Raw genomic sequence first — 230,686 nt, forward strand, 5'->3', positions numbered from 1 at the left:
TAAAGAACTGATTGGTTTACATTTGGTTACACTATTAATCTATCTATCATGAAAAAAACTATCTTATTCTTTGTAATCCTGTTAGGATTTATTGCCGCCAGCACAACTGTTAGTGCCCAATGTGCAAATGCCAGAGTGCATAATCGTACCGCATACGATATGTATGTAACTATCTACGACCAGTGCGGTCAAAATACAGGTGCAGTTCTTGTGCCCGCAAACACACCGGTTGTTATCCCTATGCCGAGTGCCACTTGTGCAATGCTGTCAGGAAACATTTTTTATCCTACAATACCTTTTCCAGGCAACCCATGTTCAGGGAATCACCCGATATGCCCGCCATCAAGTAGTCCCTGTACCATTTGTAGTGGTTTTAGCCCTAAAACAGTCACAACAACTGTAACACCTCTTCTTCCTTCGGGCTGTGAATATGATATAGATATTATCTAAATCAGTTTAGAAACATATTAAAATGCCTAAGGGCAGAGACCGACTTAATGGTCTCTGCCCTTTTTCATTATAAAACATCAAAAAAATCCCCATCGTCCCGCCTTGCTCAATATCTTTGCAGCAGCCATGAGTATTGAGCACGTATTACAGCAAAACATTTCAAAAGCCATTGAAGCCCTTTACGGCGCAGCCGTTGAAGTGGCAAGTATAAAGTTGGAAACCACCAACGCCGATTTTGAGGGCGATTACACCTTTGTGGTGTTTCCTTACTTGCGAACCAGCAAAAAGAATCCTGAACAAACCGCTACTGATATTGGTGGTTTTTTGAAGGGAAATTGTGCTGAAGTGGGTGACTTTAACGTAGTAAAAGGCTTTTTGAACCTTGTAATCAGTCAAAGCTACTGGTTAAACACATTTTACAGCACGGTGGTTCCCAATGCTGATTTTGGTCGCACCACTGCGGGCAAAGGTCATAAGGTGATGGTTGAGTATTCATCGCCCAATACCAACAAACCCCTGCATTTAGGCCACATACGTAATAACCTGTTGGGTTATAGCGTGAGCCAGATATTAGAATTTAACGGCTACGAGGTGGTGAAAGCCAACCTGATAAACGACCGTGGCATACACATTTGCAAAAGTATGCTGGCATGGCAAAAGTTTGGCAACGGCGAAACCCCACAAAGCAGCGGCCTGAAAGGTGACCATTTGGTGGGCAAGTATTATGTGGAGTTTGATAAGCACTACAAGGCTGAAATAAACGAATTAAGAGCTTCGGGCAAGAAGGAAGAAGAGGCTGAAAAAACAGCACCTTTGATTTTAGAAGCCCAAGAAATGCTGCGCAAGTGGGAGGCAGGGGATGAGGAGGTGATGAACCTTTGGAAAACCATGAATGGTTGGGTGTATGAAGGGTTTGATGCCACCTACAAGCGGTTGGGAGTTAGCTTTAATAAGTTTTATTACGAAAGCCAAACCTATTTGCTGGGCAAAGAAATAGTACAGGAAGGTTTAGACAAAGGCGTGTTTTACCGCCAAGAAGATAGCAGTGTGTGGATTGACCTTACCGCCGAGAATTTGGATAAAAAGCTACTGTTGCGTAGGGACGGTACTTCGGTGTACATGACACAAGATTTGGGTACTGCCGATAAAAAGTACGAAGAATACGGCTGCGATAAATCAGTATATGTGGTGGGCAATGAGCAGGATTACCATTTTAAGGTGTTGTTCTCTATCCTTAAAAAGATGGGTAAAAGCTATGCCGACGGCTTGTTTCATTTGAGTTACGGGATGGTGGATTTGCCCAGCGGTAAAATGAAATCGCGCGAGGGTACGGTAGTAGATGCTGACGATTTGATGGACGAAATGCACAGCACCGCCCGCGAGCTTACGATGGAGTTGGGCAAGATAGAAGGCTTTAATGCAGAGGAACAAACTGAGTTGTTTGAAACTTTGGGATTAGGAGCGCTGAAATATTTCTTATTGCGTGTTGACCCTGTGAAACGCTTACTTTTCGACCCTAAAGAAAGTATTGATTTTGCAGGAAATACAGGGCCTTTTATACAATACACCCATGCCCGTATTTGCTCGTTGTTAAAGAATATCGAGGAGAGCGGATTCAAAACGGGTACTGATATGCCCGCTACTATATTGCCCCACGAGCGGGATATGATTGTGTGGTTGGCTCAATTCCCCAAAGCGGTGGAAGATGCAGGCCGCGATTATAACCCAGCCCTAATTGCTTCTTATACCTACGAGTTAGCAAAATTATATAACCGTTTCTACCACGATTCACCCGTGAACAAAGAACCTGATGCAGTGCTTAAATCGTTCCGTGTGTTGCTTACCCAAGCCACCGGCCGTGTGTTAAAACAGGGCTTGCGCTTGCTGGGTATCAAAGCCCCCGAAAGGATGTAGGCAGCGTATAGTTGCTGCTACTGCGTTACTGTTTCTGTGTTATTTTCGTTTGGCTTCCTTGTAAATCGCTACCTTTATAGGGTATTAATTTAATCGTTATGCCAACTACTCAACATGGCACCTGTGTTGTTTGCAAAAAGCAATACCCTGTATCACAGTTACACCCTTATTTTTTAGTCAGAAATAACTTAACAAACCTTATCTGTGCTGATTTTCCCAGCTTTGGTCAAGGTGATTTTATTTGTGCGGATGACTTAAACGCCTACCGTTCTAAATACATTGCCCAATTGTTGAAGGGCGAGGGGGAATCATTAAACCAGTTTGAAGAGGAGATACTGGACAATCTTAAAAAGGAAGAGTTGTATGTGCAGAAGCTATACGATGAGTACGACCGACAACTAACCTATTGGGATAAACTAGCCGATAGAATTGCCAGCTTTGGCGGTAGTTGGAAGTTTATCAGCATTTTTGGCGGCTTTATATTGCTGTGGATAGCTATTAATATTTTTTTGCTCACACAAGATGCCTTCGATCCTTATCCGTTTATATTGTTAAACCTTATTTTGTCTTGTTTGGCAGCCATACAAGCTCCGGTGATAATGATGAGCCAAAACCGTATGGAGGAGCGCGACCGTATGCGTGCCGAAAACGATTTTAAAATAAACATGAAGGCCGAGATTGAGATAAAGATATTGCACGAAAAGATGGACCACTTGATTACAAATCAATGGCAAAAGCTGTTGGAGATACAGCAAATACAAATTGAATTGATGGAAGAAATGCGTAAAAAGCAGAAATGAAAAAGAAACTGGTAGTGCTTACCGGCGCGGGTATGAGTGCCGAAAGCGGAATAAAAACATTTAGAGACAGCGACGGTTTGTGGGAAAACCACGATGTGATGGAAGTAGCAAGTATTGACGGTTGGCGTAAGAACCCGCAACTGGTGATGGAGTTTTATAACCAACGCCGCAAACAGTTGTTTGAGGTAGTACCCAATGCAGGGCATATAGGGCTTGCTGAACTGGAGCAGGATTTTGATGTACATATAATCACACAAAATGTAGATGACTTGCACGAACGTGCAGGCTCAACCAATATTATCCATTTGCACGGTGAATTAAAGAAAGTGCGCAGCATTATGGACGAGGAGTTGGTGTACACCCTTGACGGTTGGGAACTTAAAATGGGCGATACTGCCGAGGACGGTGCGCAACTTCGTCCGCACATTGTGTGGTTTGGCGAAGAAGTACCTATGATGGAGAATGCGGCAGTGATAACCTATGGCGCCGATATATTGGTGGTAATCGGTACATCGTTGCAGGTGTATCCTGCGGCGGGCTTGATGCATTATGCACCGGCTCATATTCCTAAATTTTTGATTGACCCTAAAGGTGAACCCGTAAACGGGGTTAAAAACCTAACCGTACTAAACAAAACAGCCACCGAAGGGGTGGCTGAATTGAAAATATTGTTGTCGGAACTGTAAATTATTGTTTAAACGGGTCAGCAAATTTGGGGTCTTTTACCATACTCTCGTCTGACATTGCCTTTAAGAAAGCAATCAAGTCTTTTTTATCATCTTCGGTAAGTTCCAAGGTTGGCATTCCGTGTTTGTTGCGCACTACTTGGCCGCCGTTGTTGTTGCCCCAGCCTCCAAATGGTTTTACTTCGCTTAATTGGCGCGAAACATTGGGGTGGTTCACCACTTCAGAGTTGTAGTGTTCAACTACTTCTTCAAGGGTGGCAAAACGTCCGTCGTGCATATAAGGAGCAGTAAAGGCAAGGTTACGAAGTTGTGGGGCTTTAAAGAAACCCTCGTCTTGCGAAGAGTTGGTAATACCCTTACGACCTTCGTCTTTATACTTGCTTTCAAGGCCGATGTTAAACACTTCAGGCATATACGAAAACGTATTATTAGCGTCTTTGTGGCATTCTTGGCAATGCAACTTGGTAAAGTACAAAGTACTACCTCGTTGTTGCTCAGGATTCAACGTGTGTGTACCCCTCATTGCCTTGTCATAAGGCGAGTTATTGGCGCGTATTGATATCAGGAAGCTGGCCAGTGCTTCGCTTATTTTGTTAACAGTAATCTTTTTACTGCCAAAAGCACTCTTAAACAATTCAGGGTAATAAGGTATTTCGGCAAGTTTGTTTTCAAGCACTTTAATATCCTCTAACCCCATTTCCTCGCGGTGTTTGATAGGCATCAACACCATGTCGGATAAGTTGTTGGCACGGGCATCCCAAAATAAATTGGCACCTGAAGTAAGGTTAAAAATAGGAGGGGTGTTTCGGGCACCAATTTCACCAATAAAACCTTCGCTAAAGCGTTTGTCGTCGGCAAAAGCTTTTTCTTGTTTGTGACAGCTGCCGCAGGATACCGCATTGTTAAACGATAAGTGCTTATCATAAAACAATACCCTACCCAAAGTAGCCTTATCATTAGTAACTTCAATACCTGTAAAAATCCCCGACAAGTTGCTGGTGTAATCAAATGAAGTAGCCGGAAGTTCAGGTTTTTCGTAAGGTAATTCAGTACGCTGTGTGTCGCGTTTACAGGCCGCTACCAAAAGCATCACCGATGCGGCCATTGCAGATAATTTTACGGTTACGTTTTTCATAATTTGGTTTTCAATATCGAATATACAATTAAAATACCTCTTACCCCCAATCAATAATTAAATGGGTCTGAATATTTTGAGTCGGTAAGCAGTTTGTTGTCCTTAAGTGCTTTTAAGAAAGCCACAAGGTCGGCCTTTTCATCGGGTGTAAGTTCAAGAGTTGGCATGCCAAATTGATTAAGCTTAGGCGATGAGGTGTTGTTATTGCCCCAGCCTCCGCTATTAGGGTCAACGATTCTTAGCTGAGGCGACACATTAGCATGGTCTACTACGCCTGAATTATAATGATCAACCACTTCTTCAAGCGTTGCAAAACGTCCGTCGTGCATATAAGGAGCTGTTACGGCAAGGTTGCGTAAAGGGGGGGCTTTAAAAAGACCTTCAGCTTCAGGAAAACTTACACGTTCGCCCATTCCCTTATCTGTGTAATTTTTTTCAAGTCCTATGTTAAACGAGGCGCTGTTGTAATAGGGCGCAGTAGCGGGACCATGGCAGGTTTGGCAATGTAGGCCGCTAAAAACTTCAAAGCCCTGTTTTTCTTGTGCATTTAGTGCATCAATGCCAATCTTTTCAAACAATGTGTTTTCAGAACGAATTGAAAGAATAAACTGCGTTAACGCTTCGCTAATACCTTTTGTGGTTACTTGCGATGAACCGAAAGCTTTGTTAAACAATTCGGCATAGTAAGGCACTTTGTTTAGCTTTGTCTCAAGCATTTCTATTTTTTCCATGCCCATTTCCACATTGTGGCGTATTGGCATCAGCACCATTTCACGCAAATCGTTGGCTCGGCTGTCCCAAAAAAAGTTACCACTTCCGGCAAGGTTAAATATTGGCGGTGCATTTCTTGTTCCTAATCCGGCTGCAAAGCCCGCGCTAAAACGGTTAGGGTCGGCAAAGGCGTTTTCTTGTTTATGGCAACTGCCGCATGATACCGCATTGTTTACCGACATGAACTTCTCATAGAACAATACCCTTCCCAGTGCAGCTACGTCGTTATTAATTGTTATTCTATTTCCTTGTCTGTCAAAGAAAAATACATGAGTAGTCCCTGATTCGTAATCAAAGGCAGATTGAGCTAGCAAAGGCGCTTTAAAACTTTCTTCATTTTTTGGAGCTTCCCGTTTACATGCAACGGCCAATAGCAAAGCCGATGCAAATAATGATGCCCATTTGATAGTGTTAGTTTTCATATCTTTATTATAAAATATACAGTTGTGGGAAATGAAAATGCAACGTCATTTTTTGCTGTGAAATCTGATGTGGTTAGCGAAGGATAGCGGCTGTCTTCGGCTGTTGTTTTTTCTTCGCTGTAAAAGTATAACAATGCCCCTTCAGCACTTAAGCTAAGCCTGCGGGTCATTATAAACTCTACTCCAAGCACAGGGCCTCCGCCAAATGCGATGTTTCTTGTAGTTATAGAGGATACTTGGTTAGGCGGTACAGGAGTAACAGTGGTTTTTGAAACTGATTTTTCGTACTGCCAGCGTATATCACCTCCTGCATAACCTATTAAACGTTTTGCCAAGGTAAATTGCCTTTCGTAACCTATGCGCAAGTAATAATTAAGCAAACTCGAATCCGGTAGGTTTGCGCTTGTTGTTGATGATTGTTTTTGTGAAAGAAATTTGATACCCAAACCGGCGCGCAATACATTGCTGCCACCCATTATATATTTATAGGTGAGCAGATAGGGATTATCTGCGGCAGTGGTAATAGTATTGAACGACAAAAATTCTTTCACAAAAGCAGTTGAGTTAATTCCTATTTGATGTTTTAGCTGTTGTTTAGCGGTGTCCTGCGCTGTAGTGCTTACAATTGCTGCAAAAACAATCAGTACCGCAATACATCCCCTTACTTGCAGCATTGCAAGTATAAAATTACTCGATTTTTTATGTAAGGCAATGTTTTTCAATGTATTTCGTCGAAAATATTGTACTAAATGTTAATGATAAAAAATATGGACGTGGGCACTGTAACAAGCACCCTTGAGAGGGCACTGTATTCGTTCCGCTCAAACCCTATAAACTGTGTGTTTATTTCACGCCTGCGGTTCTCTCCATAAGTTACATAAGCTGTAGTTTCAGCGTTCAGGCTTATTCGCTTGTTTATTTTAAACTCAATCCCTAAAATAGGTCCGCCGCCGGCAGAAAAGCCTTCAATGCTTGAAATCATTTCTTCTTGCTTTTGAGGGAAGCCTCCTCCAAGTACGGAGCTTGTAAAACGCGATTTTGAGTATGAATACACCGCATCAACACCGAAGTATAGCAGCCAATGTTTATCAAGGCCCTTTTGCCATTCGTATCCCAAGCGGGTATCGATAGTCATGTTTGAGTTGGAGCTTAAACCCGTAGGGCTGTTTGTGTTGTTTTTTGTTTTTGTATTACTACCGCCTAAGCCTATACGCCAGCCTTGATTGTCATCGATGTATTTATAGGTTACTAAATAAGGGCTGATTCCTGCTATTGTGTTGTTAAACGATAAGAATTGTTTGATAAAAAGTGAAGCATTTACACCTATTTGGTGTGTAGGCTTCTGCTCTTCATCAGTTTGGGCAATCGCCTGTGCTGAGATTATAAGGAATGCAATAAGTGCTAGTTTAACTCTCATATTTACTATTGACGTATTAATTAGGTTTGAGGTTGGATGCGTTTATAATAGTTGTATGATGCAATATTCTTTACTAAGAGACTGTTACAAGCACATAAACGCTGCTTTATTGTGTAAACGTATTTCGTTCGTCGAAAACTTAACTTAAAGTGTACATCTCCTAGCAACTGAGAGTTTGTAAAATTAACTGCTTGTTTATTAGAGCAAAAGAATATTTTGCGTGATTTTAACGCAAAAATCTTAGCCAAAGCATTGCGGCTGATAGTAGGTGTTGTATATTTGCGTAATAATTACATAAATATTGTTCTTGTATGAAAACAATAAACGTTTTAAAAGAATTACACGAGGCAAATCATTGGGCAAATGGATTATTGCTGGAGACAATACCCGAAGATTTATTTGCAGCCGAAGCAAAAGGAAGTTATAACAGCATAAAAGCAATATATACGCATATATGGGATGCGCAAACGGTATGGTACAACCGCCTTACGGGCAATGCAAATGCTCCTATGCCCTCAAAAAGTTTTGAAGGGGATTACGATGTGTTGCGCAAGGCAATTTTAGTGAGCAGCGAAAACTACACTCGGCTGTTGGATGATAAGACCGACGCTTATTTAGAAGAAATATTGTCGTACACCAACTTGCAGGGCAAACCCTTTGAACAGCCTATTTATGAGATTTTGTTGCATATAACTAACCACAGCGGCTACCACAGAGGGCAGGTGGTTGATAGGCTGCGTGCATTAGGTTTTGAAGGTAAAATACCACAAACTGATGTGATTGCTTGGTACAGACTTAAGCGATAAAGTAGCACGGGGTTATTTTGGTGCACAAACAGTTAGCTTTTTGGGCAGTTTGGTATATATTTACAAAACCAATTACCCACAAAGCTGATGAAGTTTATTGCTACCGTAATAACCCTTTTTTGTATTTCTGTTTCACTAAAAGCCCAAACGCTTATTAAGGGCAAAGTGAAAGATGCCGAGACTAATGAAGATTTGATAGGGGCATCTATTATACTTAAAGTGGCAAAAACCGGTGTTGTTTCTGACCTTGACGGTAACTTTACTTTAGAGGTAAAACAGCCGTTGCCCGTTGTTATAGTGGTGAGCTTTATGGGCTATTTATCTCAAGAAATTGAGGTTAAAAATAACAAGCCACTAACCATACGACTGGAGCCTGTTGTGCAAACAATAGGGGAGGTAGAAATAACCGACATGCGGATTACCGAAAAGCAAAAGCAAGCCCCGCTAACGGTTGAAACCCTCGATCAGTTATCCATTAAAGAAACTCCCGCTGCTAATTTTTACGAAGGACTTTCGCACTTAAAAGGGGTTGATTTAACCTCGGCCAGTATCGGGTTCAAAATTATTAACACACGCGGGTTCAACAGCACTTCGCCTGTACGTTCGCTGCAATTGATAGACGGTAGCGATAACCAAGCACCCGGTCTCAATTTTTCATTAGGTAATTTTTTGGGAGCCAGTGAGTTGGATATACAAAAGGTGGATTTGATAGTAGGCGCCAGCGGTGCATACTATGGTCCTAATGCTTTTAACGGGGTAATAAACATGACCACTAAAAGCCCCTTTCAGCACCCCGGTTTTATGGCACAGGTGAAGGTGGGAGAGCGCAGTTTGCATGAAACCGCAGTGCGCTTTGCTCAAGTATTTAAAAACAAAAAGGGCGAAGAGAAATTTGCCTATAAGTTTAACTTTTTCTACATGGGAGCCCGCGATTGGGAAGCCGAGAACTACGAGGCTACCCCTCAATCCCGCTCAAAAACAGGGAATCCCGGCGGATGGGATGCTGTAAATATTTACGGTGATGAATCATACGGAACAGGACAAGTGTCTTCGCCCGGTTTGGGTACCTACCATCGTACCGGTTACAAAGAAACTGACTTGGTAGATTACAACACCAAAAACGCTAAGTTGGGTGTGGCAGCGCACTATAAGCTCAAAAAAGATATTGAAACTATTTATACGTTTAACTTTGGTACAGGTACTACTGTGTATCAAGGGGATAACCGTTTTAGTTTGCGTGATATTTTGTTTTTTCAGAACAAGGTAGAGATACGCAAAGAGAACAAGTTCTTCTTTAGGATATATGCCACCCACGAAAATGCAGGTAATTCTTTCGATGCTTTCCGCACAGCACTTATCATGCAAAACAACTCAAAAGAAGACGCCAAGTGGGGGATTGATTATGCTAACTATTGGAACCAAAACATTGACAAACGGGTGAGGGCATTGCCCGGATTTCCGCCTTTCCAGTCAGGTGATACAACGTTGCAGCAGCGAAGGCAGGATTTTGTGCAAAACAACTACCGCGATTCGTTTGTGAAATGGCACAACGAAACCAGCGATTTTGCCGATTCTAAAAACTTCTTTAATACTCCCCGCTACGAGCCGGGTACACCCCAGTACGACTCAGCTTTGCGTGCCACCATCAGCCGTAAAATTACCGAAGGCGGGTCGTTGTTTTTTGATAAATCGGCTTTGTACCACACACAAGGTGAGTATAAATTTACCCCAAAGTTTGCTGAAATAACGGTAGGGGCCAGCGCACGGTTATACCGGCCATATTCTGAAGGAACCATATTTTCTGATACCAACGGCAAGCGTATCAGCAATTTTGAATACGGTATTTATGCCGGTGCTGAAAAGAAACTGGCCAAAGAAAAGCTAAAGATAAATGCCACGGTTAGGGTAGATAAAAATCAAAACTTTAAACACTTGGTTTCTCCTGCTGTTTCATTTGTTTATACTGAAAAGCAGCACGTTTTTCGTGTTTCATTTGCATCAGCTATTCGTAATCCAACGCTTACCGACCAGTATTTCTTCTTAAACGTAGGGCGTGCAACGTTGGTGGGCAACCTTGAAGGCTATAAAAACCTTGTTACAACTGATTCTTACATCACCTATCTGAATACTTTAAATCGCAATAACCTGCAATATTTTGATGTAGACCCTGTGAAACCTGAACGGGTTAAGTCGGCTGAGGTAGGTTACAGAACCACTATCAATAAAAACATCTTTATTGATGCCAGTTATTATTACAGCATTTACAACGACTTTTTGGGATATAAAATTGGGGTTGACTTAGAGATTGATACCAATACAAACTTCCCTACCCGTACTGATATTTACCGTGTAACTACCAACTCAAAGGATGCAGTTACAACAACAGGTTTCTCAGCGGGTATCAATTACTTTTATAAAAGCTACCTGAATTTTGTAGGGAACTATAGCTGGAATATACTTGATCGCCGAGGCAGCACCGACCCTATTATTCCTGCATTTAACACTCCAGCCCATAAGTTTAACATTGGTGTTAACGGGCGCGAGATAAGCAGCAAAATAGGCAGTTTGCGTATCCGAAACTGGGGCTACGGTATTAACTACCGTTGGGTGCAAGGCTTTAGGTTTGAAGGCTCGCCGCAGTTTACAGGCGATGTGCCTACGTATGATATGGTGGATGTGCAGGCCAACTACGTAGTATCAAGAATTTATACCACCTTTAAATTGGGAGCAAACAACGTACTTAATAACAAAGTGATACAAGTGTATGGCGGTCCTAAAATTGGCAGGCTGATATACTTTAGTGCCACCGTTGATTTGCAGCACTGGAAATAAGCTTTTGGCAGGTATAAGGTAAAAATTAAGGCACGGTGAAAGTGATTTTCAATTAGTAAATGGCTAATTACTTTTGGGTTATTGTCCCAAACTGTCCCAGCAAAAAATCATAAAGTAAAACCATGCGACATCCTTTGTTTTAGTGCGTTTGAGAAAACTGTCCCGCTGTCCCGTGCGTCCCACTAAAAATATCAATACCTTTGCAATGGCAGAAAGGTTCATCGCCTCGAGTAATCGGGGAGGAAAGTCCGGGCAACACAGGGTACCATGCTTGCTAACGGCAAGGTGCGGCAACGTACAGACAGTGCCACAGAAAATAACCACCTCGCCCTGACGTGTCGGGATGGGGAAAGGGTGAAAACGCAGGGTAAGAGCCTACGAGCCCCGTGGCGACACTGGGGCGGGGTAAACCTCATGGGTTGTAAGACCAAATAAACCCCGGCGTCCTGATGTATCAGGACAAAGCGCGGCCCGCGCCATAACTTGCCGCAAGGCGGGTTGTCGGGAAGGGTAGGTTGCACGAGCAGGTCGGCAACGGCTTGCCTAGATAAATGATGAGCAGTCTCGAAATATCGGGATGAACAAAACCCGGCTTACTCTTCTGCCATTTTTTTACTATCAAAATCGATGGAAATCCCCATGTAAGCTACTCGTTATCCACATTTGGTAATTGTGTATTGACTTTTTCAAAATTTTACCCAAAGTTTGATACCTTTGTTTAATAAATTATACACTTAGGCAGTTTAATATGGCAAACATCCTGATTATTGACGACGAGAAGAGCATACGGAATACCCTGAAAGAAATTCTTGAGTACGAAGGGTATAAAGTTGATGAAGCCGCCGACGGACAGGCGGGGCTTGAAAAATTAGAGAATCAGGATTTTGACGTAGTGCTGTGCGATATTAAAATGCCCAAAATGGACGGTATGGAAGTTTTGAGCAAAGCAGCAGAACTTGCCCCCGATGTTCCTTTTATAATGATAAGCGGCCACGGCACTATTGAAACTGCCGTAGAAGCTACCAAAAAAGGTGCATACGATTTTTTACAAAAACCACCCGATTTGAACCGTTTGTTAATTACCATCCGCAACGCGGCTGATAAAAACAAATTGGTGGTTGAAACCAAAATACTAAAACGCAGGGTAACCAAAACCCGCGAGATAATAGGCGAATCGCCCGCCATTAAATCAATTCTTGAAACAATAGAAAAAGTTGCTCCTACCGAAGCCCGTGTACTGATTACAGGAGAAAACGGAACGGGTAAAGAATTGGTGGCCCGCTGGATACACGAAAAAAGTAACCGTGCCGGTGCCCCATTGGTAGAGGTGAACTGTGCTGCCATTCCTTCAGAGTTGATAGAAAGCGAATTATTCGGGCACGAAAAAGGCTCGTTTACATCGGCTGTAAAACAGCGCATCGGTAAGTTTGAACAAGCCAACGGCGGCACATTATTCTTGGATGAAATAGGTGATATGAGTCTATCAGCCCAAGCAAAAGTGTTGCGTGCCTTGCAAGAAGGTAAAATAGCCCGTGTAGGCGGTGATAAAGAAATAGATGTAAATGTGCGCGTAATTGCGGCAACCAATAAGGATTTACTAAAAGAAATAGACTTTGGTAATTTCCGTTTGGATTTATATCACCGTTTGAGCGTAATATTAATACACGTTCCCACGCTAAATGAGCGTTTGGACGATATTCCGTTGATTGCCGAGAAGTTTTTGAAAGAAATTTGTGAAGACAGCGGTTTATCGCGCAAAACATTTACCCCGCAAGGGCTTGAAGCATTGAAGGCTATCGAGTGGACGGGTAACATCCGCGAATTGCGCAACGTGGTAGAGCGTTTGGTGATTTTGAGCGATACAAAAATTACCGACCAGGACGTGGTGAACTATGCTAATCCCGGCAGGGCCGGTAGCGGCAAATCGATGTACGAGAAGTTCGATCGTTTTCAGGATTTTAAAGATTATGCAGAAAAATGCTTTATCGAAGAAAAACTGAAAAAGAACAACTGGAACATTGCCAAAACCGCCAGCGAAATAGATATACAACGCAGCCACTTGTACAACAAGATTGAGAAGTTTGGCTTGAAGCGTGAAGGAATGGAATAATTCGGTTTAGCCAACGGCTAAAGGCAAATAGCCAAAAGCAAATGATGATAGGGACGGATATAGATAAAGCGGTAGAATATTTAAAAAACGGTGAGTTGGTGGCAATACCCACCGAAACAGTGTATGGCCTTGCTGCCAATGCGTTTGATACACACGCCGTAACCAAGATATTTAAAGCAAAAAACCGCCCTTTTTTCGACCCTCTGATTGTTCATACCCATAGCATTGATGCGGTACACCAGTGGGTTGAAAATATTCCCCCACAGGCGGTTGAGTTGGCTAATATTTTTTGGCCCGGCCCGCTAACGCTGGTATTACGTAAAAAAGACATCGTACCTGATTTGGTAACCGCAGGCAACCCAACTGTGGCCGTACGAGTGCCCAATCATCCTCTCACACTGCAATTATTATCACAATTAGATTTTCCGTTGGCTGCACCAAGTGCCAACCCGTTTGGGTACGTAAGCCCTACTACGGCGCAACATGTAAGCGACCAATTAGGTGATAAAATACCTTATATTTTAGAAGGCGGCCCCAGTAAGGTGGGAATTGAATCTACAATTATATCTTTTGCCGGACCTGTGCCCGAAATACTGCGTTTAGGCGGTACATCTATCGAAAAAATAAAACAAGTAATAGGGGATATGGAGGTGAATATCAACCAACACTCTAACCCCCAAGCCCCCGGTCAAACCGATAGTCATTATGCCCCCCATGCACGTTTTGTGTTGGGTAGGGTAGAGGACGCTAACGTGCCTGTGGATAATTTAGTATATACCGGAGCAATTACTTTTTCGCGTCATATTCAGCTACTTAGAGAAGAGAATCAGGTTTGTTTATCGAAAAATGAGGATTTAGATGAAGCAGCGAGCAACATTTTTGCTGCCATGCGGCTCTTGGATAAAAAGGGGATGAAAGTAATTTATGCTGAGTTGTTGCCCGATACAGGCTTAGGACGAGCAATAAACGACCGCTTGCGAAGAGCTGCTCACGTTAAATAATCACTTTTGGCACACTTTTTTCAATAACGGGGATAACTCGATTATTTGTTTTTAAAAAAAATATTTTAATATTGTAGCATTGAATGAATAGAATTTTACTTACAATACTTTCAGTTATTATGTTTGGTACAGCGGCAATAGCAGGCAACGCACCTGCAGGCCCCGGTGATAAAAACCCTGTTATCAAATCATATCCAAATCCGGTTTCATCTGAACTTACAGTTGAAGTTCAATTGGTGGCTAATAACTTTTCAAAAGTAGAAGTGAAAATCGTTAACCTTCTTGGTCAAGATATTGTACCTGCTGTTAAAGCAGATTTGGAAGGTCTTAACAATACATTTAAAGTAGATGTGCGCGAAGTTCCCGCAGGTATCTATTTTATGGAGGTAACTACCACCGCAACCGATGGTTCATCCTTCACTCACACCAAAAAAATCACCAAACACTAATTTCTTATTCCTTTTTACTGCTCAATAGGATGAACTTACGTCCTTAAAAGCTATTTTTGCACCTTCATGGAGCATATTCGCAATTTTTGTATCATCGCACACATCGACCACGGCAAAAGTACTCTTGCCGACAGGTTACTTGAATATACACAAACCGTTAGCAGTCGCCAGATGCAAGCACAAGTGCTTGACGATATGGACTTGGAGCGCGAGCGCGGTATCACTATTAAAAGCCACGCCATACAAATGGATTACCAATTGGATGGCAAGAAATATACCCTAAACCTTATTGATACTCCCGGACACGTTGACTTTTCGTATGAAGTTTCGCGTTCTATTGCAGCCTGCGAAGGTGCGTTGCTGATTGTGGATGCATCACAAGGTATTCAGGCGCAAACAATTTCAAACCTTTACTTGGCACTTGACCAAGGGCTTGAAATCATACCCATTCTTAATAAAATGGACCTTCCCGGTGCAATGCCCGAGGAAGTAACCGACCAAATAGTTGATCTTATCGGCTGCAAGCCCGAAGATATTATCCCTGCCAGCGGTAAAACCGGTATGGGGGTATTGGATATTTTGCGTGCCATTGTTGAACGTGTACCTGCCCCTAAAGGAACTCCCGATGCTCCGTTGAAAGCGCTTGTTTTTGATTCGGTGTTCAACTCTTTCAGGGGGATTATCGGTTACTTTAAAGTAGTTGACGGTGAAATGCGCAAGGGCAGCCGAGTAAAGTTTATGGCAACCGGAAAAGAATATTTTGCGGAAGAAATAGGCGTGCTACGTTTGGATAAAGAACCCCGTGATGTTATTAAAACGGGTGATGTGGGGTACATTATCTCAGGGATTAAAGAAGCCCGCGAGGTAAAAGTGGGTGATACGATTACCTTATCAGAAAGACCTTGCGAAGAAGCAATTAAAGGGTTTGAAGATGTGAAGCCGATGGTATTTGCAGGAATTTACCCCGTGGATACCGACGATTTTGAAGAGCTGCGCGAAAGCATGTACAAGCTGCAACTAAACGATGCTTCATTAGTTTTTGAACCTGAATCATCAGCAGCGTTGGGCTTTGGTTTCCGTTGCGGTTTCTTAGGAATGCTGCACATGGAGATTATACAGGAGCGTTTGGAGCGTGAGTTTAACATGACGGTAATCACTACTGTCCCCAACGTGTCGTACCACGCATACACCACCAAAGAAGAAATGGTGATTGTGAACAATCCCAGCGATTTGCCCGACCCTTCAAAAATTGATAAGGTTGAAGAGCCTTACGTACATATACAAATTATTACCAGTAGCGATTTTGTGGGTGCCATCATGTCGCTATGCCTAACCCGCAGGGGATTGCTTAAAAATCAGATTTATCTTACTACAACCCGCGTTGAATTGAACTTTGAAATTCCGTTGGCAGAGGTAGTATTTGATTTTTATGATAAGCTGAAAACCATTTCTAAAGGCTACGCCTCATTAGATTATCATCCGGTTGGGTATAAAGAGTCTAATTTGGTGAAATTGGATATTTTCTTGAACAAAGAGCCTGTGGATGCACTTTCGGCGATTATTCACCGCGACCGTGCTTACGATTGGGGCAAGAAAATTTGCGAGAAACTGAAAGAGCTTATCCCGAAACAACAGTTTGAAATTGCGATACAAGCGGGTGTAGGGCAAAAAATCATCGCCCGTGAAACCATATCGGCTTTGCGTAAAGACGTAACTGCCAAGTGTTATGGTGGTGATATAAGCCGTAAACGTAAACTGCTTGAAAAACAGAAAAAAGGTAAAAAACGTATGCGTCAAGTAGGTACGGTTGAAGTACCCCAAGAGGCGTTTATGGCCGTATTGAAGATTGATTAACGTTTTAAACTAACGTATAAACTAATGGGTGGGGATTTTCTTCACCCATTTTTTATTTTCGGGGATGTATTGGTAGTAGAAATCAGGCAATAGTGTTTTTCTTTCAGCTAAAGCAGCAGAATGGGCTTCTGGAATTTCCCTGTCTTCAACGTTTATGTTAAGTTTATAAAACTCTATTTTATCATCATTAAAATTATAATCATACACTAAAGACCATGATGTGTCTCTATAATCAAGCTTGCTAATAGTGTCAAGGGTTCTGGTATCAATAAAATAAAGGTCTTGCGATATGTTAAAAGAGTAAATACTATCGTACTCTTCCTCTGTTAGGGTTTTTCCATCACCAGTAGATCCGTCATACATTTCCAAATCCCATTGATAGAAAAAATTATTTTCCTCTGCTACCTTGTACGAAAAAAGCACCTCATTATTTTCAATATCAATAATATTTAAACTCTCGGCCCAGTAGTCGCCGTAGGTCATAACCACAGAATAACCGTGGTGTATATTATTTAGCTGGGTGGTTAAAACTATACACTTATGATTATTAATTGTGGTATCCCAATACGAAATTGTGGTGAAAACCGGGATGGGTTCAGGCAAATACCAAACACGGTAACGTTTCCCGTCTTTTATCGCTATATGTACATCTGACCAATTATAACCGCCTCCCATAAACCCGCTAAACCATTGACCAATGAAGTAATAATCCTCGCCTTCAATAAAATCAGCGCCGCTATCATTTATAAACATGAAATTATTCTTGTCTGCAAACTTTTCCAAATCATCCACCCAAAAAATACTATCCGGGGTTGCTATATTAATAATACTGTCTGTGGTTTGTGTTTGGCAAATAGCAGGGTAGCAGCACAAAGCTAGTAAGGCAACAATAAGGTTTTTTATCATTGAGGGTTTTAATTAAAGGGGAAATTATATTAATGTTTAAGATGTTTTACCCATTTTTTTTCGTTGGGGTAGTATTGGTAGTAGAAATCGGGGCGCTTTTGCGCTGTTACAAAGGCTTCTTTTTCTTGACTACATTCTTTACTCGCGCTTGATAGTTTGTAAAACTCAATACCCTTTGGAGTAAAAGAGTAATTATAGTTATACCATTGTGATTCGTATTCGGGGTTTTCGTCCGTTTCAAGTGTTTTTATATCCTTTATGCGCTCTGCATACCAACTGAATGTTTTGTGAAAAACAACCGTGTTTTCTGTTAGGTTGATAAGCAGAAGTGTTTTGTGGTATTCATTAAATGACCCCGGATTAAGACTTGCCATCGACCAACGAGTTTCATAACAACCCTCTAAGTGTAGCAGTTTTTTACCATTAATCTCAACAAAACCTCTGTTAAACACATACGAAAACTCGGGAAGTGTTGCAGGTAGTTTCCATACTCTGTAGCTACTATTATCTTTTATCCCTACAACAGGGTTGGTGTAAGCTATTGCATAGTAGTAACGGTTGAATTCGCCTAGGATATAAAAATCTTCTCCAACAAATAAATTATCATTTTCATCTAATTGTTCGGTAAGAGGTCTAAGCCTTGATTCGTAAACAAATTTTTCGAGGTTTTCTATAAATTCAATGTTATCAGCTTTTTTCTCTGTAATAATGGAATCATTTATTGGTTTCAAAAAATAATCCTCTTCTTCAGTTTTTGAAATCTCTTCACTGTTTACATTATTAACCTTAGATTCAGGTTGTTTGCTAGTGCTTTCTGTTGTGGGTGCTTTACAGGCAAAAACAAAAAGCAGGGCAATAAAGCATAAACCATTTTTCATGCCCTAAAATAAATAAAAAAGGGGCATAAAGCCCCTTTTTAGTACGGTCATCCTAGTAATTGAGTTTATTTAACCACAAGGTTAAGGGTTTGTGTACCCTCAATGGTTTTAACAGTTACACTGTATATGCCTTGAGCCATGTTGGTTTTTGATATTTCAATGGGCAGTTGGTTAATGCCTTTGCTCACATTGAATTTACCCGTAAAATGTTGTTTACCCAACATATCATAAACGGTAACCTCAGCTTCACCGCTTACTTCGGTAGATATGCTAAGCGTTACGTCTTTAGCCGTACCGTTAGCAGGGTTAGGAATTAGCACCGCGGTTTGTTCAAAACCTTGTTTGCCGCCTTCTTGGTCACCGTTGTTAGGGTTAGCCACTTTATTGTTGTTTCCTCCAAAAATTACAGGTGCAAAACACAGGGTCAAATCTTGCACAGGTAGTTCAAGAGTTGTTAGGTTACCTGTTACAAAGTTATTAACCGAGAAGAAGGGGCTGTGAGGCATGGTTGGATTTGCGGGTAATTGAAATGGATTGCTGAAAAACTCATTACATCCGGAAACACCATTGTAGTAAGCTTTTATTAAATACATATCAGGCAAGTTACCAACTACCGGAGGACCACCCCAAGTACCAAAAATGCTTAAACCGGCCGGAGCAGGCATTGGAGGAGGGGCACAAGGAGGTCCCATGTTTAATATTTCTATCGAGCGGCCCATATCATTACCGGGACTACCGTATAAAAACTCACCGCCGGCAACACCGTTACCAAATTGGTCAAATTTCACCACCATCACGTCAAAAGCTCCCATAGGGCCATTATCAGTGTGTCCTACTGCGTAGTATTCATACTGGCAGGCAGTATTTAAACGTTCAACCACCTCATAGCACTCGTTAAATGAGCCGGGAGCAAGGCTAAAATCAAAGCTGTTTACATACATGGTTGCCACAACAGGGTCCATGCGTAAAATGTAAAAGTCCATACTACCGTTTACCATAGTTCCGCCACCTAAGATGAAGCCCGGAGGGAAAGGACCGCCTATTGCTGCATTGATACTGCTAAAATGGTCGTGAGTGTTAGGTGTGCCGCTTAGGATTACAGGATGTGGTGCGGGGAGACCTGTACCGGCATCGATGTGTAAAATAAGACCGTCGTCTTGCCAAATACCGCTCCATGCTGAGTTAACCATACCGGCAACCGCAATGCTAGGAGGGCCAAATGGTGAGGCAGGGTTTTCAGCCACATCTTTACCCCAAGCGTTTCCGTTGGCCGGAGGCAAAATATTGTAGATGTGAGACCATACTAAGCCACCGCCAACTTCATTTATACGCATTGCAAACACACTAAACAGACCAGTGTTATCAACTACTGTACCTGTAACAAACACATCACCAAAGCCTGAAATAACTGAACGTTCAACACCGCCCACTTCAATCACACTGTACATTGTTGCTACAGCAGGAGGGTAATCATAAACGGCAATAGGTACACCAAATGGATCGAGGTGAATGTAGAACACACCTGAGATACCTGTGTTGCAGGGGTCGTGGTACATTCCTATTACACCAAATCCCCCACCTGTTGCAAGCTCAAATACTTGTGGGCCGCGAACGTGCAGTGGGTTGCCGTTATTGTCAAGCAGCATCAAGTCTTTCTCAAAAAAGGGAGCACCGGGTATGTTTCCGGCCATATCCGTATAGGCTACGGGAATGGTAGATAGGCCGCCGCATGTTTTTGCAAACGACGCCATGAAATGTCCGGCGGGCTGAATGTTAATGTTAACACCCGATGAAAGATTATCTACATCAGAAGTGCCATAGATGTGTTGAAAATACTGGGCTTTTGATACAAAAGCTACCAGCATAAACGCAAGCAAATAAATCGTTTTTTTCATGATAGGTTTTAATTGGTTTGATTGATAGAATAGTATTGTTTTTGGGAGACCGTTTTTCCTTTTTTTTAATAGTAGTCGTGCATAGCATTTTTAGGTAATGCATTCATAGGCAGTGCTTTTGTAATGATAGATTATACAAAGTTTAGACTATTTTTTTAGAAAATGCAATAAATAATATCAGAATAAAACAAAAATCCCCGTTGACACAGTCAACGGGGATAGAAAAACAAATAACGGTTGATATACCGGTTATTAGGCTTATTGTTTAGCCTCTATCATTAGTTTTTGCTTAAATGCAGAATTATCGCCGTGAATTATTTCAATAAAATAAACACCTTCGGGTAAATCAGGCAATCTTAGCTGCATTTTCTTATGAGCGTTACCGCTATACAGTTTTGCCACTTCTTGCCCAAGCAAGTTGTGCAGACGTACATCTATGTATGTACCGCTTGGTATTTCCCTGTCAAGCTCCAATACTACAGCATCGGTAGCAGGGTTGGGATATACCCTTGTACCCTCAAACATATTACCCGATTGGTTGGGGTTAGCTTGGCTATACGAAGGGTTACCGGCCATATCATGGCAAGTAGGCGGGTTGTTGATGGTGAATGGGGTTTCAAGATTAATAGTTGTGCCAGCAAGCATCTGAATATCAGATGGGTTAGGTGAAACCGGTGCGGTGTTGGTAATAGGTACATGGATAAACGTAGTTGCGCACGAGAACTCACCACATTGTACACCTAAACCTGCACTAGGTGTAAGCACCTTCATGTTAAGTTGCCCGTTGATAAACTTAGGAGCACTGATGGCATAGAAGTTTTTACCCAAGGCGGCAAATTTTGGCGGATAATCAATCAACGATTGAGGTCCACCCAAATCATGGTACGAATTAACAGAAGGTACTGCTCCGGTTCCGGTACTGGTCATATAGATTTTGCTGGTACCTGTTGTGGGTGGGTTTGAGCTAAGGTCAACCATTACCATGTTCACTTGTATGTTGTTAGGTGCAGGTGTGTGTGGCAATGGTATACAGGTTGAATATTGGCCTTGTATTAAAGTGCCCACGGTAATGCTGTTGCCACCTGTTACAATGGCCTGTGATGCCCAATGCTCCATGTTGTTCCAATATAATGAGCGGCTTCCTATTGGGTTAAAATTATCATCAACAGGTTGTATCCACCACAATTTAAACTCTCTGGGTATCATTTGATGCCAAGTGGGCATAGCGGCAGGGTTTAAATCAACCTTAGCAGAGTTACCCAAAATGTAGTTTCCGTTATCTACCTGTATCAAATCAACCCCATAATCAGATGGGCCATCATAGTTATCACTGCTGTTGTTCTCAATAAAGCTGTTATCTGCAAGTACAGCACCTGTGTACGGGTCAACAACAAGGTTCATGGCTGCGCTTCTGGGAGGAGGTAATACCGGACCACCTGCAGCTATAGGGGCAATACCGTTGGTACTGCCTGTAATCCAAAGGGTATTACTGCTTTTTACAACAGCCATGCGGGTAGCCATGTCATAATCATAGCCAAGGGGTGAACCCGGCCCAGACCATCCCCAGTTGTAGCCGTATGAGTTTAGACGCACCATGTGGTTGGGTCTGTTGATGTCGATATCCATTAAGAAGGCTTGTTTAGGAGTGGTGTAATCAAGGGTAGCTCCCCATGTTTGATAACCGCAAATAAACAAACGACGGTCATTGCCTCCATCAGTCCAAACTGTAGCATTCATTGGGTAGGTGGTTAACCCGGCCATGTCTCTGTACTCGCGTTGGTCTAACAGGTTACCTACGTTGTTCACACAAAGTATTTTAATACCTCCGTTGGCTTGGCATACAATGTACCAGCGGGTTACTTTAAAATTATCGGTAAATCCTTGTATATCCACCACCCGCTCATCGGTGCTGGTTGATGGGTATTCTTTTGATATGATTACATCGCCGTTGTTGTTTAACAGCAAGAAGTGGATAGTATTGGCACCGCCTCCCGTACTTCGGAAAATGGTACCCGCCATTACGCTATAGTTATTGGTGCCGGGAACAATTTTGGTAGTGTAGTGCTTAACATCCTCAATCATTTCAAAAGTTCTAACACCACCACCACCACCACCGGGGCAAGGTTCCACGGGAATAAATATCCCTGTAGTGTCGCTGCAACCGTTTGAGTCAATACCGATAACGTGGTATTTATAGCCAATTCCGGGAGGGGTAACAAACACTGAGTCGCAAGGACCACTACAAGGTATAATTGCTCCTATTGAATCTCTGTGAACGGTGTCAGTTGAATCCGGAACACTATACCAAGCGTATGTTTGAGCTCCTTCGCATTTTAGAGAAAACTCTGTACCAGTGCAATATATGGGAGGTGCTGAAGGTGAAAAGCTAAGCGTTAGTGTTGGTTGTGGAGAAGGTGAAACTTTTATTTGGCTGTATAGTTTCACTTTGCAGCCGTTTATACCCGTAAACTCATATTCAATAATGTATATGCCGTTTGATGGGGCAGTAAATGAATACACACCGCCACTGTATGAAACCCCTGTTCCGGTAAATGTACCAATGGCGTGGTTAGCGGGGAAGACATATTTAGACAAATCGGGGATGGTAGTAGCACCACCGCATAAACCTTGTGGAGCTTTAAAAACAGCTGTGTTGTTGGTAGGCAATAGTGTTAAATCGTCGATAAACACATACGAGTCACCGGTAGCACCGTCTTGTCCCATATTACCCACCATAAAGTTTTCAAGCATAAAAGGTACATCGGTGTATGAGAAATCAAGTGTGTAATAGTGCCATTCACCATCATCAGGAACAGTAACTTCTGTTAAATAATAACCTGTTGACATATAGGAGCCTGAAGGTAAAGGTGCTAATAATCCTGTTTCCCCTCTGAAAACCACTGTGTTTTTGCCCGATAATGCACCACCCGAACCTGTTGAATTGGCTGATTTAGCCCAGAAGGTAACGGTATAATTTACATCAGGCATCAATGGTGTGGCAAGTTTAGTTTGTTCTACTTCTTCAACTCCGCCACTATAATGACCTAACCCCAAAAAGGCATCGTTTGTAAACCAACTGCTGTTCCAAGTATCGGTTGCAGGGGTACTCATTGCTATACCTGTGGGTACAGTAACATCTATGTTAATAGAAGGTGTGCAACCGCGTACAAAGTAATCGGGACTTTCAATCAGCGGTTCCCAGCAATCAATCACGGCATTATCGGGTGAATTGACTTCACCACAGTTAGTTCCGCTTTCAAATCCGCTGTTCATCAACATATCACAAGTGTTTGCCAAGCAACTGCCATTGTATATGTACATATGCAAGTAAGTAATATCGCCCCTGTTTCCTGTGCTTGAGTTGTAGGGTATATAACGCAATAAAACGGCACCAGTGCTGGTACCTGCAGTAAATGCTATTGAGGTAGAGGCGTTACCGCTGGTTCCTGTTACACTACCCATACCATTAATTACTTCAAGACATTCGTAGGAGTCTGCGTTATAGTCGTTGTTAAGCAAGTCACTACCGTTAATGTTTATAACATTGGTAGGGGTTGTAGTCCACGCATATATGCCAATTCCGGTAAGTCCATCGTTAACACCTGCCACGTCAAGGCCGGCGCAAGCACTGCCCCCGTAGTTGTAGTTGTTGTTAACGTTAAGCATATTTCCGTATGTGGTATTCACTTTATAACCTATGTCGCACATTACACTGCGCTCTTCGGGTTTCAAATACCGCTTCATATACAATGAACCTGTACCCTGCGCATTCGACATGTTGTAATACTCATTATTACCGTAGGGTATGGGGTTATAGCATTCGTCTTCAAAGTGACACAAGCTCGACCCCGGTTCATAATGGTTGGGTGTGTATACAATTTGGTTTACCGAACCGCCATAAATATTGGCCAACAAACAATCGGTATAATCCGATACATGGGGATTACCCAAAGGATTGGGTGCAACAGTTTGCGAGGGGTCCCAAATTGAGGGGTTGAACTGGTGCTCATATAAGCTGCATGGCGAAAGAGTTACAATAAGCGGGGCACTGCTAAAATCCATCAAGTTAAGGTCGTACCTTGTGTAATAAGGGAAGTTTGAGCCCAGCACCGAACCACCATTAGGTCCAATCATTGATGTGAAGCCTAACGCGTGGGTAGCTTCGTGCAACGCCACGCTATACAAATCGAATTTACCTGATGCAGTAGTGGTGGCTAAATCTGTATGCCATATTACAGTGGGTGAATCAACAAAGTTAAAGCCCATCATAGCGTGGTAAAAATTACCTGCACCGGGCATAGCACCCGCAGTAACTAATGGTGACGCCACGTTGGTATACGCATCAACACCTGAGTTGATGGTTTTCCATACTTGTCCGTCGATAATACCGCCCACGTTGGGGGTAACGGTTGGTACTACGTAAAACGATGTGGCTCCGCCCAATACACCTGAGTTTATGGGATAGGTAACAATGTTGCCAATGTTGCGTATCCATATATTTACTTTTACCGATGGATTTGCAGGAGTAATAAATGCAGATATATCGGTAAATACTTGGCACAATACATTGCGCCTTGCCACATGTGCCGGCATATTGGTTTCACAGCCGCTGCCTTCTTCAAAATACAGGTCGAAGTAACCTGCACTGCAAAGCAAGTATGACGGAATAACCAAATTTTCGGCAATAGAGTTACCGTTGCCCTTTTTGGGTTGCGGTTTTTTAATCATCAAATCTTCCAACTTGTGTTGTTTGCCAAAACGGTCAAACACAAGATCGAATTCTCCGTTGGGTGTTATTTTACCCGGCGGACTTTTTTGCGCCATGAGCAGGGAGCCCATAGTCATTAGAAGTAAAAATAGTGATAGGATTTTTTTCATATGTTGTGATAGATTAAGGTTAAGTGCAAATGAGTTTGGTTGTAATAACCGCAAGGAGCTGATAGGCTCCCTGCGGTACTTGTGCAGCCTTCGATTATTTTACTACCAGTAAAATATTTTGGTTGATGGTGGTACCCGTAATTTTTACAGTGTACATACCCGCACTCATATTAGCAGTGCTTAAGTCAACAGGAAGATGGTTTTTGCCTTTAGTAAGGGTATAGTTACCGACAGCGTATTGTTTGCCCAGCATATCAAATACCTCTACTTGAACTGTAGCAGGGCCGTTGCTTTCTACCTCAACAAGGGCCAATTGGCTGCCTTGTGCCATTGGGTTGGGGCTAACTACAGCCTCTTTATCTCCTTTGGGTGCAACAGGGGCTACGCGTGCATTAGAGCCGTCGGCATTTTGTGTGGTATAGCAAATTTGATTGTCTTGCAGGTTTTGATAATAATCAACCAAAAATGGAAAATCATAGAATGAGTTGGGCCAATACTCGCCTGTCCAAGCAGTGGTGCGTGTAGCTGAACCGGAGATTTGTACAGCATCCCTCATGTCGTATTGGCAAGCACTAACACCGTTAAAGTAGGCCTTTACAAGCATGTGGTCAAATCCACCCAAAGAGTATGGTGAAATGTATGAGGTGTATCCGTAAATAGCTATTCCATCATTATCAGTACCGTAGCCATTTAGTTGGTCAATGCGCATTGCTCTGTCTAAATCAACTTCGCCGTATGTAAACTGGCCGCCTGTCACTGCATTTCCGTTATCGTCGGTTTTTATCACCAGCATATCATCAAACCCAAAAAAGCCTTGGTCGGTATAACCTGCTAAATAGTATTCATAATTGCTGCTGCTGTTCATTCGCTCAATAAGGTCCATCGCGTAATCGTTGCCAACATTACCAGCGGGGTGGTTATAATCGTATAGCTCGTCCCAAACAATAGCTCCACTGTAATCAAGCGCCATAAACCAAGCATCAATACCACTACCGTTTATATCGCTGAAACCCGCAATGGCAAAGCCGTTACCGTTTGCGTCAATGTTTGTGTTGTCGGCCTGAATGATAGATGTAAAAACATCCCTTGAGCCGGCTGTGCCGTAAAAATCAACTTGTTGTGTGGGTACACCCGTATTACTGTTTAGACGCAAGAAAAAGGCATCGGGTAGAGAAGCGGCAGTAGTTTTATCAATGTGTTCACCAACTACCATTACCTCATGACAGCTACATGTTGAGTTGTAGTTTGAGCTTTCAACAATGTCGTGCGACATATCAGAATCGGTGTTGTAGTTGTTTGTCATGTCATAGGTTGCGCCCCAAAGCAATGTTCCGTTTTGGTCGATTTTAATAACAAAAACACGATTGTTTCCGGTTCCTGCTACGGTTAGATAACCTGTTATGTACAAGTCGCCGGGATTTGATACCGATTCCACAATCTCTTGAACACTAACATTGGTGTGAGTAACACCCCAAAGGTTTTGAAAATATCCGGCTGAGGTAACAACGTTTCCCGTTGGGTTAATGTGTGTGTAAAAAATCCCCATTGTTGTAGCCCCGCCGCTTAGGTATGAGCCAGCGACTGCATAACCGTTTCCATTGCTAAATTCAACCGTTCTTATGTGGTCGGCACTAAAGAATGCAGGCATTGCAGGCGGATTAGTGATGTCAGTTAGGTAATACTGATAGTTAAAAGTTTGAGGATTACTAAACAAACCATCCATATCGGTTCGCTGGACATTGATTGTAAAGTCGCCGGGGAAACTTGAACCACCCGGGCCGATTAGAAAATGGCCTGCATTACCACCTGAATATGCGTTGTTACCGTCGGTAAGCATTTCCCAAGTGTTGCCACTGCCATAAAGGTGTTGAAAGTACTGTGCTTTTGCATTAAAGCCAATAAGTACTAGTGCTAATAGATAGATTTTTTTCATGATAGTAATAGTTTAATGCATTGATTAATAAGTAGGATAAGCAAACAAGTTACGATTGCATGCAGCCACTGCGCAATAACTAATGAGTAAGTGCTAAAGTATGGATGGTAAGTGTGCTTTTTGACTAAGTAACTGCAAAAAAGAGCCCCGCAAGAACGCGTTCTTGCGGGGCATAAAAGTGTGATTACATTGGTTATTTTACCATTAGTAAAATGTTTTGGTTAATAGCAGTGCCGCTGATTTTTACGGTGTACATGCCTGCTGCCATGTTGGCTGTGCTTAGGTCAACAGGCAATTGGTTTTTACCTTTAGTAAGGGTATAGTTACCGGCAGCGTATTGTTTGCCAAGCATATCATACACGGCAATTTGTACAGTTGTTGGTTCGTTGCTTTCTACCTCAACCATTGCAACTGAACTACCTTGTTGCATAGGGTTGGGAGATACAATTGCTTCTTTATCACCTTTAGGTTCTACAGGAGCCATGCGGGCATTTGATGCGCCCGGGATTGATGAAGTATTGCAAAGTTGAGCATCGCTGGCTGATGATGAGAAAGCCAAAAGCATTGCTGAGTTAAATGTAGATAAGGTGCTGAATTGAGATTCGCTAAACATACCGGGGCCTGTTTGTGCTATTGGTGTGGCAAACGATTCATTACAGCCTGAGTTACCATCAAAGTAAGATTTCACTACATACGCATCAGTGCCACCTACTCCTGTTGCAAAAGTACCCAACCCGTAAGTGCTTAAGCCGTCAACAGAAGTGCCGTTGTATTGGTCAAGTTGTGCAGCCATATCATAAGCTGAACCACCATAGGTAAACTCACCATTGGCAACTGCAACACCAAAATCATTGGTTTTTAATACAACTGCATCCGAGCTGCCAAAAACGCCGTTGTCGGTTTCTCCGGCCAAGTAATACTCATAATTACTTGATGTATTTAGCCTTTCCATTACATCATAGCTAAGGCCGTTTGCTCCGGGGTTTGCGGCATAGTCGTGCAGAGTCGACCAATAAGTAGTACCACAGTTTTGATCGGTTTTCACCATCCAAAAATCCCAGTCGGCACCGCCGTTAAAATAGTTGCTATGGCCACCCAAAACAAAGCCTGTACCACCACCGGCAACACTATTTGATACTGTAATTGAGGTTAAGTACTCTTCAGAATTGTTTGTGCCAAAAAACACAGCCCAAGGGAAAGTAATGTTACCGAATATGGCATCAAAATGTACCAAGTAACCATCGGCAGTGCGGGTTCCGCTATTGTCATAAGTAGTACCTACTACAATCACTTCAGGTCCCCATGTTCCTATGTAAGGGCTTTCTATTACATCGTATCCCCAGTCTCTTGAAATTGCAGGTGAGACTGTGTTTGAAACTGAGAATATTTGCGACCAGAATATTGCGCCGGTCATGATGTCGATTTTGATAACAAAACTGTGTATATCAAAGGTGGTAGAGGTTTCTTGCAGCGAACCTACTATGTACAATTCATTGCCTGAGGCTGATTTAGAAATGTTACCTACAGCAATGGCATTCCACATGTAACCCGGTACGGGCATCGGTGTATAATCAAAAGTACCGCCGGGTATTATGTTGCCGTTGGGGTCTAATTGCATATAGTACACGCCGCTACCTGCGGGACTTTGATATAAACCCACAACACCAAAACCTGCGCCACTGTTCATTTCAAATACCTTGGTGTGGCTAAGGTTGTGAGTAGAGCCTACTGCCGTTCCGATTGTGTAGAAATTATTGAAGTTTGGTGCACCTAAAATGTTGCCGGTATTGTCGGCATAAGCTGCTAAAACCCCAGCAACGCCAGCAGAATTTGAACCGTTGGCACCAATAAAATGTCCTTGGGGTTGCACAAATGTGTTTACGCCTGATGGCCAGTTTTCGTTGCTAGTTGCTCCGTAAACGTGTTGAAAATACTGAGCTTGGCATAAGTATGCCATTAATGAAAGTGTTAAGGTAAAAAAGGTTTTTTTCATAAAATGATAGCTTTTATTTAGTGATAGTGGTTGATAGTAACCCCCGCAAGCACTGCTTGCAGGGGTATATATTGAGTTGGAGTTTTGGGCTTATTTAACCATTAACAAAATGTTTTTGCTGATAGTGGTTCCGCTGATTTTTACGGTGTACATACCGGCAGCCATGTTGGTATTGCTTAGCGTTAGCGGTAATTGATTTTTACCTTTTACAAGCTCGTGTTCGGCATTGTAGTATTGTTTGCCAAGCACATCGTAAATTGTGATTTGAACTACAGCAGGGGCTTCAGTTTCTAGCTCAACAACAGCTACAGAGCTGCCTTGTTGCATTGGGTTGGGAGATACCACAGCTTCTTTATCACCTTTAGGTTCAGCAGGAGCCATGCGTGAGTTATCACCGCCAGTAATTGATGTGTTGTAGCACAAAGTAACATCACTAAGTGTGGTTGATGAAACCGATAAATTGTTTAAAACAAAGAAGTCAAAATCGTTCAAACGGGTTTCACTATATAAACCGGGACCCGGTTGCGGGCTGGGAGTGCTAAAGGTTTCGTTACAGCCAGATAGCCCGTTGAAGTATGATTTTATTAAGTACTCATCGCCTAAGCCAATACCGCCGTTATACGATATTCCAAATATGCTAAGCCCGTCAGCAGGGGTGCCGTTGTATTGGTCAAGGTTATAACCAATATCGTCATTTCCCGTATTGTAGGCAAATTCACCATTGGGCACACCGTTACCCAAATCGTCAGTTTTTATTACTAATACATCTGCGCCTCCCATAGTTCCATTGGATGTTGTACCGCAAGCATAGTACTCGTATTGGGCAAATGTGTTTAAACGTTCTTTTACGTCGTTGCAAAAGTTGTTATTCCCCGGATTTCCGGTGTAATCATACGTTGAAGACCAAACCGTGCCTCCGGTTGGGTCACTTTTCATTAACCAAAAATCAGAACTCCCCGAGCCCATATTAGCAACACCGCCAATAATAAACCCATTAGTGCCACCGGCAGGGCTGTTGGCAATGTCTATGGATGTAAACTGCTCGTTGGTGGCGGCAGTACCGTAGAAAAGTGCCCAAGGGAAAGTAGGGGCACCCGTATTTGCATTTAGCCTGAAAAATATACCATCGGTGCTGGTAGAATTGTAATCATACCCGCCGCCAACAATCACTACTTCTGGTTGGCCTAATGGCATGTAAGGGCTTTCAATAATATCGTTTGAAAATTCTTTTTGTGGGAAGCCGACTTGTATTACATCATAAAAACTTGACCATAGGATGTTTCCGCCCACAGTGTTGATTTTTAAGGCGTAAATAAAGTTTTGGCTCAAGCTGGTTTCGGTAGAACCTGTGATATATAAATCATCAGTGCCGGGTGATTTAGCTACAGCTGATACACTGATAAGATTGTACCACGCCACCGTTAATGGCACAGGGGTGTAGCTGAAAATATTGGTCGGGTTTCCTGTAGGGTCTAACTGCAAGTAGAATATTCCTTGAACAGCACCTGTGCCGTTGTTAAACAGGCCTACAGCACCAAAACCACTGCCGTTTTCAAGCTCAAATACATTTACAGAAGTAATGTGAAGAACAGTACCACTTAAATCGCTTATTGTGTACTCATTATTAAAGTTCGGAGCACTTAAAATGTCGCCGTTCACATCCGTGTAGGTTACAATTAAATTTGATGCAGAGCTAAAGTTTATGTTGTTTTCAGAGGCCATTAAATGTCCCTGAGGTTGGATGAATGTGTTTACCCCCGAAATGGTTTGTTGTAAATCGGGTGAGCCGTAAAGGTGTTGAAAGTACTGGGCCTTAGCACATATTCCTGCAACGGCCAACGAAAATAGTAAAACGTATTTTTTCATTATGTGATAGAGTTTAGGTTTTCTTAGGAATGATAGTGGTTTGATAGAAAAATGCCCCAAACAATTGCTTGGGGCATTCGGTAGGTTTATTTAACAATTAACAGTATGTTTTGTGCAATTGAAGCGCCTGTTACTTTTACGGTGTACATACCGGCTGCCATATTAGCATTGCTAATATCTAGCGGTAATTGGTTGTTACCTTTCACCAGTGTATGTGAACCGTTGTAATACTGTTTGCCAAGCATATCATAAATGGCTACTTCTACAGTGGCAGGCATATCAGTTTCCAATTCAACAAATGCAACGGGGCTGCCTGGTGCCATTGGGTTTGGCAATATCACCGCTTCTTTATCACCTTTGGGTTCAGCCGGCGCCATACGGGCGTTGCTGGCACCGGGTATAGTGTTGTTGAAGCACAAATTCATATCACTTACAGTGCTTGAAGAGGCCATTAACGAACCAAAAGAGAATCCGTTAAAATCAGTTATGTAATACTCATAGTATAATCCGGGACCTGTTGTAACGTTTGGTATTGATAAGTATTCATTACATCCTGAGTTTCCGTCGTAGTATGATTTGATTAGGTAAAAGTCGGTTGAGCCAAGTGCAGCTAAATCGCCGGTAGCAAATGTGCTAAGACCGTCGGCAGCAGTATTATCGTATTGGTCAAGTGATGCACCTCTGTCGCCATTTGCGCCTCCGTAGGTGTACTCGCCAAGGCCATTACCCATATCGTCGGTTTTAATTACCAAAACATCTTCACCACCAAAGAAACCATTGTTGGTAGAGCCTGTCATAAAATATTGGTATTGGCCTAGCATTGGGCTAAAGCGTTCAATAACGTCTCTGCAATTGTCGTCAGAACCGGGATTAAAGCTATAGTCATACAAGTTAGACCAAATAGTGCCCCAACCGGTAGGGTCAACTTTTATCAACCATGCATCGTTACTGCCGTTTACATTGCTATGTCCGCCAATAACAAAACCTTGGTTACCACCTGCTCCGCTATTTGCTACAGTAATACTGTAAAAAGCATCGTTGCTGCTGGCAGTACCGTACATTATAGCCCAAGGCAGGTTTAGTACCCCTGTATTTGCATCTACACGGATTACAAAACCATCGTTGGTAACACCTATGCCGTGTGCATAGCCAACAATCATGGCTTCAGGTTGGCCAAGAGGGTTGTATGGATTTTCGATAATGTCCATTCCCACTTCACGTGATATAGGTGAGCCGTGTGGAATATCGTAAATGTTAGACCAAATGATTGCACCGGACATAACGTCTAGTTTCATCGCAAAAACATGTACCAAGGGAGCGTTGGCTTGTAGAGCCCCTGTAATATAAATTTCATTACCGGTAGCACTTTCAGTAACGTTACCTACAATGTTCACATCCCATGTGTATGTGCCTGGTATTGGAGCATAGTCAAAAACATTCATCACATTACCGTTGGGGTCTAATTGCATGTAAAACAATTTAGACGGGCTTGCAGTACCCGCAACAGGGTCGCGGTGCACACCTACCACACCAAAACCGGCTCCGTTGTTCATTTCAAAAACCCTAGTCCAGTGTACAGTATTAACTGTACCTGTAATTGGGTCAGTGATTTGGTATTCGTTGTTAAAGTTTGGAGCACCATTTACATCGGTATAGGTGGCAATAAGAGAGGATTGGAATGTAACAGGGTCTTGAGTCACCCCAGCCATAAAATGGCCTTGGGGTTGTGCAAAAGTATTTACCCCTGAGCGGAGTTCTTCAGGGTCGGCAGTTCCGTAAACATGTTGAAAATACTGTGCCTTGGCTGATACGCCAAGTAACACCAGTGCAGTTAATAGTAGATTTTTCATGATATTTTTTCGTTTGGTTTTAGAAGAATAGTTACAAGTTATTTCATTGAGTGAGGAGCATCAAGCACCAATGAGTAAGTGCAGTGTTTGGGTGGGTAACTGCAAAAAAAAGCGGGGCCGTTGTGGCACCCGCTTTTTATTATGAGCAAAATGATATGATGGTTACTTGATTATTAATAGTATGTTTTTGCTGATATTTATTCCAGTAATTTTCACAGTATACATACCGGCAGCCATGTTAGCTGTGCTTAGGTCGACAGGTAGTTGGTTGATACCCTTTACAAGGGTATGCGAACCGCTTACGTATTGTTTGCCAAGCATATCATATACAGCAATTTCTACTGTTGCAGGAGTTTCTGCTTCCAACTCTACCATAGCAACCGGGCTGCCTTGGTTCATTGGGTTGGGTGATACAATTGCTTCTTTATCTCCTTTAGGTTCAGCAGGAGCTAAGCGGGCGTTGCTACCACCTGCTATGCTGGTTGCGAAACACAAGTTACCATCGTTGGCAGTTGAGTTTGTTGCAAACATTCCAACATTTGTAAGAGAAATTCTTGGCCTGATGTTGTATTTGGTGATGATACCGGGGGCACTCACAGCGGATGAGGTGCTAAAGCTTTCATTACAGCCTGATAGACCGTTGAAGTAAGCTTGTACTTGGTAGGCGTCAGTTGAGCCTACAGCGCCACCGTTAAATGTTCCAAATACACTTAAACCGTCGTTTCCGGTGCCGTCAAAATAGTCAAGTGATGTACCTATATCGTCAGCACCACTACCGTAAGTAAACTCAGCAACTGAGTTACCAACGTCATCTATTTTTTGAACCACCAAGTCAGTTCCTCCCAAATTACCTGAACCGGTTAAACCGCCAAGGTAGTATTCGTAAAAACCTGATTGATTTAAGCGTTCAATAACATCGGTAGAGTTGTCCCAGTTACCTGAACCGCCATTGTAATCATAAGTATAGCTCCAATAAGGATTTCCTTGGTCATCGGTTTGCATCAACCAAAAATCGCGGTTAGAGCTGCTTCCGTTAGCATCAGTAGTTCCGCCGATAATAAAGCCGGGACCGCCCGATGCTGCATTGTTTGATATTTTTATACAATCAAACACCTCAAAAGTACTGGTAGTACCATAAATAAGAGGGCTTGCTAATGCAGCACCTGAGGTTGCGTCTAACCTTAAGAAGAATGCATCTGAAGAGCCTCCGTTGGCATACGTTTGACCAACCACAACTACTTCTTGGTTACCGGTTGGCATATAAGGGCTTTCTACAATCCCTTTTGCCCAGTCGCGTGATGATGTAGTGCTAGGGTTAATAATATCAGGAATAGTCGACCATATTATATTTCCGGCTTGGTCTATTTTTAATACAAATATCCAAAAGCTGCCACCTGTTACTACAGGGTCTATTGTTCCGGTAATGTAAAAATCGCCGCCACCTAATGATTCTGTTACGTCAGCAACTTCAACCACGTACCTTCCTGTTCCGGCAGGGTTATATTCTGTGGTGTTCACAACGTTTCCGGCGGCGTCAATTTCAAGGTAATAAATACCGGGAAGTGCTGTACCGCTGGGGTCGTAGAACAAGCCAAAAATACCGTAGCCTGAACCATTGCTAAACTCAATAGGAATAGTGTTTTGAGCAGTTAAGGTTACGCCCGATGAGTGGATGAGCGAATAAGTATTGTTAAACGCATTAACGTTACCATTCACATCGGTGTTCACAACAAGAATATCCTGTGTGGTGGTTGATGTGTTCCATGTTGGAGCGGCGACAATGTGCCCTTGTCCTGTAGCAAAGGTGTTTACACCTTGGCCACGGCCTTCACCATTAGTGGTTCCGTAAGTGTGTTGGTAGAACTGTGCATTTGCGCACATGCCTGCAAATAGTAATGCTGTTAGTAGATAGATTTTTTTCATAAAAATTGGTATTTGTTAATTAAGGTTTGAAAAATGCTTTAATTGATAGGACTGCAATGCTTAAACGGTCACCTTATTACTAAGTATGCCGAATTGTTTTTTCTTTTGATAGGGTTTAATTTTTGGTTGATGTTTGATAAGTGGGTAGGAAAGTGTTGGGCAACAAATTGCCCGAAAGGATAAAATTCGTTAGGGAACTGAAAAACGACTGCTTAGGTTAGTAGATGTACTTCTCATAAGCCAAATAAAAATTGATAATTATGTTACAAAGATTTAAAAAAAAATTCAAAAACAACAAAGAAATTTTTTATATTGTATAAAAAGTTTTATCAATTGTGCAGTATGCCTTTGTTTTTTAATAATATAGCAATACAATTACGTGTATTTTACATGGGCTAAATCTTTAATTCTTTAGCAGGGTCCCAAAATTTTTGTTCAAAGTCTACCACCTGATGGTTATCAATTACAATACCCTCGGCTTCAAGCAACTCTTGCATTTTTTCGGGGGGAGAAAAGTGGAGCCTGCCGCTTAAAAGTCCGGCACTATTAACTACACGGTGTGCGGGCACAGGGGTAGGAGATGTAAACGAAGCATTCATTGCCCAACCCACCATTCGTGCTGATTGACCTGAACCCAAATAGCGTGCAATGGCACCGTAACTGGTTACCCGCCCTTCGGGAATAAGTTTTACTACTTCATATACCATTTCAAAAAAACTCAACTCTTTGTTTTGCATTACCTTTGCGCCATTAGCGTATTAAATAGATTAATGAATACTAGTTGCAAGATAAAACTTGGTAGTGTAAATAACCTTACCGACGCCCGTTTTGGGGCTGCAATGGGGGTTGAGTGGGTAGGCTTTTGCTTTGATAATCAAAACCCGTTATATGTATCGCCCGTGCAGGCACAGGCAATTATTGGCTGGCTATCAGGGCCTGCAGCGGTTGCTGAGTTTGCTCCTACACAAGGTTTGAATGAGATTGAAGATATAGTGCGTTTGCTGGGTTTTGAGTGGATACAAATTGCTGAACCGGCTATGCTGCATTACTTTGAAGCCAGTGATATCAATATTATTTTGGAGCTGGATGCAAACGCAGGCGATTTTGAGGCGGTGCTAAACAGTTTGCCTGCTGAAGTAAAGGCAATATTGGTGAAAAAGGTTACGCCCGAACACGCAGCTAAATTAACAGCTTTGCAGGTGCCTGTGCTGTTTGATGTGGAAGGGTTGAGCACTGAACAGCAAAACGAGTTAAAGGCATTAAATCCATACGGAATAAACATTAGCGGTGGATTTGAAACAGCACCGGGCATTCGTGATTTTGACGAAATGAATGCCGTATTTGAGGTGTTTGGAGAATAATCGCTATAGCGTTTTTATAAAACCACAAAGGCACAAAGTATTATACTTTGTGCCTTTGTGGTTTTATACTTAATTGAGTTGGCGGTGCTTAAAACTCTTCTTCAACATTGCCGCAGTGCAGCATTTTGTTTCCAAAGTAAGGGTTCATTACCTCCTCATTGTCTGATAGCCAATAAGCTCCTTGGCCTTTAAATGCCATAGGGCAGTATTGGCGGTAAACAGTTTGAGCATTAGCCTTAAACGATTTAATCAACGCATACATACTTAACGAAACCTGCTCAAACGCCTTGCGCTGTACTTCCACATCACTGCTGCCTGCAATTAATTGCAGTTGGGTAGTAAGATGGCTGTAGTGGCCTGTATAGTAGGTTTTTTGTTCGTCGGTAAGTTTATCTGTTTTTGCCTTTTCAAGCGTATTAGCTAAATCGGTAGCCGCTGTTGCCGCAGTTGTTGCCGAGGTTTTAACCAAAGCGTCTTTAAGCGGATAATAGCTTTCTAAAACGGTGTTTAGTTGCTTAATAAAAGTTTTGTCAGCCTTTGCAAAGTTTTTAATGGCTGAATCTTGGGCTTGTATGGTTGCTGTTGCCGTAAAAAAAGCAACAAGTAGAATTACTATTTTCTTCATGTTAGTGTATATTATTTTTTAATCCTGAAACGTGCACCTGCATAGAACATACGACCCTGTACAGGTCCCCAAACCATGCTTGCATCAAAATAATTGCCATTTGGGTTGGCGGGGTCAACAATTAAGCGGTCTTGCCTGAAATCAAGCAGGTTTTCACCACCAACGTACACATCCCAGCGTTTGCCAATGGTTTTGGTAATTTGTGCATGGACGTATACATACGAGGGCGAATACTCTGGCATGCGTAAGCTTTCGGGGTTGGCTTGTGTATTGGGCAAACGTTTTGGTCCAAACCAAGATACTGTAACATCAAACACCCATTTACCGCGAGGTTTGTAGGCTACGTTTATAAACGCCCTGTGGGGGCTTTGCAAGTACCGTTGTAACAACCCGCTTTGGTATTGTGTTCTTACATCGTAGTAACGGTATGCGATACGGGTTTCTATTCGGCGTACGGGTTCATAGGTTAACTGTACTTGGGCACTGTTGGCAAACGATTTACCGTTTAGGTTATAAAACGATACCTCTCTTGCAGTATTATCCAAGTCTATAACCACTTGGTTTTCAAACTGTGTACGGAATATATCAGCCTCAAGGGTAGCACTTCTTTTGCCTATTTTTATTTCGCTGGTAAGACTAATCCCCATGTTCCAAGCTACTTCAGGACGTAGGTTATAGGCTGTAGCAGTTTGCCAGTTGGCAGGTAACACAAAATTACGTCCTGTGGCAAATATCTGTAAGTTATCAGCAAACACATTAGCTGTACGTTGTCCGCGTCCGGCAGTAATATGTACTACAGTACCGTTGCCTCTGTCGTAGCGGGCGTGCAAACGTGGTGTTGCAAAAAAGCCGAACAGGTTGTGGTAATCACCACGCAAACCACCTATCAGCATCCATCGTGCTGTAGCTTCCCAAGTGTATTCAACAAACGCACCGGGCACATTCTCAACACGGCTTGGGGTAGCAGGTGATTGGTTTTTTACTACAATCTCTTCGTGGTATATATCGTGCAAAAAGCTAATACCAGCGCGGTATTTGTGGTTGGTATTGCCAATAATAGATTGGAATAAGAAGTTGGCATACACGCTTTGTTGGCGGGCATTGTAACTATTGTTTCCAAAAAAGGTTTGTTGGTTGTGGGTAAGAGCACTCCACATCAACCCAAAGCTTTGGTATTTTTTGGTAGGGAATACATAGCCCGTTTTGCCAAACACCTCAAAGCGTTCGGTTTTAATCCTTGCTTCGTATACACCTGCTGATGGGTTACGGTTCACGCCGTCGTAGCGGGTGTCGCCACCAATACGGTCTTCAATTAACGCTTTTACACCAAATTGTCCCTCAAGTGTTTTGTGGTTGCTGAAATGCCAGCGTTGGGCACCGTTTAACTGATAGCCTGTAGGCATATCACGATAACCGTCGTTGTTCATGTCCACATTTTGGGTAAGTATGCTTCCGTGCAGTAACAAACCTGCGCTCACTTTAGAGTTTAAATCATGGCCAAGCACAAGGTTACCTTCATACCTGCCCTGATTGCTTACATAAGCATTGGCAAACACCTTGTCTTTGCCTTGGGGTTTGCGCAGCTCTGTATTTATTTGTCCGGTAATACTTTCGTAGCCGTTGGCAACACTACCTATCCCTTTGGTTACTTGTATGCTTTCAATCCAAGTACCGGGTAAATATCCCAAACCATAAGGTGCAGCAAGGCCACGCACACCGGGCAGGTTTTCAGAGGTTATTTGGGTGTACGCACCCGCCAGTCCCAACATTTGTATTTGTTTAGCTCCTGTAATGGCATCACTGTAGTTAACATCTACTGAAGGGTTGGTTTCAAAACTCTCTGATAAGTTACAGCAAGCGGCTTTAAACAACTCCTTTTCGGTCATTATGGTGGCCTTAATCGGGTTTAGGCGGTCAAGCACCAAACCACGGGTTTCGCCGGTTACTTCTACTTCTTCTACCTCAAGTACATTTTTAAGCACAATTTTTAGAGGTAATACTGTTTGCGGAGTTATTTCGATTGTATCAGCCATAAAGCCAACATAGCTTATTACCAAAAGGTTGCTTCCTTCAGGTTGTGTTATGGCAAAAACACCATTGGTGTCAGTGGTGGTACTTTTTGTTGTATTAGCCCAGTAAACATTTACAAAGGCAAGGGGTGCGTGGCTTTTGCCAGCTTCCTCGAGCACCGTGCCCCGCACGATGTTTTGTGCTGTTAATGGTGTAGAGGCCAAAAACAGTACTATTATATATATGTATGATTTTATTTTTTTCGGATTCATTGTTTTAAACTTTTGATAAATGAAAAAGCAGTGCTAAGCCTGATAGTAGTGGCAGCACTATGAAAAGTTTAAAATGTATTAAATCCTGAAATTGCCCAGTTTCACATAAATGTCGACCGGAGGAGGGTGGGGGGGAGTTGTAATAATGCTGGCAGTTGGTGCAGCGATAGGTAATACCTGCAATACTCCAAACTCAATTGCGGGCAACCAAAACCAATGTAATGTTGGTGGTTGCAGTTGCGATGCCAGCGGATGCTTTTCGTCAGATTTAAGGTAGGCATGTTCGTCGCGACAGCAGTCGTCCGGAATTTCGCTACCACAGCAACTCTCGGTTTCTACTACTTCAACACCCACCAAGGTGCCTTCGCAATAGTGCACAGTAAGCGGTAAGCCCACTGCCGAAAGGGCAGTGTACAAAAACAGCCATACTATAATTAAACCGCGTTTCATTATACTTAGTACGAATTTACAAAATTCGTTCCTATTTTGTTTAAACAGATAAAAAAAATGAAAGTTAAGGGCAGTTAATGGTTTATTAATATGCTGCAACGCCACATGGTATTTGTTAAGTAAAGACTTATGGGTGCTTGATTTATTGATAATACGACTAGTGTATATTATTAGTTGGTAATGTTTTGGTAAAGGTATTTTAACTCTTTGTTGCCTTTTTAGTAAAGCAGTAGTGACAATTTCTTTACAGTGCAGGGTCAATTTTGCACCCAAACTCATACTTAACAATGAAAAAACTGTACGTATTGGCCGCCTTTGTTGCTGGCGGTTTCGCTACTGCAAACGCCCAATTCAAATTCCCGATTGAGGCAACTGCAAACTACAACGCAACAACAGTGGTATTGCCACAATCTCCTCTTAAATCACAAGTTCTTTTTGTAGGTGGTATCGACTCGGTTCAAACCGTAGGTAACAACGGTCAACCCAATGGCTTTGCCCTTGCAAAAGAATGGCACGATTTCATCGGATTTACTCCTGATACTGCTACCGGTACCCAAGATTTGGGTTGGTTGTCAGTGAACCACGAGATGATTTGGAACGATGACAAAATTGGTGACGGTGGTGGTATGACGGCTTTCAAAGTTCGTCGTAATTCTAATGGTTCTATCAGCATCGTTAACCAAACTCTTCCTGATGGCCGTGCCGGTAAATTCTTTAACGTAGATTTTAAAAACACCGTAGGTGAAACAGGTATGAACTGTGCAGGTATTTCTGCCCCTAACGGTCGTATCTGGACAGCTGAAGAGTGGTTCCGTACCAACAATGCTTCTATTTCTGCTGGTTCTGCAAGCCCGATGGGTGGTAGCGGTGCCGGTGTACGCGATACAGCTGATTGGGTAATCAGCACTACTATTCCCGGTGATTTCAATGGCAAAACCATTAAGAAATTCCAAAACTTTAACTACATGGTTGAGATTGACCCACGTACTGCTAAAGCTATCCGCAAGCAATACAACTGGGGCCGTGCCGGTTGGGAAGGTGGCGCGATGATGCCTGACCATAAAACCATTTATTTGGGTATTGACGAGTCTCCAGGTCCTTGGATTAAATTCGTAGCTGACCAAGCTGATGATTTTACAAAAGGTAAACTATATGCTTGGAAAGCTGACGGTTCATGGGTTGAGCTTGTAAACGATAAATTTGACTCAGTAGCTAACCTGTCAACTAATGCATTTGCTAAAGGTGCTGCTATCTTTAACCGTAACGAGTGGGTAGCATACAGTCCGCTTGATGGCAAAATCTACTGGACTGAAACTGGTCGTGACGGTTTTAACTTCACTGCAAACGTAGCAGGTGGCGCAACTATGAGTCCACATTGGGCTAGGGCTTACAAAACCCGTAACCCTTCATTTACCGGAACCGACCAAGCTGCTATAGATTCAGTAATGGCAGGTAAATTTATTGACTACTACGGTCGTGTATTGGTGTATGACCCTGCTACCAGCAAAGTTGATATATATCTTGAGGGAGGTCCTTATACTCCTACTTCATTGCCTGTAAACGGCGGTTATCCTGCAAAACACCTTTCAAACCCTGATGGTTTGGGTGTTATGACTATCAACGGTCGTCAATTCATGTTAATTCTTGAAGATTTGAACGGTCGTAGCTTTGGTCGTACTCCTGCTGAAAACCAATCGTCAGGTACTGAAATTTGCGAAATGTGGATGTTGGACATGACTATCAAAAACCCAACTATCAACGACTTAGTACGTGTTGCTGCTACTCCTAAAGGTGCTGAAATCACAGGTGTGATTGCTTCTGCCGATGGTAAAACTTTGTTCTTTAACTCACAACACCCTGCTCCTGCAAATGCGTTCCCATACAACCACTCATTAACAATGGCAATTACCGGATGGGAAAACATTGTAAATACTTGGGTAGGCGTTGAAGAAATCAAAAGCAGCGACGTGTTTACTATCTATCCAAACCCTGTATCACGTGAGTTGCACCTGAACAAAGCTTGCGATATCGCTATCTATGAAATGAGCGGCAAGCGTGTGAAAGTGTTGCGTAATGTTGAGATTGTTGACGTTACCGACCTAGCTGCCGGAACCTATATCGTAATGAACGATAAAGGCGAAACTCAAAAACTAATTGTAGAATAATTTTTCTAAGTATCAATAGCAGAAGGAATACGGAAACTCCGTATTCCTTCTTTTTCATTAACACCCCTTGTTTCCGATTATAATGATGGCAAAAGAGATTTTAAGTTCACGCAAAACCACTGTAATCTTCATTATCAGTGTACTGGTTTTCATCCTATCTGCATTTAGTTACAGCAACAGTACCAATGCCCTTGAGCAACTTACGGGTGAATACCGTAACGGACTGCAAAATGTTGAAACCGCACTTTTTGAGCTTAAGAATACAGCAGAAGCACCCACGTTTGACTTGGTGAAAACCCGTCAAGCTTTTTTGAATGTGCGCGGAAAGTACAAGCAAATAGAGTTTATACTGGAGTATTTTGACAATACTGCCGTGAAGGATTACGTGAACGGTGCCCCGTTGCCAAAAATCGAGCGGAACAGCGGTGAAATGAATGTATTGCAACCACACGGTTTGCAGGTGATAGATGAAATGCTTTTTGAGGAGCAGCCTGATACTGAAGGCTTGAAAAATGAAATAGCCTTGCTTTGTAAAAACTTTACCGAACTAAAGTTATTTCAGCAGAAACAATATATGTCAGAGCGCAACTTGTTTGAGGCTGCACGCTTGCAATTAGTGCGTGTTGCATCAATGGGTATTACCGGGTTTGATACACCGGGTAGCGGCAACTCGTTGGCAGATTGCCAAAATGCCTTGCAACCGTTGTTATACATGGCTAAGGTTTATACACCCCAATTAAAGGGTGAATTAGGTCAACAGCTTGAAACTAAGCTATCGGCAGCTATACAATATCTTAGCGTAAATGCTGATTTTGATGCCTTTAACCGCTTAGAATTCATAAGAGAATATTTAAATCCGGCTTTCAAATTGTTTAAAGATGCCCAATTGCAGTTGGGTATTGAAACTGTGTACGATACTCCCGCGGGTATCAATCAACCCTATAACTATTTAGCCGATAACTTTTTCGGCAATGATTTTCTTAATCCCGACTATTATTCGATGGTGAAAAAAGGGATTACCCAACCCCAAATGGAGAAATTGGGTAAATACTTGTTTTTCGACCCTGTATTATCCTCTAACAACAAAAGGGCTTGTGCATCGTGCCACAACCCGCAAAAAGCCTTTACCGACGGTGAGCAACGCAGCCTTGCCTTGGATTTTAAAGGAACGGTTTCTCGCAATTCGCCAACGCTTATCAACAGCGTGTTTGCCGAACGTTACTTTTACGATTTACGCACTGAAAAAATCGAAAACCAGTTTGAGCACGTGATTACCTCTCCGCATGAGTTTAACACCTCGTACCCTGAGATTTCAGCCAAATTGAACCAAAGCGAAGAATACAAACAACTGTTTAGGGAGGCATTCCCTAATTATAATGGAGAAATTTCAAAACACACCATATCAGAAGCTATTGGTGCGTATTTAAAAACACTCACCTCGTTTAACTCTGATTTTGACAAGCACTTGCGCGGTGAGGCCAACATCCTTAGCCCGCAAGCCATTAACGGGTTTAACTTATTTATGGGCAAAGCGGCTTGTGCTACCTGCCACTTTGCGCCCACCTTTAGCGGTTTAGTCCCTCCCAATTTTGCCGAAAACGAATCAGAGGTATTGGGTGTACCTGCTACTAATGATACAATTAATCCTGTACTGGATGGCGATATCGGTCGCTTTGGCGGCCGTATGAAAGAAAAGGTTGATTTCAACCGTCATGCGTTTAAAACCGTAACAGTTCGCAATGCGGCACTCACTGCCCCTTATATGCACAACGGCGTTTATAAAACACTTGAAGATGTGTTAGATTTTTATAACCGTGGCGGGGGTGCAGGTTTAGGCTTTGAACTCGATAACCAAACCTTAGCACCCGATGCGCTTAATCTTACTCCAAGCGAAACGAAGGATATAATTGCGTTTATGCAATCGCTAACGGATACCACAGGGTTAACCCAAGTGCCTGTATCTTTGCCCAAATTCCCTTCGGCAGATTTGAACAAAAGAAAAATAGGAGGGGAGTATTAGGCGCTTAACATTTGTCATTAAACACACATTTGTTAAATGGTTGATGATAGATTTTGTGTGATGAAACTAGTTTTAACAGTCATTGTTTTTTTGTGCAGCATAAGCGTTGGGTTGGCGCAAGCGCCTACTTATACCCAAGATATTGCACCTGTCATGTATAAAAACTGCTTGCCCTGTCATCGTACGGGCGGCACAGCACCTTTTCCGTTAGAAACCTTTAAGCAGGTGAAGCAAAAGGGCAATTTCATTAAGTACGTTACTGAAATTGACTATATGCCGCCGTGGAAGGCGAATCCTCATTACAGAAGCTTTGCTAACGAAAAATACCTGACTGCCGAGGAAAAAGAAAAGATAAAAAAATGGGTAGAGGGCGGCACTCCCGAAGGGCCTAAAGACAAACTACCCTCTATGCCTCAATTTCCGGATGGGTCTCAGTTATTGGGCAAGCCTGATATGGTGCTGCAAATGAAAAAGCCGTACGTGGTACAAGGTAACAACCAAGAGCAATACATCTGTTATAAAATCCCCTACGAATTGCCCAACGATACCTTTGCCTGCGGTATTGAATTTATAGCGGGTAACCGTAAACTGGTGCACCATGCCAGCTATCAGGTATTAGCTGTGCCCGATGATGTAGATATTTTCAGCGGTCCAGATTATTTTGTTTACGGCGACAGTAGTTTTGTTGACGATGCCCACGATTACGGCTATTTTAATCTGATAAACCAATACGGCGAAGGCCCTGTAGAAGTGTTTCACAGCGGGTACTTGCCCGGCACATCACCGCAGGTATTTAATGACGGAATAGGGTTTCGTTTGCCTAAGCGGGGTATTTTAATGATACGAAATTTACATTATGCCCCCAGTCCTGTGGAGCAAACCGACCAATCGAAAATCCACATATATTTTTCAAAAAAACCGGTTGACCGAGCCATCGGTTTTGCGGCTTTCAAACCTACAAACCCAAATCCCGGCGCTGATTGGGTAATACCTGCCGACAGCATAAAACAATTTTATATCAATGTGAAGCTGCACGATGATATATCATTGTTGGCTATCAACCCTCACATGCACAAGTTGGGCAAGTATTTTAAGGTGTATTGTGTAACCCCCGCAGGCGATACCATTAAACTGGTAGAGATACCCGATTGGGATTTTAACTGGCAAGAATTTTACCGATTTAAAAACATTGTAAAATTGCCCAAAGGTAGCGTTTTACGTGCCGAGGCCTTGTTTGATAATACGGCTGCCAACGACCAAAATCCGTACAGTCCGCCGCGCGATGTGTTTTTTGAACGGGGAATGGATGATAAGGATGAAATGATGCGTTTGGTAATGTTGTATTTGCCCTACAAAGAGGGGGATGAAGCCATCGTTTTAGAGAAGCAATTATCAGAACGTTAGCCGGTTGTTGGTTTGGCAGGGCATTTGTTTTATTTTCGCATAAATAAGCCCCGCGTATGAAAAAGTTATTTGTTTTAGGCTTCGCTGCGTTTTCTTTAGTGTTTTTGGCCAATTGCAGCAAAAACCCCGATGATAACAGCATCAATATTTTCTCTATTGATGATGATATTAAACTGGGACAACAAGTAAAGGCAGAAATTGCCTCTAATCCCGCCGAATATCCCATTCTTGACGAGAATACCCACCAAGCAGCATATACCTACCTTAGAAATATTGTAACCAAGTTGAAAAACGGCGGTAAAGTATTTTACAAAGACAAGTTTGCGTGGGAAGTATTCATTATTCAGGATGATTCGGTATTAAACGCATTTTGTGTGCCCGGTGGTTATATGTATGTGTACACAGGGTTGATTAAATACATGAACAGCGAGGATGAACTGGCAGGGGTAATGGGGCATGAAATGGCGCATGCTGACCGCCGCCATACCACTGACCAAATGACCAAGCAATACGGTATTGAGATGATGCTGAGTATTGCGTTAGGCGGAAACAAAGGAACGCTAACCACCATCGCTGAAAACCTGCTTTTATTGAAATACGGACGCGATGCCGAGCGTGAAGCCGATAAATATGCAGTAACTTACTTGTGTCCTACAGATTACAAGGCCGATGGTTTTTCTAACTTTTTTAGCAAGCTGGCTGCCGATGGTCAAAACTCAAACAAGATAGATGCGTTTTTCAGCACCCATCCCAGTCCTGATGAAAGGGTGAAAAATATCACTGATGAGAAAGCTGCCCAAAGCTGTAGCGGAACCGCCACCTTTGATAGCGAGTATGCCAACTTCAAAAACAATTTGATTCCTTAATTTAACGAAGGTTATATTAAAAGGGAGTTGTCTCATAAGAGGTAACTCCCTTTTTGGTTAAGAATAGTACAAAAAGCCTGCTTTTTGATGCGTTTGAACTTATAACGTTTGGAAATACAAATGGTATAAGTTTTCGCCATACAACATAGCAATTTGAGCCAAATCACTATTTGCAGGGGTACCAACAATGTTTAGCACAGGAATTGAGTTGAAGTTATACTCATATGCATTGTCGGCACTATTGTAAGATCCTTGGTACAGTGTTGTGTTGCTGCCCAACTGCATACTGTAAATGCGGTAGGCGGCACCATCGTACAACATGCTCCACCTCGACCAGTCTGCGTCACTTGGGAATCCGGTTACGGGTATTTGAGGTATTGAGTTGTAACCAAACTGATACTCTGTAGAGTTTGGTATGTAGGCAGCTTGATAAAGTAGTTCAGCGTTGCCCAGTTGCTTAACATACAAGCGGTATGAAGCACCGTCGTACAGCATGGCGAAGCTAGACATGTCTGCATCCGAAGGGATGTTTGTTAGAGTTAATTCAGGTATTGAATTGTACCCGAAATCATACGATGAACCGTTGAAACCAAATTGGTACAAGGTGTTGTTAGTACTTCCTTTAAAAAAGTACATTCGGTAGGTCGCGCCGTCATTTAGCATTGCAAAGCGGCTAAAGTTGGTGTCGGCGGGTGCGCCTGTAATAGGAATGTTTGGAATTGTGTTTTCAGCTCCCCAAACGTAGTTGTTAGTGCCCGGAACATAGGCAAATTGATTAACAGAAGACATGATTGATAGTTATTTGTTTTTTTGCCTACTCGTTTGCTTTTCGGCTTTCGCACCCATTTATAACTGTTGGGGCAGTTTTGTTCAGTATGGAGATATTATACCATAAAGACAATACAAAAGTCTTCTGTTTTCTAATAAGTAAAAATGGTAGTAATAATTGAATTGTAAATCAGTTAAAAGTATCTGGATTAAGAAGTTAAGCCTTTTTTTATAAGGCTTTTAGTATGCATATAATCATGCGTTTGTTATTGCAGGCAGATTAATCTTTATTTGAATATAACCGAACCATCAGGTTTATTTCTAAACCGCGTTCCCACACTTTTTTGTCTTTATCCGTATTGCGATGCAGGTTGGTTAACCCAATGTTATACCGCACATTCCCTAAAATCCTGCCGTTACCAAATCCAATCCCCAGTAATAAATCATAACTGGTAGGCACAAGAAAGGGCGGTATCGGGGTAATTATCCAGCCCAAATCGTTCAGCTTTTCATCAAACTTATTCGCGTCGATATAATCCTTAGTAGGGTCTGCAGCGTTTTGGGTTAAGTATATCGGTCGTTTTTCCTCGTTTTTTTTGCCCGAAATGGTAATACTGCCTAACTTTAATGCTGCTTGAAATGATAATATACCCGGAACTATGTATGCGTCAAAACCCAATGCTAATTGCATTTTGTGATAGGTGTAGTTGTATGTATAGGGGGAGAACGAGATACTGTCTTTCCTTACAAAGCCTTTGGCGTCTGATTCCCGTTTAGAATAATCCCACTCAAGAAAGAATGTTGAGGTTGCTCTGTCATCATCATTAAATGAAATAAAGTTACCCATAAAACCAAACGTACTGCCACCCGAAGATTCAACATCAAAATATTTTGATTTCATTTTAATGTTGTTCCAGCCTGCTTTGGCATATAATCCGCTAATAGAGCTTTGCGCGCTTACAATAAACGGTACCGAGGCAAAAACGAAGAGTAGGGCAGATTTCTTCATAGCATAAAATATATAGTAATATATACTTTTATGCTCGTAAAAGGTAAACCTGCAATATTAAATTGAGTAGTTTTTAAAAGCTTATAGGCTGATATAAAGCATTTTCAATGAAGAAAAGGTGCTGAATCAACGGTTATTAAAACCCTCTCAGTTTCTCTAAAGCTGCGGCCAAACGTTTTTTAGCCAAAAAGTGTTCTTCAAGGTCTTTAGCTAGGGGCACGGCTGTATCTAAGCTGCCCACACGCATTACGGGGGCATCAAGGTACTGGAAGCAGTTTTCCGCAATCCAAGCCGCTATTTCGCCGCCAATACCACCTGTAAGGGTGTCTTCGTGCAATAGCAGTACACGGCCAGTTTTCTTTACCGTAGCTTCTACTGCATCTTTGTCCCAAGGCAATAGCGTACGTAAATCAACTATATCGGCATCAATGCCTTGTTTTTCACATTCTTCAACAGCCCAGTGTACAGCCGCACCGTAGGTGATAATAGAAAGCTCTTCACCTGCAGTTACAGTGCGGGCTTTACCAATTTCAATGGTATAATAATCATCGTACACAGGCTCTTCAATGCTGCGGTACAATGCTTTGTGTTCAAAGAAAATAACAGGGTTCGGGTCGTTAAATGCAGCACACAACAAACCTTTGGCATCTGCCGGAGTGCTTGGGTACACTACTTTAAGTCCGGGAGTATGGAAAAACCATGCCTCGTTGCTTTGGCTGTGGAAGGGGCCTGCGCCGGTGCTGGCACCTGTTGGCATACGCACAACCACATCAGCGTTTTGTGCCCAACGGTAGTGGCTTTTGGCAAGGTTGTTAATTATTTGGTTGAAACCGCAGGTTACAAAATCTGCAAACTGCATTTCCATCATAGCTTTGTGGCCTTTGATACTAAGACCGTATGCAGCTCCCACAATCGCTGATTCGCACAAAGGGGTATTGCGTACACGGGCTTTGCCAAATTTTTCTACAAAGCCTTGGGTAATTTTAAACGCTCCGCCGTATTCAGCAATGTCTTGTCCCATTAACACCAAGTTAGGGTGACGTTCCATGCTTTGCGACATCGCCTCGCTAAGCGCATCAATAAATCTTTTCTCGGTGATTTTATCCGTAGCAGGTTTTTCTACCACGTTTTTAAGTGTACCGTAATCACCCGATGAAACAACTTCAACAGGTTGGTACATATCTGCCAGTTCTTCTTCTTCGTTACAAACTACTTCGGGTAGGGCAAAAACTTCTTCAAGTCCGGCCTCCATCATTTGCTTAAACTCCGCTCTTATCGCGGCAATTTTAGCATCGTCCAACAACCCTATTTCTTTCAGGTAGTTTTCATAATTCATCACAGGGTCTTTTTTACCCCATTCATCAAACAACTCCTGCGGAACGTATTTGGTGCCCGAAGCCTCTTCGTGGCCGCGCATCCTAAACGTCATTGCCTCAAATAAAATAGGGCGGGGGTTGTTGCGTATTTTTTCAGCCCAAGTAACAAGGGTGTCGTACACCTCCAAAATATTGTTGCCGTCAACTTGCACGGCTTCAATGCCGTAGCCTATTCCTTTATCAATAAATTGCTTTTGGCGGAATTGCTCATTGCTGGGGGTTGATAACCCGTAGCCGTTGTTTTCAACCACAAAAATTACAGGCAAATCCCATACGGCAGCCACGTTAATGGCCTCGTGAAAATCGCCTTCGCTGGCGCCGCCGTCGCCGCTAAATACCACGGCAAGTTTCTTTTCGCCTTTTAGTTTGTGCGCCAATGCAATACCATCGGCTACACCCAGCATTGCACCTAAATGCGAAATCATTCCTACAATATGATACTCATTGGTACCAAAGTGGAATGAACGGTCGCGGCCTTTGGTAAACCCTTCTTTTTTTCCCTGCCATTGAGCAAATAGTTTGCTAAAGGGGATGTTACGACCTGTAAAAACACCTAAGTTACGGTGCAGGGGCAGTATGTATTCGTCGGGGTGTAAGGCAGCAGCCACACCACAGGCAATGGCTTCTTGCCCGATTCCGCTGAACCATTTACCTACCTTGCCCTGACGCAGCAAAATGAGCATTTTTTCCTCGATCATGCGAGGGTATAAGATGGATTTATAAAGACCTAATAGGGTCTCGTCTGAATAGTGCTTACGGTTGAAATGCATAAAACTGCCGCAAAAGTAAGAGTAAATTGGTAAAGCGTTTTGGTTTGTTGGCTAAAAAAAATGGTACATAAAACTTCCAACCGTTTTGATTTTGTGCAGGCTAAAATAAAAAAGAGAGCACTAGCAAGATGGAGGTTTGATAGAAACGAGAAATTAATAACTTTGACCTAAGTTGGTTTTTGAAATTTTAAGTAAGGGGCTGCACGGAACAAAAAGCGACTTTTTTGTTCTATTGGCTCTGCTATGCCCGTTACTCACGCTCTCACAAAACACATCCAACAAGGGCACAGATTTTTGGATTGGCTACATGGGCCACATTGACGGCACAGGGTCTGCCATGAAATTATACATCACTTCTGATGTTACTACAACGGGCACCGTCAGTATTCCGGGTCAATCATGGTCTCAGGGGTTTTCAGTAACTGCCAATGCAGTTACGGTATTAAGTATTCCGCCCGCCACAGCGTATGTGGGTTGCAGCGATTGCAAACAGGCAAGAGCTATTCGTTTGGTTTCGGCAGCACCAGTCGTGGTGTATTCGCATATTCACGCCAATGCGCGTTCTGATGCTACCTTAGTGTTGCCCACGGCAACCTTGGGTCGTGAGTATTACGCTATGAGTTTTACGCAATTATCATCGGGTACCAACCGTTACAATCAGTTTATGGTAGTTGGGGTTGAAGATAGCACCAATGTGCAAATAACTCCTATCGCCAACTCGTTGAGCAATACTAAAATAGCCGGACAAAGTTTTACCGTTACCCTTAATCAGGGTGAGGTATATCAATACCAATCCACTTCAGATATTTCAGGCAGCCATATACAATCAGTGGCAGGTAGCAGCGGCGGGTGTAAACGTATCGCAGTGTTTTCGGGCAGTTCGTTTACAGCTTTGGGTTGTACGAGTGCCAGCAGCGGAGATAATTTATATCAACAATTATATCCTGCCAGTACATGGGGAAAGGAGTTTATTACCGTGCCGATGAAAACCCGCACGGGGGGTGATTATTTCAGGGTATTGGCGGGCACTGATAATACACAGGTGTTTGTAAACAACGCATACGTTACCACCCTAAACAAAGGTAATTTTCATGAGTTTTTGAGCAGCACGGCAAACTATGTGAAGGCCACACAACCCGTACAAATGGCGCAGTACCAACGTACCCAAAACTGTGATAACGTTACCGGCGACCCATCAATGACAATACTTAGCCCCGTAGAACAACGGCTAAATGATATTACGCTTTACTCTTCTCCGTATCAAAATATTACCAATCATCATATAAATATTGTAATACAGGCTAAGGACACAGGTAGTTTCAGACTGGATGGAAATCGCGTGTCGTGGAGTTTTGTATCATCAAAACCAACGTATATGTATTCGCAAACTACGGTATCGGCAGGCAATCATACTCTTAATGCTGATAGTGGTTTTAATGCTGTGGCTTATGGCTTCGGTAACGTTGAGTCGTACGGTTATGCCGCAGGGGCGAGTATTAAAAACCTCACACACTTTATTTCAACTGCACAAGGTGCAGTTTGCTTGGGCGAAGCCACTAAGTTTATCGCCAATACTACTTATACGCCTTCAAAATATAAATGGTATTTGCAGGATACACTTTATTCTGACAGTGCAAGCCCGGTGATAACCTTTGATTCGTTGGGAACTTACAAAATGGCACTGGTAACCATAAAGTCCAACCAAAACGATTGTGAGTCGCAGGATTCAAGCACACTTACCATTTCGGTATACAATCAGCCCATCGCAAAGTTCAGCATACCCAAAGTTTGCCTTAGTGATACTGTTAAATTGAGGGATAGCAGTACCATTGCTTCGGGACCCTCATACATCAACAAATGGAAATGGGAGTATGGCGACGGAACGGTAAGCACTTTACAAAACGTAAATAAAAGGTACGATTCAGCATATAATTTTAAAGTAAAACTAATTGTAGGTACTAATCATGGTTGCTTTGATACACTGGTGAAACAATTACCTGTTTACCCAATGCCCAAACCAAATTTTGGGTTTGCGAACGTTTGTTACCAAGATACGGCACGGTTTTCAGATTCAACCACTATTGACAGTTCTGTTGTTACGGATTATTTGTGGAGTTTCGGCGACGGAGCAACATCAAGCCTGCAACATCCCGTGCATTATTACCCGTTTGCTGATACTTTTACTGTGAAATTAAAGGCTGTAACTGAATACGGTTGTTCAGACTCAGCCTACGACAGTATTGTAATCTTTCCCCGACCTATTGCACAAATTGCAACCGCAAGTGTGTGCCACAAGGACACAATAGGGTTGAACGATGTTACGCTAACCACCACTGACTATATTACCCAACGGCAATGGTGGACGGGGCCTTATTACATTGATACAGCCGCACAACTTAAGTATCCTGCTTCTGATACAGGATTGCATGGTTTTTATCTCTGGGTAGACAATAACTTTGGGTGCACGGATACTGCCACTACCGTAGTAGATGTATTTTCCGTTCCGCGTGCAGCATTTACTGTGGTTGATATTTGCTATACCGATTCAGCGAGGTTTATCAATCAATCGGTGATTGACGAAGGTACTCTTACCTATCGCTGGGAGTTTGGCGATGGTAATCAATCCATACAACAACAGCCTAAGCATAAGTATGCAATAGCAGGTGGTTATAATCCTTTGGTAATTGTAACCTCTGAAAAGGGGTGTGCTGATACTGCCACAAAAACGGTGAATGCGTTTGATATGCCCAATGTTGATTTTGGATTAAAAGACGTTTGTGTGTACGATTCGGCAGTGTTATTAAACAAAACAACGTACAGTTACGGATATACCAGTGCACGGTTATGGCGTTTGGGAGACGGAGCTGTTGATACTTCAGCAAAACCTGTTCATAAATACGCATCCTATGGCAGTTATACGCTTAGTTTAAAGGAAACCGTTGCAGGGGTGTGTACCGATAGTGTGCAAAAGACACTCACTATTTATCCCAAACCTCAAACAGACTTTGCGTTTAATGATGAGTGTGTGCGAGTAGCCGTAAACTTTACAGATAACAGTATCATCAATATTGGTAAAATTGTACGTTACACATGGGATATTGATGGAAAACCCGATACGGGAAAAGTGGTTACGCAAACATGGTTTTTTGAAGGAACGAAGAACGTGCAGCTGGTTACTGAGTCGGATTTTGGGTGTAGGGATACGCTTGTAAAAACAATAACCATTCATCCTGCGGCGGTTGTCAAATTCACTGCAAGTGAAAACTGCTTGCGAGATACAACAAGGTTTACCAACACAAGTACCCTCACTAAGGGAAATATTAATACGCTGGTGTGGGACTTTAATGACGGTATGGGGGCTATGGGAACCCAAACCAGCCATGTATATAGTAACTGGGGTAATTACAACGTAGGATTAGTAGCCACGTCTGATAAAGGCTGCATCGATTCAGTGCGACAAAGTGTACGGGTGAATCCATTACCTGTTGCTAAAATGCTGGCCGTTGATACGGCTGGTTGCCAGCCTTTGGATGTAAACTTTTACGATAGCTCGCAAATAGCCGAGGGTAGTATTGTAAAGTGGCTATGGCAATTGGACGGGAAGCGAAGGGATACACTTAAGAATACTTTGTTTACATACAATCAATACGGCAGTTATGCGCCCACCCTTAAAGTAACCACTGATAAAGGATGCACGCACGATACAGTGTACACCAACTATATTACCGTCTATCAATTACCGGTGGCTGGTTTTGTACCCACTCCTGATTCGGTATCGTTTTTTACTCCGTCCATTACTTACAACAACCAATCTACTGCGGATGTGGTGTTTTGGGATTGGGATTTGGGCGATGGTTCAATATCCAACGATGAAAGTCCGGTACATGAGTATGCGGATACCGGTCGTTTTTTTATCAGGCAGATTGTTACCAATCAAAACGGGTGCTTAGATACTGCTTACGGGCGGATATTTATTTCACCCGATTATACCTTTTATATTCCAACTGCATTTACACCCGACGAAGGCGGTTTAAATCCCGTTTTTGGACCTGAGGGGATATTTAAAGGCATTATAGCTTACGAAATGCGGATTTTTAACCGTTGGGGTGAGAAGGTATTTGAAACCGATACTTTACTAAAACCTTGGGACGGTACTTACCGCGATAAATTAGCTACTGAGGATGTTTATGTGTATGAAATAACAATTATGGATTACTTCAAAACTAAAAAACATTACAGGGGTACGGTACTCTTAATCCGTTAACAATCAGGTTCGCAAAGGGGATTTGTATAATTGTTTATTGAGCCTTGGGTTAAAATTGAACCGCAGGCTTATGCCCACATTATCTGTAAGAAAACTTCGGTTAATAACGCCCACAGTGTAGTTCACATAAATATCTAAAAAATAGGCGAGTGATACACCCAGCGAGGGGCGAATTTGGGTGCTGTGTCGGCTTTCTTCAATGGTGTTAACAATGTCCATCCGCACACCAGCAACGCCCAGCATTTCCATTTGACCGTATATCCTGAATGCAAACGAAGGGTTAATACTGTTGGTGATATAATCGATACCAATGCCCCTGTGTACAAAGGGAGGCATACTGAAAGCGCATCCTTTCATGCCGCCGGTACGTTTGTAGGTTTTGTATCGGCCAATATCTACCGAAAAGCTGTTGTTTTTTGCAACCGTGTAACCCGTCCCTATGTGCCAGCCTGTTATTTTTTCCCAACGTTGTTCGCTCAAACGTTCTATTGTTTGGGCATTTGTTGCTAATGAGAAGGCAGCAGCAATCATGCAAAGCAAGTAAAGGTTAGGTTTCATTAATTAATAACGACTTGTATCAGTGGTTATTATTTGCAGGTTGTGTATTTTCTACCAAGCGGAAAAAATAGAAAATACAGCATACCGCTCCAATGGCTGATAAAAGAATTGCGGCGTTTGGGTTAATGGTATCCCACAAGAAACCTATCAGTGTATTGGCAATAACCAGGGCAATACTAATACTGCTGCCCAAAAAGCCGTAAGCGGTAGCTTTTTCGTGCGGTTGGCAAAGGTGGCTCATCCATGCTTTGCTAATACCGTCTGTTAATGCTGAAAATGCTCCGTAAATTAAAAACAGAACAATTATATGCCAGTAATTTGCAGCAAAAGGTAATAGGGCATAGGTGATGGCAAAACAAGCCAAGCCTGCGATGTACACTTTTTTAAAACCTATTTTATCTGATAAATGCCCGAAGGGGTAGGAGAGTAGGGCATAAAAAGCATTGTATAAAATATAACTGCCGATAATAAAGGTTTCGCTAAATCCTTTGTGTTTTAAAAATAGCAGTAAAAACACATCGGAAGTATTGAATAAATAAAACAGGATAATTCCTGCGGTAAGTTTTCGGTATTGTGGGGTAGCGGTTTTCCAGTATTTAAAATAGCTGAAAAACCCTGTTTTGGGTTTGTTTTCGGTATTTAATGGTGTTTTTTTCGACTCAGTGAGAAGAAAACACATGAAAATGGCTGCAATACCCGGCAGTATTGCCCACAAAAACACATTCTTAAAATTAGAAGGCTCTACGCTTAACAAAATAAATGCGGATAAAGCTCCCAAAGTAGCACCCAAGGTATCCATACTGCGATGCAGGCCGAATACACGCCCTCTGTTTTGCGGAGTGCATTCATCGGCCAATAAAGCATCGCGGGCACCTGTGCGAAGCCCTTTGCCAAATCGGTCGGTAGTACGGGTAAATAATACCCAAATAGGGTGTGCAAACAATACCGTTAGTGGTTTTGCGGCAGCACTTAGCGCATAGCCCCAACGGATAAACGGCACCCGTTTTTGTAAATTGTCAGACAGTTGGCCGAAATACCCTTTGCTTATTCCTGCCGTTAGTTCCGCAGCACCCTCTAAAAAACCGATAAATGCCATGGTGAAACCAATGTGTTTGAGGTATAACGGCATTACAGGGTATAACATTTCGCTGGCCATATCAGTAAACAAACTGATGAGCGAAAGTATCCAAACACGGCGGGTTACAGTGGAGGCCAAGAGAGTGTTGTTTACACAAACTTAGCGATATACTTTTCTTTTCTCAAGGTTCGTTTCTAGGGTATGAAAAAGTGTATGTATGTCCTTATCGCTATCCTGTTAACTGCTAAAGTGTATGCACAATCGGATACAGTAGCTAATGATAGCGTGAAGATAAAAGTCCACTTTTTGTACGGTTCAAAGCCTAAGAAAAAACATAAAGAGACAGAGAAACCGTGGTTTGGTGGTATACACGGCGGCCATGTGAGTATTGAGGCCGGAGGTAATGTGGTGGGGTTTGAGCCTTTTGGCAGCTTACACATCGTATCAAAAAGTAAGCTGCATTCAGAATTTGTAAGTGAGCCGCTGCAAGAATGGGTGCAAGATACCGCGACTCTTAAATACACTACCATTGTGATACCGATAAGCAAGACTCAATACGACTCGTTACTTAAAATACACGCTGCATACACTACAAGTCCGCCGTATGATTATGCTTTCTTGGGGATGCGATGTGCATCAGCCACCTATGAAATTTTGGGGAGAATAGGGGTGGTTGACTACAAGCCCAATACAAAGAACGTAGCTGTCAATTTTTACCCAAAAAAATTACGGCAAAAACTATTGAAACTGGCTGAACACAAAGGGTATGAGGTAATACGGCAGGAGGGAAGGACTACCCGTATTTGGGAAGAGGACTAAGTGTGCACTAAGATGCTTCCTTCGTTAGCATTGCAGGTTTTGTATGCACTTCTTGCACCCCGTCATGTTGAACTTGTTTCAACATCGTGGTGCCAATTTTCGTTAAATACCAATTGAGATCCCGAACCAAGTTCGGGAGGACTGCCACCACACCCTTCGGCAGGCTCAGGAAATCCGTCGGGTAGCCGCTACTGTCAAATTGAGCGCAGCGAAATTCCTTATCCCAACTATGTCAACTCGAGGTGAAACACATTTGTAATAAGTTGCTTCCTTCGTCAGCAGGACAGTTTGATAACGGGCAGCGCGCGCTGCTTCCCTCCTACAAAGGAGTAACTGAGGGAGGAGTCTATGCCCGCCAAAACAAAAATCCCGGCCTTTTGAGCCGGGATTTTTAAATTATAACTCTGTTAAAGTTGTTTATGCTGTTGCTTGTGCTTTAGGAGCTGCTGAAAGAATTTCGGCAGTTACACCATCTGCATACTGTGTAAAGTTTTTCACAAACAACTCGGCCAAATGGTTGGCTTTGTTATCGTAAGCAGCTTTATCAGCCCAAGTATTGCGTGGGTTCAATATTTCAGCAGGTACGTTAGGGCAAGTAGCTGGCATTGAAAGACCAAACACAGGATGGTTTTCAAACGATACATTTGCCAATTCGCCGTTAAGAGCAGCAGTAATCATAGCACGGGTGTATGACAATTTCATACGTGAACCTGTACCGTAAGCACCGCCTGTCCAGCCGGTATTTACCAACCAAACGTTTGCTCCGCTTTCTTTCAATTTTTCACCCAACAACACCGCGTATTTACCGGGGTGCAAAGGCAAAAATGCTTTACCAAAGCAAGCTGAGAAAGTAGCTTGAGGCTCAGTAACACCGGCTTCAGTACCTGCAACTTTTGCAGTGTAACCTGAAATAAAGTGATACATGGCTTGCTCAGGGGAAAGTTTTGAAATTGGAGGCAATACCCCGAATGCATCGGCGGTTAAGAAGAATATGTTTTTAGGCGTAGTACCGATTGAAGGCACTGCAATATTATCTACTGAATAGATAGGGTATGCAGCGCGGGTGTTTTCGGTAACGCTGGTATTAGTGTAATCAGGAGTGCGGGTACCCTCGATAAAACGAATGTTTTCAAGCAAGGTACCAAACTTAATAGCATCAAAAATTTGAGGCTCTTTTTCTTGGGTCAAATCCACACACTTAGCGTAGCAACCGCCTTCAAAGTTAAATACGGTGTTACCGCTCCAGCCGTGCTCATCATCACCAATCAGCTTACGGTTAGGATCGGCGCTAAGGGTAGTTTTACCCGTACCGCTCAAACCGAAGAAGATAGCTGTATCGCCTGCTTCGCCAATGTTTGCCGAGCAGTGCATAGAAAGTACGTTTTTCTCTTGAGGAAGAATGTAGTTAAGAACGGTAAAGATACCTTTCTTCATTTCACCTGTATAACCGCTGCCACCAATCAAAATAACCTTACGGCTAAAATCAATCATGGTAAAGTTGTGTTGGCGGGTACCATCCACAGCTGGGTCAGCATGAAAACTAGGTGCATTAATAATTACCCACTCATTGTCAAAGTTTTTCAACTCTTCAGCTGTTGGGCGCAAAAACAAGTTGTGGCAAAACAGGTTGTTGTATGCTTTTTCAGTAAATACTTTAATGGTAAGGCGGTAGTTAGGATCGGCGCAGGCAATCGCATCACGCATAAATACCTCTTTACCTGTCCAATGGTTTATCACCTTGTTCAATAAAGTATCAAACTTATCACTGTCAAAAGGTTGGTTTACATCACCCCACCATACAGTGTTTTCGGTTTTTGCATCTTTCACGCAAAATTTGTCCTTGGGCGACCTTCCGGTAAACTCTCCAGTATCAGCAGCCAGTGCGCCGCTATCGGCAAGTTGTCCTTCGCCTCTTTGCAAGGCAGCCTCTACAAGTTCAGCAGGTGTAAGGTTGCTGTGCGCTTTGCTTACTTTGCTAAGTACTTTCTCAATTACTTGATTCATTGGTTATTGTTGTTGAAAGAGTGTTTAAGTAATAAACTGCAAAGGTACTAAATATTCTCTTTATTCATAAGCACCTTCACTGCTTCTTTTAGTAATTTGATTTTTAAATCGTTGCACAACTTAAGCCTTGCTATCAGCCAGTCTGTCTGAAATGCAATTTTATACACCTGTACATTAAATTATCATGATGTAAATCATGTATCAGGGTGAGAATGTTCATTCCTATTAACAAGTGTTAGTTTCAATTTTGTCCTGCAAATCAAACAGCTATGCCATATTATATGCAAATGGGAAAAGTGCCTTCAAAACGGCACGTGGTTTTCCGCAATAAAAAGAACAATGAGTTGTATGCCGAAGAATTGTTTGGCACTCAAGGCTTTTCAGGAGTTTCGTCGCTAGTGTATCACACCCACCCGCCTACAATGGTAAAAGAAGTGGGCACCCCATACAGCGTAGCCCCCGAAATAGCCATTGAGGATAATATGCAAGCTCTTAGTTTTAAAGGATTTGATGTGGGCGGTGAAAATGATTACCTGCAAAGCCGCAAAACCCTGTTTGTAAACAACGATTTAAGCATTGGTATTGCTGCACCGCGATATAGTATGGATGAATACTATTTTAAAAACGCCGATGCCGATGAAATGCTGTTTGTGCACAAAGGCAGCGGCACACTGCATACCATGTACGGTAGGATACCGTTTGAATACGGTGATTATATAATTATTCCCCGCGGTACGGTGTATAAATTAGAATTGGATGATACCGACAACCGCTTATTATTCATAGAATCGCGTTCGCCTATTCAAACTCCTGAGCGGTATAGCAATCGTTTTGGGCAATATTTAGAACATTCGCCTTTTTGCGAGCGTGATTTTAAAGTGCCTTCGCATTTGGAAACTTATGACCAAAAGGGAGATTTTCTAATCAACATTAAAAAGAACAACATCATATACCCGTATGTGTACGAAACCCACCCGTTTGATGTGGTTGGTTGGGACGGTTATAACTATCCCTACGCATTCTCAATTTTTAATTTTGAACCGCTAACAGGTCGCATACATATGCCACCTCCTATTCACCAAACGTTTGAGGGACACAATTTTGTGGTGTGCTCGTTTGTTCCCCGTTTATACGATTATCATCCGCAGGCAATACCTGCCCCCTACCACCACAGCAATATAGACAGCGACGAAATACTCTACTACGTTGATGGAGATTTTATGAGCCGCAACAACATACAAAAAGGACAATTTACGCTGCACCCCGGCGGTATACCTCACGGGCCTCACCCCGGTGCAATAGAGCGAAGCATAGGCCAGAAAGAAACCCAAGAATTGGCCGTGATGATTGACCCCTTTAACCCCGTAAAAATAACCCGCACCGCCCTTGAATTAGAAGTGGACGGCTATTACAAGTCATGGTTATTCAATAACCCCAAAAAAGAAATTTTAGAAACCGTATAAAGAACTTTTGACTTACCCAGACTTTTAAGAGGGCTGACAGTGGCAATAAGTGCCGCTCTCTAATTGCAATTAGAGAGGGAAGTTTTAAGAACTGAACCACTTATAAATGTTTTGGGTGAGTTAAAAACAAAAAATAAAACCCGTATGAGCACACCCGTATTGACCGACGTTGAAAATTACAGCTATTCGCTGGAGAAAATTTTCCCCGATGCCGAAGACTTTTTGCCCATTAACGGCACCGACTATGTAGAACTGTATGTGGGTAATGCCAAACAGGCAGCCCATTATTATAAAACCGCGTTTGGCTTTCAAAGTCTTGCTTATGCCGGACTTGAAACCGGATTGCGCGACCGTACCTCGTATGTACTAGTACAGGATAAGATACGTTTGGTACTAACCTGTCCTATGAAGGATGATGGTGTAATAAGCCAACACTTAGCCAAGCACGGTGATGGAGTGAAAATAATCGCCCTTTGGGTGGACGATGCCCGCAAAGCCTTTGAAGAAACCACTAAAAGAGGTGCTGAGGTGTATATGGAGCCTATTGTGGTAAAAGACGATGATGGAGAGATTGTGAAAGCAGGCATACATACCTACGGCGATACTATCCACATGTTTATTGAACGCAAAAACTATAAGGGTGCTTTTATGCCCGGCTTTGTGAAGTGGGAAAGCGAGTACAATCCCATACCTACGGGCTTGCGCTACATAGATCACATGGTGGGTAATGTAGCGTTGGGAGAAATGAACAAATGGAGTGCCTTTTACCGCGATGTAATGGGCTTTGCTAACCTTATCAGTTTTGATGATAAAGACATTTCTACCCAATATACTGCGTTGATGAGCAAGGTGATGACCAACGGCAACGGTCGCATAAAATTTCCGATTAACGAACCGGCAGTGGGGCTAAAAAAATCTCAAGTAGAAGAATACCTTGATTTTTATGGCGGTCCCGGTTGCCAGCACATAGCAGTGGCCACCAATGATATTGTGTTTACCATCAGCGAGATGCGCAAGCGTGGAGTAGAGTTTCTTCACGTGCCCGGTGAGTATTACGATACAGTGCCCCAACGGGTGGGTATTATTGAAGAAGACCTTGCCACCCTTAAAAAACTGGGAATAATGGTGGATAGAGACGAGGAAGGATACCTGCTTCAAATATTTACCAAGCCTGTTGAAGACCGCCCAACCCTGTTTTTTGAAATTATCCAACGTAAAGGAGCCAAATCGTTTGGCAAAGGAAACTTCCAAGCCTTGTTTGAAAGCATTGAAGCCGAACAAGAGCGGAGGGGGACTCTTTAATTTAAGAATTATTGATTTGTTGATTTGAAGATTCAACCCAAGCGTCCTTGCGAGGAGTGCGATAGCACGACGAAGCAATCCGTCTGATACCAATCGTAAAGAATTGCTTCGTCCCGAATACACTCGGGACCCCAATGACGAATAACTTAATAACTGATAACTAACTCGCCATGATAAATTTTGAGTACATAGAAGCCAACAAGCAACTGTTCCGCACACAGTTTTTAAATGCACAACCGTTTCCGCACATTGGGATTGATGGTATTTGTGATGAGGCCAAACTGACAGAATTGTATAACAACATTCCTGAAATTGAAACCAAAAGTGCTGATTATGTTTTTGCGGGTGAGAAGTACGAAAAATCAAAATTTAAACAACTGGGCGGTGTGTTTGAGGAATTGCACAACGACCTTACCAGCGAACGGTTTAACAGTTGGTTGTGCTATGTAACGGGTGAAGATGTTTTTATTGACCCGCAGTTTTACGGCGGCGGAATACACCAAGGCCGTAAGGGTAGTTTTTTAGATATGCACGCCGATTTTAACTACCACCCGCTGCACGAAAAATGGTTTCGCAACCTTAACCTGCTGTTATACATTAACAAAGACTGGAAACCTGAATATGGCGGACAACTGAGGTTGGAAGACAGCCGCACAGGTGAAAAAACAGAAGTAGCAGTACCTTTTAACCGCTTGGCAATTATGCACTGCCGGGGCTATACGCTACACGGTTACGACCCGATTAGCTTTCCTGAAGGCACGTACCGCACCTCTATTGCGGCGTATGCCTATACCCTGCACGAGCACGCGTTAGAAGCTCCCCGCACAACGGTATGGCACGTGAAACCCGAAAAAAGTTTTGGCAAGTACCTCATCAGCAAAATTTGGGTACCCGCTGTAAAGCTGAAAAGCTTTTTTACTAAAAGCGAAACGGCGAAGCATTAATTAACTGACAGCATATAAAATGCTGCCCTTTTAAATGTATTTACCCTCCAATGGTTTTAAACCATCTGAGGTTACATTCTTTAATAGCGAAGGGTTTAATGCCCGTCGCAAACAACAAAGGCCACCCCAATGGTGGCCTTTGTTTTATATTTCAATATTAAAAAATTACTCAACCAGCAGTTTTGCAGTAGCTATACCTTTTGCACCGCGTACCTGCACTAAATACATTCCCTTCGCTAAACCATCCAAATTAATAACGGTTGATTGCAAACTCGATGAAGTCAACAACTTTTCAGTACGTTGTACTTTTCCGGTCATATCGCTAACAGTGCATTCCAACGCATCCGCATCATTCACCCAAACAGTTACTTCGCTGCGCGCAGGGTTGGGATATACATTCACGCCATAGGCATTATTAGGCACAATAACACCGGTAGTACCGCCGTTTCCGCCTGCGGTGTCAACAATCAGAGTAAACCTACGGATAGTATCCGGTTGTTGAATAGGAATAAATCCGATTTTAGCATATGCAACCACAGCCATTTCAACAGGATAAACACCTTTTTGTTGTGCAGTAGGATTGCCGGATACCTTAGCACAAAATGTTTGCTGGGGCACGAAATTACAGTTGGCCACATTACATTGGTAAGTGAAACCCGAAGGCAAGCCTAAAACTGATACCAAGCGTATCGAGTCAAACGTTGCGGTTACAGGAAAGCCGTTATAAGTAATGTTTGTATCGTTAGGTATTCTGAAATGTAACACCATGTTATACGATTGGCCTACAACAGCAGTATCCAAATCTTCGGGATAGTAGCCGGGTTGGGTAATTGTATTATCAGGGGTACATTGTGCTGATGCAGATAGCGCCGCAAATAGTATCACGGCAAGCAGGTAAATCTTTTTCATAATTTTAAAGTGCAGTATGATTAAACTTGTATAAATCCTGTGCAAATTAGTATGAAGCCATGTCATAAGCAATTTTGTTTACTCTTAACTTTCATCATTGTTGCTATCAGCGCAAACAGCCAAACCACTTTTGCACTCAAAGGCAGTATTAAAGATGCGCAAACAGGTGAAGCACTGTATGGCGTCGCGGTTTTTACCAGCGGAGTATCAAAAGGAGTTACCACCAACGAAAACGGCGAGTACCAACTTTCACTGCTGTTAACAGAGCCCAAAACAATAGTTTTTAGCTACATCGGGTATAAAAAAGACACTTTTGAGTACAGCCCGATAGCCCATGCAGCATTGATTAAAGACGGGGTTTTGCTAAAAGATATTTTGCTGGAAGAAGAGACTCACATTTTTGACCAAGTGGTTGTAACCGCCGGCCGTAGCGAGCAAAGCCTGAAAACGGTAACAGTGAGCATGGAGATGCTGAAACACTATGTATTAGAAAACCGAAATAACGTAACTCTTGACGATGCCATTGACCAAATACCCAGTGTGAGTTTTGTTGACGGGCAAGCAAATATACGCGGCGGTAGCGGCTGGAGCTACGGGGCAGGCTCGCGAGTGCTGGTAATGCTTGACGAAATGCCGATGGTATCAGGCGATGCAGGGCAGGCACAATGGGGCTTTATACCTGTTGAAAGTATTGAGCAGGTAGAGGTGATAAAAGGAGCTTCATCAGTGCTTTATGGCTCATCGGCGTTAAACGGAGTGATAAACATACGTACCCTTCGCCCCAAAGAAAAACCTTACACCAACGCGGTAATCTACAGCGGAGTTTATACCCCGCACGATGGCAAAGAAGGATTGCGCTGGCAGGGCGACCGTATTTTGCAACGTAGTGGTGCCAATGTGGTGCACGCCCAACGTTGGGGCAGGTTTGATGCTACATTGGGCATAAATTATTTAAACGACGATGGCTACCGCATGGCCGACCATGAAAAGCGCGGTCGCTTTACGTTCAATACCCGCTACACGCCTAAGAAGATTAAAAACTTTTACTACGGACTGAACGGTAATTTTCAGTTAGGTACTGTGGGTACATTTTTATTGTGGGAGAGTTTTGACAAAGGCTACACCCAATTAGATTCAGGCTACAGCAATACCAATGGAACACGACTGAATTTAGACCCGTATGCCGTACTTTATACCGGAGAAACGCGTCACAGCATCCGCGGGCGGTATTTTTACTTAGATAATCGCGTGGATAACGGCGACCCGAAAAACGACCAATCCAACAATTCGGATTATTACTATACTGAATATCAAGCCCAACACACCTTTAAGTCTGTTGAACTTAGCGTGGTAGGTGGGGCAGTTTTCAATTACACGGTTACCCAATCGCCCGTTTTTCAGGGGTTTCACTATGTAACCAACTATGCCCCCTTTGTACAGGTAGAGAAAAAATGGAAACGTATTACGGCCAATGCGGGTGCCCGCTACGAAAGTTTCAGGCTGGATAATTATACCGAAGCCAAACCTGTGTACCGTGCGGGTATCAACGTTGAGGCTACCAAAGCTACGTTCTTGCGCGCTTCCTACGGTCAAGGCTACCGCTTTCCCAGCATTGTTGAGAGTTATGTAAAAACTTCGGCAGGGCCGCTGCAAATTTACCCCAATCCACAGCTAAAGTCGGAAACAGGGTGGAACGCCGAAATAGCCGTCAAACAGGGCTTTAAAATAGGCAAGTTTACAGGGTTTGTAGATGTAGCCGGCTATTGGATGGAGTACGACAATATGATGGAGTTTACGTTTGCCACTTGGGGCAGCCCCTTTACTTCTCCGTTTTTTGGTTTGGGCTTTAAATCGGTGAATATTGGTAAAACCCGAGTAAACGGTGCCGATGTCAGTTTTGGTGGCGAAGGCAAGGTGGGCAACAGCAAGCTTACTTTGTTTGGTGGCTACACGTACGTGAACCCCACTAACCTGAGCCCCGCTGCCATTTATGCTACTGATTTTAACGGTGCACCGCTTAAATACGACTCTACCAGCAGCGATGTAACGGGCAAAACGCTAAAATACCGTTTTCGCCACCTTGCCAAACTGGATGCCCAACTGGAGTGGAAACGCTTTATGTGGGGTGCCAGCGTTCGCTACAACAGCTACATGGAAAACGTTGACCGCATTTTTACCGAACCGTTTTTTGCCATTTTTGTCCCAGGTATTAACGATGGGCGCAAGTTGGGTGAAAAGGGAGATTACATTATTGATGTGCGTACCGCCTACTCTATCACCTCGGCGTTAAAAGCCAGCATAATTGTAAATAATTTGCTGAACAGGGTGTACATGACCCGCCCCGCCGACCTTCGCCCACCGCGATTAGTGGTGTTGCAGTTTAATTACAAAATCGGTGGGTAATCCTGAGCTTGCCGAAGGGTGCGGAGGTTGTCATCCCGAACTTGGTTCGGGATCTCAATCTGTATTCATCGTGAATTGGCACTACGATGTTGAAACAAGTTCTACATGACGGACTCACTCTAAATAGCGACAGGTTTTATACCTGTCGAGACCTGATAGAAAAAATCATTTCAAATTATCGGGCAGTTGGTAGCCTGCCATCCAGCGCACGGTGCGGTCGCGTTTGCGTTGCAGTTTGGGTTTCAGCACGGCAGGGTTGCGTTCGCGCGGGTTGGGAAAACATACCACAATAGCCGCAGCTTCCTTCGCCGATAGTGTTGCTGCACTTTTGCGGAAATAATAATTTCCTGCCGCCTCAATGCCGTATACCCCCGTACCCATTTCAATACTGTTCAGATAAATTTCCATAATGCGGCGTTTCGTCCACATTGCCTCAATCAAAAACGTAAAAGGTATTTCAAGCCCCTTGCGCACATAGCGGGTAATGCCCTTACCGGGGAAAAGAAATACGTTTTTTGCCGTTTGCTGGCTAATGGTGCTGCCGCCGCGCATGGGCTTGCCGTCGTCGTCAGTGTTGTTTTCGTAGGCGTCTTTAATCGCTTTCAGTTCAAACCCCCAGTGGGTATTAAAATTAGGGTCTTCGGCAGTCATGGCAGCCACCACAACGTTTTTATTTATTTTTTCGTAAGGCACCCATTGGTGTTTAATGCCTTCAAACCTAATCACCATCAGCGGGGTTAGTGGCACGGGCACAACGCGGTACAGCGTGGCTGAAAGTAATGCTATTTGAAAAAGCAGGATGGTAATGTTTTTTGTCCACCAAAAGGTTTTGCGTAGTACCTGCTTTGCGTTGATGCTGTTGCCCATGCTGCAAAAATAAAACTTATCAGCGAGTTGAGTTTATATGCACTAATGATATTTATGCGTTTACCAAATACTATCTTTGGGTATTAATCATTATGAAAAAGCTTATAATACTTTTGGCAATGTTGCCTGCCGTGTTGTTGTTTTACGGTTGCCCTATCGGTTTAGACCACTCTGCGGGAACTCCCGGTACTGAGAAAATAGATAAGGCACTTATCGGAACTTGGGTAACGGATAAAGCCGAGCATGAATTTAAAAAGGTAACCATTACCAAAATTGATGATTTCAGCTATAAACTGGTGGTAGAAGAAAAGGGCGAAATGTATGCCGTTGAAGGGGATGAGTTTACTGGATGGATAACTACCATAAAAGGGCAAAAGTTTTTATATGCCAAGCCCACCGCAGAGGATAAATACTATTTGTACCACTATGAGGTTGACGGAAAAAAACTGGTTACCCACGACGTAAGTTTGTTGGATGGCGGGGTAGATGCCGTTAAATCAACAGAAACCCTCCGTAAACAAATTGAAACCTCATTGGGCATGGATGACTGCCTTAGCGAGGAAACCACTTTTACGAAGCAATAACCGACTTAACCTAATACTAACAAAAGCAGCCCGCAAAGGTTGCTTTTTGTTTTACATAGAAATGCTAACTTGCAGGAAAAGGCATTAATCGATTGAAATAACTATGAAATACAGGCAGCTGGGCAATACAGGCATTTATATCTCTGAAATAGGCATGGGAATGTGGCTTAACTTTAAAGTGGGCGGCGATAAAGACACCATGTACGGCATACTGAACCGCGCGTTGGACAACGGTATCAACTTTTTTGATACGGCCGATATGTACTACAAAGGCGAGAGCGAAAAGGTGCTGGGCGATTGGATGGCGGGCAAAAACCGTCAGGAAATTGTGGTAGCTACCAAAGTGTTCGGGCCGATGAGCAATCATTGGATGGCTCAGGGACTTTCGATGCGGCACATTCGCAATGCTTGCGAAGACAGCCTGCAACGCCTGCGTACCGATTATATCGACTTGTACCAATGCCACCGATACGATATTGATACTCCGCTGGAGGAAACCTGCTATGTCATGCACAACCTTGTGGAGCGCGGGTATATTTTGCATTGGGGGGTAAGCCAGTGGACGGCAGTGCAAATTCTTAATGCGCTTAGAATATGCGAACGCAACGGTTGGCGCAAGCCCATCAGTAACCAACCTATTTACAATATGCTGAACCGTAGTCTTGAAGTAGATGTGATGGATGTTTGCCACAAAGAAGGCTTGGGTTTGGTATGTTACTCACCGTTGGCACAAGGCTTATTGACGGGTAAATACACTCCTGATACCGTGCCCGATGATTCACGGATGGCAGACGAGAATATCGGAGCGTTTTTCCCCCGCAAACGCATGACGGATGAGTTTTTTGATATGCAAGAGCAGCTTAAAAAAGTAGCGCAAAGCCTTGATTGCACCATGCCTGCATTGGCCTTGGCGTGGGCGCTCAGCAAAAAGCCTGTTACTTCGCTTATTATAGGTGCATCGCGCCCTGAACAAGTGGATGATAACTGCGCTGCCATAGAAGTTGAAATTTCGGCGGAAACGGATGCCCAAATTGAAGAAATATTGCAAAACGCTCCGGTAGACCAATACAGCGGTGTCCGCGTAGGTTGGGGTATTGTTAAAAGAGGGTATTAATATTTACCATGAGTTACAGGGAAATTACACCGATACCTGCTTTGCAACCGTTTATAAAGTTTTTTTGGACGCTTGAAATTGGTACGGGAGAGCTTGGGGTAGAGCGTGTTTTTCCTGATGGCTGTATTGAGTTGATTTTTCACCTTAAAACCCCGTTTTCAAAAGTTACCGAAGAGGGCATTTTTACCCAGTCGAAGGCATTTATTGTAGGTCAAATTACCAAAGCCTTGTATTTTTTGCCTTCACCGCAATCGCAAATTCTGGCATTACGGTTCACCCCGTTTGGATTAGCAGCTTTTACCAATATACCTATCGACTTGTTTAGCGGCACTGAGGTTGCTGTGGATGATATTTGGGGCGAAGATGCCCGCATAATTACCGAACGGATAAGCACCCTTACGGTGGATGCCGCTGTTGAGGTATTACAGCAATTTTTACTGAGCAAGTACCGCCACAAGCACATCAATACACAAATAGGTAAAATTGCAGGAAATATACTGACAAGTGCGAGTGAAAAATCGGTGCAATATTGGGCCGATAATGCAAACCTGAGTGAGCGACAGTTTAACCGAAATTTTAAGGCCAACGTGGGTGTTTCACCCAAAGAGTTTATAAAGATTGCACGGTTTAATAAAGTATTGGGGATACTTGGCAATGAAATCCCTGCAAACTTGGGGGCTTTTGCCCAGCAGTGCGGTTATTACGACCAAGCGCATTTTATTAAAGATTTCAGAGAATATACAGGAACTACTCCGGGCAGCTTTGCGCAAGACAATAAAACATTTATACCCTTTTAAGAACGTCCGATTTTTACAATACGGCAGTTATCAGGCGTACTAATTTCGCATCACTATAAACATCAAAACAACTATGGAAAATTTTGTAAACTGGTTCGAAATTCCTGCGCTAGATTTTGACAGGGCCGTTAAATTTTATTCAACTGTATTGGGAGTTAACATTACTGCTAACGAATTTATGGGCGCACAAATGGGCTTTTTCCCGTCTGATGGTACCAATGTATCGGGTGCTATTATCACCGGATCAAACTATTCACCTGCAAACGGCGGGGTATTACTTTATCTTAACGGTGGTGCTAACTTGAGCGTTCCATTGGGTAAGGTAGAAGCTGCGGGTGGTAAAATTATTGTGCCCAAAACTCAAATATCCGACGATATGGGATACTTTGCCATTTTTAATGACACTGAAGGCAATACGATGGCCTTTCACTCAATGAGTTAAGTATGAAAACTGTTTTAACAATATTGGCTGGTTTTTTTGTAGCGATTTCAATCAACGCCCAAACCAACTTGAACGTAAGTGACTTAAACTGGTTGGAGGGAAATTGGCAAATTGATATTAGCGAAGCTAACATTAAAGTGTTTGAAACCTGGAAGCGCGGCGAGGGTAATAGCTATCTCGGTGAAGGGTATGTGCTGAAGGGCAAGGACACCATTGTGCGGGAGGTGATAAAGATTGAAAAAATCGGCCCGCATTGGGTGTACATTGCTCAAATAAACGACAATGCCCCCGTGTTGTTTACACTAAAAACAGAATCAACCGCCAAACAACTGGTGTTTGAAAACCTTGAACACGATAATCCCCAACGCGTCCGCTATACATTTATCAGTAAAGGCGAAATGATGGCCCGCACCGAAGCTGTTGTAGAGGGCAAAGAAGTGGGTGAAGATTATCCTTTTGTACGCCGTTAGTGCTTAAAGGTAATTGTATGATTTACGGTGGTACTGCCTTGCAAATCAGTAAAAGTAAGTACCATTTCAGTTGAAGTAAGGGTGGTGATGTTATATGCAAAGCCACCCATATTTAATTTCCCTTCGTTATTACTAAACGACCAAACGCTAATTTGTTCCTGAGGGTCGTTTGCGTCACATTTTGATGGTCCTTCGTCAATGGTAACACTGCCTGTTGTTGCAAACGATATAATATCGTCTTTCTCGCATTGGGGTAAATAGGCGTAATAATCGGTAAAAGTATTTCCCAAGCTGTCTTTTAGTCCGGGAGCTACCGTCCAACTTTTATATTTCCAAGGCTTTGCAGTTAGCAACTCTTTTTTCGAAGCCTGAGGTGTATTAGAAGTTGCAGATGAATCATCCTCTTTACTGCAAGCGCTTAGTAACAACAATACAAAAGCGAGTAAGGGTAAATATATTTTCATACGGTTAACTATCGTGTTTAAAAGAGTATCAACAGCGGTTAAATTGTTGCTTGCCAATCTCAAATATACCCAATACCGCAAAAAAAACTTTATTTGCGGACGTAATGTCGCCACAATTTCAAAAAATAGCTAAGCTATATCTGTTGCCGGTACTGCTGGCAGTTTTGGTGTACTTCCCGTTGTTTTACAATCTCGATCGTCTGCCGCTGATGCAATTTGATGAGGCAAGAGTAGCGATGAGTTCTTACGAAATGAGTGAAAACCACAACCCCTTAGTGGTTCATTATGGCGGTGCGCCTGATATGTGGAGTACGAAGCCTCCGCTGACTAATTGGGCTCAGGTTTTCTTTATTAAAACATTGGGGCTAAACGTACTTTCAGTGCGGCTGCCTTCAGCATTGGCAGGGTTATTTACTTGTATTTTATTGTGGTTGTTTTGCGTGCGGCACCTCAAAAATTATTGGATGGGGTTTGTATCCGTGTTGGTGTTGGTTACCTCACGGGGATTTATTAATAACCACGTTACCCGTACCGCTGATTATGATGCCATGCTGGTATTATTTACTACAGCCTCCTCCATCGCATATTATTTCTTTATCAATACCCAAAACTACAAGTACCTGCGGTGGTTTTTTATTATACTGGCGTTGGGGGTGATTACCAAATCAGTAGCAGGGCTGTTTATGTTACCCGGTTTATTAGTGTTTACATTATTCAGGTATAAATCATTGGTGTTTTTCAAAAACAAAAAAACATACCTGTATGCACTTTATTTTATTATCCCTGTTGTAATTATTTATTTGGGGCGAGAATTATTAAACCCCGGCTACCTGAAAGCTTCATGGCATTGGGATATTGCAGGCCGTTTCAACGAACAGCTAACGGGCGACAAACCTTATTTTGGGTATTACCTGCATTTAATGAAAACCGAACATTATCTCCATTGGTTTTGGATAAGTGCAGCCGGGATTATTTTGGGTTTGCTCAGTAAAAACAATCAGATTAAAAATGTAACCCTTTTTATTACCTGCACCGCATTAGGCTTTTTGGCGGTTGTGTCATCGGCCAATACGCAAATGCTGTGGTACAATGCCCCTGTATATCCTTTTGCGGCACTACTCGCAGCCATCGCCATTTATTGGCTGGTAGAGGTACTACAAAACGTAGTGCAAAATCTGTCGTTTAATGTTGTTCCGTATATATTGGTAATAGGGTTGATGATTACCCCGTATAAAACGATCTTCAACCATGTTAGTCCGCCAAAATTTCAGTATGACTGGGAGTATGAAGCACAAGCCCTTAATTTTTATTTAATTGATGCCTATAAAGCCGATAAAAACCTTAATGGATATTTTTGGGTAGATAATGACGATTATAACCCCTATATTGATTTTTATATCCGGATGTTTGAGAAAAATAAAGGTCAAATCATAGCACCTAAAAAGCTGAAAGACTTGAAAACAGGGGATACTGTAATTGGCTTTTTAAACGATATAAAACCAAAAATTGAGGCTGCTTACACTTATACCCTGCTTGAGGAGAAAGAGTTTGTTAAAGTGTATAAAATAACGGGGAAAACACTCCAATAAGTTAGGATTTGCTCTTTACGCTTTTGGGGGCAAAGAAATAAATCCATAATATTCTCGAAAACTTAAAATTAAAAGTTGACAGCAGGATAATGACTGCTACAGTAGGCCAAATCACACGGGTATCTAAACTGCCTTCAACCAGCAAACTCCATGTAACGATGGTGGCAATAATTTCAGCTACGGTAAAGGCATAGCTCACAAACATTGCACCCCAAAAGAACCCCGATTCTTTCTCAAACACATAGCCGCAATGGGTACAACTTTCATTCATCGCCGGCGGTTTAATGCTGAAAAAGCTTGACGATTGAAAAATATGTCCTTGTCCGCATACAGGGCATACGCCCTTGGCTATCTGTTGTACCGCATTCATAACGTTGTAAATTAGTGATACAAAGGTAGTGTGAAGTTGAGTCGTAGCTGTTGAACGACTTACTCATATAATAGGATTATACAGACATTTTGGTATTTTTGGAGTTGTAAATGCAAACACTGCCCGTTTATAAAATTGAGAACTTTGAGTTTTACCATTCGTCGTTCTATGCGCGACGGTTAAAAGACCATATAGAAAAGCACGGGTTTATTCAGCATCCTCATAAGCACGATTTTTATCTTGCTGTACTATTTACGCAGGGTACAGGTACACATGAAATTGACTTCACTAGTTATCCCGTTGCAAAAGGGGCAGTTTTTTTAATGAATCCGGGGCAAGTCCATCGATGGACATTGACTGATGATACTGAGGGGTATATTTTCTTTCATACTAAAGAGTTTTATGATATTACCTGTGCAAACAAACGCATTAACGATTTTACCTTTTTCTCATCGGCAGGGGTAAGTCCATTTGTGCTGTTGAATGATGAGCAGTTAGTACAAGCAGAGGCTTTGTTTAAACGGATTTTTAATCAAAATCAAGCTACTGATTCAATCCATAAATTTGAAACACTGGGGGCATTGTGCAATTTGCTGTATCTTGATATTGAAGGTGTGTATAGTCGCAAAGAAACGGTGAGTAAGCAATCAACGCTTTATTTGCATAAGCTAAATACTTTGCGGCAGTTAATAGATCTTAATTATACTCTATTAAAATACCCAAAAGACTATGCTGCGTTGATGAGCATCAGTGCAAAACACCTGAACCGCATTTGCATAGAAACGGTTGGCAAAACCACCGGAGATTTAATTTCCGAACGTTTGGTGCTTGAAGCTAAGCGGGTATTGGCCTATTCTGATAAACCCATAAAACAAATTGCCGAACAATTAGGCTTTGACGACTCTGCCTATTTTATCCGTTTCTTTAAGAAACATACTGCACAAACGCCTGCTAAATTTCAGAGTGGGTTTTGACCCGCGAGCATTATTTATCGCAAAAAAATAAATTTATCTACCATAATACTCAAACCTCGCCTATCGGTGAAGGGTTCTAACAAAAGCCCTTTAAAATTAAAAGTGCCTTTAAATCTTGCAGCATCAATACTTTCAATATAGCAATGGCCTTCATCGGCATTAATAGTTTGGTGGGTACTGTCGTATTCAAGAATTGGAGAAATAATAAAAATATTGTCTGAATCGCCCCTATTTACAATCACTTCAGCATTAATAAGAAAGTATTTGCCATCCGCTGTAGAGTCCCTGTCGTAACGCAGAATTTTTGACCAACCGTTTGGAAAATCAAAAAAACCGGCCCTTCGACTACCTCCAACGGTGTTTTTAAACGGAGCAAATAAATTAATAGTATAAGTTATCAGGCTTGTATCACCATGTTTGCCGTGGCCGGGCACTACTGTTTTTGCGTTTGGATAGGCTGCTTTCACTTTTTCCATTGTGCTGCTCCATTCCAGCAAATGAGCATCGCCAAGATTACCGGGTGTTGCACCTAAACATTTCATGGCGCAGCCGCCAAACAAAATTTCTTCATAAGGTAGCCATATCATTATACCGTCGGCAGTGTGGGCAGGGCCAAAGTATTTTGCAATAATAGTTTTGCGCCCTATTGAAATACTTATTTCTTCATCAAAACCCACATCCGGAACAGGCAATTGTTTTTGTGCGGCCGTTAATTGAGTTTTTTTACATGCGTATGCTTTTATACCTTTTGCTTGCAAAACATCAATTCCTGCCATCCCATCAGCGTGCCAATGGTCAACAAAGCAAGCCACAACATTAGCCTTTAGTTCTTTTTCAATCCACAATACAAGCTCTTTAGTTGCTGTATCAGTAGGCGGTGTAGAAATTATGGCCGCCTCTTTTCCGTCAACATACACCAAACTGTTGCAATACCCATGACCTTCAATAAGGTAGGTGCGTTTGTTTAATTTGGTGTACGTTAGATGGTCTGAAATTTTTTTTGGTTTCTTTTGGCTGAAACTAACCAATGAACACACACAAAAAATAATAAGTAAGACCGTTTTTCTCATTAGCACAAAGGTACTTTGTATAAACACAGTTTGGTTATTTATTGTGATGGATTGAAATCCATCTTTGGTGCGATTACCTGAAGCGAGCGGACTTAAGTCCGCTCGCTTCAGGTAATCGCAAAAGCAACGGGTTTTAACCCGTTGCCACACGGTGAGGTTTTAGCATGTTGAAACAATTGTTTTCCATTTACCTTTCAAAATCTTGTAGAATGAAACTCCGATGAGAAACAAACTTTCTATTTGGGTGCATTTGGTGTGGGGCACAAAGAAACGGGAGCCTCTTGTTTGCGAAGAATTGAGGCCGTTGTTGCTTCATAAAGTTGAAGAGGTTGCTGAATTAAAGGGGTACGATGTTATTGAAGCGAATACAATGCCCGACCATGTTCACATTCTATTAAGGCTTCATCCATCACAAAATATTAGTGATGTTGTAAAACATATTAAAGGAATTACAGCTCATTGGATAAATCAACAACAGCTAACTCCAACCAATTTTGAGTGGCAAGAAGGTTACGGAGCTTTTTCGGTTAGTTCTTTTATGGTTCGAAAAGTTGTAGCCTACATTCAAAACCAGCAGAAGCACCATACCGAAAGGGATTTTGAAAACGAAATGATGTATTTAGATATTTTTGGGAAGGATATTTAAGCGGGATTGAAATCCCGCCCTGTAAAAATTACCCGAAGCGTTTGGACTTAAGTCCAAACGCTTCGGGTAATCGCAAAAGCAACGGGTTTTAACCCGTTGGTATAATGTGAGGTTTTACTCCGTTGCTATTTCATTCAACAATAACCCTGCAATAATTTCAGTTTAAAGTTTTTTAAATCAACTGATTAAAGTCATTTTGTCTTAATAAGATAAAGTTGAATTTTGAAAGTAAGTCAAAAAGTCAGTTTAACAGCGTGGTAAACCTTTTGTAGAGTATCCGAGTAATTATGAACTTAAACAATTTCACAATAAAATCGCAAGAAGCCATACAAATGGCGCAGCAACTGGCTGTTGAAAAACAGCATCAGGGGATTGATACTGCCCACGTGCTGAAAGGATTGCTGATGACGGATGAAAGCGTTTTCGACTATCTTTTCAAGAAACTCAATGTAAATAAAAACCGCATTTCAGAAGTAATAGATGCCTCACTAAACGGTATGCCCAAAGTGAGCGGGGCAGGCAACCAGTTTTTAACCGGCGATGCCAATACTACATTGGTAAAAGCCCAAACCATTGCCCGCGACGGTGGCGATGAGTTTGTATCGGTAGAGCATATTTTGCAAGCGCTGTTGGCAGGCAGAGACAAAACCGCTCAGATACTGAAAGATGCCGGGGTGAATGAAAAGGAGCTGAAAAAAGCCATCGCCGAATTACGCGGAGGTCAGAAAGTAACCAGTCAAAGTGCTGAGGAGCAATACAACTCTTTAAACAAGTACGCCAAAAACCTGAATGAGTTAGCCCAAAAAGGCAAGCTCGACCCTGTAATTGGCCGTGATGAAGAAATACGCCGTGTATTGCAAATCCTTTCGCGACGAACCAAAAACAACCCCGTGTTGATTGGTGAACCCGGTGTGGGTAAAACTGCCATAGCCGAAGGGTTAGCGCACCGTATCATCAATGGTGATGTGCCCGAAAACCTAAAGAGCAAAAAAATATACTCGCTGGATATGGGCTCGCTGATCGCAGGTGCAAAATACAAAGGCGAGTTTGAAGAACGCCTTAAATCGGTGGTAAAAGAAGTAATAAACAGCGACGGTCAAATAGTGTTGTTTATTGACGAAATACACACCCTTGTAGGTGCCGGCGGAGGGGGAGAAGGTGCTATGGATGCCGCAAACATTCTTAAACCTGCCCTTGCCCGTGGTGAACTAAGAGCCATTGGTGCTACCACGCTGAACGAGTACCAAAAGTACATCGAGAAAGACAAAGCCTTGGAGCGTCGTTTCCAAAAAGTGGTGGTGGATGAACCCGATACACAAGACGCTATTTCTATCCTTCGAGGATTGAAAGAACGCTATGAGGTGCATCACAAAGTGCGCATAAAAGACGAGGCCATTATAGCCGCCGTAGAAATGTCGCAACGCTACATAGCCGACCGCTTTTTGCCCGATAAAGCCATCGACTTAGTGGACGAAGCCGCTGCAAAACTTCGTATGGAGATAGACAGCGTGCCCGAAGAGCTGGATAAAATTGAACGCGAGATAATGAGCCTTGAGATTGAACGCGAGGCGTTGAAACGCGAGAACGACGAAGCCCGACTAAAAGGGTTGAGTGAAGAAATTGCCAACCTTACCGACCAACGCAACCAGTTGCGTGCCCGTTGGCAAGCCGAAAAAGAAGTGGTAGAAGGCATACAACAAAAGAAACAGGAAATTGAAAACCTGAAACAGGAGGCCGACCAAGCCGAACGTGCCGGCGACTACGGATTAGTGGCAGAAATACGCTACGGACGCATAAAAGAAGCCGAAACCAAATTGGCCGAGCTTAATACCAAACTGCACGAAACCCAAGAGGGTAGCCGTTTGGTGAAAGAGGAGGTAGATGCCGAGGACATCGCCTCGGTGGTGAGCCGCTGGACGGGCATACCCGTAACCCGTATGTTGCAAAGCGAACGCGAAAAACTGCTGCACCTTGAAGACGAACTGCACAAACGTGTGGTAGGACAGGAGGAAGCCATTGCCGCTATTGCCGATGCGGTGCGCCGCAGTCGTGCCGGGTTGCAAGACCCCAAACGACCCATTGGTTCGTTTATCTTTTTGGGCACAACAGGCGTGGGTAAAACCGAGCTGGCAAGGGCATTGGCTGAGTTTCTGTTCAATCAGGACAATGCAATGGTGCGTATAGATATGAGCGAGTACCAAGAGAAACACACCGTTTCGCGCTTAATTGGCGCCCCTCCGGGATATGTGGGGTATGATGAAGGCGGACAATTAACCGAAGCCGTTCGTCGCCGCCCTTATAGTGTGGTGTTGTTGGATGAAATTGAAAAAGCCCACCCCGACGTGTTTAACATCCTGTTACAGGTGTTGGACGAAGGTCGCTTAACTGACAATAAAGGCCGAACGGCCAACTTTAAAAACACCATTGTGATAATGACCAGCAACATAGGCTCGCACATTATCCAAGAGAATTTTGAAGAACTGGACGAGTTTAACAAAGAGGAAATACTGGCAAAAACCAAAAACCAAGTGTACGATGTACTTAAAAAATCGATACGCCCCGAGTTTTTGAACCGTATCGACGAAACCATCATGTTTGCACCGCTTACCCGTGAAGACATACGCGGTATTGTCGACCTGCAATTCAGCCACCTGCAAAATATGCTGGCCGAACAGGACATACAAATCACAGCAACGGACGAAGCCCTCGATTGGCTGGCACAGTTGGGCTACGACCCGCAATTTGGAGCGCGTCCGCTAAAACGGGTAATGCAGAAAAAAGTGCTGAACGAACTTTCGAAACAAATACTGGCCGGTACCGTAACCAAAGACAGCCACATAGTGCTGGATATGTTTGATAACCAGTTTGTATTTAGAAATGACGTGGTAGAAGTGGAATAAAGTGGTTAGGGATTGGTTGATTTGATGTTTGATTTCAGCATCCCCTCATCCCGAACTTGATTCGGAATCTCTTTAAACTAAAAATTATATTCCCCGTTTTGTAGCAATACAAAGCAGGGAATTTTTATATAAGAACGAAGTTGTGTAAGTCGAATGATTTGTTGGTAATACAGTAATTTGTAAATTTGGAAACCTTTCTACAAACAGGGTATTTAATAGTGAGAAGAATTAAATATTACTTTTTATCGGTTGTTTTATTTCTCATTTCTTTTATTGGCTTTTATGGGTTGAAGTTGATTATTGTTCTGCTCATATTGGGAATAGCTACTTTGGCAGGGATTTATGTTGATGACTTTGGAATTTTCATTGGTTTGGTAATTGGATTATTAGCAGGTGTATTATTATTTAAGGGATTTGAGCATTTGTACCCCTATTTTGAGCGTCTTGATAATTATTCTAAAAAATTTAAGGAATATACTTATACTGAATTGTACGGGAAAGATTATCCCCAGCCTAAACCTGAGGACTATGGAATATCACTAGAAGAATTTAAAAGTTATAATAATAGATTCCAATTTGAGTACATCAAACTTCTTTTTACCTATGGTACGTGGATAGTTTCATCTATTTATGTAATTCGAGAAAATACAGAGAGAACTAATGGATTTCTTATCGTAGGAGGTTCGGTTTTAGTCTCAATCTTTTTCAATTATATTTTTAAGTATATGAATAAAAGAATATCCCAAAAGCATCCCTACTATGATAAGATCCATGATTATCAAAAAGCATGTGATGTTTATCGTAAAATAAAAGATGAAAATTATAAAATATAACTCATGTGTTCTCCTTTCCTGCCTGAAACCCCACACTGTCAAATTGAGCGCAGCGAAATTCCTTATCCCAAATCTGTTAACTCAAAGCTAAAACACATTTGCAATAAGATGCTTCCTTCATCAGCAGGACAGGTTTCTGGTGTGCTGTTTGCACCCCGTCATGTTGAACTTGTTTCAACAACGTAGTGCAAATTCACGATGAATTCCAATGAGATCCCGAACCAAGTTCGGGATGACTGGCACACCGTTCAACGGCCTTGTGCGTTGCTCCCCTCCTTGTTGGGGTTGAGCAAATGCAAAGGAGGGGTCGGGGGTGGTCAACCAAAGCTAAAACACATTTGTAATAAGATGCTTCCTTCGTCAGCAGGACAGTTTTATGGGTGTACTGCTTGCACCCCGTCATGTTGAACTTGTCTCAACATCGTAGTACTAATTCACGATGAATACCGATTGATATCCCTAACTAAGTTCGGGATGACTGCCAGCAGCACATCCTTCAGCAAGCTCAGGAAATCCGTCGCACCGCCCCAATGTCAAATTGAGCGCAGCGAAATTCCTTATCCCAAATGTGTCAACACGAAGCTAAATCACATTTGCAATAAGTAACTTCCTTCGTCAGTAAGACAGGTTTATGGGTGTGCTGGTTGCACCCAGTCATGTTGAACTTTTTTCAACATCACATTATCAATTCACGATAAATACAGATTGAGATCCCGAATCAAGTTCGGGATGACAGGACAAACATTCCTAATAATGTTCAACCCTCATTTGTTTTCACATCCAAAAACTGTATTTTACAGCAACCAAAAAGCTACCCCTATGCAACTGATTAACGACCACATTGTAATAAGCGATAACGGTATCGAGTACCTCGCCAATTTTGTTAACTCGCGCGATTTTGAAGGCATATTTGTGCTGGCCGATGAAAATACGGTGCAACACTGTGTGCCGTTATTGCAAGGGTTTGATTTTGAAACCATCGTTATCCCCGCAGGTGAGCAGCATAAAACCCTTACCACTTGCGAGCTGATTTTTGATGCCCTGATAGCCAAACACGCCAACCGTAAAAGTTTGCTGATAAACGTTAGCGGCGGGGTAGGGGGCGATATGGGCGGTTTGTGTGCATCGTTGTTTCAGCGCGGCATTTATTTCATCAACGTACCCACCACATTACTTGCCATGGTGGATGCCAGCGTGGGAGGCAAGTTGGGGGTAGATTACAAAGGACTAAAAAACTACATCGGGGTGTTTAAAGAGCCGTTGGGGGTGTTTATCCACCCGCCGTTTTTGCAAACACTGCCAGAACGTGAACTAAAAGCGGGTTTTGCCGAAATGCTGAAACACGCTCTGATTGCTGATGCCATCCACTGGGGAGAGTTGCAGGAGTTTAATCCCCGCAGGTTTAAAACATGGATAACCGCCAGCGTTGAAATTAAAGACCATATTGTAGAGGAGGATATGCACGAAAACGGCAACCGTAAATTGCTCAATTTCGGCCACACCATCGGCCACGCTGTTGAATCGTGGTTTTTAAAACACAACAAAGACTTACTACATGGCGAAGCAGTGGCATTGGGGATGCTGTGCGAAGCCTATCTTTCACAAAAAATAGGATTATTGGCCGAAGAACTGCAAAGCGTTGTAGCGGGAATTAAAAAGCATTACACCTTACCCAGAATTGAAGAAAGCAGCTTTGACGAACTGTTGCAACTAATGGGCGCAGACAAAAAGAATACCCAAGCGGGCATTAATTTCACCCTGCTGCGTACCATAGGCATGGGGTCGATAGATAACTACTGCACCCCCGACGAAATAAAACAGGCATTGCAGTGGTATAACAGCCTTTAATCATCACCAATTAACAGCAAACTCATTATAATTGCACTATGAAAGGTATAATACTTGCCGGAGGGTCGGGCACAAGGCTGCACCCGCTTACCATAGCCATCAGTAAACAATTGATGCCCGTGTATGATAAACCCATGATTTACTACCCGTTAACAACCCTAATGTTGTCGGGTATTCGTGAAATACTTATCATCTCTACCCCGCATGATTTGCCGTTGTTTAAAAAACTATTGGGCGACGGCAGTCAATTCGGTTGCGAATTTCAATACGCCGAACAACCCGAACCCAAAGGACTTGCACAAGCATTTACCATTGGAGCCGATTTTATTGGTAAAGACAAAGTAGCCCTTATTTTGGGTGATAATATATTTTACGGTTCAGGTTTCTCAAAAACCTTGCAAGCCTGCAACAACCCCGACGGCGGTATTGTGTTTGCTTACCACGTGAGCGACCCTGAACGCTACGGCGTAGTTGAGTTTGACGAGGATATGAACGCCATCAGTATTGAGGAAAAACCTGCACATCCAAAATCAAACTATGCAGTTCCGGGCTTGTACTATTACGATAACCACGTAGTAGATGTAGCCAGGCATTTAAAGCCTTCATCGCGCGGCGAGTTGGAAATTACTGACATTAACCGTGTGTACCTTGAACGCGGCAAACTTAGTGTAGCCGTTATGAACAGGGGAACGGCATGGTTGGATACCGGAACCATTGACTCTCTAATGCAGGCAGGTACTTTTGTGCAGGTGATTGAAGAAAGGCAAGGCCTTAAAATAGGTTGCCCCGAAGAGATTGCCTACCGTATGGGTTTTATAGACCGTGCCCAAATGCAAAAACTTGCCGACCCTTTGATGAAAAGCGGTTACGGGCAGTATTTGATGAAAATACTGGATATTAAGTTTTAACGAATTACTGGTACACCCTTTTCGGGAGTTCTCTCTCACAACTGCGGGGGAGCAGGAGAGGGTGTAGTATCTAACAAACAATTCTTTTAATGGAACAAATAACCCTTGCAATCAACAACGATGAAGTAAGGGGAGTTGTAAACTTGCCGGCTTCAAAAAGCATAGCCAACCGTTTATTGGTGATGAATGCATTGGCCGCAAATGTCATTACCATTAATAATCTTTCACAGGCCAATGATACCCGTTTGTTGCACAGTATTTTGGGTGAATTATCCTTTAATACTACTCCCACAGTAGAAATTGACTGCCGCGATGCAGGTACCGTAATGCGTTTTTTAACTGCTTTTTTTGCTATTACCGAAGGAAAATGGATGCTAAAAGGCACGGAAAGGATGCACCAACGTCCCATTGGTATTTTGGTTGAAAAACTAAAAGAATTAGGGGCTGATATTGAATATTTACATAACGAGGGATATCCGCCTTTGCTGATTAGCGGCACACAACTAAAAGGCGGTGAGATACGCATAGATGCCGGTATCAGCAGTCAATACATCTCGGCATTGATGATGATTGCCCCTTACCTAAAAAACGGGCTTACCCTGAAATTGGAGGGTAAAATAACATCAAAACCTTATATATCGCTTACCGCAGGGCTGATGCAGCAATGCGGTGTACGGGCAGTTTTCATGGGGAATGTGGTAACAATCCCCGAAGGGAAATACACGTCTACTAAAATTACCGTTGAAAGCGATTGGTCGGCGGCATCTTACTGGTATGCAGTGGCAGCCGTTGCGAACCGTGCAGAAATTAAACTAAACGGATTATTGCCCGATAGTTTGCAAGGGGATAGTGTGGTAGCCCGTTTAATGGAAGAGTTTGGGGTAACTACAGCGTTTACAAATAATGGAGTACTGATTAAAAACGTTGGAGCTGTAACTAATCATTTTGAGTACGATTTTACCGATTGCCCCGATTTAGGCCCTACTTTCATAGCGCTGTGCGGTGCAATGGGAATACCGGCTCGTTTTTACGGGCTTGAAAGCCTTGCTATAAAAGAGAGCGACCGTACCGCTGCTCTTGCCACTGAACTGAAAAAGGTTGGGGTGGTGTTTGAGCAAAACGGCGAGTATTGGCAGTTAATCCCTGATAAAGAAGCGTTAAACAGCAGTAAAACGATTGAGTTTGATACGTACAACGACCACAGGCTTGCAATGGCATTGTCGGTTTTTTCAATAGTTTTATCCGAAATAAAAATCAATAATCCCCAAGTAATAATAAAATCGTACCCAACGTTTTGGGATGATTTTATGCAGATTATGAGGTAGATAGAGTCTCGTTTACAAACTGCTTCTCTTAAACGGATTTAATTTAGCAACGAATAGTAAAACTATGATTACCATGAATAAATGGATATGGATGAACTTTGCAGGCTGGGTTTTGGGCATTGTTCTGGTGTTAACCCTATCGGTATTGTTTGATTCTTTACATATTGAAGGTTGGCAATTTATAGTAGGCTTAGGTATGGGGCTTGGAGTGGGATTAGCGCAATGGCTGGCCTTGAGAAAGCAAATTCCCGTTAGATTTAATTGGATTTGGGTTACCACTTTGGGTTTAGTAAGCCCGTTTTTAATTTTTGATTTTATAACGCATTTCGGTAGCCAATCAATAGGAGATTATTATATATTAATTAGTGTAGCACTTGGCGGTATTTCCGTTGGTCTATTGCAGCGAAATCTGCTAAAAACGCATATTGCTAACACCCAAAACTGGGTGATAACAAATATTATTGGATGGTTATTAGCTGTGCTGACATTTTCAGCGATTAATTACACTATGAAATTATCAATAAGTAATTTAAGTCAGTTCTTTCTTAACTTAGTCTTGATGCTGGCCGGCGGCCCTATTTTGGGGCAAGCAACCGGTATCGCTTTAAAGAAAACAACAATTATTAAAAATTAAGGGCGGTATTTACTGCCTTTCAATATTTTATCGCTGTCGGTTTCGCGCATTAATTCGGCAAGGGTAATTTTAGGGTTATTATCCATGTAGCGGCGCACAATTTCCCTTCCCACCCACACGGCAAAACGCGGCGATGAACGGGTTTCATCGTTGGGTACTCCGTCGGCATTGGTAAAAGGCCCTTCCTCAAAATAACGGATAATTACTTCGGGGTTGTTGTTGTACAATACATTCAGTTTAGGGTCAACAAAGTGTGCCCAAATTTGCCATTCGTTATCCTTGCACCATTTCAGATTTTCGCCGCTTAGTGCCAGTTTAATGCTGTCAGGTGTTTCGGGCATCATGGCATCAATATAATAGGCTAACTTACCCTCGTGTATCATTTGGTCGATAAAACGTTTGCCTTTTAAAAAGCGTTCGTATCGGTAATAGCCCAACGCATTTATTACATTTCGGGTCAGGTATTCGGGGCGCATTTTCACCATTAAATAATTGGTAAGGTGGGGCATTTTTTCGTAGGGGTAATCCTTACCCAAATACATATCCAAGCCTACGGCAATTTGTTTTCCGTAATAAATGCAGCCGTTGTTTAATCTCCCCGGGAAATAAATAATTTCAGGCAAAGTATCATCCGGAAAATAATGCTTTACGTGCTTAAATGCTTCGGTTATTTGGGTATTGTATTCATCTACCGAAACAAATTTCTTTTCAATTACTGAAAATAATTGCTGTGTAGGTTGATAGTTGATGAACTGCTTTAGTTTATCGGGGGCAGTGCTGTCGTCAAAATTTCCTAATGAAATAATCTCGGAATAATAAGACGGGAAAAAATCAGGGTATTTTTTGCTGAGGTTGGCAAAAGCTGCTTGCATGGCATTGGTATCAATGTCAAACAAGTCCTTATCAAATCGTTTAAAAGTTACTTCGGCTTTTACTTCAGAAACATCAATTTTTAAACGATTTTCTTTACAGCCCGTTGCCCCGAACAATAATATAATGACCGATGTTATAGAAAATAGTCGTTTTTTACAGAAATTTGTAATCATACGTTTCAAAGAACGCCAAAAATATGAAAAAACTTGTCTTGCTTACCCTATTCGCTATTACAATTTTGCATTCTCGTGCCCAAGATAGCAGCACACGTATTACTCCCATCAAGTCAAACGACTTTAGTATGTTCAATCATAAGGAGTACCGTTTTTCAATATCGGTGATGCCTTTGATTAGCTGGATGAGCCCTGACAGTCGAAATATTACGTCAGAGGGTTCCCGCGTGGGGTTCAGTGGTGGTCTTACCGTTGAGAAAAATCTTAGCGAAAACGTTGCCCTTTGTGGCGGTTTGCACCTTACTCAAATGGGCGGTAAAATCGGGTACGATTCGTTAAGGGTAAAAGGTGGTATAACTACGTTCAACGATATAGAGTACACCTACAAAACCCGTTATATTGATATTCCTCTAACGATAAAACTTCGTACTGACGAATTTGGCTATAGCCGTGTGTATTTTGATGCGGGGTTTGCGCTTAATATTTTGTGGAGAGGCAGGGCGGATCTTAACAAAGACATTTTTACCAATGCTCAAGGCGGTAGTGAAGACCGTGATGTAAACGACAAAGACGGTGATTTTGATATTAACAACAGCGTTGTTGAAGACGACGATATAAGTTTTTTAAGGGTTCCGTTCTTGGTGGGTGCAGGATATGAGTATGCACTATCAAAAAACACGGTAGTATTTGGCGGTTTGCGCTACAGTGCAGGGTTGTTTAATGTGATGTCGGCTCCCAACACAAAGGCTTACAACAACTATTTTGGTATAAACGTGGGCTTGTTGTTCTAAGCCCCGTTAATATGCTTATTTTTGAAATCCCATTGGCGTTGCCGGTGGGATTTTATATTTAGCGAGAATATAGATGAAGATAGCGCTGGCACAGCTAAACTACCACGTAGGCAATTTTGATAACAACGCCCGCAAAATTATAGATACCATACAGCAAGCAAAAGCACAAGGTGTTGCGTTGGTGGTGTTTTCTGAATTATGCCTTACAGGGTACCCTCCGAAAGATTTTTTAGAGTTTAATGACTTTATACGCTTAAGCGAAGAACACATTGATTTGATAGCGGCTGAGTGCAAAGGGATTGCTGCCATTGTAGGAGCCCCTTCGCGAAACACCGCTGCAGGCAAACCCTTGCGCAACAGTGCATACGTATTGGAAGGCGGGGAAGTGAAAACCATTGTACATAAAACCCTGCTGCCCACTTACGATGTGTTTGACGAATACCGCTATTTTGAGCCGAATACCTTTTTTCAAACCGTACAGGTGGCAGGCTTAAATATCGCTCTTACGGTGTGCGAGGATTTGTGGAACATTGGCAACGAAAGATTGTACCCTCAATCGCCGATGGACCAATTGTATAAACAACAGCCCCGTTTGATGGTAAACATTGCCGCGTCTCCGTTCGGGCAGTTTCATATCGAAACCCGCAAGAACATTTTGTTGGAGAACGTGCAGAAATACAAACTGCCGTTGCTGTATGTGAACCATGTGGGCGCACAAACCGAGCTGGTATTTGACGGCGGCAGCATGGCCATTAACCCCAACGGAACGGTGGTGGATGAATTGGCTTATTTTGATGAAGAGTTTAAGCTGTATGATTTTGAAAACGGACAGCTAACCCAAATTGGCGACGACCATAGCTTTTTACCTACCGAACGTATAGAGCTGGTGCACGATGCACTGGTTACAGGCATACGGGATTATTTTAGAAAATCAGGGTTTACAAAAGCAATACTGGGCAGCAGCGGCGGGATTGACTCGGCTGTGGTACAGGCACTTGCTGTAAGGGCGTTGGGTGCTGAGAATGTGCGGGCAGTTTTGATGCCCTCGCCGTTCAGCAGTCAAGGCAGTGTGGATGATGCTGTGGAGTTGTGCAAAAACTTAGGTAACCCGTACGATATTATCCCGATTAATAAACCCTATGATGCCTTTAACGATACGTTGAAGGATATTTTTGCAGGCCAGCCGTTCAATATTACCGAAGAGAATATACAGAGCCGTAGCCGTGGCATATTGCTAATGGCAATAAGCAACAAATACGGTTATATACTGCTGAATACCAGTAATAAAAGCGAGTTGGCAGTGGGGTATGGTACTTTGTACGGCGATATGTGCGGCGGACTTAGTGTGATAGGAGATGTGTACAAAACACAGATGTACGATTTGGCAAGGTTTATCAATAAAAACGGGGAGGTGATACCCGATAATATTTTGACCAAAGCCCCCAGCGCAGAGCTACGCCCCGACCAAAAAGACACTGACAGCTTACCTGAATACGATTTGTTGGATACTATACTCTCGTTGTATATAGAAGACCGTTTAGGGCCTGCTGAAATAATAGCGCAAGGCTACGACGAAGCACTGGTACTAAGGGTATTGAAAATGGTAAACACCAACGAGTATAAACGCTACCAAACTCCTCCTATTTTGCGGGTAACCAACAAAGCCTTTGGCAGTGGCCGCAGGATGCCTATTGTTGGTAAGTATTTAAGTTAATCCCTTGTCTTTCTGACGAAGTCAGTCATCCCGAACTCGATTCGGGATCTCACTGGAATTCATCTTGAAACGGTAATGCGATGTTGAAACAAGTTCAACATGACGGGATGCAAGCAGTACATCCAAAAACCTGTCCTGCTGACGAAGGAAGTATCTTATTACAAATGTGTTTTAGCTTTGTTGACACAGTTGGGATAAGAAATTTCGCTGAGCTCAATTTGACAGTAGCGGCTACGCGACGGATTTCCTGAGCTTGTCGAAGGGTGCGGCTGGCAGTCATCCCGAACTCGATTCAGGATCTCACTGGAATTTATCTTGAAACGGTAATGCGTTGTTGAAACAAGTTCAACATGACGGGGTGCAAGCATTGCTCACAAAAACCTGTCCTGCTGACGAAGGAAGTATCTTATTACAAATGTGTTTTAGCTTTGTTGACACAGTTGGGATAAGAAATTTCGCTGAGCTCAATTTGACAGTAAATCGATTATACTAGATTTCCTTTGCTTTATAAAGAATAGGTATATAAGCCAATAGCTAAAAGCCAACAACCAAAGAAGTTTTACTTACTCCTCATCACCCAAATCTGATGGGTTTTCAGGGGCATCCAGGTCGATTTTTCCGCCGAGGGTTTCCATTATTTGGGCAAGTTGCTCCACCTTGTCGCGTTGGTTGGTTTGCGTGTAGGCAGTTACAAGGTTGCGTACCACACGTTTAATAATCTCAATGTTTGAGCAGGGCAAGAAATAGCTGTCCAACGGCTCTAAACGCAGTTGACGCAAAAACTCATCCACGTTGTATTTGCTAAACACCAACCCTTTATTAAACGGGTTAATGTAAAACATCACATCGCTAAACAGTTCAGGCGAGAGGCGGGGAGGCTCTTCGTGATATTCCAACGGTTGGTCGGGATAATTATCCATGTAAGCCAATATGAAGTGCTGCGGTAAATTGACCCCGAAAATCGGGATATTAAGCCGCTGTGCGATGATAGAATAGATGATGGCTAATGATATAGGGTTGCCTTTGCGACGTTCGAGCACGGTGTTTATAAACGAGTTCTGCGGCGAATGGTAAGTGGCTGTGTCACCTTTAAATACGTTCACGTCGTAAAAAATATGATTAAGAATCCGCACTTTTTCCAGCGCGGTTAAGTCATATTTCAACTCCAGCCAGGCATCCAGCTTTATTTTATTGAGCTTATTGTCCAGCTCTTGCTTGTTAAGATTAGGGTATTGGTAGCGGGTAATCAGGTAAAAACCTTCAAAAAGATCTTTGTCGGGTGTGTTTTTCCAAGCTATCAGTTCGTTTTTGAGCGCATCAAACTGGATGATGTTTACCAATCGCTCTACCTTTTCCTGCACCCGCGGGTCAGCATCAGAATCCCAATACTTCTCCAGCAGGGTTACCGCATCGGTTCCCAGCGACAATAAATGCCCCTCTACAGACTTCACTACTTCCTCGTCGGTGTCGTCCAATAAAGATAGCATTGCCGCAAGTTCACGTTCCGTAATCATCACGGCACAAATAAAAACCTATTTCGATTTTTTCTTAGCAGTTGAGCCGGCTTTTTTTCCACCACTTTTGGGTGCGGCAGGCTTAGCAGTGGCCTTTTTATTAGCCGCAGCTCTTTTGGCAGGTGCCGCAGGAGTTTTAGCTATAATATCCAGACATTGCTCCAGGGTTATGCTTTTAGGGTCTTTTTGCAGTTCTTTTGGCAATTTGTAATTGTCTTTGCCTTTTGCAAAATAGGGACCCCAACGTCCGTTTAGAATTTGAATTTCATGCGATGGAAACTCTTTTATCAGTTTCTCAGCATCAGCTTTGCGCTTAGCCAGCATAATTTCTACAGCACGGTCGGCATCAATCGTGTAAGGGTCATCGCCTTTGGGTATGCTGTAAAACTTGCTGTTGTGTGATATATATGGGCCAAACCTGCCTATGCTCACCTTCATCTCCTTGTCTTCAAACACGCCCACGGTGCGGGGTAGTTTAAACAGTTCAAGGGCATCATCAAGGGTAATGGTTTCAAGCATTTGCCCCTTGCGTAGGTTGGCATATTGTGGTTTTTCCTCGTCAGTTCCTTCACCAATTTGTGCCACTGGACCAAAACGGCTCATGCGCACTATAATAGGTTTCCCGCTTTCAGGGTGTATGCCCAAATGGCGTTCTCCGGTTACTTTGCCGCTTTCAGTGGTAGTTTGCTCCACGGTTTTGTGGAACGGTGTATAAAACGAGCCCAACATCTTGGTCCACTCGTTCATTCCGCGTGCAATCTCGTCAAACTGCTCTTCTACCTGTGCAGTAAAGTGGTAGTCCATTATCCCGTCAAAATGCTTAAGCAAAAAGTCGGTAACCAACATACCTATGTCCGTTGGGAATAATTTACCCTTTTCGGCCCCTGTTATTTCTGTAAGGGTTTTGTGGGTAATATTGTTATTGGCCAGCGTAATTACATCGTAATGACGTTCTTTTCCTTCGCGCTCTTCTTTCACTACATACTCACGTTTTTGTATGGTTGAGATAGTAGGAGCGTAGGTAGAAGGACGGCCGATGCCCAACTCTTCCAGTTTTTTTACCAAACTGGCTTCCGTATATCGGGGGGCTGGTCGGCTGAATTTTTGGGTAGCGGTAAGTGCATTTAAACCCAATACGTCCCCGTTTTTCAAAGGTGGCAACATGGCATTGCCTTCGTCTTCGTGCTCATCGTCAGTACCTTCAAGGTACACTTTCAAAAAGCCCTCAAACTTCAATACTTCACCCTGAGCCACTAATGTCTCAGAAGTGGTAGATATACCAATGGTAACGGTGGTTCTTTCAAACAGGGCATCGCTCATTTGTGAGGCAATGGCTCGTTTCCAAATCAATTCGTATAAGCGACGGTCGGCACTTTCACCATCAATGGTATGACGGTTGAAATAAGTAGGACGTATCGCTTCGTGCGCTTCTTGTGCGCCGCTGGTTTTAGTTTGGTATTTGCGTGTGTGTACAAAGTTATCGCCGTAGGCACTTTGTATCTCTTGCTTGGCGGTGTTTAACGCCAAATCAGAAAGGTTTACCGAGTCGGTACGCATATAGGTAATCAATCCACTTTCGTATAGCTTTTGTGCTACACGCATGGTTTGTGCTACGCTAAAGCCCAGCTTACGGCTGGCCTCCTGTTGTAGGGTACTGGTGGTAAAAGGAGCTGCCGGAGTACGCTTAGAAGGTTTAGTTTCTATGTTCTTAACCTCAAACGTGGCATTTTTACAACGCTCAAGAAACTTTTCAGCTTCTTGTTTTGTATTGAAACGTTGGGGCAGCTCGGCTTTAAAAACTTTTTTGGTATTGCGGTCGGTAAATTCTGCTACTACGCGGTAGGCAAACGTAGAGTTGAACTCCATTATTTCGCGCTCACGTTCTACTATCAAGCGTACAGCAACCGATTGCACACGTCCCGCCGATAACGACGGACGTACTTTTTTCCAAAGGATGGGTGATATTTCAAAACCCACAATACGGTCAAGCACACGGCGGGCTTGCTGTGCATCAACAAGGTGTTTATTGATGTTGCGGGGTTTTTCTATGGCATTAAGGATGGCGGTTTTGGTAATCTCGTGAAAAACAATGCGGCGGGTGCGTTTCTCTTCCAGCTTCAATACTTCGGCCAAGTGCCAAGAGATAGCTTCCCCCTCGCGGTCCTCATCGGATGCTAACCATACCGTTTCGGCTTCCTTCGCAAGTTTCTTCAGTTCTGCAACTACCTGCTTCTTCTCATCAGGCACTTCATAAATAGGCTCAAAATTTTTCTCAATCAAAACACCGTTATGGTCTTTTGCTAAATCACGAATATGCCCGAAGCACGACTTTACAGTAAAGTCTTTTCCTAAAAAGCCCTCAATGGTTTTTGCCTTTGCGGGAGACTCTACAATTACTAAATTTTTCACCATACCTTATAAAACAACTTTGGCGGCTGTTTGGTTACCAGCCGCCAAAGAAAAGACTTATAATTGAAATTACAACTTTGTGTGGTGCAATATTATTGCACAAACACAAGTTTTTCTGTATAAAGAGTATTGTTTACCAGCAGTTTCACAAAGTAAATCCCGTTGGTTAAATTATTGTCAAGTTTGTTTATTTGGTAATGTTGGAAGCCGGCTTCAAGCTCTGATGAACCAAAATCATATACCAGTTTGCCTGTTATATCATACACTTTCATATCCACTGTTGATGGATTGGGAAGAGTGAATGATAATGTGCTGGTTTGAGTAGACGGGTTAGGTTGAACGCTCATACCCAACTCTTCTTTGGTGAAGGTTTCTACTGAAGTTACAGCACCACCTATATTAATATCATCCAAATAAATATTGTTACCACCGTTGCTGTATGCTTCAAAACTGAAGATTACATTCTTACGCATACCTGCGCTGATGCTGCTTAGTGGTAGCGAAATCAACCTCCATTCAGCCGCACTTGCCGGTACGTATGAAGTGCCATTGTAATTGGTTGAGGTTGAGGCTAGCGTGCTGCCTGTGCGCTGTGAAAGGAATGACCAGGTATTACCGCAATCAGTTGAATATAGTATGCGCAAACGATCGCTGGTTACACCGGTACGTTGAGCGTAAGCTACTTTAAAATCAAGGGTAGTAGTGGTAGATGTATTTAAATCAACGGCGGGTAATGTAAGCGTGTAAACATTATCAGTAGCGGTGGCAGAGTTGATAAGAACCCTTGTGCTGGCACTACCTGTTGCGCTACCTACCGCAGTACGTTCCCATTTGGCTGTTACGTTGCTGCTGTTTGTCCAACCTGTAGGTGGGAAAGTTGCTGCTTCAAAACCTTCAATTGTTGGGGCTTTAGTAGTAGCAGTAGCAGGCATCACCACAACTATATTTTGGCGGGTTATTGATGATTGTCCGGTAGCGTTAGTTACTTGCAGGGTAACATTGTATGAACCAGCTGCATTGTAAGTAACGGTTACGGCTGAATCTGTGGCACTTGACGGGGTACCGCCGGTTATAGTCCAAACACGGCTGGCAGCTTTACCGCCCCAAGAAACATCATTAAGTATTATTGAGTTACCGGCGCATACCACACGGGCTACTGAGTTAAAATCAGCAACAGGCTTGCACAATGGAGCTTTAATTACATCTGTACCTGTAGCAATAAGGTTTGAGGCAGAAACCAAGGTTTGGCGGTACGAAGCATTGCTTAATACCAAATCCATAATGGTTTTTTGTCCCCAGGTAAACATGTTTTGGCAGTTACCATCGGCATAGTCCATAAAGTTTTCAACTTGGTCAACTTCGTTTGGGCTATCGTTGCTGCAAGTATTGGCTGATTTGTTACAACCAAAAGAAGGAGAAGCTACCGGAGGGGTATCACATACCCTGTCGCCTGAACTGTTGCAGTTAGCACCGCAACCGTTTTCAAACGGGTGTAATAAACCCAGGTAGTGGCCTACCTCGTGGGTAAGTGTGCGGCCTGCTTTAGCGGCGCTACTAGTACCTATGGTTCCAACATAATCAGCACGTATTACTACGCCGTCAACATTGTTGGTGTTTGGCAAGCTCCAAGGCAGGTAGGCAAAACCCAAGGTAGTTCCTTGGTCGCCGTTTTGTGAACGGATTGATTTTACCACCCATATATTAAGGTATTTTCTGTTGTCCCAACGGATAAGGCTTTTTATCTCATCGCGGGTTTCAACTGTTAAAGTCGAATAGGTACGGGTAATACCATCGGTACAATTCCCGTTAGGGTCGATGGTTGCCAAACGGAATTCAATTTGTGCATCGGCAGCATCGTCTAAAAACTGAGAACGGATGTTCGACCTGTCAGCATTCATATAGTTGAAGTCTTCGTTCAAAATCCTTATCTGGTCTTCAATTTGGGCTTTAGAGATGTTTTCATCACCATACATATGTATTACGTGAAAAACAACGGGGATAATACGTTTAGCACCGCTTTTGCGTGAGGTATTAACAGGATTTTGCAAATACTGCTCGTATTGGGTGTAAAACTGGTCTTTTAGCTGTTGTGCAGCGGGATTATTTTTAAGATAATCAGTGGTGATGTGGTCTGTAATGCAGGGCTCTTGTTGGTGTTGTGCAAATGCTGCACCAAAGGCGAACAAGGTTGCAAATACTACTAAATAACGTTTCATTTCTCTTGTGTTGCTCAAATTATGAAGGAACTAGGGTATTACCGAAATCTGCCAAAGGTAATTTTTTACCGATAAATGACAAATGTAAAGACTGTGTGTTTTTTCTAAATGTTGATACGTCAAGCAAAAATTTATTCGACGGGAACTATTTTACCTTCGTTACGGGCTATTACTGTGGCTACAGTGGTATCTCCGGTTACATTTACTACCGTACGGCACATGTCCAAAATACGGTCAGGCCCCATAATCAAGGCAATACCTTCTACAGGAATACCTACTGAGTTAAGTACAATGGCCAACATTACCATACCTGCACCGGGCACACCTGCCGAGCCTACTGAGGCTAAAGTTGCAGTAACTATAATAAGTAATTGGTCGGTAAACGATAAATCGATATTAAACACTTGTGCAATAAAGATGGCCGCTACCGATTGGTAAAGGCTGGTACCGTCCATGTTAACAGTAGCTCCCAAAGGCAGTACAAAACTGGTTATTTCCTCGTGTACCCCCATGTTTTTTTCGGTGTTTTCCATGTTCAGGGGCAGGGTTGCGTTGCTGCTGCTGGTACTAAATGCCAGCAAATGCACAGGGCGCATCTTTTTAAGGAACCAAATGGGGTTGAGTTTAGCTATAAACTTAACCATTGACATATACACTAAGGCGGCGTGTAACAATAAGCCAAGTAATACCACCCCGCAATATTGTGCGAGAGCCAATAAAAGGTTTACGGCTTCGGCAGGGTTGCTGCCTGCCAAATCGGTAATAACGGATGATATAAGCGCAAAAACGCCGATGGGTGCTAACAGCATTATAATATCAACCACTTTCAGGGTTACCTCGTTGGCACTGTTCATTAAGGTAATCAAGGGTTGAGATTTCTCGGCAGGTACTAAAATGGTGGCAATTCCAAATAGGATGGCTATTACTACCATTGAAAGCATCATTTGGTTGTTTGAAGCTGCTGAAATGAGGTTTTCAGGAAAAATATCAACCAACGGTTGCAAAGGCGATTGCTGTGTAAGGGTTTGGGCAGCTTCGGTTTTTTTAGCTGCTGAACTTTGATAAGAATTTATCAGGTTGTTTTTTGTTTCTTCTGACAAAGCGTCGCCCGGACGGATAATAGAAGCGAGTACTAAACCTATTGTAACCGCAAAAACGGTGGTGATGATAAATATACCCAAGGTACGGCCACCTATACGTCCCAGTTTGTTAATATCGTTAAGACTGGCAACTCCCACTACCAGCGAGGTGATAATCATAGGAATGGCTATCAGCTTTAGCAGGTTTACAAATATTTTACCCAACGGAGCTACGTACCAGCTATTGGCTTGCGCCCAGCCTAAGTTGGCGGCTATAACGCCCCAAACAATACCCAATACCAACCCTATAAGGATTTTTGTGTGCAAGGGAAGTTTTTTAAACATGGATGTATAGGTTTAGTAAACGGCCAAAAATAGGCCTTTTTAGATAATAATCTAATTTGAAGGAATTACTATAGTTATTTGATTCTCAACCAATGGTCGGCCAATACAAGGGCAGCCATTGCTTCTACAATGGGTACGGCGCGGGGTAATACACAAGGGTCGTGGCGACCTTTAGCAGCTAAGTCTACTTCTTGGCCTGCATTGTCTACCGTTTTTTGATTTTTAGCAATAGTGGCAGTGGGTTTAAAAGCCACTTTGCAATAAATATCCATACCGTTGCTTATGCCGCCTTGTATGCCTCCGCTGTGGTTGGTAGTGGTAGCCACTTTGCCGTTATCGGTAATAAAACTGTCGTTGTGTTCACTGCCTTTTAGTTTAGTGCCATCAAAGCCGCTGCCGTATTCAAATCCCTTAGTAGCATTTATAGTGAGCATGGCTTTGGCAAGGTCGGCTTGCAGTTTATCAAAAACAGGTTCGCCCAATCCTGCGGGTACGCCTTTCACCACACAAGTAATGCAACCGCCCAAACTATCACCCTCTGCTTTTGCCTCCTCAATCAGTGCAATCATTTTAGCGGCTGTTTCAGGGTGCGGGCATCGTACAGGATTAGTTTCAGTAAGTGATAAATCCAGTTCAGTATAGGCAAGTGGAGTTTCAACCGTGCCCACTTGGTTCACAAACGCCTGTATGGCTATGTTGTGTTGTTTTAGCAACAGCTTTGCAAAAGCACCGGCGGACACAACCGCAGCCGTTGCCCTTGCAGATGAACGCCCGCCGCCACGGTAATCACGGATGCCGTATTTTGCTTCGTAGGTATAATCGGCGTGAGAAGGGCGGAAAACATCCTTCATGGCTTCGTAATCGCCGCTGCGTTGGTCTTTATTAGGGATAACAATGGCAATGGGTGCGCCGGTGGTTTTACCGTTAAAGACTCCGCTTAGAATTTGCACTTCATCGCTTTCGTTCCTTTGGGTAGTAAGGGCTGATTGCCCCGGACGACGGCGTGCCATTTCCGCGTTAATAAAATCAATATCCACCTCAAGTTGGGGTGGGCAACCGTCAATAACAGCGCCCACCGCTTCGCCGTGCGACTCGCCAAAGGTGGTAATACGGAATAATACGCCTAATGAATTTCCTGCCATGAGGTTAGTTATTTCACAACAAAAATAATGTCCGCTAGGGCAGAAAAGGTTTGAGATTTACCTGAATAGGTAAATGAAACTCTCAAATCGTTGATGTTTTTATTACAAAAATCGTCTAAGTATTTGTTAATGGAGGGGGTAAGAACGTCTAAATTTCTCTTTAATTTCCAAGAGCTATTAAAATCGTTCGAGTCAACTAAAACAAGAAACAACCTGTTCTCTGAACCAAATCGCATTTCCCCTTGATTTTCATAAAACCACTTTGTTAGGTGGGCAGGGTTTATTTTTGCTTCTTCAAGAATTTGAAGCCTCTCTTGTTTCAAATTTTCGAGTACAGAAAGTGAAAAAGTGTCACTTCTATCTTTCATCTTTTCTGTTATCTCATAATAAATATCAGATGGTGTTGAGCTAACATTGAACGGGATGTTAGCTTCTCTAGCTTTTCGTTTTAGAAAAGTTAGTTCAACAGGTAAACCTTTTTTTGCGCGTTGTGTTCTTATAAATTCCGATGGTAAGTACGTTACTTTTAAATCAAATGGTATATCGTTTATAAAAAAATCAACTCCTTTTATTTGCCCAACGGTTGGCAATACTGAATTATGAGATTTAAATATATGTTCTATCAATATGCTAGACCAATGATTAAACCAGCTATTTAAAACATAGCCATTTACTATAGAGGGTATTTCGGTTTCTAGTTTTGAAATAAGTGTATCGTATGAGGTATAAATCTTTACATATTTACTTACTAAGTATTTGTCTAAGGAGTTTTTGTAATCGCCTCCCCAATCAAAAGTCTTTAATTTATACAGTTCAGAAACTAGCTGCTCAGTGTTAATAAGTTGTAGTTGTTTAGCGTTTAACTCAACGATGAAATCATTCAATAGTCTATGAGATGAAGCATAATCTTGAATAAGAATACCAAACAATTCTCGAAACTGATTTGCTAAAGATCTTTCTGAAAGTTGAATTTTATTTTTTTCAATAAAATGGACAATAATCTCTTTTCGCAATATCGATTTGAGCTTAAGCCATAAAAGACCAATATTATCAGTGCTAAACTCCTCTAAGTTATCACTATCATGTTTCGTTTTCCAATAATCAAAATTTTTCATCAAAAGCAAATTCCTTTTTAATTGAAGTTACCAAATGTTTTGTTTTAGGCTTACATACAAATAGAACCTCTTTACTACCTGCTACACTCCCTTTACCTCCTCGACCATTAACATATATTTTTTCCTCAATTTGTACGTTTTTATATTTTGAAATTATTTTTTCTAACTCATCGATACTAGGGTAGCTTCTATTATTATAGCTAATTAACCAGTATGGTATATCTTTTGAAAAATTAAATAGTTGCTCAAATGACTTTATAACATCTCGTTTTTTATCAAATCCACTATGTCGTTGAGGATCATATCGTTTGATTGTATTAATAAACTCTTTATCACTCCAATACTCAGTATATGTTTCTAATAAATGATAAAAGCTCTGATAATCGGCATGGCTATTGCAGTAAGGGGGGTCAAAATAAACCAGGTCGATATTATTAAGATGCGGTAATAAGTCTATTATATTTTTGTTGTAACTGGTATTATCCTTTCCATTATCAAAAACAGCACTATTATATTTAACTGTGAGTTCAACAAAAATATCTTTTAGTGGTCTAACAAGACTCCTGTTTCGTTTAATCCTTTCAGGGTTACTAGCATATTTTAGTGCCTGAGTATGGCCAAAATGTCCCATTGTAACTTTTCGTGTCATACTTCTGTTAACTATTGCATAAGAAAGAGATTGCTTATACTTAGAGTCAAGTAAGGGGATATTAGCTCGTAGATTGTCTAGGAAGATTGCTTCTTGTTGTTCAAAAAATACACCAGTGTATATATTTTCAATTAATTTAAAATCATCTTTATTCTTGGCTGGTTTAAATAATAAATCCAAATCATTAGAATCAAGAACTTCAGATTTGTTCTCAATAAGACTTAGGCCTATTTGATGATTGAAGTTTAGGAAATCATTCGTTATTGTTTTTAATCCCATTTGCTTAAATAGGTAAGCTACTGACTGTGATCCCGAAAAGGCGTCAAGCACTGTTTCAATATCCTCAGGGATAAACTTTTTTATCCAACCTAAATGAGTTGTTTTAGCCCCTAGATATTGGGGCTCCGGAAATTGGTGATTAAAATATGTATACTCTTTGAATAACATTGTTAACAAGAAGTGTCTTTAGTTGTGAGTTGTGTCAAAACCCACAGTACAAATTTATTTAAATGGCATACTACTTTATCCACACCTTAATCTCCCTGCAAAATTGTGCAATGGGAAATCCAACCACATTATTATAGCAGCCGTTTATTTTTTGTACGAAGCGGTAGCCAATCCATTCTTGTATGCCGTATGCCCCTGCTTTGTCGTAAGGTTTATACGTGTTAATGTAGTAAGCAATGTCCTCATCAGGTATAGGGGCAAAATACACCTCGGTATCACTAAAAAAAGTATGCTGTCTCTCTGCGGTACTTAGGCATACCCCAGTATATACGTGGTGTGCCTTGCCCGAAAGTGATTTAATCATTGCAAACGCCTCGTCAAAGTCAGAGGGCTTGTTTAGTACTTTATCATCCACCCATACCGTGGTATCGGCGGTAATTACAATAGAATTAGCCAAATCTCCGGTGTAGCCGTTGGCTTTCTTTTCTGCCAAAAACATCGGTATTTCTTCCGCCTTCAAGTGGCTAGGAAAATCCTCTTCTACATCAATCTTTACCACCTCAAAATCAAAACCTGCATCGTGAAGCAATTGCTGCCTGCGGGGTGATTGTGAGGCTAATAACAGTTTTTTCATTCCTTACCTGTTTACTTTTAACAACAAGATTAAAATCTTGTTCTCTTAAAATTACATCACGAAGCGGGTATATTTTATAATAACTAATTAACTAAATACATCGAGGCTATGCCCGTAATCATTATCAATTTGCACAGCAAACTTGCTTGTGAGTAATGGTCTTTTTCTTTTGCCCAAAAAATTAATAAACCCAACCCTACCGATGGTATAGCTACTAAGGCAACTAAGTAATAAAATGCCCATAAACGCAGCGATACCAAACACCAGATGGCAAACACCAGCAACAGCAGTATTTGTGCCGCGGCCATAATGGAGGTTACTTTTTTTGCAATGGCTTCACCATATACTACAGGCAGGGTAGTATAACCCGCAGTGCGGTCGCCTTCTTCATCTTCAATATCTTTCACAGCTTCGCGCACTAATGTGGTGATAAACGCAAAGCCTGCATACAGCACAATAAACGACCTGCTGGGATTGGGTAGCACATATATAAGTATACCCGGAGTAACGGCACTCATAAATGCCACGGCAATATTGCCCAATAGCACCGTTTTTTTCAGTTTGTAACTGTATAAGTATAACAGCACTGCCATTGCTGCACAAATAACCCCTACAAATACATTGGCCGCTAGGCCAAGTAAAATGCCCACAACGCTTAGTCCGTAATAAACCTGGGCGTAGAAATTACGGTTAGCAGGGGTAATAAAAGTTTTATCAGGTTTGTTTACACTATCGGCGGCAGCGTCAAAAATATCGTTGATAATATATCCGCCTGCGGCAATAAGAAGGGTAGCAAGCAGTGTTAAAATAAATCCGGCATGCGTAAACGGCGAAAATGGCTCAATGGATAAACAAAAGGCTGCAAATACCTGTGTGACAGCCATAATAAGCAGGTTGGGGTAACGCACCAGCTTAAAAAATAGCATTATAGTTGAAGGCTTTTCATCCATTTGATTAACAAAAGTCGAATAAAAGGCTGACTTTATCCATGTGTTTTCTGTTTGTAACAAAAACATGCCTTTATTCGTATAAGCATACGATGAAAAAACTACTACTTCTACTTTTTGTAGCAATTACCTACTACTCAGCCGTTGGGCAAAATATTACGGTTGAAGGTGCAGTTACTGACGCATCAGACAAAAGCCAGTTAGCCTACGTAAATATTTATCAAAAAGGGACTACCCACGGTACTTACAGTGACTTGAAAGGTAACTTTACTATCGACCTTCCTAGTGCAGGCGGAATACTTGTGTTTAGCTACATGGGCTATGAAAAGTACGAGGTGAAAATAACCAAATCAACCCGATTGGAGGTGAAGATGAAGCCTCTGGCAATGTCTTTAGAAGAAACTGTGGTGTTGCCGGGCGAAAATCCTGCGGACGTTATTATGCGTAAGGTAAATGATAACCGCAAAAAACACGATCCTGAAAATCTGGAAACGTTTAGCTACAAAAGCTATAACAAGTTTGTGGTAAACATTAACCGTGATATTGACAGTGCATTTTTTAACGAAAACGATACCCTTGAGAGTTTTGAGGATACGCTGGTGAATAAGATGAACCTGTTTTTGATGGAGAGCATTACCGAAAAGCTGTATAAGAAACCCGGAAAATATAAGGAAACAGTAGAGGCAAGCAGGATATCGGGCTTGCAAAACGGTCAATATGCTTTATTGGCTACCGAAATACAGTCGTTCTCGTTTTATAAAAACTATGTGAAAATATTGGGTAAAGAATACCTGAGTCCGATAGCTGAGGGTAATACCCGTAAGTATCTGTTTATTTTACAAGATACAGTAGAAGAGGCCGGCGAAACTGCTTACGTGATTTATTACCAGCCACGTAAGAACAAGAATTTTGACGGACTAAGCGGGTTACTTTACATACATACCCAAAATTTTGCTGTATTGAAAGCTACTGCCAAAATGGAAGAAAGCGGAGGGTTTTCTACCCAAGTAGTGCAGAATTATAAAAAAATGGGTGAGGATGTGTATTTCCCGTCACTGTTTACTTCTGAGTTTATTTTTGCAGGAGTTTCGATAGGGCTTGAAGATACCACTAAGAAGAAAAGCTATAAGCTAACTCCTTTGGGCAAAGCTAAAACTACATTGTATGCCATAAACTTAGCACCAACACTTAAAAACAGCCAGTTTGATAATGTTGAACTTGATTTTGCACCTGACGCACTAAATAAAGATGCTGAGTTTTGGGATAAAAACAGGCAGGAAAAACTGGATGCTAAAGATTCTTTAACCTATGTGATTGTTGATAGCGTTGGTAAGGAACTGAACCTTGACCGCAGGCTTGAGTTTTTAAGGATTGCACAAACGGGTAAACTGCCTCTTGGTTTTGTAAACGTGCATCTGGCCGATATTATAACTTTTAACAACTTTGAAGGCGTACGTTTGGGTGCTCGTGTATCTACCAACGACAGGCTTAGCCGCAGATTTAGCGTGGGTGGTTTTTATGCTTATGGTTTCAAAGACGTTCACAGCAAGTTTGGAGGTAATGGTACGCTGTACTTCAACAAAACCAAATCGTCATACTTTGATGTATTGTATAGCAACGATGTAATGGAAACCGGTATGCAGCCCGTGGGGCAATACAACGTTCCCAAATTTGAGTCGATGCGCTATTTGTACATATCTGTAATGGATAGGGTAGAGCGCAGCAAGGCAACCTTTGGCACACGATTACTTAGGTACATAACTGCCGAGGTGGGAGTAGAGCGTGTAAACAAACTGGCTACTTCAACCTACCGCTATGGTGATGGTTTGCAGCAATATTACCGTTTTTCAAATGCCGTGGTATCATTGCGTTGGGCACCGGGCGAAAAACTGGTACGCTCTTTTGGTGAGTTAAGAGCTAGGGATACCAAATGGCCGGTTGTGTATGCAACTTTTACCAAAGGCTTTAATAATGTAATGGATGGGCAGTTTGATTTTTTCCGTACTGATTTGATTGCTGAATATGATTTTAGGGTGCGCCATGCAGGGCATAGCTATATGCGTTTGATGGCAGGTAATACCGAAGGCAATGTACCCTATACCGAGTTGCACTTTGGTAAATCAGGCTTTAATAACAAAAACCTTAGTATAGTTACCTCGTGGGCGTTTGAAACCATGCGTTTTAATGAGTTTTTTGGCGATAGGTATGCGGCATTGTTTTTCCGTCACAACTTTGGCAGCCTGTTATTCAAAACCAAAAAATTCAGCCCCGATGTGATTTTTGTTACCAATATGTACATCAGCGGGTTTGATAACAACGGGGCACACAAAAACTTCGGTCTTAAACCTGCGGATAAAGGCTTTTTTGAAAGCGGTATTCAAATCGATAATATTTTACGGATAAAATTTACCGGCTACGGAGTAGGAGCATTTTACCGTTACGGTCCGTATAGCTTTGATAAGCCCGCTAAAAACTTAGCCATTAAACTAAGTGTATCAACCCCGTTGAATTTTTAATAGGGAGGTATAACCTGCAAAGGCACCACAATACAAATCCCCGTTGTTTGTATTGTGGTGCTTTTGTGTTTTAAAAGGCGTTGGCTTGAGGGGTAGGGCCTTATTAATTGTATATAAGTTGTAGCAGTAATGTTTCTTTTAAATCATTGAAAAACAGTGTTTTGAATTTTTTTTAAAAATTAGTGTAACTTTCCGTAACCCTTCTACGTATAACGAGAGAACAATGACAGAACAGCAGTATAACCAAAGCGTGGATATGTATGCTGACGGCCTTTACAGGTTTATCCTTAAAAACATTAGGGATGAGTTTGAGGCCGACAACATTGTTCAGAATACGTTTGAAAAACTGTGGGTGCGCCGCAGTGAGGTGTTGTTTGAAAAAGTGAAGCCCTACTTGTTTAAGATAGCCTATAACAACATGATTGATGTGATAAGGCAAAACAAGCGGTGGACACAAATTGAGGAAGGGGTACACGATAGTGAACTGCCTGCCAACGAATACAGCGGATTGCGTGAAGCCCTTAATAAAGGCTTGGAACGATTGCCCGAAAAACAACGCACAGTGGTGTTGCTTCGCGATTATGAGGGGTATAGTTATGAAGAGATTTGCGAAATAGCGGGGCTAACCATAGAGCAAGTGAAGGTATACATATACCGCGCACGCATGGCATTAAAAGAATTTATAGGAAAACCTGAAGTGCTGATATGAAAGAAGAACTGAACGAAAGAGAGTTGCTGCTATTGGCTTACCTTGAGGGAGACCTTACAGGAGCAGAGAAGGCTAGGGCAGAGGCGTTGTTGGCCGAGGATGCTGCAATGATGGGTGAGTACAGGCAGTTAAGAAACACTGTGTTGGTGCCTGAAACTGCTACAGTATATAAAAATAAGGCAGCACTAAAGAAACCGGTGCCTGCCGCCAAAAAAGTAACCTTGCGTTATGTGCTATGGCCCGCAGCTGTGGCAGCAAGCATAGTATTGGCAGTATTGTTTTATGCGCCTCAGAATACAGTTACAGAAGGCGGTGTAGCTGCTACTGATAATGCAACAACTGCAAATGCCCCTGTAATAAGCGGCACAGAGGATAAGACAAGTATTGTAAACGAAAAAATACACAGCGAAAAGAAAGTGTATGTTGCTATACCCCAACCCAAAGACAATGGCGTAAAAGTGGATAAAGGTATAACCCCAGTTGAAGAAGTTGAGGTAGAAACACAAGAGGTTACCAAGGAGTTGATAGCCGCAACAACACTGCAAAGCAAAGGAAGTAATACACCCGGGATATTCACCCCAAAACAAGGTGAAATCAAAGAGTTGCAAATACCCTTGTCGGATATGGCTTTCATTGCTCCCGACCCAACAGAAAAAAGGGGCTTGTTTGCCAGAGTGGGAGATAAGATTGGCAACTTGGTAGATTATTTACAAAAACCACGCGTAAACATCGAAAAACAAGAAGACAATAAAGGTAAAGATTACTGGGCCATCACCCTTGAGACTGAGAAATACGAATGGGAGGGCCGTTTATTTACCAGCAGGTAAATACCAAAAATTAACACCAAATATCAAAACTATGTATAGAAAATTCTTACTGCCAATGATGTTATCATTGGTGAGCTTGGCAGCTTTTGCCCAAAAAACAACAATAACTAAGGCCGACAGTAATAAGTTGGTAATTGAAACAGCCGAAGGTAAAACTACCATTGATATGGCCGGATTATCGGAAATGTTCAAGAATATGGGAGCGATGGAGTTTAAGGACTGGGATTTTGACGATATGGATATGTGCACGGATACTCCGCCCACAGGGGATAGCAGCTCATTGCAAGAGATTGTGGTGGTAACTACAATTAAAAGCGACTCGGGTGATTATGTTGAAGTAATTACAAAAAACACCAAAGGCGAAGTTAAAAAGGTAATCCGTGTTCCTTTAGACCTGGTAGAGGATATGGGTTTTGACTTTGAGAACGGCGATTTTGTGAACAAAGGCAAAGAGCCCAAACCTGCAAAACGCCTGAAAAACTTTGAAAGCGATTGGTTTGCGTTTGATATAGGCTTCAACGGATTGTTGCACAAGGGCAGCCCGTCTATGCCTACTTCGCTAGGCAACCTTGAACTTGACCCTTGGCGCTCAGTACACGTAAACGTAGGTATCTACCAACAAAAAATAAATCTGTACAGGCACTATGTGAACTTTGTGTACGGGATAAACTATGATAACAATGATTATCGTTTTAGCAACGATATCGACTTTAGGGTAGATTCGTTAGGAACCGGTATACAATACGCCAGCCGTAATACCGAAGGGTTTAAACGCAATAAGCTTACCACTAGGTTTTTAACCATTCCGCTGGCTTTGCGTTTCAACTTTAAACCCGGCAGCACCCGTGGAGGACACATTACCGTTGGTGCGCACGCAGGGTACAGGCTTACCAGCTTTTTCAAAACCGTACGTGAGGATGATGGCAAACGCAAAAACAAACTGTACGACGATTTCTTGCTGAACAACTTCCGCTACGGTGCGTTTGTTAAGGTAGGCTACGGAAACGTCACCTTGTTTGGTAACTACGTTTTCACCCCACTGTTCAGAGAAGGAGCAGGACCTGAGCTTACTCCCTTCTCATTCGGGTTATCGTTCGGCGGATTTTAAGAAATTTGATTCACGCTTAGTTTGGTGCGGGGCCTGCCGGGATGGTAGGCCCGCGCTTTTTATATCCCGTAGGTAAATCCTACCTTTGCAGCGGATGAAGTACACTATTTTTCACACACAACCCCACCAACGCTATATTACCATTGAAGCCACGCTTGAAAATGTTGAGCAAGACATTTTAGAAATTCAACTGCCTTCGTGGAGGCCCGGTAGATATGAATTGGGCAATTTTGCCAAAAACGTACGCAAGTTTACCGTGCTTGACAGTAATGGAAACGAACTTCCGTTTTTTAAAGTAACCAAAGATTTATGGCAGGTTCAAACACTTGGAAACCGTGCTATAACCATCAGCTACCAATATTTTGCAGCCGTATTGGATGCAGGCTCAACATACACCGATGAGAGTATGTTATACGTGAATCCCGTTAACTGTTTGGTGTATGAAACTACCAGTATGGATGAGCCCTGCGAGTTAAAGTTGGATATTCCTGATAATTTCATTATTGCCTGTGCCTTGCCTTCGGAGGGAAAAACCCTGAAGGCACAAAACTTTGATGAGTTAGCCGATTCGCCACTCATGGCATCTCCAACATTAGAGCATTACACTACTGATGTTGAAGGTGTCACCCAACACGTTTGGATTAGCGGTAAACACACGTTGGATGCACATCGTTTTGTGGAAGAAGTGGCCGCCTACACCCGTGAACAGGTTGCTGTGTTTAATCATTTCCCCTCAAACGGATACCATTACTTAATTCACTTGATGCCCAACAGCTTTAGGCATGGGGTGGAGCATTGCCACAGTACGGTAATAGCAATGGGACCGGGCACAGAGTTTCATACGCCCGAAAAACACAGAGATTTGTTGGCAATATGCTCACACGAGTTGTTCCATTTCTGGAATATCAAACGTTTGAGGCCGGCAGTAATGCTACCTTATGACTATACCAAAGAAAACTACAGTACGCTGGGTTATGTGTACGAAGGTATCACCACTTATTACGGTGATTATATGTTGTTGCGCTCAGGCGTAAACAATTTTGAAGCGTACTCAGGCGAGTTTTCAAAAGACTTGCAACGTCATTTTGACAACACAGGCCGCTATAATTATTCAGTAGCCGATTCATCGTTTGATACATGGCTGGATGGATATGTACCCGGCACACCCGGACGTAAAGTCTCTATTTATGTAGAAGGTATGTTGGCCGCGCTGATTGCTGATGTAGCAATTAGGGAAGCAACGAACAACAACGCCAACATGGATACTGTACTTAAATTGATGTATGACCGTTGTTTTATGAACGGTGCAGGATATACTGAAGAAGATTACAGGGCCGCTATTGAAGAAGTGAGCGGCTTAGACATGGAGGCTTATTTTAGGGATATTATTTGGGGTAAAGGGAATATTGAAAAACTGTTGCCGCAAACCCTTGATAAATTAGGGTTAGAATTAGTGGTTAGCCCAATTGCTGATGAGCTTGAACGCTTATACGGTATAAAAGCGGTTCGTTCAAACGGACACTTAACTGTAGTGGCTGTTGCTGAAGCTAGTCCTGCTGACGAAGCAGGGGTGGCATTGGGTGCTTTTATTACCTCTATCAATGGGGTTGAGTACACTGCCGATATTCATTTCGACGAAGTATTTGCACTAAATACCGCCGGCATCACTGTAGGGCTGCATACTATTTACGCTGATAAAACCATACAGCTTAATGCAGGAGCTACTACCTATTTTGATGAATACCATTTGGTGAAACAAGCCAACGCTTCACAAGCACAAAAAGATTTCTTTAAAGCATGGAGTAAACAAGAGTTTTAACCATTGCGAATTGTTATAAAAAAAGAAAGGCTGCCCTTGGGCAGCCTTTCTTTTTTATGCATTTGGTTGATGATTACTCAACCATTAATTTTTTAGTGAATACGTTACCGTTTACATTTAGTTGTACAAAATACAAACCGGGAGTGGCGTTGTATTGTGCAGCGTCAAACGCAAACTCTTGAGCACCTTGGGCAAATTTACCGTTTGCTATTACAGCAACCTCACGGCCCAAAATGTCGGTTACGCTTACTTTAACTTCGCTATCACGCATCAAAGTAACACCTACGTTAGTTTTGTTAGCAGTAGGGTTAGGATATACGTTAAAGTTTTCTTCTGAAGTATAAAACTCATCTTCAACTGATGAAGGGAAACCGAAGTTAATTGCATCAATGTAGAAGTTGTTACCGCCGTTGCTTACAAATTGGAAGCGGAAGCGGATGTTTTGACGTTGAGCAGCAGTAATAGTACCGGGAAGTGCTATTACAACTTGACGCCATTTTGAACGGTCGGCAGGTACAAATGAAGTGTTACCGGGAGTACCTGAACCTACAGTACCTAATTGAGCACCTGAACGAGCCCATAGTTGCAACCAGCTTTGTCCGCAGTCGGCTGAGTAATAAACCCTCAACGCATCAGCAGTTAAACCGTTACCGGCTGAATTTAACCTTTGTGCAAATGCATAGTGGAATGATACTACAGGGCTTGACATTACTGCCAAGTTTAGTGAAGGTGAATACAAATCAAACCTTGAACCTGAAATACCGTTTCCGTTAGGAGCCATCAATGTACGTGAGTTGTTTTCAAACACGGTACCTTGACCAACATCAACAATACGGTAATCAGTGAAAGTGGTGCTGTTAGTAAACCAACCATCAGTTGGGAATACAGGGAATTCAAAATCTTGAGTGTAAGGACCGGTTTGTGGAGCAGAGGTTGGGATTACTTCAATGTAGTCTTCCATTACCATTGTATCAGTACCGTTTACATTGCTTACAATCAAAGTAACATCAAATTTACCGGCCTGAGCGTAAGATACGGTTGGGTTGGTAGCTGATGAAGTTGCTGGTGTACCGCCTTCAAAAATCCATTGACGGGTAATTGTACCTGCGTAGTTGTATGAGTTATCTCTAAAATCAATTGCCGCACCGCCTGCGCAAGCAAATTGGCTGCGTGAACGTTGGTTGTCGATTGAGTAAAAATCAGCGATAGGTGCACAAGCAGCAGGAGCGTTAGGAACATCAGTACCTGTAGCTATCATGTTTTGTACTGACCATAGGTAAGGCCTCCAGTTTTCCATCGTTGCATCTACACGAGCTTTTTGGCCGATGGTAAACATGTTTTGGCAAGTACCAATGGTATAATCCATAAAGTTTTCGATTTGGTCTGGCAAATCTGGGTTATCGGTACCACAAGTATTCCTGTTGTAATCACAGCTAAGAATTGTAGACCTGTTATCAGCGCATGGAGGGGTATCGTCAACTTTATCACCACCTAAGCAGCTGTCTTGGAAAGTATGAAGCAAACCTAACCAGTGACCAATTTCGTGAGTAACTGTAGTAGCGTTACCGGGGTTACTGGTACCCATATCACTAATTTGGTCTGAGCGGATAATAACACCATCAGTATTGTAGCTACCCGACCAAGGGAATTGAGCATAACCGGCAATACCTGGAAGGTTTGTGTTGTTCACAATCTCCTCGGTAATCCATACGTTCAAGTAGCGGTCAGTAGGCCATACACTTTTAAGTTTTATGTTGTTGGTACCGTTTTCGGTCTCTTCTTCATAAATCCTCACAATACCGTTGGTACAGTTACCTTTAGGGTCTTTACGAGCCAAACGCAACTCAATTTCCATATCGCAAGCCACACCTTTAAATACATCACGTGTTTGTGATGATTTAGGGCTGGTACGACGGAAACTTTCGTTCAAAATATCCAACTCGCGTTGTATTTGAGCGTCAGAAATGTTTTCGTTACCTGCTTTGTGGAAAATGTGAAATACTACGGGAATGATACGTACTTGCCCTGTTTTCTTCACCAACTCTTTACTTTTTTCAAGCGCTTGTTGGTCAAATAGTTCTTTGCGCTGCAAAATAGTAGGGTCTTGCTCTACCATTTGCTTGTAAACATCATCAGTTGCGCATTGGTGCACCTGAGCAAAGCCTGCATAGCTTGCCGCAGTTGCCAGTAAAACTGTTAATAGAAGTTTTTTCATATTCACTTATTCGTTCAGTTTGGTATTATTAGGGCGTATTCAAACTTCAATAATAGAAGTTTTTTGCCAATCAAAAAAAACTTAGCCTGCAAATATATGGCATTGGTTTATATATAGTCGGCGCAATTTGCCCTTGCGTTATATCTAACGATAATTTTTTATCAGAGGTTGTAATGCTCAATATACTTTTTTCAGTTTTTCAGTAATAGCAAGCACAGCGGGACAAATTAAAGTGTTTTGGAAAGTAATATCCATAATTTGCACCATGCGTTTGCGGTTGGTATGGGGGTATTCGCGGCAAGCTGTCGGGCGGTCTTTATATACCACACAATAATTATCACTATCTAAAAACGGACAGGGAGAAGACAACAAAACATAATCACCATCTTCATCTATCTTCAAATATTCAGCAATAAAATCGGCGGGTTTCATACGCAACGCTTTAGCAACACGTTCAATGTCCCTATCGGTAAACATGGGGCTGGTTGTTTTGCAACAGTTGGCGCACTCCAAACAGTCGGTTTCAGCAAACACTTCCTCGTGCAGTTCGTGGAAACTATCATCAAGGTTTTTTGGCTTGCGGCGTTTCAGCTGGGCATAAAATGCCTTGTTTTCTTCTTTTTGTCGCTGACTGTTACGTTTAAAATCTTCGAGAGTGATTTGCATATTACAGGTAGCCGAAGGCGAATCCGTTTTTTAAATACAGGCCGTATACCTGCTGGCTCACTGCCATAGCAGCTATATAAAGTATAAATAATGAATGAACTGCAATTTGCGGATATTGTTTACCTGCAAAGGCTTTTTTCACTTCGCTATAATATATAGGTAAGGTATAAGCGCAAATCAAACCAATCCAAATACCCCATTGCCGGCTGGTAAACATGTGCACGTATGCGTGGTGCGACATGGCAAAACTCCACGAAAGCGATGCCAGCAATAAAATAAGGGCTATAAAAAATAATTGGCGTTGGTGTTTATACATGTGCCACATTCCCCATGCTGCCAATAGTAAAATTGCCCAGCCGGGTACAAGGTAAAAACGCTCCATACGGTTAAACCACTCAAAGGCAATATCAAAGATGCTAAAGTCTTTATTGCCAATTTCGCTCACCGTAAACCCTGCGGTTTCTTCACCCGTAGTGCGGAGTTTAAAGGCAGCCATCATATCCTCGTAGGCTACTGCCCAACTGCCCCAGTATGCGGCATTTTGCCACATGTGCAGCATAAAACCCGTAACTGCAGCAATACCGGGTAATACGGTAACTTTTGTAAATAACTTGCGTGAGTATAACAAGCTGAAACCGATACTAACAACGGCCAAATAAGTAGGCGGCTCAAACGACACATTAATAGCCAGTAGGAATATAATGCACATCCAAGCTATCCATTTGTTTTCGCGTTCGTCGTTGTTAAAGTATTTATAGATGCAATACACATACAGCCATTTCAACAACTCTTCCAGCGTATGTTTATGCAGGTTATCGGCCCATGTGATAAAATAATTGGATAGGACCAATATACTGCCGCCTATAAAGGCCTGCGTTTTATCTTTTAAAATAACCTCAAGCACCCGATAGATAACAAAAAAGAACACCATTGCCCAAAGTATGGGAAATATACGCAATACAGGTTCAGAGGTGGTGTTTAAAACCTTGCCGTAAATGCCAGCAAGTATATCGGGTAGGGGAGGATAGTGCGTGTACACATTGAAACTGGTATCACCTTTCCCCTCGTATTGTTGGGTGGGTAGCCAGTAGGTGCCGTTAAATCCGTAGTCGTAGTAATAACGGGCAGCCGAGAGCACGTTTTTATCGCTGTAAGAATCGCCGAAAACATTGTCGCGGCCATTGCCGTTAGCGGTGGTAACTGTAAAAGCCCGCCACATAATCAGGGCAAAACAAAAGGCAAAAATGAACCAACGATATTTGGTAATGGAAGATTCCTGCATATTAAAGTGCCGAAATTACACTTTGTATTTGAGTATGTATATCGGCGGCTTGCATATTTTTCATGCAAAAGTTGTTGCCGCCACAAGGCAATACTTTGGTATGGTGCAGGCAGGGTGAGCACTCTACAGCAAGATAATGTACTTTATGACGGGCACTATTAATAGTATCAGCCGACAAGCGGTGGGTAGGATTGGTAGGCCCCCAAACCGATACCGTTGGTAAGCCTGTTTTTAATGCTATAAATAATGGTGCTGAATCAATGGTGAGCATCAACACACACTCTTCGTGCAAAAAGCGGTAGTACTCAGCAAACCCATACTTGCCTGCAATATTTTCTACTCGTTCACCTGCATTGCTTAAATATTGGCTGATAAACGCTTCGTTATCTTTAAAATCAGAGGGAGCACCTGTGAAAGCTATATTATATGGAGTGGTTTGCAGTATATGTGTGCAAATGGCCTGTAGTGTTTGCGCAGGGATTTTTCGTAAATAACCGCCCAACTCGCTGCAAGTATTGTTAATGGCAATGTACTTTTTGCCTGCTTCGTTAGTGCGGCCTGCACTGTCTTTTATAGGGATTGTAAACTCGGTAAACTCTTCAACACCCATCATGCGCACAAGGCTGCGGTAATTGTCTTGCACATTGCAAAACTGATTGAAATAGCAGTTGTGGGTATTTAGGAAATTACGGAAGTGTACTTTATTTAACTGAAACCCGAAGCGGTTAAGCGACATGGTCCACAACGAAAAGATAGTGGTTAGTTTTGAATATACTTCTAAATCAACCAGCCAACGGTTTTTTAAACCCCAGCTTTTGGTAAGTATTGCAACCGATGAACGCAATAGATTAGGAAGACTGCTATCGTCCATCACCCAAACGTGGTGAAAAAGACCTGTTGGCACTATGCCAGGTACTACTCCCTTGCCGCTAATCAGTATCAGTTTGGCATTTGGGTAGCGTTTTTTCAGTGAAACTAATGCATCACTGGCCAGCAACAAACTGCCCAGCCCCAGCATTTTTATTACAATAATGTATTCAGGATCTTTACGTAAAGTATGGTCGCGACGCAATAACAAACCAAGCGGGCGGGCTACCATCAGGTTAAAAATAACCAGCAGGCCGCCTAATACCCCATCGATAAATTGCTTGGCGCGTAGTTTCATTAATTCACAATGCGGCCAATAATGCTGGTGGTTGTGCTGCGTTCAATCAACACATTCACATAATCGCCGGGTTTTGCATTTTCTTTAGGGAAAATAACGGTAACGTTTTGGTCATTGCGGCCTTTGTACTCATCGGCTGATTTTTTTGAATTACCTTCAATCAGCACCTTACAAACTTTACCTATGTACTCAGCGTTTTTACGCTTCGACATATTATTTTGAAGTGCGATAATTTCTTGCAAACGACGTCTTTTAACCTCGGCAGGAATATCATCGGGATATTTACGGGCAGCCAACGTACCGGGACGCTCGCTATATTCATACATATAAGCAAAATCAAATTTAGCCCACTCAATAATACTCAACGTATCTTGGTGTTCCTCTTCTGTTTCACTGCAAAAGCCTGCAATAATATCGGTACTAATGCCGCAATCGGGAATAATCTCACGTATTTTGGTAACACGCTCCATATACCATTCACGGTCGTATGTGCGGTTCATCAAGTCTAATACACGGCTATTACCGCTTTGTATAGGCAGATGTATGTAGTTGCAAATGTTTTCGTATTTCACCATTGTGTACAATACCTCGTCGGTAATGTCTTTTGGGTGAGAGGTAGAAAAACGGACACGCAAATCAGGGTTTACCAATGCCACCTTTTCAAGCAATTGGGCAAAGTTTACCGTCTCAGTTTCGTTTTCAGGATTTGCCCATTTATACGAGTCAACGTTTTGACCAAGCAAGGTTACTTCTTTGTATCCAAGCTTTGCCATTTCGGCAGCTTCGGCCACAATAGAGTGTGCATCCCGGCTGCGCTCACGTCCGCGTGTAAAGGGCACTACGCAAAAGCTGCACATGTTATCACAGCCACGCATAATAGATATAAAGGCATTGATACCGTTGGTATTTAGCCTCACAGGGGTAATCTCCGCATAGGTCTCCTCGCGAGAAAGCAATACATTTACAGCTTTTTGGCCATCCTCAACCTTAGCAAGCAGGCTAGGTAAATCACGGTAAGCATCAGGGCCCACAACAATATCCACCATCTTTTCCTGCTCAAGCAATTTAGCTTTTAAGCGTTCGGCCATGCATCCCAACACACCCACCACAAGGTCGGGGTTGGTTTTTTTCATGCTTTTTAACTCTGCAAGTCTATTCCAAACCCTGCTTTCAGCATTTTCACGTATAGCACAAGTGTTCAAAAAAATCACATCGGCACCTTCGTCGTTGTTAATTGTTTTGTAGCCTTCTTTTGAAAGTATAGAGGCTATAATCTCGCTATCGCTAAAATTCATGGCACACCCGTAACTTTCAATATACAGGTTGCGTTGCTGCACATTTGCCGCAACAGGATGCGTTGCAATGGTTTCCTCGGTTGTTGTTACCATAAAGAATTTGCAAAGATAAAATTTAAAGCGTTAAAATTTTTTAAGAATATCAGGCTTGTTGGTAATAAAAAAGGGCAGGCATGATGCAATAGATAGGGATGCATTTGTTTTTACACACAAAAAATTTTAAAAAACTCCGGCTGCCCGCCCTTTAGCTTTTCTATAAACAATGCAATTATTGATAGAGGTATACTATTAAAAATACCTTTTCAAACTTATCCCAACGGTTTTGCATAAAACAGGGTGAAATAACCCTTTTTTGGGTAGACAGGTATTTTGTCGAAATATCTTTACGTAATTAATTACTAAAATTACCTTTGAAAATGCTTTGCAAAAGAGTTTTGGTACTTAAAAAACTGTACTGATAAAAAACCAAAACAGTTAGCATTTTATAAACTATTATTGTAATCTGCTAATTTTAGGCAGGGGACGGACAGGAGGGTCCGTGTACGAACAATTTGTATGCGTAGAGTTTTAATTACAGGAAGCAATGGGTTGTTGGGGCAGAAGTTACTTGATTTATATCTGGGGAAAAGGGATGCGCAACTTATAGCGACTTCTCGAGGGGCTAACCGCTACAATGCGTTTGAGGGATATGGGTATACATATCAGGAGATGGATGTAACCAATAAGGACGAGGTGATGCTGAATATCATACGGTATTGCCCCACGGCAGTTATTAATACTGCCGCTATGACCAACGTGGATACTTGCGAGAGTGAGAAAGAGGCTTGCGATAAGCTGAATATCGACTCTGTGAAATATTTAGTGGAGGCGTGCAATCAATTTGATGTGCACCTTGTACACTTATCTACCGATTTTATTTTTGATGGTGAAAAAGGCCCTTATACTGAGGAGGCCGCACCTAATCCGTTGAGCTATTACGGCGAGAGCAAGCTAAAAGCTGAGCAGTATATTATAGAAAATTGTAAGAACTGGGCTATACTTCGCACCGTATTGGTATACGGTGTGGCTAATGATATGAGCCGCAGCAATATTGTATTGTGGGCTAAAGGTTCATTAGAACAGGGTAAGCAAATTAATGTTGTTGACGACCAATACCGCACCCCAACACTTGCAGAAGATTTGGCAATGGGATGTTACCTGGCTGAAATGAAACAGGCGCAGGGTATATATAACATAAGCGGTAAGGATTTTATGAATGTGTACGAGTTGGCACAACGTGTGGCCGATTTTTGGAAGCTTGATAAAAACCTGATTGGCAGAGCTGACAGCAGCACGTTTACACAGCCCGCAAAACGTCCGCCACGTACCGGTTTTGATATTACAAAATCGCGCGAGAAACTAGGGTACGACCCTCATAGTTTTGAAGAAGGGCTTGCCGTTGTTGAAGAACAACTGAACAAAACAGCCAATGTGTTTTAAGATAAACGCATTGGCATTCCCAATAAACTTCTGATTATTCAATAACGGCTGATAATCCCCTATCCGTTAGGGCTGTGCACATGGGCGCCAGTTTTTCGGCTTCGCCTTCTTTTACAATGGCTTTACCTTTATAGTGCACCAATACGGCAAGTTGTTCTGCCTGCAACTCATCGTGTTTGCATACCTCTATCAGGCAGTCAATCACAAAGTCAAAAGTATTAACGTCGTCGTTATACAAAACCAGCTTGCGTGTTTCGGTAAGTAACTCAAGCAGGTCAACCTCTTCAAAAGTTTCTATTGAAGTTCCGCTCATGTTCATAAAACTACTCTCCTATATATTTATGGATTTTGCCTGTGTTTTCTAAAAATCTTGGCTTTGTTTTCGGTACCGTTCACCAGTTTACGAATGTTTTTCTGGTGGGTTAAGATTACCAAAAACGCGGCTGTAATTCCAAAGGCGATAAACAAGGGTACCTTTTCGTGGAATACATATACTATCATAAACGGAAATGATACCGCCGCTAGTATAGACCCTAATGATACGTACCGTGTTGTAAAGAGTATGAACAAAAATATAGCCAAACAAAGCAAAGCCGGTTGGTAATCAATGCATACAATCATTCCAAACAGTGTAGCAATACCTTTACCACCTTTAAACTGTGCAAAAATGGGAAACAAGTGCCCCATAACTGCTAATAAACCGTATAGCAGTTGCAGGTTCACATATTTAAAGGGATTATCCTTAGGCACTACGCCTGTTAAATTCACTAAATAAGCTGCAAAAAAGCCTTTCAGCATATCCATCAGCAGCACAATGCTGCCTGCTTTTTTGCCCAACACCCTAAAAGTGTTGGTGGCACCGGCATTACCGCTGCCATAGTCGCGCACATCAATACCGTACATTGCCTTGCCTATCCAAACCGCGCTGGGAATAGATCCCAACAGGTAGGCCACAGGGCTCAATAAGGTGATTAAAAGCAATTCGTTCATGGTGTATTATTCGGTTTCAAAACTACGCAAAAATTTCTTTCTGCCCTGTTCAGTGGCTAAACCTATACTAAATGTGTCTTTGGTGTACTTTTCAAGGTTTTCTTTGATAATGGTCATGAAGTCATTATCAGTAGAAAGCACGTATAACTTATTACGAACATAGTTAAAGAAATACCAATCATCACTACCCGATTCGATATAGAATGTAATTTCATCACCGCTACGCTTACGCTCAATTTCTATATTCACGCTCATTTTCTTTCCTAATTTATCTTTACCAAGGTTTGATAAACCAAAGTTTCCTTCAGCCTTAAACGATTTGGTTTTGGGGCTCCAAACAAAATCAACATCGGTAAAGAAAAGTGTTTTAGCCAGTTCGCTAATAGGTTCTACACGGCCTGTTTTTTCGATACTTTCTTTGGCTTTAGCAAATGCTTTTTCGTCCAATATCTCTGCCAGTGCTTTTTCTAAGAAAGGTTCAGTTTCGTTTGAAGAGATATTTCCCGTTCCGTTAGCCACCAATTGGTCGAACATGCGTTTTAGGGCAGGTTCAGGGAAGGGGAAATCAAGCAACAGGATTGATTTAATCTCAAACGAAGAGTCTTTTAATGAGTGGGTAACATTACCCGCAGTGCTCATTTTAAGCTCGCCTGTGTTCACTCCAAAGTTTACATTACCCTCGCCATACATTTCACCATCCTTGTGGTTATAGCTAAAGTAGTTTCCTTTGGGACTGTTCGCGTATAGTTTTTGTGAATCAGCATAGATAAACTCACCTGCGGCATCATCGTAGAAGAATACGCCTTTGTTTACATTTAATATTTCACCGTCAGAATAGTTACGCTTGCGGCTAAATATGTTGCTGTACATAAGTGCAGTATCATTCGCTACGCAGAAACCGGTGAACAGGTCTTTTTTATCATCATTTTTAGGCTCAACCACTTGTAAGAACACAGAGTCAGGCGCGATAATCTGCTTGTGACGCACCCACCAAGTAAGTGGGGGGTCAACCTCAGTATCGGCCATAAAGAACCCGTCAAAATCAAGCCCTCGGTTAGCACCCGTCAGTATCACATCCCCTCGGTATTTTATGCGTGGCGATAGTGTAAAATCATGCGGAATATTGATAGTACCTCTGGCAACCGTTTGTTTGGTCAGCTTTTCAGCCCTTACATCATTAAACAATATTTTGTTCTTTTTGCCCGAACGGTCAACGTAGTCATAATACCCATCTCCATAGTATTGGTATTTGCCGGCTATAAACAGTTTACAATCGTACAAAGTGTGGTATTTGTTGGCAGTATCTACCAATAGTTTTGCTTTGCGCAAAGTATCCATTGCACCGTATTGGCGTATTACTACCTTGCCGCTATCAGGTATGGCGCGGGCATCGGCAATGTTTATGTAAGGCACTTTATTAGCATACAGTACAAAGTCTTTTAAGTCGTACAAAGCATCCTTCGACATGAAGTTAAGCGAGTCTTGCGCACCATTGGTAGATACAAAGTATTGCTTCTCTTCCGGTGTTCCGGGAGGTGCAATAAAGCGCAAGGTTTTGGCTTTAATATCCCATTTAAACTCGTTTAGCGAGCCTTTGTATGAGTTGTAAGGGAACTCAGAGTTGGCACCATCGCCCAAGGCTTTAAAGTCACCGATACGTTTTTCCATGTTTACGTCGGCTTTCACATTTATAGCCCTAAATGCATATTTACTGGTATCAATTGATTTGATAACAAGGGTAGAGGTATCCGCGTTAAATTTCTTTTGGCCAAGGCTCATGTTTCGCGAACCAAGTATGGCATCATTAAAGTGCATATCACCATTGGCTTTTGACCCTTTTTTACCCAAAATATACTCGCCAAAAAACTTAGCATCGGTATATAGGCTCATTGGCTCATCAATAGTAAATTGGCTCATACGGTCGTTGTAGGGTTCCCAATGGGTGTACACGTTTTTGCCCTTTACTCCGGGGTTAAGGGTGCTTTCTTTCAAATCAAACGACTCACTAAAACCATTGGTAGAATCAGGGAACAGAGTAAACTTATCTGATTTGGTTACCGAACCCGCAAAGCTTATTTCGCCTGTACCAAACAACCCTTTGTTGCTCAGGTTCATGGTCATGGTAGTGTTTCCTGTTCCCCTATACATAGGTAGGGTAGCGGTTTTGATGAAACCTAACGAGTAATCATCCATCAGCACAAGGGTTTCGCGCATTTCAGGGAAAATATCCGCCGAAGTGAACGTGCCGGGGAAACGAAGACCCGAACGTGAGAAGTTATCCAAACTGTCGATGGTAAAAGGGTCAACGCTAAAGTAGAAGTTACTGCGCTTGTATACCCCGCCAAATGTGGTGTAGTAATCGTAGTAAACCTTTGAACCCTTGTTACTTTTAAAAATGGGGTATTCAGAATATTCTTTCAATCCTGATTTGTTGTATTGTTGGTCAATAAACAACGTACCGCTAATGTCTTGCAGTACCGAGTTTACTTTTACAAGGTTGTTGTTCTCGTCAGGGAAGAACAAACGCATAGAGTCTACGTTGTTCATATCAATCGTAAACTTTTGGTAGTTGAAGCTAAAGCCTTTACCAAAAAATTCGAAACGACCTGCTCTTACTTTACCTTCAAGTTTCATTTCGCGGTTGCCGCGAAGTGTAAAACGTTGTTCGGTAGGTATTACAAATACGGTTTGCGAATCAGAGAATTTTACTTGCGGCACCCCTTCGATTTTCATATCGAAGTTTTCAAGGTTAATACTTGCATTGGGCAAACCACCGATAACAGATTGAAAGCTGATTACGTCATAATCTGTACGGCCAAAGTGTGAGTTTACGTAGTTAAAGGTTTTTTCATACACCTGCACAAACTGGTTGGTGCCGTAGTACTTTAAGAAGCCAGCATCGTGCAGGGTAATAAACTGCGGGATAAGATTATCAACCGTACTCGCTGCCCATTTTGAGTAATCTTTCAGGTAAAACTCTTTTACTTTCTTTTCATCGCAATACTGTTTAATTTTTTGCAAGGGGTTATAGGCAAGCATCCCTTGCAGCTTTTCGTAACGGTATTCTTTAAAGAAGTTGTATGAATAGAAGGTGGCTGCTTCGTCCTTCAAAATCATTTTAATATCAATCTTGGGTTCTTTTATGTTCCAGGTAATCACATCCGCATGGATTTCCATGTTGTGATAATTGTCTATAAAAGGTGCCCTAAACAAAGGCTCAGTACCGCGGGTAATGGTTACCCTTTCTTCGGCCACTTGGTAGTTAAAGTTTACACGGGGGTGGAAAATAGTGGTTCCTGAATCTAAGAAAATGGTAACAGAAGCATCGTCGGTTACTACTTTTTCGTTTTTAAATACAAACAACTCTTCGCCCGAAACCTGCAATACCAAACGGTTTTTATAGTAATAGCGGAAGGTAGCGGGATTTTTCTCATCACCGCTGGCAAGTATCTTGGCTCCGTGTTGGGCATAACCGCCCACATAGCGCACGTTTTCAACAAATTTGTTGATGATAAGGTCTTTTCTGTAAGAGGTAAAACGAGGATAGCTGGCTTTTTCAGCACTGCTCACTTGGTCCATTATCTTTTCATCCAAATGCCCGTATACCTCACCGGGTAAGTACTCGCTGTTGTAAAATTTTACTGAATCAGCACGGTATTCGCCTCGTTCAAAATTAATGGCGTATTTATCCAGTTTGGCAAAGCACACTTTGGGGTCAAGTGCAGCCCTTTCCCAAGATACATTGCCACCTTTTCCATCCCAGGTCAGGTCGTCCATAAAAAAGGTGCCTTTGGTTTCGTACAAGAAACCAGAGTCACGCGGACTTACACATTTAATATCGGTTTTGACAAATGTGGCGCTTGGTCTGCCGTTTGTTTCTACAAAATCAAAGTCTTTTGAGAGTATGTACCATGTGCGTGTTTTAGTATTACTGCTTGCACCGCTTTGCAACAAACCCAACGTTGTTTCTATAAACAAAGCCAAGTCACGTCCCTTCTTGTTGTAGTAGGGGCGTACTAATTTGTCCCACTTCATGTGGTGGCTTTCCATCTTGCCTTCGTTTACAAAGGCAATCACTGTGTTCAAGAAGTTTTCAAAGTCGGGGTTGGGGCGCAACTTCTTGTCAAGCATTTCATTACAAGTAATTATTATGCGTTGCAAGTTGTCGTCGGGAATACTTTTGGCCGCCCACTTTGCCTTAAATGCTTCAAAAACCAACTTACCGCTTTCGTTGCGGTCTTTGGTCATAAAAGCCTCCAATTCCTTCATAAAGGTTTCGGGCTCTCTGCCAAAGCTTTTTTGGGCATTGGCGGTTTTTGAGAATGTAATAAGTGCAGCTAAAAATAAAAACGCGGTTATACTTTTATAAAACTTCATCATAAGTAAAAATTGCGGCTGTCCAGTTATTAGTGGTCTTATTGCTTAACAGCCTGAAACCAAATTTTATTGCGTGGTTTTTAATATCCTCTAGGTCGCTTTCATAAAAACCTGATACAATAAGCCTACCATTTTTTTTCATCATTCCGGCATAGTGGGCTATGTATTCAAGGTTAATGTTTTTGGTAATATTAGATAGGATGATGTCGTATTTCTCATGTTCAACATCCTCAATTTCGCCCAATACTACATGGGTACTTTGTACCTTGTTGCGTACGATGTTTTCTAGGGTGTTTTTATACGCCCACTCATCGTTATCAACAGCGGTAATCATTTTTGCACCCATTTTATAGGCAAGTATGGCCAGTAAGCCCGAGCCGCAACCCATATCCAATACGGTTTTGCCTCTAAGATCTTTAACCAGCATCAGCTCCATCATTTGCGATGTAGTGGCATGGTGGCCTGTGCCGAAAGACATTTTAGGCTGTATGATAATCTCATACGGGTATTGTGGTTTAGGCTCGTGGAAATCAGCACGGATGTAGCATTTATCAGCAACTACCACCGATTGGTAGTTGCTTTCCCATGCTTCGTTCCAGTTTTTGTTTTCCATCATGCTTTTGCGAATGGCATCTTGAGGGATGTTGTAGTACTCAAGAATAATTCTCAACTCTTCAGGGTCAAACGATTCTTGCTCAACGTAACCTTTTATATGGTCTTCGTCTTGCAAAAAACTGTCAAAGCCCACTTCAGAGAGTTCGGCCATTAGTATTTCGCCCAATTCGGCGTTGCAGGGGATGTTGAATTCTAGGTATTGCATCAGCGGGCGGCTTTAATAATTTCGATAAAGTCGCGCGATTTTAATGCAGCTCCACCAATAAGGCCACCGTCAATGTCCGGTTGTGCCAATAGTTCAGCTGCATTTTCGGGTTTCATGCTTCCCCCGTATTGTATGGTAATGCTTTGTGCCACTTCGTTTCCGTATTTTTTAGCAATAGTACTGCGTATAAATGCGTGCACTTCTTGCGCTTGTGCGCTGCTGGCAGTTACACCTGTGCCTATTGCCCACACAGGTTCGTAGGCAATAACTACTTTTTTCATTTCATCAGCGTTAAGGTGGAATAACCCTTCGGTTATTTGTGTTTCGTTAACGTTGAAGTGCTCTCCTGCATTGCGTTGCTCAATGGTTTCGCCACAGCAATAAATAGGAGTAAGGTTGTGTTTAAGGGCTATATCTACCTTTTTGGCCAGTAAAGCATTGGTTTCACCAAAATATTGGCGGCGTTCGCTGTGACCTATTATCACAAACGATGCATTGTATGAAACCAACATACCTGCTGAAATTTCGCCTGTATATGCTCCGCTTTCGTGTTCGCTGCAATTTTGTGCGCCCAACTTAACGGCTGAATTTTTTATAAGACTATAAGTACCGCTTAGGTGAACAAAGGGGGGGATAATTACTACCTCAGCACCGTTGTTTATCTCATCACGGTGTATGTTCACTATTTCTGATACTAATCCTTGAGCCTCTTCGGCTGTTTTGTTCATCTTCCAGTTTCCGGCGATAATCGTTTTGCGCATCTATCTTTTAGTTTTAAGTTTTCAGTTTAAAGTTAATATCCTGAGCATCATTTTTATGCGGTTAATACACCAACATAAACGCTACTCATGAAATTATTTAGCGTTCTCCCAAAACCTGTCTTCTTTGGTTTGGTTAAACACTTCAGTAAGCATTGCTTTTTCGTCATCGGTAAGGGTTTTGCCCCTGCGTTGGTACACCAGCTCGGCGGTTTCAAATACTTTAGCGGGTAGGTAGGTTTCAAACCCTTGTGCTCCGCCCCAAGCAAAATCAGGTATAAAATTGCGGGGGAAGCCTGCCCCGAAAATATTGGCACAAATTCCTACCACTGTGCCTGTATTAAACATGGTGTTAATACCGCACTTGCTATGGTCGCCCATAATAAGCCCACAAAACTGTAAGCCTGTTTTTTTAAAGCGTTTGCTTTCGTAATCCCACAGTTTCACCTCGGCGTAATTGTTTTTTAGGTTGCTATTGTTGGTGTCGGCTCCCAAATTACACCAGTAGCCCAATACACTATCGCCCAAAAAGCCGTCGTGGCCTTTGTTGCTGTATCCCATAATTACACTGCGGGTTACTTCGCCGCCAACCTTACTATGCGGACCAACGGTGGTTGGGCCGTAAATTTTAGTGTTTAGCTTAAGCTGTGAGTGGTCGCAAAGGGCAAACGGGCCGCGTATGCTGCTGCCTTCCATTACTTCTGCATCAGGGCCAATGTATATAGGGCCTGTGCTCGCATTAAGGTTGGCGCACTCTACGGTAGCACTTTCTTCAATAAATATATTTTCAGGGGCAATTACCCTGTTAGTATCGCTAATGGCTTTGCTTTTGCGTCCTTCAGTTAGCAGTTTAAAGTCAGAACGAAGAGCTTTGTCATTTAGCATAAACACATCGTGTGTGGCTTTAATTTCAAGCGCACCGTAAAATTCACGCTTATTGGCAGGAGCGAAGGTATTTGCGTCAAAGCCTTCTCCGTCGGTTTGGGTAAGCCTTGCAGCTATTAATGAGCCATTGCTGTAAAGTGCTTCACCTATACTAAGTGCTATAATTTCTTTTGCCAATTCGGTATCAGCAACTACACCGCCATTGATAAAGTAGTTATCAGCACTCAACTGCATGGGGAATAAGGTTGAAAGATACGGTTGGGTTTTATAGCTGATGGGGGCTTTGGTAAGGTGTTTCCACCTTTCAGCAGCAGTTAATATACCTACCCTTAGTTCACCCATAGGGCGCGTAAAAGTAAGCGGGAGCAGGTTAATGCGTTGTTTGGTATCGAAAAGGATAATATTCATCAGGCTACAATAATAAAAAAGCCCCCGATATATCAGGGGCTTCAATATTATGAAATAAGTTTAAAACGAAACTTATTTTTTAGCGTAACGTTTGCGGAATTTGTCGATACGTCCGGCTGTATCTATCAAGTTTGATTTACCAGTGAAGAAAGGGTGCGATTTGTATGAAATCTCCAATTTGTACAAAGGGTATTCGTTACCGTCTTCCCATACAATGGTATCGCGGGTTTCAACAGTAGAACGGGTCATAAAGGCATAGTCGCAAGACATATCTTTAAACACAACCTTGCGGTAATTTTTTGGATGTATATCAGCTTTCATCGTATTATACTTTCAGTTTTAAAAGGACGGCAAAGGTAATAATATTTTTAATGCAAAACAAAAAGTGTTTGGTTTTATGTTTTGAACTACAACAAATATACGAGCGTTTTTATAGGAATAAAGGATTATCATCCCCCCAGCTTTCTATAAAAGAAGCTTTCCCCATAACACTCACACTAAATTTCCAGAACCGCCAATTCATACATCCGCTTTGGCAATCGTCCCAGCCGTAGCCAAAGGTGTAAAACGTGTGTGTTGTGGTATGCTCCGTAAATACTTGCAACCCCTTGCCCACGGGAGGCGGAAAGGGGTGCGCAGAATATACCAGTCCCGTTTGATTTAGCTTTTTTGCCATTGCCACTGTGTTCAGCGGAAGGCAAGCCGAAAACGTAAAGGTATTTTATATCGCCTGTACCGGGCGGGTATGGTTCTGTAGAAGTTTTGTGGGTACTAAAATTGTACTTAGCCAATAAACTGTCTACCGATGAACATTGAGGGGTGATGGTATAATATCTTAATTTATCGGTACAAGGTGTTTTGGGTGCTTCTACCGTTAACATCCGCAATACATCATTACGGAAGTATTTATGGATTTTAGCCATGCTAAAAACGGTGTCAGATTCTTTATCGTTTAATTGGCTTATGGCTGTTAAATCGTCGGTGGTTTTGTCTAACAGTTTTGCAGGCAACAACACATTATTATAATCAGGGTGTGAAGTATCTGTTGTTACTGTTTCATACACCAATTGCATGGCCAATAAGCGCAGGGGGTGTGTTTGCTCCAAAATCTCGGTACAGCCAAGTGTTTTTGAGGAAATGGGCTCCACGTCCTTTTTTTGGCAAGCGAACAAGAGCGTTACTAGAAGTAGCAGGGGGTAAATTTTTGCCATAACTATCTCACTTAACGTATAGTTAGCAGGCAGGGTTTAAAGCAAAGGATAAAAATTTTATTGGACTTTATCCAGCTTCACCATCCATAGTTTTACTGATGCTCCGTTTCCCGAGGCGTGGTAAAAGCAAGAGTCTCCGCGGGTTTCCAATATTTTTGTTTTAACCTTTTTTGGAAGCATATACACCATGCTCTTGGGATAACAGTCTATAAAGTCAAGTGTATACTCGCAATCGCTGGTCCACTTTATTTTATAGGTAGTCCACTTGTTTGTACCGTGTATTATTTCTTTTTGGATGCTGTCGTTTCGCTCCAAAATGTAATACCCTTCGGGTACACTTTTGTCTCCGGTGCCAAAACTCCCTGTGTGAAAGTAAACACAGTTCTTTTCTGTTTGATTAGAATGTATGAATGTAAATGAAGCGATGGGCAACACGGCCAACAATAGCAGCAGGTATTTCATTGTTAGGATTGAGAAGACAGTTCAGTGAGTTTATCAGCTATTTTTCGGTCGTTGCTCAAGCGTGGTACTTTATTTTGCCCGCCTAGTTTACCCTCGGCCTTCATGTAATTAATAAAGGTGTTTTTGGGTACGCTGTTAAGTTTTAAAGGCAACAGGATATTGCCCACTATCAAATCGTAGTAATACACGTTTTTCTTTTGCAGGGCTTCATCTACTTTTTTTGCAAAGGCAGCTAAGTCTTTAGGCTCAGTACCAAACTCCACAAACCACTCGTGGTAGCTTTGTCCTTTAGTTTGCGAAACGTAGGGAGCTACCGTAAACTCAATCACATCTACACCTTCTTCGGCAGCCACGCTCATAAGCGCGTGTTCTACTTCTTCGCCAATTACGTGTTCGCCAAAGGCTGATATAAAGTGTTTTATACGACCTGTAACCACCAAACGGTAGGGAGCAGTGCTTACAAATTTTACCGTATCGCCAATGCTGTAGCCCCAAAGCCCCGCATTGGTGTTTAATATCACTGCATAGTTAACGCCCACTTGCACATCTTTAAGACTGATGCGGGTGGGGTTTTCGTCAAAATATTCAGCCGTTGGGATAAACTCAAAAAAGATACCCTCGTTTAGTACCAGCAACAAGCCTTCTTCTTTCTGACTGTCTTGAAATGCTATAAACCCTTCTGATGCGGGGTAAGTTTCAATCGTGTCAATTTGTTTGCCTATGCTGTCAATCAGCTTTTTGCGGTAGGGTTCAAAGTTTACACCACCATACACAAACACGCTGAAGTTGGGGAAAATGTCTTTAATCTTCTTGCCTGTTTTCTCGGTCAGTTTATCAAAATACATCTGTACCCAAGGTGGAATACCGCTAATAAGCGTCATGTCCTTATTCACAGTTTCGCCCACAATAGCATCCACTTTGGTTTCCCAATCGTCAATGCAGTTAGTGGTGTAGCTGGGTAGTTGGTTGCGTCGCAGGTACTGGGGTACGTGGTGGTTTACTATACCTGATAAGCGACCCGTAAAAATGCCGTTCTTTTTATCCAACTCAGGGCTGCCCGATAAGAAAATCAAACCGCCGTCAATAAAGGCTGCATTTCCGGTTTCGTTTATATACATCAACAATGCGTTTCGGGCGCAGTTAATGTGGTTGGGCATACTTTCTTTACTAATGGGTATGTATTTTACCCCCGATGTAGTGCCCGATGTTTTTGACAGGTATAAAGGTTTGCCTTTCCAAGTTACGTCTTCCTCGCCGGCTACTACACGCTCCAAGTAGGGGCGCAGAGCTTCGTAATCACGCACGGGTACTTGTTTTTTAAACTGCTCGTAAGTTGTAGTTGCCGTGATACCGTGGTCGCGGCCAAAGGCTGTTTGCGCCAATACGGCCATGTGGCTGCTAAATACCTTTTGTTGGGTTTCAACAGGTTGTGAGGCCCATTTTTTAATTTGCTTGCTAACAATGGCTGCCAGCGGTTTGGCAAGTATCGACTTAATTCCCATACGTGGTTGCGAAGTTAGGTGTTTACACTAAAACCCAATATTGAAAAGTTGAGATACGGTATAGGGTTTAAACCCTATACTGTTAAAATTACAAAGCGTGTAAGGACTTAAGTCCTTACACGCTTTGTAATCGCAAAAGGGTCGGATTTCAATCCGACATCTATTTTATAAGAGGATAATCTACTTCGTTATCTCTGTAATCACAGCATCTTCAAAATCTAAAAACGTTTGTTTCAATCCGCTTTTAGCATTGGTGCCGTAGTTTACAATAAATGTCATCGTAGTTTTCTGATTAGGGAAATAGAAGCAATCGGCACTGTATCCCAAGTCGCGCCCTGTGTGGCCGTAGGCAAACTTAGTATCGCCTTTGTAGCTGAAACGTTTCATGGCTCCCAATCCTAAAAATATGTAGGGGTCTTCCTCGTTAAACGTAAGCATCTCATCAAGCGTAGCTTGTTTCAATAATGTTTTGTCCCTAAACAAAGCGTCAGCAAAAATGGCAATATCGCGAACGGTTGCATACATACCCCCGTATCCGTTACCGCTGCCTGTGTTGTAGTTGCTCACATTCACAATGGTGCCGTTGTTATACAAATCAAAATATCCTTGTGCAGTATTGGCCGGCAACCCCACGTTTGAGTAGTAATACACGTGTTGCAGATTTAACGGGGTAAGGATTTTTTCTTTCACCAACTCATGGTGCGGGCGACCTGCTATTTTGCTCAGTACCATGCCCAGCAACATCGTATTGGTGTTTGAATAATCTGCCCGTTGGCCGCAGGCAAAGTTGGCATCTTGTCCGTAAGCAAACTCAATCAACTCATCAGAGTCCCACGTTTGGTCGGGGTTGTTCAAAACCTCCAAATAAAACTTACTGTTAGTGGTAAGATCATAAATTCCCGATGTATGATTCATCAACTGGCGGATGGTAGCGCAATTTGCGTTGGCTACTTTTTCAACTACCTCGGCGGGAAGGTAGGCCGCAGCAGGGTCGTCGTAATCAAATTTGCCTTCTTCGGCCATTAGGTGAGCCACGGTACCCACAAACATTTTGGTTACACTGGCCACCTTCGAAACTACGCAAGGGGCCATGTTAATGTTCTTATCAATATCAGCTTTTCCTGCCGAACCTATCCAAACACCGTTGTCATCGCGAATGTATAATACAGCTCCGGGTAGTCCTTTTTTCACATACGTATTTAAGATGTTTTGATAGATAGCCGCTTTGGGGTGGTTTTGACTGCTGTCAACAAAATCAATTTCACAGGTTTGGGTAGGAGGGACAGCCCCATCTTTACATGATGAAGTTAGCAAAGCTGCGATGCAGCATATATATAGTAGTAGGTACTTCATTTTGCAGAACGGTTTAGGGTGAAGTAAGTGCCAATGTGTACCGCGCTATTGGGCAGCAGGGGTACATAGCTTTTAACAAACGGGGTCATCATCCAAAACTGATGCTGGATAAAAGGAGTGAAAGCAATCTTTTTGCCCTTAAAGGGATAAGAAAGTAATACACTGTAGCCAAACATGGCGTGCGCTCTGCCTGCACGTTCAGCACGTTCATATTCTCCGTTGCTGTTTAGTTTATACACCTGCACATCCGTAAACGTGTGGATATAGCCTGCATCAAGATATGCAGCCGCTTGCAACCCGAATTTAAACGTATAGCGATAGCCCAGTTGTGTGTAAATGGGTACTCCGTGATGCACCAAACGCTGGTAAAAATAACCGGCTCTGAAATTTTGAACCAAGCTGAATTTTTTCTGCGTCCAAACCTTTTCAAAACCCACCTGGAACGAAGGTCGCAGCGGATTGAATTTGAATGAAGGCATTGAAATAGTATTATTGCCCACACTTACTAAAAAGGTGTTTTGTTTGGTTTGGCTCCAGCCTGTGAGGGCGGTTACAAACAACAGCAGTGCAAATATCCAAGGCTTTACTTTATTCAACATATCTCAAAAATACGTTAAGTAATTATATAATACATGCATATACAGGGGGTTATACTAAGTCGCTGGCAAAACTCCACGGCATAAATTGTTTCACCCCTTCGGCAACATACACTTCCCCACTTTCACCACTCAGCACAATCGTCAACTCGGTATTAAACCGCTTTTCATATTCAGCCATTACTTGCAGGCAAGCCCCGCAAGAGGTAGGAGGGTGATTAACCACTCCCTTTTCTGATGTTGCGGTAATGGCAATTACTTTTGGCGGTGTGTGGGGGTATTGTGCTCCTGCTGCAAAAATGGCTACTCTTTCAGCACAAAGACCAGACGGGTACGCAATGTTTTCCTGATTGGAGCCCATAACCAAAGTGCCGTCGGTAAGTTGCAACGCACAACTCACCCTGAATTTAGAGTAGGGTGCGTATGAGTTTTCAGTATTTTTTCGGGCTTTTATAAGTATTTCTTTCAGGTTTTCCGATAATTCGCCTTCTGATGCGAAAACACTCAATGTGGTTGCTGTACTTTTCTGATACATAAAAAAACGGTTATAAATGATTAATAGAGTGTTAAGCTATTGTAAAATTTAACATTAGAATTCAAATTCTTGTTTTAGTTTTGCCCTGTATGCGTAAAATCCTGCTCATAGGAGCTGGCAAATCATCTTCGTATCTTGTCAAGTATCTTTCAGACCATTCGCAGGCTGAAAACTGGCAGGTTGTTGTTGCCGATGCAAATAAAAAACAAGCGGAAGCAATCACGGCTAAATTAGCTAATTGCATCCCCATTGCCTTTAATGCCACTGACGAGAAAGAGCGAGAGCAATATATAAAAGATTCTGATATAGTTATATCTCTGCTGCCTGCTACACTGCACAGCCTGATTGCTGAAGACTGTATAAAGTACGGCAAACATCTTGTAACTGCATCGTACACAAGCCCTGAAATGAAAGGCTTATCGGATGCGGCCAAAAAAGCTGATTTAGTTTTCTTAACTGAGATGGGCCTTGACCCCGGTATTGATCACATGAGCGCCAAAAAGCTGATTGATGCAATAGCCGAAGATGGGGGAGAGGTTACCGTGTTTAAATCGTATTGCGGGGGCTTAATAGCACCTGAAAGCGACGATAATCCGTGGAACTATAAAGTAACCTGGAACCCAAGAAATGTGGTGTTGGCCGGACAAGGTACCTCTCGCTATTTGGATGATGGGCAGATAAAGTATGTGCCTTACAGCCGCGTGTTTTCACAAATCGAAAAAATAAAAGTACCCGGCGAAGGTGGTTATGATGCCTATGTAAACCGAGACTCGCTTAAATACATCGACCCTTACGGGATAAAAAATGCAAAAACTGTTTTGCGCGGAACACTTCGCCACAAAGGATTTTGCAAAAAATGGAATTGTTTGGTGGCATTAGGCATTACCGATGATTCTTTTGTGATTGAGGATGCTTCAGAGCTTACCTACAAACAATTTGCAAGCTCGTTTTTACCTGCTAAATCTGAACTTGATGCCTTTTTGTGGAAGAATTTTGAAATAGAAAAGGGCGATAAAGAGTACAAAGCAATTGATTGGCTTGGTTTGTTGAGTGATGAAAAGATAGGGATGACTTATGTAACGCCTGCTCAAATTTTGCAGAAGTTGCTTGAGAAAAAGCTTAAACTAAAACCCAAAGACAAGGATATGATTGTGATGTATCATGAGATACATTGCAAAAAAGGCAAGAAAGAAAGTATTATTCAATCGAGTCTTGAGGTGAAGGGAGAAAACAACCAATACACCGCAATGGCAAAAACGGTGGGTTTACCGCTGGCTATGGCTACCAAGCTGATACTGAATAATAAGGTAAAATCGCGCGGGGTTATTATACCCGTTCATAAAGAGATTTATATCCCTGTGCTAAAAGAGCTTGAACAATACGGAGTTAAGTTTGTAGAGAAAAGCGGTAATAAGAAAAAAGGTTTTTCAGCTAACTTTAAATTATTTTAGACCGAATATTCTACAAAACACGTATTAATGCCTGTATGGATTTCCATACAGGCATTGTTTTTAGTGCGTTTCTAGAAAAATTCCGTCAAAATAGATTTTAAATTCTGAACACATTTTTTTAGATACTTTTTAAAACCAGCCGTTCGCATATTAATACCGCAATTCATATAAATTAGGTAGGGCGTTGGATAGTTCCTTTTAATCTTTGTATCACCAAAAATTTTAAGGAATACGATGAAGAATTTTGTTACGTCGGTTTTTACAGTTTTGTTTATAAGTGCTTTTGTTACTACATCTAATGCCCAAATGGGTATAGGAACTACTAACCCACATAGCTCTTCTATATTAGAACTTTCATCAACTACCCACGGGTTTCTTTTACCCCGTATGACAAATTCAGAAATGAATTTGATATCAAGCCCCGCAGCGGGATTGATGATATACAACACCACCAATTCTTGTGTTTATGTTTATAATGGCTCATCATGGCAAAGCACTTGTGCAAACGCCAGCAATTTTTGGAGCCTTACAGGAAACTCTTCACTTACCGGTTCAAATTTTATAGGTTCAACCGATGCAACCGATTTGAATTTCCGCTCTAATAACGTGCAACGTATGGTATTAGCAAGCAGCGGTCATTTTGGTATTGGTGCTACTACCCCAACAAATGCCTTAACACTTGCTGCCTCATCAAACCCATTAAGGGTTTTGGGCATGAGCCACAACGCACTTGATACTTTATTAGTAATAGACCCTACAGGCGTGGTTTACAAACGCTCATTGGCAAGCGCATTAAGCACTACTTGGTCGATTAATGGTAATGCCGGAACCAGTGCATCTTCAAACTTTATCGGAACAACAGATTCAGTAGATTTTGTAATTCGTGTTAACAATAACAAAACGGGGCAGTTTGTAGCAGGCAAGCGCACATTTGTGGGCGGTAAAAACAGCGTAGCTACAGGGACAAACTCATTAGTATATGGTTTAACCGATAGCGTTTATAGCAGCTACACTCTTACAACAGGTGACAATAATAAAGTACAAAGCGGGGCTGATTTTGCAGCCGTTTTTGGTGGCAATAACATCTTAAAAGGTACTGCCAGTTACGGTGTTGTTAGCGGTGAACTTAACGTGGTTGAAGGCGTGCACAGCAGTGCACACGGTGAAAACTTATTTGTTAACTCATACAACATGGTTGCTTTAGGTTCATACAACGATACAGTAACCGGTAACCGCCTTTGGGTAGATAGTACCAACCACTTATTTGTAGTAGGTAACGGTCACAAATTTTGCGACCGCTCAAACGTAATTACAGCTACATGGGGTGGTAACGTAGGTATTGATAACAAAGACCCTCTTACTGCACTTGACGTGCACGGTGGTTTTTCACTACGTCCTCGTACGACACTTACAAACGGTACAGTTACCATTGTAAACTCAAATAACTTCCCATATGAAGTAGACAACCGTTCATACTTACGCATCGATTCTGACAACTCTCCATCGTTGCGTTCAATTGTACTTAGCCCCGGCTTACAGGTAGGTCAGATAATAATCATCGAATGTATTACTGCCGGTGGTTTTGACGGAATCAGGATAATTGACAACGTTGGTACACACAATACCAATACCGAAGGTACCCGCGATTTGTATGAAAATGATATCATTATGATGATATGGAATGGTTCAGCTTGGACTGAAATAGCATACAACGATAATTAATCACTATCCAAAGGGTATAAACTCCATAATAAGGAACCGGAATATGAAACTGTTTAACACGCCCAAAAGTATCGTAAGGACAGCACTTGCTGCTGTGATGGTATTGCCGGCCCTTGCAGGATACTCACAATACGATGTTGAGATAAAAGCATCAACCAACGTTTACATAACCGGAGGCACAATCGTAGCTTTTAAAGGCACCAACTGGGTCTCTGCTTCAAATGTACAAGGAAACGGCCCGGTGATATTTAACGCAACGGCCGCCCAAAACGTTAACATGCAAAATAGGTCGCTATCAGGTATTACTGTTAATAATAATAACAACGTTACCATGCTTGATAGCATGACTGTGGCCAATACAACATTGTTTTCTCAAGGCAACTTACTGTTGGGCAACTTCCGTATTACTCAAAGTGGTAAGGTGGAAGGGCAAGGAAGTACCGGACGCTTTAAGGCGAATGGAAACTCAATAATGGTGTTTGATGGTTCAGGCGGTAATGATACAATGTTTTTAGATCAAACTACCCCTAACGAAACCAACAGGCTTAAAGATTTAACCATAAATCGTTCAGGTGCTACAGTGGTTTGCGGTGATACAGCCCAAATTCGCGGTGTAGTATATCACTTGGCAGGCTCACTGGATGCTAATGATAAACGCTTAAAACTTAAGGCTCTTAGCCCTACTCAATACGGACAAGTTGCAGGGATAGGTACTGGAACGATTGAAGACACCATGTACATGGAAATGCAAGTGGGAGATGGGGTACAATCTTCATTAGAACAATGGAGACACTTTACTTCTCCGCTTAAAGATGCGACCCTGAGCAACGAGCTTAACGACGATATTACTTTATTTTACTCTCCTGCTTCTCACTGGAACGTATGGAATTTTGATCAAACACGTTTGGTAAATTCTTGGAGGCCCGTTACAGCCGATGAAACTATGCACAACAAGCACTACGCCATCTACTTGTGGCCGCTTAGCTATGGTTTTCAACCCAGTGCTGCAAGCTTTATGATTGATATTAACGGTACTTACCCGGGTACTGGCAACTTCACAACTATGTTAGGTCGTAATAATCCCAACGGATATACCGGACAGGGATATGATGATACTGTAGGTTGGCACATGATAGCTAATCCATATCCCAGCGGTATCAGCTGCCAAGAGCAAGCTGACCTTGAGGGTGGTAGTTCATACTATGTATGGGATATTAGCGGTACTTGGGATGATAGCGTAGGTTGCGGTGGTTGTAAAAAACGCGGAGTGTACTCAATGTACCGCGCTGAAAACGGACTTGTTGCAAATGGCGGTCGCAGTGTTATTCCCCCGTTCCATGTGTTTTATGTAAGAGCTGCAATCGATAGCGCTTCTTTTACTGTAAACAACAGCTGGCGTACCACAGACTCGATGTATAACAACATCGGACGCAAAACTAACGACTTTGATATGTTGCGTATTAAGGTGAAAAGCCCTGAAAAGGTAAGTGATGAAGCGTATTTATGGTTCGACCAATTTAGGGGTAATAATAAGTTTGACAGGTTGGATGCCCATAAACTGAAAAACGACCCTTATGCTCCTAATCTTTACACTTTGACCGAAGATGGGAAGAGTGCAGTATTTAATGTGTTAAAAGAAATCAAAGATGACTTTTACTCGGTAGAAATGCCTTTTGAATCTAAACTTGATGGAACTTTTGAAATGGATTTTGAGTTTACAAACCCATATCAAGTGGATGAAATTATTTTAGAGGATAGAAAAACAGGAACAAAAACTGATATACTTTTAAATAAAAAATATAATTTTGCACATACAAGTACAAACCAAGCTAACAGGTTTGTTTTGCACTTCAAAAAAACCAATTCAAACGGTGTATTTGAAGACTACTTAAGTAGTAAAAACCCAATTGAAATTAGCACTGATACCCGTAGCATATACGTTCGCTTTCCTGTAATAAAAGACGCAGGAGCTGAAATAAATGTATATGATATGTTGGGTCGTAAGGTGATGGAAACCCGCAAGGTAACTACCGATAGCGAGTTGTATATCATAAGTGGCGAAGGATTGAGCGCAGGATTTTACACAGTTAAAGTACAATCAGGCACAGAATTCAAATCAGCACCCGTTTTTATTGGAGGTAATTAAAAAGAAAAAATTCATAAGTAACCATAAGCAATTATTTATTTCTGAAAAACCTGCCGGGAGGCGGGTTTTTCGTTTTTATGGCCTTACCGAGTCAGCGGTAAGGAAATCCAAATGGTAATTGTTCAATGGTTTAAAACCGTACAGTAAAATGTTGTTTGGCTTGGCCTTTTCTAAAGAATACTAGGCCCATAAAGAATAAATCAACGGTAACCGTTACTTGCGGATGATTTTTAATTTCTTCCCACGCACGTTCCATTTCGTCACTCCAGCGTATATCATCAAACACAAACAAGGTGTTTTCATGCGCTAAGGGAAGGCATTGGTGAAAGTAATCGATAGTGGGTTGATAGCGGTGGTTTCCGTCAAAAAACACATAGTCTAATTGCGGGAACTGTTTTAAGTACAAAGGCAATGTGTCATCAAAATTACCGACACCTACCTGCACGTTGTTCTCTAAGCCACATTCAGCAAAGTTTTTGCGGGCAATCGTAGCGGTGCTTTCGCTTCCCTCAAGCGTTATAAAAGTGTAGTTTGTAGGGTGGTTGGTTGCAACTGCCGTAGCTTGGTAAATGGTGCTTACGCCTAACGAAGTGCCTAATTCAAGCAAGTATTTAGGCTTGTAGTGTGCACACAAGCGATGAAGCAGTTTAGCTAGTTTCGGAGGTTTGGCCGATGTACGAGCAATATCTTTTATAGCACGTTGATATAATTTTTTGCCGTCATTTCCGGCACCTGCACCGTAGTCGGTTACATCGATAAGCGTAGTATCCCTTAGTAATTGTTTACGAACTGTCTCGGCCTGTTTGTAGCCCTCGTAAGGGCGCTTATCAGGCAGAATTTTAGTAGCCAGTTCGTAAACAAAAGGGGAGTGGATGCCGTGTGGACCCACTGATGTAATGTAGTATTTAAGGTATTTTAAAGCGGTATTGAGCAAAATATCCCTTAGGCAAGCGAGCGGATTACTTTCAACTCGCGCTCAAGGCGTGCAAGTTGTCCGCTGGCTTTATTTATCTTCTCCTCAATTTGCTTCACAAACGGGTTGCTGCTGCCTTTGGTATTCCCTTGGCGGAAGAACCCGATGTTGTTTTCAAGCGTTTCAATATCGCCGCGCAAAAACTTAATTTTTTCGCGCACCCTGCGCTCTTCGTTTTTAAGCTTGGTGTTTGCATCAGGCATTCTCGAAAGTTCTTCGTAATGCTCTTTCAGCCTTGCTTCGCTCATTTCTTCAGGGTTGCGTTTCAGCTTCTTGTACAGCTTATCCATCGCATCGCTAAAGCGGGCTTGGATGTCTTTTTTACTGTCAAAAGGTACAAAGCCAACTTCGCCCCACTCTTTTTGTATTTGGCGGGCTTGTGCAAAAGCAGCCTCAGTATCGGCTTCGCTTTGTAGCAAACCTTCAAGCTGGGTAAGCAATTCGGTTTTCTTTTGCAAGTTACCTTGTTGCTCCTCTTTTTGGCCTTTAAAGTGTTCTTCTTTGCGGTTAAAGAAGTTATCGCAGGCAGCACGGAAACGTTTCCATATTGCGTCCGATACCTTTTCAGGTGCGGGACCTATTTTGCGCCATTCCTCCTGCATTTTTTTCAGTTGGTTGGCAGCACCTTGCCAGTCTTCGCTTTCTTTTAGTGCTTCAGCACGTTCGCAAATAGCGGTTTTCTTAGCAAGATTTTCAGTTTTCTCAGCATTAAGCTTACGGAAAAACGCATTCTTATCATTAAAGAATCCGTTGCGTAAATCGCGGAAACGCGCCCAAATACTGTCGTTTTGTTCGCGGGGAACTTTACCAATCTTACGCCACTCATCAAACAAGTCGTTTACTTGTTTGGTCATTTCAATCCACTCTTTTGGTTTAGCAGGAGTAGTGCTCACCAACAGTTCCAGTTTTTCACAAATGGCTGTTTTCAGTTGCAGGTTTTGCTCGCGCACCTCTTGCAACTTGGCTATCTCACCTTTTTTCTGCTCGTATACAAGGTCTGATGCCTCTTTAAATCGTTTCCAAATTTCTTCGGCAAACTCTTTAGGCACAGGTCCTATGTTCTTCCACTCTTCGTGTAATTTGTTCAGCAGTATCAAAGCCTTTTTAATCGACTTTTCTTCCTGCAACTCACCTACCTTTTTGCAAAGCTCAATCTTGTTCTCAAGGTTTTTCTTACGGTCAAGTTCTTTCAACTCATTGTTGATAGAAACATTGTCGTAAAATTTATCAAGATAAAAACGGTAGCTGTCCCACAACTCTTGCACAAACTCCTGAGGCACTACGCGTATTTTTTTCCATTCGCGTTGAAGTTCTTTTACCTCTTCAAGGCTATTGGCTGTTTCGTCGCTTTCAGTAAGATGTTTTAGTTTCTCAAGTATGGTGCGTTTAGCAGCAAGGTTTTTAGTTTTTTCCTGTTCTGCTTTTTCGCGTTCTTGGGCACGGCGGCGTTGCAAAGCTTTATAAGCTTCAAAAAACTTCTCCTTTAGTCCGTCGCCCTTATATTCAAAACTATCCTTGTCGTTGCCTTCTTCAATAAAGGCGGCAAGGGCAGCATTATACTCGTCGGCAAAAATATTATCAAGCAGTGGACGAATGTTGCGCATTATTTCACCCGCATCTTTCAAATCTTCTTGTGCAGCGGCTTTTATGGCAAGTTCTACCAATTCTTCCTTACCTAAAGTGCCGTAGTCAACAGTATCGTCATCATGGTCGGTACTAATTTCATAAGTAAGGTTTTCCTGCACCGGCTCATCGCCTAAATCCTCGTGGGTATCGGCAACTTCTAGGTTTATCCTGTCCAGTTCTTCCTGTGGGTTCAGAGTCTCCATTATAATGGGTTGATAATTCTTAATGTTTGTTTTCTTTTTTCTGGTTTTAAAAAAGGATAGCAAAGTTACTAAAAAACCTAATGGAGCAACGAAAAATTAAGTGTTGGCACTATTATTATATATAAATAGCAGGTGTATTTTTGTGCACCGCTAAATTTTAGTAGGTTTGGTGGGTAAGTAAATTTTGTGTAAACTTTTGATAATAAGGTGAAAATAATCGAATGTCCGCGCGACGCAATGCAGGGTTTCAGCCATTTTATACCCACGGATAAAAAGATAGAATATATAAACGGCTTACTGCGTGTGGGCTTTGATACACTTGACTTTGGCAGTTTTGTGTCACCCAAAATCATTCCGCAGATGCGGGATACCGAAACGGTACTTCAAAACCTTGATCTTAGTGCAACCAATACTAAGTTGCTGGCCATTGTAGCCAATAATCAAGGTGCAGAGACAGCCGTTAGTCACAGTGCGGTAAATTATTTGGGCTTTCCCTTTTCTATTTCTGAGACTTTTCAGGTGAGAAATACCAATAGTACCATTGCTCAATCGTTTGAGAATGTGAAGTATATTCACTCGTTGTGCAAGGATAACGGTAAGGAGTTGGTAATATACATTAGCATGGGCTTTGGAAACCATTACGGCGACCCTTGGAACACTGACGTAGTTGACGAATGGGTGGACAAGATGGCAGGGTTAGACATTAAGACCATTTCATTATCAGATACGGTTGGGGTGGCAAATCCTGAAACTATTTCGTATCTGTTCGGGCATCTTATTAAAAAATACCCAAACATTGAGTTTGGTGCACATTTACATACCCGACAAGATAACTGGCACGAGAAAGTGCAAGCCGCCTGGGGCAATGGTTGTCGCCGTTTCGACGGGGCTATTAAAGGTTTTGGCGGCTGCCCGATGGCCGATGATGATTTGGTAGGTAATATGCCAACGGAGTTTCTGATACAGTTTATGCAGGAGAACAACGTTGAAACCGGCCTTGATATCGCAGCGTTTGAAAAAAGTATGCTGCTTTCAACTACAGTGTTTATTTAATCTCAAAGTTTCTTTCTAACGGCTTCTTACAGCCGTTTATGGATTATTTTTTTCCGTGATGAGAAGGCGGGGTAATTTTACTTCACTAATCCTTCATTCACGATGAAAAAACTGATACCCGCTTTATTGCTGTTGTTAGTTGCCTCTATAGGTAGCTCGCAATCTATTAATATTCAGAAATTAGACAGCCTTTTCACTGCCCTTGAGGCAAACAACAAAATGATGGCCAGTGCCGTGGTTTATAAAAACGGCAAGGTGTTGTATGCAAAGGCAATAGGGTATAAAAAGATAGATGATAAACAAAAGCTGCCGGCTGATATTGCTACTAAATACCGCATAGGGTCTATCACAAAAATGTTTACGGCCACAATGATTTTTCAGTTGGTGGATGAGGGGAAGTTAACCCTTGATACCAAGTTGGATAAGTTTTACGTTAATGTGCCGAGTGCGGATAAAATTACCATCGGTCAATTATTAAGCCACCACAGCGGACTGCACAACTTTACAGACGACGCAACCTATGGGCAGTATCATACCCAAAAGAAAACACAGGCAGAAATACTTGACATAATCTACAAACTGCCGATGGATTTTACCCCCGGCTCCCGTGCCGCATACAGCAATACCAACTATGTGCTGTTGGGGTACATTATTGAAAACCTGACAGGGAAAACCTATGCCGAGGAACTTACAACCCGTATTTGTGCAAAAGCAGGACTAACCAATACCTACTACGGGGGAGCAATCGATATTAAAAACAACGAAGCTTCTTCGTACAGTTTTAACGGACAAGATTGGGAGGAAGAAGCCGAAACGGATATGAGTATACCGCACGGGGCAGGAGCTATTGTGAGCACCCCTACTGATTTGAGCAAGTTTGCCGAGGCTTTATTCCAAGGCAAATTAATAAGTAGCACGTCATTAGAAGAGATGAAAAAGCAAGACGGCGGTTATGGAATGGGGTGTTTTACTTTCCCGTTTGGTCAACGCACGTCGTATGGACACACGGGCGGTATAGATGCATTTAGCTCAATGTTGGGGTATTTCCCAAGCGATAGCCTTTCAGCAGCTATAACCATTAACGGTCCTAACTACTCAATGAACGATGTAATGATTGCCTTGTTGAGCGTAGCATTTGGGAAACCTTACGAAGTACCGCCAATAGGCAAAGTTGCCCTTACTCCTGAAAAACTTACCGCGTATGAGGGATTGTATGCGGCTGAAAATTTCCCCCTAAAGATTACCATAAAAGCAGTGAGCGGTGCATTAACGGCACAGGCAACAGGGCAGGGGGCATTTCCGTTGGATGCAAATTCTGAAACCACTTTTACCTTTAGTGCAGCAGGAATAAGAATGGATTTTATTATTGAAGAGGGTGGCGAGATAAACAAGTTTAACTTTAGCCAAGGCGGGGGTAAATACTTGTTTGAGAAACTTAAGTAGGCGTTAAAGATTTGAGGGGTGTAATAATTTTAAAGAGCAAGTATACGATGATGGTAATGATGTAGTTTCAATACCTGCATTGGTATAATCGTAGGTGTGATAGGGGTTATATCTTACAACTCCGTTATTAAGCCCCGCGTTAGGAGAGTAAACTAATTTTAGAAATGAAAAGAACATTTACTTTTTTAACAACAATGGGTATTGCTTTGTTGTTTGTGTTACCCCTTTCTGCGCAAAAAAAGCAGATGAGCTATTATACCGAACAATTTAAGGACGGTAAGTTTATACCTAAAGATACAGGGATATATACTTATGACAACAATGGCAGGCTTGCCACAGAAACCACCCAAAATTTCGATGAATCTAAAGCTGCTTGGGTAAACTATTCCAAAGCGGAGTTTTTTTATAACTCAAACGGAGACAGGGACTACTATGATTGGAATCTACACGATGGTACGCAATGGTATCCGTTTTTACGTTATTCATACCAATATGATCAGGATAAGAAATTAAAAACCGTTTATGATTTGCGTTATTTTAATGGAAATTGGAGGAATAACTCAAAAGAAGAATACGTTTACACTACAGATGGCAAACAAGATACCGTTACCAATTACAATCTTGATACGTTAGGTAATGCCACACCTTTCTATCGTAGTTATTACAGCTACAATGCAAAGGGGAATGTTCATACCACTATATACGAGCTTTGGAACAAAACCTCTTCATCCTGGAGTTTGTTCCAAAGATATACCTACCAATACGATAGTCTTGATAGGGAACGCTTACTTGAAATTGATTTGTATATGAATTCAAAGTGGGTGAAGTCGTATAACTATACATACATTTATGGAAGCGATGGTTTATTGCGACAGTGGGTGCGATTTGATCATGATCCGGGCAGAGTAATTCAAATAGGGCATATTATTTATGAGTTTGATGGCCCGCTTTCAGCAAAGGCGATTGGGCAAACACCTGTGAATGTGTTCCCCAATCCGGCTACCTCTAATGTAACATTTACTTGGGAAGGTGCAGGGAATAACACCATTGAAGTGTTTGATATCACAGGGAAACCGGTATGGGTAGGCAACAACATAGAGGGTAACTCAGTAACTCTTAACACCACTGAATTAACCAACGGCATATATGTGTACACTCTAAACAATATCGCCAACGGTACGCGTGGCACAGGCCGTTTGGTAATCAATAAATAACCCTCTTCATAGCTAAATAAAAATACCCCGTACTTTAACTAAGCACGGGGTATTTTTATTGTTAGGGGTAAACTTACTTTACAATGTTGATACGTTGCGTACCAATTGCAAGCTCGCCACTCCAAATACGTACCATATAAATGCCGGCAGGAAGTTCTGATGTAGAAACTCCGTTACCTGCTGTATATGGGGTAGATAGCACCGATTTACCGGTTATATCAAGTATTTCAACGGTGGTAATTTCAGCATCGTTGTTATTGTTCACAAAAAACCTGTCGCTGGCAGGGTTAGGATAAACGCTGATATTGTTTAAATCATTTTCCTGAACCGAAGTAGTGCTGTTAGGATAAAAAGCAACCGATTTAGATACTGATGTAGAACCCAAAAATGGTTCTGTAATTTCATTATAGCTGATGTTTAACAAAGGCAGTCTGTAGTCGTTAGAATAGTAACTGTAGGTAGTAAAGAAGTACTTATACTCAAAAGCATCACCTAAAAAATCGAAAGAATCTTTATAGTCTTGTACGGTTTTCACACGCAGCACATTCGTAAAAGTACCGTTGGGCAAAGTAAGAGTTCCGTAACCGTCGGCAGTACTTGTTGTATATCCTTTTCTAAAGGTTTCAATGCCTTGTGAGTTTTCGCCTGAACCTTCAAAATAATCAGTAAAAGTTGAGTTATAAGTAAAAGGATAGCTCATAACCAGTTGACTGTTTGTGTAAACATACTGTACATCAGGAGTCGCTACACCTAACAACTCATACGAGTTATTTGTCGTCTTTATGTATGTGTAACCGGTACTGCCTTGTGTGCTTTGGGCAGCGTAAGCAAGGTTTGCGCCTTGATACTGTGAAGCATAAGGAGTAGTGCTTGCCAATACGTAAGTGTACGATACGGCTTGGCCTACTTGTGAAAGGTTGCTGAAATTGTAAGTTTGGTTGGCACCCGCAGCGCTTTCTTTAACTCCGTTAGTGTCAGCAGCGGCTTGTGTACCGATTGTACCGTTAATGGGGTTAAAATTTGACGTGATTGTGGGTTGAGCAATAGCGGGGATGCTTAAAATGGCACACATAATGCCGGATAAAAGAGTAGTTAATTTTGTCATTAGTCAATAAAAATATGAGGCGGCAAAGGTATTTTGATAAAATTGGAATGAGTAATTTATACGAGTTTTTTCGATGAAGTAGCGGTGTTTAGAAGATTAGCTGTTTACAAGTTGCATTTTAATAATTGAGTTATATGTGGTCACAATTAAAGGAATTAATTGCAGTCTCTTTGTGTGTCATGCTAACCCCGTTTATTAGTTTCGGGCAAAATGGTTTCTTAACTGTTTTAGATAATAACGGTCAACCTTACGCAGGGAAATACCAACTAAGTGTTGCATTGCCCAGCGGAACCACGTTTGTTACTTTCCCGCAAAAAGGTCAGGGTTCAGCTCTTGATGTAGCTTTTATGAGTTTTGATAAGCACCATAAAAAGCAAATTAGTACCAGCTTTTCATCCAATGATGAGAAATTACCCTTTGGTATTTCAATACACAAAAATACAGTGGTGATATGCGGTCGGGCAAAAAATGTAAACGGTCGGGATGGCCTTTTTCTGCTAAAGACAGATACTTTGGGCAATATGCTTTGGTACAAAACCTATGGAAACAATCAGCAATTGGTGCCTCGCTGTGTTGCCATTGACGATAACGGTAATATTGCTGTAGGGGGTACCTACAACCCTTGGGAGTATAGCGGGGAGTTACACAGGGCATTCATATTACTTTTAAACTCAAATGGTCAACAAACAACCTTTAGCGCAATCAATACCAACAGAAATTATCCTCACTTTACCTCAGTAATTGCAGTGCAAGGGGGAGGTTTTATGTTTTGCGGGCAGTTGGGACATGTTTGGGACTATTTTGCTGCCATGGTTGCTAAAGTATCAGCTACAGGAGTTATTGAGTGGGTGCAGTCGTACCGTATGGAATTACCGAGCAATGTATACAGCCTTACATCGGGAACGGCTGATAGAAGCACCACAAATGCTTGGGCTATGACACAGATTAATGCCAATAAATTTGCTTTGTCTGGCTATTGCAGCGACCATAACCAGTATGGAAACGGGCATTCCTATTTTGACGGTTTCACCCTATTAATTGATAACAATGGTAATCCATTAAAGGCAAAGAGATATAGCAACAGCGGCGAAAGTAGTTTTTACCATCCTGAGTATTTAAAAGACGGAACAATAACAGTTTCAGGCTTCACTTCGGGAGGGAAAACTGCGTATTTATTATTGTTGGACACAGGGCTTAACCGTATTAACGAAGCTGCCTATAAAATGTCGGCCAACCAGGGTAATGCCTTTTATACAGCCAATAAGACCGATGCAGGTAAGTATTTAGTAACAGGGGCAATGCAAAGCGGAACAATGCAATTGCCTGTGCTAGTATCGATGGATTTTACGAATAAAGGATGCGATACCGTTTCAGCACCAATAAGCATCATAGATATACCAATAGCCGGAATACCTGTAACCTATACCGTTGATGGTATAATCACTGAGTTTCCCGCAGCGGTATCGTCCTCTTGTTTTTGTGATAATACTGCGCCAAGATGCGGCAATGTTGAGAATGTTACAATAGGAGTATCTTTTACTGTTAAAATGAAGTCGTGCAACAGCGCAACGGTATACATCGACCGCTCAAGCATAAACACAAAATGCAGTTACACAACCGCCTTAATTGTTGATGGTGATACTATTAATGCTGATTCAGTAACTATTACCCAAAGCGGGTCAGTAGTTTCAGCAATAGTTAAAATGGGTAATTGTGTTTTCAGTTCAAAGGATAGCACCATTACACTATCTGCAATAAGTAATAATTTTTTGGGTTCCGATTTAAAGTGTATTGAGTTTAGGAATTGGCAATTAGATGCCGCAATAGATGGGGACACTTATCAATGGTCTACCGGAGAAACTACGCGTAAAATTGTTGTTGATTCAAGCGGTGTTTATTGGGTGAAGGTGAAATTAGGCGATTGTGAGTTTATTGATAGTGTTTTTATAGGCTTGTATAATAGTACCGAAAGCTACTTATACATTCCCACAGCGTTTACACCAAACGGCGACGGAGTTAACGATTACTTTTATATCACTGAAAGCGGGATAGGGAAGTTTAATTGCCTGTTATTTGACCGTTGGGGTGAAATATTATTTAAAACCGAAGACAAAAATTTTTCTTGGGGAGGAGTATATAGCGGTAAACCATTGCCGTTGGGCGAGTATTACTACATCATCGATTATACTTATACATGCGGCAACATACAGCCCACACGTAAAGGGGGAGTAACACTTATAAGATAATCTCTTCACCAACAGAACTGTCGATGAAATGGTACTCACCAAAGTGGTAAGTATTGTCTAGCTCAATTTTTACCCAACGTTTGTATTGCATAAACCATTTTTGGCGTATTGAGGGGAAACCGCTTTTTAGGTAGGAAGCAATATATGGGTGCGTAGAGATGGTAACGTTTTTGATGTTTACGTTTTTAAACAAATACGCTAGTTTTTGTTCAATCTCGTCAGTAATCACAATACTTGGTCCTGCTTGTCCGGTGCCTTTACACATTGGGCAGGTTTCAAGCGTTTCAATATTCATTTCGGGGCGTACACGCTGGCGGGTAATCTGTATCAAGCCAAATTTGCTCATCGGCAAAATATTGTGTCGTGCGCGGTCGCTCTTCATCTCCTCTTTCAACTTCTCATACACAATACGTTTATTGCCTTGGGTCTTTTGGTCTATAAAGTCCACCACAATAATACCGCCCATATCACGCAGGCGTAATTGGCGTGCTATCTCAGCAGCAGCCTCAAGGTTCACCTTCAGTGCGTTCTCCTCTTGGTTGTTATCATTATCGCTCTTACTGCCGCTGTTCACATCAATTACGTGCAAAGCTTCAGTGTGTTCGATAATTAAATAACTACCTCCCTGAAACGATACTGTTTTGCCGAACGAAAGTTTAATTTGCTTATCAACCCCGTACTGCTCAAAAACAGGAGTTTTACCGGTATGCAGTTTCACAATCTTCTCCATATCAGGAGAAATTTGTCCCACATAACGTTTAACCTCATCATACACCTTCTGATTGTTTACTACCACATTGGTAAAACTCTCGTTTAGCAAATCGCGCAACAACGATGAGGTTTTATCCATTTCGCCCAGTATCCTGAACGGTGGAGAAGCTTTGTGAAGGTTTTTTGTGATTTCGTCCCAGCGGCTTGTGAGTTCAAGCAAATCTTTGTGAAGCTCAGCAGCCGAAGCATCTTCGGCCACAGTACGTATAATAACGCCAAAACCTTGCGGCTTTATGCTAGCTGCAAGGTTTTTAAGGCGCGAACGTTCTTCGAACGATTTAATCTTTTTAGATACGGATATTTGGTTACTAAACGGAACCAATACCATATAACGGCCAGCCAGCGAAATTTCCGAACTGATGCGCGGCCCTTTAGTACTTATAGGCTCTTTTACCACTTGCACAAGCACGTGGTTACCCTTTTGAAAAACCTCAGTGATTTTTCCTGATTTTACAATATCCTTCTCGGTCTTAAAGGTGGTTAAATCACCCGTACGGATGCCGCCCTGTTGCGCAAATTTCACAAACTTGTTCAGCGACCGTATTTGAGGTCCCAAATCAAGGTAGTGCAAAAACGCATCTTTCTCATACCCAACGTTCACAAACGTTGCGTTAAGGCCCGGCATTATTTTTTTGATTTGCCCAAGATAGATATCACCAACTGAGAATTGACCGCCACCGTTTTCTTGGTGTAGTTCAACCAGTTTTTTATCCTTGAGCAAAGCAATTAGTAATCCCGAGTCAGTGGCATTTACAATTAGTTCATTAGCCAAAGTGCCGGAGTGTTATTGCTTCTCAGCTATTTATAAAGAAAATAGAAGGGAAAAGCTAAAACAGCTTATTTCTTTTTATGCCTGTTTTTTCTAAGCCTTTTTTTGCGTTTGTGGGTGGCTATCTTATGACGTTTTCTTTTTTTACCGCTTGGCATAATTGTAAAATCTTTTAGTTACTTACTTTTTTAATTCTTTTATTATCTGTTCAATCCCTTCTTTGCTTGCAGCATTCGTAGAGTGAACTTTAGCTTGCTCGTAGTTAAAAATGGCCGCTTGAGTATTACCTATTTTTTGCTGAACTTCAGCTAGATAGAAATAAAACTCGCCATTTGAGGGCTGCAAAGATACTAATTTCTCAAAACTATGCAACGCTTTGGGCAATTGTCCTGACTCAATTTGCAAAACCCCTAATACAAAATTGGCTCTAATGTGGTTGCTATCAGCAGCCAACACTTCTTTTAACATAGGTATTGCTTGCATCACCATATTTCGGTCGGTAACCGTACACATGGCCACACCTACCTTTGCATCAAGGTTACTGGGGTTTTGTTTAAGTGCCTTTTTGAAACCATCGGCAGCACGTTTTAAGAAAAACGCTGAGGCAGAACTATCCGCAACCACCGTTGCGTGCTCGTAATACCGCTGCGAGGCATTCATAAGGTTAAACTCTGATGGGCTACGCTCATACATTTGGGTATAATAGTAACCGGCTACATCAAAACGTTCAACCGAATCCCAAAACTTTACCAAAGTACGGCACGCGTCAAACGCAACTACCGTATCGGTATTTTTTGCACGTTGCCCTTGTTCATTTACAAAAGCACGTTCAATATCTGTTAGTTTTTTAGTGGCTTGGGAAATTATATCCGCAAAGTCTGCATTAAATTTAGTACTTGCTTGGTGCGGAGTGAGAGTTTTCTCAGAAGTGTTAAATCCCTTATATGCAAGAAATGCTACAATAGCAGCACAGCATATAAAAAGTAAACCTGCAACAATGTGTTTTTCTTTCAATCTCTTTTTGTTTAAGTTAAAAAGGACTGCAAAGTAACAATAGTTGCAGGTTACAACAAAACTTTAGCCTAAGCTAAATTAAGCGTTTTCAGGAAGCATGGTTTTTACTGCTTCGCTTTTCTTTACTTTATCTACAAAAGTTTTAGCTGGTTTAAACTTGGGAACATAATGCTCATCAATTACGATGGCAGTGTTCTTTGAGATGTTACGGGCAACTTTTTTAGCCCTTTTCTTTAAAACAAAACTTCCAAAACCTCTGAAATAAACATTTTTACCTTCTACCATCGATGTTTTCATCACTTTGAAGAAAGTTTCAACGGTTTGTTGTACCTCGGCTTTGCCGATTCCGGTCTTGTTTACGATTTCGTTGATTACTTCTGCTTTCGTCATACACTTTACGATTTAATCTGTCTTACTTGTTTCAAAACGCCCTTAAGCGGGTGCAAATTTAACGCTTTTGATAACTAACTACTTATAACATTGTTAAATTTCCACTTTAAAACGCTAAATCATTAATATTGTTTTGTGGGAAAATAAAAAATGGGGTTTAGTGATGAAATAATGAGCTGGTATGCTCAAAACCAGCGTCAATTGCCTTGGAGAGGCTCTAATGACGCATATCGCATTTGGCTGTCAGAAATCATCTTGCAGCAAACAAGGGTGGCGCAAGGCTTACCCTATTACCAAAAGTTTGTGGATAAATATCCCGACATTGTAGCGTTTGCAAACGCCCCCGAAGACGAAATATTGAAACTTTGGCAAGGGTTGGGTTACTACAGTCGTGCCCGAAACATGCACGCTGCCGCCAAAACAGTGGCTTCTGAATACGGAGGAAAGTTTCCCCCAAGCTATGCTGAGATTTTAAAACTGAAAGGAGTGGGCAAATACACGGCAGCGGCCATTGCTTCCATTGCTTTTAATGAACCTGTTGCTGTTGTTGACGGGAACGTGTATCGCGTGCTTGCTCGTTATTTTGGTATTGATGAGCCTATTGATGGCGCTAAGGGTCAAAAGTTGTTTTTTGAATTGGCTAACCAACTGATTGATACCAATTACCCTGCTATTTACAATCAAGCGGTGATGGAGTTTGGGGCACTGTATTGCAAGCCTCAAAACCCAGATTGCGGCAACTGCATTTTTGCAACTACTTGTAAAGCCTTTAAAGACAAAACCGTCTCCCAGCTACCCGTTAAGGCAAAAAAGACGGCGGTTAAGACACGGTACTTCAACTACTTGTTCATTGATAAGGAGGGGAGTACCTATCTGCAAAAGCGAACCAATAAAGATATTTGGCTAAACTTGTTTGAGTTTCCTTTGATTGAAACCCAAGCTGCTTTGGCGGATAAAAATGTACTGTTAGAACATTCTGATTTTGAAAAAATTATCAACGGTCAGGCGGTTAAATTTATCCGTAAAAGTTACCACACAGTGCATAAACTCTCGCATCGTGATATCGATGCTGTGTTTTGGCACATTGGGGTTGAGCCTCTTTTTTTGATAAATAATTCACTTATCTTTGAGGTTGGTTTAGGTACTTTGCATCAATACGGAGTATCTAAATTGACGGAGCGTTTTATCTCCGAATACATTGAAAAAGAAACAAGTAAGTAAACTTGATAAGAGTAGAATAAAATGTCAGTAAACAAAGTAATTTTAGTAGGGAATGTGGGCAAAGACCCCGAAGTGAAGTATTTGGATGGTAACAAAGCCGTTGCCCGTATAACTATAGCTACAAACGAATCATACAGGGATAGAAACGGTCAGTTGGTTGAACAAACCGAATGGCATAATGTAGAGTTGTGGGACGATTTGGCCCGCCTTGCCGAGAAATATGTGAAAAAAGGCAAGATGCTTTATATAGAAGGTAAAATACGTACTAATAAGTGGGTAGATAAAGACTCTAACCAAGAACGTCAAAGCAAATATATACGTGCAAACGCTATGACTTTCTTAGGCGGTGGTACCGGCGGTGGCGGCGAAGAAGGATCAGGCTCTTCTTACAACAAAGGCGGGAATACAGGTAATTACAGCAATAACAGCGGTGCTCCAACGCAGCAATATGATAATGTTCCTGCTGCACCGGAACCTATGCCCGACGACGATTTGCCGTTTTAATTAAAATCATACCTACGTGGATATTCCTTCCGAACGAACACAGTTCTTATCAATTATCATAATGCAGGTGTTGCGCCCTGATGTTGACGGCGCAGCATTGGCAAGCATCATAATAGCCCTTGTAGCTATTGCTTTTTTGCTGTGTTGCTCTGCACTGTTTTCTGCATCAGAAAATGCTTTCTTTTCATTATCACCCCAAACCATTGATGAGTTTAGGGAAATGAAGAGCAAGCCCTTTGATACCATCGTGTTTTTTATGGACCACCATAAAAAACTGCTGGCTACCATACTTATTGCTAACAATTTTGTGAACGTAGGTATTGTACTAATCTCATCCATCATTTTTGAGTTGGCGTTCGATTTTTCGCAATACCATTTGCTTGGCTTCTTTGTGCAGGTAGTATTAGTAACCTTCCTGCTGTTGATTTTTGGTGAAATTATGCCCAAAATCTATGCACTGTCAAACAGTCTTAAAATAGCCAAAATAATGGCGGGGCCGTTGTTTTTCCTTAGCCATAGCTTTCCGTTAAAATACTTTGTACGCTGGTTAGAGCATTCATCTACCATAATAGATAAGCGCATTACCAAAAAGGGGCATATGCTTTCAGTAGAAGAACTCAACCATGCCATTGATATCACCACTGACGATAAGAGCAGTGTGGAAGAAAAGGGGATACTGAAAAGTATTGTAAACTTTGGTAATACATCCGTGAAGCAGATAATGAAGCCCCGCATGGATGTGGTGGCTTTTGAAAATACCTTAACGTTTACCGAGTTGATGAAAAAGGTGAACGAGTGGGGGTATTCGCGTGTTCCTATTTATGAAGACAACTTTGATAAAGTAATAGGTATATTAAGTATCAAAGATCTTTTGCCACACCTGAACGAAGGGGATGAATACAACTGGCAACCTTTATTGCGCAAGCCCTTTTTTGTACCTGAAACCAAGAAAATCGATGATTTGCTGAAAGATTTTAAGGAAAAACGGATGCACATGGCTGTGGTGGTGGATGAGTACGGCGGTACATCAGGCGTGGTAACGATGGAGGATGTGATGGAGGAAATATTTGGTGAGATAAACGATGAGTTTGATGTTGAGGAAACCAACTACAGCAAGCTGGACGACAGTACCTTTGTTTTTGAAGGAAAGGTGCAGCTAAACGATATGTGCCGCTTGATGGATATTGATACTGATACGTTTGACGATGTGAAAGGTGATGCCGATACATTAGCCGGTTTGTTGCTAGAGATAGCTGGAAAAATACCCAATATTGGGGCTAAATTAGAGTACGAAAACTTCAGGTTTTTGATAGAATCGGCAGATAAACGTAAAATAAAACGTGTGAAGGTTAAAGTAGTTGATACCCGACAAACCATGCCCATTCTTCCCATCGATTAAGTAAAGCCATACTACTATATCCCAAATTCCGTTAAACTTGTACCATGCGTTATAAAACCATTATTGCTTTGTGTTTAGTGGCAGTTTTTGCTGCCTGCAAACAAGATTATACCCCAAAACGCAAAGGATATTTCCGTATTGATTTACCCGAGAAGCAGTATGTCCAATACAACAGCAACTGCCCGTTTACCTTTGAATACCCAACGTATGCTGGTGTTTTTGCTGATTCAAGTTCAAATACAGAGCCTTGCTGGTTAAATGTTCGCTACCCGCAATTTAATGCGGTGCTGCATCTTACCTATAAAGATTTTAACGGTAATAACGAAAAGCTGGCTGAGTTGGAAGAACAAAGCCGTAAATATGCCTACGAGCATACCATAAAAGCGCAAGACATTACTCCCATGCTGGTGGATGATACTGCCCGCAGTATGTATATCACCACTTTTAGTTTAGAGGGTGAAACGGCCACTTCCTTCCGTTTTTATGCTACCGATAACAAGCGCCACTATCTTGATGGGGCGTTTTATTTTAACCACCGCACCAATGTTGATTCTATTGCACCCGTGCAAGAGTTTATTATGAAAGACATTGAGCGGATGCTTGAAACCCTTAACTGGAAATAAAAAACCTTCTGAAACCGTTTGCACGATTATCAGAAGGCGATACACTTCAACTATTGGTATGTGTTTTATCGGTTGCCTATTATGAATTTCTCGTTAATAGTTAGTCCGTCTTTCGTGTAGTGGATATAGTAAATACCGGTGTTTAGGCTTTCAACGTCAACAGTAGCATTTTCTGTTAGTGTTTCCCCTGTGCTTATCAGTTTTCCGGTAATATCTGTAATGGTATAAATACCTGCGTAGGGCAATGTAACGGTTGTTTGTGCCGGATTTGGATAAACTCCTTTCAAGCTACTTGTATTAACATCTTGTATACCTGTTGTATTGGTAGTAAACGTAAAATACCTGCCGTTTTCAGGCAACTCTGATAAAGAGGGAATATCATTAAATCCTGTTGGATTTACTATTGTAAATCGTTGGGGCACACCAAAAAAGTACATAGCGTTATCAAAAACGCCAAACTGTGCATTGAGGGTAGAAAACAACCCTACATGGTTGCCCAAAGTACCGCTGATACTTCTTGGGCCGTATGAATAAGTAATACTCTTATCACTTTCGTTTAGCCATAATTGCAGGTTAATGTACTCAGAGTCGTGATGGTTTTCAATTCCCATATTATTCCATTCCACTTTCAGAATACCGTTGCCTTGCGTTCCCTCATATTTATATAACATTGCTGAGTTGTTTTTTAATCGAAATCCAGCATTAGAACCTTCCAATAAAAGAACATGGTAAATAACGGTATGGCTTTGCGAAGGGCTGGTATATGCCGCCAAATATCCGTCAAAAGCTACATAAGCTCCCAAACTGTTACCCCCCGCTTTAAAGTTGGCTTCGTGGTCAAAGGTTTTAAATGCCAAATTGTAACTAAAGTATCGTCCGCCGCCTTGGGCATCATCTAATGTAATAGGAGTACCGTTGGTGAGTGGGACATAAGTGCCTAAGCCGGTTTTTATACCGTAGAAGCTTTGTCCAAATAGCGAGGCCGTGCTTAAAAGTAGAATAACTGCATAAAGTGTAAATTTTAGTTTCATAATTTTTATTGTTTGTAATCTCACAAACGATAAATAGGGTAGGGTCGACTTACAGTTTATACTAACCATAGGTATTTATTATACCAACCAATAAAAAACCCTGCCTTTTGGGGCAGGGTTCAATATTGTAGGTACGGAAACCGTTTAGTCAGATATTAATACCAAAGAGTGTTTTGGCTGATTTCTTGGCTACCGCTCAAGTCAAACATAATCGACATTGGTTCCCATGATTCAGGATTGTCTTGGTCCATCACAAACAAGTGGATGTTTCCAGATTCACCTGTTAAGCGAAGGGCAGCACCCAAGTCGCTTAATTTTTTCACACGGTATTTTGAAGTGTAGTTGGTATAAGCAACACCCGCGCTAAGAATTTGGTAGGTAGTACCGTCTTCAAAATCGCTGATTTGTTTAATGCCGCCTTTAGCAACATTACCTTTTGTGCTGCGGGTGCCTAATGAAGCAACTGGCTCGCTTTGAGAAGTGCTGCGCACTGCTACGCTACCGTCGTCGTTTTTCATTAGTTTGTATTGGCCGCTGGCTTCTAATACATAGGTAGCCAATTGCTCAAGGTTACGGGTAGTGATTTCAGTGGTTTTGATTTCAACCGTTTCTTGACCAGCTGCTGTAATGATTACCATTTTAACAGTTTCGCCCGGACGAACTTTTTCAAATTCACCAAATACTTCGTTGTTGCTACGAACAGTTACTCCGTTTACAGAGTAGATTTGAGCACCTACTTTGTTGGCAAGAACTGAAGCAGCAGGTGAACCCGGGATTACGTTTTTAACCAAAGGAAGAGTATCAGACAATATCCAAGGGCTACCGCCAAACCAGCTCATCCATTCAGCATATTCAAACGATTGGGTAACTTCAACACCTACATAAGCGCGGCGTACCAAACCATTGTTAGTGATAACATCGTTTAACAAACGCTCGCAAATCTCATGCTCAAGAGCAAAGTTGATTTGTGGCTGCCATAGGGGATCGCCACCACGGGGAGCAAAAGCAATTTGTGAGTTAATACCAACTACCTCTCCTTTGATGTTTACCAAAGGACCACCGCTATTACCCCAAATAACAGTTGCAGTGCTTTGCAAGAAACCGAATTTACCGGTCATACCGTTACGTACACGGTTTTTAGCACTAACGATACCGTCGGTTACGGTATAAGGATATTCGCCCAAAGGGTTACCGATAGCAAATACTTTATCACCGATGCGGGGAGATTTTGCTGCAAACTTAATGGCCGAAATTTCTTTTCCGGGAGGGGTGATGAATTCTAGTACAGCGAAATCAAAATAGGTATCGCCGCCTACAATTTTCACTTCATACTTGGTGCGGTCAATACTGAACACATACAAAGCATTTTCTTCTTCCGAAGCATTCTCTACCACGTGTGCATTGGTAATTACATACTTCTTGCCGTTCTTTTCAACCACAAAGCCTGAGCCTGAGATTTGAGAGCTACCCAAATCAAGTAGTTTTTCGTAAGCTTTTTGAGCATTGGTTTTGTTAGTTCTGTAACCAAGCGCTTTTTTTGCTTCATCGGTTTTGTAAACGGCAACAGTAACTACTGAGCCGATGGCTTTATCAAGCATATCAGCATCATTTTGTGCATTTACTTTAGTAAAAGTAAAAGTGAACGCTACTAATAATGCCATCATTTTAATGGCCATAGTGCGCACAGGGTTAAAATTGGTTTTCTGTTCCATAGGTTTAGGAGTTTGAGCTATTAGGTTCATTTTAGTACAATATTAGTTTTTCAATTTTTTACTTACATGGTTTTATTCAACAGTTAACAAAAAAGTAAATGCCTGCTCATAAATAAACTTGAAATATCAGTATTTGCAGGCGGTTACGTGCAGTTAATTTATATCAATTATAAATTGATGTTGCGATAATGTAATAACCCATAGGGATAGCATTGTTATTTTAATAAAGTATTTATCAGTCTCAAGCACCTTTGGTAGAGCGGCCTCATACTACTTTTGGTTGGCTTGGTAACTAAAAATATACGCTCGGGTTTATATCCTATACCCAATGAACAAAAAATAATAATCATTACACTACCTTTGCCGCAGCGTTTGGTAATGCAAACCTTTTCATGCTAAAACGGTTATTACCACTATAACTTAAATAGTTTTTGGAACAAGAACTTACATCGGCACGCAAGAAGGCCCACATTGATTTGGCCTTTCAATCACAGGTATCGCAAATACAATCCGACCAACGGTTTTATTATGAGCCGTTATTGGCCGCACATCCTGAAAACATCTCGTTAAAAACAAGTTTTGGAGGCAGGGAACTGGGTGCGCCTATTTGGGTTTCGAGCATGACTGGCGGTACCGGGTTGGCGGGAACCATCAACCATAATCTGGCACAGGCTTGTAATAAATACGGCATGGGCATGGGGTTGGGCAGTTGCCGTATTATTTTAGACAGTAACCAATACCTCGGTGATTTTGCACTGAGGCATATTATAGGGGATAACCTGCCTTTTTATGCCAATTTGGGGATTGCCCAAGTGGAAGAATTATTTGACGCAGGCAGTCAGCGTAAAATTGCCGAATTGGTAAGCAAGCTGGATGCCGACGGGTTGATTATACATATAAACCCTATGCAAGAATGGTTGCAGCCAGAAGGCGACCGTATTAAATACTCACCGCTTGAAACCATTAAGCGGGTGCTGGATGCTTTTGATATTAAGCTGATAGTAAAAGAAGTAGGGCAGGGGATGGGACCGGAGAGTTTGAAAGCCTTATTTTCATTACCAATAGAAGCGGTAGAGTTTGCAGCACTGGGTGGCACTAATTTTGCCAAGCTGGAGATGATTCGCGGCAACGGAGAGAGCTTAGAGCAGTACGAGCAACTTGCCTACATTGGTCATAGTGCCGAAGAAATGGTAGGGTTTACAAATACTGTACAGCAAGAGTTAGGAAGCAAAGCCTTGTGCAAGCAAGTGATAATATCGGGCGGGGTAAAAGGATTTTTAGACGGGCATTACCTGCTTAATAAGATTACTTGCCCGGCAATTTACGGCCAAGCCTCATCGTTTTTGAAACACGCCGCCTCTTCGTACGAAGAGCTGGATTATTTTATAGAGAAGCAGTTGCAAGGCCTTGCGCTTGCAAATGCATATTTAAAGGTGAAGTGAAATACAGATTGACAGATTAGTGGATTGATTTTTCTCAATTCAAAAAATCTATAAATCATTAAATCAACAAATTGAAATGGAACCCATCAGCGGATTTTCGAAATTATCAAAAGAAGCTAAACTTGAGTGGTTGAGCAGCCACACGGCTGACCCCGAAAAAGCATACGAATTGCTTACAGGGTATTGGCACCGTGATGAGAAAGTGCAAAAACTGCACGACGAGTTTGCCGAGAACACCCTAAGCAATTTTTACTTGCCGTTTAGCGTGGCTCCTAACTTTTTGATAAACGGTAAACTATATGCCGTGCCGATGGCCATTGAAGAAAGCAGTGTGGTAGCTGCCGCAGCTAAGTCGGCAAATTTTTGGATGACACGCGGAGGGTTTAAAACCACCATTATCAGCACCACTAAAATCGGCCATGTACACTTTGCGTACTATGGCGATTGGGAAAAGCTGCTGAACTTTTTTAACGAGATTAAACAACGCTTTTTTGATGAAACCGCACCTCTTACGCACAATATGCGCCAGCGTGGTGGCGGTATTTTAGATATACAGTTGGTAAACAAAACCTTCGAAGAGCCTAACTATTACCAACTGCTTGCAACGTTTGAAACCTGCGACAGCATGGGGGCAAACTTCATCAATTCATGTTTAGAGCAGTTTTCGCGCACCTTGCGTGATGCTGTAAATGCAGATGACCGTTTTACCGAAGCCGAAAAGAACTTTACGGTAATCATGTGCATCCTTTCAAACTACACTCCTGAGTGTATTGTGCGTTCAGAAGTTAGTTGCCCTGTAGAGATGTTGGAAGACGAGAAAAAAGACTACACCTGGCAGGAATTTGTAAAGAAATTTGAGATGGCCGTTCATGTGGCTCGTATTGAGCCATACCGAGCGACTACGCACAATAAAGGTATTTTTAATGGTATTGATTCTGTAGTGTTGGCTACCGGAAACGATTGGCGGGCAGTAGAAGCCTGCGGGCATACCTATGCCGCACGCTCAGGCCAATACCGCAGCTTAACCGATGTGGAAGTGAAAGACGGTATTTTCCGTTTTTGGATTGATGCCCCGCTTGCCCTTGGTGTTGTGGGCGGATTGACCCAATTGCACCCCATGGTTAAGTTCTCACTTGAACTATTAGGACATCCCAATGCGCAGGAATTAATGGGCATAACAGCTACCGTAGGGTTGGCTCAAAACTTCTCGGCCTTGCGTTCATTGGTTACCACGGGTATTCAAAAAGGGCACATGAAAATGCACTTGCTAAATATCTTAAACCAATTAGAAGCTACCGATGAGGAGAAAAAACTGATTGTAAAACACTTTGAACACGATACCGTATCGTACCAAGGTGTAGTACAAAAGTTTTGCGAATTGCGCGGTGTAGAAACCTTAGCACAACTAAAAAAATAATTCATGCAGCACTACCATAGCAACGGCAAACTGTTGTTGTTTGGCGAATACTTTGTATTACAAGGTGCTCAATCTTTATCCATCCCCACCCGTTTTGGACAGGGGTTAACCGTTTCTTCTCAAGCGTTTTTTGTAAAGGGCCTTAACTGGAAAAGCTACGACCATGAAAATAATTTGTGGTTTGAGGCGTTTTTTGATGAAAGGCTGGATATAAAGCACACCACCGATGCGGCTGTGGCGCGCACCCTGCAAACCATTTTGATGGTTGCAAAAGAACAGAACCCCGATTTTTTGAACGAAGCCGATTATTACGAGGCTCAAACACACCTTCAGTTTCCGAGGCATTGGGGACTGGGCAGCAGCAGCAGCCTTATAGCAGGCATTGCGCAATGGGCAAAAGTGGATGCTTTTGAGTTGTTTTTTAACTCGTTTAAGGGCAGCGGGTATGATATAGCTTGTGCAATCAGCGAGCTGCCTGTATTGTATCGGTTAGCCGATAACAAACCTGTTTGGCAAAAAGTAACCTTTAACCCATCCTTTGCTGATAATATCTCGTATATATATCTTGAAAAGAAGCAAGATAGCAGGCAAGGGATACAGCATTTTAAGCAAAAAAGCAGTCTATGGGATAAAGAGGTGGATAAAATATCATCCATCACCCAAAGCGCACTAAAATGCAATGAAGTTGGGGAGTTTATGGCCTTGATGGACGAACACGAAGCTATTGTGGCACAAGCTTTGGAATTGGATAAAGTAAAGGATTTGTATTTTGCCGACTTTGAAGGGAGTGTTAAATCATTGGGAGCGTGGGGCGGTGATTTTGTAATGGCGGTTTCGCATTTACCTTTTAATGAGATAAAGAATTATTTTGAAACCAAAGGTTTTGCTACTATTGTAGCACATACCGATATGATAAAGGGCTAAAGCCATGCAACAGATACAGAAAGAAAATAATAACAATGCAAACGGAGGCAGTTTCACTTGGAAAAGCCCGTCAAACATTGCATTGGTTAAATATTGGGGCAAACACGGCAATCAGTTGCCCAATAACCCTTCTATCAGTTTTTCGCTGAACGAGAGTTTTACCCAAAGCACCCTTGAGTACACAAAAAAAGAAACCGAAGGTTTTGATATCCGTGTGCTGCTTGACGGTGAACACAACGATAAATTTGCAAAAAAGCTGGTAGCATTTTTTGGTAAAATACACGCCGAGCTGCCATTCATCAGCCAATATTCATTCACTTTAAAAACGCATAACTCATTCCCTCACAGCAGCGGTATCGCCTCTTCTGCATCAGGTATGAGTGCACTTTCATTATGCTTGCTATCTCTTAAAGAGTTGTTGGGCACCAAGATGGAGGAAAAAGAGTTTTTGCGTAGTGCCAGCCGCCTGTCGCGTATCGGTTCAGGCAGCGCCAGCCGTTCAGTGTACGGAGGTTTGGTAGTATGGGGAAGGCATAGCGAGGTATTGGGCAGCAGCGATGATTATGCAGTGCCTTATCCGTTTGAGGTGCATCCGGTATTCCAGAATTTTCAAGACACGATATTAATCATTCACGAAGGCAGCAAAAGTGTATCCAGCACTGACGGACACGCATTGATGGATAGACACCCGTTTGCCCGTCAACGATTTGAGGAAGCAAGGAACAACCTTTCTAAACTTATATCGGTGTTGAGGGCAGGTGATTTGCAAGAGTTCGGGACTATTGTTGAAAAAGAAGCCCTGATGCTGCACGCTTTGATGATGTGCTCGGAGCCTCCGTTTATACTGATGAAGCCGAATACTTTGGCGGCCATCACAAAAATTTCAGAATTCCGCAAACAAAATGGGGTTCCCGTTTATTTTACATTAGACGCAGGTGCAAACGTACACGTTTTATATCCCGAAAACGCTAAGGGTGTGGTTATGAAATTTATAGAAGAAGAGCTGGCGGTGTATTGTGAAAATAAAAAGTATATTTGCGACTGCGTAGGAAATGGCCCTGAGCATATTGCCTAATGATTAAAGAATCGCTTTTTTACGCCAAAATATTATTGTTTGGCGAGTACGGAATTATCGAAGACTCGATGGGTCTTTCGATACCTTATAACTATTACAGGGGTAAGATGTCTTTTGACCCTGAAAGTAATCCTGAGTTAGCTGCAAAGTCTAACAGCGATTTAAAAACCTTCCATAAATACCTTAGTGATTTACAAACAACCGGCAGCTTAATAGCTGATTTGGATTTAATGGCCTTTGCTGCCGATATTGATAAAGGGTTGTTTTTTGATTCGAGCATACCCCAAGGATATGGCGTAGGCAGTTCGGGCGCATTAGTTGCTGCTATTTATGAACGCTATGCTACTACTAAGGTAGTTGCTAAAGACAATAGCGACCGCAAAGACTTGTTGATGCTGAAAAGTATTTTCAGCCAGATGGAGTCGTTTTTTCACGGGAAAAGCTCCGGCTTAGACCCACTGATTTGTTATTTGAACATTCCCATCCTAATCAAATCTAAAACTGATTTGGATACCGTTGGCTTGCCCGGAAACGAGGCCCAAGGCCAAGGAGCTATATTTTTGCTAGATACGGGCGAGATAGGCGAAACCCAACCCCTTGTGAGCTGGTTTTTAGAGCAGTGTAAAGAGAAGGGGTTCCGTAATATGGTGCGCACCAAGTTTAAAAAGTATAACGACGAGTGCATACAAGCCTTCTTAAAAGGTGATTACAAACCGTTGTTCGGCAGTCTTAAACACCTTTCACAGTTGTTGTTATCTCATTTCCAGCCCATGATACCTCCTGTATTCCATAAACTTTGGAAAGAGGGGATTGAAAGCAATGCCTACTATCTGAAATTGTGCGGCAGCGGCGGCGGCGGTTTTATATTAGGCTTCACTCAAAACTTTGAGCAGGCCAAAGAAAAACTAAAAGGCTACAACCTTGAGGTGATTCACAGGTTCTAATAAGCCGTTTTTCTTTACTGTATTTTCATTTCCATTCGGTACAGGTCAAAACCTTTTGCCCAATAATCTTTAACGGTTTCCATTAGCGTAAAACCTTGTTTTTCATAGAATGGGTACACCAATTGTGTAGTCCGCACTTCAATGGTTTTTATATTCGGGTGGGTTTTAATTTGCTCAATCCTGTATTGAGTTAATTTGCTGCCAAAGCCTTTTCCATGTACATCAGGGCTAACCATGTCCCACGATATCCGCGCAGTAATTCCGTCTTCCATAAAATTAATGCCTCCGGCGGCTACTATGGTGTCGTTTTCTTCAAGTACATAATAGCTGTGGATGTGCTGCTGTAAATAGTCAATGTAATCTGCCTCCTCTTCAGGCGCAAAAAACAGTGGAGTGTTTAAGCGTAATAATCCCAATAGGGCATCTGTATCGGCAGGGGTAAATTCTCTAATCATAACAGTATAAAAACAAACAAGCCCGTTGCAGGTATTGCAACGGGCTTGTGGTATAAGAGCTTAATTTGTTACAATATCAACATAGCATCACCGTAGCAAAGGAAGCGGTATTTTTCTTTGATTGCTTCTTTGTAGGCTTCCATTAAGAAATCATAGTCAGCAAATGCAGCGGTTTGCATTAGCAAGGTTGATTCTGAAGGGTGGAAGTTGGTGATAAACGCGTTTGAAATTTTGAAATCGTAGGGAGGAAATACAAACTTATCCGTCCAGCCGCTTGAAGGGTTCAAACGGTTCATAGATGATACCGATGATTGCACGGCACGCATTACTGACGAACCCACCGCAACGATACGGCTTTTGTTATCAATGGCTTGGTTTACAATATCTGCCGTTTTTTGACCGATAGTGTAATTTTCAGAGTCCATTTTATGTTTGGTAAGGTCTTCAACCTCAACCTCTCTAAATGTACCCAAACCAATGTGCAGGGTAACATCGGCAAACTTTACTCCTTTGATTTCAAGACGCATCATCAACTCGCGAGAGAAGTGCAAACCTGCTGCCGGAGGAGCTACTGCACCTTCTTCGGTAGCAAAAATGGTTTGGTAGCGGTCTTTGTCGTCTTTTTCAACGTCACGACCCAAGTATCTTGGTATTGGGGTTTCGCCCAGTTTTTCTACAAGGTTTCTAAACTCTTCGTCGGTACCGTCAAACAAAAAGCGGATGGTACGACCGCGTGAGGTAGTGTTATCCACTACTTCGGCTACTAAATCATCGTTACCGAAGTATAGTTTATTACCCACCCTTATTTTACGGGCAGGGTCAACCAATACGTCCCATAAGCGCAATTCGTTGTTTAGCTCACGTAGCATAAACACTTCAATTTTTGCACCTGTTTTTTCCTTATTACCGTATAAACGTGCAGGAAACACGCGGGTATTGTTTAAAATGAATACATCGTTTTCATCAAAGATGTTAAGAATGTCTTTAAACAATTTGTGCTCAATAGTTTTTGTTTTGCGGTCAAGAACCATTAGGCGCGATTCATCGCGATTAGGAGCAGGGTGTTTAGCAATTAGTGATTCGGGTAGGTTGTACTTAAACTGAGATAACTTCATCTAACTCTTGGGGTTTAGTGTGCTGCTATTCAGGCGTTTTGTAGTCGATAGACTATACTTAGCCCGAAATTAAAGCGCGCAAATATAGTGTTTTAGAATTTTAATAACAATTTTACAGAACGATGATATAATAAAATCCCTATCTCGACAATTAGCCGTCCTTTGTCGATACCCTAACCCTATTTGAAAAACAAATTGTTTTCCTTTGTATGGCATGAAACGTTTGCGGCTATTTATAAGATTATTAGGCGAAAGTACCATTTTTGCCTTTCAGGCATTGTTGCTCAACAAGCTGCGCACTTTCCTTTCTATTTTGGGTATCACCATAGGCATTTTTGCCATTATCATGGTGTTGTCTATCACCAACTCATTAGAACGTAATATAAAAGACAGTATAAACTCATTAGGTACGGATGTTATTTACGTGCAAAAGTGGCCTTGGGGTTCTGACGACGGCGGCGAATACAAGTGGTGGAAATACATGAACCGCCCCAAGCCTCAGATACGTGAATTGTCAACCTTACAAAAAGCATTCACGGATAACAATACTGTGATGGCGATGGCTTTTATGCAATCCATATCTGGCAAAACCATTAAATACTTCTCAAACAGTTTGCAGGATGTGGATGGTATCGCCGTATCGCACGATTATGCAGTGGTAAATAACTTTGAGTTAGAATACGGCCGTTACTTTTCTGAGTTCGAATCAAAAAGCGGCAGCCCTTGTGTAATTATAGGGTACGATGTGTACGAAAACCTTTTTGGTAATTCTGACCCGGTAGATAAAGAAGTGAATTACATGGGACGCAAAATGCGTGTAGTAGGGGTGGTAAAAAAACAAGGTCAAAGTGTTTTAGATATCGGGCTGGATGGTACAGTGATTGTTCCGGTAAATTGGTTGGCACAAGTGATGAGTTTGAGCGATAACCGCAGCGATCCGATGATTATGGTGCGTGCAGCTGAAGGCGTGCCTATGGATGCACTTGAAAATGAATTGAAAGGTAAAATGCGTTCAGTACGCAGGCTAAAACCAACCGAAGCAGACAACTTTGCACTGAATAAAATCACCATGATTTCAAGCCAGTTAGAGGGCTTGTTTTGGGCAGTAAACGTTGGTGGTTTCATTATCGGTATATTCTCGGTGTTGGTGGGCGGTTTTGGTATTGCTAATATTATGTTCGTATCTGTAAAAGAGCGAACCGGCCAAATAGGCATTCAAAAATCATTGGGCGCGCGCAATTCGTTTATCCTTGTTCAGTTTTTAACCGAGGCAGTAGTATTGTGTTTGCTGGGTGGATTGATAGGGGTAGGCTTGGTATTGGTGCTTACCAAAATAGCGGGTGCCGTATTAAATTTTAACCTGTTTTTGTCTATGGGGAACTTCATATTAGGTACTAGTATGTCGGTAATCATCGGCATCATCTCAGGGTTCATTCCTGCATGGCGGGCATCAAGGCTCGACCCTGTAGAGGCTATCCGTAGTAAAATATAAAATCTACAGCGTTTCGTTTTTCTTTTTCGGTATCAAAGTCATTTTAAAACATGACGGATGTCATAATCATTGCTTCTGCGTGCAGGTAATTTTGCTTGCTGTAAACCATAGTAAACAATACTCGTATGACAACCCAAGCAAAAAGCAATCGCAAACATATTTCTGATTTACATTTTGAAAATAAGGTACACTTTAATGAATTGGTATTTTACAGGCAAGAGTTGGAACTGTTGAAAAACCGTTTGGAAGAGTTGGCGGCCCGTAACACAAAAACGGAGGTGGCAGCTCGTATTGAGCAGTTTCAGAATCAGTTTATCAGGCAAGAGGAAGTAAATGATGAATTGCGCCATAAAATAACCGTGCATCAGGAAAAACTGGTTAATTATGCCAAAGAAAACCCGGTGGCCATAGATAGGGTGTTGTTTGATAATAACGATGAGCTGGCCAATGAGATAGTTCGTTACGGAGAACTATACAAAGAAATGAGAGACGGCTTTTACCGTTCTGTAGCCGAGTGGTTATAGTCCACGGCAAATTCAATCTAACAACCCTAAACAAATTTTCACATGTCTTCAGTACTAAATGCCACTAAGCAGGCAGTACTTTGTTACCACTGCGGCGACGAAGTAAAGAACGGAGCTTTGCACTACGATGAAAAATCGTTTTGTTGTGATGGTTGCAAAACCGTGTACAGTATTTTGCAACAAAACAACCTGTGCAATTATTACAACATTGAGCAAACGCCGGGTAATGCTATAAAAACAGCGATAAGCGAAAGCAAGTTTGCGTTTTTAGAACTGCCTGAAATACAAGAACAGCTACACGATTTTAATGATGGTAAAACCGCAAGGGTAACTTTTTATATCCCTGCGGTGCATTGCAGCTCGTGTATTTGGTTGCTTGAGAAACTATACCGCCTCAATGCGGGTATCACTTCGTCACGTATTGATTTTGTACGTAAACAATTATCCATCGTTTATAAGCCTGCTGAAATTTCGTTAAAGCAACTAGTAGTGCTGCTATCTCAATTGGGCTATGAGCCTTTGTTGAGTTTGAACGATGTGGTGAAGAAAAACGATAAAAGCACTCAGCGTTCACTTATCAAAAAAATTGCAGTAGCAGGCTTTTGTTTTGGCAATATTATGCTGTTGAGCTTCCCCGAATATTTTGGGTTTGATAGCTATTCGCGGCAAAACTTCCCGCTGCTTTTCAATGCCCTCAATATTGTATTGGCATTACCCGTGTTCTTTTACAGCGGGTGGATGTACATCACATCGGCCATAAAAGGCATTCGCAGCCGCTACATAAATATTGACGTTCCTCTTGCATTGGGTATCGTTGTATTATTGGTTCGCAGCTTGTACGAAGTGATTGCAGAGGTGGGTCCGGGTTATTTTGATACCTTGGCCGGACTTATCTTCTTTTTGTTGGTAGGCAAGTGGTTTCAAAGCCGCACGTATGATTTTTTATCGTTTGAGCGAGATTACAAATCCTACTTTCCATTGGCCGTTACTACCATCGTATCGGGTAAAGAAAAATCAATCCCCGCAGGGCAAATACAAAAAGGCCAACGCTTGCTGATACGCCACGGTGAGTTAATTCCTGCCGATGGTATTTTGATGCGAGGCACTGCCAGCATTGATTACAGCTTTGTAACGGGAGAGACCCAACCCATTGATAAGGTACTGGGCGAGGTGGTGTTTGCAGGCGGCAGGCAAATGGGTGCCGCCATTGAAGTTGAAGTGGTGAAGGAAGTATCGCAAAGTTACCTTACCCAATTATGGAACAACGATGCGTTTAAGAAAGTCGATACCAGTCGCTTGGTTAGCTTTTCTGATACCGTAAGCAGGTATTTTACAATCGTATTGATTACCCTTGCCATTGGTACAGCATTGTTTTGGTTAGTAATGGGCGATGGGGGCAAAGCATGGGGTGCATTTACCGCCATACTTATTATAGCCTGCCCTTGTGCACTGGCTCTTTCTACCCCGTTTACAATGGGCAATGCATTACGCATTTTGGGCAAGAACCGGTTTTACTTAAAAAACTCGGCAGTAGTTGAAAAAATAGCCCATACCAACCACATTGTGTTTGACAAAACAGGCACATTAACCCAAAACAACGGTCAGCAAATAACCTTCACAGGGGTTTTAGGTGAGGATGAAAAACAGTGGATTGCAGCCATCACCAAAAGTAGTGCGCACCCATTGAGTAGGGGGATATACGAAAATCTTATGCTAACCAACCCTCCACAACCCGAAAGTTGTGAAGAGGTGGCAGGTAAAGGAATGTACGGTGTGGTTGAAGGTAATACTGTTTTGATTGGAAGTGCTTCGTTTATGGGAATTGCTCCCACAAAAGAAAACGCAGGCTCTTTTGAGGCAACCACCACCAAAGTGTATGTGCAGATAAACAATGTACCCAAGGGCTATTACACCTTTACCAATAAGTACAGGCAAGGTGTAGAGCCACTTACAAAAGAGTTGGACAACGATTATGAGTTGCACGTGCTTTCAGGAGATAATGATGGTGAACGGGAAGCTCTTACCCAATGGTTTAATAGCCGTAACCTTCACTTTAATTGTAAGCCCCAGCAAAAGCTTGATTTTGTGCAAAGCCTGCAAACCGGTAATGCACAGGTAATGATGATAGGCGACGGCTTGAACGATGCCGGAGCATTGAAGCAAAGCGATGTAGGCGTGGCGCTTACGGATGAGGTGAGCAATTTTACCCCTGCTTGCGATGCCGTACTGGATGCAGTTGAATTGGAGCGCTTTCCTGTGTTTTTAAAATTCACGAAGCGTTGCGTAACGGTTATTCACAGCAGCTTTGGAATATCGGTGCTGTATAACTTGGTGGGATTGTACTTTGCGGTGCAGGGCACTATGAGCCCGTTGGTGGCTGCTATACTTATGCCATTAAGTTCAGTAACGGTAGTGAGCTTTACCACTGGTTTAACCAACATTTTTGCAAAACGATTGAAGTTATTAAAATAGCTTTTAGCTATTAGCGGTTGGCCTTTAGCAAACAAGTCAACAGCTAACAGCCAAAGGCCAAAAGCCATAAAAAATGACTGTAATATTTATATTGATTGGATGCAGCCTTGTATTGGCACTGGTGTTTTTAGGTGCCTTTTTTTGGAGCATTAAAAGCGGCCAAAACGACGACCTTGTTACACCCGGCTACCGCGTACTTTTTGAGGACGACAATAAAGAACAGCAAGCTGAACAACCTGAGCCGACTGTGCAATGAGGTTGTAAGGTAAGTGCACACAAAAAATAAATTGACTATACGGCGTGAAGGCAATACGAATGTGCCTTTGCGCCGTTTTGGTTTTTATTCAGAGATAGGTCGGTGAAACCTGACCAAAGTCATATATCGGTTTGATGACCGTCATTTTAATCACCTGCCCGTAATGGCAACTTTGCCCCTGTGTTTAGTGCGCTTTGCACACAATAACCTAAAAAATAAGACCTTTTATGAGCCAGGTAGAAAAGTTTAACTACGACAACCGCATCGTCCGCAATTTTATCATTGCAACGGTGGTGTTTGGTATTGTGGGGATGACTGTAGGGCTATTAATTGCCTTTCAGCTCGTTACCCCCAACCTTAATTTAACCCAGTACGGAACTTTCGGGCGTATCCGTCCGCTGCACACCAATGCAGTAATTTTTGCCTTTGTGGGCAATGCCATTTTTGCAGGGGTGTACTACTCGCTGCAACGATTGCTTAAAACCCGTATGTTTAGCGATGCCCTAAGTAATATTCACTTTTGGGGTTGGCAGTTAATTATTCTCGCCGCGGCCATTACCTTACCATTAGGTATCACCACATCTAAAGAATACGCTGAACTTGAATGGCCTATAGATATTGCCATTACACTGGTGTGGGTAGTATTTGGTATAAATATGTTCGGTACCATACTTAAACGCCGTGAACGACATCTGTACGTAGCCATTTGGTTTTATATAGCCACTTTTGTTACTGTGGCTGTTTTGCACATAGTAAACAGCTTCGAGTTACCTGTAACCTTCTTTAAAAGCTACTCATGGTATGCCGGTGTGCAAGATGCGCTGGTGCAATGGTGGTACGGACACAATGCGGTTGCGTTTTTCTTAACCACACCGTTTTTGGGACTGATGTATTACTTCTTGCCTAAAATGGCAAACCGTCCAGTGTATTCATACAAACTTTCGATACTTCACTTTTGGGCACTGATATTTATCTATATATGGGCGGGCCCTCACCACTTGTTATACTCTTCGTTACCAGATTGGGCACAATCACTGGGCGTTGTATTCTCAATCATGTTGATTGCTCCTTCTTGGGGTGGAATGCTAAACGGTTTGCTTACCCTTCGCGGGGCTTGGGACAAAGTGCGTGAGGACCCTTTGCTTAAATTTATGGTGGTAGGTGTTACTGCCTACGGTATGGCCACTTTTGAAGGCCCCATGCTTTCGCTTAAAAACGTAAACGCTATTGCACACTTTACCGATTGGATTGTAGCACACGTACACGTGGGTGCGTTGGGCTGGAACGGTTTCTTAACCTTTGCCATGCTGTACTACATCATCCCTAAAATTTACGGTACCAAGTTGTACTCAGTAAAAATGGCTTCTACCCACTTTTGGTTGGGCACATTAGGGATTTTGTTCTATGCAATTCCGATGTACTGGAACGGTTTTACACAAGGTATGATGTGGACTTACTTCACTCCTGACGGACGTTTAGAGTTCCCTAACTTCTTAAGTACAGTAACCCAGTTAATTCCAATGTATGCGGTGCGCGGTATAGGTGGCGCCTTATACTTATCAGGTGTGTTCTTGATGACTTACAACTTGGTGAAAACTGCAAAAAGCGGCAGTTTGGTTGCCAACGAAGCCGCTGAAGCGCCTGCACTTGAAAAGAACTTTGTACCACACGGCAGCGATGGTTACTGGCACCGTTGGGTTGAACGTAAACCCATGCAAATGTTGTTCTGGTCGTTGGTAGTGATTTTGATTGGTACTGCTATTGAGTTAGTTCCTACCTTCTTGGTAAAATCAAACGTACCTACTATAGCCAGTGTAAAACCTTACACCCCGCTTGAATTGGAAGGCCGCGATTTGTATATACGTGAAGGTTGCAACAACTGCCACTCACAATTAATACGCCCTTTCCGTAGCGAAACAGAACGTTACGGCGATTATTCAAAATCTGGTGAGTATGTGTACGACCATCCTTTCTTGTGGGGTAGTAAACGTACCGGACCCGATTTGCACCGCGAAGGTGTGGGTAGCTTGAAAAAGGGTGACGATTGGCACTACAGCCACTTGATGGACCCACAGTCAACCTCGCCGGGTTCTATCATGCCTAAATACAACTGGCTGGCTACTCAAGCGCTGAATACAGAGAACACTGCTGATAAAATTAATGCAATGCGCAAGTTGGGAGTGCCTTACCCTGCCGGTTATGAAAATGAAGCAATGGCCGATTTGCAAAAGCAAGCCGACAGCATTGTAGTTTCATTAAACAAAAGCGGTATTGCCGGTGAAACCGATGACAACGGTAACACGATTACCCCACTTAATAAAACAGAAATAGTAGCCATTATTGCCTACCTGCAACGTTTGGGTAAAGATGTATCGCCCGAGGCTTCGCAAAGCTTTCAAATGAGTTTCCAACGTCAAACCTCACAAAAATAAAACCCTAAGCCATGTTTAAGCAGTTTTTAAAAGTAGTTGAAGGGGCCGATTTCTATATGGTTACTTCGTTTCTCATCTTCCTTATGTTTTTTATCGCTGTTACCGTTTGGTTATTAAGGGTTGATAAAGACTATATCGAACGCTCGAAACGGGTACCCTTGAATGATGAAGGCGGAAATCAATAATCACCAAAAAAGAGAATCGTTTATGAAAAAGTATATAAAATACACCTTGCCTGCGTTGTTTGCTTTGACAGTTTTGCCTGCCACAGCTCAGCAACTGGGCAGCCCTGATGAGCCGTTTACAATGAGCAGTATGATTAGCGGCATGGGCGATACCTTATTATATATTGTTTTGGGTATATCGTTGCTAATGCTGCTAATGGTAACCTATGTGTACTTTGCAGTACTTAGGTTACGTAACAAGGTGCTTTCTGAAAGCGACCCATCATACGCAGCTAAAGTTCCACAATCTACATTAGGTCTTATTTTCCATGTAAACCCCATAACTACTGATAAAGAGCGAATGCTCGACCACCAGTACGATGACATACAAGAGTTGGATAACCCCATCCCTCGTTGGTTTATGGTTTTGTTCTACAGTACTGTGGTGTTTGGAGTTATTTACTGGATTAATTACCATGTACTTGATAGCGGGAAACTGCAAAACGCAGAATATGTGGCGCAAATGGAACAAGCAAAGCAAGATTATGAGTTGTACCTGAAAACCGCCGGTGACAAGATTAATGCTGAAACAGTAACCCTGCTGACAGACAAAGACGGAATAGCCAAGGGACTGGAGTTGTTTGCTAAAAACTGTGTGGCTTGCCACGGTAAACAGGCCGAAGGAACAAACATAGCTCCTAACCTTACCGACGAATATTGGATACATGGCGGCGGAGTTAAAAACGTATTCAAAACGATTACCGACGGTGTAGAGCTGAAAGGTATGAAGAGTTGGAAAAAAGAGTTTTCTCCGGTACAAATACAGCAAATAGCCAGTTATGTGTTATCGCTGCAAGGCAGCAAACCCGCCAATGCTAAAGAACCCCAAGGGGAGAAGTGGACGGAAGGGCAAACAGCTCCTGCCGCCCCTGCTGACTCAACAGCAAAAGATACCGCTAAGACTACTTTAACATCAATGCGATAAGCAGATTAAAATACTCACTTGCAGCAATGCAAGTGCTTGGCCGGGTTGCGATTTCATTAGGGTTGTTACGCGCCCGGCCTTTTTCAACAATAACCCTAAACAACAACCCAACAACCCGCCTTTATGTCAAAATCATCAGTTTTTGATACCCAAACCGCCGACAATTTTCGTAACCAGCTCGGCAATACCGGCGATAAAGGCAACCGCCGATGGATTTACCCTAAAATAATAAAGGGTAAGTTCTATAAATACCGTACTTACCTTTCGTATTTCTTGCTGGCCTTTTTAGTGGCAGCACCCTTCATACGCATCAATGGCAGGCCCATGATGCTGTTTAATATCCTTGAGCGTAAATTTATTGTATTCAGCGTGCCGTTTTGGCCTCAGGATTTTATCCTGTTTGGTTTGGCAATGCTTACCCTTATTGTATTCATTGTGCTTTTTACCGCCGTTTACGGTCGCGTTTTCTGCGGATGGATTTGCCCTCAAACCATTTTCTTAGAAATGGTTTTCCGCAAGATTGAAAACCTGATAGAAGGCAATGCCAACCAACAACGCAAACTTGATGAACAACCCTGGAACAATGAGAAGATTTTAAAGAAGGGAACAAAGCATCTTATCTTCTTTATCCTTTCGTTTTTTATCAGCAATATCTTTTTGGCCTATATAATTGGTAGCGATGAGTTGTTTAAGATTATTATCGATAACCCTGCTAACCACATTGGCGGCTTGGTGACCATACTGATTTTTACCGCCGTATTTTATTTAGTATTTAGCAAACTGCGTGAGTTTGTGTGTATCTGGGCTTGCCCTTACGGACGCTTGCAAGGTGTGTTATTGGATAAAGATAGTATTGTAGTTGCCTACGACGATGTGCGCGGTGAACCCCGCGGAAAGTTGCGCAAAGGCGATACCACCCCAAAAGGTGATTGTGTGGATTGCGGCTTGTGCGTAGACGTATGCCCCACAGGTATTGACATACGCAACGGTACACAGTTGGAATGTGTAAACTGCACCGCCTGTATTGATGCCTGCGACGGTGTAATGGATAAGATAAACAAACCACACGGACTGATTCGTTACGCATCGTTAGAGGGTATAAAATCAGGTAAAAACTTTAATTACAATACCCGCATGAAGGCATACACCGCATTGCTGGTGGTATTGGCAGGGGTATTTATCTTCCTATTGGCTACCCGCGATAGCATTGAGGCTACTGTATTGCGTGCTCCGGGCAAGATGTTTCAAGAAAACGCCACCACCGTTACCAACTTGTACAATTTTGAATTGGTGAATAAAACCTTTCACGGCGTGCCCGTAAAGTTAAGTCTTGAAAATCTCGACGGGGCAAAAATAACCTTGGTGGGTACTACCAACGGAGCAATTAATGTGGAACGGGAAGAGATATACAAAGGCACCTTTTTTATTGAGTTACCTAAAGACAAAATAACTAAGAACAAGAACGTGGTGTATGTGAAGGTGATGGCCGACGGTAAAGAAATAGACAAAATTAAAACCTCCTTTTTAGCCCCTGTAAAAACAGAACAAGCTCAATAAGGATAGAATAGTAAACAACAACCCTAAAAATAATTACAACGATGAAACTGAACTGGGGAACCGGAATAGTGATTGGCATGGTAACATTTATAACATTTATAGTAACCCTTGCCGCAAACATGATGAGCCACAAAGTAGACTTGGTGGCCAAAGACTACTACGAACAAGGTATTGAGTACGAAAAACACATTGAGCAAGTAAAAGCGGCTGATGCCTTTGGCGATGCCTTGCAAGTGAATGTAAATTACACAACCAGCCAATTAGAGGTTGTATTTCCTAAAGAGGTAGATGCTACTAAAATAGAAGGACAGGTGTATTTTTTCCGTCCTTCGGATGCTAAAACCGATTTCACCGAAACGCTAAAACCTGATGCAGACAACAGGCAATCAATACCCCTGAGCAAAATGGCAAAGGGCAACTGGCGTGTGAAACTGCAATGGAAAATGGGGGAGAAGCAGTACTTTTTTGAAAAAGAAGTAACAATATAATGTGATTAAGACCCTACCACCATGCTATACCTCACAGCATTTATAACAGGATTATTAGGCAGCTTTCACTGCTTGGGTATGTGCGGACCCATTGCCCTTATTGCGCCCGTAGGTCAAAACAGGGGGCAGTTTGTAGCCGGCAGGTTGGTGTATAATAGCGGTCGCATTTTTACCTATGCCACTATTGGCTTGCTGATAGGCGCTTTTGGACAAGGCCTGCAATTGGCCGGCATACAACAATACATCTCAATTATTACCGGTGTATTGTTGTTGCTATACGCCATTGTAAAAATTACGGGTATTCGTTTGTCCGACAAAAACAATACAATAAGTGCTTATAGCCAGCGCATACAAAAACTGTTTGCCAAGTTTATAACCAAGCCCGGCTTGGGGGCTCAGTTTGCAGTAGGTATGATAAACGGTTTGCTGCCTTGCGGGTTGGTATATCTGGCACTTGCGGGTGCAGCAACTACCACCCATGCACTGCAAGGGGCTGCGTTTATGGCATTGTTTGGTTTGGGCACATTACCCATGATGCTCGCAGTATCCTTTACCTCAAGATGGGTAACGCAAGGCGTACGTACCACCATCCTTAAAACCATTCCTTATTTTGTGGCAGTAGTTGCGGTACTGTTTATCGTAAGGGGAATGAATTTGGGCGTACCTTATTTAAGCCCTAAAATAAATACTCATAATCAAATGGAGTGTTGCGAAAAGCCTCAATAAGCCTTCTTTTCTTAATAAATACCGCCTTTTCCTGATTTTCATCATATTTCTTGTGGTAGCACGGGTTGATTTTTGAAGATTAAGTTTTTCTGAAAAACCGTATGTTTGGGCGTACATCCTACCATATTGAAAAAATGAATAATGCCGAAGGGTTAGAAGCCCTGTTTGAATACGCTACCGAAGGTATCTTAGTTACTAACAGTGTAGGGGACATCATCAGAGTGAACCCTGCGACAGAAAGACTCTTTGGATACGAGAAAGGTGAGCTTATCGGAAAGCCCGTTGAGTTGCTGGTACCAATGAGGCACAGAGGTACCCACGTAGCCAATCGCGAGAAATATTACGGCGGTCCCCACCCACGTTCAATGGGTATCGGCCTTGATTTGAACGGAAAACGTAAAGACAACAGTGAGTTTCCGCTTGAAATAAGCCTGAGTCCGTTTACTTCCGGCGGAGAAACTTTTGTGATTGCGTTTATAGTGGATATAACCCTGCGTAAAATAGCAGAGGATAAGCTGAAAAACTACTCGATTGAGTTGGAGAAGCAAGTGGAAGACCGCACCATGATTTTGCGCGAAGCCATTAGTGAGCTAGAAAAAACCAAAGAAGAATTACACGAAGCCTTACAAAACGAAAAGAAACTGAACGACCTTAAATCAAGGTTTGTATCATTGGTTTCGCATGAGTTTCGTACCCCGCTGGCAGGCATATTGTCCTCACTTTCGTTGGTACGTAAATATGGGGAACTGAATGAGCCCGATAAGCAGGTGAAACACATTGCCCGTATCAAAGAATCAGTAAACAGCCTTACTGATATCTTGAACGATATGCTATCAATCAGCAAACTCGAAGAAGGCAAAGTGGTTGCTAATCCTGAGCTTGTTAAGTTTAGAGAGTTTACGATGGACATTGTGAATGACTTGCAGGCATTGGCCAAAACCGACCAGAAAATCGCATACACTCATACCGGCGAAGAAGAGTTGTTGATTGATAAGAAAATCAAACGGCACATCCTGTTCAACCTGGTTTCAAATGCCATTAAGTTTTCACCCGAAGGAGCCACAATACAAGTAACCTCTGCGGCAGATGATAATGGCTTGACGCTGTTAGTGAAGGATGAAGGTATAGGCATATCGCCTGAAGATCAGAAGCATTTGTTTGAGCGGTTTTTTAGAGGGCACAACGTTACCAACATACAAGGCACGGGCCTTGGGTTAAATATTGTATTAAAATATGTTGAGATGCTGAACGGTACTATTGACGTAGACAGCGAATTAAACAAAGGCACCACTTTTATTATAAAATTCCCAAAACATAACGGCCATGAGCAAGACAATACTACTAATTGAAGATAACGAACTGATACGCGAAAATACTGCCGAAATACTTGAGTTAGCAGGATACAATGCGGTTGTGGCTGTTAACGGAAAGGAAGGCATTGAGTTGGTGCATAAACAAAAGCCCGACTTAATAATATGTGATATTATGATGCCCGTTTTAGATGGGTACGGTGTGTTGCACCTGCTATCTAAAAACGAAGAAACGGCAAGCATTCCGTTTATATTTTTGACGGCAAAGGCCGAGCGCAGCGATTTTAGAAAAGGGATGGAAATGGGTGCCGATGATTACCTTACCAAGCCTTTTGATGATATTGAGTTGTTGAGCGCGGTGGAAAGCCGATTGAAGAAAGGCGAGTTGCTTAAAAAAGAGTTTACCAAAAATATTGACGGGCTTACGGATTTCTTCTCTACCGCACGTGAGTTTGAAGATTTGAAAAAACTATCGGAGAACAAAGAACTGCGCCGTTGCAAGAAGAAGGAAGTAATATACAACGAAGACAATTATCCCAAGGGCATTTACTTTATTAACTCGGGTAAGGTGAAAACCTACCGTACAAATGATGACGGTAAGGAGTTTATAACAGGGTTGTTTGGTGCAGGTGATTTTTTTGGATACCTGCCTTTACTTGAAGACAGTAAATATGCTGATACTGCATCAGCCTTAGAAGATGCTGAAATATACCTGATACCTAAGGATGATTTCTTTTCGCTGCTTACCAACAATAGCGGCGTGGCGCGTAAGTTTATAAGAATGCTGTCAGGCAGTTTGCAAGAGAAAGAAGAACGTTTATTAAAGCTGGCGTATAACTCGGTACGCAAACGGGTGGCCGAGGCTTTGGTGGCCATTTACCACCGCTATAACACCAATAACGAAGAGCATTTCAGTATCAATCTTTCTCGCGAAGATTTAGCCGGTATTGTAGGTACATCGCAAGAAACAGCTATCCGAACTCTAAGTGATTTTAAGGATGAAAACCTGATAGCAATCAAAGCCGGCAAAATTGATATTCTGAATTTAGACAAGCTGGCTGCATTAAAGAACTGACCCTTCAGGCAAAAGATTGATTATTCTCAATGCTGACGGCTGATATTTATCATAGTTAGGCAGCTAAAGCCATTTTAACTTTGTATTGTAGCCCATACAATTGGGTAATGATTGCCTTATTTTTTAAGGAAACACAAGGAGTATAAAGAATACTAAGATGGTAATTACTATAAACGATACTACTAGGATACAGCATATAAAAGAGGAGTTTAACTTGTTGTTTCCTTACCTGAAAATTGAGTTTTTCAGCAAACCCCACCATTTGGGCGAAGGCTCGCCTAAAATGCAGATTACCTCAGAGAATAGAACGTTGGGTGAGTGTAGGAGCAAGCATAACAGCGGGTTGATTGAAATTGACCCGATGATGGCCGTTGCTGATTTAGAGCGGGCATTTAGCGATAACTACGGATTGAACATACAGGTTTTTAGAAAATCAGGGAAGGTGTGGCTTGAAACTACCGTTACCGATAAATGGAGTTTAAAGGAGCAAAACGCCCAAGGTGAGTTGGTGACCCAACACATGACAAGGCAAGAAAATATAAATGCTGTTAACGATGAAATACAATAAGCATTGCCTGTAAATACACAGGACTAGCCTATCATAATGTGTGAGTTGGGGTATTTGAAGGCGTTGGTTTCCACTTCTTTACTTAATGCAAATGCAAGAGTTAATATACCTACGCGGCCCACAAACATACTGATAATCAATACTATTTTGCTGGCATCGGAAAGCGAGGCAGTTATGCCCGTACTAAGTCCAACGGTTGCAAACGCAGATACTTCTTCAAACAACAATCGTATGATAGGGGTGCCGGGTTCGGTAATGCTTAGTATAAATGTACAAACAAACACATACGTAGCCGAGAACACAAAAATGGCAAATGCCTTATAAATCAAGTCGTGCGAAATAGTGCGTCTGCCAAGTGTAATCATCTTTTTACCGCGTATAGTAGCCCACATCGAAGCAAAAATCACTACAAACGTACTGGTTTTTATACCACCACCTGTAGAGCCTGATGAAGCACCCACAAACATTAAGAAGATAAATATAATGAGGATGGGAGTGCCTAAAATACTCATGTCAACAGTATTGAAACCCGCGGTACGTGTGATGGTGGATTGAAATACCGAGGCTACCATTGCTGGAAAAAGCTCCATGCCCTTTATTGCATTGTTTTTCTCTAAAAAGTAAAAGCAAATAGCACCAAAAACAACCAATGCAATACTGGTATAAAAAGCTATTTGGGTACTTAGTTTCCACTTTTTCCAAGGCATTTTAAGGCGTTTGCGAAGGTTATCCACTTCAAACATATCGCGCATGGCAGGGAAGCCCAGCGAGCCAAAGAAAACGGTGGCAGCAACTACCAAGTGTAAAATGTATTTATCGCTAACGCCCGGTTCGTATAAGTTGTTGGTGAATAACGAAAAACCGGCATTACAGAATGCTGAAATCGCATGGAAAATGGATGAAAACACTTTATCGCCACTGGATGCAAAAGGATAATTGTTCCAAAGCATGTACAGGCAGGTTGCCGATATGGCTTCAATGGCGATGGTATAAACAAATATCTTGCGTATTAAGCCGTAAGAACCTATCAATGAGTCGGTATCAAGCATTTGCTGCAAAGCATATTGGTGCTTAATACCTACCCCTTTTTTGTAGAACGTAGCAAAGTAGGTGGCAAAAGTGATAATACCCAAGCCGCCTAATTGTATAAGCATCAGAATAAGTATCTGACCCTTAAAGTTAAAATAGGTAGCGGTATCTGCTACAGTTAAACCCGTTACACAAGAAGCACTGGCCGAGGTGAACAGTGCATCAATAAAACGCATGCTGGTGCCGGTGGTGTTAATAGAAGGGAGGCACAAAAGTCCGGCTCCGCCCAAAATAAGTATTACAAACGACCACACAAACAGTGCTCCCGGTTTTAGCGGGATTTTACCAAAATCGCGGGTAGATTTAATAAACTCTATGATTACCAGCAGTATCAGAAAAAACTGGATAAAGAAGGCGTACTTGGTGCTCATCGGGTCGATGCGCAAGTATGAAAAAAGCGCATTGATGATAGGGAACTCAAACACATAATAGCTGATACCGTCATAAATAACCAGCATCAGCAAAAATGCTTCGAGCCACGTTTGCCGCAAAAAAGCCTTTGGCTGCTGTGCAATAATGACCTTTACCGTGTAGTTAAGTATAAAGACTAAGAAGAACAGCTTGTTTACCGTTAGCAATAAATCACGGGTTTCTTGCGGGTGCGGAAAGCCGTGGTAATATACCGTAGTACCTATTACCAATATTGAAACCAATACTAATAAAACCCGCAGTATGTTTTGAATTAGCTTGCGGTTTTCAAAGATGAAATGCTTAACGGTATCTTTTACCATAGTGGTAAAACTTAATTATAAAGTCTGATGGCTTCGTGCAGTAAAAGGTCTTTCTCAATAGGAACTACCCCCACTTTTTCGCATACCAATCCTCCTGCAATGTTTGATAAAAACGCTGTGGTTTTCATATCAGTGTTCAAAGCCAAACAAAGTGCAGCTACACTCACCACTGTATCACCTGCGCCGCTCACATCGGCAATATTGCGCACATGGGCAGGTATGTGGTGGTAGTCGGTATGGTCGGTTATCATTACGCCTAATTCACTAAGGGTAACCATTACCATCGGGTTGTTTAATAGCTGTTTCAGTTGGGCGATGGCCTCTTTTAACTTCGCAAGGTCTTTCAGGTTTTCATCGGTTTTTAACCCCTCTTTTATTTCTTTTAAGTTGGGTTTGAACAATGTAGCCTGTTTATAATGGGCAAAGTTTACCTTTTTAGGGTCAACAATGGTAGGAATATTATGCTGTTGAGCTAAGGCAATAATTTCTTTGATGTTTTCAGCCGTAAGAACACCTTTATCGTAATCCTCAAAAATTACAACGTCCATTTGCGGCAATAACTCCCCAATAGCCGCAACCAACTGATTACTTTCAGCGGTGGTAACAGGTGTGGTTATTTCCTCATCAATGCGCAGCATTTGAGCATTGTTGCCAATAATACGGGTTTTAACTGTGGTAGGCCTGCTGGGAGAGGCTACCAGTCCGTCGTGGTTGATTCCGGCTTGGGTAAACAGTTTTTTTATCTCAAATCCGCCTTCATCATCACCAATTACCGAGCACATATAGGGTTGTGCTCCCAATGCCCTTACATTTAGTGCCACGTTGGCCGCTCCGCCCAAACGTTGTTCTTTTCCCGTTACCGATACTACGGGCACAGGAGCCTCGGGCGAAATACGCTCTACTTTACCTACTATGTAGGCATCAATCATCACATCGCCTACAATCAGAACTTTTAGGCGGTTAAAATCTTCAAACAGGCGGTTAAAATCAACACTCATTTCAATTTAGCCAGTGCTTGTTCAATTTTGGTAAATGCTTCTTTTAAATCAGCTTCGCCTGCCGCATACGAAAGGCGAAGGTTATTATTGCTGCCAAAAGCTTCGCCTGTAACAGTGGTTACGTGCGCATGCTCAAGGATAAACAAACTTAAATCGGTAGCAGTTTGTATGTTAGTGTTTTCATACTTCGTACCGAAATAATCGCTCACTTCGGGAAATACGTAAAATGCGCCGTCGGGCACATTGCATTTAAAGCCCGGTATGTTTTTCATCAACTCAAGTACCAGGTTACGGCGTTGATGAAACGTGTTGCACATTTGGCGGGTAGGCTCAATAGATTGCGAAAGAGCAGCGATTGCCGCGCGTTGCGCAATTGAGTTGGTACCCGATGTAAACTGCCCTTGTAATTTCTCACAGGCGGCTGCAATGGGTTTTGGTGCCCCAATGTAACCAATACGCCAGCCTGTCATGGCAAACGCTTTTGATACGCCGTTTACCACAATAGCACGGTTGCTAAGGTTCTCAAAACTTGCAAGGCTTTCGTGTTTGCCAACGTAGTTTATGTGTTCGTAAATTTCATCGCTCACCACATACACCTGCGGATATTTATCCAGCATGGCAGCAATGGCTTCCATCTCGGCACGGTTATATACGCTACCGCTTGGATTACAGGGCGATGAAAACATCATCAGTTTTGTTTTTGGGGTAATGTGGGCTTCAATTTGCTCAGCTGTTACCTTAAAATCTTGTTCTATGCCTGCATAAATCAATACTGGTTTGCCGCCGGCAAACTCAACCATTGATGCATAACTCACCCAAAAAGGGGCAGGGATTACTACTTCGTCGCCGGGATTAACGATGGATAGCACCACGTTCATCAGCGATTGTTTAGCCCCGGTAGAAACAACTACTTGGTCGGGGGTAAAGGTTAAATTATTCTCGCGGCTGAACTTGGAACACACCGCCTCACGGAGGTCGATAAAACCTGCCACGGGGGTGTAGTGCGTATAATTATCGTGAATGGCTTGTATTGCAGCTTCTTTAATATGTAGGGGAGTGTCAAAATCAGGCTCACCCAAACTAAGGTTAATTACCTTATGGCCTTTGGAGGCCAACTCGCGGCCAAGTTTGGCCATGCCCAGCGTTTGCGATTCGGCAAATGAATTAACCCTGTCGGCTATTTGTAATGTCATCCGTCAATATCTAAAATGCGAATATATAGATTTTACGGGCTTGCGGTGATTGAATTGCATAATTTTGATTGAACAGCATAAAAGCGTCTTTAGAAATAAAAAAGCGGGACAACATCATGTCGTCCCGCTCTTTGTTTTAGGAAGAATCCGTTTATTTCCGGACTTTTTATACTTTAACTGTTCCCAGTACAATCATTTCTTCAAGTGTTGGGCTCACCGCTCCACCACGTTTTTCAAGCGTAATGGCAAAAGCCTGCGCTTTGTTTATTTGCTTCAATTGTTGCAGGGCTGTAATGTTCAGTTCCATTACACCGGCATCTACAGGCACACCGTCCACCAACGCCCACAACTGGTATTGCTTATCGGCAGGGGCAGGGGGTAGGTTATTAATGTTTACAAATACATTGTTTTTAGCAGTATCCCAATACACGGTAACTTGTGCAGGCACATTGGGTTTTACGCTTGCCAACGTTACCATTTTAAGGGTAGGGCTTTTCAAAACTCCCAATTCACCTTCAGCAGAGCTAAGGGCTGTGCTTTGGCTTTGGTTTTGGGCAAACAATTCTTGTTTTTCGCTTTCAAGTCTTGCCACTTGTCGTTGGCTATCTTGCCAACGGCCGTAATACACCACATTTAGCACCACACTACCAACTAGCAAAGCTATTGAGGCCACCATGCCGTATTGTGTCCAACGGCTTTGTATAGTAGCCCTGCGGGGAATATTGATTCCTTTTTCTTCTGATAAGCGGGCAAGTATTTTTTCTTTTAAATCGGCAGGAGGGGTTTTATCGTACTGCTGCACATAGCTTTGCACAATTCCTTCAATGGTAGCAATTTCAGCATTCACTTCAGTGTACTGGGCGCGCCATTCATCTACCTGCTTGGTTTCTTCTGCATTGGTAAGCCCCAATACATACAGTTCAAGTAATCCGCTATTTATGATTTCAGTAATGTCCACAGCAGTAAAAATTTTAAAATCCGTTTTAGTTCAATCATTGCGGCACGCACACGGGTTTTTACTGTGCCAAGCGGTATGCCAAGCTCTTTTGAAACCTCTTCTTGTGTGTACCCTTCAAAATAAAGTTTCTCAATCAAAACGCTGTACTTTTCGTCAATAGCAAGGGCTTTTTCTTTTATGCCTATCGTATTAACATTAATAGAATCAGCTTCTTTATTTTCAAGAATACTTACGGAATCATCAAGGCTTTGGTTTTCTTGTCCTGCTCTGTAGTTTTTCGACCGTATAAAATCAATAGCCGTATTGCGGGTAATGTTTAGTAGCCAAGTAAACAGTGAGGATTTTTGGGGATTGTACCCGCTTATATTTTTCCAAACTTTTACAAAACTGTCTTGCAGCACATCTGCGGCAAATTCATCGTTTTTTATCACCTTGCACACAACACCGTATAAAGTATTGCTATATTGGTCGTATAGCTGCGAATACGCATCTTGTTTACCAAGCTGCATAGCTTCTACCAGCAATTGTTCAGTAGGGTATGTCAGGTTTCTCTTTGCCAATTCAAAGCAATTTTACACAATAAGTTCAAATAAATTCTGTTTTAGAAAAACATTTTTAAGATTTGAAGAGTTAAGATGATACCATGTTTATAAACATACTTATAGGAATACTTAGCATGATGCCTGCCAACGAAAAAAAAGGCAAATTGGTGATTGAAGTTAGCGGCGTAAAAGAAGTGCGCGGCGACGTGCAAATTGGTATCTATAACAAGGCAGACGGTTTTAGCGAAAAGAATACCGTTTACATGGGTAAAATAGTATCCGTGAGCGGTACTACTGTAACTGTCGAAATTCCGGATTTACCGCACGGAACGTATGCCATATCCGCCTTTCATGATGAGAACCGCAACGGCCAATTAGACAAAGGAATGTTTGGCGTACCTACCGAGGTGTACGGTTTTTCTAACAATGCTCGAGGTACGTTCGGGCCGCCTTCATTTGACGATGCAAAGTTTCAATTCAACTCATCGGTGAGCAAGGTTTCACTTCGATTAAAGTAATCTCAACACAAAGCTATTTTAGCTAACCATTAGGCCATTTTTTTTAAGAGGTTTCACAGTATATTTGTTAACCACAGCAATTGATATACATGAAACACATTTACACACTACTGTTTTGTTTTATTTCCGTTACCACTTGTTTTTCAGCTGATACAGCTACATATACACTTACTGATGCCATTGCCAAAAAGATGGTTAAGGCCGAGATTAAGGGGGCTGATGTGATGCAGCCCAATAGCGGCAACACCTACGGAAAGTGTATGTTGCTAAAGCTGATTAATAGTACCAATACTGTGTTTAATGTGAAGCTTGAAGTTGGGCAACAATTGGTGCCTGCCGACAGTACTGTGCAAACCATGATTGTAACTGAAAACCGCACGTTTTTGATGAAAGCCCGCGGGCAAATAAAGGAATACATAAATGCCATGTGTATGCAAATGTTTGATGCCCCGCCTACTAAAGATAAAAGCTTTAGTGTAGGGGGACTTAGCACAGGCTATTTGATGGGTGTTGCCCAGTTGATTAATGAGAAAAAGTACTTTGACAGCACCGGCCAATACGCCGTGTGGGGAGTTAGTGATAATTTGGACGTGAGTTATGTGAACGGCAAAGACACCACTGAAAGGGGGATACTGCAACGCTATGTTTGCAAAGCTACCGGACAACCTTTACCTGAATACAAAGACGGAAAACTGGTAACTAAGATGAATGAAACGGTAGAGTGGGGTTCATCAAAAGTGCAGAAGGCAACGTTAACGGTGTATGACAAGAAAGGAAAGGTGGTGAAGCAGGTGTTGAAGGACGAACAAATGACGATAGGCTATCACTCGTATGTAATTGTGTTGAGTAATGCCGAATTGCCAGCGGGCGAATATAAAATTGTGTTGTATTTGGATGGCAAGCTCGAATCTACTAGGAAAGTAGTATTGCCTAAATTATAAGTTAGTACACTTTATATCTTTTGATTGTATGGAAAATGCTGAATGGCAAGAAATTATTGCCGCAAATAATACATTAACCGACCAAGAAAAGCACTTCAATACGCTATGTACTGAGTATAGGAAGTTTGCATCGGGGTGGCTGCTGGCTACCTTTAGCGGAGCCGGTTTTGTGCTCACTAATGCCAACAGTTTGCCCTATCCGCAGGAACTTTTGATTGCGTTACTCGGCTATGCGGGTTCTGTGGGAATGGTGACTCTTTGGAATATTGACATAGGACTTTACCACCGCTTGTTGGATGCTGCGTTTACCGAGGGATTGAAGTTGGAAGAAAACTATCCGCAATTACCCCAAACCAGGCACAATATGGTGAAGCTGCAAGGCGGACGCGGAATACAACCCCGCGTGAGTTGGTTTTACAGCCTGCCCATTTTTATACTGCTGTTTATTGCCACATGGAATTTAGATGGGTATTTAGGCATTAGCGGTTGGACTGCTTGGGGTTTATGGCTGGGTACTTTCTTTGTGTACAGCGCCTTTTCATCATACATCCGCAACGATAATACCTTGAATTTTAGAAGGAAGGTGAAATAGTAATAATATGGCTTCAATAAAACTTAAATGTCTTACCAAGACCGAAAATAAATTACAGTTGGGAGTTTGGATAATTGACCCAGAACTTGATACGTTTATAGAGCAACCCTATTATTTTTTGCAAGCATTGTACGACGCTGCAAAAGAAAAAAATACAGGTGAAATTCTTAGTTTAAACCGTAACGACTTAACAGATGCTGAGTGGGTTATTAATAATGCACATTTGTACGTGGAGGACGTATGGTTGATTGATGCAAAAAACTACCCCGTAGATGAAAGTGTATTTGCATTGGAAGACAGCCAATACCAGAAATTTTGGAAAGATTTGGATAAAGTGCCTTATGCAGAATTTGAATTAACTGTTACTGACCCTAAATGGGTGAGCCATATCAAACAAAACACGACTTGGGAATCAATGGCAGGATTCGTTGGTTATTAATAAACTATCTTACCAGCGGCCTGAGCATCTTGAATGTTTTTTCTGTAATTATTTCTTCTGCCTGGCGTATCGGTAGCCCAGTTTGAGTTTACAAAGTTTAACAGGTCGGTTTCATTTGCAAGTGGCGTACCTGCAGGTGCCATAAGTATTCCCATAGCAACATTTCTAAAGAGTGTAGTTTGAATTGAAAATGCCCTTATTTGTAAGTCGTTGATTGCCCCTGAACTCCTTAAGCCACTTATGGATAGTGGGCCGGGGCCAACCGGAGCAGGAAGTCCGATATTTGAAACAGTATAATCACCCTGAGAAGAATTATTCTTTTCCCACCTGCTTGTAGATGCATTCCAGTCCATATACCCCCATTTAAAAGTAACCGCACTAATAAAATCAGGGTCAGTATCAGGGGTAATGTCAATGTCCTGCCATAATACTTTTTTAGGGTCGGCATCATAAGCTCGCTTCATTCCCTCTTCAAACCCTGACTCCATACTTGTATTATCACTTCCAGGCATCGGTACAAGGTTAGAATCAGTAGGTTTTCCGCCTAAATTTCCATTTAATAGGTGTGCACGAACCCACCTGGTGCTTCCGCTTGCCAATCCCAACGGTCTTAGTTTGGCAAACGCTGCGGTAAGATTTCTACTTGGATTAGGTTCGCCCCCTTCTTCGTGATTATTGTGATCGCGATATAAAAACCTCACATTTCTGCTACTACGTGCCGGGGTGTTATTAAACCCTGCGGAGAATGCCATGCGGGGTACCAGATGTGTAGCTGCTGAGGCTGAAACGCCAATAATTACAATCTGATCCGCCATGTCGTTCATTATTTGTTCCGCAGTTCTTGGATTAGGGTCGGTGCTTGCTCTGTTAGTAATGGCGCGCATCTCTTCAGATAATGTTCTCATTGTTCGCAAAGCAGCACGTTTGGCATCGTCTAATTGTCCTGCAGTTTGAAGTTCGTTTTGCCGTCTTGTTATCCATCCGCCAATATGCTGAGGTTCACTGGCCAATATAAGTTGTGCGCCCGGTCCCGAACCTTGGAAGTACAATGAATGCCGTTCCCCACCTTCTCTAAACTCTTTTCTTGCCCTCCACCAATCTCTTACTGCTGCAACCCCTCTTCTCAGTCCGTTCAAGATGGCACCCCCCACCCGTATAGCTCCGTCTATAACTCGTAGTATGGCATTATCTATTCGTAGGCGTACGTTAGTGATGGCTCCGCGAATGTGTTCGCCAATGCGGTTAAAGCCGAACTGATTAGCAAGGAAGCCGATGATAATAGGTATGCTTCGGGCTAAAATACCTTCTAAGAACTCAGCGGCAGGGCCTAAGTTCCCCTGTGCAATATTGCCCAGCATTTGGAAATAGCTGTTCACTATGCGCAGCATGGGCACAAAGTACTCAACAAAGCTTTGTATGGCATTATAAATAGCGATGATACTATTGATAACAGGCATTATACCTGTAATGTCAAGCAAGCTGAGTAGCCATTGGGTAGCGCGCGCAATAATACGGGTACTGATAAAGCTTACCACTGCATCAATCACTCCGCTCCAAAGATTATCCAAGAACTGGCTGATACGTTCCCAAATTGCGGCAGGGCCACGCTCTACCACATCGCGGATAAACTGCCAAACTCCTGTGGCTACTTCTAATGCACGGCGCAATTGGGCAGCGCGTTCAGGGCCTATGCGGCGGGCAAGTAACTCAAAAATATGGTCGACACTCAAGCCTAGTATCTGAAGTATAAAAGTGAAAATTGACGAGAAGCTTAAATCAGCAGGACGGGTGATACCCATGCCTTCCATCTGACCGAACAGCCAGTCGGCTACACCTCCTACAAGGTGGGTAAGTATATTATCAAAGAAACGGATAAAGCCTTGTTTCAAGCCTTCTAACAGGTTGAGGAAGAATTGCACAGGGTTGCGCAAAATATCCATAATGGCTTGTGAGGCATTGCGTAGTAAATCCACAATCAAATCAGGCGGGATGCCTAAAATGCGGCACATTTCACAGAAGAACGTCCATATAGCCCCTGCTATATTTCCATCTACAAATACTTGGTACAAAATGGTCATTGCCACGGTTTGCAGTCTTGTCCAAGCGTCGCGCACCTGCAATAGCTGTTGGAATAAAGGTATGCGCGCCAGTATTTGCTCAATTACGAATGTTTTTATAGGGTTAACAATGCAAGCAGGAATCAACTTCAACGGCCCTAAAACAAAATCGCCCAAACGGCCCATCAGATTGGTGACGGTATCTACTAACCGCTGCAACATGTTTAGTATGGGTTGTATAAAGCTTACCAAGTATTGCAAGCCTCTTCCTATACTATCAAACAGGTTGATAACCGTATTTTGCACCCAATCGGTAAGATTGTTTACCGAGTCTCGCAACCAACTCAGCAGCGATGATGCAAAACTCAGCCAAGTATTGGTGCTTAGTCCGTCGATAAACGATACGATACGGGTAGCAAATCCCCCCACCGTTTCTGATAGCCAAGCACCAGCTTCGTTAAGTCTTGTTTTAAAGGTATCTACAGTTTGTATAACCGCAGGCAGTATAGTATCCCTGAGGGTAGCTTGTTGGGCGGCTACTTCGGCACCGTTATCACCCATGGCGGTAGCCATGCTGTTTACATTAGCCATCCAGCCTTGTATGGTTTCGCTAAGGTTGGTAATAGCCCTAAGGGGTAAAATATCCAGTACCTTTTGCGCCACTTGTTGCACCGGCTCAATTACAGGGCGCAGGGTATCTTTTATACCTGTCCATACTTCGCCTACCTTATTGCCCAGCCATTGAACTACTCCGTTTTCATTAGCTTCTCCGGCTTCGTTAGTACCAATGCCCAGTTTCTCTTTCACCCAGTTCCAAGCAGCGGCTCCGTAATCACGTATAGGCTGTGTCCAATTCCATATTCGTGTACCAAGGTTTTGCAACCATGTCCATACTTCGCCCGCCGTATTTCGCAGCCAATCCATTACTGGCGCACCGTACGAAGCCCACAAACCACTGAAAAAGTCGCCAATAGGGCGTACAAACTCTACCAGTTTATCCCACGCAGTAGTGGCCAGCGTGGTTAGGTAGGTTTTCAGTTGGTTAAGGGCTGCAAACAAGGGGGCGCAATCTCCATTGGCAAGTGCTGTTATAATAGGTTGTACCGCTTGGTACATGGTGATAAATGCGGTGCGTAAAAAGGTTACCGCTTCGCCCACATTGGGGAATGTATTAAATATACTGCTGAGCGCACCCGTAAGTTTTTCACGCAAAAAGCCAAAAATGCCCTTGTCGTTTATTTCGCGCAGCATTTGCACAAACTCAGGCGAGGCAACACTCTCGGCAATGCTCCATGCTTGGTCGGCAAGCCAATCGCCTACGCCGCGTTGCACCACAGGTTCTTTTTCCTGTGTGGCGGGCGCAGCGTTGTTGGTTTCTCTTCTTGCTACTGCTCCTTGCTGCACCGTGTGCGTCAACTCGTGCGCAAGCAACGATTTTCCGTTGTTTGAATGCGGATTATACTCGCCTGAATTGAAATAAATGTCTTTACCTACAGTAAATGCTCTTGCACCTAAACCTTTGTTAAAGTTTTGAGCATAAGAGCCGGTATGCACTTTTACATTACTGAAATCGGCTCCGATTTTTGAGCCCATTTCACTGCTAATACTGCGCGGTAGGGGAGAGCCTCCGCCCCTTGTACTTTGGATGGATGACGATAGTTTTGAAGAGGCAAAACCTCCGTTGGGTAAGGCTGCACCTTTGGTTTGTATTTTCAGCTCTTCGGTGCCGGGTTGCTCATCTTTGGTAGCGACTGATGCTTTGCGCTGTATGGGTTCTTTCTCTTCTTCTTTGCGTTGTACTTCCTCTTCTTGTTCTTTCCTGCTAACTTTTTCTTCCTCTTCCTTGCGGTTTACTTTTTCTTCTTTTTCACAATCAGTGCATTTGCGGCTGATGGCGGGCATCATGCTGATGGTGCTTGCCTTGGGGTTGCCGCACATGGGCATCCGCATCACCTTATCGGCAACGGCGTCCGCTTCTTTTTCTTCGCGGTCGTTTACACCGCCCACACGAAGTTTTGCCTGCAAACGGGTTGAAGGCTTTTCGGGCTTGGGGCTATATGCTAATGCGACTGACATGATAGAGGAAGGTGTTTGCTACATAGTACGTCCGTATTTTTTATATTCTAACTTAATTCCGTTTAAAATATCTGCGTTGCGAATGATGGAGCCTCCGCGTCTCAGTGCCATTAATGAAGCGTACTGAATTACGTTCATTATTACTCCGCCGCTCATCTCGTATTTTGAGGCTATTTGCTTAAAATCAACGTTGTCATCAAATGTAACAATGTCTGAAAAGCCTTGTTTCCAAAGTTTATAGCGGTGTTCAGCATCGGGAATAGGGAAGTGGATAATGCTTTGAAATCGACGGGCAAAGGCTTCGTCGATATTGCTGCGCAGGTTGGTGGCCAAAATGGTTAATCCTGCATAATCTTCAAGCCGTTGCAACAAAAACGAAATCTCTTGATTGGCATATCGGTCGTGCGAGTCGTTTATTTGGGTACGTTTGCCAAACAGCGAATCGGCTTCGTCAAAAAACAAAATCCATTGATTTTTCTCGGCTTCATCAAAAATACGCGCTAAGTTCTTAGCCGTTTCTCCAATGTATTTTGAGATAATTTTTGATAAGTCAATCCTATACACATCTAAGCCTGCCTGTTTACCCAAAACGGAAGCTGTAAGGGTTTTTCCTGTACCGGGCGGGCCGTAAAACAAGGCTCTGAAACCGGGACGCAGATGTTTATTCATGCCCCAGTCTTCAACAAGAGTGTGGTTGTGTTGCACCCATGTTTGTATGTACTCAACCCCTTCCATGGTATCTTGTTCAAGCACCAAATCATCCCATTCTAAAGGGGTATTAAGTAGCTTGGCAGGAAAATCAACTCCGTAACGGGGCTTGCTTTTAGTGCCTAGTGTAAAATACTCCAAATAGTTGTGTGTGATGGTGATAGGGAAGGAAGTGTAAGGCTCTGAAGGGTCAACACTATCGCTTTCTAATACACTGTTTGTCCAAAAAAAGTGCGATGGTCCAAAGTGTTTTACATAAGTAAACCTCGATTCAGCATCTTGTCCTGCGATAATAAATAAGAAGGTTTCAAAGGTGGGCAAAAAGCCGTTGGCGGTTTTGCCCTTTTTTCCGCCGAACTCTGAAAACACTTGCCCTGTGTTTTGGTTGGTAATCAAGAAAACATCCAGCAATTCAGGGCTTATGTGGGGAGCCATTGACAACGCCAATAAAAGACGTTCGCTAAATCCCAATTCAAAATCATTGACATAGCGTGAATATGGCGACCCATTGTCTCCACTTAATTTGGGTGGCTCTACCTCATAAATGTTGGTAATGTCTCCCGCATCGCTTCCAAAGTTTAAACGTGCGCGTGTGTCCAATACCGCTGATAGCCAACGCAATTCATTGGCTATTGTGTAGGCAATTGTGCCTGCGGGGGTGGTTTCTACCATGCTACTGTCAGTAATTCTTTGCTCCATTTTAGTTTAATTACAGATATAGGCCAAGGTAGCGAACTCATTAAAACATCAATTGTTTTTCTTTCAACAGTAAGTTGCCAGGTGGCCGGGGCACTTTTCAGTATCCCTTCTCTTATCACAAAAGATTCAATCAACCCCTCTATTGATGTGTTTTTTAGTTTATCCCAGTTATTTCTTACGGCATTCCACAGTTCAGTTCTGATTTCATCCCACTTTTCGTCAATCTCGCCTTTTACTGATACAGTTTCAGCAGGGTGCATTCCGCAAAGTATTTTGGCAAGCACCAGTAGGCTTTCATCTTCGGGCAGTTGTTTATACACAAGGTAGTGCAGCAACAAAACCGCTTTGTGTTGTGCTGCAACATCCGTAAATACACCGTCAGTAAGGTAACCTGTAGTTTCAAACAACCTGCCCAAGTAGGGCCATATCAGTACCAAGCCCGAGTTCTGAACTCTTATGCCTTCGGTAAAAGTCTTGTTATTCGGTTTTGCATCTGCACTTACTTTATCCCCTTTAGTGGAGAGTGTTTTAGCTGCAGTCTTTTTGGGTGATGAGCCGTTTTTAGTAGGGGCAGCATCATTGCCGCCGTCTTTTGGTTCACCGTCATTCACAGCTTGTTGGGCTGTTATGGTGCGAAGTAGCGAATAGGCAGCCGTTTGTAGTATCGTAACGTTTGTGCCTGATGTTTTTGCATCGATTGGGGTAACGGCTTCTTGCTGCAAAAACGTAATAGCATTTTGCTGTAAAATGGGGTGATGGTGTTGGGTTTGTTGTAACCAATACGACATAGCAGATGTAATTGTTTCTAAGGTTTGAGGTTGATTTTTTATGTGAGTAACCCATAGCGGGAAACACACCCAACTTATACACCAATATACATTTTTTGCTATGCCGGTAGTAACCAACTTATTCACCAATTGTAACAGCTGTGTGGCATCTTCACCGCCAAGAACTGTGACAAGCCTTTTAAAGCTGTTTTGAGGTGTTAGCTCCACAAACCGCTGAAAATATAAGGGCTGTAACAGTAATTGTTTTACCTGTTTAGCCGCATCACTTTTTTGTTGTACGGTATTCTCCCATTGGTCAAACACATCTTGCAACAACCTTGTGTGGTTTTCATCGTTATACCACCACGGGAAGGTGCCGTTTTGCAAATAAAACAGCAGGGTTTCCCAACTGCTTTTGCCTGCATTGGCTTTTTGCACTGGCAAAACAGTGTTTGATGCATGGCTGTGTGAGGATGTGAGCCGCCGTGTTAGTTGCTTTTGCAACTGCTGTTTAAACTCGCTGATAAAACGGGATTTAAAATCACTGATGTTTTTAAAATCAAGGGATAGCTCTAAGCGATCGATATACACTGTTTCATCGCCAGCATAGCTGTCAAGCAGGTCATTCAGCACACGCGGCATCTCTGCCTGAAGCCATTGTTGAAGACTTTGGTTTACTGTGGTAGCCGCAGCCATATCACCCACTTGTATTTTGAGGGTTTGCTTGTTTATGATATGGTTGTTTTGAGTGGCCATTTACAGCATACTTATTTCCCGAAAACAAAGTTTGCTTCAGCGATTACACCTTCATCACTGCTTATTTCTAAAGTTTTGCTTTGTGAACCCATTCCGGCTACTGAAACTTCAATGGTTCTTGTGCCCGCTGCCAGTTTCATAGTATAGAATTGGCGGTATAATTGTGTGTTAATGCCGTCAATAGGGGCAATTACGCCATCCACTCTGAAAGTAAGTTCGGTGGGGGATGGTAATCTTGGGATACCGTTTGAGATGATATCAATAGTACCGCGTACTGCACCGTATTTTATTTCCTTCTTCTCTTCAACCCCAATAAAAATGGTAATGGTTGATTCGCTTACGGTTTCTCCTGTATTTTTATTAATAAAGGCATAGTTAAGGGTATCAATTAATACCAGTCTTTTTGCCTCTTTTATTTTCTCGGCATTTGGTTTGTACACCAGTATTTTGCTGTACTTATCGTCTTCGGGCAAGTATTCTTCTTCTTCAAAACTCACTCCTCCAAACTCACCTTGCGACGAGAAAGGTTCGTACTCATCAGGGTTGTACACGTTGTTAAGCAGTTGTATTCTCAACTCGGGGAACTCATTGTCCTTCTCGATAATTATACGAGTAACAGGGAATGCAATGGGGGTAACGTTGTAGTTGTCAACGTCAATATCTTTGCAAGGATCGCAATGGCATACAGTTCCGGTCAGGTCGGCAAAAACCAGTCCTGCGTTGTCCGTTGCAAACTCTTCGTAATACCCTTTGTCTTGCAGTTGTGTGTATGCTTCAATCACCTGAAGGATAATAGGGTCAGGCTCGCCCTTAATAATCCCTTGCCAATCCGTTTTTTCGCCCTTTACCACATCCTCTTTAAACTCTTTTCCCTTAAAGTCTTTTCTATAGTTACCCTCTTTTTCGGGTTCTGCAAAAGCAACCAATACAAACGTTTGTCCACGGTAAACTCCTGCGGTATGTTCAAGGCCGGGGTTTTGCTTTAATACAAGGCTCAGGTTAAACTCTTTCCTCAATGCCTCCAGCCTACGCTCCATGGTGTCGTTTATAGTGGCAATGGTTAGGTAAGGGTAAATGAGCATAAAGTTTAAGAACTCATCGGCAAAGTGCATCCCTACAACTATTGCCCTGTAAGCGTTTTTGGTTGAGTCGTTGCTGTTTTCGTCGTTTATCTTGTCAGCCAGTTGCTTCATTAAGTCAACCCATTTGTTAAGGGCACAGCGGTAAGCATCGCACCAGCGTTCAAAATCAAATTGTTCAAGGTCTCCGGGCATGGCTGCAATCAGTGATTTTATACATTCACGGATTGTCGAGATACGCTTGCTTATTTCTTCCTCATCACTTGTAGGCTGTTTGTCGCCTTTTTCAACTTTAAATTCAACAGCACGTTTGGCATAATCGGCCCATTTGGAACTGGATGATGGTTTTGCTTCGGTCTCCACCTTAGTCTCAAAGCCGGCTTTATAATAATATCCCTCGTTGGCAGCTTCACTGGCTTGGGGGTTAGCGGTTTCTTTTTTAAGCTCCTCTTCTTTTTTCAGCTTATCAAAGTAGTCGCTTTCCTTTTTCATGGCATTGCCTATACCGCTTATATTTTCAAGGGTTTTTATGCCTTTTATAAGGTTGGTTAGCACAAACCGCATTTTATTGCGCCAAATGGCGTAATCCGTTTCAAGATCCGAGAATACACAACGTATTTTTTTAACGTCTCCACCTTCACCCACAAATAAAGTGATGGTTTTAAAATCAAGGTTAAACATGCGGGCAATTTTACCCAGCATGCTTCTGGCATCACTTTCATGCTGGCCTATATGGCCTTCAATGCGCAAAAAGGGATAGTCGTTGATGTTGTAATACAGCGGTGTTTCGTGAGGGCTTTTAGGATAATCCTGCTCAGTGATGTGCTCTTGTGTGTGATAACTGGTTACATGTACCGGTAGTTTGCGGCAGGGTAAGCACAATTCTTCGTCCCAAACATCAGCCAATGAAAAACCATAAGGGGTGGCGTTTTTAAGATTATAATATACAGGGATGGCCCGTAGCCCCAAGCGTGTGCTTTTTTCTTTTGAGGGGGTTATCAGTATTTCTTTTTCTTTGGTTAAACTGTCTAAGTCAGCATCAAAGCTGTATAACATAGCAATAATGCGTTTATACAGGGTGCTTACTTTTTCGTTTTGTTCTTTTTGCTCGTTGATGATGGGAGCACTAACAAAGTGCTGGCGCAGGGGAGATAACGGGCAAGATATTTCGCCCAGCATCAGGTGCATGGGGAATGATTTCTCGTTGGGTATGCACTGGTTGTTAAGGTGCGATGCGGCACAGCAAAACTCATTATAAGCCAATGTTAAGTCGAGCAGGAAGTCATAGAAATACTGCACGCCGAATTTGCCGAGCAAATATTTATCAATCAATTCCTGGTATTTGGATTCCCAATTGGCAAGGTCGTAATCCGTAATCGGGTTATTTGGAATGCTTTTTTGCAGCAGTAGATGAAATGCATCGTAGGCATTGTAACAGGCCTCCATTATGCCTTTTATCATCATCATTGAAACACTTAGGTATTCCCATATTACCTCTCCTGCATTGCCTGCTTTTTGAGCGTTTAACATGGCACGTAGCATAGGCAGCCGCTCCAAATCAAACTGCTTTAAAAAGATAGGCTCTTGTTTGTTAAGGGCTAAGTTGGGATTAACCGTGTTGTTTATTTCGGTTAAATGGGTTTTTGAAATAAGCAGCTTACGAACGGTAAAAATGCGTTCAATACCAATTTCGTCACAGCTTTTGCCCAAACACGATTTAAGGTCTTTGTCGTACTCCTCTAAATACAATACCACTACATAGTTTTGCCAATGGGCATCTGTAAGCAGGCTTAGCGGCGACACATTTGGTTCACTACTGTATGCACTTGTAAGCAGCTCAAGCATTGGATAAATTTGGTTGCCGGTTTGCACAAAATGCGGGTACGATGTGCCTTCGGGCAGGGCGTAGCTTCTGTAATACTCAAGGTTACAATCGCCCAGCGAAATCAAAAAACCTTCAGAGGTTACCCCCGTACCTTTTGAAATATGTATCCTGTTTTGCGCCTTTTGCATGGTAACTGCCAAACCGCAAACAATGCCCGTGCCTATCAGGTAGGTGCGTGTAATGCGGGTTTGCTCGTCCAAGTACGCCCGTACCGAGTTTAGTTGGTCGGCGGTAAGTACTTGGTTATTCTCAAAAACCGGGTATTTATTTATTGTGGCCATAACGCATTTTTTCTTTTATGGGTTTACATGGTACCAAGCATGGTATTGTTTAGCACTATTGCGCCCTTAAAGGTGTCTGATCCGCTTTCGTCGCAGCTGTGTAGGCGGCCTTCGGGGTAAATGGTGCGTAGCTTTTCTATTATTTCAATAAGGTGGGTTAATGCAGTTTTTAGTTTGTTTTTCAATGCGGCATCGTTGGGGTTGCCGCTATGGCGCAGGGTGTTTAGGGCTATCAGCCATTCTTTGTAGCGTAGTTCGTATTCTGCCATTTGCTCGGGGTTTATCCAGCAAATGTTCATGGCCAAGTGGGCAGGAGCCTCAATACGCATGGTTTTTTCCATAAAACCGCGCAGGTAAATATTTCTGAAACGTTGAGGCCAGTAGGGCATGACCACACTCATTACAAAGCTGTAGGTATCGGCTATTTTGCATTCCTCACAATCGGCATCGGTGTTTATACCCATCAGGGTATCATCAAACGCATCGGGTGGTGTTTTTTGGGTAGAGTAACGCGGGCGAAGCAAAACGTGTTCGGTTAGGTGCATTCCTTCGCGTTCCAGCAAAATGTCTTGTAAGGTTTTCACGCAGTCTTCCACAGCGGCAATGTCTCGTCCGCCACGTATGGTAAGCACTTTACCGCTTACTTTTTTAATATCAAAAACTAGATTGTATAGGATTGTGCCGCTTGCATTTGCTGAAATTTTTTCAGCAACTTTAATTTCGGTATTTCCTCCGCTGTGCTTTATGCCTGTGATGGTATAGGTGGTTTCTGCACCGCCGTTTTGGTTTTTAAATACAATAGAGGTGTTGTTGTATATGTTTTGTGTGAGGTTCTGTCCGGTTACTATCAGGCAGTTGCCTGTTTTGGTTAATGCGGCTGTATAGCTTTGCTCAAACGTAACAACCCCCAACGGCGAGGTAGCGCTAAGGGTTTTATTAATGGTGATTTCTATAAAAGGCCCTTTTGATTTTGCGTTGGTTACTTTGTGTGTGCCGTTATTGGCTGCCGAAGCTGCAATGGTAACGCTTGCTTGGGGATAGTTTTCAATGGCTGCGGCTAACGGAGCGTTAAAATCTTTGGCGTAGCTCTTTCCTATGGCGCCGTTGTGGTCGTTTAGGATAAAGTAATAGTTGCTGCTATACGGCGGAGCATCGGGAGTGAAACCGTAGTTATCTTCATCCGATGCGAACCGGAGCAATTGCCAAAGTTTGTTTATCTTATTGTCTTCACCTTTTTGAAGTACAGTAGCCTGTGAATCTCCTTTAAGGGCTTCGCCGTGCAACTCGCCTGTCATTAGCAGGTTGGCGTTGGTAAAGGCAAACGGCTTTTTATATAATTTGTAACTGATAATGTATTGCGGAGGGTCGGTCACCATATCCGCACTCACGGTTGAAGTAATGTAAGCATTGATAGCAGGGGTAAGATTTTTGCGGTTAGCCCCCGGTTGGTGTAAAAACTCGTTGGTGCACAATAAAATGGCGTCGGCAATATCAGCCTCGGCCAAAGCAGTTGTATTATAATCTTTATAGCTGATAGCCAGCGGTTGCGTTTTTTCTAAATCTGCATACAGGGTGTAAATAAACTTACTTGCTTGTTTACTAATGCTGTAGTTGTTTCTAAAAATACCTGCGGCTACAACGCTTTCCAAGTTCTCAAGCAAGGCATCTGTATTGGCAAATGCACTTATGTTTTTAAGAGGAATATCAGTAGCGGTCTTACGTACGGTGTAGTTTAAACCGGCAATCTTAAATACATCGGGAGTAAAGAAGAGTGTATTGGGATGCCGAGCGTTAATGCCGGATAGCAACGAGGTGCGTTTTTCGTACCCGCTCACGTTTTGCTGGTTCCAAATCACAGCGTCGTGTGCATTGAAGGCTTTGCCTCTATTGGCACTTATCTCGGGGTATAAGTTTAAAAACTCCAACTTGTCCTTTATCAGTTCCATGCCTGCTTTTGGGCCATCTATGCTATATGCAAGCAGGGCATAGTCGGTAAATTGCTCACAAAAGCGAGCCAGCAAGTGGTCTAAGAATTTGTTTTTACGTTTCTCAAACTCGGCGGGAGTTTCCGCAGCATTTTGCAAACTTTCCTCAATGGTGGTTGGGTCGGCAATCAGATGCCCGTCGTTTGGGTGCGACGTTAGCGGGTGGGCTGTAAAGTAGGTTTTGTTAAATATGAGATTACCGTCCGTATCTGTTCCCTTATTCATTGAGAACAGCTCTTTTACGCCCGTTAATTGGTTCAGGTAACCTTCAAGCAATTGGTCAAAAAACAATAAAAAGCCTTTCAGCTGGTTTGCTTGTGCTTCCCGCTTTTTCAATGCTTCGGGGTCTGTCGGTGGGAATTTCAAGCCCGCCGTATTTACTCCGTAGGTAAGCGGTAAATCTTCGGCTACTGCGGTATAATCATCCGTTTCGCGCCACTTGCCTTTGGGAACGGGCATATCCAGCACTGGGTTGGGGTGTATGCGTGTGCGGTCGGTGGATTTCAATTCATCCAATACCGCAAACATTTCGTCTTCGTCATACCCAAACGGCAGAGTATCTTTATAAAAGGTAAGTTTTGATAACTCTTCTGATAATCTGGGGACGTATAATTGGTTGTAAGCCAGTTCTAAGCACCAACGTACTGATTTTTCGGTAACACTGCCATCGGCATTGTCTTGCGGTTTGTTGGCTATTTGCAGGTTGCGCACTGCAATCACCGGACGTTTTCCGTCCACCTTCACATCCATTATAATGCGTATAATGTCTGATGCGTGGATGCACTTTGCCCGCTCAGTGGCACTTAATTCTTCAGGGTCTATAAAACCGTGTTCAAGGGCAGGGCCGTCAAAAATCTCGTCGCTGTTATACCCCTTTGCCTGCATTTCTTCCAGACTGTAGAAATACACTTGCGGCGAAAGGAACTGAGCCACATCGTGGTATATGGCGGCGGCAACTTCGGTAGGGTTGGCGGTAGCGGTTATTTCAATATCCCCACACAATAGTATTTCTTCTATCCTAAGGGCATTTTCGCTGTAAAAATCTTCGCACAGGTTGCGGTGCGCTTGTAATTTGCGCTGTGCAGCGGCCAGTATGCGGCGGATAACGTTTATTTTCTTTTTGTAGGTTTCCACCAAAGCAGTACTGCCTTTAAAAATAAAGTCGTCAATGGCTTTGGCTATCTTCTCTAAACCTAGAATAGGGTCGGTTCCGCCCGAAGTAAGTTTGGTGCCTTCTAATTTTAAACCTCCGGCTTCCCAAGTCAGTTTAACTTCATAACCTGAGGGTACTTCTTCTTCGTAAGAACTGAACGACTCAATATGTTGTTTGATGGATGCGTTTTGGGCAAAATTCACCTGCTTGTTATCCCAACGTGGGAAACCAATAACCATGTGAAACTGCACGCCTTCCATTTTTGGGTCGTCAGGGTGAGAAACCACAGTATAGGTAGCTTTTAGGGTGTTCTCGTTCAAATCACCGTACACTGCCGATTCATCAAACTCAAACAAAACGTCGTACAGACCTTTTACAAAAAACGATTCTTGTCCGGCATAGCTTTGCTTGTGTTCAAGTATGTGTTTCAGCTGGTTCACATAAATCAACACCTCAGCGTCGCTTGCCACTTCCAGCCAAGCGTTTTTAATGCCCAGTAGTTCGGTAGTACCGTCAACAGTTTCTTCAATTACCACATCCATCAGCAATTTGCGATAGTCGTTGATGGTTAAAGGGGCGTTGTGAAGTATTTGGCGGGCGGTATAAAAATTCTGGTAATCGCTAACCGGGGCAGAAGGGCCTGCTGCAAGCAGGTCTTTAATATCAAAAGTGAGACGGTAGCCCAAATCGGTAATGGCATAGCACAAGGCTTCCAACAGGGTAATCCCCGGGTCGTGCAAGTTGTGGTCGGTCCATATAACCCCGCTAAGCTCGGTGATACGTTCCAACCCCTTCTCACGCAGTGTATCAAACTGCATGCTTTCCAACTCGTAAGGTGCTTTTGATATAGTTACCGGTTCAGTCATTTACTACAATCGTTTATTTGTTACATCCGCACTCCTCTAATTCGTTAAACACGGGCGAGTACACCAGGTTACTGCCGCAGTTGCTGCAAAAACAACCGCTGCCCTCCAGCGGGGTTAATGTGTGCGTGGCGTATGAGGTAAACACCGAAGCTGCTGTAGTTGCCTCTGCTGTATCGGTATCTGCATTAGCGTTTACATTCAGCCAAGCGGGGGCGTGTATGTGCATTTCTACACACTGCACAAAATCTACATACTCCAACTGCTCAATGTGATAAATAAGGTTGCTTTTGTGTATGGTGGTGCCAAACAGCAACTCAGCATCGCTGTTATACGCCCAAGGGGCTAAAAACTCAGTGATTTTTTCGTGAAGTTTATCCAAGCATATTCCCACGTCTTCGCCGTCGTAAAAACGTACTTGCAAACGCACTTCCACCTCTTCGTAAATGGGGTTTTGTACCTCAATTTTTGCATGCGGTGTAGTACAGGTGGCAAGGTATGCCTTCACATCTTCCAAGGTACTTTTTGATACTTTGGGCTTCAACGGGTCTAAGGCATTTTGGTTATACGTGTCGGGCACCATTACCACTGTTACATAACCGGGAGCAAGGGGTTTGTAGCCGTTATCAGCACCGCTGTAATAGGTGTGGTTGATTGCTTTTACGCGGTGTATGCCTGTAAAATTTTGCAGTATCAGCCGCTCGTAATCCCAAATGGTAATGGCGCGTTTTTTATGGCGTAAGCGTTCGCTTACCCGCACATAAAATGTGCTTCCGCTTTCTTGGGCTGCTCCGCCAAAAGAGGCATAGGGCTGCGATACTCCTTTTACGGATGAGTTGGGGGTGAACAGTTTGCTGATGGTTTTTGCCGCAAGGGTTTCGCCCGTGGCTTCTAAACCGTTGTGGGGGTAAAACTCGGCTTGTATGGCTTGCGGTAGTATTTGAATGATTTTGCATACCGCGTCGGCATTTGCCGCAACAGCTAACCGAACCCATATCTTATCGGCGGGCATTAATGTATTGCCGGCATTGGCTGTTGAAGGCAGACTTAGTGTAACAATGCCTGTTTTTAGCAGTCCGTTGGTATTTTCACGTTGTAATTGGGCATCAGTAAAGTTTACCCATTGGTTATTGCTTAAATAGCTCCATTCAACAACTGCAGTATCGGCCTCAGGGTTAGAGCTGCCTTCGGCTAATTGAAACAACAAGTTCACACTTTGTGGAGGCACGCAGTTTTCAAAACCCAAATATAGTTCGCCTTTGTTACTGAAGGTGGGCAGCAGCGGTTTTATCTGCAAGCCGCCCGATGTGGTATTTTGCTGTGCCGAACCAAAAGGCCCGCAATGGAAAAACTTTGAGGTTGGGCTACTCAGTAACTCTATGGTTTCTGTAGCTGTGTAAGTAAGGTAAAGCTCCTCAAATTCAGGAGTATAAGGATTGTTGGGGACATAGTCTAATTGTTTTGTCTTGTCTGTAGCAGCCAATCCTAAGATGATGCCTTTTCCATACGAAAGTTGATACTCATCGTGCAAAAAGTCATAGCTGTTTAGTTCAAAAGCTAAATACCCTCTGTTTGAAGTGGTAGCATACCTTTTCCCTGCATCCGTATCTGGGTCTATTGTACTTGTTGTGAAACCCGAAGCTACCCATGTTTTGGGTGAGGTAGGTACAATGTCTGTAGATTCAAACATTGAAACCGCAGTTCCGTCGTCCCATTCGTTGCCGCTTAATAGATAGGGTTTTACGTTGTAATCATTGGTTTTGGGTTTTACTGTTGCCGAATGAAAGTTTGCATGATAGTCATAAAACTTAACAGCAGGCAGGTTGCGCCATTTAAAAGAGGCTTTTACTTGAGTGATTTTTTTTGAAAAAGCTTCGTTACTGCCTACATAAAACCTTGAGCCGATGACAGGTCGGGCACCAAAAGGCTGCATCGGCTTGGCGGGGTCTAATACTCCTTGCTCGTTTTGAAGTATCAGGGTTTTAAGCCCTGTTACATCAACCTGTATGCTTACATTTTTAATATTAAGTGTTTTTAACTGTTCAAATGCTGCATTCGTAGTCCCTTTTGCAAAGGTTATTTTCAGGCAGGGATATTTTGCATTAAACCCTTCGCCGTGTGTTTTGGAGTTGTAATCAATAATTGCTTTTGCCGCTTTTGAGAAACCGAATTTAATGGTAAACGTAGCCCCGCTAAGGGTAGCTGATTGTACACCTGCTGCTCCATCGGCTCCTGTGGCCAAGGCAGCGGTGAGGTCTTGCTCTATCCAACCCTTTTCTCCGGTTGCGGTAATGATAAAATCAGTAATGGCAAGCAACTGTGGTGTTGGGTTAGGGATGTTGGTTTCTAACTCAAACGTAAGGGTCACAATCCGCACTCCTTCGGCCATGCGCAGGGTAGGGGATTCTATAGCAAACCCAAACGGGGTTTCTTCGCGGCTTTCATCGCCAAAGGGCAGCCATCCGCTTTCTTCTTTCGTTAGTTCTTCACCTTTGCCGTCGTTACTGTTGGCTATTGCTGAGGCAAACAGTTGGCGGCTGTTTTTAGCATAAATGCTGCAAATGCTGGTGAGCGAGGATTTATTTAAACTATAATCATCCGTAAGTGCATACAGTTTTTCAACACCGTTTACTTTTTCACCTGTTTTAAACAAAGTACCTTCTTCAATCTCAAATGCGGCAATGTGTTTTGCCAACTGACCTATCAGGTACACTTGGTCGGGGATGGCTTCGTTTTCGGCAAAGCCCAATACATCGCGGTAAAAGAACTCAAGGTGTTTAGTGCCAAGCGTATTTAAATCGGCTTGCGCAATGGCAAACAATTCTAAGAATGCTGCAAACAGTGCAAAGTGGGGAGCGGTATATCCGGCTTCGTCTAACTGCTGGGTAAAAAACTCTTTCCAGCCGCCGTTGGGGGTATTTGTATGGTCGTAATAGTTATAATGATTGGCTGTTTCTTTAGTAAACTCCAGCAAGGCGTTAAAATCGCGTTCATCAATCTGCACAAATTTTTCTTTCAGGCCTTCGGGGAGCCTTTTCACCTGGCTGGTGCCTTGGCGTTGTACGCCTGCTGTGAAACAGTTTAACGACATTGTTTATACTATATATCGGTAGCTTCTTTTAAATAAAAAGGGTACACCATGTTGTTGCGGGTGTTGGTGCTTATCACCGTGTATTCAACCACTAGCATAATTAAACCCTCGGTTTCGGTAACCAAGGTTTTCACATTATCTAGTTTTATGCGGGGTTCAAAGTAGATAATAGCCTTGCGCACACGGTCTTTTAATCGGGTTAGCAAGCCTATGTCCATGCCTTCAAACATTAAGTCCTGCAAGTCGCCGCCGTATTGGGGTTGCATTACCCGCTCACCCAAGGCAGTTGAAAACAGTATTTCGAGGCTTTGGTTAATGTCTTCTTCTCCTTGTGCAAGATGTACGCCTGCATTACCGCCTGCGGCATGCTTAAAGAAGGCGGGCGGAAATGTCCATCCTCTGCCTAAAAATGTATTGATATCTTTTGCTTCGGGTTTCACAGTGTTATCCTCCAATAATTACAGTTGGGCAGCCTACTGCCGACATGGCTCCGCAGGCACAGGTATCAGAAGTGCGCAAGGCAGGTTTGCCGCCTATAAGCACAGTGCCTGAGCCGCTTGTAAAAGGGCTTGACGGTACGTGCCCCGATTGGGGCGGTAAGGGGCAGGTGTGCATATCGCCCAGCACGGCGGCGGGTTTGCCTCCTACCAAAACATTGGCTACACCGGGGCCTACAATGCTGCCCCCGTGTGTACTTGCGTCTCCTACTGTTGCTGCTGCTGCCATTGGTTTATCAGTTTATTTGTACCATGCTTCCTTTTATAGTGGTGGTGCCGCCCGATGATACTTCGGAACCTGCGGAACCTTCTCCCTTAAATTTTGCAGAGGCACTTATCTCCACATTTACGCCTTCTATTTTCACGTCTCCGGTTGCCTTTAGGGTGATATCAGCGCCGCTTTCAAGGGTAATACCGTCGCTGCTTAGGGTAAGTGTGTTATTGTTGGCATCTTTGGCTACAATACTGCCTTCGGCTTCATCAATTACCACGCTGTAGCCGCCGGGAGTTTCTATGGTTACGCTGGGTGATTCATCATTAAATACCAGCTTCATCCCGCTACGGGTAACAATGCCTTTTTCGTTATTGTCTTCAGTAGCTTCTATCATAGGGGGGATGCCACTGCTGTATAATTTTCCTAGTATGATGGGATTGCGTGGGTCGTCATTCAAGAAGCCCAATACCACTTCGTCATTCAATTCAGGAAAAAATATCCAGCCGTGTGAGTCGCCGGCATCGGGGGCTGTCATGCGCGCCCAAATACCTTCTCCTTCGTTATCCACTAAGGGTAATTTCACTTTCACGCGGCTTTCGCCGTCGGGGTCGTTGTGTATGGCGGTAACAATGCCTATTTGCAGTCCGTTTACCGCGGGTAGTAATCCACTGGCAGGTTTTTCAACAACATCGTCATAGCGGTGGGCGAACAAATCTTTGGTAATCCCGAATTGCAAATCGCAATACCAGCCCATTTCGTTGTTGAAATAATGGTTCACAGCAGTGATTACCGTGGTGCCGTTAAAGCGGTTTCCAAAGCCCTGAAAGTTGATTAATGTTCCAGTGGCGTAGCTATGCTGCCCCGAAACCCTGATGCGGCCTTGTATTTTGCTAAGTCGACTGTATAGGAGCCTACTATCGGCCCAAGCTTTGTTTTCTGTTTCATCAATTTTTCCGCCGTGATACACGGTATAATCTTCCCACTCCATCACACTCGAAAGAGTGCTTCCGTCTAAATCTCCTTGTGTGGCCAAGCTGGGTTCAGAGGCTTCGCTTTCAGTAATCTCCTGATTGGTGTAATTCCAAGTTTTTGCCTTTACAGCGGGAAACTGGTCGCGGGCATCAATCTCCGCTTCAAACTCGTAAGTATCCAGTCCGAAGTTGAAGGTAGTTTCGGCTGAACCCCCTGCGGGGGCTTTTATTTCTATTTTATTTTGGTTGATTAGTACCCATTTGCCGTTCAGTTCGGCGCGGGTTACTATAAAATCCCAATCGGTACAGTTGTACTGCACCATTTCTTTGTGGGTTACGCTGGTGCTTTCAATGTCTTTATCAATCGATGCTGCCCCTATCAACTCATCAAAAATGTCAGCATCTTTTACATCGTTGTACACTTTGTTTTTGCGCGCACCGGTTAGTACTACAGCCTTGTGGCGGCACTCCAATTCAAGGTTCGGGTTTTCATAGTTGTTTATTTTTATGCCGTGTTTGGTAATGATGCCGTGAAAAATGGCTTGCTTATCAGAGCCGTATCCTGCGTTCACTTGTATTTCAGCTCCGGGCGCAAATATGTCTTCGTTGCTGTGCGGAAAATCCTGCGTGGCATTGTCGCCGTCCATCAGCACAATTTTGGCAACGGGTATTTTGTTCACACTGCTGTTGGTGGCAATGCTCAAAAGGCCGTACTGCCCGCCAAGGGCTGTTCCGTTCACCAATATCTCAAACGATGCAATTTCTAATGCGGCGGGCATGGGTTTATACTTTTTCTATGGGTGGAAAAGCAAGATGTGTAGCTTGTTTTAATTTTCTAAAGTTGTTCAGACGGTTCACCTCAGCAATTTTCAGGTAATACTGTGGGTCGTTGTAAATTTCAGAGGTCATGTACGGCAAGTTATCCATACCGTTTGCAGTAACGTAGTGGGTAAGGTCGGGACTGTTACGTTGGGCTTCGGCAGCTTGTTCTTCCAGCGCCTTGTGGCTCATAAAAGTGCAGTTTACCTTAGCCCGCAATGGCTTCCCGTCAGGGGCAAACAGTGAATAGGTAACCTTTGCAGTGGTTAACACTCCTTGAAACAACAAGGTACCCCAACTTACTTTTAAAAAATTAGGACGGTGCGAACTTGGTTGCAACTCAAACGTAAGACGCAAAAAACGTTGTATCGAGTCTTCCACATGACCTTCAGCACGTATCAGTGCAAATTCGGCCTCGTTGCCCGTGTGCGAAGCTCCCGTTGCGTCCCAAAGCAATTCAATTGTTAGGTCTTTGCCTTTTGCGCTTTTAAATTGGGGCAGGCTGTCGGTAGCATTTTCAGGCCTTTCTGTATCAAACTCGTTTTTGTACTCAACATCATAGGTATTGGGGTTGTACAATACATCAAAGGTGCCTACAATTTTTTTGTAGGTTTCGTCACTATGTGCAATTATGTGCACCTTAGTGAGGTTTCCCGATGGCATAAATACATTTTCAATTCCCATGTGCTATCGTTCGTTTTTTGCTTTTACAATGGTTTTTATCTCGTCCACGGCCTTTTTCAGGCGTTTGTCCAAATCAGAATTTGTCGGCGGTGTTCCAGCACTTCCAGTGCTTTGTCCCACCTGTACAGATACTACTATCTCGTTTATTTGTACGGGCATACGGTTAAATAATTGGGATGGCTCTATAGTATTGGTAGGCAAGCTCCACCTGTTCTACCATCAGTTGAGGTTCTTGAGCGTTTAATCCCGTTACACTCCATTTCACAGGGTAAGCCTGTACCACGTTCCATGCGTGCAGGGGTACGTGGTCTTCGTTCAGCAAGGTGATTAACAGGTCTGACGGAGTAAAATGAAACTCCTCAACTCCTTTTTTGAACCAAGAGATTAGCTGTGAATGGTTGAGCATTCCGCGTTTAAGTGTAATGTTGCTAAATGTGGCAGTAGTAGGCAGCTTGTGCGAGAAACGGTTTTCACCTCCCTCTTTAAACTCTTCGGTAGTTACAGTAACATCAAGCCCTGTAACTTCCTGAAAGCCAATGTCGGGTATGCCCGGCATCAGAGCCACCAAGCCAATAAAATTTACACTAAAGTGCAGCCCTATGGGTGGGTATTTAAACATACTTCCCTATGGTTTCGCTTATACAGCCTCTACTGTTAAACCTTCGTGTGCCAGCTCAATGCTTTCCATTGCCACCTCGTTGCCGGTGCTGTTAAGCGTTGGTCCTTCAACTTTGCAAGGCCAGCAGTTGCGCACTTTCCACACCATCACAGGGGCGTGTTCTTCGTTCAGCAAGCTGATGGTAATATCACGACGCTCAATGTTGTTTAGTTTCACGGTGTTCAACCATTTAAAAAACTCATTGTCGCCTTTATAAATACCTCTTTTTAGGGTGATGTTTGAGTATTTAGGAATACCGGGCATTTTGGTGGTGTGGTATTCGGGCGATACGCCTTCCCTGTATTCAATTGGTTGTACTTCAACGGTTAGTCCGCTTGCTTCTGTGAAACCGATGCGGCTGCCACCCCATTCAACTTGGAAGTGGAATACCGGAACTGGATAAGTTGCCATAGTATTTATAATTGATTAGTGTTTATGATTTTTGTAACAGGTGTGAGAATTTTAGGATGATGAACTCGGCAGGACGGACAACGGCCATACCTATTTCAATGTTCAAGCGGCCTTCCAGTATATCCAACGAGGTCATTGTTACACCAAGACCTACGTTTACAAAGAAGGCATCAGCGGGCACAGCGCCTTGCAAGGCACCTTGTCGCCAAAGGGTAGTTAAAAAGTTCTCAATCATGGTTTTTACCCGCACCCATGTGTTAGCATCGTTGGGTTCAAACACCACAAACTCCGAAGCTTTTTTAATGCTTTCTTCGGCAAAGTTGTAAAAGCGGCGTACGTTCACATACCTCCACTCGTTATCATTACCGGCCAGTGTGCGCGCACCCCAAACCAGTGTGCCTTTGCCGGTAAAAGTGCGTACCACGTTGATACTTTTTCCGCTGGTAGCATCCACGTTCAGCACTCCTTGTTCTTCGGCAGTTACTTTAATGGTAGGGCCTACAATGCTCAACACCGACTCATTTGCAGGGGCTTTCCATACTCCGCGCTGGTTGTCAACACGGGCATATATGCCTGCAATAGCAGGGGTAGGGGGCACGGTAATGGTTTTTTCTTTTATCTTGGCTATTAACTGGCTGTACAAGTTGGGATTAGCCGTTTTAATGGCTGCCAATGTGTTGCCGTTATAGCTGGTGCCTGAGTGTGCTTTTGTGTGGGTAACCGTTAGTGTTGATTCGTCAACGGTGTATTTAAGGGTAGTTTGCAAAAAGGGGTAGTAGCACATACCATAGCTAAGGTTGTTTGCGCTTACGTGGTTATCTCTAAAGGTTTTGGCATCGTTAAAGCTGTTTCCGGTTTCGCCCCAAATGTCCATTAACACTACGCGGTCTTTTAGTTTTTGCGCTTGTGCCAATGCTGCATCGTAAGCTACTTTGTAGTTGGTAGCTGGCTTATCTGTAAACACCAATATTGTAGGCTCGTCTTGCTTTTCAAGCGATTTTATTGCGTTAGAAACCGCCGTGTCAAAATCAAAGCCGCCGCCATCGTTATAATCACCAATAGTAACAATGTAGCAAGGGCCGCCACCATTAGCAAAGTACATTTGCAGGGCGTAATACATATACTTGCCCGATACTTTTGTATTGTCTTCGGTTACGGTAATGGTGCGCACGGCTGTCGCTACGTCAGTACCATCATCGGTAATAGCAACTGAAAGCACTGCGTTTTCGCTGGCACCTTCGCCAAAAAACCTTACGTATTCGGGCATTGATGTAATGCGAAACGGTTTTGTTATCGCTTTCTTTTGCCCGTCAAGGGCTATTTGTGTGCGGCCTATAAAGGCAGGTATGGCGGTTGCCACAGGAGCCACGCTTGCAGGCAGCAGGGATACTTCTTCTATATATACCCCGGGTGTTGTATAAGTTGCCATAGTTTAATAAGGTTTATGATTTTGCCAATAGGTGTGAAAATTTCAGGATGATAAACTCAGCAGGGCGTACTGCGGCCATTCCTATTTCTATATTCATACGGCCTTCCAATATGTCTAGCGAAGTCATAGTAACGCCCAAACCGATGTTAACAAAGAAGGCATCCTCAGGTTTAGCCCCTGCTAATGCACCGTCGCGCCAAAGTCCGGTTAAAAAGTTGGTGATAGAACCTTTTACTTTTACCCAAGTATTAGCGTCGTTAGGTTCAAATACTACAAACTCCGTTGATTTTTTTATGCTCTCTTCAACAAAGATGTATAACCTGCGCACGGGCACATACCTCCACTCGTTGTCGTTTCCGGCCAGTGTGCGGGCACCCCATACCAATACTCCTTTGCCTGTAAAAGTGCGGATGGCATTTATGCTCTTACCGCTGGTAGCATCCACATTTAGCAGGCCTTGCTCATCGTCGGTAATATCTACGTTAGGCTTGTTTACCATTGCAAGGCTGTAGTTTGCGGGTGCTTTCCAAACCCCGCGGTTTCTGTCAACACTGGCATATACGCCGCACATGGCTGCGCTTGGGTACAGCGTAAGTGTTTTTTCTTTTAGCAGGGCAATAATCTTGTTATACAAAGCAAGGTCGCTAAGGTCTTTACCGCCCGATAGTTTTGCAGGCACGGTAACCCCCGCATCGTTTGATGCCAGCGTAATGTTGTTGCCCGCAGGGCCGTTCATAGTTCCTTTGGCGTCCAACTCAACCGTCGTGCCTACTTTGGTGGCGGTTAAAATATCTTTAGTAGCCGCGTGGGTATTTATTTTTTCTGCAATTTTTGTAGCCGTTGCACCTTCGTTTGCGCCTATTTCTATATTGCTGCCTGTATTATCACCGGCCTTAAAGGTAAATACGGTGCCATTTATTGTGAGTGTTTTGTTGGCAGTAGGGTTTGTACCTACTGAGATAGTACCTTCGGCAGGGATATAAGTGCCGTTTAAGTACGATACTTTTTTTGTGTTGTAGATGTTTGCAGGAGCGGTGCGGGTATCGGCTATAGCAATCTCTGACACATCGTACAGATAGTTAATAGTAGTTTGCAACGAAGGGAAATAAGCGGCGCCGTATTTAAGGTTAGCCAGTGATACCTCGTTGTTTCTAAAATTACCTGCAACAGTACTTATTGAATCGCTGGCGCTGCCTTCAAGGGTATCTATTACCGCAAAGCGGTCTTGCAATTTGTTGCATTGTACCAGCATGGCATCATTCAGTTGCCTGCGCGATGCTGATGTACCTAACTTTACAATTTCAGGGATAACTAATAGGGTTATTTCGTCTTCTTTTTCGCAAGATTTAAGCCCGTTTTCAAGCTCGGTAGCGTCAAGTGTGCCTCCGGGGGTAATGTTACCTACCGATACTATCCAGCAAGGTCCGCCTCCGTTACCGAAGTACATTTTTACCTGATAATATAACAAGTATGGCGACCACGACGATGGATTGTTAAGGGTTAGGGTAGCATTATCGGTTGAGCCCGCAGGAGGGTCGGTAAGACTTACTGTAAAAGCCTCGTTCAGCGTAGTGCCAAACATCTGCTCAAACTCAAGCAGCGATGTAATTCGCTTAGGGGTATTAACGGCAAAGTCTACACCGTTTTCTTTTCGTTGTTTGGTATAGCCAATAAACGCAGGTATGGCGGTGGCTACTGGGGCAATGCTTGCGGGCAGTGTAGAAATTTCTTCCACATACACGCCTGGGGTGGTATATGTTGCCATAGTTTATAGTATTCGGTTACGTTTTGTTTTTTCCTTTTATAAAGTCAAACCGTGTTATGCAATCTCAAATCTTCCCTTTTCCTGCGTGATAGCTATTCGCTTTCCTTTTCCACTATATGTACACGTAAATATTGCAATTGTCGTCTACCCGTACATCCGGTGCCGGATTGGGTAAACTGCTTATCAGCACGTTCCCTGCTGTTGCCGTCGGCGAGCCGTCGGGTATCTTTTTCAATTCAAGTTTTGTCTTAGGCACTTCGTAAAACGGTATCTTCACCGTTGATTCAAATACCATAGTAGGTAAGCTGTTTATACTGTCTGCCGTATTTGGCAGTGCTTGTCCGCCGCCACCCATAGCCGGGTTGCCGCTAAATGTATAGGTATTGTATATAGGGCCGCTATCACCGCTTTTATCACTCAATACCAAATCGGTGGCAGTAAAGTCAAGGCCGCTTCTATTTATAATGTAGTACTTCCAAATGCTCTCAGCCCGTTTTAAGTCAAGGCGCAGGTTTTTGGCCGCAACGGGTGGTGTTGGTTTGGATAATGATAGTTGCATTACGCCTGAAACATTGCTACGACTTAACTCATCATGGATATAAACCTGCAGCGTTTTTTCAGTGGCATCGTCGCGCTTTAGAACTATTGTGTAATAACCGCTTCCGCTTTTACTCACATCAAAAAAGCCCTTAAAAGTACGAAGCAGGTTACCCGTATCCTTCTCATTGTCCGCATTTAAAGTATAAGGGCCGGTAATAGGGTTTCCATCACTATCGTATTGGGCTACAATGGCCGAGCCGCTTTGGTTTTTTATCGTAACCTTTAAAGATTTGGAGGTAGTTTTCTCTGTAAACCTAAAACTAAACTGCTCTGCATACATGGCGTGCAGCACCTTGTATTTAAGGTCAGTCAATGCTCCGTCGGTATAATAAAACATACGGCAACCGTTTGTGTAGGTTACGGTTGATGGAGCTTCTTCATCCAAATTAGTGATACCAAAAAATGAGGCAGGGCTTTTAACGCTTATACCAAATACAAAGGTTAAATCATTGTCGATATCAATCGTAGGAGTGTTAGGTTGTGAACTCTCGTATAATAGGGTAAAACCACACCCAAAATTTCTGTAAAGCAGTCGCTGTTGGCGCATCAACCGATGTACGTCGGCGGTTAATAAAAACTCAAAATCATCCGTTACACCACTTTTGTAAAAGTTGTGCAGCATTTCAAGTTTTATTAATGTTTGATAGCCTGCCATCAGTTTTTACCTGCTAAGTCAATACCAAGGTTTTCAATTAGTCCTGCGGGTTCTATACTGTTTTCTTGTATAGTTATCATCCGCACTTTATACAACACACTGGGCAAATAGTTAGTGCCCACTACGCTCCAAAAATTATTCATCTGTTCAAACGTAAACGAGAACAGCTCTAACACCAGTTTGGGTATCTCGGGAGCCAATGTGGCCATCAACGGCGAATTGGCAGGTGTAAAAACACTCTTACCCTGAAAGAAGCCGATAATATTGCTCAGTTGTTTCAATCCCTCAATGTAATCGTCGCCTGTATCTGCCAGCTCATTATTGGTGTAGTTGGCAGAGAAGAGGACGTATAGATTAAGGTAGATATCGGGATTGCGGGCATCAAAACCTCCGGCGGTGTTGCGCACCTTTACCTGTTGATCTTTTGATACTCGGTCTTCTTCGATGTTTATTAGTGAAACCCCTATGGTTTTGTTGGGTATAGCTAATCCTTTTGAGTTTGCAACGCTGGTTAGTACTGCCAAATCACTCATTGCCCCACCTGTTTTTAAGTTCAGGTAACGGTTCACTTCTTGAGTAAGAAAATTAAGGGCCGAATGAATCATACAATAGTGATTATGCAATTAAACAGCTACTTCACAAAAATGTATCAGCGGATAGAGACTGACACATTGCAATTCAAATATAGAAAACAATTTCACTTTTACTACAACTTTTAGGGTTAAGTTTTGTTATAAAGTGAATTTTGGGTGTTATGACGGGGTAGATAAAACGGATTAAAAATTTTAGTAAAAAATTTTCAAAAATTCAAATCCAAAGTCTGAGTTACCCCGTAAGTATGTACAGCTCTTATTGGGCTTAAGAAATACCACACACTTATCAATATGTCAGCAACATACTATGAAAAGGAGCAGTACGACAATGATGTTGAGTACTATCGTCATTATTACAGGGTTACAGAAACCCACATGCCGGTTATTAATCTTGCCATTATATCCGACAGGGGGAAGGACAGTTTACGGTTGAAGATTGAACCCAATGAGTTCTTTTATGACAAGAAACTGTTTTCAATTTTTTGGAAGGTAAAAGGAAGCACAGATTTCGGCCAGTTTTTTTACGATGGGGAAGGACCGTTGTATGATTATGAGTTTGCCGCCGAAATATGTAAGTACTTACAGATTGATTTGATTGAAATGAATTATTGCGGGATGCCATTGTTTGATAAACGACGCACAGAGGTATTTATCAAAACGTTTGAAGATTTTCATAAAATGGTTTCAGGAGAACTAGCACTGTGATGTTTTTAAAATGAAAAAGCCACCTTTTCAGGTGGCTTTTCTATTTGGTTGAATGTGCAGCTATTAAGCGTACATTACTGATTTTATTGCTTCAAGTGTGCGTTGTACAGTAGGTACAGTAGCATCTACCATTGCACGTGCATACCCCATAGGTACATCACGGTTGGTAATACGTTGTATTGGGGCATCTAAGTAATCAAATGCACGACGTTGTACCATGTATGAAATTTCTGAAGAGATAGAGGCAAGCGGCCAAGCTTCTTCAACTATCACCAAACGGTTAGTTTTCTTTACTGAGTTAATGATGGTATCATAATCAATAGGTCTAACGCTGCGTAAATCAATTACCTCAGCACTAATACCGTCTTTTGCAAGCTCATCAGCAGTTTCGTAAGCAACCTTCATCATTTTTCCAAACGATACAATGGTTACGTCAGTACCTTGCCTTACCACATTGGCTACTCCGATTGGAAGCAAGTATTCTTCTTCCGGTACAGGACCTTTATCGCCATACATCAACTCACTTTCCATAAAAATAACAGGGTCGTTATCACGGATAGCCGTTTTTAATAAACCTTTTGCATCGTATGGATTGCTGGGCACCACCACTTTCAAACCGGGGCAGTTAGCATACCAGTTTTCAAAGTTTTGTGAGTGTTGTGCAGCAAGTTGGCCGGCGTTTCCTGTTGGGCCACGGAAAACCATCGGTGCGCCAAACTGCCCGCCGCTCATGCTTAGGGTTTTAGCCGCACTGTTTATCACTTGGTCGATAGCCACCAACGAGAAGTTAAACGTCATAAACTCAATAATAGGACGAAGTCCGTTCATGGCAGCTCCAACGCCAATACCTGCAAAACCAAGCTCGGCAATAGGGGTATCAATTACCCTTTTAGGGCCAAACTCATCAAGCATGCCTTGGCTCACTTTGTATGCACCGTTGTACTCGGCAACTTCTTCGCCCATTAAAAATACATTAGGGTCGCGGCGCATTTCCTCGCTCATCGCTTCGCGCAGTGCTTCACGGAATTGGATTTCTCTCATCGTTTATTCGTTTCGGGTGCGCAAAAATAAAATAAAATACTATTTAATACTGTGGTAGCCAATAAAACCTTGTCACATATTATCAGCAGTGTAGCTTAATGCAGAATAAAGGGTGTTTGGCACTTGGTTTGCTGCTTTTGGGGTTCTGTAATTTTTTAAGCAATGGCTTGGTTAACATTAATAATAGCAGGATTGTTTGAGGTTGGGTTTACCACCTGCCTCAGCAAAGCCAAAAATACAGTAGGAACTACTGCTATGTGGTGGTGGGCAGGTTTTTTTATTACTCTAATACTAAGTATGCTTTTGTTGTACAAGGCTACCCGCACATTACCTATGGGTACTGCTTATGCTGTTTGGACAGGCATTGGAGCTGTTGGAACCGTCCTAATAGGTATCACAGTTTTTAAAGAGCCGGCTGATTTTTGGCGGGCTTTTTTCATTTCTACACTTATTGCTTCTATTGTAGGACTTAAAATGATAACAAAGTAAGAAGTGACAAAGCTTAGTAAGAACTCAAAGCTGTTAGGTAAATACCGTCAGATAAAAGGCAAGATAAGATTTTACAGAAGCGTGAGGGATATTAAAAGAGGGCTAACCTCTGCGGCTGATTTCCTGTTTTTTATAGTTGAGCTTATTATAACGATACTATTTCAATAAGTACATTGTAGTAGCCCATAAACAAAAAAGACGGCCTGTATAACAGGCCGTCTTTTTTTATTAAGGGGTGTAAAGATTACTTATCACCGTTTTTTTGAGCTGCTTTTTTGTTACTCCATTCAATCAACTGTGCTGATAGCGGGCTACCGATACACAATGATGAATATGTACCCAAAATAATACCTGTTGTTAGTGCAAAGGCAAAGCCCCTGATGGTTTCACCACCAAACAAGAATACTAACAGGATAACGATAATGGTAGTTAACGAAGTCATTATCGTACGGCTAAGGGTATTGTTCAAAGCAAGGTTAATTACTTTAGAAGTATCCTTCTCGTGCTTGTGCTCACCCAAGAACTCCCTTACACGGTCAAATACAACCACAGAGTCGTTAATTGAGTAACCGATAACGGTTAGTATAGCTGCAATAAACGCTTGGTCGATTTCAAGACCGAAAGGAACGATACCGTGCAACAATGAGAACAGCGATAGTACCAGCATTACGTCATGCACAAGCATTATAACTGTTGCCACAGCAAACTGCCAACGTCTGAAACGTATTAAAATGTAAATAAACATACCTATCAATGCCAACACGATTGACAAGATAGCAGCTTGTTTAATATCAGAAGCTACCGTTGGGCCTACTTTGTATGAGGTTAGTATTTCGTATTTACCACCTTGTGTAGTTTTTAAACCTTCATCAAGTTTTGCTAATACCATTTCGCTGGCTTTTGCATCCAAACTATTGATTTGGTAGGTAGTGGTAATTTTTAATGAGTTATCAGTACCGTATACTTTCACTTCAGGCTTTCCTTCCAAAGGTTTTTCAAGAGCGGCACGGGCATCAGCTGCTGAAACAGGATTTTCAAACTTCACTACATACGACCAACCACCTTCAAAGTCAACACCGGTATCAAAACCGCGTGTAACCATTGAACCTATACCGGCAATAATTAATATACCAGAAACGGTATAGAATAGTTTGCTCTTTCCAATGAAGTCAAAGTTTGCATTACGCAATAGACTCTTAGTGGCAGGGAACCAAAATGATACGTTTTTCTCACGCTTAGCCATCCACTCAAATATTACACGGGTTAATAAAAACGCAGTGAACATAGAGCTTGCAATACCTATCAATAGGGTGATAGCAAAACCTGATATAGGGCCTGAACCAAATACAGCCAATACAGCACCTGCAAGGGCGGTGGTTAAGTTTGAGTCAATAATTGCTGAAGATGCATTCTTATAACCGTTTGCAATAGCAGTACGAAGGTTACGACCTGCCCATATTTCTTCTTTAATACGTTCGTAGATAAGTACGTTAGCATCCACCGCCATACCCAAGGTAAGGATAATACCGGCGATACCGGGAAGGGTTAGTGCCGCTTGGAACGAAGCCAGAGTACCTACAATGAAGAACAAGTTTAGTAACACAGCTAAGTCGGCTATTAAACCGGCGGTGTTGTAAACAATATACATGGTAAGAATAACAGCTAGGAAACCAACCAAAATAGAAAGCATACCGCTATTGATACTGTCTTTACCCAAGGTAGGACCTACAACCGCTTCTTCAACAATGCGGGCAGGAGCAGGAAGTTTACCCGCTTTAAGGATGTTTGACAAATCTTTTGCTTCTTCAGGAGTAAAGCTACCCATGATGCGTGATTGTCCGTTAGGAATTTCACCGTTAACAGTTGGAGCAGAGTATACTAAGCCATCAAGTACAATGGCCACAGCTTTTTGTGGTTTAGCAGCAGCAGCAGTGGCAGTAATTTTCCTCCACTTTTGTGCGCCTTCCAAGCTCATAGTCATGCTGATTTCGTTACCACCTAATTGGTCAACAGTTGGGCGGGCATCAGTTACTACATCACCTTCAAGAGCAGCACCACCGTCGCGTTCTGCTTTCAAGGCATACATAAACATTACTTTGCCTTCTTCATCTACCGGTTTGTTACCCCATGCAAACACCATGTCGGCAGGTAGTACTTGTTCCCTTAGTATTGAGTCGTTCAAAATAGCGTTTACTTTAGCAGTATCTTTAACTGCTGAAGAACCGATGTGTGCACCATCACCAAATGTGTATTTGCCATCTTCAGTTTGAGCGTAGTTAGGGAAGAAACCAGCTTCGATAAGGAAGTTTCTTTCTTGTGCTTTTTCAGCGGCAAGTGTTGCGCTATCCTTAGTACCGGTGTCGGCTTTTTTGGCAAGACCTGTATCAGTTTTTGATGAATCACCAATTGCTGTAGTAGAAGTTGCAGCAGCCAGTTTAGTAGTATCGTTAGCAGACTTGCTTGAATCAGCTTCATTAAGCTTATTTTTATTCTTCAAGTAATCGCTGATTTTACCAAAATGGGCATCAAATTCTTGAACGCTGTAAACGTTCCAAAACTCAAGCTTTGCAGTGTTTTGTAACAAACGGCGTACCCTTTCAGGATTATCAACGCCCGGCAATTCAACCATTACGCGCCCTGAGTTGCCAAGCAACTGTACGGTAGGTTGGGTTACACCAAACTGGTCGATACGGGTTTTTAAGATTTTATAAATCCTGTCAACTGATGCAGCAGATTCTGTTTTAAGGTATTGTACTACCTCTTCATCGGTTGATGTAAGACTGATTTGTTGGTCTTTGTTAAAGAATACAGCACTTAGTTTAAGGTTAGGGTTACTTGCTTTAAACTGTTTTGTAAACTCATCAATTATATCTGCTTCAGGATTAACAGATTTTGCGGCTATAGCAGATTCAAGGGCTGCATTAAGTGCAGGAGACTTGCTATCGCTAGCTAAAGCCCTGATAATATCAGCTACAGAAATTTCCATTACCACGTTCATACCGCCTTGCAAGTCAAGACCCAAGTTCAACTGGGCTTCTTTAACTTGTAGATAAGTAAAACTCTTAATACCAAGGTTATACACCTTTTCTGTGGCAATCGAGTCGAGGTATTTACGTTTCAACACGGGGTCGCCCATGCTTACTTCGTCAGCCTCTTTTTCAATCATGTAAGCCTTCAGGGTAAATGATAGCTGGTATAAACACACCAGTATCAGCGCGATGGCGAAAAACTTTACAACGCCTTGATTTTTCATTCGGTTCTCTTAATTATATATAAATGTCTTTAATGCGGTATTTACCAAAATTTTAAAGAACGGCAAATATAGACGTTGTGGTATAAAAGTGCAATGTACGCCACAGCGTTGCCGTTTTTTTTTACAAAAAGCTGATAAGCAAGATATTATAGTTTAACTGTTTATTTCTATAAAACGCTCTATATCATCCTCTTTGCCAAGAATAATGATAGTGTCGGTATCGTAAATGATAGTATTTTCTTTAGGTATACCAAATATGTGGGCTTCTTTTGCAGGGAGTCCGGCACTGTCAATTACCTCATATTCACGTTTTATGGTAATAAGATTTAATTCATATTTTTCTTGCATTTGTAAGTCTCCCACGGTGCGGTTCCATACACCCTTTGGGGGGCGTATTTCTGCAATTTCGTAATCATCGGGTAATTGCAAAAAGGTCATCACACTAGGGTGTATAAGTCGTTCAGCCACAATAATTCCAACTTCATCTTCGGGTGATAGAATTTCTTTTATCCCCATTTTCTCTAGTATCATCCGTTGCTGGCGGTTACCGGCACGGGCAATAATCCGTTTCACCTTCATGTCCATCAAGTGCGCTACAGTTAGCAGCAGTGCTTCAAAGTTTTCACCAATAGCAACTACTACTGCATCCATATCGCGGATGTTTACTGCGTCAAGTGATTTCACATCGGTACTATCCATTGTAATTGCATAGGCAACATCATCGCGCAAAGGGTCAACTTTCGATTCTTCGCTATCAATAGCTACCACCTCAGCTCCCCTGTTTGATAATGTAAGGGCTATTTTAGAGCCAAAGCGACCCATGCCTATTACTGCAAAACGGTAATTCATATAAATGCAAATGTATTATTTAACCTGTTTGAATTTTAGTCTCGGCTAATAAAGTCTTAAAATGATTTTCAACCACTTGCAGGCTGGTGGTAAAATGACTGTTATTTAAAATTATAATATCGGCCATTTCTCTGTAGGGCGACAGGTATTTTTGAAACGCCGGCTGCACATGGTATTGCCACTGGTACAAAACCAAATCTTGGGGTATGTTTCGCTCTGTTACATCGCGTTGCAAACGTCGTTTCAGTTTCAAATCCTCGTCTGCATCCACAAACAATTTTAGCGACAACATGTCAAAAATGTCGTTGTAATAGAAAATAAAAAGCCCTTCGATTATAATGATAGGAGCGGGATTAAAATCCAGCCATTCAACAGGTTCGTTGGGGTTATTAAAATTATACGATTGTTTTTTGATAGTTTTTCCGGCAGCAAGGTTCAGCAAATCTGTATGAAAACGGGGTAAGTCAACCGATTCGGGCAGATCAAAATTTACTTCGCCATTTTCATCGCGCACTTGTTGGTCAAGCGGTTTGTAATAATCGTCTTGTGATATAAAGCAAATCTCATGAGGCCCAAATTTTTCTTTAAGTGATTTAAGAAAAAGGGTTTTGCCTGATGCGCTTCCGCCTGTTATGCCCACAAGATAAGGTTTGCCGTCCATATATGGGGTGCGAAGTTACTAAAATCTAAATGTATGCTACATTGAATTTGGTAGGCAATAGCTTAAAGCATTGTCTACAATTCATAATAACCGGGATAAGGAAGTCTTTTTTCAGTAGTTATATCGTCAGGAGTGGCCGCTACTACTTGCTGTTTTATATGAAGCAAGCCCGACCAATAGGGCAAGTCTAAGTCTTCTTCATCATCTGATGGAGGAGCTTGACGCAACTTGGCCGAGGCCTCATCCAACTTAAATTTCAAAATCATGGTTTGGCGCATTTCACCTGCATTGGGCAATCTGCTTTCTTTCCAACGGCCGGGTATCATTTTCTCAGTAAATGCTTCAAGGGCATTCATTCGTTCGGTTTCATCGGTCACAAGTTCTGCATTGGCAAAGGCAACAACTGAGCGGTAATTAACCGAGTGATGAAATACAGATTTGGCAAGCACCAACGCATCAATATGGGTTACGCTGATACAAACCGGAATACCCTCAGCCATTTGGCGCATGTATCCGCTTCCTACCGAACCGTGAATGTATAAATAGTTGTCAATGCGGCAATACCCTGTTGGAATACTAAAAGGCTGGTTGTTTTGTGCATAGCTTAGGGTACATATCAACCCCTCGTCTAAAATGTTATAAATGGTTTCTTCGGTATAATCACCGCGTTTGGCAAGGCGGGATATTTTGGTTTTATCAGTAGCGTTCATAGTTTTAAAAAAGTTCCGAAAGTTATGTTTCTGCCATCAATATTGCTGTATTTTCGCCCCCGATTTTGGTTTGAAAAAGCTACTTGCCATATTTTTATCCGTTATACTGGCATGGCCTTTATTAGTAAAGGTTGCCATTGTGGTGTATTGGCAAGCCAACCAACAGTACATAGCCCAAAACCTTTGCGAAAACCGCGATAATCCTGATAGCGATTGCGGGGGTAGTTGCCATCTTGAGAAGCAACTTGAAAACGCCGACGAAAACAACGCTCCTTTTACACCCCATAAAGGGATTGAAAAAATAGAGATACCTGCGTTTGATATGGCCGGGCAATTGCAGTGGCAACCCCTTGAGGCAAACAATACGGCACTGTATAATATTGCCGAAGAGTTATTTTTACCCTACGATTTTACATCACCTGTTTTCCATCCGCCCGAGGCAAAAGTTTGACTGCTGAAAATCTTCTAATTCTTAATCGTCAAACATTTTAAACCGTTTTAATGAAAAAATATGTAACCGCCATTGTTGCAATGGTGTGTGTTGTCAATGCGCTTGCCTGCGAAGTATGCGGCTGCGCAGTTGGGGGCAGCACAATGGGTATATTGCCCCGATTTGGACGTCACTTTGTGGGGGTAAAGTATAATTACACGTCCTTCACCTCAAAACACCAAACCTTGTTCAACGGGCAGAAGCCCGTTTATTCAACCGAATATTTTACTACTGCTACCCTGTGGGGCAGATATGTGCCGCACAAAACGGTGCAATTGTTTGCCTTTGTCCCCTACACCTACTTTGCCAGAAATGAGGACGGGATAAGCACCCGAACACAGGGTTTGGGCGATATTACGCTTATGGCCAATTATGTATTGCTAAACACTACTGATAGTGCCAAAAGAAAGTTTAAGCACGCGTTGCAAATTGGCGGAGGAATAAAACTGCCCTTGGGGGCAACCGATAGAAGGGATGCTAACGGTATTTTACCTCAAAATATGCAGCAAGGCACCGGTTCTTTTGATGTACCTATCAACCTGCTATATACCCTTAGGTATAAAAAGGCGGGGATGAATGTTGAGGCAGGATATACGGTGAACAATGCCGGATCCAATGAGTATTGGTACGGTAATAAGTTTAACGGCGCATTGCGTTTGTTTTATTGGCAAGATTACCGCAATACCAGTTTTTTACCGCAAATAGGTATTAACTACGAGCACCGCGAGCGCGATTGGTACAAACCCGACGGATTTTTGAATTTTACGGGAGGCGATGCCCTATCGGCTACTGTTGTGGCCGATGTGTATTTTTATAAGATGGCCGTTGGGGTGGGCGTTAAACAACCCCTTATTTATAATTGGGGTGGCGGAAGTGTTACTGAAAAAATTTCGTTCACATCAAGCATCGTTTATATGTTTTAATGTATCTAATTAATGAAACCGTTTATAAAAAGGGCGGCCTTGGCTGCCATACTAGCGTTCTTTATTACTTCATGTAGCAAGAAGGAGCAAAATCCTTCTCCATCAAATAATCCGGCTGAGAAAGCAGTGTTTGATATACAATCGCCTAAAGAAGGTACTGTATTTAACATTGGCGATACTGTGTGGCTTAAGGGCACAGTTACTACTCAGGATGATTTGCACGGCTACGATGTGAAGATTACCAATACCACTGCGCAAAGTGTGGTGTTTTTTGGCGGCGACCATTTGCACGGCAATACGATAGTGTTAAACTCGTTTTGGGTTAACAATGTTAAAAGCCCCTCAGAAATGGTGTTTGAGCTGGCAATTGCAAAAAACCACAGCGGTGCTGTTGAACGACAACTTGTAAATTTCCATTGTCATCCATAGATATATAGAAGTTTTAATTGAGCGAAAAACGCCGGACAGTTTCCTGTCAGGCGTTTTTTGTTTAGTGCGGTTTACAAAAGTTGGGTAATCCACCAAGTGTTGCCAAAGGGGTCGGTTATCCCTCCGCTGCGTCCATAATCTTTGTTCTCAGGCGGAAAGATAGAAGTTGCTCCGGCGGCTATCGCTTTTGCATAACAATCATCGGCATCAGCCACATACACATACAAACCTGCTGTGCAAGGTTGCCAAGGGCCGCCTGCCTGCCCAAACATTATCAGGCTGTCGCCTATACTCACTTCGGCGTGCATAATTTCAGTACTGCCTTCGCGTGTATAGCGGCTCACTTCTTGGGCATCAAATACAGCCTTTGTAAAATCAAAAAACAACGATGCGTTGTTTAAAATTAAATAGGGCATTACGTTGTGGTGCCCTGCGGGGATGCTAAGTGTTGTCATAGTTTATAGAACAAAGGTAGGGGTTGGTTTTTTGTAAAATTGTACAAACACGACATTTACGTAGCACTCATATACTCTGCGCCCTCAGCGTGGCCGCCAAAGTAGGTTTTGGGGTGATGTCCTGAAAAGGCTTTAAAATCACGGATAAAGTGCGATTGATCGTAATACCCGCAACGATGTGCAATGTGGGTAAGTGGCAGTTGGCTGCCGTATAGCTTTAAAACATTTTGAAAACGGGCAATGCGTGTGTATAGTTTGGGACTGAACCCTGAATATTCTTTGAATCTGCGCTCAAACTGGCGTACCGAAAGGCTGTAGGTATCGGCTAATAGACTAACGTTACGTGTTTCAGCATCAAACAGCACTTGTTTTATTGACGTTAAAATACCCGGATGCGGTACAAACTGTTTGTTAAGTCGTTGTTGAAAGAAACCGCAAAGCAAATGCAACCGTTGATGATTAGTTTCAGCAAGCATCATTTGTTCTTCAAGGCAACGGCCGTCAGCATTAGCCAGGGTTTGCCAATCGGGAGCATGATTACTGGTTTCGTAGGTAGGGATGCCAAATAATAGGGGGATTGCAAACGGGTATAAGTACACCCCGAAAATGCTGAAATCTTCGGTAGTTATAAACCTTCGGTAATGTTGTGACTGACCGTGTAAATGAAACAGGGGAGAGGATAGGATGCCGTTGGGTGTGATTTCATTAAACCGGCCTTTGTAATGGCAAATCAGTTCGGGGCAACCATCGGCATACGAGCGGTATATATAAGGAGTTTGTGCAGAAGCCTCACCCTCAAGCACCCAAAAACTGCGCACATACAGTGCCAGCGAAGGAGGTGGAGGGATAGTGAGGTAACGCATAGTAAAACAAAAATAGAACTAAGTAATAAACAAAAAAGCCTTTCAGGGTTTCTGAAAGGCTTTCGGGGTTGTGCCCAAGACCGGGGTCGAACCGGTACGAGTGTTAGCTCACTGGTGTTTGAGACCAGCGCGTCTACCAATTCCGCCACCTGGGCAGGTAGTTTTCCTTTTACTACCGCGCTGCTACAGGGTAGCAGGGATAATTAAGGGGTTGCAAATGTATGTAAAGTTTCTATTAAGCGCAAAATATATTTACGTTTATGATAAATTTCTTTTGCTTTTAACAGAAGTGTTTGTTTTTCAGCATCATTTGCTGCGTCGAATTTTATACCTGTTTCAGTAAGTTGTCCGTTTATGTCTGTTTGAAGGTCTTCAACTTGCTTTTGCAGCCCTGCAATCATGGTCTGGTCGGGGTTTAATTCAAACTCCATCAACGCCTCGTTAATGTCCATCATCTCCATTAAAAAATCAGGAGGCAACGAGTGTTTATCCCCTTCGGTTACCAATCCTTGCAAATCCAAAATGTGATGTACACGGCGGTAATAATCTTTTAAGGTTTTGTAGGCATTATTGTTCAGGGTGCTCATCTCAAGCATTTCAGCTTGTTTAGCACTGTCTTCCTGTCCAAAATGGTCGGGGTGATAGCTGCGGGTATTCTGGTAGTATTTGTCCTTTAGCAGCTTCTCATCAATATTAAAAGCAACCGGCAGGCCAAAAAACTCAAAATAGTTAACAGATGTCAAACCTTACTTGGTGAAAATTTTATAAAAGTCGTTACCGAAGATAAACACCATCAGCGACAGCAATATCACCATACCGATTACTTGCATCACGTGCAGGAATTTTTCGGGCAATGGGCGGCCGCTTACCATTTCTATCAGTAAGAATACAACGTGTCCGCCGTCAAGTGCGGGGATGGGAAGCAAGTTCATAAAGGCAAGGATTACCGATAGCAAACCGGTTAGGTTCCAAAAACGTTGCCAGTCCCAATCGCTGCCAAATTGCTGAGCAATGCCCACAGGGCCTGACAGTGACTTAGAAGCATCGGCTTCGCCTTGGAATATTTTGCCGAAGAAACGCACGTTAAGGCTTAGGTTTTCAGCGGCTAAATCATAACCCACACCAAAGCTTTGGCCAAAACTAAAGCGCTCAACAATAATGGTGTCGGGCAAATCGGTTTTTTGAACAATGCCCATTTTGCCGTTTTTATCAATATTTGCTACCAGTTGTATCGTGTCTTTGTCACGAACCACTTTTAGCGGTGCCCAATGTTGCGGGTGTTTTCTGACTAATTTGGTAAACTCGTGGAAATACTTAACAGGCTGACCGTAAATCTCAATGATTTTGTCACCTCTTTTAAGAGCAGGGCTTTTACCGTTTGCGTTCACATAGGTTGAGTCAACCGTGAATTTTGTACGCATGGCGATAAAGTTGTTCTTATTATCCGCCATACTGTCTATAAACCCTTTAGGTAATGTAATATCTACCCTTTTTCCATTGCGTTCTACTGTATATACAGCACCGTCCAAGTAATGGTTGGGGTTGGTTACCTCCCTAAAAGTGGTTACTTTCTTACCGTCAATTTCTAGAATTTTATCACCGTCTTCAAAGCCTACACTGCGACCCAAATCAAGGGCTGCAATACCGTGTATGGCTTTTTCCATCGGCTCAGATTCACGACCGTAGCCAAAAGCTAAAAAGGCAAAAATTAATATACCCAAAATGGCGTTTACAGTAACACCGCCAATCATTACGATTAGGCGTTGCCATGCCGGTTTGGCGCGAAACTCCCAAGGTTCTGGATCGTGTTTCAATTGGTCAGTGTCCAACGATTCATCAATCATACCGGCAATTTTCACATAGCCGCCCAATGGCAGCCAGCCTATACCGTATTCTGTATCGCCCTTTTTAAAGCTGAATAGTTTTATTCCCCATGCGTCAAAAAACAGGTAGAATTTTTCTACCTTAATTCCAAAAGCCCTAGCGGCTAAAAAGTGTCCTAACTCGTGCAGGGTTACCAAAATGGCCAGTGATAGAATCAACTGTCCGGCCATTACCAATACATCCATCTATGTTTATTTATTATTTGTGGGCGATATTACAAATTTCGAGTCGCAAAGGTAGTTTTTTTCGTTGAGTGGCTACGGCTAAACTATTAAAAGTCTATTTCGCCGTATTTGCCCGCCTCATAATCCATAATGGCCGTTTGTATTTCTTTAAAGCTGTTCATCACAAAAGGACCGTAAGGAACAATCGGTTCGCCGATGGGCACACCGCCGTAAAGCATCAGGTCACGGTCTTCGTCAGATGGGTTGCTAATGGGCAAGCCAACACTGTGTTCGTCAAATATTGCCATGTGGTAGCTACCCACAGGGGTTTTATCTTCTCCCAGTAATACTTCATTTTTGGGTGCGTAAGCAAAAATGTTGTAATCAAGCGGTACTTGTAGCATCACATCTGTTTTAGCAGGTAAGTGCAAATGGTACACAAACACAGGGCTGAAGGTTTTTACAGGTGAAGCAAGCTCGCCGTAACTTCCGGCAAGTATTTTCAAATAGGCACCGTTTTCAAACTTGTGGCGTGGTATTTCACTGTCATTCAGGTTAAAGTACTCAGGTTTGTGGCCTTTGTGCTTGGCAGGCAGGTTTATCCATAACTGAAAACCATGCAACAAACCTCCTTGCGACGAAAAGTCCTTGCTTTGTTTTTCTGAATGAATAATGCCGCTCCCTGCTATCATGTATTGCATTCCCCCCGATTTGGCAATACCGTGGTTACCCATACTGTCTTTATGTTCTATCTCTCCTTCAAGAATGTAGGAAAGGGTAATAAAACCGCGGTGCGGATGCTCATCAGTACCTTTTTGGGGTCCGGGACCTTGTTGTGTAGGTCCCATTTGGTCAAGCAATAAAAAAGGGTCAAAATGTTTCAATTCCCTGTTGGGTAAGGGACGGTTTATATACATACCCGGAGCTAATAACTCCCTTGTGGCAGCGTATGTTTTAATTACTTTTCGGCTCATTGTCGTAAGATTTCATTTGTAAATACAAATGTTGAGCCAAAGTGGTTTTTGGTGGTTAGTTGTTGGTAGGAGCGTTTTTGCGACGGGCATAAAGCCCATCGCTTTGAGAGTTGCAGCGCGGAGCAGGGTTTTAAACCCTGCTCCGCGCTAAAATTTTAAAGAACAGGATTTTATATCCTGTAATTTTATTGCGGAGGGCTTTAACCCACCTTAGATTGAAGAAATATCTACTTGCCGAGGTCACAAAAAAGGCTAGTCTTTCCTTTCGAAAGCCTTATAAAGTATATATTGAAATAACCTAATGAGCGAAGTGCATTTTTCAAATCAACCACTGTACCCATTTTTAGTTCGCGTTCAAAAAGTAGGTTTATGTTTGCTGTTTGAGGCTCCCAGCTATGAATTGGGGTTAAGAGTTTTGTTAAAGTATCTAAATCGTTATAATAGTTTCCTTGCCAGTAATATAAGGCAGTATCGGTTCCCCTTTTATAGCCTACTGTAATGGTATTTTCAATGATACTTCTCATTTCTATACTTTTTTTACAGCTATCGGTAATTAGATCAATAATCATAAGAGGTTCAGAATAATAAGAAGGCTTTCCTCTTACATACCTGTTGCCATCTATTATCAAACTATCAGGATAAAACTTTGCAGGGAAAGATTGCGTGCCAATGTTTAGGGAACTTTCAGTGACAATCACTTTTTCCTGTATGCGGTTAAGCCATGATGTTACAACTGTTACACTGTCATTTTCAATATTCAGATAGTCGAGTGTGTAGATTACCCACCCTGATTTGTAATTGTCTTTTACCAAAAACCATTCCCCTTCAATGGATTTATGGTTTTGTTCAGGCTTCAAACAGCCTAACTGCAATAAACAAAAAAGAAACAGCTGTAATCTCATGCTATCAAATCTTTCCCTCGTCCATCCATATTTTGGCCTTAAGCACCGTCATTACCGTAAGACTGTCGGTCACTTCGTTATCCATTACCATGCGGTACAATTCAGCAAAAGGCAGTTTGCGCACCTCAAGACGTTCATCATCGTCGGGGTGTGGTTCGGTAAAGCTCAATCCCTTTGCTACATACATATAGGCATATTCGTTAGTAGCACTGTTGCTGGTATGGCTGGTGAGTAATAGCTGCCAATCACGGGCTATCACTCCGCATTCCTCTTGCAATTCACGCTTGGCACTCTCTATCGGCTCCACATCCAAATGACCGCCGCCTTCTGGTATTTCCCAACTGTATTGGTTAATAGGGTAGCGGTATTGGCCCACAATCCAAGTATTATAGTCATCGTCAAGCGGTAATACTCCAATAGCAAGGTTTTTAAACTCGGTAACTGTATAAATGCCATTGCTGCCGCCGGGGTTTATTACCTTATGGTGGTTAATGCGAACCCAAGGGGTTTCGTGCACAATCTCTGATGATAAAGTCGTCCAAGGGTTTTCCTGACTCACGTTTGTAAAGTTTTTTCAAAAATATCTTTTTACTACGCCCTGTGGGGTTTTATTTTGGTTAAAAAACCACAAGTATTGATAAACAAGGCACAAGTACAAAAACGTTTCAATGTAATAGCGCTTTGGTTTTTAGTTATGGCCTATCTACACTACTTGCGCCCCCTGTTTTTGGTTGATTTTTGGTACGATGAGGTGATGAGTTTAGAAGAGTTCATTCTTGTACCCTTCAAAAAAACCGTTACCGATTACCCTGTCCCCAATAATCATATCTTTTTTAGCCTGTTGATGAACGGCTGGCTGAAATTATGGGGCATACACACCTTTGCCGAAGCCGTGCAATCCATTTGGGTAGTTAGGTTATTGCCCGCGTTATTTAGTGCGGGAGCATTGTTTACTGTAACCGCCACCGTAAACAGGGCTACAAAACAACAATGGTGCGTAGTGGGCATGGTTGCCCTTATGGCTATGCTGCCTTTTTATAACTACGCAACGCAGGTAAGAGGGTATGGGCTTAGTATAATGCTGATTACATTGATAACCAACAGGCTGTTAGCCTATTACCAAACCCGCAAAGCAAAGTGGGGTGTATGGGCAAGTGTATTCACAGCATTGTTTATTTATACTATCCCTTCTAATCTATACCCTGTGATTGCGTTCTTAGCCGTTGCAGGAACAATGTGCTTACGGACATTAGCTAAGGAAGGCTTTAAACAGGCTGTAAATTCAGTTCATGCAAAGGCGGCGTTGTTTGTGGGGAGTGGAGTTGTGATTGCCATTGTATTATACCTTCCCGTTTTTAAACAGGTAATTAGTAACGACTATGTGAAATCAGCGGGGATGTTCAGGGCTGAGATATGGAACGAAGCCTTACAAATAGTTAGGTATTTGCTAAAACCGTATTACATATCTCTTATTCTTATACTGTGGGGGTTATGGTTTGCAGTGGCCAAAAAAGCTGATATGCGAATAGTGATTGCACTGGCAGTTGTAATTATTTTGCCCTTTGTCTTTAGCTATATACGCGGCGATAGACCTTTTGATAGGGTGTTTTTATGGATATGTCCTTTGCTGGCAATTATAGTGGGGGTGTTGTACACCCATTTGCACGAAGGCTTTATTAAACGCTCTATGATGGCTACTTCGTTTCACTTTGTTGTTACACTTGGTTTTATTTGGGGCTTGCAGGATGCAAAAGGACACAGCCAGCTACGATTAGCCGATGACCTGAAAAACGAAGTAAACCGCTGTGATATTTATTACAACAATCTGCTTACTACGTATCATACTAATCAAAATTTGGGGTGGTTTAAACAAAACTACTATAGTGATAGTGCAGTGGTGTATTTGCACGAAGTAGATAAGTATGCCATGCAGGGATATTTACCCTTACACGCTATACAATGGGAGCCAGACCCGCAAAAAATTAAATCGGTGGATAGGTATTTTATCATCACTTTAGCCCCTACCCAAGCCCAAAACTATTATTTGCAGTTTGACAGTAACTATACGTTTAAAAGACTCAATCCAGATTTGGATTATGTGAATATTGTAGAGGCTGTACGGGTTGATAAACAGTAGTTTGTAAAAAAAATCTACTACAGAAACACTACTGACATAGGGCTGTCATAACCCCGCTGTTGTTTTGTATCATAAACTAATAACACTACTATGATACTTACACAAACCACCGAAATTTCACTTAAAACACAAATGGAGGATTTTGCTGCCTATAACCAATGGGCTAACAAAACACTGGTTGATTGGCTGAAGACCAAACCAGTTGAAGTGTTTACCAAAAACATACCCTCAAGCTTCCCTACTTTGCAAAAAACATTGATGCACATTTGGGATGTTGAACAAGGTTGGATAGCAAGATTACAGGGTATGGCTACAAAATCGTTCACGTGGGAAGGGTTTGACGGAACACTTGAGGATATTATCGAGGGGCTACTGGAGCAATCTGAAAATACAGCATTGTATGTACAGGCTCTTACCGAAGATGAGTTAATGGGCGATTGCTTTTTCTCCATACCCTATGTGGGCGATCATACCGTATCTCGCTACGAAATCTTGCAACACGCGTTTTGCCACAGTATTTACCATAGGGGGCAAGTAATAACCATGGGACGTAACTTAGGGTTTACGGATGCACCCATGACTGATTTTATGTTTTATCTTCTACGTGTGAAACGCGCATTACATGACTAAGGAAGAAATACTTGAGCAGCGCTTGCAAAGGCAGCATTTTACCCGACAGCCGCATACCAACGCTGCTGAATTGGTGACTGCTTTGGTAGCTGTGCAATCGCAAGAATATGCAGGAGCCAAATGGGCACTGGGCTTGCGTTTGCCCGGCACAACCGACGAGTTGATTGATGCTGCCTTTAATGCGGGCGAGATACTGCGAACACACGTGCTTAGGCCTACGTGGCATTTTGTGGCTCCGCAGGATATACGCAGTTTACTGCAACTTACTGCACCCTACATTCATGCCCTTAGCGATTACTACTATCGGCAAAAACAGTTGGATGCAAAAGTGTTTTTGCAATGCAATTCTATTATTGAAAAGGCACTGCGTGATAATAACTACCTTACACGTGAAGAGCTGAAAGAAGAGTTTGATAAGCACGGAATAGAGACAGATACGTTACGGCTGGCTTATATAATGATGCAGGCAGAGCTTGAAGGACTTATTTGCAGCGGCCCACGAAAGGGAAAACAGTTTACCTATGCACTAATGGATGAGCGGGTACCAGCCACTAAGCCCTTGAAACGAGAAGAAGCTTTGGAACAGTTTACTCGGCGTTATTTTGACGGGCACGGGCCTGCCACCATACATGATATGGCCAAATGGAGCGGTTTGAGAATAGGGGATGTGAAAGAGGGGATAAGCTTGGCCGGAAACAGCTTACAATCAGAAATGGTGGGAAAGCATGAGTTTTGGTTTACACCTTTAATGCCGATTGAAAATAGTAATACTGATAACGTTTGGATGTTGCCTACCTACGATGAATATGTGATAGGATATAAAGTAAACGAGGTATTTATGGATGTTGCAAAACCCCAAGGTAGTTTAACTTTTGACAGCACCGTGATGATTAACGGAGTACTGAAGGGCTGCTGGCGACGAACTATCAACAAAAAGACAGCTGTTTTTGAAGTTAGTATGTTTACAAAACCAGAAAAGGCCCTGCGAAAGCAAATAGAAGCGGCATGCGAGAAATACGCAACCTTTTTTGGGGTAAAAGCAGAAGTGTTTTTTGTTTGATACTTATTTTTCGATTACTACAAACAAGTAGTCACCCAACTCATCGTTATAGCGGGCTTTAACTTTTTCAAAAGTTCCGCGTTCAATATCAGTAGCAAGTTGTGCAAGTCCTTGTTCCACTTCTTCTTTGTTTGCCAGGGCAGCAAACGAAGAAATACCCTGACGTATTTGAGCATCAAAGTATAGTTTAGGTTGATTTTTACCCACGTACAAAAACTTGTCCTGCAAGTCGTTTTTCACGTAGTACTTATGATTGGCAGTAATGTTTAATCCCGCTTCCGAAACAGCGGATTCAATAGCGGTGTATGATGGCATCTGACGGATTGAGCGTTCAAGCATTTTAGGGAAATAATGATTGAGCCAATACCCTTGCATTTGCTCAGCCGTTGAGGTAAAAATTACCATACGGGCATTGGGTTTCAACACACGGTACAGCTCTTTAAAAGCAAGAATTAAATTAGTCCAGTGGTGAATGGTAAGAGTACCTATCGCTCCGTCAAAATAATTGTCGGTAAACGGAATGTTCTCTGCACTGCCTAATTGCCATTTCACCGATTGACTTTTGGTTTTGGCTTGCTCTAACATCAATGTTGAAGGTTCAACACCCACCATGTTAATGCCTTTGTGGGCCAGCGTGATAGTATAATTGCCCGTACCGCACCCTATATCCAAACAAACCCCTTCAGGTTGTGGCTGTAATAATCCAAAAAGCGTTTGCGCCAAATACGGGTCGGCGGTACGTGTTTGATTGTATTGGCTGCCAATGGTGTTATAGGTCGTCATGCGATGTGTGTGTTTACGACGTGATTTTTTTAGACAAAAAATACTCAATTAGTTTGAAATGGAGTATAAGTAGGTTCAATCAGTTTAAGCAATCAATGAGCAAAATTATAAACTGACGAGGGTTGAAAAGGTACTAAGCCATTTCCAACTTAGGCAATTGCCATTCGGGTATTGTACCGTCAGCATTCTCCACCAAACCGTCGCGTAAGCGAACAATGCGTTTGGCGCGCTGTGCAATATCTTCTTCGTGGGTAACCACAATAATAGTGTTGCCTTGTTTGTGTAAATCTTCAAACAACTGCATTATTTCAACAGAGGTTTTGGTATCCAAGTTACCGGTAGGCTCATCGGCCAATATAATACTGGGTCTGTTTACAAGTGCGCGGGCCACGGCAACACGTTGACGCTGGCCTCCCGACAGTTCATTCGGGCGGTGGTTAACACGGTCGCCCAAACCCACTGATTTCAACACTTCCATGGCGCGCTCCAAACGTTCTTCTTTTTTTATCCCTGCATATATTAAGGGCAACGCCACGTTCTCAAGAGACGATAAACGGGGCAATAGGTTAAACGTTTGAAATACGAACCCGATTTCTTGATTACGGATATCGGCCAGCTCATTATCCCCCATGCTGCTCACATCTTTCCCGTTCAGCATATAAGTGCCCGATGTTGGGGTATCCAATGCTCCCAATACATTCATCAAGGTAGATTTTCCCGAACCCGAAGGTCCCATCAAAGCCACGTATTCACCCTTAAATATTTCGATGTTTACATCTTTAAGAGCATACAGCACCTCGGTGCCCATAATATACCTGCGTTGGATATGTTGTAAATGGATTAATGCACTCATGGAATTTTAATTTGGGATTAAAAGTTGTTGAAATGTAGCTCAGCCTTTATCAATCACCTTTGGTGCGCGGAAATAATCACTATCCTTCTTAGGGGCATTAAATAAAGCTTCGGCTTTATTCAAGTGGCCTTTTACCTCATCCGTACGCAATACATTTACGTCTTCGGTCATATAAATCAGCGGCTCAACTCCTTCGGTATCTACTTGGTTCAACTGTTCACAAAAACCGATTATTTTTTCCAAATCGGCTTTAATGGCATCACGTTCACCGGCTTCAAACTCAAGCTTTGCCAAGTGCGAAAGATGGTTTACCAACTCATCGTTAACTTGCATATTCGTTCAATTTTGTTTCAATAATATGAAAAACATTTTGTTTCAACTCCTCTGCATCAGTGGGTTTTAGATGGGCAGCCGCAATAGGACGATGAACATACATTCGCAGCTTTCCGGGGCGGGCAGCAAAGGGTCCGTATTCAGGTACTTTTATCCAGTTATCAGGTAAAGTAACCGGCAATACATAAGCGCCTGATGCTATCGCTGCCTTAAATGGGCCGTCTTTAAATCTTCCCAAATCGGGTACCCACGTACCGATAGTACCTTCCGGAAATATCACAATACTGGTGCCATCTTCTTGCATCCGTTTATTGGCAAGCTTGAAAGCCGCCGCAGCATTGTGCGGGCTTTTACGGTCAACCCCTATATCCATTGTTCTGAAAAACCGTCCAAAAACGGGTATCCGTTCCAACTCAGCTTTTGCCATAAAAGTTACATACCCGGGCAATCCGCAAGTAATAACGGGAATATCAACGTACGAAGTATGATTAGCCACCACAACGTATGTCTTTTTTGGGTCGAATTCTTCCTCAAACTCCACTTTTAACCATAAACCCGATAAGGTCATCAGGAACCATCCCCACACTTTACGCCCGAAGTGGGCAGCCGGATACATTTTTTTGTGTGAAAGGGTGATAGCAAACCAAGGATACAACACTATAAAACCAAAGCCCAGTAAAAAGAAAAACCACCAGCCGTGTATGCGTTGCAAAGCATTAGGGTGGGGTATTTTAGAGGCTTTTTTTCTAGCCATTCATCACAGTTTTTAATTGCTCAACCTGATATTTTAAGAAGTTTTCAAGTGGTTTCACTGCCACCATCTTCAAAAACATATTCAAATCAGCTTCAAGTATGGCGTTTACTGTGCATCCGTTTGCAGCAGGGTTAATCACC

187 protein-coding genes, 1 tRNA gene and 1 other RNA gene (1 of these 189 only partly in view) are annotated in these 230,686 nt (G+C 42.5%); 84 read left to right on the top strand and 105 right to left on the bottom strand.

Going from position 1 to position 230,686, the window contains the following annotated elements; genetic code table 11:
- Positions 1 to 48 precede the first annotated feature (48 nt).
- The 4 genes from F9K23_01180 (at position 49) to F9K23_01195 (ending at position 3,850) form a co-directional block, all read left to right on the top strand.
- Positions 49 to 450, top strand: coding sequence for a hypothetical protein (locus tag F9K23_01180; GenBank protein ID KAB2918780.1), 402 nt, complete (start codon positions 49 to 51; stop codon positions 448 to 450).
- Between the two features lie 126 nt (positions 451 to 576).
- Complete coding sequence (locus F9K23_01185; GenBank protein ID KAB2918781.1) at positions 577 to 2,364, top strand: arginine--tRNA ligase; 1,788 nt, start codon at positions 577 to 579, stop codon at positions 2,362 to 2,364.
- 98 nt (positions 2,365 to 2,462) lie between these two features.
- The gene (locus tag F9K23_01190) at positions 2,463 to 3,164 is read left to right on the top strand and encodes a DUF1003 domain-containing protein (GenBank protein KAB2918782.1); all 702 of its coding nucleotides are present in this window, start codon (positions 2,463 to 2,465) and stop codon (positions 3,162 to 3,164) included.
- On the top strand, positions 3,161 to 3,850 hold the full coding sequence (locus F9K23_01195) for an NAD-dependent deacylase (protein ID KAB2918783.1): 690 nt from the start codon (positions 3,161 to 3,163) through the stop codon (positions 3,848 to 3,850). Before F9K23_01190 ends, F9K23_01195 begins: the two co-directional genes overlap by 4 nt.
- Before the next feature lies 1 nt (position 3,851).
- On the opposite strand, the gene F9K23_01200 is transcribed toward F9K23_01195, so the two are convergent.
- The 4 genes from F9K23_01200 to F9K23_01215 are packed head-to-tail and all read right to left on the bottom strand — an operon-like array spanning position 3,852 to position 7,595.
- On the bottom strand, positions 3,852 to 4,985 hold the full coding sequence (locus tag F9K23_01200) for a c-type cytochrome (GenBank protein KAB2918784.1): 1,134 nt from the start codon (positions 4,983 to 4,985) through the stop codon (positions 3,852 to 3,854).
- A 50-nt stretch (positions 4,986 to 5,035) separates the two neighbouring features.
- Complete coding sequence (locus F9K23_01205; GenBank protein KAB2918785.1) at positions 5,036 to 6,178, bottom strand: c-type cytochrome; 1,143 nt, start codon at positions 6,176 to 6,178, stop codon at positions 5,036 to 5,038.
- Positions 6,175 to 6,900: a hypothetical protein gene (locus F9K23_01210; GenBank protein ID KAB2918786.1), complete on the bottom strand. Its 726-nt coding sequence runs from the start codon at positions 6,898 to 6,900 to the stop codon at positions 6,175 to 6,177. The genes F9K23_01205 and F9K23_01210 overlap by 4 nt, the downstream gene beginning before the upstream one ends.
- A 23-nt stretch (positions 6,901 to 6,923) precedes the next feature.
- Positions 6,924 to 7,595 carry an outer membrane beta-barrel protein gene (locus tag F9K23_01215; GenBank protein ID KAB2918787.1) on the bottom strand — a complete coding sequence of 224 codons (672 nt, stop codon included), beginning with the start codon at positions 7,593 to 7,595 and terminating at the stop codon, positions 6,924 to 6,926.
- A gap of 311 nt (positions 7,596 to 7,906) precedes the next feature.
- Between F9K23_01215 and F9K23_01220 the strand changes: the two genes are divergently transcribed.
- The 7 genes from F9K23_01220 (at position 7,907) to lepA (ending at position 16,647) form a co-directional block, all read left to right on the top strand.
- Positions 7,907 to 8,401, top strand: a complete 495-nt coding sequence (locus tag F9K23_01220) for a hypothetical protein (GenBank protein KAB2918788.1) — start codon at positions 7,907 to 7,909, stop codon at positions 8,399 to 8,401.
- A gap of 87 nt (positions 8,402 to 8,488) precedes the next feature.
- Positions 8,489 to 11,233 carry a TonB-dependent receptor plug domain-containing protein gene (locus tag F9K23_01225; GenBank protein ID KAB2918789.1) on the top strand — a complete coding sequence of 915 codons (2,745 nt, stop codon included), beginning with the start codon at positions 8,489 to 8,491 and terminating at the stop codon, positions 11,231 to 11,233.
- 205 nt (positions 11,234 to 11,438) lie between these two features.
- Positions 11,439 to 11,845: RNase P RNA component class A (gene rnpB / locus F9K23_01230), an RNA gene on the top strand.
- Positions 11,846 to 11,981: 136 nt separating this feature from the next.
- On the top strand, positions 11,982 to 13,343 hold the full coding sequence (locus F9K23_01235) for a sigma-54-dependent Fis family transcriptional regulator (protein KAB2918790.1): 1,362 nt from the start codon (positions 11,982 to 11,984) through the stop codon (positions 13,341 to 13,343).
- Positions 13,344 to 13,387: 44 nt separating this feature from the next.
- The gene (locus F9K23_01240; GenBank protein ID KAB2918974.1) at positions 13,388 to 14,344 is read left to right on the top strand and encodes a threonylcarbamoyl-AMP synthase; all 957 of its coding nucleotides are present in this window, start codon (positions 13,388 to 13,390) and stop codon (positions 14,342 to 14,344) included.
- An 83-nt stretch (positions 14,345 to 14,427) separates the two neighbouring features.
- Entirely contained in the window at positions 14,428 to 14,793 is a 366-nt protein-coding gene (locus F9K23_01245; protein ID KAB2918791.1) for a T9SS type A sorting domain-containing protein, read from the top strand.
- A 66-nt stretch (positions 14,794 to 14,859) separates the two neighbouring features.
- Complete coding sequence (lepA, locus tag F9K23_01250; GenBank protein KAB2918792.1) at positions 14,860 to 16,647, top strand: elongation factor 4; 1,788 nt, start codon at positions 14,860 to 14,862, stop codon at positions 16,645 to 16,647.
- A gap of 21 nt (positions 16,648 to 16,668) precedes the next feature.
- On the opposite strand, the gene F9K23_01255 is transcribed toward lepA, so the two are convergent.
- The 10 genes from F9K23_01255 to F9K23_01300 all read right to left on the bottom strand — a co-directional run bounded on the left by F9K23_01255 (position 16,669) and on the right by F9K23_01300 (position 35,506).
- Positions 16,669 to 17,553 carry a hypothetical protein gene (locus F9K23_01255; GenBank protein KAB2918793.1) on the bottom strand — a complete coding sequence of 295 codons (885 nt, stop codon included), beginning with the start codon at positions 17,551 to 17,553 and terminating at the stop codon, positions 16,669 to 16,671.
- Between the two features lie 29 nt (positions 17,554 to 17,582).
- Positions 17,583 to 18,431 carry a hypothetical protein gene (locus tag F9K23_01260; GenBank protein ID KAB2918794.1) on the bottom strand — a complete coding sequence of 283 codons (849 nt, stop codon included), beginning with the start codon at positions 18,429 to 18,431 and terminating at the stop codon, positions 17,583 to 17,585.
- A gap of 65 nt (positions 18,432 to 18,496) precedes the next feature.
- Positions 18,497 to 20,326: a T9SS type A sorting domain-containing protein gene (locus F9K23_01265; GenBank protein ID KAB2918795.1), complete on the bottom strand. Its 1,830-nt coding sequence runs from the start codon at positions 20,324 to 20,326 to the stop codon at positions 18,497 to 18,499.
- Between the two features lie 258 nt (positions 20,327 to 20,584).
- Entirely contained in the window at positions 20,585 to 25,204 is a 4,620-nt protein-coding gene (locus F9K23_01270; protein KAB2918796.1) for a T9SS type A sorting domain-containing protein, read from the bottom strand.
- A gap of 94 nt (positions 25,205 to 25,298) precedes the next feature.
- Entirely contained in the window at positions 25,299 to 27,137 is a 1,839-nt protein-coding gene (locus F9K23_01275) for a T9SS type A sorting domain-containing protein (protein KAB2918797.1), read from the bottom strand.
- 193 nt (positions 27,138 to 27,330) lie between these two features.
- The gene (locus F9K23_01280) at positions 27,331 to 29,130 is read right to left on the bottom strand and encodes a T9SS type A sorting domain-containing protein (GenBank protein KAB2918798.1); all 1,800 of its coding nucleotides are present in this window, start codon (positions 29,128 to 29,130) and stop codon (positions 27,331 to 27,333) included.
- Between the two features lie 90 nt (positions 29,131 to 29,220).
- Positions 29,221 to 30,996, bottom strand: a complete 1,776-nt coding sequence (locus F9K23_01285) for a T9SS type A sorting domain-containing protein (protein KAB2918799.1) — start codon at positions 30,994 to 30,996, stop codon at positions 29,221 to 29,223.
- An 86-nt stretch (positions 30,997 to 31,082) separates the two neighbouring features.
- Positions 31,083 to 32,846: a T9SS type A sorting domain-containing protein gene (locus tag F9K23_01290; GenBank protein ID KAB2918800.1), complete on the bottom strand. Its 1,764-nt coding sequence runs from the start codon at positions 32,844 to 32,846 to the stop codon at positions 31,083 to 31,085.
- 162 nt (positions 32,847 to 33,008) lie between these two features.
- The gene (locus tag F9K23_01295) at positions 33,009 to 34,769 is read right to left on the bottom strand and encodes a T9SS type A sorting domain-containing protein (GenBank protein ID KAB2918801.1); all 1,761 of its coding nucleotides are present in this window, start codon (positions 34,767 to 34,769) and stop codon (positions 33,009 to 33,011) included.
- 395 nt (positions 34,770 to 35,164) lie between these two features.
- Entirely contained in the window at positions 35,165 to 35,506 is a 342-nt protein-coding gene (locus tag F9K23_01300) for an MGMT family protein (GenBank protein ID KAB2918802.1), read from the bottom strand.
- A 33-nt stretch (positions 35,507 to 35,539) separates the two neighbouring features.
- Here F9K23_01300 and F9K23_01305 point away from each other — a divergent pair, with 33 nt between their 5' ends.
- Entirely contained in the window at positions 35,540 to 36,130 is a 591-nt protein-coding gene (locus F9K23_01305; protein KAB2918803.1) for a hypothetical protein, read from the top strand.
- A gap of 88 nt (positions 36,131 to 36,218) precedes the next feature.
- On the opposite strand, the gene F9K23_01310 is transcribed toward F9K23_01305, so the two are convergent.
- The 3 genes from F9K23_01310 to F9K23_01320 all read right to left on the bottom strand — a co-directional run bounded on the left by F9K23_01310 (position 36,219) and on the right by F9K23_01320 (position 39,487).
- The gene (locus tag F9K23_01310) at positions 36,219 to 36,755 is read right to left on the bottom strand and encodes a DUF3347 domain-containing protein (protein KAB2918804.1); all 537 of its coding nucleotides are present in this window, start codon (positions 36,753 to 36,755) and stop codon (positions 36,219 to 36,221) included.
- Positions 36,756 to 36,766: 11 nt separating this feature from the next.
- The gene (locus F9K23_01315; GenBank protein ID KAB2918805.1) at positions 36,767 to 39,037 is read right to left on the bottom strand and encodes a TonB-dependent receptor; all 2,271 of its coding nucleotides are present in this window, start codon (positions 39,035 to 39,037) and stop codon (positions 36,767 to 36,769) included.
- Between the two features lie 78 nt (positions 39,038 to 39,115).
- A complete protein-coding gene (locus F9K23_01320) occupies positions 39,116 to 39,487 on the bottom strand; it encodes a hypothetical protein (protein KAB2918806.1) in 372 nt (123 codons plus the stop codon).
- Between the two features lie 287 nt (positions 39,488 to 39,774).
- Here F9K23_01320 and F9K23_01325 point away from each other — a divergent pair, with 287 nt between their 5' ends.
- The 4 genes from F9K23_01325 to F9K23_01340 all read left to right on the top strand — a co-directional run bounded on the left by F9K23_01325 (position 39,775) and on the right by F9K23_01340 (position 45,942).
- Positions 39,775 to 41,652, top strand: coding sequence for a DUF839 domain-containing protein (locus F9K23_01325; protein KAB2918807.1), 1,878 nt, complete (start codon positions 39,775 to 39,777; stop codon positions 41,650 to 41,652).
- Positions 41,653 to 41,719: 67 nt separating this feature from the next.
- Positions 41,720 to 43,672 carry a cytochrome-c peroxidase gene (locus tag F9K23_01330; protein KAB2918808.1) on the top strand — a complete coding sequence of 651 codons (1,953 nt, stop codon included), beginning with the start codon at positions 41,720 to 41,722 and terminating at the stop codon, positions 43,670 to 43,672.
- A 36-nt stretch (positions 43,673 to 43,708) separates the two neighbouring features.
- Positions 43,709 to 45,076 (top strand): cytochrome c, encoded by a 1,368-nt coding sequence (locus F9K23_01335; GenBank protein KAB2918809.1) that lies wholly within the window; start codon positions 43,709 to 43,711, stop codon positions 45,074 to 45,076.
- Positions 45,077 to 45,132: 56 nt separating this feature from the next.
- On the top strand, positions 45,133 to 45,942 hold the full coding sequence (locus tag F9K23_01340; GenBank protein ID KAB2918810.1) for a M48 family metalloprotease: 810 nt from the start codon (positions 45,133 to 45,135) through the stop codon (positions 45,940 to 45,942).
- 99 nt (positions 45,943 to 46,041) lie between these two features.
- Here F9K23_01340 and F9K23_01345 read toward each other — a convergent pair whose 3' ends face one another.
- The 3 genes from F9K23_01345 to F9K23_01355 form a co-directional block, all read right to left on the bottom strand.
- A complete protein-coding gene (locus F9K23_01345; GenBank protein ID KAB2918811.1) occupies positions 46,042 to 46,731 on the bottom strand; it encodes a hypothetical protein in 690 nt (229 codons plus the stop codon).
- Positions 46,732 to 46,990: 259 nt separating this feature from the next.
- Positions 46,991 to 47,719: a hypothetical protein gene (locus F9K23_01350; GenBank protein KAB2918812.1), complete on the bottom strand. Its 729-nt coding sequence runs from the start codon at positions 47,717 to 47,719 to the stop codon at positions 46,991 to 46,993.
- Positions 47,720 to 47,855: 136 nt separating this feature from the next.
- A complete protein-coding gene (locus F9K23_01355) occupies positions 47,856 to 49,865 on the bottom strand; it encodes a dehydrogenase (protein KAB2918813.1) in 2,010 nt (669 codons plus the stop codon).
- A 172-nt stretch (positions 49,866 to 50,037) separates the two neighbouring features.
- On the opposite strand from F9K23_01355, the gene F9K23_01360 reads away from it, so the two are divergent.
- Entirely contained in the window at positions 50,038 to 54,129 is a 4,092-nt protein-coding gene (locus tag F9K23_01360) for a PKD domain-containing protein (protein ID KAB2918814.1), read from the top strand.
- Between the two features lie 3 nt (positions 54,130 to 54,132).
- On the opposite strand, the gene F9K23_01365 is transcribed toward F9K23_01360, so the two are convergent.
- Both F9K23_01365 and F9K23_01370 read right to left on the bottom strand, forming a co-directional pair.
- A complete protein-coding gene (locus F9K23_01365; GenBank protein KAB2918815.1) occupies positions 54,133 to 54,687 on the bottom strand; it encodes a hypothetical protein in 555 nt (184 codons plus the stop codon).
- A 19-nt stretch (positions 54,688 to 54,706) separates the two neighbouring features.
- Positions 54,707 to 55,903, bottom strand: a complete 1,197-nt coding sequence (locus F9K23_01370) for an MFS transporter (protein KAB2918816.1) — start codon at positions 55,901 to 55,903, stop codon at positions 54,707 to 54,709.
- A 63-nt stretch (positions 55,904 to 55,966) separates the two neighbouring features.
- Between F9K23_01370 and F9K23_01375 the strand changes: the two genes are divergently transcribed.
- Positions 55,967 to 56,584, top strand: a complete 618-nt coding sequence (locus tag F9K23_01375) for a hypothetical protein (protein KAB2918817.1) — start codon at positions 55,967 to 55,969, stop codon at positions 56,582 to 56,584.
- A gap of 417 nt (positions 56,585 to 57,001) precedes the next feature.
- Here the strand turns inward: F9K23_01375 and pckA are convergent, their stop codons facing one another.
- On the bottom strand, positions 57,002 to 58,588 hold the full coding sequence (gene pckA / locus F9K23_01380; GenBank protein KAB2918818.1) for a phosphoenolpyruvate carboxykinase (ATP): 1,587 nt from the start codon (positions 58,586 to 58,588) through the stop codon (positions 57,002 to 57,004).
- Positions 58,589 to 58,857: 269 nt separating this feature from the next.
- Here pckA and F9K23_01385 point away from each other — a divergent pair, with 269 nt between their 5' ends.
- The 3 genes from F9K23_01385 (at position 58,858) to F9K23_01395 (ending at position 62,297) form a co-directional block, all read left to right on the top strand.
- Positions 58,858 to 60,051 carry a homogentisate 1,2-dioxygenase gene (locus tag F9K23_01385; GenBank protein KAB2918819.1) on the top strand — a complete coding sequence of 398 codons (1,194 nt, stop codon included), beginning with the start codon at positions 58,858 to 58,860 and terminating at the stop codon, positions 60,049 to 60,051.
- A 144-nt stretch (positions 60,052 to 60,195) separates the two neighbouring features.
- Entirely contained in the window at positions 60,196 to 61,353 is a 1,158-nt protein-coding gene (hppD, locus tag F9K23_01390) for a 4-hydroxyphenylpyruvate dioxygenase (GenBank protein ID KAB2918820.1), read from the top strand.
- Between the two features lie 170 nt (positions 61,354 to 61,523).
- Positions 61,524 to 62,297, top strand: a complete 774-nt coding sequence (locus F9K23_01395; GenBank protein KAB2918821.1) for a 2OG-Fe(II) oxygenase — start codon at positions 61,524 to 61,526, stop codon at positions 62,295 to 62,297.
- A gap of 165 nt (positions 62,298 to 62,462) precedes the next feature.
- On the opposite strand, the gene F9K23_01400 is transcribed toward F9K23_01395, so the two are convergent.
- A complete protein-coding gene (locus F9K23_01400; protein KAB2918822.1) occupies positions 62,463 to 63,272 on the bottom strand; it encodes a T9SS type A sorting domain-containing protein in 810 nt (269 codons plus the stop codon).
- Here F9K23_01400 and F9K23_01405 point away from each other — a divergent pair.
- The gene (locus F9K23_01405) at positions 63,258 to 65,609 is read left to right on the top strand and encodes a TonB-dependent receptor (GenBank protein KAB2918823.1); all 2,352 of its coding nucleotides are present in this window, start codon (positions 63,258 to 63,260) and stop codon (positions 65,607 to 65,609) included. The two genes, F9K23_01400 and F9K23_01405, sit on opposite strands and share 15 nt — an antisense overlap.
- Before the next feature lie 165 nt (positions 65,610 to 65,774).
- Here F9K23_01405 and mtgA read toward each other — a convergent pair whose 3' ends face one another.
- Complete coding sequence (gene mtgA, locus F9K23_01410; GenBank protein KAB2918824.1) at positions 65,775 to 66,476, bottom strand: monofunctional biosynthetic peptidoglycan transglycosylase; 702 nt, start codon at positions 66,474 to 66,476, stop codon at positions 65,775 to 65,777.
- A 92-nt stretch (positions 66,477 to 66,568) separates the two neighbouring features.
- On the opposite strand from mtgA, the gene F9K23_01415 reads away from it, so the two are divergent.
- The 5 genes from F9K23_01415 to F9K23_01435 all read left to right on the top strand — a co-directional run bounded on the left by F9K23_01415 (position 66,569) and on the right by F9K23_01435 (position 69,883).
- Positions 66,569 to 67,060 (top strand): hypothetical protein, encoded by a 492-nt coding sequence (locus F9K23_01415; protein KAB2918825.1) that lies wholly within the window; start codon positions 66,569 to 66,571, stop codon positions 67,058 to 67,060.
- 103 nt (positions 67,061 to 67,163) lie between these two features.
- Positions 67,164 to 68,174, top strand: coding sequence for an aldo/keto reductase (locus F9K23_01420; protein KAB2918826.1), 1,011 nt, complete (start codon positions 67,164 to 67,166; stop codon positions 68,172 to 68,174).
- 8 nt (positions 68,175 to 68,182) lie between these two features.
- Positions 68,183 to 68,971 carry an AraC family transcriptional regulator gene (locus F9K23_01425; protein ID KAB2918827.1) on the top strand — a complete coding sequence of 263 codons (789 nt, stop codon included), beginning with the start codon at positions 68,183 to 68,185 and terminating at the stop codon, positions 68,969 to 68,971.
- A gap of 73 nt (positions 68,972 to 69,044) precedes the next feature.
- Positions 69,045 to 69,413: a VOC family protein gene (locus tag F9K23_01430; GenBank protein KAB2918828.1), complete on the top strand. Its 369-nt coding sequence runs from the start codon at positions 69,045 to 69,047 to the stop codon at positions 69,411 to 69,413.
- A gap of 2 nt (positions 69,414 to 69,415) precedes the next feature.
- A complete protein-coding gene (locus F9K23_01435; protein ID KAB2918829.1) occupies positions 69,416 to 69,883 on the top strand; it encodes a hypothetical protein in 468 nt (155 codons plus the stop codon).
- On the opposite strand, the gene F9K23_01440 is transcribed toward F9K23_01435, so the two are convergent.
- The gene (locus tag F9K23_01440; GenBank protein KAB2918830.1) at positions 69,880 to 70,347 is read right to left on the bottom strand and encodes a hypothetical protein; all 468 of its coding nucleotides are present in this window, start codon (positions 70,345 to 70,347) and stop codon (positions 69,880 to 69,882) included. The two genes, F9K23_01435 and F9K23_01440, sit on opposite strands and share 4 nt — an antisense overlap.
- A gap of 104 nt (positions 70,348 to 70,451) precedes the next feature.
- Between F9K23_01440 and F9K23_01445 the strand changes: the two genes are divergently transcribed.
- Complete coding sequence (locus tag F9K23_01445) at positions 70,452 to 71,936, top strand: phospholipid carrier-dependent glycosyltransferase (GenBank protein ID KAB2918831.1); 1,485 nt, start codon at positions 70,452 to 70,454, stop codon at positions 71,934 to 71,936.
- Between the two features lies 1 nt (position 71,937).
- Here F9K23_01445 and F9K23_01450 read toward each other — a convergent pair whose 3' ends face one another.
- On the bottom strand, positions 71,938 to 72,306 hold the full coding sequence (locus F9K23_01450) for a DUF983 domain-containing protein (protein ID KAB2918832.1): 369 nt from the start codon (positions 72,304 to 72,306) through the stop codon (positions 71,938 to 71,940).
- Positions 72,307 to 72,416: 110 nt separating this feature from the next.
- Here F9K23_01450 and F9K23_01455 point away from each other — a divergent pair, with 110 nt between their 5' ends.
- Positions 72,417 to 73,280: a helix-turn-helix domain-containing protein gene (locus F9K23_01455; GenBank protein KAB2918833.1), complete on the top strand. Its 864-nt coding sequence runs from the start codon at positions 72,417 to 72,419 to the stop codon at positions 73,278 to 73,280.
- Between the two features lie 14 nt (positions 73,281 to 73,294).
- Here the strand turns inward: F9K23_01455 and bla are convergent, their stop codons facing one another.
- Complete coding sequence (gene bla / locus F9K23_01460) at positions 73,295 to 74,350, bottom strand: subclass B1 metallo-beta-lactamase (GenBank protein ID KAB2918834.1); 1,056 nt, start codon at positions 74,348 to 74,350, stop codon at positions 73,295 to 73,297.
- Between the two features lie 220 nt (positions 74,351 to 74,570).
- Between bla and tnpA the strand changes: the two genes are divergently transcribed.
- The 7 genes from tnpA to F9K23_01495 all read left to right on the top strand — a co-directional run bounded on the left by tnpA (position 74,571) and on the right by F9K23_01495 (position 83,444).
- Positions 74,571 to 74,996: an IS200/IS605 family transposase gene (tnpA, locus tag F9K23_01465; protein KAB2918835.1), complete on the top strand. Its 426-nt coding sequence runs from the start codon at positions 74,571 to 74,573 to the stop codon at positions 74,994 to 74,996.
- A 287-nt stretch (positions 74,997 to 75,283) separates the two neighbouring features.
- A complete protein-coding gene (gene clpB / locus F9K23_01470) occupies positions 75,284 to 77,896 on the top strand; it encodes an ATP-dependent chaperone ClpB (GenBank protein ID KAB2918836.1) in 2,613 nt (870 codons plus the stop codon).
- Positions 77,897 to 78,081: 185 nt separating this feature from the next.
- Complete coding sequence (locus tag F9K23_01475; GenBank protein KAB2918837.1) at positions 78,082 to 78,729, top strand: hypothetical protein; 648 nt, start codon at positions 78,082 to 78,084, stop codon at positions 78,727 to 78,729.
- Positions 78,730 to 79,548: 819 nt separating this feature from the next.
- Positions 79,549 to 80,577 carry a 3-dehydroquinate synthase gene (gene aroB, locus F9K23_01480; protein KAB2918838.1) on the top strand — a complete coding sequence of 343 codons (1,029 nt, stop codon included), beginning with the start codon at positions 79,549 to 79,551 and terminating at the stop codon, positions 80,575 to 80,577.
- Positions 80,578 to 80,615: 38 nt separating this feature from the next.
- Positions 80,616 to 81,485 carry a glucose-1-phosphate thymidylyltransferase RfbA gene (rfbA, locus tag F9K23_01485; GenBank protein ID KAB2918839.1) on the top strand — a complete coding sequence of 290 codons (870 nt, stop codon included), beginning with the start codon at positions 80,616 to 80,618 and terminating at the stop codon, positions 81,483 to 81,485.
- Between the two features lie 89 nt (positions 81,486 to 81,574).
- On the top strand, positions 81,575 to 82,810 hold the full coding sequence (gene aroA / locus F9K23_01490) for a 3-phosphoshikimate 1-carboxyvinyltransferase (GenBank protein KAB2918840.1): 1,236 nt from the start codon (positions 81,575 to 81,577) through the stop codon (positions 82,808 to 82,810).
- A gap of 73 nt (positions 82,811 to 82,883) precedes the next feature.
- The gene (locus tag F9K23_01495; GenBank protein KAB2918841.1) at positions 82,884 to 83,444 is read left to right on the top strand and encodes a hypothetical protein; all 561 of its coding nucleotides are present in this window, start codon (positions 82,884 to 82,886) and stop codon (positions 83,442 to 83,444) included.
- Here F9K23_01495 and F9K23_01500 read toward each other — a convergent pair.
- Positions 83,441 to 84,490: a hypothetical protein gene (locus F9K23_01500; GenBank protein ID KAB2918842.1), complete on the bottom strand. Its 1,050-nt coding sequence runs from the start codon at positions 84,488 to 84,490 to the stop codon at positions 83,441 to 83,443. The two genes, F9K23_01495 and F9K23_01500, sit on opposite strands and share 4 nt — an antisense overlap.
- 23 nt (positions 84,491 to 84,513) lie before the next feature.
- Here F9K23_01500 and F9K23_01505 point away from each other — a divergent pair, with 23 nt between their 5' ends.
- On the top strand, positions 84,514 to 85,281 hold the full coding sequence (locus tag F9K23_01505) for a PorT family protein (protein ID KAB2918843.1): 768 nt from the start codon (positions 84,514 to 84,516) through the stop codon (positions 85,279 to 85,281).
- Positions 85,282 to 85,354: 73 nt separating this feature from the next.
- On the top strand, positions 85,355 to 86,995 hold the full coding sequence (locus F9K23_01510) for an NAD+ synthase (GenBank protein ID KAB2918844.1): 1,641 nt from the start codon (positions 85,355 to 85,357) through the stop codon (positions 86,993 to 86,995).
- 563 nt (positions 86,996 to 87,558) lie between these two features.
- Here the strand turns inward: F9K23_01510 and F9K23_01515 are convergent.
- The 9 genes from F9K23_01515 to F9K23_01555 form a co-directional block, all read right to left on the bottom strand.
- Positions 87,559 to 88,509 carry a hypothetical protein gene (locus F9K23_01515; protein KAB2918845.1) on the bottom strand — a complete coding sequence of 317 codons (951 nt, stop codon included), beginning with the start codon at positions 88,507 to 88,509 and terminating at the stop codon, positions 87,559 to 87,561.
- Positions 88,510 to 88,527: 18 nt separating this feature from the next.
- Positions 88,528 to 90,921: a type I DNA topoisomerase gene (topA, locus tag F9K23_01520; GenBank protein ID KAB2918846.1), complete on the bottom strand. Its 2,394-nt coding sequence runs from the start codon at positions 90,919 to 90,921 to the stop codon at positions 88,528 to 88,530.
- A gap of 89 nt (positions 90,922 to 91,010) precedes the next feature.
- Positions 91,011 to 93,134: a T9SS type A sorting domain-containing protein gene (locus F9K23_01525; GenBank protein KAB2918847.1), complete on the bottom strand. Its 2,124-nt coding sequence runs from the start codon at positions 93,132 to 93,134 to the stop codon at positions 91,011 to 91,013.
- Between the two features lie 131 nt (positions 93,135 to 93,265).
- Complete coding sequence (locus tag F9K23_01530; protein KAB2918848.1) at positions 93,266 to 94,558, bottom strand: dicarboxylate/amino acid:cation symporter; 1,293 nt, start codon at positions 94,556 to 94,558, stop codon at positions 93,266 to 93,268.
- A gap of 74 nt (positions 94,559 to 94,632) precedes the next feature.
- Positions 94,633 to 95,700 (bottom strand): chorismate synthase, encoded by a 1,068-nt coding sequence (aroC, locus tag F9K23_01535; protein ID KAB2918849.1) that lies wholly within the window; start codon positions 95,698 to 95,700, stop codon positions 94,633 to 94,635.
- Positions 95,701 to 95,708: 8 nt separating this feature from the next.
- Positions 95,709 to 96,815 carry a hypothetical protein gene (locus F9K23_01540; protein ID KAB2918850.1) on the bottom strand — a complete coding sequence of 369 codons (1,107 nt, stop codon included), beginning with the start codon at positions 96,813 to 96,815 and terminating at the stop codon, positions 95,709 to 95,711.
- Positions 96,802 to 97,911, bottom strand: a complete 1,110-nt coding sequence (locus F9K23_01545) for a DNA methyltransferase (protein KAB2918851.1) — start codon at positions 97,909 to 97,911, stop codon at positions 96,802 to 96,804. Before F9K23_01545 ends, F9K23_01540 begins: the two co-directional genes overlap by 14 nt.
- Before the next feature lie 70 nt (positions 97,912 to 97,981).
- Positions 97,982 to 98,545, bottom strand: coding sequence for a septum formation protein Maf (gene maf, locus F9K23_01550; protein KAB2918852.1), 564 nt, complete (start codon positions 98,543 to 98,545; stop codon positions 97,982 to 97,984).
- An 83-nt stretch (positions 98,546 to 98,628) separates the two neighbouring features.
- Positions 98,629 to 99,561, bottom strand: coding sequence for a hypothetical protein (locus F9K23_01555; GenBank protein KAB2918853.1), 933 nt, complete (start codon positions 99,559 to 99,561; stop codon positions 98,629 to 98,631).
- Between F9K23_01555 and F9K23_01560 the strand changes: the two genes are divergently transcribed.
- The 5 genes from F9K23_01560 (at position 99,534) to F9K23_01580 (ending at position 106,471) form a co-directional block, all read left to right on the top strand.
- Complete coding sequence (locus tag F9K23_01560; protein ID KAB2918854.1) at positions 99,534 to 102,008, top strand: carboxypeptidase-like regulatory domain-containing protein; 2,475 nt, start codon at positions 99,534 to 99,536, stop codon at positions 102,006 to 102,008. The two genes, F9K23_01555 and F9K23_01560, sit on opposite strands and share 28 nt — an antisense overlap.
- 223 nt (positions 102,009 to 102,231) lie before the next feature.
- Complete coding sequence (locus F9K23_01565) at positions 102,232 to 102,717, top strand: RNA polymerase sigma factor (GenBank protein KAB2918855.1); 486 nt, start codon at positions 102,232 to 102,234, stop codon at positions 102,715 to 102,717.
- Positions 102,714 to 103,544, top strand: a complete 831-nt coding sequence (locus F9K23_01570) for a hypothetical protein (protein KAB2918856.1) — start codon at positions 102,714 to 102,716, stop codon at positions 103,542 to 103,544. Before F9K23_01565 ends, F9K23_01570 begins: the two co-directional genes overlap by 4 nt.
- A 31-nt stretch (positions 103,545 to 103,575) precedes the next feature.
- Positions 103,576 to 104,652 (top strand): outer membrane beta-barrel protein, encoded by a 1,077-nt coding sequence (locus F9K23_01575; GenBank protein KAB2918857.1) that lies wholly within the window; start codon positions 103,576 to 103,578, stop codon positions 104,650 to 104,652.
- A gap of 94 nt (positions 104,653 to 104,746) precedes the next feature.
- A complete protein-coding gene (locus F9K23_01580; GenBank protein KAB2918858.1) occupies positions 104,747 to 106,471 on the top strand; it encodes a M61 family metallopeptidase in 1,725 nt (574 codons plus the stop codon).
- A 73-nt stretch (positions 106,472 to 106,544) separates the two neighbouring features.
- Here the strand turns inward: F9K23_01580 and F9K23_01585 are convergent, their stop codons facing one another.
- From F9K23_01585 to miaB, 5 genes are all read right to left on the bottom strand, one after another.
- Entirely contained in the window at positions 106,545 to 108,686 is a 2,142-nt protein-coding gene (locus F9K23_01585; GenBank protein KAB2918859.1) for a T9SS type A sorting domain-containing protein, read from the bottom strand.
- A gap of 177 nt (positions 108,687 to 108,863) precedes the next feature.
- On the bottom strand, positions 108,864 to 109,352 hold the full coding sequence (locus tag F9K23_01590) for a YkgJ family cysteine cluster protein (GenBank protein KAB2918860.1): 489 nt from the start codon (positions 109,350 to 109,352) through the stop codon (positions 108,864 to 108,866).
- 1 nt (position 109,353) lies between these two features.
- Positions 109,354 to 110,634, bottom strand: coding sequence for a hypothetical protein (locus F9K23_01595; protein KAB2918861.1), 1,281 nt, complete (start codon positions 110,632 to 110,634; stop codon positions 109,354 to 109,356).
- Position 110,635: 1 nt separating this feature from the next.
- Positions 110,636 to 111,799, bottom strand: coding sequence for a glycosyltransferase family 9 protein (locus tag F9K23_01600; protein ID KAB2918862.1), 1,164 nt, complete (start codon positions 111,797 to 111,799; stop codon positions 110,636 to 110,638).
- Positions 111,799 to 113,187: a tRNA (N6-isopentenyl adenosine(37)-C2)-methylthiotransferase MiaB gene (miaB, locus tag F9K23_01605; protein KAB2918863.1), complete on the bottom strand. Its 1,389-nt coding sequence runs from the start codon at positions 113,185 to 113,187 to the stop codon at positions 111,799 to 111,801. The genes F9K23_01600 and miaB overlap by 1 nt, the downstream gene beginning before the upstream one ends.
- A 462-nt stretch (positions 113,188 to 113,649) precedes the next feature.
- Between miaB and F9K23_01610 the strand changes: the two genes are divergently transcribed.
- Positions 113,650 to 114,573, top strand: coding sequence for an SDR family oxidoreductase (locus tag F9K23_01610; protein KAB2918864.1), 924 nt, complete (start codon positions 113,650 to 113,652; stop codon positions 114,571 to 114,573).
- Between the two features lie 34 nt (positions 114,574 to 114,607).
- Here the strand turns inward: F9K23_01610 and F9K23_01615 are convergent, their stop codons facing one another.
- The 13 genes from F9K23_01615 to F9K23_01675 form a co-directional block, all read right to left on the bottom strand.
- Positions 114,608 to 114,892, bottom strand: coding sequence for an ATP-dependent Clp protease adaptor ClpS (locus F9K23_01615; protein ID KAB2918865.1), 285 nt, complete (start codon positions 114,890 to 114,892; stop codon positions 114,608 to 114,610).
- Positions 114,893 to 114,912: 20 nt separating this feature from the next.
- The gene (plsY, locus tag F9K23_01620) at positions 114,913 to 115,554 is read right to left on the bottom strand and encodes a glycerol-3-phosphate 1-O-acyltransferase PlsY (protein ID KAB2918975.1); all 642 of its coding nucleotides are present in this window, start codon (positions 115,552 to 115,554) and stop codon (positions 114,913 to 114,915) included.
- 15 nt (positions 115,555 to 115,569) lie between these two features.
- Positions 115,570 to 119,943, bottom strand: coding sequence for a hypothetical protein (locus tag F9K23_01625; GenBank protein ID KAB2918866.1), 4,374 nt, complete (start codon positions 119,941 to 119,943; stop codon positions 115,570 to 115,572).
- Positions 119,927 to 120,760, bottom strand: a complete 834-nt coding sequence (locus F9K23_01630) for a 50S ribosomal protein L11 methyltransferase (protein KAB2918867.1) — start codon at positions 120,758 to 120,760, stop codon at positions 119,927 to 119,929. The genes F9K23_01625 and F9K23_01630 overlap by 17 nt, the downstream gene beginning before the upstream one ends.
- Entirely contained in the window at positions 120,760 to 121,521 is a 762-nt protein-coding gene (locus F9K23_01635) for a triose-phosphate isomerase (GenBank protein KAB2918868.1), read from the bottom strand. Before F9K23_01635 ends, F9K23_01630 begins: the two co-directional genes overlap by 1 nt.
- 93 nt (positions 121,522 to 121,614) lie before the next feature.
- Entirely contained in the window at positions 121,615 to 122,811 is a 1,197-nt protein-coding gene (locus F9K23_01640) for a glucose-1-phosphate thymidylyltransferase (protein KAB2918869.1), read from the bottom strand.
- Positions 122,812 to 122,883: 72 nt separating this feature from the next.
- On the bottom strand, positions 122,884 to 123,132 hold the full coding sequence (locus F9K23_01645) for a type B 50S ribosomal protein L31 (protein KAB2918870.1): 249 nt from the start codon (positions 123,130 to 123,132) through the stop codon (positions 122,884 to 122,886).
- A gap of 176 nt (positions 123,133 to 123,308) precedes the next feature.
- Positions 123,309 to 124,022 carry a hypothetical protein gene (locus tag F9K23_01650; GenBank protein ID KAB2918871.1) on the bottom strand — a complete coding sequence of 238 codons (714 nt, stop codon included), beginning with the start codon at positions 124,020 to 124,022 and terminating at the stop codon, positions 123,309 to 123,311.
- Between the two features lie 57 nt (positions 124,023 to 124,079).
- Complete coding sequence (locus F9K23_01655) at positions 124,080 to 124,484, bottom strand: hypothetical protein (GenBank protein KAB2918872.1); 405 nt, start codon at positions 124,482 to 124,484, stop codon at positions 124,080 to 124,082.
- 2 nt (positions 124,485 to 124,486) lie between these two features.
- Entirely contained in the window at positions 124,487 to 125,986 is a 1,500-nt protein-coding gene (locus F9K23_01660) for a GH3 auxin-responsive promoter family protein (GenBank protein KAB2918873.1), read from the bottom strand.
- A gap of 180 nt (positions 125,987 to 126,166) precedes the next feature.
- The gene (locus F9K23_01665; GenBank protein KAB2918874.1) at positions 126,167 to 127,339 is read right to left on the bottom strand and encodes a beta-lactamase family protein; all 1,173 of its coding nucleotides are present in this window, start codon (positions 127,337 to 127,339) and stop codon (positions 126,167 to 126,169) included.
- A complete protein-coding gene (locus tag F9K23_01670) occupies positions 127,336 to 127,938 on the bottom strand; it encodes a hypothetical protein (GenBank protein KAB2918875.1) in 603 nt (200 codons plus the stop codon). The genes F9K23_01665 and F9K23_01670 overlap by 4 nt, the downstream gene beginning before the upstream one ends.
- Positions 127,939 to 127,987: 49 nt before the next feature.
- Positions 127,988 to 128,470, bottom strand: coding sequence for a cytidine deaminase (locus F9K23_01675; GenBank protein KAB2918876.1), 483 nt, complete (start codon positions 128,468 to 128,470; stop codon positions 127,988 to 127,990).
- A gap of 89 nt (positions 128,471 to 128,559) precedes the next feature.
- Between F9K23_01675 and F9K23_01680 the strand changes: the two genes are divergently transcribed.
- The 3 genes from F9K23_01680 to F9K23_01690 all read left to right on the top strand — a co-directional run bounded on the left by F9K23_01680 (position 128,560) and on the right by F9K23_01690 (position 133,789).
- Positions 128,560 to 129,921 (top strand): saccharopine dehydrogenase, encoded by a 1,362-nt coding sequence (locus F9K23_01680; GenBank protein KAB2918877.1) that lies wholly within the window; start codon positions 128,560 to 128,562, stop codon positions 129,919 to 129,921.
- 234 nt (positions 129,922 to 130,155) lie between these two features.
- Positions 130,156 to 131,643: a hypothetical protein gene (locus F9K23_01685; GenBank protein KAB2918878.1), complete on the top strand. Its 1,488-nt coding sequence runs from the start codon at positions 130,156 to 130,158 to the stop codon at positions 131,641 to 131,643.
- Positions 131,644 to 131,686: 43 nt separating this feature from the next.
- Entirely contained in the window at positions 131,687 to 133,789 is a 2,103-nt protein-coding gene (locus F9K23_01690; GenBank protein KAB2918879.1) for a T9SS type A sorting domain-containing protein, read from the top strand.
- Positions 133,790 to 133,919: 130 nt separating this feature from the next.
- Here the strand turns inward: F9K23_01690 and F9K23_01695 are convergent, their stop codons facing one another.
- Positions 133,920 to 134,726, bottom strand: a complete 807-nt coding sequence (locus F9K23_01695; GenBank protein ID KAB2918880.1) for a class I SAM-dependent methyltransferase — start codon at positions 134,724 to 134,726, stop codon at positions 133,920 to 133,922.
- Between the two features lie 5 nt (positions 134,727 to 134,731).
- Positions 134,732 to 136,591 carry a DUF349 domain-containing protein gene (locus F9K23_01700; protein ID KAB2918881.1) on the bottom strand — a complete coding sequence of 620 codons (1,860 nt, stop codon included), beginning with the start codon at positions 136,589 to 136,591 and terminating at the stop codon, positions 134,732 to 134,734.
- A gap of 237 nt (positions 136,592 to 136,828) precedes the next feature.
- Here F9K23_01700 and F9K23_01705 point away from each other — a divergent pair, with 237 nt between their 5' ends.
- The 3 genes from F9K23_01705 to F9K23_01715 all read left to right on the top strand — a co-directional run bounded on the left by F9K23_01705 (position 136,829) and on the right by F9K23_01715 (position 140,301).
- Positions 136,829 to 137,644 (top strand): hydroxymethylglutaryl-CoA lyase, encoded by an 816-nt coding sequence (locus tag F9K23_01705; GenBank protein ID KAB2918976.1) that lies wholly within the window; start codon positions 136,829 to 136,831, stop codon positions 137,642 to 137,644.
- Positions 137,645 to 137,746: 102 nt separating this feature from the next.
- On the top strand, positions 137,747 to 139,087 hold the full coding sequence (locus F9K23_01710; GenBank protein KAB2918882.1) for a beta-lactamase family protein: 1,341 nt from the start codon (positions 137,747 to 137,749) through the stop codon (positions 139,085 to 139,087).
- Positions 139,088 to 139,251: 164 nt separating this feature from the next.
- Positions 139,252 to 140,301 (top strand): T9SS type A sorting domain-containing protein, encoded by a 1,050-nt coding sequence (locus F9K23_01715; GenBank protein ID KAB2918883.1) that lies wholly within the window; start codon positions 139,252 to 139,254, stop codon positions 140,299 to 140,301.
- 73 nt (positions 140,302 to 140,374) lie between these two features.
- Here the strand turns inward: F9K23_01715 and F9K23_01720 are convergent, their stop codons facing one another.
- Positions 140,375 to 141,406 (bottom strand): T9SS type A sorting domain-containing protein, encoded by a 1,032-nt coding sequence (locus F9K23_01720; GenBank protein KAB2918884.1) that lies wholly within the window; start codon positions 141,404 to 141,406, stop codon positions 140,375 to 140,377.
- A gap of 134 nt (positions 141,407 to 141,540) precedes the next feature.
- Here F9K23_01720 and F9K23_01725 point away from each other — a divergent pair, with 134 nt between their 5' ends.
- On the top strand, positions 141,541 to 143,652 hold the full coding sequence (locus tag F9K23_01725; protein KAB2918885.1) for a T9SS type B sorting domain-containing protein: 2,112 nt from the start codon (positions 141,541 to 141,543) through the stop codon (positions 143,650 to 143,652).
- Here F9K23_01725 and F9K23_01730 read toward each other — a convergent pair.
- The 3 genes from F9K23_01730 to F9K23_01740 form a co-directional block, all read right to left on the bottom strand.
- Complete coding sequence (locus F9K23_01730; protein KAB2918886.1) at positions 143,642 to 145,195, bottom strand: Rne/Rng family ribonuclease; 1,554 nt, start codon at positions 145,193 to 145,195, stop codon at positions 143,642 to 143,644. The two genes, F9K23_01725 and F9K23_01730, sit on opposite strands and share 11 nt — an antisense overlap.
- 177 nt (positions 145,196 to 145,372) lie before the next feature.
- Positions 145,373 to 146,206 (bottom strand): hypothetical protein, encoded by an 834-nt coding sequence (locus F9K23_01735; GenBank protein KAB2918887.1) that lies wholly within the window; start codon positions 146,204 to 146,206, stop codon positions 145,373 to 145,375.
- A 78-nt stretch (positions 146,207 to 146,284) separates the two neighbouring features.
- A complete protein-coding gene (locus F9K23_01740) occupies positions 146,285 to 146,596 on the bottom strand; it encodes an integration host factor subunit beta (protein KAB2918888.1) in 312 nt (103 codons plus the stop codon).
- Positions 146,597 to 146,746: 150 nt separating this feature from the next.
- Between F9K23_01740 and mutY the strand changes: the two genes are divergently transcribed.
- The 4 genes from mutY to F9K23_01760 all read left to right on the top strand — a co-directional run bounded on the left by mutY (position 146,747) and on the right by F9K23_01760 (position 150,343).
- Positions 146,747 to 147,817, top strand: a complete 1,071-nt coding sequence (gene mutY, locus F9K23_01745) for an A/G-specific adenine glycosylase (GenBank protein ID KAB2918889.1) — start codon at positions 146,747 to 146,749, stop codon at positions 147,815 to 147,817.
- Positions 147,818 to 147,838: 21 nt separating this feature from the next.
- Positions 147,839 to 148,321: a single-stranded DNA-binding protein gene (gene ssb / locus F9K23_01750; GenBank protein KAB2918890.1), complete on the top strand. Its 483-nt coding sequence runs from the start codon at positions 147,839 to 147,841 to the stop codon at positions 148,319 to 148,321.
- Between the two features lie 61 nt (positions 148,322 to 148,382).
- Positions 148,383 to 149,720 (top strand): gliding motility-associated protein GldE, encoded by a 1,338-nt coding sequence (gene gldE / locus F9K23_01755; GenBank protein KAB2918977.1) that lies wholly within the window; start codon positions 148,383 to 148,385, stop codon positions 149,718 to 149,720.
- Between the two features lie 44 nt (positions 149,721 to 149,764).
- Positions 149,765 to 150,343, top strand: coding sequence for a gliding motility lipoprotein GldD (locus tag F9K23_01760; GenBank protein KAB2918891.1), 579 nt, complete (start codon positions 149,765 to 149,767; stop codon positions 150,341 to 150,343).
- A 65-nt stretch (positions 150,344 to 150,408) separates the two neighbouring features.
- On the opposite strand, the gene F9K23_01765 is transcribed toward F9K23_01760, so the two are convergent.
- Positions 150,409 to 151,443, bottom strand: coding sequence for a T9SS type A sorting domain-containing protein (locus F9K23_01765; protein KAB2918892.1), 1,035 nt, complete (start codon positions 151,441 to 151,443; stop codon positions 150,409 to 150,411).
- 86 nt (positions 151,444 to 151,529) lie between these two features.
- Positions 151,530 to 153,116 (bottom strand): trypsin-like serine protease, encoded by a 1,587-nt coding sequence (locus F9K23_01770; GenBank protein KAB2918893.1) that lies wholly within the window; start codon positions 153,114 to 153,116, stop codon positions 151,530 to 151,532.
- A gap of 401 nt (positions 153,117 to 153,517) precedes the next feature.
- Between F9K23_01770 and F9K23_01775 the strand changes: the two genes are divergently transcribed.
- The 5 genes from F9K23_01775 (at position 153,518) to F9K23_01795 (ending at position 158,888) form a co-directional block, all read left to right on the top strand.
- Positions 153,518 to 154,528 carry a type 2 isopentenyl-diphosphate Delta-isomerase gene (locus F9K23_01775; protein KAB2918894.1) on the top strand — a complete coding sequence of 337 codons (1,011 nt, stop codon included), beginning with the start codon at positions 153,518 to 153,520 and terminating at the stop codon, positions 154,526 to 154,528.
- A 76-nt stretch (positions 154,529 to 154,604) separates the two neighbouring features.
- Positions 154,605 to 155,945 (top strand): hydroxymethylglutaryl-CoA reductase, encoded by a 1,341-nt coding sequence (locus F9K23_01780; GenBank protein KAB2918895.1) that lies wholly within the window; start codon positions 154,605 to 154,607, stop codon positions 155,943 to 155,945.
- Between the two features lie 3 nt (positions 155,946 to 155,948).
- Positions 155,949 to 156,869, top strand: a complete 921-nt coding sequence (locus F9K23_01785) for a GHMP kinase (GenBank protein KAB2918896.1) — start codon at positions 155,949 to 155,951, stop codon at positions 156,867 to 156,869.
- Between the two features lie 4 nt (positions 156,870 to 156,873).
- Positions 156,874 to 157,944 (top strand): diphosphomevalonate decarboxylase, encoded by a 1,071-nt coding sequence (locus F9K23_01790; GenBank protein ID KAB2918897.1) that lies wholly within the window; start codon positions 156,874 to 156,876, stop codon positions 157,942 to 157,944.
- Positions 157,945 to 157,946: 2 nt separating this feature from the next.
- Positions 157,947 to 158,888, top strand: coding sequence for a mevalonate kinase (locus F9K23_01795; GenBank protein ID KAB2918978.1), 942 nt, complete (start codon positions 157,947 to 157,949; stop codon positions 158,886 to 158,888).
- Positions 158,889 to 158,902: 14 nt separating this feature from the next.
- On the opposite strand, the gene F9K23_01800 is transcribed toward F9K23_01795, so the two are convergent.
- Both F9K23_01800 and queA read right to left on the bottom strand, forming a co-directional pair.
- Positions 158,903 to 159,343, bottom strand: a complete 441-nt coding sequence (locus tag F9K23_01800; protein ID KAB2918898.1) for a GNAT family N-acetyltransferase — start codon at positions 159,341 to 159,343, stop codon at positions 158,903 to 158,905.
- A 68-nt stretch (positions 159,344 to 159,411) separates the two neighbouring features.
- On the bottom strand, positions 159,412 to 160,458 hold the full coding sequence (gene queA, locus F9K23_01805) for a tRNA preQ1(34) S-adenosylmethionine ribosyltransferase-isomerase QueA (GenBank protein KAB2918899.1): 1,047 nt from the start codon (positions 160,456 to 160,458) through the stop codon (positions 159,412 to 159,414).
- Between the two features lie 214 nt (positions 160,459 to 160,672).
- Here queA and F9K23_01810 point away from each other — a divergent pair, with 214 nt between their 5' ends.
- From F9K23_01810 to F9K23_01865, 12 genes are all read left to right on the top strand, one after another.
- A complete protein-coding gene (locus F9K23_01810; protein ID KAB2918900.1) occupies positions 160,673 to 161,950 on the top strand; it encodes an ABC transporter permease in 1,278 nt (425 codons plus the stop codon).
- A gap of 125 nt (positions 161,951 to 162,075) precedes the next feature.
- The gene (locus tag F9K23_01815) at positions 162,076 to 162,474 is read left to right on the top strand and encodes a hypothetical protein (GenBank protein KAB2918901.1); all 399 of its coding nucleotides are present in this window, start codon (positions 162,076 to 162,078) and stop codon (positions 162,472 to 162,474) included.
- A gap of 42 nt (positions 162,475 to 162,516) precedes the next feature.
- Positions 162,517 to 164,946, top strand: a complete 2,430-nt coding sequence (locus F9K23_01820) for an HAD-IC family P-type ATPase (protein ID KAB2918902.1) — start codon at positions 162,517 to 162,519, stop codon at positions 164,944 to 164,946.
- Between the two features lie 73 nt (positions 164,947 to 165,019).
- Positions 165,020 to 165,202, top strand: a complete 183-nt coding sequence (ccoS, locus tag F9K23_01825; protein KAB2918903.1) for a cbb3-type cytochrome oxidase assembly protein CcoS — start codon at positions 165,020 to 165,022, stop codon at positions 165,200 to 165,202.
- Positions 165,203 to 165,429: 227 nt separating this feature from the next.
- Positions 165,430 to 167,634 carry a cytochrome-c oxidase, cbb3-type subunit I gene (gene ccoN, locus F9K23_01830; GenBank protein KAB2918904.1) on the top strand — a complete coding sequence of 735 codons (2,205 nt, stop codon included), beginning with the start codon at positions 165,430 to 165,432 and terminating at the stop codon, positions 167,632 to 167,634.
- 162 nt (positions 167,635 to 167,796) lie between these two features.
- Positions 167,797 to 168,783 carry a c-type cytochrome gene (locus tag F9K23_01835; protein KAB2918905.1) on the top strand — a complete coding sequence of 329 codons (987 nt, stop codon included), beginning with the start codon at positions 167,797 to 167,799 and terminating at the stop codon, positions 168,781 to 168,783.
- Positions 168,784 to 168,906: 123 nt separating this feature from the next.
- On the top strand, positions 168,907 to 170,340 hold the full coding sequence (ccoG, locus tag F9K23_01840) for a cytochrome c oxidase accessory protein CcoG (protein KAB2918906.1): 1,434 nt from the start codon (positions 168,907 to 168,909) through the stop codon (positions 170,338 to 170,340).
- A 41-nt stretch (positions 170,341 to 170,381) separates the two neighbouring features.
- Positions 170,382 to 170,828: a FixH family protein gene (locus F9K23_01845; GenBank protein ID KAB2918907.1), complete on the top strand. Its 447-nt coding sequence runs from the start codon at positions 170,382 to 170,384 to the stop codon at positions 170,826 to 170,828.
- Positions 170,829 to 170,849: 21 nt separating this feature from the next.
- A complete protein-coding gene (locus F9K23_01850; protein ID KAB2918908.1) occupies positions 170,850 to 171,554 on the top strand; it encodes a sulfite exporter TauE/SafE family protein in 705 nt (234 codons plus the stop codon).
- 134 nt (positions 171,555 to 171,688) lie between these two features.
- Complete coding sequence (locus F9K23_01855) at positions 171,689 to 172,903, top strand: PAS domain S-box protein (protein KAB2918979.1); 1,215 nt, start codon at positions 171,689 to 171,691, stop codon at positions 172,901 to 172,903.
- Complete coding sequence (locus tag F9K23_01860; protein ID KAB2918909.1) at positions 172,878 to 173,939, top strand: response regulator; 1,062 nt, start codon at positions 172,878 to 172,880, stop codon at positions 173,937 to 173,939. The genes F9K23_01855 and F9K23_01860 overlap by 26 nt, the downstream gene beginning before the upstream one ends.
- Before the next feature lie 157 nt (positions 173,940 to 174,096).
- Complete coding sequence (locus F9K23_01865) at positions 174,097 to 174,507, top strand: hypothetical protein (protein ID KAB2918910.1); 411 nt, start codon at positions 174,097 to 174,099, stop codon at positions 174,505 to 174,507.
- A gap of 23 nt (positions 174,508 to 174,530) precedes the next feature.
- Here the strand turns inward: F9K23_01865 and F9K23_01870 are convergent, their stop codons facing one another.
- The 5 genes from F9K23_01870 to F9K23_01890 all read right to left on the bottom strand — a co-directional run bounded on the left by F9K23_01870 (position 174,531) and on the right by F9K23_01890 (position 180,036).
- Complete coding sequence (locus F9K23_01870; GenBank protein ID KAB2918911.1) at positions 174,531 to 176,327, bottom strand: ATPase; 1,797 nt, start codon at positions 176,325 to 176,327, stop codon at positions 174,531 to 174,533.
- A gap of 11 nt (positions 176,328 to 176,338) precedes the next feature.
- Positions 176,339 to 177,325, bottom strand: a complete 987-nt coding sequence (rfaE1, locus tag F9K23_01875; GenBank protein KAB2918912.1) for a D-glycero-beta-D-manno-heptose-7-phosphate kinase — start codon at positions 177,323 to 177,325, stop codon at positions 176,339 to 176,341.
- Positions 177,322 to 178,518, bottom strand: a complete 1,197-nt coding sequence (locus F9K23_01880) for a pyridoxal phosphate-dependent aminotransferase (GenBank protein ID KAB2918913.1) — start codon at positions 178,516 to 178,518, stop codon at positions 177,322 to 177,324. The genes rfaE1 and F9K23_01880 overlap by 4 nt, the downstream gene beginning before the upstream one ends.
- A gap of 166 nt (positions 178,519 to 178,684) precedes the next feature.
- The gene (locus F9K23_01885) at positions 178,685 to 179,488 is read right to left on the bottom strand and encodes an anti-sigma factor (GenBank protein KAB2918914.1); all 804 of its coding nucleotides are present in this window, start codon (positions 179,486 to 179,488) and stop codon (positions 178,685 to 178,687) included.
- The gene (locus tag F9K23_01890; GenBank protein KAB2918915.1) at positions 179,455 to 180,036 is read right to left on the bottom strand and encodes a sigma-70 family RNA polymerase sigma factor; all 582 of its coding nucleotides are present in this window, start codon (positions 180,034 to 180,036) and stop codon (positions 179,455 to 179,457) included. Before F9K23_01890 ends, F9K23_01885 begins: the two co-directional genes overlap by 34 nt.
- An 83-nt stretch (positions 180,037 to 180,119) precedes the next feature.
- Here F9K23_01890 and F9K23_01895 point away from each other — a divergent pair, with 83 nt between their 5' ends.
- The 4 genes from F9K23_01895 (at position 180,120) to F9K23_01910 (ending at position 182,508) form a co-directional block, all read left to right on the top strand.
- The gene (locus F9K23_01895; protein ID KAB2918916.1) at positions 180,120 to 180,536 is read left to right on the top strand and encodes a DUF2141 domain-containing protein; all 417 of its coding nucleotides are present in this window, start codon (positions 180,120 to 180,122) and stop codon (positions 180,534 to 180,536) included.
- 89 nt (positions 180,537 to 180,625) lie between these two features.
- The gene (locus tag F9K23_01900) at positions 180,626 to 181,477 is read left to right on the top strand and encodes a hypothetical protein (GenBank protein KAB2918917.1); all 852 of its coding nucleotides are present in this window, start codon (positions 180,626 to 180,628) and stop codon (positions 181,475 to 181,477) included.
- Between the two features lie 28 nt (positions 181,478 to 181,505).
- Positions 181,506 to 182,069, top strand: a complete 564-nt coding sequence (locus F9K23_01905) for a hypothetical protein (protein KAB2918918.1) — start codon at positions 181,506 to 181,508, stop codon at positions 182,067 to 182,069.
- Positions 182,070 to 182,076: 7 nt separating this feature from the next.
- Positions 182,077 to 182,508 (top strand): hypothetical protein, encoded by a 432-nt coding sequence (locus tag F9K23_01910; protein ID KAB2918919.1) that lies wholly within the window; start codon positions 182,077 to 182,079, stop codon positions 182,506 to 182,508.
- Here F9K23_01910 and F9K23_01915 read toward each other — a convergent pair.
- From F9K23_01915 to F9K23_01990, 16 genes are all read right to left on the bottom strand, one after another.
- Positions 182,505 to 186,641: a DUF4157 domain-containing protein gene (locus F9K23_01915; GenBank protein KAB2918920.1), complete on the bottom strand. Its 4,137-nt coding sequence runs from the start codon at positions 186,639 to 186,641 to the stop codon at positions 182,505 to 182,507. The two genes, F9K23_01910 and F9K23_01915, sit on opposite strands and share 4 nt — an antisense overlap.
- Before the next feature lie 18 nt (positions 186,642 to 186,659).
- Positions 186,660 to 188,021, bottom strand: coding sequence for an ATP-binding protein (locus F9K23_01920; protein KAB2918980.1), 1,362 nt, complete (start codon positions 188,019 to 188,021; stop codon positions 186,660 to 186,662).
- Complete coding sequence (locus F9K23_01925) at positions 188,015 to 189,571, bottom strand: hypothetical protein (protein ID KAB2918921.1); 1,557 nt, start codon at positions 189,569 to 189,571, stop codon at positions 188,015 to 188,017. The genes F9K23_01920 and F9K23_01925 overlap by 7 nt, the downstream gene beginning before the upstream one ends.
- 11 nt (positions 189,572 to 189,582) lie before the next feature.
- A complete protein-coding gene (locus F9K23_01930) occupies positions 189,583 to 192,816 on the bottom strand; it encodes a hypothetical protein (protein KAB2918922.1) in 3,234 nt (1,077 codons plus the stop codon).
- Between the two features lie 23 nt (positions 192,817 to 192,839).
- Complete coding sequence (locus F9K23_01935; GenBank protein KAB2918923.1) at positions 192,840 to 196,820, bottom strand: hypothetical protein; 3,981 nt, start codon at positions 196,818 to 196,820, stop codon at positions 192,840 to 192,842.
- A gap of 13 nt (positions 196,821 to 196,833) precedes the next feature.
- Positions 196,834 to 199,908: a hypothetical protein gene (locus F9K23_01940; GenBank protein ID KAB2918924.1), complete on the bottom strand. Its 3,075-nt coding sequence runs from the start codon at positions 199,906 to 199,908 to the stop codon at positions 196,834 to 196,836.
- A gap of 8 nt (positions 199,909 to 199,916) precedes the next feature.
- Positions 199,917 to 200,327, bottom strand: a complete 411-nt coding sequence (locus F9K23_01945) for a GPW/gp25 family protein (GenBank protein KAB2918981.1) — start codon at positions 200,325 to 200,327, stop codon at positions 199,917 to 199,919.
- A gap of 25 nt (positions 200,328 to 200,352) precedes the next feature.
- Positions 200,353 to 200,634 (bottom strand): PaaR repeat-containing protein, encoded by a 282-nt coding sequence (locus F9K23_01950; GenBank protein ID KAB2918925.1) that lies wholly within the window; start codon positions 200,632 to 200,634, stop codon positions 200,353 to 200,355.
- A gap of 7 nt (positions 200,635 to 200,641) precedes the next feature.
- Positions 200,642 to 202,369: a type VI secretion system tip protein VgrG gene (gene vgrG / locus F9K23_01955; protein ID KAB2918926.1), complete on the bottom strand. Its 1,728-nt coding sequence runs from the start codon at positions 202,367 to 202,369 to the stop codon at positions 200,642 to 200,644.
- A 4-nt stretch (positions 202,370 to 202,373) separates the two neighbouring features.
- Positions 202,374 to 203,093 carry a hypothetical protein gene (locus tag F9K23_01960; protein ID KAB2918927.1) on the bottom strand — a complete coding sequence of 240 codons (720 nt, stop codon included), beginning with the start codon at positions 203,091 to 203,093 and terminating at the stop codon, positions 202,374 to 202,376.
- A 163-nt stretch (positions 203,094 to 203,256) separates the two neighbouring features.
- The gene (locus F9K23_01965) at positions 203,257 to 203,712 is read right to left on the bottom strand and encodes a phage tail protein (protein ID KAB2918928.1); all 456 of its coding nucleotides are present in this window, start codon (positions 203,710 to 203,712) and stop codon (positions 203,257 to 203,259) included.
- An 18-nt stretch (positions 203,713 to 203,730) separates the two neighbouring features.
- Positions 203,731 to 204,162, bottom strand: a complete 432-nt coding sequence (locus F9K23_01970; GenBank protein KAB2918929.1) for a phage tail protein — start codon at positions 204,160 to 204,162, stop codon at positions 203,731 to 203,733.
- 22 nt (positions 204,163 to 204,184) lie between these two features.
- On the bottom strand, positions 204,185 to 205,591 hold the full coding sequence (locus F9K23_01975) for a phage tail sheath family protein (protein KAB2918930.1): 1,407 nt from the start codon (positions 205,589 to 205,591) through the stop codon (positions 204,185 to 204,187).
- 13 nt (positions 205,592 to 205,604) lie between these two features.
- Positions 205,605 to 207,356, bottom strand: coding sequence for a phage tail sheath family protein (locus F9K23_01980; GenBank protein KAB2918931.1), 1,752 nt, complete (start codon positions 207,354 to 207,356; stop codon positions 205,605 to 205,607).
- A 112-nt stretch (positions 207,357 to 207,468) separates the two neighbouring features.
- The gene (locus F9K23_01985; protein ID KAB2918932.1) at positions 207,469 to 208,611 is read right to left on the bottom strand and encodes a hypothetical protein; all 1,143 of its coding nucleotides are present in this window, start codon (positions 208,609 to 208,611) and stop codon (positions 207,469 to 207,471) included.
- Positions 208,611 to 209,216, bottom strand: coding sequence for a DUF4255 domain-containing protein (locus F9K23_01990; GenBank protein ID KAB2918933.1), 606 nt, complete (start codon positions 209,214 to 209,216; stop codon positions 208,611 to 208,613). The genes F9K23_01985 and F9K23_01990 overlap by 1 nt, the downstream gene beginning before the upstream one ends.
- 279 nt (positions 209,217 to 209,495) lie before the next feature.
- On the opposite strand from F9K23_01990, the gene F9K23_01995 reads away from it, so the two are divergent.
- Positions 209,496 to 209,909 (top strand): hypothetical protein, encoded by a 414-nt coding sequence (locus F9K23_01995; GenBank protein ID KAB2918934.1) that lies wholly within the window; start codon positions 209,496 to 209,498, stop codon positions 209,907 to 209,909.
- A 63-nt stretch (positions 209,910 to 209,972) separates the two neighbouring features.
- Here F9K23_01995 and F9K23_02000 read toward each other — a convergent pair whose 3' ends face one another.
- Entirely contained in the window at positions 209,973 to 210,950 is a 978-nt protein-coding gene (locus tag F9K23_02000; protein KAB2918935.1) for a pyruvate dehydrogenase complex E1 component subunit beta, read from the bottom strand.
- A gap of 162 nt (positions 210,951 to 211,112) precedes the next feature.
- On the opposite strand from F9K23_02000, the gene F9K23_02005 reads away from it, so the two are divergent.
- Complete coding sequence (locus F9K23_02005) at positions 211,113 to 211,439, top strand: multidrug efflux SMR transporter (GenBank protein KAB2918936.1); 327 nt, start codon at positions 211,113 to 211,115, stop codon at positions 211,437 to 211,439.
- Positions 211,440 to 211,683: 244 nt separating this feature from the next.
- Here the strand turns inward: F9K23_02005 and F9K23_02010 are convergent, their stop codons facing one another.
- The 4 genes from F9K23_02010 to F9K23_02025 all read right to left on the bottom strand — a co-directional run bounded on the left by F9K23_02010 (position 211,684) and on the right by F9K23_02025 (position 216,912).
- Complete coding sequence (locus tag F9K23_02010; GenBank protein KAB2918937.1) at positions 211,684 to 214,692, bottom strand: protein translocase subunit SecDF; 3,009 nt, start codon at positions 214,690 to 214,692, stop codon at positions 211,684 to 211,686.
- A gap of 153 nt (positions 214,693 to 214,845) precedes the next feature.
- On the bottom strand, positions 214,846 to 215,541 hold the full coding sequence (locus F9K23_02015) for a TrkA family potassium uptake protein (protein KAB2918938.1): 696 nt from the start codon (positions 215,539 to 215,541) through the stop codon (positions 214,846 to 214,848).
- A 19-nt stretch (positions 215,542 to 215,560) separates the two neighbouring features.
- Positions 215,561 to 216,202 carry a uridine-cytidine kinase gene (locus F9K23_02020; protein ID KAB2918939.1) on the bottom strand — a complete coding sequence of 214 codons (642 nt, stop codon included), beginning with the start codon at positions 216,200 to 216,202 and terminating at the stop codon, positions 215,561 to 215,563.
- Between the two features lie 74 nt (positions 216,203 to 216,276).
- Positions 216,277 to 216,912: a pyridoxamine 5'-phosphate oxidase family protein gene (locus F9K23_02025; protein ID KAB2918940.1), complete on the bottom strand. Its 636-nt coding sequence runs from the start codon at positions 216,910 to 216,912 to the stop codon at positions 216,277 to 216,279.
- 70 nt (positions 216,913 to 216,982) lie between these two features.
- Between F9K23_02025 and F9K23_02030 the strand changes: the two genes are divergently transcribed.
- Genes F9K23_02030 through F9K23_02040 form a run of 3 tightly spaced genes read left to right on the top strand, consistent with a single transcriptional unit; the run spans position 216,983 to position 218,754 of the window.
- The gene (locus F9K23_02030; GenBank protein ID KAB2918941.1) at positions 216,983 to 217,363 is read left to right on the top strand and encodes a hypothetical protein; all 381 of its coding nucleotides are present in this window, start codon (positions 216,983 to 216,985) and stop codon (positions 217,361 to 217,363) included.
- A 50-nt stretch (positions 217,364 to 217,413) separates the two neighbouring features.
- Complete coding sequence (locus F9K23_02035) at positions 217,414 to 218,325, top strand: hypothetical protein (GenBank protein ID KAB2918942.1); 912 nt, start codon at positions 217,414 to 217,416, stop codon at positions 218,323 to 218,325.
- A gap of 12 nt (positions 218,326 to 218,337) precedes the next feature.
- Positions 218,338 to 218,754, top strand: a complete 417-nt coding sequence (locus F9K23_02040; protein KAB2918943.1) for a hypothetical protein — start codon at positions 218,338 to 218,340, stop codon at positions 218,752 to 218,754.
- 71 nt (positions 218,755 to 218,825) lie between these two features.
- Here the strand turns inward: F9K23_02040 and F9K23_02045 are convergent, their stop codons facing one another.
- The 8 genes from F9K23_02045 to F9K23_02080 all read right to left on the bottom strand — a co-directional run bounded on the left by F9K23_02045 (position 218,826) and on the right by F9K23_02080 (position 224,555).
- Positions 218,826 to 219,209 carry a VOC family protein gene (locus tag F9K23_02045; GenBank protein KAB2918944.1) on the bottom strand — a complete coding sequence of 128 codons (384 nt, stop codon included), beginning with the start codon at positions 219,207 to 219,209 and terminating at the stop codon, positions 218,826 to 218,828.
- Positions 219,210 to 219,265: 56 nt separating this feature from the next.
- Positions 219,266 to 220,072 (bottom strand): AraC family transcriptional regulator, encoded by an 807-nt coding sequence (locus F9K23_02050; protein ID KAB2918945.1) that lies wholly within the window; start codon positions 220,070 to 220,072, stop codon positions 219,266 to 219,268.
- A 71-nt stretch (positions 220,073 to 220,143) separates the two neighbouring features.
- Positions 220,144 to 220,227, bottom strand: a tRNA-Leu gene (locus F9K23_02055).
- Between the two features lie 48 nt (positions 220,228 to 220,275).
- The gene (gene hscB / locus F9K23_02060) at positions 220,276 to 220,815 is read right to left on the bottom strand and encodes a Fe-S protein assembly co-chaperone HscB (protein ID KAB2918946.1); all 540 of its coding nucleotides are present in this window, start codon (positions 220,813 to 220,815) and stop codon (positions 220,276 to 220,278) included.
- Between the two features lie 3 nt (positions 220,816 to 220,818).
- Positions 220,819 to 222,141 carry an RIP metalloprotease RseP gene (gene rseP / locus F9K23_02065; GenBank protein ID KAB2918947.1) on the bottom strand — a complete coding sequence of 441 codons (1,323 nt, stop codon included), beginning with the start codon at positions 222,139 to 222,141 and terminating at the stop codon, positions 220,819 to 220,821.
- Between the two features lie 86 nt (positions 222,142 to 222,227).
- Positions 222,228 to 223,094, bottom strand: a complete 867-nt coding sequence (locus F9K23_02070) for a pirin family protein (protein ID KAB2918948.1) — start codon at positions 223,092 to 223,094, stop codon at positions 222,228 to 222,230.
- Positions 223,095 to 223,321: 227 nt separating this feature from the next.
- A complete protein-coding gene (locus F9K23_02075; protein KAB2918949.1) occupies positions 223,322 to 223,951 on the bottom strand; it encodes a hypothetical protein in 630 nt (209 codons plus the stop codon).
- Between the two features lie 49 nt (positions 223,952 to 224,000).
- Positions 224,001 to 224,555, bottom strand: a complete 555-nt coding sequence (locus tag F9K23_02080) for an NUDIX hydrolase (GenBank protein ID KAB2918950.1) — start codon at positions 224,553 to 224,555, stop codon at positions 224,001 to 224,003.
- A gap of 135 nt (positions 224,556 to 224,690) precedes the next feature.
- Here F9K23_02080 and F9K23_02085 point away from each other — a divergent pair, with 135 nt between their 5' ends.
- The 3 genes from F9K23_02085 to F9K23_02095 all read left to right on the top strand — a co-directional run bounded on the left by F9K23_02085 (position 224,691) and on the right by F9K23_02095 (position 227,823).
- Positions 224,691 to 226,133, top strand: a complete 1,443-nt coding sequence (locus F9K23_02085; GenBank protein KAB2918951.1) for a hypothetical protein — start codon at positions 224,691 to 224,693, stop codon at positions 226,131 to 226,133.
- A 90-nt stretch (positions 226,134 to 226,223) separates the two neighbouring features.
- Positions 226,224 to 226,763: a damage-inducible protein DinB gene (locus tag F9K23_02090; GenBank protein KAB2918952.1), complete on the top strand. Its 540-nt coding sequence runs from the start codon at positions 226,224 to 226,226 to the stop codon at positions 226,761 to 226,763.
- Positions 226,756 to 227,823: a winged helix DNA-binding domain-containing protein gene (locus tag F9K23_02095; protein KAB2918953.1), complete on the top strand. Its 1,068-nt coding sequence runs from the start codon at positions 226,756 to 226,758 to the stop codon at positions 227,821 to 227,823. Before F9K23_02090 ends, F9K23_02095 begins: the two co-directional genes overlap by 8 nt.
- Positions 227,824 to 227,826: 3 nt before the next feature.
- On the opposite strand, the gene F9K23_02100 is transcribed toward F9K23_02095, so the two are convergent.
- The 5 genes from F9K23_02100 to F9K23_02120 form a co-directional block, all read right to left on the bottom strand.
- Positions 227,827 to 228,606 (bottom strand): methyltransferase domain-containing protein, encoded by a 780-nt coding sequence (locus tag F9K23_02100; GenBank protein ID KAB2918954.1) that lies wholly within the window; start codon positions 228,604 to 228,606, stop codon positions 227,827 to 227,829.
- 133 nt (positions 228,607 to 228,739) lie between these two features.
- A complete protein-coding gene (locus F9K23_02105) occupies positions 228,740 to 229,459 on the bottom strand; it encodes an ABC transporter ATP-binding protein (protein ID KAB2918955.1) in 720 nt (239 codons plus the stop codon).
- 39 nt (positions 229,460 to 229,498) lie between these two features.
- Entirely contained in the window at positions 229,499 to 229,792 is a 294-nt protein-coding gene (gatC, locus tag F9K23_02110; protein ID KAB2918956.1) for an Asp-tRNA(Asn)/Glu-tRNA(Gln) amidotransferase subunit GatC, read from the bottom strand.
- A complete protein-coding gene (locus F9K23_02115) occupies positions 229,782 to 230,546 on the bottom strand; it encodes a 1-acyl-sn-glycerol-3-phosphate acyltransferase (GenBank protein ID KAB2918957.1) in 765 nt (254 codons plus the stop codon). Before F9K23_02115 ends, gatC begins: the two co-directional genes overlap by 11 nt.
- Positions 230,539 to 230,686, bottom strand: the end of a protein-coding gene (locus tag F9K23_02120) for an SRPBCC family protein (GenBank protein ID KAB2918958.1). Its footprint extends 254 nt past the window's final position; the window shows 148 of its 402 coding nt (coding positions 255–402); its start codon lies beyond the right edge, outside the window; it ends in the stop codon at positions 230,539 to 230,541. The genes F9K23_02115 and F9K23_02120 overlap by 8 nt, the downstream gene beginning before the upstream one ends.

It is taken from the genome of Bacteroidota bacterium, assembly GCA_008933805.1.
Taxonomy (GTDB): domain Bacteria; phylum Bacteroidota; class Bacteroidia; order UBA8524; family UBA8524; genus SB11.

What these genes read in the sequence shown, in the direction of transcription:
- F9K23_01740 (KAB2918888.1), bottom strand. Translation starts at nt 146,596, where the DNA reads ATGACGAAAGCAGAAGTAATCAACGAAATCGTAAACAAGACCGGAATC.
- F9K23_01720 (KAB2918884.1), bottom strand. Translation starts at nt 141,406, where the DNA reads ATGACAAAATTAACTACTCTTTTATCCGGCATTATGTGTGCCATTTTA.
- F9K23_01975 (KAB2918930.1), bottom strand. Translation starts at nt 205,591, where the DNA reads ATGGCAACTTATACAACACCCGGGGTATATATAGAAGAAGTATCCCTG.
- F9K23_01855 (KAB2918979.1), top strand. Translation starts at nt 171,689, where the DNA reads ATGAATAATGCCGAAGGGTTAGAAGCCCTGTTTGAATACGCTACCGAA.
- F9K23_01395 (KAB2918821.1), top strand. Translation starts at nt 61,524, where the DNA reads ATGATAAATTTTGAGTACATAGAAGCCAACAAGCAACTGTTCCGCACA.
- F9K23_01790 (KAB2918897.1), top strand. Translation starts at nt 156,874, where the DNA reads ATGCAACAGATACAGAAAGAAAATAATAACAATGCAAACGGAGGCAGT.
- F9K23_01940 (KAB2918924.1), bottom strand. Translation starts at nt 199,908, where the DNA reads ATGTCGTTAAACTGTTTCACAGCAGGCGTACAACGCCAAGGCACCAGC.
- F9K23_01385 (KAB2918819.1), top strand. Translation starts at nt 58,858, where the DNA reads ATGCCATATTATATGCAAATGGGAAAAGTGCCTTCAAAACGGCACGTG.
- F9K23_01565 (KAB2918855.1), top strand. Translation starts at nt 102,232, where the DNA reads ATGACAGAACAGCAGTATAACCAAAGCGTGGATATGTATGCTGACGGC.
- F9K23_01985 (KAB2918932.1), bottom strand. Translation starts at nt 208,611, where the DNA reads ATGGCAGGCTATCAAACATTAATAAAACTTGAAATGCTGCACAACTTT.
- F9K23_01355 (KAB2918813.1), bottom strand. Translation starts at nt 49,865, where the DNA reads ATGCATTTCAACCGTAAGCACTATTCAGACGAGACCCTATTAGGTCTT.
- F9K23_01870 (KAB2918911.1), bottom strand. Translation starts at nt 176,327, where the DNA reads ATGGTAAAAGATACCGTTAAGCATTTCATCTTTGAAAACCGCAAGCTA.
- F9K23_01260 (KAB2918794.1), bottom strand. Translation starts at nt 18,431, where the DNA reads ATGAAAAATGGTTTATGCTTTATTGCCCTGCTTTTTGTTTTTGCCTGT.
- F9K23_01990 (KAB2918933.1), bottom strand. Translation starts at nt 209,216, where the DNA reads ATGATTCATTCGGCCCTTAATTTTCTTACTCAAGAAGTGAACCGTTAC.
- F9K23_01980 (KAB2918931.1), bottom strand. Translation starts at nt 207,356, where the DNA reads ATGGCAACATATACCACCCCAGGCGTGTATGTGGAAGAAATTTCTACA.
- F9K23_01800 (KAB2918898.1), bottom strand. Translation starts at nt 159,343, where the DNA reads ATGATTAGAGAATTTACCCCTGCCGATACAGATGCCCTATTGGGATTA.
- F9K23_01860 (KAB2918909.1), top strand. Translation starts at nt 172,878, where the DNA reads ATGAGCAAGACAATACTACTAATTGAAGATAACGAACTGATACGCGAA.
- F9K23_01680 (KAB2918877.1), top strand. Translation starts at nt 128,560, where the DNA reads ATGCGTAAAATCCTGCTCATAGGAGCTGGCAAATCATCTTCGTATCTT.
- bla (KAB2918834.1), bottom strand. Translation starts at nt 74,350, where the DNA reads ATGAGAAAAACGGTCTTACTTATTATTTTTTGTGTGTGTTCATTGGTT.
- F9K23_01195 (KAB2918783.1), top strand. Translation starts at nt 3,161, where the DNA reads ATGAAAAAGAAACTGGTAGTGCTTACCGGCGCGGGTATGAGTGCCGAA.
- F9K23_01190 (KAB2918782.1), top strand. Translation starts at nt 2,463, where the DNA reads ATGCCAACTACTCAACATGGCACCTGTGTTGTTTGCAAAAAGCAATAC.
- tnpA (KAB2918835.1), top strand. Translation starts at nt 74,571, where the DNA reads ATGAGAAACAAACTTTCTATTTGGGTGCATTTGGTGTGGGGCACAAAG.
- F9K23_01545 (KAB2918851.1), bottom strand. Translation starts at nt 97,911, where the DNA reads ATGTTATTCAAAGAGTATACATATTTTAATCACCAATTTCCGGAGCCC.
- F9K23_02015 (KAB2918938.1), bottom strand. Translation starts at nt 215,541, where the DNA reads ATGAATTACCGTTTTGCAGTAATAGGCATGGGTCGCTTTGGCTCTAAA.
- F9K23_02045 (KAB2918944.1), bottom strand. Translation starts at nt 219,209, where the DNA reads ATGACAACACTTAGCATCCCCGCAGGGCACCACAACGTAATGCCCTAT.
- F9K23_01275 (KAB2918797.1), bottom strand. Translation starts at nt 27,137, where the DNA reads ATGAAAAAAATCTATCTATTAGCACTAGTACTTATTGGCTTTAATGCA.
- F9K23_01365 (KAB2918815.1), bottom strand. Translation starts at nt 54,687, where the DNA reads ATGAAACCTAACCTTTACTTGCTTTGCATGATTGCTGCTGCCTTCTCA.
- F9K23_01560 (KAB2918854.1), top strand. Translation starts at nt 99,534, where the DNA reads ATGTGTTTTCTGTTTGTAACAAAAACATGCCTTTATTCGTATAAGCAT.
- F9K23_01345 (KAB2918811.1), bottom strand. Translation starts at nt 46,731, where the DNA reads ATGTCTTCTGTTAATCAATTTGCCTATGTTCCGGGCACTAACAACTAC.
- aroB (KAB2918838.1), top strand. Translation starts at nt 79,549, where the DNA reads ATGCAACTGATTAACGACCACATTGTAATAAGCGATAACGGTATCGAG.
- F9K23_01335 (KAB2918809.1), top strand. Translation starts at nt 43,709, where the DNA reads ATGGTTGATGATAGATTTTGTGTGATGAAACTAGTTTTAACAGTCATT.
- F9K23_02020 (KAB2918939.1), bottom strand. Translation starts at nt 216,202, where the DNA reads ATGGACGGCAAACCTTATCTTGTGGGCATAACAGGCGGAAGCGCATCA.
- F9K23_01600 (KAB2918862.1), bottom strand. Translation starts at nt 111,799, where the DNA reads ATGAAACTACGCGCCAAGCAATTTATCGATGGGGTATTAGGCGGCCTG.
- F9K23_01540 (KAB2918850.1), bottom strand. Translation starts at nt 96,815, where the DNA reads ATGAAAAATTTTGATTATTGGAAAACGAAACATGATAGTGATAACTTA.
- F9K23_01525 (KAB2918847.1), bottom strand. Translation starts at nt 93,134, where the DNA reads ATGAAACGTTATTTAGTAGTATTTGCAACCTTGTTCGCCTTTGGTGCA.
- F9K23_01450 (KAB2918832.1), bottom strand. Translation starts at nt 72,306, where the DNA reads ATGAATGCGGTACAACAGATAGCCAAGGGCGTATGCCCTGTATGCGGA.
- F9K23_01515 (KAB2918845.1), bottom strand. Translation starts at nt 88,509, where the DNA reads ATGATTACGGAACGTGAACTTGCGGCAATGCTATCTTTATTGGACGAC.
- F9K23_01630 (KAB2918867.1), bottom strand. Translation starts at nt 120,760, where the DNA reads ATGCAATACCTAGAATTCAACATCCCCTGCAACGCCGAATTGGGCGAA.
- F9K23_01295 (KAB2918801.1), bottom strand. Translation starts at nt 34,769, where the DNA reads ATGAAAAAAATCTATCTACTAACAGCATTACTATTTGCAGGCATGTGC.
- F9K23_01185 (KAB2918781.1), top strand. Translation starts at nt 577, where the DNA reads ATGAGTATTGAGCACGTATTACAGCAAAACATTTCAAAAGCCATTGAA.
- F9K23_01200 (KAB2918784.1), bottom strand. Translation starts at nt 4,985, where the DNA reads ATGAAAAACGTAACCGTAAAATTATCTGCAATGGCCGCATCGGTGATG.
- F9K23_01900 (KAB2918917.1), top strand. Translation starts at nt 180,626, where the DNA reads ATGAAACACATTTACACACTACTGTTTTGTTTTATTTCCGTTACCACT.
- F9K23_01285 (KAB2918799.1), bottom strand. Translation starts at nt 30,996, where the DNA reads ATGAAAAAATACGTTTTACTATTTTCGTTGGCCGTTGCAGGAATATGT.
- F9K23_02100 (KAB2918954.1), bottom strand. Translation starts at nt 228,606, where the DNA reads ATGACGACCTATAACACCATTGGCAGCCAATACAATCAAACACGTACC.
- F9K23_01595 (KAB2918861.1), bottom strand. Translation starts at nt 110,634, where the DNA reads ATGCAGGAATCTTCCATTACCAAATATCGTTGGTTCATTTTTGCCTTT.
- F9K23_01610 (KAB2918864.1), top strand. Translation starts at nt 113,650, where the DNA reads ATGCGTAGAGTTTTAATTACAGGAAGCAATGGGTTGTTGGGGCAGAAG.
- F9K23_01835 (KAB2918905.1), top strand. Translation starts at nt 167,797, where the DNA reads ATGATGAAGGCGGAAATCAATAATCACCAAAAAAGAGAATCGTTTATG.
- F9K23_01895 (KAB2918916.1), top strand. Translation starts at nt 180,120, where the DNA reads ATGTTTATAAACATACTTATAGGAATACTTAGCATGATGCCTGCCAAC.
- F9K23_01310 (KAB2918804.1), bottom strand. Translation starts at nt 36,755, where the DNA reads ATGAAGAAAATAGTAATTCTACTTGTTGCTTTTTTTACGGCAACAGCA.
- F9K23_01180 (KAB2918780.1), top strand. Translation starts at nt 49, where the DNA reads ATGAAAAAAACTATCTTATTCTTTGTAATCCTGTTAGGATTTATTGCC.
- F9K23_01585 (KAB2918859.1), bottom strand. Translation starts at nt 108,686, where the DNA reads ATGAAAAAACTTCTATTAACAGTTTTACTGGCAACTGCGGCAAGCTAT.
- F9K23_01255 (KAB2918793.1), bottom strand. Translation starts at nt 17,553, where the DNA reads ATGATAAAAAACCTTATTGTTGCCTTACTAGCTTTGTGCTGCTACCCT.
- F9K23_01575 (KAB2918857.1), top strand. Translation starts at nt 103,576, where the DNA reads ATGTATAGAAAATTCTTACTGCCAATGATGTTATCATTGGTGAGCTTG.
- F9K23_01880 (KAB2918913.1), bottom strand. Translation starts at nt 178,518, where the DNA reads ATGACATTACAAATAGCCGACAGGGTTAATTCATTTGCCGAATCGCAA.
- aroC (KAB2918849.1), bottom strand. Translation starts at nt 95,700, where the DNA reads ATGGCAGGAAATTCATTAGGCGTATTATTCCGTATTACCACCTTTGGC.
- topA (KAB2918846.1), bottom strand. Translation starts at nt 90,921, where the DNA reads ATGGTGAAAAATTTAGTAATTGTAGAGTCTCCCGCAAAGGCAAAAACC.
- F9K23_01245 (KAB2918791.1), top strand. Translation starts at nt 14,428, where the DNA reads ATGAATAGAATTTTACTTACAATACTTTCAGTTATTATGTTTGGTACA.
- F9K23_01235 (KAB2918790.1), top strand. Translation starts at nt 11,982, where the DNA reads ATGGCAAACATCCTGATTATTGACGACGAGAAGAGCATACGGAATACC.
- F9K23_01930 (KAB2918922.1), bottom strand. Translation starts at nt 192,816, where the DNA reads ATGGCCACAATAAATAAATACCCGGTTTTTGAGAATAACCAAGTACTT.
- F9K23_01340 (KAB2918810.1), top strand. Translation starts at nt 45,133, where the DNA reads ATGAAAAAGTTATTTGTTTTAGGCTTCGCTGCGTTTTCTTTAGTGTTT.
- F9K23_01780 (KAB2918895.1), top strand. Translation starts at nt 154,605, where the DNA reads ATGGAACCCATCAGCGGATTTTCGAAATTATCAAAAGAAGCTAAACTT.
- F9K23_01725 (KAB2918885.1), top strand. Translation starts at nt 141,541, where the DNA reads ATGTGGTCACAATTAAAGGAATTAATTGCAGTCTCTTTGTGTGTCATG.
- F9K23_02090 (KAB2918952.1), top strand. Translation starts at nt 226,224, where the DNA reads ATGATACTTACACAAACCACCGAAATTTCACTTAAAACACAAATGGAG.
- rfaE1 (KAB2918912.1), bottom strand. Translation starts at nt 177,325, where the DNA reads ATGAGTGTTGATTTTAACCGCCTGTTTGAAGATTTTAACCGCCTAAAA.
- F9K23_01220 (KAB2918788.1), top strand. Translation starts at nt 7,907, where the DNA reads ATGAAAACAATAAACGTTTTAAAAGAATTACACGAGGCAAATCATTGG.
- F9K23_01700 (KAB2918881.1), bottom strand. Translation starts at nt 136,591, where the DNA reads ATGGAGACTCTGAACCCACAGGAAGAACTGGACAGGATAAACCTAGAA.
- F9K23_01690 (KAB2918879.1), top strand. Translation starts at nt 131,687, where the DNA reads ATGAAACTGTTTAACACGCCCAAAAGTATCGTAAGGACAGCACTTGCT.
- F9K23_01960 (KAB2918927.1), bottom strand. Translation starts at nt 203,093, where the DNA reads ATGGGAATTGAAAATGTATTTATGCCATCGGGAAACCTCACTAAGGTG.
- F9K23_01325 (KAB2918807.1), top strand. Translation starts at nt 39,775, where the DNA reads ATGAAAAAACTGTACGTATTGGCCGCCTTTGTTGCTGGCGGTTTCGCT.
- F9K23_01265 (KAB2918795.1), bottom strand. Translation starts at nt 20,326, where the DNA reads ATGAAAAAAACGATTTATTTGCTTGCGTTTATGCTGGTAGCTTTTGTA.
- F9K23_01215 (KAB2918787.1), bottom strand. Translation starts at nt 7,595, where the DNA reads ATGAGAGTTAAACTAGCACTTATTGCATTCCTTATAATCTCAGCACAG.
- F9K23_01350 (KAB2918812.1), bottom strand. Translation starts at nt 47,719, where the DNA reads ATGAAGAAATCTGCCCTACTCTTCGTTTTTGCCTCGGTACCGTTTATT.
- F9K23_02000 (KAB2918935.1), bottom strand. Translation starts at nt 210,950, where the DNA reads ATGAGAGAAATCCAATTCCGTGAAGCACTGCGCGAAGCGATGAGCGAG.
- ccoS (KAB2918903.1), top strand. Translation starts at nt 165,020, where the DNA reads ATGACTGTAATATTTATATTGATTGGATGCAGCCTTGTATTGGCACTG.
- F9K23_01420 (KAB2918826.1), top strand. Translation starts at nt 67,164, where the DNA reads ATGAAATACAGGCAGCTGGGCAATACAGGCATTTATATCTCTGAAATA.
- ccoN (KAB2918904.1), top strand. Translation starts at nt 165,430, where the DNA reads ATGAGCCAGGTAGAAAAGTTTAACTACGACAACCGCATCGTCCGCAAT.
- F9K23_01580 (KAB2918858.1), top strand. Translation starts at nt 104,747, where the DNA reads ATGAAGTACACTATTTTTCACACACAACCCCACCAACGCTATATTACC.
- queA (KAB2918899.1), bottom strand. Translation starts at nt 160,458, where the DNA reads ATGAAGTTATCTCAGTTTAAGTACAACCTACCCGAATCACTAATTGCT.
- F9K23_01510 (KAB2918844.1), top strand. Translation starts at nt 85,355, where the DNA reads ATGAAGATAGCGCTGGCACAGCTAAACTACCACGTAGGCAATTTTGAT.
- F9K23_01415 (KAB2918825.1), top strand. Translation starts at nt 66,569, where the DNA reads ATGAAAAAGCTTATAATACTTTTGGCAATGTTGCCTGCCGTGTTGTTG.
- F9K23_01965 (KAB2918928.1), bottom strand. Translation starts at nt 203,712, where the DNA reads ATGTTTAAATACCCACCCATAGGGCTGCACTTTAGTGTAAATTTTATT.
- F9K23_01590 (KAB2918860.1), bottom strand. Translation starts at nt 109,352, where the DNA reads ATGCAAATCACTCTCGAAGATTTTAAACGTAACAGTCAGCGACAAAAA.
- F9K23_01300 (KAB2918802.1), bottom strand. Translation starts at nt 35,506, where the DNA reads ATGCAAAACAAAGAGTTGAGTTTTTTTGAAATGGTATATGAAGTAGTA.
- F9K23_02050 (KAB2918945.1), bottom strand. Translation starts at nt 220,072, where the DNA reads ATGCGTTACCTCACTATCCCTCCACCTCCTTCGCTGGCACTGTATGTG.
- F9K23_01240 (KAB2918974.1), top strand. Translation starts at nt 13,388, where the DNA reads ATGATAGGGACGGATATAGATAAAGCGGTAGAATATTTAAAAAACGGT.
- F9K23_01400 (KAB2918822.1), bottom strand. Translation starts at nt 63,272, where the DNA reads ATGACATGGCTTCATACTAATTTGCACAGGATTTATACAAGTTTAATC.
- F9K23_02105 (KAB2918955.1), bottom strand. Translation starts at nt 229,459, where the DNA reads ATGAGTGCATTAATCCATTTACAACATATCCAACGCAGGTATATTATG.
- F9K23_02095 (KAB2918953.1), top strand. Translation starts at nt 226,756, where the DNA reads ATGACTAAGGAAGAAATACTTGAGCAGCGCTTGCAAAGGCAGCATTTT.
- F9K23_02010 (KAB2918937.1), bottom strand. Translation starts at nt 214,692, where the DNA reads ATGAAAAATCAAGGCGTTGTAAAGTTTTTCGCCATCGCGCTGATACTG.
- F9K23_01715 (KAB2918883.1), top strand. Translation starts at nt 139,252, where the DNA reads ATGAAAAGAACATTTACTTTTTTAACAACAATGGGTATTGCTTTGTTG.
- F9K23_01375 (KAB2918817.1), top strand. Translation starts at nt 55,967, where the DNA reads ATGAAAAAGTGTATGTATGTCCTTATCGCTATCCTGTTAACTGCTAAA.
- F9K23_02040 (KAB2918943.1), top strand. Translation starts at nt 218,338, where the DNA reads ATGAAACCGTTTATAAAAAGGGCGGCCTTGGCTGCCATACTAGCGTTC.
- F9K23_01675 (KAB2918876.1), bottom strand. Translation starts at nt 128,470, where the DNA reads ATGTATCAGAAAAGTACAGCAACCACATTGAGTGTTTTCGCATCAGAA.
- F9K23_01430 (KAB2918828.1), top strand. Translation starts at nt 69,045, where the DNA reads ATGGAAAATTTTGTAAACTGGTTCGAAATTCCTGCGCTAGATTTTGAC.
- F9K23_02005 (KAB2918936.1), top strand. Translation starts at nt 211,113, where the DNA reads ATGGCTTGGTTAACATTAATAATAGCAGGATTGTTTGAGGTTGGGTTT.
- F9K23_02115 (KAB2918957.1), bottom strand. Translation starts at nt 230,546, where the DNA reads ATGGCTAGAAAAAAAGCCTCTAAAATACCCCACCCTAATGCTTTGCAA.
- F9K23_01910 (KAB2918919.1), top strand. Translation starts at nt 182,077, where the DNA reads ATGGCTTCAATAAAACTTAAATGTCTTACCAAGACCGAAAATAAATTA.
- F9K23_01530 (KAB2918848.1), bottom strand. Translation starts at nt 94,558, where the DNA reads ATGTTTAAAAAACTTCCCTTGCACACAAAAATCCTTATAGGGTTGGTA.
- F9K23_01770 (KAB2918893.1), bottom strand. Translation starts at nt 153,116, where the DNA reads ATGAACCTAATAGCTCAAACTCCTAAACCTATGGAACAGAAAACCAAT.
- F9K23_01425 (KAB2918827.1), top strand. Translation starts at nt 68,183, where the DNA reads ATGAGTTACAGGGAAATTACACCGATACCTGCTTTGCAACCGTTTATA.
- F9K23_01570 (KAB2918856.1), top strand. Translation starts at nt 102,714, where the DNA reads ATGAAAGAAGAACTGAACGAAAGAGAGTTGCTGCTATTGGCTTACCTT.
- F9K23_01640 (KAB2918869.1), bottom strand. Translation starts at nt 122,811, where the DNA reads ATGAATATTATCCTTTTCGATACCAAACAACGCATTAACCTGCTCCCG.
- F9K23_02035 (KAB2918942.1), top strand. Translation starts at nt 217,414, where the DNA reads ATGAAAAAATATGTAACCGCCATTGTTGCAATGGTGTGTGTTGTCAAT.
- ccoG (KAB2918906.1), top strand. Translation starts at nt 168,907, where the DNA reads ATGTCAAAATCATCAGTTTTTGATACCCAAACCGCCGACAATTTTCGT.
- F9K23_01555 (KAB2918853.1), bottom strand. Translation starts at nt 99,561, where the DNA reads ATGTTTTTGTTACAAACAGAAAACACATGGATAAAGTCAGCCTTTTAT.
- F9K23_01290 (KAB2918800.1), bottom strand. Translation starts at nt 32,846, where the DNA reads ATGAAAAATCTACTATTAACTGCACTGGTGTTACTTGGCGTATCAGCC.
- hppD (KAB2918820.1), top strand. Translation starts at nt 60,196, where the DNA reads ATGAGCACACCCGTATTGACCGACGTTGAAAATTACAGCTATTCGCTG.
- gldE (KAB2918977.1), top strand. Translation starts at nt 148,383, where the DNA reads ATGCAGGTGTTGCGCCCTGATGTTGACGGCGCAGCATTGGCAAGCATC.
- F9K23_01500 (KAB2918842.1), bottom strand. Translation starts at nt 84,490, where the DNA reads ATGATTACAAATTTCTGTAAAAAACGACTATTTTCTATAACATCGGTC.
- vgrG (KAB2918926.1), bottom strand. Translation starts at nt 202,369, where the DNA reads ATGCCCGCCGCATTAGAAATTGCATCGTTTGAGATATTGGTGAACGGA.
- F9K23_01865 (KAB2918910.1), top strand. Translation starts at nt 174,097, where the DNA reads ATGGTAATTACTATAAACGATACTACTAGGATACAGCATATAAAAGAG.
- F9K23_01810 (KAB2918900.1), top strand. Translation starts at nt 160,673, where the DNA reads ATGAAACGTTTGCGGCTATTTATAAGATTATTAGGCGAAAGTACCATT.
- F9K23_01905 (KAB2918918.1), top strand. Translation starts at nt 181,506, where the DNA reads ATGGAAAATGCTGAATGGCAAGAAATTATTGCCGCAAATAATACATTA.
- rseP (KAB2918947.1), bottom strand. Translation starts at nt 222,141, where the DNA reads ATGGATGTATTGGTAATGGCCGGACAGTTGATTCTATCACTGGCCATT.
- F9K23_01710 (KAB2918882.1), top strand. Translation starts at nt 137,747, where the DNA reads ATGAAAAAACTGATACCCGCTTTATTGCTGTTGTTAGTTGCCTCTATA.
- F9K23_01920 (KAB2918980.1), bottom strand. Translation starts at nt 188,021, where the DNA reads ATGGTAGAAACCACCCCCGCAGGCACAATTGCCTACACAATAGCCAAT.
- lepA (KAB2918792.1), top strand. Translation starts at nt 14,860, where the DNA reads ATGGAGCATATTCGCAATTTTTGTATCATCGCACACATCGACCACGGC.
- ssb (KAB2918890.1), top strand. Translation starts at nt 147,839, where the DNA reads ATGTCAGTAAACAAAGTAATTTTAGTAGGGAATGTGGGCAAAGACCCC.
- F9K23_01995 (KAB2918934.1), top strand. Translation starts at nt 209,496, where the DNA reads ATGTCAGCAACATACTATGAAAAGGAGCAGTACGACAATGATGTTGAG.
- F9K23_01935 (KAB2918923.1), bottom strand. Translation starts at nt 196,820, where the DNA reads ATGACTGAACCGGTAACTATATCAAAAGCACCTTACGAGTTGGAAAGC.
- F9K23_01280 (KAB2918798.1), bottom strand. Translation starts at nt 29,130, where the DNA reads ATGAAAAAAACCTTTTTTACCTTAACACTTTCATTAATGGCATACTTA.
- F9K23_01495 (KAB2918841.1), top strand. Translation starts at nt 82,884, where the DNA reads ATGAATAAATGGATATGGATGAACTTTGCAGGCTGGGTTTTGGGCATT.
- F9K23_01405 (KAB2918823.1), top strand. Translation starts at nt 63,258, where the DNA reads ATGAAGCCATGTCATAAGCAATTTTGTTTACTCTTAACTTTCATCATT.
- F9K23_01625 (KAB2918866.1), bottom strand. Translation starts at nt 119,943, where the DNA reads ATGATGAAGTTTTATAAAAGTATAACCGCGTTTTTATTTTTAGCTGCA.
- F9K23_01685 (KAB2918878.1), top strand. Translation starts at nt 130,156, where the DNA reads ATGAAGAATTTTGTTACGTCGGTTTTTACAGTTTTGTTTATAAGTGCT.
- F9K23_01950 (KAB2918925.1), bottom strand. Translation starts at nt 200,634, where the DNA reads ATGGCAGCAGCAGCAACAGTAGGAGACGCAAGTACACACGGGGGCAGC.
- F9K23_02085 (KAB2918951.1), top strand. Translation starts at nt 224,691, where the DNA reads ATGGCCTATCTACACTACTTGCGCCCCCTGTTTTTGGTTGATTTTTGG.
- F9K23_01925 (KAB2918921.1), bottom strand. Translation starts at nt 189,571, where the DNA reads ATGGCCACTCAAAACAACCATATCATAAACAAGCAAACCCTCAAAATA.
- F9K23_01440 (KAB2918830.1), bottom strand. Translation starts at nt 70,347, where the DNA reads ATGAAAATATATTTACCCTTACTCGCTTTTGTATTGTTGTTACTAAGC.
- clpB (KAB2918836.1), top strand. Translation starts at nt 75,284, where the DNA reads ATGAACTTAAACAATTTCACAATAAAATCGCAAGAAGCCATACAAATG.
- F9K23_01915 (KAB2918920.1), bottom strand. Translation starts at nt 186,641, where the DNA reads ATGTCAGTCGCATTAGCATATAGCCCCAAGCCCGAAAAGCCTTCAACC.
- F9K23_01320 (KAB2918806.1), bottom strand. Translation starts at nt 39,487, where the DNA reads ATGAAACGCGGTTTAATTATAGTATGGCTGTTTTTGTACACTGCCCTT.
- F9K23_01455 (KAB2918833.1), top strand. Translation starts at nt 72,417, where the DNA reads ATGCAAACACTGCCCGTTTATAAAATTGAGAACTTTGAGTTTTACCAT.
- F9K23_01435 (KAB2918829.1), top strand. Translation starts at nt 69,416, where the DNA reads ATGAAAACTGTTTTAACAATATTGGCTGGTTTTTTTGTAGCGATTTCA.
- F9K23_02070 (KAB2918948.1), bottom strand. Translation starts at nt 223,094, where the DNA reads ATGAGCCGAAAAGTAATTAAAACATACGCTGCCACAAGGGAGTTATTA.
- F9K23_01970 (KAB2918929.1), bottom strand. Translation starts at nt 204,162, where the DNA reads ATGGCAACTTATCCAGTTCCGGTATTCCACTTCCAAGTTGAATGGGGT.
- F9K23_01505 (KAB2918843.1), top strand. Translation starts at nt 84,514, where the DNA reads ATGAAAAAACTTGTCTTGCTTACCCTATTCGCTATTACAATTTTGCAT.
- aroA (KAB2918840.1), top strand. Translation starts at nt 81,575, where the DNA reads ATGGAACAAATAACCCTTGCAATCAACAACGATGAAGTAAGGGGAGTT.
- F9K23_01445 (KAB2918831.1), top strand. Translation starts at nt 70,452, where the DNA reads ATGTCGCCACAATTTCAAAAAATAGCTAAGCTATATCTGTTGCCGGTA.
- F9K23_01785 (KAB2918896.1), top strand. Translation starts at nt 155,949, where the DNA reads ATGCAGCACTACCATAGCAACGGCAAACTGTTGTTGTTTGGCGAATAC.
- F9K23_01270 (KAB2918796.1), bottom strand. Translation starts at nt 25,204, where the DNA reads ATGAAAAAAATCCTATCACTATTTTTACTTCTAATGACTATGGGCTCC.
- F9K23_01315 (KAB2918805.1), bottom strand. Translation starts at nt 39,037, where the DNA reads ATGAATCCGAAAAAAATAAAATCATACATATATATAATAGTACTGTTT.
- pckA (KAB2918818.1), bottom strand. Translation starts at nt 58,588, where the DNA reads ATGAATCAAGTAATTGAGAAAGTACTTAGCAAAGTAAGCAAAGCGCAC.
- F9K23_01645 (KAB2918870.1), bottom strand. Translation starts at nt 123,132, where the DNA reads ATGAAAGCTGATATACATCCAAAAAATTACCGCAAGGTTGTGTTTAAA.
- F9K23_01670 (KAB2918875.1), bottom strand. Translation starts at nt 127,938, where the DNA reads ATGTTGAATAAAGTAAAGCCTTGGATATTTGCACTGCTGTTGTTTGTA.
- F9K23_01615 (KAB2918865.1), bottom strand. Translation starts at nt 114,892, where the DNA reads ATGAACATGAGCGGAACTTCAATAGAAACTTTTGAAGAGGTTGACCTG.
- F9K23_01665 (KAB2918874.1), bottom strand. Translation starts at nt 127,339, where the DNA reads ATGAAGTACCTACTACTATATATATGCTGCATCGCAGCTTTGCTAACT.
- F9K23_01765 (KAB2918892.1), bottom strand. Translation starts at nt 151,443, where the DNA reads ATGGTTAGTATAAACTGTAAGTCGACCCTACCCTATTTATCGTTTGTG.
- maf (KAB2918852.1), bottom strand. Translation starts at nt 98,545, where the DNA reads ATGAAAAAACTGTTATTAGCCTCACAATCACCCCGCAGGCAGCAATTG.
- F9K23_02025 (KAB2918940.1), bottom strand. Translation starts at nt 216,912, where the DNA reads ATGAACGCTACTGATAAAACCAAAATATCCCGCCTTGCCAAACGCGGT.
- mtgA (KAB2918824.1), bottom strand. Translation starts at nt 66,476, where the DNA reads ATGGGCAACAGCATCAACGCAAAGCAGGTACTACGCAAAACCTTTTGG.
- rfbA (KAB2918839.1), top strand. Translation starts at nt 80,616, where the DNA reads ATGAAAGGTATAATACTTGCCGGAGGGTCGGGCACAAGGCTGCACCCG.
- F9K23_01850 (KAB2918908.1), top strand. Translation starts at nt 170,850, where the DNA reads ATGCTATACCTCACAGCATTTATAACAGGATTATTAGGCAGCTTTCAC.
- miaB (KAB2918863.1), bottom strand. Translation starts at nt 113,187, where the DNA reads ATGGTAACAACAACCGAGGAAACCATTGCAACGCATCCTGTTGCGGCA.
- F9K23_01205 (KAB2918785.1), bottom strand. Translation starts at nt 6,178, where the DNA reads ATGAAAACTAACACTATCAAATGGGCATCATTATTTGCATCGGCTTTG.
- F9K23_01845 (KAB2918907.1), top strand. Translation starts at nt 170,382, where the DNA reads ATGAAACTGAACTGGGGAACCGGAATAGTGATTGGCATGGTAACATTT.
- F9K23_01660 (KAB2918873.1), bottom strand. Translation starts at nt 125,986, where the DNA reads ATGGGAATTAAGTCGATACTTGCCAAACCGCTGGCAGCCATTGTTAGC.
- F9K23_01820 (KAB2918902.1), top strand. Translation starts at nt 162,517, where the DNA reads ATGTCTTCAGTACTAAATGCCACTAAGCAGGCAGTACTTTGTTACCAC.
- F9K23_01635 (KAB2918868.1), bottom strand. Translation starts at nt 121,521, where the DNA reads ATGCGCAAAACGATTATCGCCGGAAACTGGAAGATGAACAAAACAGCC.
- F9K23_01705 (KAB2918976.1), top strand. Translation starts at nt 136,829, where the DNA reads ATGCAGGGTTTCAGCCATTTTATACCCACGGATAAAAAGATAGAATAT.
- gatC (KAB2918956.1), bottom strand. Translation starts at nt 229,792, where the DNA reads ATGCAAGTTAACGATGAGTTGGTAAACCATCTTTCGCACTTGGCAAAG.
- F9K23_01305 (KAB2918803.1), top strand. Translation starts at nt 35,540, where the DNA reads ATGAATACTAGTTGCAAGATAAAACTTGGTAGTGTAAATAACCTTACC.
- F9K23_01815 (KAB2918901.1), top strand. Translation starts at nt 162,076, where the DNA reads ATGACAACCCAAGCAAAAAGCAATCGCAAACATATTTCTGATTTACAT.
- F9K23_01225 (KAB2918789.1), top strand. Translation starts at nt 8,489, where the DNA reads ATGAAGTTTATTGCTACCGTAATAACCCTTTTTTGTATTTCTGTTTCA.
- F9K23_01760 (KAB2918891.1), top strand. Translation starts at nt 149,765, where the DNA reads ATGCGTTATAAAACCATTATTGCTTTGTGTTTAGTGGCAGTTTTTGCT.
- mutY (KAB2918889.1), top strand. Translation starts at nt 146,747, where the DNA reads ATGGGGTTTAGTGATGAAATAATGAGCTGGTATGCTCAAAACCAGCGT.
- F9K23_01650 (KAB2918871.1), bottom strand. Translation starts at nt 124,022, where the DNA reads ATGGCAAAAATTTACCCCCTGCTACTTCTAGTAACGCTCTTGTTCGCT.
- F9K23_01655 (KAB2918872.1), bottom strand. Translation starts at nt 124,484, where the DNA reads ATGAAATACCTGCTGCTATTGTTGGCCGTGTTGCCCATCGCTTCATTT.